Origin of the sequence: Plantibacter sp. M259, assembly GCF_006065115.1 — a bacterium.
GTDB classification, from domain to species: Bacteria; Actinomycetota; Actinomycetes; order Actinomycetales; family Microbacteriaceae; genus Plantibacter; species Plantibacter auratus.
Map to the genome: position 1 here is coordinate 1,720,472 of NZ_CP040750.1, position 227,691 is coordinate 1,948,162.

At 67.2% G+C, this 227,691-nt stretch carries 211 protein-coding genes, 4 tRNA genes and 6 pseudogenes (2 of these 221 only partly in view); 108 read left to right on the top strand and 113 right to left on the bottom strand.

The annotated features are described in order from the left end of the window. On the top strand, positions 1-475 hold the end of the coding sequence (locus FGL15_RS07920; RefSeq protein WP_138945625.1) for an SDR family oxidoreductase. It extends 575 nt beyond the left edge of the window; 475 of the gene's 1,050 nt are visible here — the last part of the coding sequence; the start codon falls outside the window, past its left edge; the stop codon is at positions 473-475. A gap of 14 nt (positions 476-489) precedes the next feature. Here the strand turns inward: FGL15_RS07920 and bla are convergent, their stop codons facing one another. The 4 genes from bla to FGL15_RS07940 all read right to left on the bottom strand — a co-directional run bounded on the left by bla (position 490) and on the right by FGL15_RS07940 (position 3,065). Further along, positions 490-1,281 carry a class A beta-lactamase gene (gene bla / locus FGL15_RS07925; protein ID WP_205858704.1) on the bottom strand — a complete coding sequence of 264 codons (792 nt, stop codon included), beginning with the start codon at positions 1,279-1,281 and terminating at the stop codon, positions 490-492. Between the two features lie 119 nt (positions 1,282-1,400). Continuing rightward, complete coding sequence (locus FGL15_RS07930) at positions 1,401-1,808, bottom strand: SRPBCC family protein (RefSeq protein ID WP_205858705.1); 408 nt, start codon at positions 1,806-1,808, stop codon at positions 1,401-1,403. 109 nt (positions 1,809-1,917) lie between these two features. After that, positions 1,918-2,688, bottom strand: coding sequence for a membrane protein insertase YidC (yidC, locus tag FGL15_RS07935; RefSeq protein WP_138945627.1), 771 nt, complete (start codon positions 2,686-2,688; stop codon positions 1,918-1,920). A 62-nt stretch (positions 2,689-2,750) separates the two neighbouring features. Beyond that, positions 2,751-3,065, bottom strand: coding sequence for a DUF6412 domain-containing protein (locus tag FGL15_RS07940; RefSeq protein ID WP_138945628.1), 315 nt, complete (start codon positions 3,063-3,065; stop codon positions 2,751-2,753). Positions 3,066-3,304: 239 nt separating this feature from the next. Here FGL15_RS07940 and FGL15_RS07945 point away from each other — a divergent pair, with 239 nt between their 5' ends. Next, positions 3,305-4,141, top strand: a complete 837-nt coding sequence (locus tag FGL15_RS07945; RefSeq protein WP_086472353.1) for an alpha/beta fold hydrolase — start codon at positions 3,305-3,307, stop codon at positions 4,139-4,141. A gap of 85 nt (positions 4,142-4,226) precedes the next feature. Here the strand turns inward: FGL15_RS07945 and FGL15_RS07950 are convergent, their stop codons facing one another. The 3 genes from FGL15_RS07950 to FGL15_RS20810 all read right to left on the bottom strand — a co-directional run bounded on the left by FGL15_RS07950 (position 4,227) and on the right by FGL15_RS20810 (position 5,553). Next, positions 4,227-4,685 carry an NUDIX hydrolase gene (locus FGL15_RS07950; RefSeq protein WP_138945629.1) on the bottom strand — a complete coding sequence of 153 codons (459 nt, stop codon included), beginning with the start codon at positions 4,683-4,685 and terminating at the stop codon, positions 4,227-4,229. Positions 4,686-4,753: 68 nt separating this feature from the next. Further along, entirely contained in the window at positions 4,754-5,341 is a 588-nt protein-coding gene (locus FGL15_RS07955; RefSeq protein ID WP_138945630.1) for an NUDIX domain-containing protein, read from the bottom strand. Positions 5,342-5,382: 41 nt separating this feature from the next. Then, positions 5,383-5,553: a hypothetical protein gene (locus FGL15_RS20810; RefSeq protein WP_240773856.1), complete on the bottom strand. Its 171-nt coding sequence runs from the start codon at positions 5,551-5,553 to the stop codon at positions 5,383-5,385. 400 nt (positions 5,554-5,953) lie between these two features. Between FGL15_RS20810 and FGL15_RS07965 the strand changes: the two genes are divergently transcribed. The 3 genes from FGL15_RS07965 (at position 5,954) to FGL15_RS07975 (ending at position 8,057) form a co-directional block, all read left to right on the top strand. Continuing rightward, the gene (locus FGL15_RS07965) at positions 5,954-6,589 is read left to right on the top strand and encodes a phosphatase PAP2 family protein (protein WP_205858706.1); all 636 of its coding nucleotides are present in this window, start codon (positions 5,954-5,956) and stop codon (positions 6,587-6,589) included. Between the two features lie 49 nt (positions 6,590-6,638). After that, entirely contained in the window at positions 6,639-7,436 is a 798-nt protein-coding gene (locus FGL15_RS07970) for a phosphotransferase (protein ID WP_138945631.1), read from the top strand. 111 nt (positions 7,437-7,547) lie between these two features. Then, on the top strand, positions 7,548-8,057 hold the full coding sequence (locus FGL15_RS07975) for a hypothetical protein (protein WP_138945632.1): 510 nt from the start codon (positions 7,548-7,550) through the stop codon (positions 8,055-8,057). On the opposite strand, the gene FGL15_RS07980 is transcribed toward FGL15_RS07975, so the two are convergent. Next, positions 8,012-8,416: a VOC family protein gene (locus tag FGL15_RS07980; protein WP_086472363.1), complete on the bottom strand. Its 405-nt coding sequence runs from the start codon at positions 8,414-8,416 to the stop codon at positions 8,012-8,014. The genes FGL15_RS07975 and FGL15_RS07980 overlap by 46 nt on opposite strands. A 53-nt stretch (positions 8,417-8,469) precedes the next feature. After that, positions 8,470-8,958 (bottom strand): MarR family winged helix-turn-helix transcriptional regulator, encoded by a 489-nt coding sequence (locus tag FGL15_RS07985; protein ID WP_138945633.1) that lies wholly within the window; start codon positions 8,956-8,958, stop codon positions 8,470-8,472. Positions 8,959-9,054: 96 nt separating this feature from the next. Between FGL15_RS07985 and FGL15_RS07990 the strand changes: the two genes are divergently transcribed. Beyond that, positions 9,055-9,846 (top strand): SDR family NAD(P)-dependent oxidoreductase, encoded by a 792-nt coding sequence (locus FGL15_RS07990; RefSeq protein ID WP_138945634.1) that lies wholly within the window; start codon positions 9,055-9,057, stop codon positions 9,844-9,846. Positions 9,847-9,914: 68 nt separating this feature from the next. Here the strand turns inward: FGL15_RS07990 and FGL15_RS07995 are convergent, their stop codons facing one another. Further along, positions 9,915-10,802 (bottom strand): MurR/RpiR family transcriptional regulator, encoded by an 888-nt coding sequence (locus tag FGL15_RS07995; RefSeq protein WP_138945635.1) that lies wholly within the window; start codon positions 10,800-10,802, stop codon positions 9,915-9,917. A gap of 202 nt (positions 10,803-11,004) precedes the next feature. Between FGL15_RS07995 and FGL15_RS08000 the strand changes: the two genes are divergently transcribed. The 5 genes from FGL15_RS08000 to FGL15_RS08020 all read left to right on the top strand — a co-directional run bounded on the left by FGL15_RS08000 (position 11,005) and on the right by FGL15_RS08020 (position 18,247). Next, the gene (locus tag FGL15_RS08000; protein ID WP_205858707.1) at positions 11,005-12,330 is read left to right on the top strand and encodes an MFS transporter; all 1,326 of its coding nucleotides are present in this window, start codon (positions 11,005-11,007) and stop codon (positions 12,328-12,330) included. Further along, complete coding sequence (locus tag FGL15_RS08005; RefSeq protein ID WP_240773857.1) at positions 12,327-13,490, top strand: anhydro-N-acetylmuramic acid kinase; 1,164 nt, start codon at positions 12,327-12,329, stop codon at positions 13,488-13,490. Before FGL15_RS08000 ends, FGL15_RS08005 begins: the two co-directional genes overlap by 4 nt. 66 nt (positions 13,491-13,556) lie before the next feature. After that, on the top strand, positions 13,557-14,474 hold the full coding sequence (gene murQ / locus FGL15_RS08010; RefSeq protein ID WP_138945637.1) for an N-acetylmuramic acid 6-phosphate etherase: 918 nt from the start codon (positions 13,557-13,559) through the stop codon (positions 14,472-14,474). Between the two features lie 19 nt (positions 14,475-14,493). Continuing rightward, complete coding sequence (gene nagB / locus FGL15_RS08015) at positions 14,494-15,279, top strand: glucosamine-6-phosphate deaminase (protein ID WP_240773858.1); 786 nt, start codon at positions 14,494-14,496, stop codon at positions 15,277-15,279. A 118-nt stretch (positions 15,280-15,397) separates the two neighbouring features. After that, complete coding sequence (locus tag FGL15_RS08020) at positions 15,398-18,247, top strand: FAD-binding and (Fe-S)-binding domain-containing protein (protein ID WP_240773860.1); 2,850 nt, start codon at positions 15,398-15,400, stop codon at positions 18,245-18,247. Between the two features lie 223 nt (positions 18,248-18,470). Here FGL15_RS08020 and FGL15_RS08025 read toward each other — a convergent pair whose 3' ends face one another. Next, positions 18,471-18,986, bottom strand: coding sequence for a hypothetical protein (locus tag FGL15_RS08025; RefSeq protein ID WP_138945639.1), 516 nt, complete (start codon positions 18,984-18,986; stop codon positions 18,471-18,473). Positions 18,987-19,072: 86 nt separating this feature from the next. After that, positions 19,073-19,798 carry a hypothetical protein gene (locus FGL15_RS08030; RefSeq protein ID WP_138945640.1) on the bottom strand — a complete coding sequence of 242 codons (726 nt, stop codon included), beginning with the start codon at positions 19,796-19,798 and terminating at the stop codon, positions 19,073-19,075. Positions 19,799-19,944: 146 nt separating this feature from the next. Here FGL15_RS08030 and FGL15_RS08035 point away from each other — a divergent pair, with 146 nt between their 5' ends. Together FGL15_RS08035 and FGL15_RS08040 are read left to right on the top strand one after the other, a co-directional pair. After that, on the top strand, positions 19,945-20,304 hold the full coding sequence (locus FGL15_RS08035; protein ID WP_138945641.1) for a PadR family transcriptional regulator: 360 nt from the start codon (positions 19,945-19,947) through the stop codon (positions 20,302-20,304). Next, entirely contained in the window at positions 20,301-21,050 is a 750-nt protein-coding gene (locus FGL15_RS08040; protein WP_138945642.1) for a hypothetical protein, read from the top strand. The genes FGL15_RS08035 and FGL15_RS08040 overlap by 4 nt, the downstream gene beginning before the upstream one ends. 24 nt (positions 21,051-21,074) lie before the next feature. On the opposite strand, the gene FGL15_RS08045 is transcribed toward FGL15_RS08040, so the two are convergent. Continuing rightward, on the bottom strand, positions 21,075-21,896 hold the full coding sequence (locus FGL15_RS08045; protein ID WP_138945643.1) for an ornithine carbamoyltransferase: 822 nt from the start codon (positions 21,894-21,896) through the stop codon (positions 21,075-21,077). Positions 21,897-22,119: 223 nt separating this feature from the next. Between FGL15_RS08045 and FGL15_RS08050 the strand changes: the two genes are divergently transcribed. Next, positions 22,120-22,512, top strand: coding sequence for a hypothetical protein (locus FGL15_RS08050; protein WP_138945644.1), 393 nt, complete (start codon positions 22,120-22,122; stop codon positions 22,510-22,512). A gap of 56 nt (positions 22,513-22,568) precedes the next feature. Here FGL15_RS08050 and FGL15_RS20525 read toward each other — a convergent pair whose 3' ends face one another. Continuing rightward, complete coding sequence (locus FGL15_RS20525; RefSeq protein ID WP_205858708.1) at positions 22,569-23,330, bottom strand: hypothetical protein; 762 nt, start codon at positions 23,328-23,330, stop codon at positions 22,569-22,571. Positions 23,331-23,463: 133 nt separating this feature from the next. Here FGL15_RS20525 and FGL15_RS08060 point away from each other — a divergent pair, with 133 nt between their 5' ends. The 4 genes from FGL15_RS08060 (at position 23,464) to FGL15_RS08070 (ending at position 26,026) form a co-directional block, all read left to right on the top strand. Continuing rightward, entirely contained in the window at positions 23,464-24,300 is an 837-nt protein-coding gene (locus FGL15_RS08060; RefSeq protein ID WP_138945645.1) for a hypothetical protein, read from the top strand. A 113-nt stretch (positions 24,301-24,413) separates the two neighbouring features. After that, a complete protein-coding gene (locus tag FGL15_RS20815) occupies positions 24,414-25,016 on the top strand; it encodes a hypothetical protein (RefSeq protein WP_240773862.1) in 603 nt (200 codons plus the stop codon). Next, complete coding sequence (locus tag FGL15_RS20820; protein ID WP_240773863.1) at positions 25,013-25,630, top strand: Fic family protein; 618 nt, start codon at positions 25,013-25,015, stop codon at positions 25,628-25,630. The genes FGL15_RS20815 and FGL15_RS20820 overlap by 4 nt, the downstream gene beginning before the upstream one ends. 51 nt (positions 25,631-25,681) lie before the next feature. Beyond that, on the top strand, positions 25,682-26,026 hold the full coding sequence (locus tag FGL15_RS08070) for a cupin domain-containing protein (protein WP_138945646.1): 345 nt from the start codon (positions 25,682-25,684) through the stop codon (positions 26,024-26,026). A 130-nt stretch (positions 26,027-26,156) separates the two neighbouring features. Here the strand turns inward: FGL15_RS08070 and FGL15_RS08075 are convergent, their stop codons facing one another. Continuing rightward, positions 26,157-26,555 carry a hypothetical protein gene (locus FGL15_RS08075; RefSeq protein ID WP_137242998.1) on the bottom strand — a complete coding sequence of 133 codons (399 nt, stop codon included), beginning with the start codon at positions 26,553-26,555 and terminating at the stop codon, positions 26,157-26,159. A 247-nt stretch (positions 26,556-26,802) separates the two neighbouring features. Next, on the bottom strand, positions 26,803-27,690 hold the full coding sequence (locus FGL15_RS08080) for a MerR family transcriptional regulator (RefSeq protein WP_138945647.1): 888 nt from the start codon (positions 27,688-27,690) through the stop codon (positions 26,803-26,805). Positions 27,691-27,973: 283 nt separating this feature from the next. Here FGL15_RS08080 and FGL15_RS08085 point away from each other — a divergent pair, with 283 nt between their 5' ends. The 4 genes from FGL15_RS08085 (at position 27,974) to FGL15_RS08100 (ending at position 30,906) form a co-directional block, all read left to right on the top strand. Next, the gene (locus FGL15_RS08085) at positions 27,974-28,903 is read left to right on the top strand and encodes a hypothetical protein (RefSeq protein WP_138945648.1); all 930 of its coding nucleotides are present in this window, start codon (positions 27,974-27,976) and stop codon (positions 28,901-28,903) included. A gap of 225 nt (positions 28,904-29,128) precedes the next feature. After that, positions 29,129-29,863: a hypothetical protein gene (locus FGL15_RS08090; protein WP_138945649.1), complete on the top strand. Its 735-nt coding sequence runs from the start codon at positions 29,129-29,131 to the stop codon at positions 29,861-29,863. Between the two features lie 103 nt (positions 29,864-29,966). Next, positions 29,967-30,392, top strand: a complete 426-nt coding sequence (locus FGL15_RS08095; protein ID WP_138945650.1) for a polyketide cyclase — start codon at positions 29,967-29,969, stop codon at positions 30,390-30,392. Positions 30,393-30,396: 4 nt separating this feature from the next. After that, positions 30,397-30,906, top strand: a complete 510-nt coding sequence (locus FGL15_RS08100; protein ID WP_138945651.1) for a MarR family winged helix-turn-helix transcriptional regulator — start codon at positions 30,397-30,399, stop codon at positions 30,904-30,906. Positions 30,907-30,916: 10 nt separating this feature from the next. Here the strand turns inward: FGL15_RS08100 and FGL15_RS08105 are convergent, their stop codons facing one another. Beyond that, positions 30,917-31,105, bottom strand: coding sequence for a hypothetical protein (locus FGL15_RS08105; RefSeq protein ID WP_138945652.1), 189 nt, complete (start codon positions 31,103-31,105; stop codon positions 30,917-30,919). A gap of 239 nt (positions 31,106-31,344) precedes the next feature. Then, positions 31,345-32,216, bottom strand: a pseudogene (locus FGL15_RS08110) (alpha/beta fold hydrolase). An 85-nt stretch (positions 32,217-32,301) separates the two neighbouring features. Between FGL15_RS08110 and FGL15_RS08115 the strand changes: the two are divergent. Beyond that, positions 32,302-32,799, top strand: coding sequence for a CGNR zinc finger domain-containing protein (locus tag FGL15_RS08115; RefSeq protein ID WP_138945653.1), 498 nt, complete (start codon positions 32,302-32,304; stop codon positions 32,797-32,799). A gap of 167 nt (positions 32,800-32,966) precedes the next feature. Here the strand turns inward: FGL15_RS08115 and FGL15_RS08120 are convergent, their stop codons facing one another. Next, complete coding sequence (locus FGL15_RS08120) at positions 32,967-33,779, bottom strand: GIY-YIG nuclease family protein (RefSeq protein WP_138945654.1); 813 nt, start codon at positions 33,777-33,779, stop codon at positions 32,967-32,969. Between the two features lie 120 nt (positions 33,780-33,899). After that, positions 33,900-35,123, bottom strand: a complete 1,224-nt coding sequence (locus tag FGL15_RS08125; protein ID WP_138945655.1) for a DUF2130 domain-containing protein — start codon at positions 35,121-35,123, stop codon at positions 33,900-33,902. Positions 35,124-35,228: 105 nt separating this feature from the next. Between FGL15_RS08125 and FGL15_RS08130 the strand changes: the two genes are divergently transcribed. The 8 genes from FGL15_RS08130 (at position 35,229) to FGL15_RS08165 (ending at position 45,755) form a co-directional block, all read left to right on the top strand. Beyond that, a complete protein-coding gene (locus FGL15_RS08130) occupies positions 35,229-36,557 on the top strand; it encodes a hypothetical protein (protein WP_138945656.1) in 1,329 nt (442 codons plus the stop codon). A gap of 173 nt (positions 36,558-36,730) precedes the next feature. Next, positions 36,731-37,228 carry a hypothetical protein gene (locus FGL15_RS08135; protein ID WP_138945657.1) on the top strand — a complete coding sequence of 166 codons (498 nt, stop codon included), beginning with the start codon at positions 36,731-36,733 and terminating at the stop codon, positions 37,226-37,228. Between the two features lie 8 nt (positions 37,229-37,236). Continuing rightward, positions 37,237-38,850 (top strand): class I SAM-dependent DNA methyltransferase, encoded by a 1,614-nt coding sequence (locus FGL15_RS08140; protein WP_205858709.1) that lies wholly within the window; start codon positions 37,237-37,239, stop codon positions 38,848-38,850. After that, positions 38,843-40,066 (top strand): restriction endonuclease subunit S, encoded by a 1,224-nt coding sequence (locus FGL15_RS08145; RefSeq protein ID WP_138945658.1) that lies wholly within the window; start codon positions 38,843-38,845, stop codon positions 40,064-40,066. The genes FGL15_RS08140 and FGL15_RS08145 overlap by 8 nt, the downstream gene beginning before the upstream one ends. After that, positions 40,066-41,157 (top strand): 5'-nucleotidase, encoded by a 1,092-nt coding sequence (locus FGL15_RS08150; protein ID WP_138945659.1) that lies wholly within the window; start codon positions 40,066-40,068, stop codon positions 41,155-41,157. The genes FGL15_RS08145 and FGL15_RS08150 overlap by 1 nt, the downstream gene beginning before the upstream one ends. Further along, positions 41,154-44,333, top strand: a complete 3,180-nt coding sequence (locus FGL15_RS08155) for a type I restriction endonuclease subunit R (RefSeq protein ID WP_138945660.1) — start codon at positions 41,154-41,156, stop codon at positions 44,331-44,333. The genes FGL15_RS08150 and FGL15_RS08155 overlap by 4 nt, the downstream gene beginning before the upstream one ends. Positions 44,334-44,958: 625 nt before the next feature. Next, positions 44,959-45,258 (top strand): DUF1778 domain-containing protein, encoded by a 300-nt coding sequence (locus FGL15_RS08160; protein WP_138945661.1) that lies wholly within the window; start codon positions 44,959-44,961, stop codon positions 45,256-45,258. Further along, entirely contained in the window at positions 45,255-45,755 is a 501-nt protein-coding gene (locus FGL15_RS08165; RefSeq protein ID WP_138945662.1) for a GNAT family N-acetyltransferase, read from the top strand. Before FGL15_RS08160 ends, FGL15_RS08165 begins: the two co-directional genes overlap by 4 nt. Here FGL15_RS08165 and FGL15_RS08170 read toward each other — a convergent pair. The 6 genes from FGL15_RS08170 to rpsF form a co-directional block, all read right to left on the bottom strand. After that, positions 45,724-46,980, bottom strand: coding sequence for a lipopolysaccharide assembly protein LapB (locus FGL15_RS08170; protein WP_138945663.1), 1,257 nt, complete (start codon positions 46,978-46,980; stop codon positions 45,724-45,726). The two genes, FGL15_RS08165 and FGL15_RS08170, sit on opposite strands and share 32 nt — an antisense overlap. Before the next feature lie 868 nt (positions 46,981-47,848). Beyond that, positions 47,849-49,222, bottom strand: coding sequence for a replicative DNA helicase (gene dnaB, locus FGL15_RS08175; RefSeq protein ID WP_369808454.1), 1,374 nt, complete (start codon positions 49,220-49,222; stop codon positions 47,849-47,851). A 575-nt stretch (positions 49,223-49,797) separates the two neighbouring features. Continuing rightward, on the bottom strand, positions 49,798-50,250 hold the full coding sequence (gene rplI, locus FGL15_RS08180; protein WP_056780635.1) for a 50S ribosomal protein L9: 453 nt from the start codon (positions 50,248-50,250) through the stop codon (positions 49,798-49,800). Between the two features lie 12 nt (positions 50,251-50,262). Beyond that, on the bottom strand, positions 50,263-50,526 hold the full coding sequence (rpsR, locus tag FGL15_RS08185; RefSeq protein ID WP_056010351.1) for a 30S ribosomal protein S18: 264 nt from the start codon (positions 50,524-50,526) through the stop codon (positions 50,263-50,265). Positions 50,527-50,591: 65 nt separating this feature from the next. Next, positions 50,592-51,110, bottom strand: coding sequence for a single-stranded DNA-binding protein (locus FGL15_RS08190; RefSeq protein ID WP_138945664.1), 519 nt, complete (start codon positions 51,108-51,110; stop codon positions 50,592-50,594). A gap of 5 nt (positions 51,111-51,115) precedes the next feature. Then, the gene (gene rpsF / locus FGL15_RS08195) at positions 51,116-51,523 is read right to left on the bottom strand and encodes a 30S ribosomal protein S6 (RefSeq protein WP_217485263.1); all 408 of its coding nucleotides are present in this window, start codon (positions 51,521-51,523) and stop codon (positions 51,116-51,118) included. A 204-nt stretch (positions 51,524-51,727) separates the two neighbouring features. Between rpsF and FGL15_RS08200 the strand changes: the two genes are divergently transcribed. Continuing rightward, complete coding sequence (locus tag FGL15_RS08200; RefSeq protein WP_168223351.1) at positions 51,728-53,035, top strand: heparan-alpha-glucosaminide N-acetyltransferase domain-containing protein; 1,308 nt, start codon at positions 51,728-51,730, stop codon at positions 53,033-53,035. Beyond that, positions 53,032-54,135, top strand: coding sequence for a hypothetical protein (locus FGL15_RS08205; RefSeq protein WP_138945666.1), 1,104 nt, complete (start codon positions 53,032-53,034; stop codon positions 54,133-54,135). The genes FGL15_RS08200 and FGL15_RS08205 overlap by 4 nt, the downstream gene beginning before the upstream one ends. Positions 54,136-54,215: 80 nt before the next feature. Here the strand turns inward: FGL15_RS08205 and FGL15_RS08210 are convergent, their stop codons facing one another. Together FGL15_RS08210 and FGL15_RS20825 are read right to left on the bottom strand one after the other, a co-directional pair. Further along, the gene (locus tag FGL15_RS08210; RefSeq protein ID WP_138945667.1) at positions 54,216-55,364 is read right to left on the bottom strand and encodes a cupin domain-containing protein; all 1,149 of its coding nucleotides are present in this window, start codon (positions 55,362-55,364) and stop codon (positions 54,216-54,218) included. 20 nt (positions 55,365-55,384) lie between these two features. Then, positions 55,385-55,690, bottom strand: coding sequence for an ester cyclase (locus tag FGL15_RS20825; RefSeq protein ID WP_240773942.1), 306 nt, complete (start codon positions 55,688-55,690; stop codon positions 55,385-55,387). On the opposite strand from FGL15_RS20825, the gene FGL15_RS20830 reads away from it, so the two are divergent. After that, the gene (locus tag FGL15_RS20830; protein WP_240774012.1) at positions 55,604-55,915 is read left to right on the top strand and encodes a hypothetical protein; all 312 of its coding nucleotides are present in this window, start codon (positions 55,604-55,606) and stop codon (positions 55,913-55,915) included. The genes FGL15_RS20825 and FGL15_RS20830 overlap by 87 nt on opposite strands. Positions 55,916-56,513: 598 nt before the next feature. Here FGL15_RS20830 and FGL15_RS08220 read toward each other — a convergent pair. Further along, entirely contained in the window at positions 56,514-57,509 is a 996-nt protein-coding gene (locus FGL15_RS08220; protein ID WP_168223352.1) for a LacI family DNA-binding transcriptional regulator, read from the bottom strand. A 155-nt stretch (positions 57,510-57,664) separates the two neighbouring features. Here FGL15_RS08220 and hisD point away from each other — a divergent pair, with 155 nt between their 5' ends. From hisD to FGL15_RS08235, 3 genes are read left to right on the top strand one after another with little or no spacing between them, the layout of a single operon-like run. Then, positions 57,665-58,993, top strand: coding sequence for a histidinol dehydrogenase (gene hisD / locus FGL15_RS08225; protein ID WP_138945669.1), 1,329 nt, complete (start codon positions 57,665-57,667; stop codon positions 58,991-58,993). Further along, positions 58,990-59,748, top strand: a complete 759-nt coding sequence (locus FGL15_RS08230) for an SDR family NAD(P)-dependent oxidoreductase (RefSeq protein WP_138945670.1) — start codon at positions 58,990-58,992, stop codon at positions 59,746-59,748. The genes hisD and FGL15_RS08230 overlap by 4 nt, the downstream gene beginning before the upstream one ends. Beyond that, positions 59,745-60,488, top strand: a complete 744-nt coding sequence (locus FGL15_RS08235; RefSeq protein ID WP_205858710.1) for an HpcH/HpaI aldolase/citrate lyase family protein — start codon at positions 59,745-59,747, stop codon at positions 60,486-60,488. Before FGL15_RS08230 ends, FGL15_RS08235 begins: the two co-directional genes overlap by 4 nt. Here FGL15_RS08235 and FGL15_RS08240 read toward each other — a convergent pair. From FGL15_RS08240 to FGL15_RS08270, 7 genes are all read right to left on the bottom strand, one after another. Then, positions 60,479-61,198: an alpha/beta fold hydrolase gene (locus FGL15_RS08240; RefSeq protein ID WP_138945671.1), complete on the bottom strand. Its 720-nt coding sequence runs from the start codon at positions 61,196-61,198 to the stop codon at positions 60,479-60,481. The genes FGL15_RS08235 and FGL15_RS08240 overlap by 10 nt on opposite strands. Beyond that, positions 61,195-61,506: an ABC transporter permease subunit gene (locus tag FGL15_RS08245; RefSeq protein ID WP_138945672.1), complete on the bottom strand. Its 312-nt coding sequence runs from the start codon at positions 61,504-61,506 to the stop codon at positions 61,195-61,197. Before FGL15_RS08245 ends, FGL15_RS08240 begins: the two co-directional genes overlap by 4 nt. After that, positions 61,503-62,078, bottom strand: a complete 576-nt coding sequence (locus FGL15_RS08250; protein ID WP_138945673.1) for a carbohydrate ABC transporter permease — start codon at positions 62,076-62,078, stop codon at positions 61,503-61,505. The genes FGL15_RS08245 and FGL15_RS08250 overlap by 4 nt, the downstream gene beginning before the upstream one ends. Beyond that, positions 62,075-62,947: a carbohydrate ABC transporter permease gene (locus FGL15_RS08255; RefSeq protein WP_168223353.1), complete on the bottom strand. Its 873-nt coding sequence runs from the start codon at positions 62,945-62,947 to the stop codon at positions 62,075-62,077. Before FGL15_RS08255 ends, FGL15_RS08250 begins: the two co-directional genes overlap by 4 nt. Before the next feature lie 76 nt (positions 62,948-63,023). Further along, entirely contained in the window at positions 63,024-64,127 is a 1,104-nt protein-coding gene (locus tag FGL15_RS08260) for an ABC transporter substrate-binding protein (protein WP_370282215.1), read from the bottom strand. 303 nt (positions 64,128-64,430) lie between these two features. Further along, the gene (locus FGL15_RS08265) at positions 64,431-64,667 is read right to left on the bottom strand and encodes a hypothetical protein (protein WP_138945676.1); all 237 of its coding nucleotides are present in this window, start codon (positions 64,665-64,667) and stop codon (positions 64,431-64,433) included. Between the two features lie 127 nt (positions 64,668-64,794). Further along, complete coding sequence (locus FGL15_RS08270; protein WP_370282147.1) at positions 64,795-66,498, bottom strand: bifunctional 3'-5' exonuclease/DNA polymerase; 1,704 nt, start codon at positions 66,496-66,498, stop codon at positions 64,795-64,797. Positions 66,499-66,714: 216 nt separating this feature from the next. Here FGL15_RS08270 and FGL15_RS08275 point away from each other — a divergent pair, with 216 nt between their 5' ends. Beyond that, complete coding sequence (locus FGL15_RS08275) at positions 66,715-67,029, top strand: YbjQ family protein (protein WP_064294105.1); 315 nt, start codon at positions 66,715-66,717, stop codon at positions 67,027-67,029. A gap of 208 nt (positions 67,030-67,237) precedes the next feature. Here FGL15_RS08275 and FGL15_RS08280 read toward each other — a convergent pair whose 3' ends face one another. The 7 genes from FGL15_RS08280 to FGL15_RS08310 form a co-directional block, all read right to left on the bottom strand. Beyond that, positions 67,238-68,959 carry an ABC transporter ATP-binding protein gene (locus FGL15_RS08280; RefSeq protein WP_079704269.1) on the bottom strand — a complete coding sequence of 574 codons (1,722 nt, stop codon included), beginning with the start codon at positions 68,957-68,959 and terminating at the stop codon, positions 67,238-67,240. After that, positions 68,956-70,080 (bottom strand): ABC transporter permease, encoded by a 1,125-nt coding sequence (locus FGL15_RS08285; protein ID WP_138945678.1) that lies wholly within the window; start codon positions 70,078-70,080, stop codon positions 68,956-68,958. Before FGL15_RS08285 ends, FGL15_RS08280 begins: the two co-directional genes overlap by 4 nt. Positions 70,081-70,082: 2 nt before the next feature. Continuing rightward, the gene (locus FGL15_RS08290) at positions 70,083-71,165 is read right to left on the bottom strand and encodes an ABC transporter permease (protein ID WP_138945679.1); all 1,083 of its coding nucleotides are present in this window, start codon (positions 71,163-71,165) and stop codon (positions 70,083-70,085) included. A gap of 114 nt (positions 71,166-71,279) precedes the next feature. Continuing rightward, positions 71,280-72,908, bottom strand: coding sequence for an ABC transporter substrate-binding protein (locus tag FGL15_RS08295; protein WP_124767789.1), 1,629 nt, complete (start codon positions 72,906-72,908; stop codon positions 71,280-71,282). Positions 72,909-73,150: 242 nt separating this feature from the next. Next, positions 73,151-74,170, bottom strand: a complete 1,020-nt coding sequence (locus tag FGL15_RS08300) for a D-2-hydroxyacid dehydrogenase (RefSeq protein WP_138945680.1) — start codon at positions 74,168-74,170, stop codon at positions 73,151-73,153. Positions 74,171-74,208: 38 nt separating this feature from the next. Beyond that, on the bottom strand, positions 74,209-75,525 hold the full coding sequence (locus tag FGL15_RS08305) for a sugar ABC transporter substrate-binding protein (RefSeq protein ID WP_138945681.1): 1,317 nt from the start codon (positions 75,523-75,525) through the stop codon (positions 74,209-74,211). Between the two features lie 129 nt (positions 75,526-75,654). Beyond that, positions 75,655-77,106 carry a CCA tRNA nucleotidyltransferase gene (locus FGL15_RS08310; RefSeq protein ID WP_138945682.1) on the bottom strand — a complete coding sequence of 484 codons (1,452 nt, stop codon included), beginning with the start codon at positions 77,104-77,106 and terminating at the stop codon, positions 75,655-75,657. Positions 77,107-77,294: 188 nt separating this feature from the next. Here FGL15_RS08310 and FGL15_RS08315 point away from each other — a divergent pair, with 188 nt between their 5' ends. Continuing rightward, positions 77,295-78,935 carry a stealth family protein gene (locus tag FGL15_RS08315; RefSeq protein WP_370282148.1) on the top strand — a complete coding sequence of 547 codons (1,641 nt, stop codon included), beginning with the start codon at positions 77,295-77,297 and terminating at the stop codon, positions 78,933-78,935. 373 nt (positions 78,936-79,308) lie between these two features. Here the strand turns inward: FGL15_RS08315 and FGL15_RS08320 are convergent, their stop codons facing one another. After that, positions 79,309-80,388, bottom strand: coding sequence for an SDR family oxidoreductase (locus FGL15_RS08320; RefSeq protein WP_138945683.1), 1,080 nt, complete (start codon positions 80,386-80,388; stop codon positions 79,309-79,311). A gap of 226 nt (positions 80,389-80,614) precedes the next feature. After that, positions 80,615-81,553 carry a phosphodiesterase gene (locus tag FGL15_RS08325; protein WP_229939153.1) on the bottom strand — a complete coding sequence of 313 codons (939 nt, stop codon included), beginning with the start codon at positions 81,551-81,553 and terminating at the stop codon, positions 80,615-80,617. A 179-nt stretch (positions 81,554-81,732) separates the two neighbouring features. Here FGL15_RS08325 and FGL15_RS08330 point away from each other — a divergent pair, with 179 nt between their 5' ends. Further along, the gene (locus FGL15_RS08330) at positions 81,733-82,500 is read left to right on the top strand and encodes a DUF1353 domain-containing protein (RefSeq protein ID WP_138945685.1); all 768 of its coding nucleotides are present in this window, start codon (positions 81,733-81,735) and stop codon (positions 82,498-82,500) included. 94 nt (positions 82,501-82,594) lie between these two features. Here FGL15_RS08330 and FGL15_RS08335 read toward each other — a convergent pair whose 3' ends face one another. From FGL15_RS08335 to FGL15_RS08355, 5 genes are read right to left on the bottom strand one after another with little or no spacing between them, the layout of a single operon-like run. Beyond that, on the bottom strand, positions 82,595-83,374 hold the full coding sequence (locus tag FGL15_RS08335; RefSeq protein ID WP_086472435.1) for an ABC transporter ATP-binding protein: 780 nt from the start codon (positions 83,372-83,374) through the stop codon (positions 82,595-82,597). Further along, positions 83,371-84,192, bottom strand: a complete 822-nt coding sequence (locus FGL15_RS08340) for an ABC transporter ATP-binding protein (RefSeq protein WP_138945686.1) — start codon at positions 84,190-84,192, stop codon at positions 83,371-83,373. Before FGL15_RS08340 ends, FGL15_RS08335 begins: the two co-directional genes overlap by 4 nt. Positions 84,193-84,230: 38 nt before the next feature. Then, on the bottom strand, positions 84,231-85,112 hold the full coding sequence (locus FGL15_RS08345) for an ABC transporter permease (RefSeq protein WP_079704282.1): 882 nt from the start codon (positions 85,110-85,112) through the stop codon (positions 84,231-84,233). Beyond that, complete coding sequence (locus tag FGL15_RS08350) at positions 85,109-86,182, bottom strand: ABC transporter permease (protein ID WP_240773864.1); 1,074 nt, start codon at positions 86,180-86,182, stop codon at positions 85,109-85,111. Before FGL15_RS08350 ends, FGL15_RS08345 begins: the two co-directional genes overlap by 4 nt. Next, positions 86,166-87,806, bottom strand: coding sequence for an ABC transporter substrate-binding protein (locus FGL15_RS08355; protein WP_205858711.1), 1,641 nt, complete (start codon positions 87,804-87,806; stop codon positions 86,166-86,168). Before FGL15_RS08355 ends, FGL15_RS08350 begins: the two co-directional genes overlap by 17 nt. Positions 87,807-87,922: 116 nt before the next feature. Between FGL15_RS08355 and FGL15_RS08360 the strand changes: the two genes are divergently transcribed. After that, positions 87,923-88,483, top strand: coding sequence for an Lrp/AsnC family transcriptional regulator (locus FGL15_RS08360; protein ID WP_079003723.1), 561 nt, complete (start codon positions 87,923-87,925; stop codon positions 88,481-88,483). A 33-nt stretch (positions 88,484-88,516) separates the two neighbouring features. Here FGL15_RS08360 and FGL15_RS08365 read toward each other — a convergent pair whose 3' ends face one another. Beyond that, positions 88,517-88,900 carry a hypothetical protein gene (locus tag FGL15_RS08365; RefSeq protein WP_205858712.1) on the bottom strand — a complete coding sequence of 128 codons (384 nt, stop codon included), beginning with the start codon at positions 88,898-88,900 and terminating at the stop codon, positions 88,517-88,519. 181 nt (positions 88,901-89,081) lie between these two features. Here FGL15_RS08365 and FGL15_RS08370 point away from each other — a divergent pair, with 181 nt between their 5' ends. Beyond that, positions 89,082-90,494, top strand: coding sequence for an aminopeptidase P family protein (locus tag FGL15_RS08370; RefSeq protein ID WP_138945687.1), 1,413 nt, complete (start codon positions 89,082-89,084; stop codon positions 90,492-90,494). 129 nt (positions 90,495-90,623) lie between these two features. After that, positions 90,624-92,101 (top strand): annotated as a pseudogene (locus tag FGL15_RS08375) (SulP family inorganic anion transporter). A 21-nt stretch (positions 92,102-92,122) separates the two neighbouring features. Here FGL15_RS08375 and FGL15_RS08380 read toward each other — a convergent pair. Both FGL15_RS08380 and FGL15_RS08385 read right to left on the bottom strand, forming a co-directional pair. Then, positions 92,123-92,467 carry a type II toxin-antitoxin system PemK/MazF family toxin gene (locus tag FGL15_RS08380; protein WP_305037126.1) on the bottom strand — a complete coding sequence of 115 codons (345 nt, stop codon included), beginning with the start codon at positions 92,465-92,467 and terminating at the stop codon, positions 92,123-92,125. After that, positions 92,464-92,793: a CopG family ribbon-helix-helix protein gene (locus tag FGL15_RS08385; RefSeq protein ID WP_205858713.1), complete on the bottom strand. Its 330-nt coding sequence runs from the start codon at positions 92,791-92,793 to the stop codon at positions 92,464-92,466. The genes FGL15_RS08380 and FGL15_RS08385 overlap by 4 nt, the downstream gene beginning before the upstream one ends. A 129-nt stretch (positions 92,794-92,922) precedes the next feature. Between FGL15_RS08385 and FGL15_RS08390 the strand changes: the two genes are divergently transcribed. Then, positions 92,923-94,008: an NYN domain-containing protein gene (locus FGL15_RS08390; protein ID WP_137242962.1), complete on the top strand. Its 1,086-nt coding sequence runs from the start codon at positions 92,923-92,925 to the stop codon at positions 94,006-94,008. A 91-nt stretch (positions 94,009-94,099) separates the two neighbouring features. Here FGL15_RS08390 and FGL15_RS08395 read toward each other — a convergent pair whose 3' ends face one another. Beyond that, a complete protein-coding gene (locus FGL15_RS08395; protein WP_138945689.1) occupies positions 94,100-95,383 on the bottom strand; it encodes a M18 family aminopeptidase in 1,284 nt (427 codons plus the stop codon). A gap of 63 nt (positions 95,384-95,446) precedes the next feature. Here FGL15_RS08395 and FGL15_RS08400 point away from each other — a divergent pair, with 63 nt between their 5' ends. Together FGL15_RS08400 and FGL15_RS08405 are read left to right on the top strand one after the other, a co-directional pair. Next, entirely contained in the window at positions 95,447-96,811 is a 1,365-nt protein-coding gene (locus FGL15_RS08400) for an LssY C-terminal domain-containing protein (protein WP_240773865.1), read from the top strand. After that, a complete protein-coding gene (locus tag FGL15_RS08405; RefSeq protein ID WP_138945690.1) occupies positions 96,808-97,305 on the top strand; it encodes a DUF2809 domain-containing protein in 498 nt (165 codons plus the stop codon). Before FGL15_RS08400 ends, FGL15_RS08405 begins: the two co-directional genes overlap by 4 nt. 8 nt (positions 97,306-97,313) lie before the next feature. Here the strand turns inward: FGL15_RS08405 and FGL15_RS08410 are convergent, their stop codons facing one another. From FGL15_RS08410 to FGL15_RS08420, 3 genes are all read right to left on the bottom strand, one after another. Further along, entirely contained in the window at positions 97,314-98,531 is a 1,218-nt protein-coding gene (locus FGL15_RS08410; protein WP_138945691.1) for a DUF429 domain-containing protein, read from the bottom strand. Positions 98,532-98,656: 125 nt separating this feature from the next. Continuing rightward, positions 98,657-100,207, bottom strand: a complete 1,551-nt coding sequence (locus FGL15_RS20840; RefSeq protein ID WP_240773866.1) for a S1C family serine protease — start codon at positions 100,205-100,207, stop codon at positions 98,657-98,659. A gap of 142 nt (positions 100,208-100,349) precedes the next feature. Continuing rightward, positions 100,350-100,931 carry a TetR/AcrR family transcriptional regulator gene (locus tag FGL15_RS08420; protein ID WP_240773867.1) on the bottom strand — a complete coding sequence of 194 codons (582 nt, stop codon included), beginning with the start codon at positions 100,929-100,931 and terminating at the stop codon, positions 100,350-100,352. 93 nt (positions 100,932-101,024) lie between these two features. Between FGL15_RS08420 and FGL15_RS08425 the strand changes: the two genes are divergently transcribed. Beyond that, complete coding sequence (locus FGL15_RS08425; RefSeq protein WP_138945694.1) at positions 101,025-101,648, top strand: NAD(P)H-dependent oxidoreductase; 624 nt, start codon at positions 101,025-101,027, stop codon at positions 101,646-101,648. Here the strand turns inward: FGL15_RS08425 and FGL15_RS08430 are convergent. Then, positions 101,623-105,156, bottom strand: a complete 3,534-nt coding sequence (locus FGL15_RS08430; RefSeq protein WP_138945695.1) for a bifunctional RecB family nuclease/DEAD/DEAH box helicase — start codon at positions 105,154-105,156, stop codon at positions 101,623-101,625. The two genes, FGL15_RS08425 and FGL15_RS08430, sit on opposite strands and share 26 nt — an antisense overlap. 211 nt (positions 105,157-105,367) lie before the next feature. Between FGL15_RS08430 and FGL15_RS08435 the strand changes: the two genes are divergently transcribed. Beyond that, entirely contained in the window at positions 105,368-105,763 is a 396-nt protein-coding gene (locus FGL15_RS08435) for a (deoxy)nucleoside triphosphate pyrophosphohydrolase (protein ID WP_240773868.1), read from the top strand. Positions 105,764-105,781: 18 nt separating this feature from the next. On the opposite strand, the gene FGL15_RS08440 is transcribed toward FGL15_RS08435, so the two are convergent. From FGL15_RS08440 to FGL15_RS08450, 3 genes are all read right to left on the bottom strand, one after another. Continuing rightward, entirely contained in the window at positions 105,782-106,657 is an 876-nt protein-coding gene (locus FGL15_RS08440; RefSeq protein ID WP_138945697.1) for a hypothetical protein, read from the bottom strand. A gap of 109 nt (positions 106,658-106,766) precedes the next feature. Then, the gene (locus FGL15_RS08445) at positions 106,767-107,474 is read right to left on the bottom strand and encodes a siderophore-interacting protein (protein WP_370282217.1); all 708 of its coding nucleotides are present in this window, start codon (positions 107,472-107,474) and stop codon (positions 106,767-106,769) included. Positions 107,475-107,662: 188 nt separating this feature from the next. Continuing rightward, complete coding sequence (locus tag FGL15_RS08450; RefSeq protein WP_138945698.1) at positions 107,663-109,141, bottom strand: MFS transporter; 1,479 nt, start codon at positions 109,139-109,141, stop codon at positions 107,663-107,665. Between the two features lie 136 nt (positions 109,142-109,277). Between FGL15_RS08450 and FGL15_RS08455 the strand changes: the two genes are divergently transcribed. Then, positions 109,278-109,913 (top strand): uracil-DNA glycosylase, encoded by a 636-nt coding sequence (locus FGL15_RS08455; protein WP_168223354.1) that lies wholly within the window; start codon positions 109,278-109,280, stop codon positions 109,911-109,913. 97 nt (positions 109,914-110,010) lie between these two features. After that, on the top strand, positions 110,011-110,223 hold the full coding sequence (locus FGL15_RS08460; RefSeq protein WP_079704298.1) for a hypothetical protein: 213 nt from the start codon (positions 110,011-110,013) through the stop codon (positions 110,221-110,223). 72 nt (positions 110,224-110,295) lie between these two features. Here the strand turns inward: FGL15_RS08460 and FGL15_RS08465 are convergent, their stop codons facing one another. The 3 genes from FGL15_RS08465 to FGL15_RS08475 form a co-directional block, all read right to left on the bottom strand. Continuing rightward, entirely contained in the window at positions 110,296-111,753 is a 1,458-nt protein-coding gene (locus tag FGL15_RS08465) for a catalase (protein WP_138945700.1), read from the bottom strand. Positions 111,754-111,868: 115 nt separating this feature from the next. Continuing rightward, a complete protein-coding gene (locus tag FGL15_RS08470) occupies positions 111,869-112,315 on the bottom strand; it encodes a Fur family transcriptional regulator (RefSeq protein WP_124767813.1) in 447 nt (148 codons plus the stop codon). Positions 112,316-112,471: 156 nt separating this feature from the next. Beyond that, entirely contained in the window at positions 112,472-113,083 is a 612-nt protein-coding gene (locus FGL15_RS08475; RefSeq protein WP_064294065.1) for a TetR/AcrR family transcriptional regulator, read from the bottom strand. Positions 113,084-113,202: 119 nt separating this feature from the next. Between FGL15_RS08475 and FGL15_RS08480 the strand changes: the two genes are divergently transcribed. Continuing rightward, entirely contained in the window at positions 113,203-113,976 is a 774-nt protein-coding gene (locus tag FGL15_RS08480) for a 1-acyl-sn-glycerol-3-phosphate acyltransferase (RefSeq protein ID WP_138945701.1), read from the top strand. 111 nt (positions 113,977-114,087) lie between these two features. Beyond that, complete coding sequence (locus tag FGL15_RS08485) at positions 114,088-115,008, top strand: hypothetical protein (protein ID WP_138945702.1); 921 nt, start codon at positions 114,088-114,090, stop codon at positions 115,006-115,008. A gap of 10 nt (positions 115,009-115,018) precedes the next feature. On the opposite strand, the gene FGL15_RS08490 is transcribed toward FGL15_RS08485, so the two are convergent. Next, positions 115,019-116,101, bottom strand: coding sequence for an alpha/beta hydrolase (locus tag FGL15_RS08490; protein WP_161578587.1), 1,083 nt, complete (start codon positions 116,099-116,101; stop codon positions 115,019-115,021). Between the two features lie 194 nt (positions 116,102-116,295). Here FGL15_RS08490 and FGL15_RS08495 point away from each other — a divergent pair, with 194 nt between their 5' ends. Continuing rightward, positions 116,296-116,469, top strand: coding sequence for a CsbD family protein (locus FGL15_RS08495; protein ID WP_064294062.1), 174 nt, complete (start codon positions 116,296-116,298; stop codon positions 116,467-116,469). A gap of 95 nt (positions 116,470-116,564) precedes the next feature. Further along, positions 116,565-116,828 carry a GlsB/YeaQ/YmgE family stress response membrane protein gene (locus tag FGL15_RS08500; protein WP_064294061.1) on the top strand — a complete coding sequence of 88 codons (264 nt, stop codon included), beginning with the start codon at positions 116,565-116,567 and terminating at the stop codon, positions 116,826-116,828. A gap of 296 nt (positions 116,829-117,124) precedes the next feature. Here FGL15_RS08500 and FGL15_RS08505 read toward each other — a convergent pair whose 3' ends face one another. The 3 genes from FGL15_RS08505 to FGL15_RS08515 all read right to left on the bottom strand — a co-directional run bounded on the left by FGL15_RS08505 (position 117,125) and on the right by FGL15_RS08515 (position 119,760). Continuing rightward, on the bottom strand, positions 117,125-117,676 hold the full coding sequence (locus FGL15_RS08505; protein ID WP_138945704.1) for a type 1 glutamine amidotransferase domain-containing protein: 552 nt from the start codon (positions 117,674-117,676) through the stop codon (positions 117,125-117,127). A gap of 109 nt (positions 117,677-117,785) precedes the next feature. Beyond that, positions 117,786-118,727, bottom strand: coding sequence for a G5 domain-containing protein (locus tag FGL15_RS08510; RefSeq protein ID WP_138945705.1), 942 nt, complete (start codon positions 118,725-118,727; stop codon positions 117,786-117,788). An 88-nt stretch (positions 118,728-118,815) separates the two neighbouring features. Then, entirely contained in the window at positions 118,816-119,760 is a 945-nt protein-coding gene (locus FGL15_RS08515) for a DnaJ domain-containing protein (RefSeq protein ID WP_079704305.1), read from the bottom strand. Between the two features lie 5 nt (positions 119,761-119,765). Between FGL15_RS08515 and FGL15_RS08520 the strand changes: the two genes are divergently transcribed. Beyond that, entirely contained in the window at positions 119,766-119,933 is a 168-nt protein-coding gene (locus FGL15_RS08520; RefSeq protein ID WP_168223355.1) for a type II toxin-antitoxin system YoeB family toxin, read from the top strand. A gap of 20 nt (positions 119,934-119,953) precedes the next feature. Here FGL15_RS08520 and FGL15_RS08525 read toward each other — a convergent pair whose 3' ends face one another. The 3 genes and pseudogenes from FGL15_RS08525 to FGL15_RS21485 form a co-directional block, all read right to left on the bottom strand. Continuing rightward, positions 119,954-121,486 (bottom strand): methyltransferase, encoded by a 1,533-nt coding sequence (locus tag FGL15_RS08525; RefSeq protein WP_240773870.1) that lies wholly within the window; start codon positions 121,484-121,486, stop codon positions 119,954-119,956. Between the two features lie 55 nt (positions 121,487-121,541). Further along, positions 121,542-122,465 (bottom strand): efflux RND transporter permease subunit, encoded by a 924-nt coding sequence (locus tag FGL15_RS21480; RefSeq protein ID WP_370282218.1) that lies wholly within the window; start codon positions 122,463-122,465, stop codon positions 121,542-121,544. A gap of 414 nt (positions 122,466-122,879) precedes the next feature. Further along, positions 122,880-125,137 (bottom strand): annotated as a pseudogene (locus FGL15_RS21485) (efflux RND transporter permease subunit); the annotation flags it as partial. A gap of 256 nt (positions 125,138-125,393) precedes the next feature. On the opposite strand from FGL15_RS21485, the gene FGL15_RS08535 reads away from it, so the two are divergent. Further along, complete coding sequence (locus tag FGL15_RS08535) at positions 125,394-125,774, top strand: hypothetical protein (protein WP_064294055.1); 381 nt, start codon at positions 125,394-125,396, stop codon at positions 125,772-125,774. Positions 125,775-125,793: 19 nt separating this feature from the next. On the opposite strand, the gene FGL15_RS08540 is transcribed toward FGL15_RS08535, so the two are convergent. From FGL15_RS08540 to FGL15_RS08550, 3 genes are all read right to left on the bottom strand, one after another. Beyond that, the gene (locus FGL15_RS08540) at positions 125,794-126,366 is read right to left on the bottom strand and encodes a hypothetical protein (RefSeq protein WP_138945707.1); all 573 of its coding nucleotides are present in this window, start codon (positions 126,364-126,366) and stop codon (positions 125,794-125,796) included. A 9-nt stretch (positions 126,367-126,375) separates the two neighbouring features. Then, a complete protein-coding gene (locus FGL15_RS08545) occupies positions 126,376-128,418 on the bottom strand; it encodes a primary-amine oxidase (RefSeq protein WP_138945708.1) in 2,043 nt (680 codons plus the stop codon). 61 nt (positions 128,419-128,479) lie between these two features. Beyond that, complete coding sequence (locus FGL15_RS08550) at positions 128,480-129,958, bottom strand: APC family permease (RefSeq protein WP_138945709.1); 1,479 nt, start codon at positions 129,956-129,958, stop codon at positions 128,480-128,482. A gap of 212 nt (positions 129,959-130,170) precedes the next feature. Between FGL15_RS08550 and FGL15_RS08555 the strand changes: the two genes are divergently transcribed. The 7 genes from FGL15_RS08555 to trxA all read left to right on the top strand — a co-directional run bounded on the left by FGL15_RS08555 (position 130,171) and on the right by trxA (position 139,749). Next, positions 130,171-131,661, top strand: a complete 1,491-nt coding sequence (locus tag FGL15_RS08555) for an APC family permease (RefSeq protein ID WP_138945710.1) — start codon at positions 130,171-130,173, stop codon at positions 131,659-131,661. Then, complete coding sequence (locus FGL15_RS08560) at positions 131,658-132,383, top strand: IclR family transcriptional regulator (protein WP_138945711.1); 726 nt, start codon at positions 131,658-131,660, stop codon at positions 132,381-132,383. Before FGL15_RS08555 ends, FGL15_RS08560 begins: the two co-directional genes overlap by 4 nt. A gap of 76 nt (positions 132,384-132,459) precedes the next feature. Then, complete coding sequence (locus tag FGL15_RS08565; protein ID WP_138945712.1) at positions 132,460-134,139, top strand: DHA2 family efflux MFS transporter permease subunit; 1,680 nt, start codon at positions 132,460-132,462, stop codon at positions 134,137-134,139. Positions 134,140-134,273: 134 nt separating this feature from the next. Further along, positions 134,274-136,613, top strand: coding sequence for a DUF6049 family protein (locus FGL15_RS08570; protein ID WP_138945713.1), 2,340 nt, complete (start codon positions 134,274-134,276; stop codon positions 136,611-136,613). Beyond that, positions 136,606-138,222, top strand: coding sequence for a murein biosynthesis integral membrane protein MurJ (murJ, locus tag FGL15_RS08575; RefSeq protein WP_138945714.1), 1,617 nt, complete (start codon positions 136,606-136,608; stop codon positions 138,220-138,222). The genes FGL15_RS08570 and murJ overlap by 8 nt, the downstream gene beginning before the upstream one ends. Before the next feature lie 150 nt (positions 138,223-138,372). After that, entirely contained in the window at positions 138,373-139,383 is a 1,011-nt protein-coding gene (gene trxB / locus FGL15_RS08580; protein WP_138945715.1) for a thioredoxin-disulfide reductase, read from the top strand. A gap of 45 nt (positions 139,384-139,428) precedes the next feature. Beyond that, on the top strand, positions 139,429-139,749 hold the full coding sequence (gene trxA / locus FGL15_RS08585) for a thioredoxin (RefSeq protein ID WP_064294045.1): 321 nt from the start codon (positions 139,429-139,431) through the stop codon (positions 139,747-139,749). Between the two features lie 267 nt (positions 139,750-140,016). On the opposite strand, the gene FGL15_RS08590 is transcribed toward trxA, so the two are convergent. The 8 genes from FGL15_RS08590 to rpmH form a co-directional block, all read right to left on the bottom strand. Continuing rightward, positions 140,017-141,072: a ParB/RepB/Spo0J family partition protein gene (locus FGL15_RS08590; RefSeq protein WP_138945716.1), complete on the bottom strand. Its 1,056-nt coding sequence runs from the start codon at positions 141,070-141,072 to the stop codon at positions 140,017-140,019. After that, positions 141,072-141,974 carry a ParA family protein gene (locus tag FGL15_RS08595; protein ID WP_274500041.1) on the bottom strand — a complete coding sequence of 301 codons (903 nt, stop codon included), beginning with the start codon at positions 141,972-141,974 and terminating at the stop codon, positions 141,072-141,074. Before FGL15_RS08595 ends, FGL15_RS08590 begins: the two co-directional genes overlap by 1 nt. A gap of 2,194 nt (positions 141,975-144,168) precedes the next feature. Further along, entirely contained in the window at positions 144,169-144,810 is a 642-nt protein-coding gene (gene rsmG, locus FGL15_RS08600; RefSeq protein WP_138945718.1) for a 16S rRNA (guanine(527)-N(7))-methyltransferase RsmG, read from the bottom strand. Between the two features lie 30 nt (positions 144,811-144,840). After that, positions 144,841-145,344 carry a R3H domain-containing nucleic acid-binding protein gene (locus FGL15_RS08605; RefSeq protein WP_064294041.1) on the bottom strand — a complete coding sequence of 168 codons (504 nt, stop codon included), beginning with the start codon at positions 145,342-145,344 and terminating at the stop codon, positions 144,841-144,843. An 8-nt stretch (positions 145,345-145,352) separates the two neighbouring features. Continuing rightward, positions 145,353-146,336, bottom strand: coding sequence for a membrane protein insertase YidC (yidC, locus tag FGL15_RS08610; protein WP_064294040.1), 984 nt, complete (start codon positions 146,334-146,336; stop codon positions 145,353-145,355). 9 nt (positions 146,337-146,345) lie between these two features. Then, the gene (gene yidD, locus FGL15_RS08615) at positions 146,346-146,657 is read right to left on the bottom strand and encodes a membrane protein insertion efficiency factor YidD (RefSeq protein ID WP_138945719.1); all 312 of its coding nucleotides are present in this window, start codon (positions 146,655-146,657) and stop codon (positions 146,346-146,348) included. Next, on the bottom strand, positions 146,654-147,085 hold the full coding sequence (gene rnpA / locus FGL15_RS08620) for a ribonuclease P protein component (protein ID WP_370282165.1): 432 nt from the start codon (positions 147,083-147,085) through the stop codon (positions 146,654-146,656). Before rnpA ends, yidD begins: the two co-directional genes overlap by 4 nt. Next, the gene (rpmH, locus tag FGL15_RS08625) at positions 147,024-147,161 is read right to left on the bottom strand and encodes a 50S ribosomal protein L34 (protein ID WP_056010217.1); all 138 of its coding nucleotides are present in this window, start codon (positions 147,159-147,161) and stop codon (positions 147,024-147,026) included. The genes rnpA and rpmH overlap by 62 nt, the downstream gene beginning before the upstream one ends. Before the next feature lie 327 nt (positions 147,162-147,488). Between rpmH and dnaA the strand changes: the two genes are divergently transcribed. The 12 genes and pseudogenes from dnaA to FGL15_RS08685 all read left to right on the top strand — a co-directional run bounded on the left by dnaA (position 147,489) and on the right by FGL15_RS08685 (position 161,301). Further along, the gene (gene dnaA, locus FGL15_RS08630) at positions 147,489-148,910 is read left to right on the top strand and encodes a chromosomal replication initiator protein DnaA (RefSeq protein ID WP_064294038.1); all 1,422 of its coding nucleotides are present in this window, start codon (positions 147,489-147,491) and stop codon (positions 148,908-148,910) included. Between the two features lie 560 nt (positions 148,911-149,470). Next, positions 149,471-150,622, top strand: a complete 1,152-nt coding sequence (gene dnaN / locus FGL15_RS08635; RefSeq protein ID WP_064294037.1) for a DNA polymerase III subunit beta — start codon at positions 149,471-149,473, stop codon at positions 150,620-150,622. 17 nt (positions 150,623-150,639) lie between these two features. Further along, a pseudogene (gnd, locus tag FGL15_RS08640) lies at positions 150,640-151,529 on the top strand (phosphogluconate dehydrogenase (NAD(+)-dependent, decarboxylating)). A gap of 160 nt (positions 151,530-151,689) precedes the next feature. Then, positions 151,690-152,922, top strand: a complete 1,233-nt coding sequence (gene recF, locus FGL15_RS08645) for a DNA replication/repair protein RecF (protein ID WP_138945721.1) — start codon at positions 151,690-151,692, stop codon at positions 152,920-152,922. After that, positions 152,915-153,439 (top strand): DUF721 domain-containing protein, encoded by a 525-nt coding sequence (locus tag FGL15_RS08650; protein WP_086472476.1) that lies wholly within the window; start codon positions 152,915-152,917, stop codon positions 153,437-153,439. Before recF ends, FGL15_RS08650 begins: the two co-directional genes overlap by 8 nt. A 123-nt stretch (positions 153,440-153,562) precedes the next feature. Beyond that, entirely contained in the window at positions 153,563-155,572 is a 2,010-nt protein-coding gene (gene gyrB / locus FGL15_RS08655; RefSeq protein WP_079704323.1) for a DNA topoisomerase (ATP-hydrolyzing) subunit B, read from the top strand. Positions 155,573-155,678: 106 nt separating this feature from the next. Next, positions 155,679-158,303 (top strand): DNA gyrase subunit A, encoded by a 2,625-nt coding sequence (gene gyrA, locus FGL15_RS08660; protein ID WP_138945722.1) that lies wholly within the window; start codon positions 155,679-155,681, stop codon positions 158,301-158,303. Continuing rightward, entirely contained in the window at positions 158,293-158,700 is a 408-nt protein-coding gene (locus tag FGL15_RS08665; RefSeq protein ID WP_056010202.1) for a DUF3566 domain-containing protein, read from the top strand. The genes gyrA and FGL15_RS08665 overlap by 11 nt, the downstream gene beginning before the upstream one ends. An 87-nt stretch (positions 158,701-158,787) precedes the next feature. Continuing rightward, a tRNA-Ile gene (locus FGL15_RS08670) sits at positions 158,788-158,861 on the top strand. Positions 158,862-158,916: 55 nt separating this feature from the next. Continuing rightward, positions 158,917-158,989: transfer RNA gene (locus tag FGL15_RS08675), tRNA-Ala, on the top strand. Positions 158,990-159,769: 780 nt separating this feature from the next. After that, positions 159,770-161,041, top strand: coding sequence for a hypothetical protein (locus FGL15_RS08680; RefSeq protein WP_138945723.1), 1,272 nt, complete (start codon positions 159,770-159,772; stop codon positions 161,039-161,041). 2 nt (positions 161,042-161,043) lie between these two features. Beyond that, positions 161,044-161,301, top strand: coding sequence for a hypothetical protein (locus FGL15_RS08685; protein WP_138945724.1), 258 nt, complete (start codon positions 161,044-161,046; stop codon positions 161,299-161,301). Positions 161,302-161,504: 203 nt separating this feature from the next. Here the strand turns inward: FGL15_RS08685 and FGL15_RS08690 are convergent, their stop codons facing one another. Further along, positions 161,505-163,964 carry a tetratricopeptide repeat protein gene (locus FGL15_RS08690; protein WP_138945725.1) on the bottom strand — a complete coding sequence of 820 codons (2,460 nt, stop codon included), beginning with the start codon at positions 163,962-163,964 and terminating at the stop codon, positions 161,505-161,507. Between the two features lie 1,067 nt (positions 163,965-165,031). Between FGL15_RS08690 and FGL15_RS08695 the strand changes: the two genes are divergently transcribed. Then, positions 165,032-166,168 (top strand): hypothetical protein, encoded by a 1,137-nt coding sequence (locus tag FGL15_RS08695; protein WP_138945726.1) that lies wholly within the window; start codon positions 165,032-165,034, stop codon positions 166,166-166,168. A 702-nt stretch (positions 166,169-166,870) separates the two neighbouring features. Here FGL15_RS08695 and FGL15_RS08700 read toward each other — a convergent pair. The 8 genes from FGL15_RS08700 to FGL15_RS08735 all read right to left on the bottom strand — a co-directional run bounded on the left by FGL15_RS08700 (position 166,871) and on the right by FGL15_RS08735 (position 176,274). Then, positions 166,871-167,944 (bottom strand): hypothetical protein, encoded by a 1,074-nt coding sequence (locus FGL15_RS08700; RefSeq protein ID WP_138945727.1) that lies wholly within the window; start codon positions 167,942-167,944, stop codon positions 166,871-166,873. 524 nt (positions 167,945-168,468) lie between these two features. Then, complete coding sequence (locus FGL15_RS08705; protein ID WP_138945728.1) at positions 168,469-169,134, bottom strand: MAE_28990/MAE_18760 family HEPN-like nuclease; 666 nt, start codon at positions 169,132-169,134, stop codon at positions 168,469-168,471. Then, positions 169,131-170,198 (bottom strand): DUF262 domain-containing protein, encoded by a 1,068-nt coding sequence (locus tag FGL15_RS08710; protein ID WP_138945729.1) that lies wholly within the window; start codon positions 170,196-170,198, stop codon positions 169,131-169,133. Before FGL15_RS08710 ends, FGL15_RS08705 begins: the two co-directional genes overlap by 4 nt. Positions 170,199-170,267: 69 nt before the next feature. After that, positions 170,268-171,167 carry a hypothetical protein gene (locus tag FGL15_RS08715; protein ID WP_138945730.1) on the bottom strand — a complete coding sequence of 300 codons (900 nt, stop codon included), beginning with the start codon at positions 171,165-171,167 and terminating at the stop codon, positions 170,268-170,270. Then, complete coding sequence (locus FGL15_RS08720) at positions 171,157-172,806, bottom strand: N-6 DNA methylase (protein ID WP_138947253.1); 1,650 nt, start codon at positions 172,804-172,806, stop codon at positions 171,157-171,159. The genes FGL15_RS08715 and FGL15_RS08720 overlap by 11 nt, the downstream gene beginning before the upstream one ends. Before the next feature lie 481 nt (positions 172,807-173,287). Next, on the bottom strand, positions 173,288-174,286 hold the full coding sequence (locus FGL15_RS08725; RefSeq protein ID WP_138945731.1) for a hypothetical protein: 999 nt from the start codon (positions 174,284-174,286) through the stop codon (positions 173,288-173,290). Between the two features lie 414 nt (positions 174,287-174,700). After that, positions 174,701-175,963, bottom strand: a complete 1,263-nt coding sequence (locus FGL15_RS08730; RefSeq protein ID WP_138945732.1) for a hypothetical protein — start codon at positions 175,961-175,963, stop codon at positions 174,701-174,703. A gap of 2 nt (positions 175,964-175,965) precedes the next feature. After that, on the bottom strand, positions 175,966-176,274 hold the full coding sequence (locus FGL15_RS08735; RefSeq protein ID WP_138945733.1) for a hypothetical protein: 309 nt from the start codon (positions 176,272-176,274) through the stop codon (positions 175,966-175,968). A gap of 217 nt (positions 176,275-176,491) precedes the next feature. Between FGL15_RS08735 and FGL15_RS08740 the strand changes: the two genes are divergently transcribed. Next, on the top strand, positions 176,492-176,890 hold the full coding sequence (locus tag FGL15_RS08740; protein ID WP_138945734.1) for a hypothetical protein: 399 nt from the start codon (positions 176,492-176,494) through the stop codon (positions 176,888-176,890). Positions 176,891-177,152: 262 nt separating this feature from the next. On the opposite strand, the gene FGL15_RS08745 is transcribed toward FGL15_RS08740, so the two are convergent. After that, complete coding sequence (locus FGL15_RS08745) at positions 177,153-177,518, bottom strand: hypothetical protein (RefSeq protein WP_168223356.1); 366 nt, start codon at positions 177,516-177,518, stop codon at positions 177,153-177,155. Between the two features lie 193 nt (positions 177,519-177,711). On the opposite strand from FGL15_RS08745, the gene FGL15_RS21490 reads away from it, so the two are divergent. Then, on the top strand, positions 177,712-177,936 hold the full coding sequence (locus tag FGL15_RS21490; RefSeq protein WP_168223357.1) for a histone-like nucleoid-structuring protein Lsr2: 225 nt from the start codon (positions 177,712-177,714) through the stop codon (positions 177,934-177,936). Between the two features lie 1,174 nt (positions 177,937-179,110). On the opposite strand, the gene FGL15_RS08755 is transcribed toward FGL15_RS21490, so the two are convergent. Together FGL15_RS08755 and FGL15_RS08760 are read right to left on the bottom strand one after the other, a co-directional pair. Beyond that, positions 179,111-180,073, bottom strand: a complete 963-nt coding sequence (locus FGL15_RS08755) for a hypothetical protein (protein WP_138945737.1) — start codon at positions 180,071-180,073, stop codon at positions 179,111-179,113. A 7-nt stretch (positions 180,074-180,080) separates the two neighbouring features. After that, positions 180,081-180,782 carry a hypothetical protein gene (locus tag FGL15_RS08760; protein WP_138945738.1) on the bottom strand — a complete coding sequence of 234 codons (702 nt, stop codon included), beginning with the start codon at positions 180,780-180,782 and terminating at the stop codon, positions 180,081-180,083. 1,016 nt (positions 180,783-181,798) lie between these two features. Between FGL15_RS08760 and FGL15_RS08765 the strand changes: the two genes are divergently transcribed. Beyond that, entirely contained in the window at positions 181,799-182,140 is a 342-nt protein-coding gene (locus FGL15_RS08765; RefSeq protein ID WP_138945739.1) for a hypothetical protein, read from the top strand. Positions 182,141-182,239: 99 nt separating this feature from the next. On the opposite strand, the gene FGL15_RS08770 is transcribed toward FGL15_RS08765, so the two are convergent. Together FGL15_RS08770 and FGL15_RS08775 are read right to left on the bottom strand one after the other, a co-directional pair. Continuing rightward, on the bottom strand, positions 182,240-182,503 hold the full coding sequence (locus FGL15_RS08770; RefSeq protein ID WP_138945740.1) for a hypothetical protein: 264 nt from the start codon (positions 182,501-182,503) through the stop codon (positions 182,240-182,242). Positions 182,504-182,824: 321 nt separating this feature from the next. After that, positions 182,825-183,247 (bottom strand): hypothetical protein, encoded by a 423-nt coding sequence (locus FGL15_RS08775; RefSeq protein ID WP_138945741.1) that lies wholly within the window; start codon positions 183,245-183,247, stop codon positions 182,825-182,827. A gap of 113 nt (positions 183,248-183,360) precedes the next feature. On the opposite strand from FGL15_RS08775, the gene FGL15_RS08780 reads away from it, so the two are divergent. Together FGL15_RS08780 and FGL15_RS08785 are read left to right on the top strand one after the other, a co-directional pair. Further along, positions 183,361-183,984, top strand: coding sequence for a hypothetical protein (locus tag FGL15_RS08780; protein ID WP_138945742.1), 624 nt, complete (start codon positions 183,361-183,363; stop codon positions 183,982-183,984). A gap of 56 nt (positions 183,985-184,040) precedes the next feature. After that, a complete protein-coding gene (locus FGL15_RS08785; protein ID WP_138945743.1) occupies positions 184,041-184,505 on the top strand; it encodes a hypothetical protein in 465 nt (154 codons plus the stop codon). Positions 184,506-184,584: 79 nt separating this feature from the next. On the opposite strand, the gene FGL15_RS20535 is transcribed toward FGL15_RS08785, so the two are convergent. The 3 genes from FGL15_RS20535 to FGL15_RS08800 form a co-directional block, all read right to left on the bottom strand. Continuing rightward, positions 184,585-185,220: a DUF2510 domain-containing protein gene (locus FGL15_RS20535; RefSeq protein WP_205858740.1), complete on the bottom strand. Its 636-nt coding sequence runs from the start codon at positions 185,218-185,220 to the stop codon at positions 184,585-184,587. A 38-nt stretch (positions 185,221-185,258) separates the two neighbouring features. Then, the gene (locus FGL15_RS08795; RefSeq protein ID WP_138945744.1) at positions 185,259-185,606 is read right to left on the bottom strand and encodes a hypothetical protein; all 348 of its coding nucleotides are present in this window, start codon (positions 185,604-185,606) and stop codon (positions 185,259-185,261) included. A 2,428-nt stretch (positions 185,607-188,034) separates the two neighbouring features. Beyond that, positions 188,035-188,301, bottom strand: a complete 267-nt coding sequence (locus tag FGL15_RS08800; protein ID WP_138945745.1) for a helix-turn-helix domain-containing protein — start codon at positions 188,299-188,301, stop codon at positions 188,035-188,037. Between the two features lie 82 nt (positions 188,302-188,383). On the opposite strand from FGL15_RS08800, the gene FGL15_RS08805 reads away from it, so the two are divergent. From FGL15_RS08805 to FGL15_RS08825, 5 genes are all read left to right on the top strand, one after another. Further along, the gene (locus FGL15_RS08805; protein ID WP_138945746.1) at positions 188,384-188,824 is read left to right on the top strand and encodes a helix-turn-helix transcriptional regulator; all 441 of its coding nucleotides are present in this window, start codon (positions 188,384-188,386) and stop codon (positions 188,822-188,824) included. After that, positions 188,821-189,930, top strand: coding sequence for a site-specific integrase (locus tag FGL15_RS08810; RefSeq protein ID WP_138945747.1), 1,110 nt, complete (start codon positions 188,821-188,823; stop codon positions 189,928-189,930). Before FGL15_RS08805 ends, FGL15_RS08810 begins: the two co-directional genes overlap by 4 nt. 135 nt (positions 189,931-190,065) lie before the next feature. Next, positions 190,066-190,968 carry a toll/interleukin-1 receptor domain-containing protein gene (locus tag FGL15_RS08815; RefSeq protein ID WP_138945748.1) on the top strand — a complete coding sequence of 301 codons (903 nt, stop codon included), beginning with the start codon at positions 190,066-190,068 and terminating at the stop codon, positions 190,966-190,968. Between the two features lie 92 nt (positions 190,969-191,060). Beyond that, positions 191,061-191,128 (top strand) — tRNA-OTHER (locus tag FGL15_RS08820). A 74-nt stretch (positions 191,129-191,202) separates the two neighbouring features. Continuing rightward, positions 191,203-191,625, top strand: a complete 423-nt coding sequence (locus FGL15_RS08825) for an NUDIX hydrolase (protein ID WP_079704326.1) — start codon at positions 191,203-191,205, stop codon at positions 191,623-191,625. A 70-nt stretch (positions 191,626-191,695) separates the two neighbouring features. Here the strand turns inward: FGL15_RS08825 and FGL15_RS08830 are convergent, their stop codons facing one another. Continuing rightward, positions 191,696-192,220, bottom strand: a complete 525-nt coding sequence (locus tag FGL15_RS08830; protein ID WP_079704327.1) for a hypothetical protein — start codon at positions 192,218-192,220, stop codon at positions 191,696-191,698. Between the two features lie 104 nt (positions 192,221-192,324). On the opposite strand from FGL15_RS08830, the gene FGL15_RS08835 reads away from it, so the two are divergent. After that, on the top strand, positions 192,325-192,882 hold the full coding sequence (locus FGL15_RS08835; RefSeq protein WP_064294028.1) for a peptidylprolyl isomerase: 558 nt from the start codon (positions 192,325-192,327) through the stop codon (positions 192,880-192,882). A 165-nt stretch (positions 192,883-193,047) separates the two neighbouring features. Continuing rightward, positions 193,048-193,740 (top strand): rhomboid family intramembrane serine protease, encoded by a 693-nt coding sequence (locus tag FGL15_RS08840; RefSeq protein WP_240773874.1) that lies wholly within the window; start codon positions 193,048-193,050, stop codon positions 193,738-193,740. Positions 193,741-194,139: 399 nt separating this feature from the next. Here FGL15_RS08840 and FGL15_RS08845 read toward each other — a convergent pair whose 3' ends face one another. Then, positions 194,140-194,385 (bottom strand): cell division protein CrgA, encoded by a 246-nt coding sequence (locus FGL15_RS08845; protein WP_064294026.1) that lies wholly within the window; start codon positions 194,383-194,385, stop codon positions 194,140-194,142. A gap of 78 nt (positions 194,386-194,463) precedes the next feature. On the opposite strand from FGL15_RS08845, the gene FGL15_RS08850 reads away from it, so the two are divergent. Genes FGL15_RS08850 through FGL15_RS08855 form a run of 3 tightly spaced genes read left to right on the top strand, consistent with a single transcriptional unit; the run spans position 194,464 to position 196,066 of the window. Continuing rightward, positions 194,464-195,270 (top strand): class E sortase, encoded by an 807-nt coding sequence (locus FGL15_RS08850; protein ID WP_138945750.1) that lies wholly within the window; start codon positions 194,464-194,466, stop codon positions 195,268-195,270. Between the two features lie 2 nt (positions 195,271-195,272). Continuing rightward, on the top strand, positions 195,273-195,434 hold the full coding sequence (locus FGL15_RS20285; protein WP_162852296.1) for a hypothetical protein: 162 nt from the start codon (positions 195,273-195,275) through the stop codon (positions 195,432-195,434). After that, positions 195,431-196,066 (top strand): aminodeoxychorismate/anthranilate synthase component II, encoded by a 636-nt coding sequence (locus FGL15_RS08855; protein ID WP_138945751.1) that lies wholly within the window; start codon positions 195,431-195,433, stop codon positions 196,064-196,066. The genes FGL15_RS20285 and FGL15_RS08855 overlap by 4 nt, the downstream gene beginning before the upstream one ends. A 74-nt stretch (positions 196,067-196,140) precedes the next feature. On the opposite strand, the gene pknB is transcribed toward FGL15_RS08855, so the two are convergent. The 7 genes and pseudogenes from pknB to FGL15_RS08890 form a co-directional block, all read right to left on the bottom strand. Continuing rightward, positions 196,141-197,766, bottom strand: a complete 1,626-nt coding sequence (gene pknB / locus FGL15_RS08860) for a Stk1 family PASTA domain-containing Ser/Thr kinase (RefSeq protein WP_138945752.1) — start codon at positions 197,764-197,766, stop codon at positions 196,141-196,143. A gap of 167 nt (positions 197,767-197,933) precedes the next feature. Continuing rightward, a complete protein-coding gene (locus tag FGL15_RS08865) occupies positions 197,934-199,685 on the bottom strand; it encodes a protein kinase (protein ID WP_138945753.1) in 1,752 nt (583 codons plus the stop codon). Beyond that, positions 199,682-201,157: a penicillin-binding protein 2 gene (locus FGL15_RS08870; protein ID WP_138945754.1), complete on the bottom strand. Its 1,476-nt coding sequence runs from the start codon at positions 201,155-201,157 to the stop codon at positions 199,682-199,684. Before FGL15_RS08870 ends, FGL15_RS08865 begins: the two co-directional genes overlap by 4 nt. Then, the gene (locus FGL15_RS08875; RefSeq protein ID WP_138945755.1) at positions 201,154-202,551 is read right to left on the bottom strand and encodes an FtsW/RodA/SpoVE family cell cycle protein; all 1,398 of its coding nucleotides are present in this window, start codon (positions 202,549-202,551) and stop codon (positions 201,154-201,156) included. Before FGL15_RS08875 ends, FGL15_RS08870 begins: the two co-directional genes overlap by 4 nt. Then, positions 202,541-203,785 carry a Stp1/IreP family PP2C-type Ser/Thr phosphatase gene (locus FGL15_RS08880; protein ID WP_138945756.1) on the bottom strand — a complete coding sequence of 415 codons (1,245 nt, stop codon included), beginning with the start codon at positions 203,783-203,785 and terminating at the stop codon, positions 202,541-202,543. The genes FGL15_RS08875 and FGL15_RS08880 overlap by 11 nt, the downstream gene beginning before the upstream one ends. A 4-nt stretch (positions 203,786-203,789) precedes the next feature. Further along, positions 203,790-204,326, bottom strand: a complete 537-nt coding sequence (locus tag FGL15_RS08885) for an FHA domain-containing protein (RefSeq protein ID WP_138945757.1) — start codon at positions 204,324-204,326, stop codon at positions 203,790-203,792. 31 nt (positions 204,327-204,357) lie between these two features. After that, a pseudogene (locus FGL15_RS08890) lies at positions 204,358-205,068 on the bottom strand (FhaA domain-containing protein); the annotation flags it as partial. A 238-nt stretch (positions 205,069-205,306) separates the two neighbouring features. On the opposite strand from FGL15_RS08890, the gene FGL15_RS08895 reads away from it, so the two are divergent. From FGL15_RS08895 to FGL15_RS08920, 6 genes are all read left to right on the top strand, one after another. After that, positions 205,307-205,393, top strand: a tRNA-Leu gene (locus tag FGL15_RS08895). Between the two features lie 207 nt (positions 205,394-205,600). Then, positions 205,601-206,677 (top strand): ABC transporter permease, encoded by a 1,077-nt coding sequence (locus tag FGL15_RS08900; RefSeq protein WP_138945758.1) that lies wholly within the window; start codon positions 205,601-205,603, stop codon positions 206,675-206,677. Continuing rightward, the gene (locus FGL15_RS08905) at positions 206,674-207,096 is read left to right on the top strand and encodes a hypothetical protein (RefSeq protein ID WP_138945759.1); all 423 of its coding nucleotides are present in this window, start codon (positions 206,674-206,676) and stop codon (positions 207,094-207,096) included. The genes FGL15_RS08900 and FGL15_RS08905 overlap by 4 nt, the downstream gene beginning before the upstream one ends. Next, positions 207,093-207,317 (top strand): helix-turn-helix transcriptional regulator, encoded by a 225-nt coding sequence (locus tag FGL15_RS08910; protein WP_079704339.1) that lies wholly within the window; start codon positions 207,093-207,095, stop codon positions 207,315-207,317. Before FGL15_RS08905 ends, FGL15_RS08910 begins: the two co-directional genes overlap by 4 nt. Beyond that, positions 207,289-208,272, top strand: a complete 984-nt coding sequence (locus tag FGL15_RS08915; protein WP_138945760.1) for an ABC transporter ATP-binding protein — start codon at positions 207,289-207,291, stop codon at positions 208,270-208,272. The genes FGL15_RS08910 and FGL15_RS08915 overlap by 29 nt, the downstream gene beginning before the upstream one ends. Beyond that, positions 208,269-209,042 (top strand): ABC transporter permease, encoded by a 774-nt coding sequence (locus tag FGL15_RS08920; RefSeq protein WP_138945761.1) that lies wholly within the window; start codon positions 208,269-208,271, stop codon positions 209,040-209,042. Before FGL15_RS08915 ends, FGL15_RS08920 begins: the two co-directional genes overlap by 4 nt. Positions 209,043-209,066: 24 nt before the next feature. Here the strand turns inward: FGL15_RS08920 and FGL15_RS08925 are convergent, their stop codons facing one another. Genes FGL15_RS08925 through FGL15_RS08935 form a run of 3 tightly spaced genes read right to left on the bottom strand, consistent with a single transcriptional unit; the run spans position 209,067 to position 212,315 of the window. Then, the gene (locus tag FGL15_RS08925) at positions 209,067-210,248 is read right to left on the bottom strand and encodes a low temperature requirement protein A (protein WP_240773875.1); all 1,182 of its coding nucleotides are present in this window, start codon (positions 210,246-210,248) and stop codon (positions 209,067-209,069) included. A gap of 7 nt (positions 210,249-210,255) precedes the next feature. Further along, positions 210,256-211,635, bottom strand: a complete 1,380-nt coding sequence (locus FGL15_RS08930) for a HAMP domain-containing sensor histidine kinase (RefSeq protein ID WP_138945762.1) — start codon at positions 211,633-211,635, stop codon at positions 210,256-210,258. Beyond that, entirely contained in the window at positions 211,632-212,315 is a 684-nt protein-coding gene (locus tag FGL15_RS08935; protein WP_138947255.1) for a response regulator transcription factor, read from the bottom strand. The genes FGL15_RS08930 and FGL15_RS08935 overlap by 4 nt, the downstream gene beginning before the upstream one ends. Positions 212,316-212,401: 86 nt before the next feature. Here FGL15_RS08935 and FGL15_RS08940 point away from each other — a divergent pair, with 86 nt between their 5' ends. Beyond that, on the top strand, positions 212,402-214,462 hold the full coding sequence (locus FGL15_RS08940; RefSeq protein ID WP_138945763.1) for a glycoside hydrolase: 2,061 nt from the start codon (positions 212,402-212,404) through the stop codon (positions 214,460-214,462). Here the strand turns inward: FGL15_RS08940 and FGL15_RS08945 are convergent. Next, positions 214,422-215,387 (bottom strand): LacI family DNA-binding transcriptional regulator, encoded by a 966-nt coding sequence (locus FGL15_RS08945; RefSeq protein WP_138945764.1) that lies wholly within the window; start codon positions 215,385-215,387, stop codon positions 214,422-214,424. The genes FGL15_RS08940 and FGL15_RS08945 overlap by 41 nt on opposite strands. 154 nt (positions 215,388-215,541) lie before the next feature. On the opposite strand from FGL15_RS08945, the gene FGL15_RS08950 reads away from it, so the two are divergent. The 8 genes and pseudogenes from FGL15_RS08950 (at position 215,542) to FGL15_RS08985 (ending at position 223,908) form a co-directional block, all read left to right on the top strand. Continuing rightward, positions 215,542-217,059, top strand: a complete 1,518-nt coding sequence (locus FGL15_RS08950; protein WP_138945765.1) for a mannitol dehydrogenase family protein — start codon at positions 215,542-215,544, stop codon at positions 217,057-217,059. Then, a pseudogene (locus FGL15_RS08955) lies at positions 217,056-218,059 on the top strand (L-idonate 5-dehydrogenase). The gene FGL15_RS08950 and the pseudogene FGL15_RS08955 overlap by 4 nt, the downstream one beginning before the upstream one ends. A gap of 63 nt (positions 218,060-218,122) precedes the next feature. Continuing rightward, the gene (locus tag FGL15_RS08960) at positions 218,123-219,514 is read left to right on the top strand and encodes an MFS transporter (protein WP_138945766.1); all 1,392 of its coding nucleotides are present in this window, start codon (positions 218,123-218,125) and stop codon (positions 219,512-219,514) included. 31 nt (positions 219,515-219,545) lie between these two features. Beyond that, a complete protein-coding gene (gene manD, locus FGL15_RS08965) occupies positions 219,546-220,787 on the top strand; it encodes a D-mannonate dehydratase ManD (protein ID WP_079704346.1) in 1,242 nt (413 codons plus the stop codon). Between the two features lie 157 nt (positions 220,788-220,944). Continuing rightward, positions 220,945-222,033 (top strand): hypothetical protein, encoded by a 1,089-nt coding sequence (locus tag FGL15_RS08970; protein WP_138945767.1) that lies wholly within the window; start codon positions 220,945-220,947, stop codon positions 222,031-222,033. Positions 222,034-222,073: 40 nt separating this feature from the next. Further along, positions 222,074-222,586 (top strand): hypothetical protein, encoded by a 513-nt coding sequence (locus FGL15_RS08975; protein WP_138945768.1) that lies wholly within the window; start codon positions 222,074-222,076, stop codon positions 222,584-222,586. Positions 222,587-222,616: 30 nt separating this feature from the next. Beyond that, complete coding sequence (gene rarD / locus FGL15_RS08980; protein ID WP_138945769.1) at positions 222,617-223,522, top strand: EamA family transporter RarD; 906 nt, start codon at positions 222,617-222,619, stop codon at positions 223,520-223,522. 86 nt (positions 223,523-223,608) lie between these two features. Continuing rightward, the gene (locus tag FGL15_RS08985; RefSeq protein ID WP_133059905.1) at positions 223,609-223,908 is read left to right on the top strand and encodes a hypothetical protein; all 300 of its coding nucleotides are present in this window, start codon (positions 223,609-223,611) and stop codon (positions 223,906-223,908) included. A 78-nt stretch (positions 223,909-223,986) separates the two neighbouring features. Here FGL15_RS08985 and FGL15_RS08990 read toward each other — a convergent pair whose 3' ends face one another. Beyond that, positions 223,987-225,009 carry a LacI family DNA-binding transcriptional regulator gene (locus FGL15_RS08990; protein ID WP_138945770.1) on the bottom strand — a complete coding sequence of 341 codons (1,023 nt, stop codon included), beginning with the start codon at positions 225,007-225,009 and terminating at the stop codon, positions 223,987-223,989. A gap of 151 nt (positions 225,010-225,160) precedes the next feature. On the opposite strand from FGL15_RS08990, the gene FGL15_RS08995 reads away from it, so the two are divergent. Both FGL15_RS08995 and FGL15_RS09000 read left to right on the top strand, forming a co-directional pair. Continuing rightward, a complete protein-coding gene (locus tag FGL15_RS08995; RefSeq protein WP_138945771.1) occupies positions 225,161-227,170 on the top strand; it encodes a beta-galactosidase in 2,010 nt (669 codons plus the stop codon). After that, positions 227,167-227,691: the 5' portion of a carbohydrate ABC transporter permease gene (locus tag FGL15_RS09000; RefSeq protein WP_085511469.1), read on the top strand. It continues 420 nt past the right edge of the window; only the first 525 of its 945 coding nucleotides appear in the window; the start codon lies at positions 227,167-227,169; its stop codon lies beyond the right edge, outside the window. Before FGL15_RS08995 ends, FGL15_RS09000 begins: the two co-directional genes overlap by 4 nt.

Consider the following 227,691-nt stretch of genomic DNA (forward strand, 5'->3'; position numbering starts at 1 on the left):
GCTCGGCATCCCGTTGCGGTTCCCCGGCAAGCCCGGCGCCTACACGAGCCTGATCGAGATGACCGACGCCGACCTCCTCGCGAAGGCCACCGTGTGGGCGGCGACCACGGAGCAGGCCCGCAACGAGGCGTTCAACATCACGAACGGCGACGTGTTCCGGTGGTCGTCGATGTGGCCGAAGATCGCCGCCTTCTTCGACCTCGACGTCGCGCCACCACTCGAGATGAGCCTCGTCGAGGTGATGGCCGACAAGGAGGCCCTGTGGAACGCGATGGTCGAGCGGCACGGCCTCGCGCCCACCAGCTACGCAGAAGTGTCGTCGTGGGCGTTCGGTGACTTCGTCTTCGCGTGGGACTACGACGTCATCGCGGACACGTCGAAGTCGCGCCGGGCCGGGTTCCACGAGTTCGTCGACACGGAGGCGATGTTCCTCCGCATCTTCCAGGACCTGCGGGAGCAGCGACTCATTCCGTAGGCGTCGGAGCCCGGCTACTGCTCGAAGGCGGCGAGCGCGACCCTCGCCGCCTCCGCGACCAACGCGTCGTCGTACTCGGCGTCCGGGTCGAGTGTGTTCGTGAGAATGGTCAGGACGATCGGGTCGCCGCTCGGCCGGTCGATGATCGCGATGTCGTTCCGGATCCCACCGGCACCCCCGGACTTGTCGGCCACCTGCCATCCCGCCGGAGCACCGGCCCGGATCAGCGTGTCGCCCGTCGCGTTGCCGCTCATCCAGGCGAGGAGCGTTGCCCGGTCGGCGGACTCCAGGTAGGAGCCGTCGACGAGACGGATCAGGGTGTCGGTGAACGCGGCAGGGGTGCTGGTGTCATCGGTGCTGCCCGGTTCGATCACGTTCAACTGCGGCTCAGCGTTGACGACCTCGGTCACCTCATCGCCGAGCGTGACGAGGGCGGTGTCCAACGCGGCCGGCCCACCGATCCGGGCGAGGACGAGGTTGAGGGCCGTGTTGTCGCTCCGCCGGACGGCGGCCTCGGCGAGCTGCGACAGGGTCAGGCCGGTCTCGACCTGTTCACTCGTCACCGGCGAATAGCCGGCCGCATCGACATCCTCAGCCGACCAGGTGACGACTTCGTCACGCGCCGAGCCGCGCACCTCGTGGAGGAAGACGGCTGCGGCGAGCGCCTTGATCGTCGAGGCATATCCGAAGCGCTCGTCCACGCGGTAGGACAACCGGGCACCGGTCCCGGTGTCGACGGCGCTGATGCCGACGCGCGCGCCGAACTCGGCCTCCAAGGCTTGAAACTCGACGGACAGGTCGGGCATCGACGTCGGCGGGGCCGAGGTGGCGGAGCTCGGTGACGTCGAAGGGGATGGAGGAGCGGAGGCGCACCCCACGAGCCCGAGCACCAGCCCACCCATGAGAGCGACGGCGACGCCCCGCATCATCGACGAACGCCGGCCTGCCCAGCGACCTGGTGATCGAGGCGCTCGAGGTCCGCCTCGACCATGGCGACGTCACGCGCGAACGCGTCGTCGTCCAGCTCGATCTGGCGCACGGTGAAGACCACCTCGGCACCCTCCGGATGGGCCAGCACGCGGACCGGGTTGGTCACGACGGTCCCCGACGGCAGGGTGACGTCGTGGTCGAGCACGCCGAAGCGGTTGCGCTCGACGAACCGGACCTCCACCCGCCCCATCGGCGACTCGACGAACAGCGAGTCACCCTCGCGCACCACCTCGGCCTGCGCGAGACCGGCCGCCCACCGCGGGAGGTGGTCGACGTCGGACGCGTACTCGTAGACGGCATCCGGCGAGGCGCTGATGACCCGGCTCACGTGGTGACTTCTCATGACCGAATCATGCCAGGTAGGCGATTCGTTGTTCCACGTGCCGAGAGTGCCCGTTCTGCTCACTGAGCATGGTCGGAAGCGCAGAACGGGCACTCTCGGACGGGTGGGCTCAGACCGCCGGTGCGTACGGGTCGCGGAGGGTACGGCGGAGAACCGCCCGCTCCGCGACCGTCCACAGTGCGCTCGTCGCGAGGTAGACGGCGGCCGCGAATGGAACGATGGCCGCAAAGCCGACCGAGAGGAACGGAAGCCAGCGCATGATGGGTGCGATCGCGGCGGCGCCGGCGGGAGCAGGCGTCCGCGACGCTGCAGCTTCGTCCGGGACAGCCGCCCATCGTGCGCTCGCCCGCCTGGTGAGTTCGATCGCGAGGGCGAGGAGCAGCAGGACGACGAGGAACGGCCAGATCGTCGTGACCGTGGTGCCGATCAGCTGGAACAGGTTCGAGCCGAGCGGAACACCCCCGACCACTGCGGAGAGCAGCGCGTTGGCATGACCGGCGATGTCCTGGTGGACGAACAACGCGTACACCGCCGAGACGACCGGAGCCTGTGCGAGGAGCGGCAGGCAGCCCGCGACCGGCGAGGTGCCGTGGCGCTGGTAGAGCTCGATGACCGCGCGGTTCAGCTCCTCGGGGCGGCCGGCGTAGCGCTTCCGGAGGGCCGCGAGCTCAGGGGCGAGACGACTCCTGGTGCGTTCGGCGCGCACCTGCGAGACGCCGACCGGCAACAGGAGCAATCGCACGAGCACGGTGAGGACGACGATGGCGAGCAGCGGTGCCCACGAGCCGGTGAGTGGTTCGAGGACGGTGCTGGTCGCTGCGACGAACCCGGCGAGGCCGTCGAGGATGGTGGAGACGAATGGGATGGTGGAGAGGTCCATGGGTGGGTCCTTCGATCGAGAACGGGAGAGGATCGTTCGACCGCCACGGACCACCGGGGGCGCTACTGCACGCTGAAGCCGGCCGTTCTGACGGTCACGATCGCGCTTCCGGGCGCTCGAGACCGGACGTGCCCCGGCGCGTCAGGGTTGTTGTGCGTCACCAGCACGCGCAGGTTCTCGACCTCGCGCAGCTCGACCGGGCCGGTGCGTGGCCGGAGCGTCACGCGCACCTGCAGGATGACGGCGATGAGGACAGCCGCCGCGGAAACGGCCCCGATGAACCCGAACACCATGAGGGCAGGGATCACGACGTTGCCGCTGCCCCCTGCTCCCAGCAGCGCGAACGTCCGCGCTACGAGTTCGAGCAGACCGACCATGGTCCGAGGCTAGCAGCGGCCTTCCCCTCAGGACGGGTCGGTCCCGAGGATCGCCGTCCACACGCCCGGAACTGGACGTCTGCGGCAACCGGTTTGGACAGGTGTCGGGACTTTCGACAGACCAGCGAAACGGCCGTCGCGTCGCGTTACCGTGGTCGCGCTCCCACATTCCGTGGAAGTGGAATTCGCGAGAGTCGTTCCGAGCACGGCTTGGCTCGACATGAGCTTGGAGGTCAGTCATGCCATTCGTGACAACGGACGACGGCACGGAAATCTACTACAAGGATCTGGGCGACCCGGCGGCGCAGCCCATCATGTTCCACCACGGTTGGCCGCTGTCGTCGGATGACTGGGACGCGCAGGTGCTCTTCTTCCTGTCGAAGGGGTACCGCGTGGTGGCCAGCGATCGGCGCGGACACGGGCGGTCCTCGGAGATCGGCTCAGGCCACGACATGGATCACTACGCCAGCGACGTGTCGGCGGTCGTCGAGCACCTCGACCTGCGCAACGTCGTCCACATCGGCCACTCGACGGGTGGTGGCCAGGTCGCGCGGTACGTCGCCAAGTACGGCGAGCCGCAGGGTCGTGTGGCGAAGGCCGTCCTGGTCTCGTCCGTGCCTCCGCTGATGGTGCAGACCGACGCCAACCCCGAAGGGACACCCATCTCGGTCTTCGACGGCTTCCGGAGCGCGCTCGCCGCGAACCGCGCGGAGTTCTTCCAGGCCGTGGCTTCGGGCCCGTTCTACGGCTTCAACCGCGACGGTGTGACGGTGTCCCAGCCCGTGATCGACAACTGGTGGCGTCAGGGCATGACCGGCAGCGCCGTGGCGCACTACGAGGGCATCAAGGCGTTCTCCGAGACCGACCAGACCGAGGACCTCAAGGCGATCTCCGTGCCGGTCCTCTGCATGCAGGGCGATGACGACCAGGTTGTGCCGTACAAGGACGCGGTCATCAAGCAGGCCGAACTCCTCAGCAACGCGACCCTCAAGGTCTACGAGGGCTTCCCGCACGGCATGCTGACCACCCACGCCGACATCATCAACCCCGACCTCCTCGCCTTCATCGAGCAGTAAGGGAACCACCGTCAGCGACGAACGGCCCATCCGGGAGACCCGGTGGGCCGTTCGTGCAAGCATCCCACCCGGCGCTGCGGTCCGCTCAGTTCACCAACGGGTACCAGTGTCGGTCGCGCAGCTGATGCTCGTCATCGTCGAGTCGCACCCATGTGCCGTGAGCCTTCGGAGTCGCGTCCGAAGCCCACACGCCGAAGTGGGCGACCGGTGCCGGCCAGTCGTATCCGTCGGCCGGTGCCTCCACGACGTTGCGTACGGCGCCGATGAACCGAACGCCAATGGCCTCGCCGGTGATGCTCTGGGCCAGCTCACGGATGGTCGCCGTGCCGTCGACGTCATCGGATGCAGCCTCGAGCATTGGCAGATCGAGCCGACCTGTCTCCTGCCGCGGCACGCAGAACACCCGGTCGGAGTCACACAGGAGCAAGCGTACGACCGCCATCGGCCGGGGTGGCGTCGTCCGGCGGACCACCTCGGCCCGGCCTCCCGGAGGAAGCCACGGCGCGTCGTGCGTCACGTGGACGAGCGCCTCGTCTTCGTTCACGCCGCGAGCGTACCCGAACCCATGGAGCGTGACCGGTGCCGGCTGCTCGAGCTCTCAGTCAGATGCGTTTAGCGAGATCGCTCCTCGTTGGCCACTCCGAGCGGCGGGAGGATGCCCTGGGCCGCCGCCACGGCTCGGGCGACGATGAGCGGCGGGTCGACGATCGCTCCGGAGACGATCAGTGCGTCGAGCTCGGACAGCGGGATGCGCTCGAGCCGCACCTGCTCCGCGGGATCCGACAGGTCCACCAGGCCGGAACGGATACCTCGAGTCGAGATGAACAGGTGTGTGGGCCAGGACGCCCGCCCCGGGTTCATGAAGAAGGTGTGCAGCGGTCGGAGGTCGTCCGGAACGATACCAAGCTCCTCTTCGAGCTCACGCCGGGCCGCCTCCAGCGGAGCTTCGTCCGTTCGACCGGCACCGCCCGGCAGGTCGTGGATCCAGCGGTCGAGCGGGTATCGGTACTGCCGGGCGAGGAGCACGTCGTCGCCGTCGATGATCAGCGAGGCGACGGAGAAGGGAACGCTCTCGTCGACGAGATACCTCGATCGCGACCCGTCCGGCAATCGGACCTCGTGATCGACCAAGGTGACCCGACCTCGGTGGACCGTCGTCTTCTCGAGCGTGGTCCAACGTGATTCATCCGGAACAGACATCCGCCCACCCTACGGTCGAGTGCCGACCGGCGATCATGGCGTCAGCGGAAGTCGCCCAGCTGACGCTCGATGGGCACCGTGCCCTCGACGATCACGTCACCGGTGTGGGCGGTCGTGACGGTCTCGATCAAGACGATCTCGACCTCCTCGTCGGCGATGGGATTGTGCTGCACGCCCCGCGGCACCACGAAGAACTGGCCCGGCGTGAGCACGACCTCCTCATCGTCGCGGAGCTGGAGACGACGAGGAACATCTCGTCTTCGTTCGCGTGGTCGTGCCAGACCAACTGGCCGAGGAGCTTCGCGACCTTCACGTATTGATCGTTGACCCGGCCGACCACTCGAGGCGTCCAATGGGCCTCAACCTGTCGGAGTTCGGCGGCGATATCGATTCCGGAGAGAGCGGTCATGCGTCCATCGTCTCGCGACTGACGTGCCTCGTGGCACGGTATCGCCCCTCGGTCTCGGTGCGCGCCGGCTTCCGACCACACAACTGCAGCGCTGAACGCGCCGGTTGCACGATCTCAGCGCTCTCCACATCCGACTTGGTGCCGACATCAGGGCCATCCGGAGTCCGATGTGCCGCTCACAGCTCGTCACTACGGTCGAGAACATGCCACTGCCCCTGCCATCTCGCCGCCTACTCTTGCCGTTCGGTGCTGCGACCCTCATGGCACTTGTCCTGCTCGTCGTCCCGGCGCCTGGCAGCGCGAGTGTCATCGGCACGCGGTGGCTTGCCGCCCTCGGCTCGTCCATCCCGAACGTCGAACTCGCCTCGGAGGTCGGCCTCGCGCTCCTGGCGGCGACGACGATCTCGACGGCGGCGTTCGCCTGGATCCGTTACCCGGAACGGCGGGCGCGGCTGCTGGCCGGCGCCGCCGGGGTCAGCCTCGCCTACGCCGCGAGCGAGGGACTGAAGCTCCTCTTCGCCCAACCTCGACCATGCACCCGGTGGTCGATCACGACCGAATGCCCGCCGGCTGGTGACTGGTCACTGCCGTCGAACCACGCGACGCTCGCGTTCGGAGCGACCGTCGTCATCGCGATCGCCGTCGGCCGATGGTGGGTCACGTGCTCGGCGCTCGCACTGGCGGCGCTTGTCGCCACCGGCCGGGTCGCGCAAGGCGTGCACTACGTCCACGATGTCGCGATGGGAGCGGTCCTGGGCCTGGCGATCACGACCGCCCTCGTCATTGCGACAGTGGCATGGCAGCACCGCTCGACCGCGACCCGCTCGTCGCTGGGGTGACGGTGACGACACCCGTGACCCGACGGCGCACCTCACCTACGATGACGTGATGGTCGACGACAACGAGCGCGGATTCCGTCGCGCCCTCATCGAAGCGAGCGCCCACTTCGGGCTCGATCATGAACGCCTCGAGCAGCTCGGTGGAATGACCGGGCGGGTGTTCGGGATCGACGACGTCGTGCTGCGCCTCGGCTCCCCGGAGACGATCGCGCACGAACTCGCCGCTGCGAACGCAGCCTCCGTGGCGGTGCCGGTTCCGGCGACCGTCGGCACCTTCGTCCCGACCGACGGTGGACCATGGGCGGCCGCACTCATCGAGCGGGTCGACGGCACCGTCGCCGCCGATCTCAGCGGCCTGACGGCAGATCGGGCCTTCACGAGGGGTCTCGCCTGCGGTCGTGCGCAGGCGGCGCTGTGGACGGTCACCGCACCTCCGGCGTTCGCCTCCATCGACGGCGAACGCTCACTCCTGCACCTTGATCTCCACCCGTTGAACATCCTGCTGGGGTCGGACGACCGCGTGACCGCTGTCATCGACTGGACCAACGCCGCAGCCGGGTCGCCGGACTACGACCGGGCCAGGACCTCCGCCATCTTCCGGCTGGACCCGCACGTGACACCGCTGCTCGACCAACCGGTGTGGCGGGCGTTCCTCGCGGGCTGGACCGACGGTGCGAACCTCGACGAGGCGTCGACGGCCGCACGCATCTGGGCCTGCCGGTTCATGCTGCACGATCTGCAGCATCGCCACCCCGGGGATGCGCTCGACCACGTGCGTCACGAGCTGGAGGTCCTCGAGGAGGGCCGGCCCCGTCCGGCGATCACGGAAGACATGATCGAGGGATGATGTCCCCTCGCCCGCGCGCGACGTGAGGAGACCGTCGGGGTTCCGGGGATCGACGTATGGATCCCGTGAGGGCGGTCGCTCGGGCAGACGGTGAGGCGTAGACCGGAGGTCATGACCCTCACGACGATCCTGCCCTCGCTCCGCCGCAGCATCCCGGACCCGTTCGTCCCCGACCGCTGGCCGGCACACACCCATCTGAGCACCACGGACGTGATCGTCGACGACGTTCCGATGCTGCGCGTGGTCGAGCAGTGCGGAACCCCGTGCGTCCACTCGGCGGCAGCGGTGATCCCCGGCACAGGTGGATGCCCGTCTCCCGTCGAGCAGACCTCCGTGGTCGTCATGCGCGTCGTCGCTGCGACGGTCGGCGAGGACGGCCATCACCTCACCCTCGACGCCTGCCTCTCAGACGTCGAACCATGCTGGTCGGAACTCCGGCTCATCGGGCGAGCGTCGACGACGCACACGGTGTCGTTCCGCATCGACAGCGCGGCAGGAACCGAGCAGCGCGTGCTACTCCCCCGCGACCTCGCGCCCGGCGACCTGCTCGCCGTGCCGTGTCGCGGCGAGGTCGCTCAGGCGGTCGGCTCGGCGTCGGGCTTCATCCAGAACGGCGAGTAGTGGTAGCCGTCGGGGTCGTCGAACTGGCGCTGGTACATGAACGGATAGTCGTCGGTGTCGCCGATCCGTCCACCCGCGGCGCCGGCCCGCTCGACGAGCTCGTCGACCGCCTCGCGGCTCCCGAGATCGAAGGAGACCGTGACCTTCGAGGGGGTGTCCGGTCCACCGATCAGCTCCTCGGTGCCGCCGACGCTCGCGTACATCTCGCGGCTGCCGAGCATGACGTATTGCTCGGGAGCGATCTCGAAACAGGAGACCTGGTCGGAGGACATCGCGGCGTTGCGGGTCCAGCCGAGGGCGTCGTAGAAGGCGGTCGCGCGTTCGACGCTCTCGACCGGACAGGTGATGAAGAGGCTCATGCGGTCAAGCTACGCCCGGCGTGAGCACACCCACAAGGACGTCTTTCCGAGATTCACTCGCGCGGCGCCCATGGCACGGTCGGATCGATCGTCGTCGCGATCTTCGCGCTGATCTCGGCCAGTTGCCGCACCTGCGCCGCCGTGAGGGAGCCGAAGACGAGCTCCTCGACCAGGGCGTGGTGCGCGGGCGTGGACCGGGCGACGTGGGCGTGGCCGTCCTCCGTGAGGACGGCGAGGGTGAACCGACCGTCGGTCGGGTCGACCTCGCGTCGCACCCAGCCCTGCTTCTCCAGTCGCGAGATCGCGCGGGAGAGACGAGAGAGCGTGCTACTCGCGTACCCGGCGAGCGTGCTCATCCGGAGTGTGCGGTCCGGGGCGGTGTCGAGCGCGAAGAGCAGCCCGTGCTCGTAGTGGCTCAGCCCGCTGTCGCGCTGCAGCTGGGCGTCGAGCGCCGCGGGAAGCCGCTCCAGCATGGTGGCGACGGAGGCCCAGGCCGCGAGCCGGTCGCCGCTGAGGCCGGGGCGTTCGGCGGATTCGATCATGGGGCAAGCCTATTCGACTTGCTTGAGCAAGTGAACCGGCCTAGGGTGACTTGCCTGAGCAAGTGAATCGGCGCATCGCCGACAGAGGGAGACGACATGGACCTGCAACTCCGAGGCAAGACGGCCTTCATCAGCGGATCGACCGGCGGCGTCGGCGCAGCCATCGCCCGGTCACTCGCCGAGGAGGGCGCACGGGTCATCGTCAACGGGCGCTCCGAGCAGGCGGTGGGCGATATGGTCGCCGAACTTCGGCGCACGCACCCCGACGCCGGCCACGATGGGATCGTCGCGGATTTCGCCGATCCCGCCTCCGTCGAGCGACTGCTCGGCGACCTCGGCGCCGTCGACATCCTCGTGAACAACGTGGGCCAGTTCGGCCTCGCGGAATTCGAGTCCATCTCGGACGACGAGTGGTCCAACGTCCTCGAGGTCAACCTGATGAGCGCCGTCCGGCTGTCCCGGCACGCCCTGCCAGGCATGTTGGATCGCGGCTGGGGGCGCATCCTGTTCGTCAGCAGCGAGTCCGGCGTGAACATCCCCGCCGACATGATCCACTACGGCGTCACGAAGGCGGCGATGATCGCCCTCGGCAACGGACTCGCGAAGCTGACCCGCGGCACCGCCGTGACGGTCAACACGATCCTCGGCGGCCCGACCTACTCCGACGGGGTCGCCACGACGATCGAGTCCATCGCCGCCGACCAGGCCGCGCCGGTCGACGCCGTGAAGGCCTCGATCATCGGCCGCAACACCACCACCCTGCTCGAACGCTTCATCGAGCCTGAGGAGATCGCCTCGCTGGCGGCCTACCTCGCGAGCCCACTGGCGTCGGCGACGAACGGTGCGGCCCTGCGCGCGGACGGCGGAGTGCTGACCGGGATGCTCTAGGCGCAGGCTGGTCGCGATGGCAACCCTCGCGGTCGACGACCTGCTGTGCCGAGGGCCCGGCACCGGCGTCACTCGGAGCGACGCTCCCGAACCGCGTCGAAGGTCCGCTGCAGCGCACCGATCGACGCCTCGGAGTCGACCTGGGCGACACCGATGAAGAGACAGTCGACGACCATCAGCTGGGCGATCCGACTGCCGAGCGCCCCCGAGCGGAATGCCGTCTCCCGCGCGGACGTCTGGAGGACGATGTCCGCGCTGGTCGCCAGGGTCGACTCCGCGTGGTTGGTGATCGCGATGGTCGTCGCCCCGGAGCGGGCCGCGAGCCGGAGGTAGTCGACGGTGTCCGCGGTCGCGCCGGAGTGCGAGATCGCGACGGCGACCGCCTGCTCGTCGAGGATCGCAGCGGCGGTCCAGGCGGCATGCGGGTCAGGCCATTCCAGCGCGACCCGTCCGATCCGCGAGAGCTTCCGCTGCAGGTCGACGGCGACGATGGAACTCGCTCCGACACCGAAGATGTCGACCCGGCGAGCGCCGGCGACCGCGGCGACCGCACGCGTGAGGGCTGCCGTGTCGAGCGCCTGTGCGGTGTCGGCGATCGAGAGGGATTCGTTCGCGGCCACCTTCGCGACGATGTCGTCGAGGCTGTCTCCGGCGACGATGTCGGGCGACTGCACGTTCGTCCCGGCGAGCGCGAGCCGCTCGCGGAGGTTCTCCTCGGTCAGGTCGTGGCGGAAGTCCTTGAAGCGGTCGTAGCCGATCTTGCGCGTGAAACGGACGACCGTCGTCGTCGACGTCGACGCCTCTTCGGCGATCTCGGCGACCGACCGCGTCGCGAAGGCGCCCGGGTCGGCGAGCAGTGATTCGGCGATCCGACGCTCGGAGGGACGGAGTTCGTCGAGACGCGCGCGCACCTCGGTGGACACCGCCCGTGATGTCCGGTGGACGTCGGCTCCCATCGGTGCTCCTCTCGACCGTCAACACTGTACCGTCGGCACCCGCCGTCGGGATGTATGGAAATTACCATCCACCATCGAATTGTGTATGTTTGTTGCACCGACTCGCGACCAGTGCCCTCCTCCGGTGCGGACTGGCCGACACGTGTAGCGGAGTACCGCGGGTGCTGCCGGCATGCACGATCCAGGAACCAAGGGAGGTCCCGTGACCAGCTCCACACCACGCAGCGACGTGATCAGCAGCACCGCCCGACGCCGGGCGATCGTCGCCGGCAGCGTCGGCAACTTCATCGAGTGGTACGAGTTCGGGATCTACGGGTTCCTCGCCACGATCCTCGCCGCACAGTTCTTCAGCGACGGCCAGCAGACCGGTATCGAGTCACTCATCGCGACCTACGCGTCCTTCGCGATCGCCTTCTTCTTCCGCCCGGTCGGGGCGGCGCTCTTCGGCCGGATCGGCGACCGGATCGGCCGCAAACCGACGCTCATCCTCGTCCTGGTCATGATGTCCGGCGCGACCGCACTCATCGGCATCCTCCCGACGTACGCCTCCATCGGCATTGCGGCGCCGATCCTGCTCACGATCGTGCGCATCCTGCAGGGCCTCTCCGCAGGCGGTGAGTTCGGTGGCGCCGTCTCGGTCATGACCGAGTTCGCACCGGCCGGGAAGCGCGGCTTCTACGGATCGTGGCAGTCGTTCACGGTCGCGCTCGGACTCCTCGGCGGCGCCGGTACCGTCGCGCTGCTGGCATCCCTGCTGTCAGAAGCCGATCTGGCGGCGTGGGGCTGGCGGATCGCCTTCCTGCTCGCCATCCCCCTCGGCGCGGTCGCTCTGTTCCTCCGCCTGAAGCTCGAGGAGACCCCGGAGTTCCAGAAGGTCGCCGCCGCAGACACCACCGACGTCGCCAAGCCGGTGGTCGTGCGTGCGGGTGCCGCAGAGACAGCCAAGGCGATCCTCCTCGGGATCGGCCGCCTGATGGGCTGGTCCGCCGCCGGGTACACCTTCCTCGTCGTCATGCCCTCCTACCTCCAGAGCAGCCTCAACGCCTCGTTCCAGGAAGCGCTGATCTCCACGGTCCTCGCGAACGCCGGCTTCGCCGCGACGATCCTCCCGGCCGGCTGGCTGTCGGACAGGATCGGTCGGCGTTGGGTGATGCTCACCGGTACGGGGCTCATCGTGATCCTGGCGCTGCCCCTCCTCAACGTGCTGCAGAACCCGGACCTCGGCGTCGGTGTCCACGGCCTCGCCGTGTTCGTCGCCGGCGCGGTCGTCGGCCTGATCGCGGGCCCTGGCCCCGCCATGCTCGCCGAGATGTTCCCCACCTCCGTGCGGTACACCGGCCTCGGACTGTCCTACTCGATCTCGAACGCCGTCTTCTCGGGCAGCGCCGGCCTCATCATCACGTCGCTGATCGCCTCGACCGGCAACGTCGACGTCCCGGCGTACTACGTGATGGCGACCTGTCTGGTGAGCGCGATCGCCATCGGCACGCTCCGCGGGAACGCCCACCGGGCGGAGCTGCGCAAGTGAGCCGCCCGATGCGCGTCATCGGCCTCATGTCCGGCACGTCGCACGATGCGATCGACGCCGCCGCAGCCGAGATCAGCGTGGACGGCGACACCCTCGTCGTCCACCCGCTCGGGATGCTCACCGCCGGGTACGACCCGGAACTGCGAGCCGCGATCACCGCAGCCCTGCCACCGGCGACCACCAGTGTCGACGACATCTGTCGGTTGGACACGCGGATCGGGCAGGCCTTCGCCGATCTCGCCGTCCGAGCGGTCGCTGAGCTCTGCGACGGTGACGCCGACCTGATCGTCTCCCACGGCCAGACGATGTACCACTGGGTCGAGGACGGCCGCGTCGAGGGGACGCTCCAGCTCGGCCAGCCCGCATGGATCGCCGAACGCACGGGCGTGACCGTCGTCGCCGACCTGCGTTCGCGCGACGTCGCGGCCGGCGGGCAGGGTGCTCCGCTCGTGAGCATGATCGACGCGCTCTGGCTGGGTGGCGAGACCGCTGCGGCCGTCAACCTCGGCGGCATCGCCAACGCGACCATCGTGCGCCCGGGGCAGGACCCGATCGCGTTCGACAGCGGACCGGCGAACGCCCTCATCGACGCCGTCGTCGCCGAGTACACCGGCGGCGCCCGGCAGTTCGACGCCGACGGCGAGCTCGCCGCGCGCGGCACGGTCGACGAGGAGACGCTCGACCTCCTCCTGCGCGAGCCGTACTACCAGCACCCCGCCCCGAAGTCGACGGGCAAGGAACTGTTCCATCTCGACTACCTCCACCACCAGCTCGCCGGTCGTCCGACGCTGCCGATCGAGGACCTCGTCGCGACGCTGACCGAGCTGACCGCACGGACCGTCGCCGACGCCGTCCGAGGAGTGGAGCGCGTGATCCTCGCCGGTGGTGGGGTGCGCAATCCCCAGCTCGTCGCGCGCATCCGGGCCGCGCTCCCTGAGGCCGACGTCGTCAGCAGCGACGACGCGGGCCTCCCGTCCGACGCGAAGGAAGCGCTCGCCTTCGCCGTCCTCGGCTTCCTGACGGTGAACGGGCAGGCGGGATCCCTCTCCTCGGCCACCGGTGCCTCGCACGGCAGCGTCCTCGGCGCGATCGTCCCGGGACACTCGCTCCCCGCGCGGACGCTCGACGGGCCGCCGCGCGCGCTGCGGTTCGAAGCATGACCGTCGACAGCCCCACGGACCACCACGACGGCGTCAGCCCGTCCGACCCAGAACGGAGGGCCGTTCGTGCCTGAATCATCGAGTACCTTGGCAGCGCTCTCCACCGAGGGACGCAACCCGCGCACGGTCGACCTCGACACGCTGGACACGCTCCGGCTGCTCGAGGTGATCAACGACGAGGACCGACTCGTCGCCGACGCGGTCCGAGCGGAACTGCCGAGCATCGCGCGCGCCGTGGAGCGCATCACGGAGGCTCGCCGCCAGGGCGGGCGACTGATCTACCTCGGCGCGGGGACGAGCGGCCGGATCGGACTGCTCGACGCGGTCGAGTGCCCGCCGACCTTCGGCACCGACCCCTCCGAGGTCGTGGGTCTCATCGCCGGGGGCGAGCACGCCTTCGTCGTCGCCGTCGAGGGTGCCGAGGACGACATCGAGCTCGGCGCGTCGGAACTCATCGCGGCCGACCTCCACCCCACGGACGTCGTCGTCGGTCTCGCGGCCAGCGGTCGCACCCCGTACGTCATCGGCGGCCTGCGCTACGCACGCCACCTGGGCGCGGGGACGATCGCGGTGTCCTGCAACCGGAACGCCAGGATCAGCGCCGAGGCGGACATCGCCATCGAGGTGATGACCGGCCCTGAGGCCCTGACCGGTTCGACCCGGCTGAAGGCCGGCACCGCACAGAAGCTCGTGTGCAACATGCTGTCCACCGCGTCCATGGTGCGCTCGGGCAAGGTCTTCTCCAATCTCATGGTCGACGTGAAACCGACGAACGAAAAGCTCGTCGACCGCGCGCAGCGGATCGTCGCGGACGCCACCGGCGTCGAAAGGTCGATCGCCGACGCCGCCCTGGAGCAGGCCGGCTCGCACGCCAAGACCGCCGTCGTCATGCTCCTCGCCGACGTGGACGCGGCGACGGCCGCCCGGCTGCTCGAATCACATGACGACGACGTCCGCTCAGCAGTGGCCGCGGCGAGCGCCTGAGCAGGAACGAGAGGACACCGTGGAGATCATCATCCTTCCTGACGCCGCCGAGGTCGGTCGCGTCGCCGGCGCGAAGATCGCGTCGATCGTCGCCGGGCGGCCCCAGGCCGTCATCGGACTCGCGACCGGGTCCAGCCCGCAGGGCATCTACGCGGAACTGGCCCGTCGAGTGCAGGCGGGCTCGCTGTCGTTCGCCGAGGCACGCGGCTTCGCGCTGGACGAGTACGTGGGCATCCCCGCGGACCACCCCGAGTCGTACGCCAGCGTGATCGCGCGTGAGGTCGTCGCCCCGCTCGGCTTCGACCCCTCACGCGTCCGCGTCCCGGACGGGCGCGCCACGGACCTCGCGGCCGCCGCGAAGGAGTACGACCGGGCCATCGCCGAGGCCGGCGGCATCGACGTGCAGATCCTCGGCATCGGGTCGAACGGACACATCGGGTTCAACGAGCCGACATCGTCGTTCGCGTCACGCACGCGCATCAAGACCCTCGCGCCGAAGACCCGTCAGGACAACGCCCGCTTCTTCGACTCGCCCGACCAGGTGCCGACCCACTGCATGACGCAGGGACTCGGGACCATCCTCGAGGCACGCGAGCTCGTGCTGGTCGCCCAGGGCGCTGGGAAGGCGGACGCCGTCGCGGCCGCCGTCGAGGGACCGCTCAGCGCGTTCGTCCCCGGGTCGGCGCTCCAGCTGCACGAGCACGCGACCGTCATCGTCGACGAGGCAGCGGCATCAGGGCTCCGGTTGTCGGACTACTATCGCTACACCTACGACAACCGGCCGGACTGGCAACGCTTCGAATGAATCGGCCGGGCGATGGCCGACGACGCCCGATCCTCTGAGGCGTCCGGCCACCGCAGCCGCAACCCAGCACCCCGCTCTCCTGCACCCCGCTGACGCCCGCATTCGAGAAGGAAGCCTCGTGGCACACCCGACCACCGTCCCATCCCTCATCACCGAAGCCATCGGCGAAGCCGTGGGCGACCCCTCGCGGATCCGCACCCGGGCGATCGACCTGGCCGCCTACGCCGGGGATGCATCGCACTACCTGCTGACGCCGGAGGCGGTCGTCATCGCGGAGAGCGCTGCCGAGGTCGCCGCGATCCTGCGGGCGGCGACACGTTCCGCGGCGCCCGTCACGTTCCGGTCGGGCGGCACCAGCCTGTCCGGTCAGGCGTCCGGCTCCGGCATCATCGTCGACACCAGGCAGCGGTTCAAGTCCATCGAGGTGCTCGACGACGGCAAGCGCGTCCGGGTGCAGCCGGGGGCGACGGTGGCGCAGGTCAACGCGCGACTCACGCGACTCGGCTACCGCCTCGGCCCGGACCCGGCGAGCGAGGTGGCGTGCACGATCGGCGGCGTCATCGCGAACAACTCCAGCGGCATGGCCTGCGGGATCGACGAGAACACCTACCGGACGCTGGAGTCGATGGTGTTCGTCCTCCCGTCCGGCACCACGATCGACACGGCCGACCCGACGGCCGACCGACAGCTCCACGAAGCGGAGCCGGAGCTCGCCGAGGGCATCGAGCGCCTCCAGCGCCGCGTGCGGTCGGACCCGGCCTCCGTCGCGTCCATCGAGCGCCAGTTCTCGCTGAAGAACACCATGGGGTACGGCATCAACGCGTTCCTCGACTTCGAGTCGCCCGTGGACGTCCTGCAGCACCTCATCATCGGCTCGGAGGGCACGCTGGCATTCGTCGCCGAGGCGACCTTCCGCACCGTCCCCGTCCTCCCGCTGGTGTCGACGGCACTGGCCGTGTTCCCCTCCCTCGATGCGGCGACGCGCGCGCTGCCCGAGCTGGTCGCGTCCGGAGCCGCCACGCTCGAGCTCATGGACGCCACGTCCCTGACGGTCGGGCAGCGTCTCCCCGGCAGCCCGGCGGAGATCCAGGGGTTCACGCCGCAGGATCACGCGGCACTCCTCGTCGAGTACCGCTCCGAGGACGCCGTCGATCTCAGGGACCGCGCGACGGCGGGCGGTGCGCTCCTGAACGGTCTGGACGTGCACGCGCCGGCGGTGTTCTCGAGCGATGCCTCCCAGCGGTCACGGGCGTGGGCACTCCGGAAGGGCCTCTACGCCTCGGTCGCGGGAGCGCGACCCTCCGGCACCACGGCCCTCCTCGAGGACATCGTCGTCCCGACCGCGGCTCTCGCCGACACCTGCGCGAGCCTGCAGGAGCTCTTCGTGCAGCACGCCTATCGCGACTCGGTCATCTTCGGCCACGCGAAGGACGGCAACATCCACTTCATGCTGACCGACCGGTTCGAGGGCGACGCCGCACTCGGCCGGTTCAACGGCTTCACGGAACAGATGGTCGGCCTCGTCCTCGCGGCGGGCGGCAACCTGAAGGCCGAGCACGGCACGGGTCGCGCCATGGCACCGTACGTCCGCCGGCAGTACGGCGATGAACTGTACGGGGTGATGCTCGAGCTGAAGCGGTTGGTCGACCCGGCCGGGGTGATGAACCCCGGCGTGCTGATCGACGAGGATCCCCAGGCGCACCTTCAGGGGATCAAGCTCCAGCCGACGGTCGAGGAGGAGGTCGATCGCTGCGTGGAGTGCGGGTACTGCGAACCCGTCTGCCCGAGTCGCGACCTGACGCTGACACCGCGGCAGCGCATCGTCGTCCGCCGTGCCGAGGAGTCCGCTCGCGCTCGCGGGGACATCGCTCTCGCCGAGGAGTTGGCGGACGACTACGACTACGCCGGCGTACAGACCTGCGCCGTCGACGGGATGTGTCAGACGGCGTGCCCGGTCCAGATCAACACGGGCGCGCTGGTCAAGCGCATCCGGCGCACGGAGGCGGCTCCGGTCGCCGCCGCGGGCTGGAAGGCGGCCGCCACCGGTTGGGGGCCGGTCACACGGATCGGTTCGGTCGCGCTCTCCGGCGCGAAGCTCCTGCCGGCTCCGGTGGTCGGGGCGGTGACGGACGTCGCGCGTGCCGTCCTCGGCGCGGACACCGTGCCGAAGTACTCGGGTGATCTCCCGGGCGGCGGACGCTCGCGGAAGGCCCTCGGTCGGACGGTGGGCGCCGGTGACGGTCCGACCGTCGGCATCTACGTCCCGGCGTGCGTGAACAGCATGTTCGGCGCGGCGGACGGCGGCGACGGCGTCATGGGCGCCTTCACCCGGCTGCTCGAGCGGGCGGGCCTCAGCATGGTGGTCCCCGACGGGGTCGAGTCGATCTGTTGCGGCACCCCGTGGTCGTCCAAGGGGTTCGCGTCCGGCGCTGCGGTGAACGAGCAGCGCACGGTCGAACGCATTCGAGCGGCCGTGGCCGACAGCGGCCTGGTGGTCGTCAGCGACGCGTCCAGCTGCACCGAGGGCTTCGCGAAGCTCCTCAGCGAGAGCGGCGTGGTCATCGAGGACGCGGTGGCCTTCGCCGCTCGGGAGATCCTGCCGCGGGTCGATGTCTCCGCGCAGATCGAGCAGCTCGTCCTGCACCCGACCTGTTCCTCACGACAGATGGGCCTCGACCCCGATCTCGTGCTGATCGGCGAAGCCGTGGCCGAGCGCGTGCACGTCCCGGACGACTGGGGCTGCTGCGCCTTCGCCGGCGACCGCGGCATGCTGCACCCCGAGCTGACGGCCTCCGCGACGAAGGCCGAGGCCGCCGAGGTCGCCGCCCTGGGTGCCGACGCGCACGCGTCGTGCAACCGCACCTGCGAACTCGGGATGACCCGTGCAACGGGCGAGGACTACCGCCACGTGCTCGAGCTGCTGGACGCCGCGTCGTCTCGCGCGGAGCGTGGGGCAAGCCTGCGATGACGAGCTGAGTCGGTGACCGTAGGCACCTGTCACGAGCTCACCCGATGATGTCACTCATGCGAGTCAAGCGACACGTAGCGGCGCGCCGTGGCATCTGCAGCGGCATCGCGCCGGCTCGTCGAGGAGCTGGTCCCAGGCGGATCGTTCGCACATGGCGTGTCTCCCGAGGCGGCAGTCATGGGAGACGAGCGGCTTCGACCGCATACCGCGCCTCAACGGACGCTCATTCGGTGCTGTCGCCGGTTGATGCGAGGACATGCTCTGCGTACCCTCCACAGCCGGCGTCCTCCCAGTTGTAGCTTTCGCCCGCGAGCCGCGTGCCGACGTACGCCTTCCACTCCGGCGTGCCGACTGCGGGGAGATCGATGGAGTTGCTGCGGCGTTGATCCTCCGTCCGCTCCCACGGCAGGGAGAAGGTGAAGTCCAGCCCGAGGTCGGCCATGCACTGTGCGGCGATGAAGTTCCGGGTGATGAGCAGTTCCTGCACCGCACGTTGCTGGGGCGTGAGCGTGCTCGGGTAGGTCACGAGCTTCGGTTCGGTGTCCGCGTCGTAGACCGGCGTTCCGAAGGTGTTGCGCCGGCGGTCGTCCGCAGTCGTGATCGTGGGATCCGGATTCAGATACGCGGAGACATCGACGCCACGGTCCTCGAGCGGGACGAACTCGAACGTGCCGACGGCGCGTTGCTCGGCTGCATACGCGGCCTGGGCGACCGCCGCCGCCCCGGTGCCGGCGAACACGCCGACACCGAGGGCGGCCGCGAGGAGCGCTGTCATGGTTCGCGCTCGGCTCCGCGGGACCAGACGAGCAGTTCCTAGCGGATCCATCAGTGGTCGAACCCTGCAGCGGCGTCGGCGGCGGTGACGCAGGCGCTCTCCCAGGTGCCCTGCTGCGACTCCGGGTAGCTGGAGTCGTACGCGTATGCGTCGATGATCCACTGGTGGGTCTCTTCCGGCGACAGACCGTCGGGCATACCGGCCGGCCGCTCGGTGTCAGCGAAGGGCGCGGTCTGCAGGGTCATGTCGACGTCACCGACGAACTCGTGGCCGCGGTCGGCCATGCAGGAGCGCATCGCGTCGATGTGGCGCTGGTACTGCTCCGCGAACGCCAGCGCGGTAGCTCGTTCCTCCGCGGTCGGGACGTACGCTGCCTCGGCCGCCGCGGACGCCGCGTCCCGCTGGGGCCAGCACGGTTCCGCCGCGGCGTACCATGCCTCCTGGTCGACCTCACTCAGCCCCGACGGCATCCCGTCGAAGGTGGTCCCGTCGTACGGGAACCCCGCCTCGGCCATGCAGGACTCCATCGTCAGCTGGCCCACCTCCCGGAACTCCTGCCACTTGTCCTGCAGGAAGAACTGATCGATGTAGGCGTCGTTGGCGGCCGACGGCGTCGGCGTGGGCGCGGGCGTCTCCTCCGGGGCGGTCGAGGTGGCGGCAGCGTCCGGCGCGTCGGCGGTGGAGTGCAGGCTGACCGTCTGCGCCGCCACACCGCCGAAGCCGCCTGCGGCCACCACGCCTGCCGCGACCAGGGTCAAGAACTTCTTACGAACCATTTCACATCTCCAACGTCGAACAACTGGTTTATAGGAAGCTAGCTGCCGGTTCCCAACATTGCAAACACCTGCATAAAAACGGGCATCTGTTGCTCTACACCAGATGTCGACCATTTATCGGAGACTACCTTCCCTATACTGTCCACATGGTCAGACGTCGTCCCGGCACCCTCTTCCCACTCGAACTCGACATCCTCGACGTGGGCACCGTCCTCCAAGCGTCGGAAGGCTCCTTCTACGGCTTCTCCCTCGCCAAACGACTGGCCGGCCCCGACGGGAAGCTCGCGGCGCACGGCACCCTCTACAAGGCGCTGTCGCGCATGTCGGAGGCGGGCCTGATCGAGGAGGACTGGGAGGACCCCGGGATCGCGGCCGCCGAAGGTCGCCCTCGTCGACGGCTGTATCGCATCACCGGCGTCGGTGCCGCTGCTCGGGACCGTGAGCACGCCCGACTCGTCGACGAGCACCGCGTCGCGGCTCGCGTCGCCGACCAGGGGATCGCATGAGCCTGCTCCACACGAAGACGTTCAACACCACGACGCACTGGGTCCTCGCCTGGTGCGCCCAGTACACCCGCGACCTCCCCGAGGAGGTTGCCGCCGCACGTCGCGACGAGCTCGCCTCCGACCTGCACGAACACGCGGTCTGGGCGGAGGAGGCTGGATGGTCGGCCGGGCGTCTCCGGCGGGACATTTTCCGACGGCTCATCAGCGGAAGCGTCCACGACGTCGCCTGGCGCGCCCATCAGCTCGGCAGGAGCGCCCTGACCGATCCACGCCACGCCGCAACCGTCCGGACCGCCCAGCGCATCACCTTCTGGATGCTCGCGCTCGGCGTCAGCCTGACCCTGGTCGGCGGGTACACCTACGCGCGACTCATCCGGTCCATCGTCACCGACGACTATCCCGTCCCACCCCTGCCGACGATGCTCGTCGGCCTCCTCGCCGTCCTGGCACTGTTCGGGACCGCCTTGACGGCCCGGCGACGTTCTCGCTTCGTCGGCGCCTGCGTGCTCGCTCCGCCCACCCTCCTCCTCGGGTACGTCGCCGTGGGGTCGCTCAGTCGGACCAGTATCACCGCCGCGCAGTTCGCCTCCTGGGCCGACCACCTCACGGCGACCGCCGGAAGCCTCGGGCTCCTCGCCGCCGGTGTCGGGATCAGTTCCTTCCTCGGCCTCGTCGCTGCGGCGATCTGGTGGTGGCCGCCCACCCGCACGACGGCGACGACGACCGAGGCTGGCGCGGAGAGCTGACCGCGGAGGTGGTGGAGCTGCAGCTCAGGACGATCCGATGGCGAACGCCATGATCGCCTGCTGCACGGGGAGCAGCGACGCCTTGAACCGGTGACCGACGAAGGCGGGGTGCTCGATGGCGTCGGCGCTGACCTCCTCGCCGCGCGTGAACGGCGGGCAGGGGTTGAGCAGGACGCCGGCCGGGGCGACGTCGAGCAGGGCTGCGGTGATCTGGAACGGCTCCAACTGCACCGTGTGCTCGCCGAACCCGTCGGTGAGGATGACGTCGGCCGTGCGGACGGCGGTTTCCAGATCGTCGGTCCACACCGCACCGGGGATCGCGAGCTTCGCGGGGCAGCACTGCGTCAGATCGAGACCCAGTACCCGCGCGGCTTCCTGCCACGCCCGGGCGACATTGCCGTCGGCGCCGACGAAGAGGAACCGCTGCCCGTCGAGCCCACGCCGCTCGCGGATCGCGAAGAGATCGGACAGCACCTCGCAGGGGTGATTGACGTCGGTCATCGCATTCACGACGGGGAGCGCCGCGGCGTCGGCCAGCCGTTCGAGGACGCCGATGTCGCCGTGCCGCACGATCATGACATCGGCCCATGACTCGAGGTACCGGGCGACGTCGGCGAGCGCTTCCGACTTGTCGAGGGTCTCGCTGGGGAACACGATCGGCTGCAGCCCCATCAGGGCGGCCCCGCGCTCGAAGGAGACACGCGTGCGCAGGCTGGTCGGCGGGAAGAACATGACTGCGGATCCGTCGAAGCTCGGCCCGGATCCGTCGCGGTAGGCCTCCGCGAGACGGAACACCTCGTCGATGTCCGCCGGTGACCAATCGTCGAATCGAAGCAGGTTGCGCATCGCTCAAGCCTACGGACGATTCGAGCCTCGCTCGGAGGCCGGAGGCCGGAGGCGACGCCCTCGACTGCCCGTGCTCAGCGCGCTACGGCGAGACGGATGCCGAACCCGGTGATCGCGGTGCCGGCGACGACGTCGAGGGTCGTGGCCACCGCGGTGAGCCCTCGGCGGTGGCCTTGCTCACGCCGAGGTGACGGGCGAGTGCCTGATGCGTCACAATACCGGCATGGACGACACCGGAAGCCTTCGACGATCGGTCTCGTGGTGGGTGCTGCTCGCGGTCGGGCTGGCGTCCGTCGTGGCGATGGGCGTGCTCGCGTTCCTCCCGTCGACCGTCCACGAGCGGGTCGACGGCGATGATCATCCCGGGTACACCACCGTGTGCTCATCCGTGGTCGTCGCCGGCTGGCCCCGCGAGCTCGGCGCGGGAGGCGACCGGATGGTCGCTCGCGGGATCGTCTCGACAGACACCTTGGAGCCGCCCTACGACGTCTGCGCCAATCGGCGCTCCCTCACCGCCGCTGGGATGGCTGTACTCGCCATCCCAGCCAGCTCGCTGCTCGTCCTCGCCGGGGGCTCCGTTCGCCCGGCCCGCCGCGCCGGAACACGCGCGCGGTGACCGTGGATGACGACTCGGACCGGCATCCAGCCCGGAGGTGATCGTCGACAGACCGATCAGTGACCGGGCCCACCGTAGGCGGCGTCGGCGACGAATCCGCAGGACGCGTCCCAGGTGCTCTGCTCCGACCCGGGGTAGCTGGAGTCGTAGCCGGTGGCATCCAACTTCCACTGGTGGCTCTCCTCAGGAGACAGGCCGTCGGGCATCCCGGTCGCCTGCTGACCTTCGGGGTACGGGTAGGCCTGGAGCGTCATGTCGACGGCGCCCACGAACTCGTGGCCGCGGTCGGCCATGCACGAGCGCATCGCATCGATCCAACCCTGGTACTGCGTCGCGAACGCCAGTGCCGTGGCACGCTCCTCCTCGGTCGGCACGTAGGCCGCCTCGGCAGCAGCGGTCGCCGCGTCACGCTCCTCACGACAGGGCACCGCAGCCGCCTGCCAGGCGTCCTGGTCGGCCTCGCTCAGGCCTGACGGCATCCCGTCGAAGCTGGTGTCGTCGAACCCGAACCCCGCTTCGGTCATGCAGGACGCCATCGCGGCTTTACCAACCTCGAAGAATCGCTGCCAGAGGCCCTGCAGGTAGAACTCATTGATGTGCGTGGACTCGGTGGGCGGCGTGGTCGCTGCTGGCGTCTCGGTCGGCGTCGCGCTCGCGGCCGGCGTCTCGGTCGGCGTCGCGCTCGCGGTCGGCGTCGCGGTCGCCTCCGCCGGCGCCTCCGCGGAGCTTGCCACGGCCTGCGCCGCCACACCGCCGAGTCCGCCGGCGACCACCAGTCCGGACGTGAGCAATACCAGGATCTTCTTGCGAATCATCATCTCCCCCAATGTTCATGGAACGTGTTTATAGGAAGATAGCTTCCCCAAGCGGATGTCGCAACCAGTCCCTGGGGCGGAACACGTCTCCCGGCCACTCGTCGAGCGATGCGGCGGTGCCTCTACCCTGGGTTCTGTGAGCATTCCTCGGAACGACAGTGGGCCGGTGCGTGGCTGGCTCGGCCCGGATTGGGAAGCAAGCGTCGACCCTCGCCGCCTCGACGAGTTGCGGTGGAGCATCGAGCAGGAGATCAGCACCTTCCGCGGCTTCCGACACCGGTTGAAGACCGAAGGTGAGTACTCCATACTCGGGCTGGTGCTCGGGATCCCGTTCCTGATCCCACAGGTCTTCGGACTCGTCGACGCCTTCACGGCCGCATCCGAGCCGGGCATCGGCGTGCTCGGGGAGTGGCTCTCGAGGCCGGCTGTGGCGGGGTGGGTCACCGCGGGCGTCCTGTTGATCGCCATCTCGGTGGTGTCCATCCAGGTGCGTCTCCGGCGAGAGTTCGGGATCTTCCGCAAGGACGGCTGGGTCGCCCTGCAGGCGCCGAGCGGCCTCGCCGAATGGGGTGGCGAGGGTTCGCCCACCATCACCTACGATCAGCGCTTGGTCGGCGGCAGGGGTGAAGCTCGCGCTCGTGATCTCCAGAAGCCGTTCATGCTCCTCTCAGGCCCGCGGATGCCGACGTGGGTGTTCGCGGGCGCCCTGCGCACGGTCCGCGCAGCCACGGTGGCGCGTGCATTCGACATCCACCGACTGGCGGTGCTCAAGCAGCAGATCGGCGTCTTGCGCGCCATTCCCGCGACAGTGGTGTTCCCTCAAGCGGACGGTTGCCTGTTCGGCGCCCAGGACGAGGGATTGCTCACCGTGGCCCTTCCGCGACCAGTGAAGGGCGGGCAGCGGATTCGTCTCGCCCGGGTCAAACTCACTCGCGCCGAGCGGGAGAGCGTCACGATCGGCCATCCGTCCTGATCGCTGATGTGCCCGAGGCCGTCCCGACCGTGGTGATCGCCGTCGCGTTCACCATGCTCGGGATCACGATCTGTATTCGGGCTAATTTCAGTAAACCCGAATAAGATGGCGCCATGATCTCGCCTACCGACTCCGCAGGGCTGGAACGGTCCTGGCCGGCGACGAGATACGAACCGCGGCCATGGACGCACGACAGCGACGCGGTCGCGTCCAAGCGACGCCGCCGGTTGGCCGCGGGCCCATACCAGGCGGCAGTCCCACCCTTCATCGCGGATCGGTCTGTCGAGCTGCCCGCGGACCTCGTGGCTGCAAGCGAGGACGCCGGCCGCGAGCTGACCCGCTTCGACGCCGAGGTCGGCACACTCGCGGCACCGTTCTCGTCGATCCTGCTGCGGACCGAGAGCGCATCGAGCTCCGAGGTGGAGCATCTCACCTCGAGCGCGAGGCAGGTGGCGCTCGCCGAGATCGGCGACTCGACGTCGGTCAACGCCAAGCTCGTCGTGCAGAACGTCGCCGCCATGGAGGCGGCCGTGGCGCTGGCGGACCGCCTGGACCCCGAGGCGATCCTCACGATGCACCGCGCACTGCTGGAGCGGTCCCATCCCGACATCGTGGGTCGGTGGCGCGACGACCAGGTGTGGATCGGCGGAACCGGCTTCTCCCCGCACGGCGCCGCGTTCGTCCCCCGCACCAGGATCGTGTGCCTGAGCTCATGACGGATGTGATGACGTTCGCGACCCGTCTCGATGTGCCCGTCATGGCGCAGATCGCGATCGCTCACGCTCAATTCGAGACGATCCACCCCTTCCCGGACGGCAACGGACGCACCGGCCGCGCGCTCGTGCAGGGCATGCTGCGGGCAGCTGACGTGACGAGGAACGTCACTGTACCCGTGTCCGCCGGCCTGCTCGGCGACACTGACCACTACTTCCGCGCGCTCACGGCGTACCGATCCGGTGACCTGCGCCCGATCATCGAGACGATGACGGAAGCCGCGTACGCGGCGGTCGCCAACGGCCGAACGTTGGAACGCGACATCACGTCGATCGCAGAGCGGTGGGACGAAACCGTGAAGGTGCGCAGCGACTCATCCGTGCAGCGTCTGAAGCAACTGCTCCTGCGGCAGCCGGTGATCACGACGTCGCTGGTGGCATCGACCCTGGGGCTGCACTTCTCGACGGCGGACACCTCGGTGCAGAAGCTCGTCGACGCCGGGATCCTCGTCCAGTCCAGCGCCGGCCGACGGAACCGCCACTGGCAGGCCAGCGAGGTCCTGCAGGCGCTGGACGAGTTCGGCGCACGGGCCCGTCGTCGGCGGGGAGGTTCCTGACCTCTGGTCGGCCCGGCGCCGCCGAGCACCGACCACTGGCATCATCGACCCATGAGTGAATCCCCGATCGAACGAACGACCCTGAGCACGGTGACGCTCGATGGGGCTCCGCGCTTCGCCTCCGTCGAAGTGCGACGCATCACGATCGCCCCCGACTTCCACGTCGGGGCGCACTGGCACAACGGCCCGGTCTTCGGCACCATCGAAACCGGCTCCGTGAACTTCCAAGTGGGGGCCGGGCCTCAGACCGTCCTGCGCGCCGGCGACACCTTCCACGAGCCGGCCAACGAGACGATCGTCTTCGACGCGACCGACGAGGGCGTCACCTTCGTCGCCTGGTTCCCGATGCCGGCCGGCATTGAGCCGGAACTGACGATGGGCGACGCGCCCGCCTGACGTCCGACCAAGCGGCCTTGGGCGTGGGCATGACGATCAGTGTCGGAGGTGTCGGACCCGCACGAATCCGGGTCTGACCGCGGACGGGCCCCGAGAGGTCTCCCGGGGCCCGTCATCGCACCGTGTGCGCTTACGCGACGCAGGACTTCAGTCCGTAGACGGAAGCAGCCAGGCCCACGTAGGCGACGACGCCGGTACCGGCCGTCTGGACGATGCCGTACGCCGACGCGCCGGTGCCGACGACGGCGACCAGGCAATCCATGTTGATGGCGTTCGGATCGGCAATGGTCCCGTGTCCGGTCAGCGCGATGGTTTCGATCTGCTTGCCGTTGATGTACTTCTGCAGGTACGAGCCCTTGCAAGTGCTCAGCGCCGCGCCCTTGGTCATGCTGTAGGACGAGCCGTCGGTGCCGACGCAGACGTATTCGTACTGCCCAGCGGGTTCGGCGTTCGCGGCGCCCGCCGCGCCGACGGTCAGCCCCATCGCTGCGACCGCGGTGATCAGGATCCGAGAGAACTTCGTACGCATCAGAGATACTCCTTTGTCTCGTTTGTTTCCGAAGCCGACACCGTACCCACCCGTCGTCGCTTGAAGTCAAGGACGAAGGCGTGTTACTCGCGGGCGCGCGTCCCACTTCGACGATGCGCGCGCCAGCCCGGTCCGATCGTCTCCACGAGACCGACCGCTGGATCGGAGGCCGCACCATCGACACCCACGTGAAGAACCTCCGGGCTGGCGACGCCCAGTCCCGACACGGATGATCGCGGCCGACGACTCAGCGTTGGATCGGTGGCGCGACGTCGAGCGCATCGAGTTCGAGGACCAGTTCCATGCACCGCAGGCGTGCGCGGGAGAAGTCGTAGGGCATCATCCGGACGGCCTCGGTGAGGTTCGTCGATCCGCACGTCGAGCCTGCGCCGTCCTCGTCGTCGGGAAGGGGGTGCGACTCGTCCCACGCGTCGAAGCGGTCGTCGTCGGCCTGCGCCAGGCCGGAGTCCTCGATGACCGTGCGGAGGGCCGCCTCGAAGGCGTGCCGTTCGGCGGCGACCTCCGCGACGCGGGGGTCGTCGACCGCGACCGTGTCGTCGAGTGCTGCTTCGGCGGCGTCGACCCGGTCGGACTCCTCCCGCAGCTCCGGGTGGGTGGCCAGGGCGATGAACCGCGACGCCTGGACGGACGCGCCGAGCCCACCGAAGATCCGCTCGGTCACGAGCAGGGTGTCCAGGTCGTCCTGCCGAAGGGCGCCCTCGGGCAGGTCTGTGAGGCGGTCGCTCACGACGTCGGAGAGCAGCCCCAACCTGCTGCCCTGCGCACGCATGCGCTGCACGGCGGTCCGCTGCTGTTCGAGTTCCGCCTGCCGAGCGACGAGGGAGCCCTCCAGGCGGCCCAGGATGCGCGCGACGTCGTCGTCGGTATCGGTGATGCCGTCCGCGAAGGCGTCGCGGATGTCGTCGAGGGCGATGCCGGCGTCCGCCATCCGACGGATCCACAGCAGCCGGATCATCTCGTCGTAGCCGTAGCGGCGGCGATCGTCACTCCCCCGCTCGGGCTCAGGGAGCAGACCGATCTGGTGGTAGTGACGGATCGCCCGCGGGGTGGTGCCGACGAACGCGGCGGCGCCTCCGATCGTGACTTGGCGCGGCGGGGTGAAGGACGAGAACATGTGGGGGCCTTCCTCGGTGGGCGGAATACGTCCACTGCATCACATGACGCTACGGCAGGTGCAAGTCCGTGCATGAGGTGGAGTCCCGTCGCTCACGTGCTCCATCGGACCCCCAGCCTCTGAGCGGCCCGCCGCCGTGATGATGGTGAGCGGTCCCCATTCGCTGAGCCGATTGCGACCGGTACGGTTTGGCCATGGGGAATCGCATCGCACGCATCACAACGCTTCGGGACGCACTGCGAGAACATGCGCTGAGCGCGACCACAAGGTTGCGCGGAACCCCATGATCACGAGCATCGAGATACTCGGCACTGAGGAGCTGCTGCTGCAGCGGAACCCGCGTGCCGCAGCCGTGCACCAGGCGATCGTGGTTCGCGGCCGCGAAGCCGTGATCGCGCTGAACGAACGATTCGACGACCCGTCGGACGACACAGCGATGAAGCGACTCGACACCGAGCTCGACGCGATCGTCGAGCGGAGCGTCAGTGAGTACGTCCGTCAGGCCAGTGGGCTGTTCAGCGCCGAGGACGTCGACCTGTGGACCGCGAAGATCAGCCGGGTGCCCGGCAGCTATGTCGGACGAGCGGCGGCCGTCGGCGTGCCCGGAGCCCTGCTGCTGATGGAGTCCGTGGAAGAGGCCGAGTCGGAGGAGAACAGCACCTTCGTCTCACTCGACGACACTCTCGCCAACATCGCGGGGTATTGCCAGTGCGGCTACGCCACGAGCCGCATCGTGCCCAGGCAACTGTGCCGCCTCTGCTCCGGCGCCGTGCTCATCGCGTGGAGGACCGAGGAGGACCAGGTCATCGCGACAGCGCCCAAGGTCCGTTCGGAGCTGCACGCGGTGTTCGAGGAGTTGCTCGACGAGCTCGCCACCATCCATCTCGCGACGGGCGACGCCTCGGCGGAGACCCCTGCGCGCCGTCGAGCGGGCAACGCCGGGATCACCCGGGTGAACGAGACGTATGCCGAGGAGATCGCACTGCTCGACCTCACGCGATGGCGGGAACTCAGCGACCTGAACCAGCTCAGCCAGATCACGGCGGTGACCGCTCACGCGAAGCACTGGTCGCAGTGGGGTCTCGGATCGGCACGGTTGGCGATGTTGGCGATGCAGAGCGATCCGGAGATCCAGGCACGGATGCGCCGGATCGCCGGCAGCCGGCCAGCTCCGAAGCCCTCGCTGTTCGAGCGGCTCTTCTCCCGACGATGATGACCGCGACGGCGACGATCAGAACGCTTGCGGCCCTCTTCGGCACCGGTCGCCTCCGCCGATGCAGGTCGGCCACCCAGGAAGTGGTGTGAGATGTTCTTCCAGCCGACCCTTCGCGAACCCCGGCCGAGACCGCCGCGCACCCGTCGCAGGAGGGCCGGCAGGATCGTCCTCCTCATCGCCATGGCCTGCATCGCAGCGTTGATCCTGTACTCCTGTTCGACGATGAAGATCGCCTCTTGGCGGGCGACACCAGTCCTCCAGGAGGTCGTCGGGGAACACGGCACCGTCTCGGCGTACGCGAAGGAGTTCACCTACAGCTCCGGCTCGAGCTGCACCCTGTCGGTGGACCTCGACGAGGACATCACGGTCGATGAGACGGCGACGGTCCTGCAGTCACTCGCACCCACCGACCGCTTCGCACCCTGCGACATCAGCACCGTCGAAACGGCGACCCGTTCGACCGTGTTCGCCGAGAACTGGAACACCATCTCCGACGACGGCTGGGTGTCGGTCGCCGAACACCTGGCCGGACCCGGGCCGATCACGCTGTACTTCGCCACCGACGCCCCAGCCCATCTGGACGCTTCCGAGCGGGGACGGTACACCGACTTCGTCGACCTGCTCCGTCAGCACACGACCGGCAACCGCCTCGAGGACACCGTCGGTCCCGTCCGATGGACCCTGACCTGGGACAGCGGCACCGGCGCCTACAAGGGAGTGCGCATCACCACCGATGAGACACCACCCGCTGCACTCGCCGACTTCCTCGACGCGCTCACCATCCCGTTGCAGGGATCATCGGGCCTGGACAGCATCGTCTACACCGTCGCCGACGGCGAAACCACGCTCCACGCCAACCTCAGCAAGCCGGATGACCAGGTCACCGCTGCCATCCAAGCGGCGTTCGCAGTCTCCGGACTCCCCGGCGAGCTCACGATCAACCCGCCGGCAGCCTGAGCCGTCCGAGCCGAACGCGCCGCCAGACCGATTCCGACGAAGAGCTTTCCGCGGGGATCCGGTTGCTGTTACAGTAAGCGCACTTACTACTTGGAGGATCAACATGTGGACGACGAACTACGAGCAGACGACCACGGCCAGCGCATCCGCAGTCTGGGGCGCGCTCGAGCGCCTGCACTCCGGCACCCCACTCGGCCCGGCATCGGACAGCTTCGAACTGCATGGGCCGTTCGTCGTCGGGACGACGCTCACCATCACACCGCAGGGACAAGAACCGATGGAGTCGACGATCGTCGCACTCGTCCCGGAGACCACCTATGCGGACCGGACCCGGTTCGGCGACCTGGAACTGACCTTCCGACACGACCTGCGCCCGACCGCAGACGGCGGGACGACCGTTACGCACACGCTCGCCATCGACGGACCGGGCTCCGACGAGGTGGGACCCGAACTCGGGCCGCAGATCAGCGGCGACTTCCCCGTGGCGATGCGCGAGCTGCTCTCCGCGGCAGAGCGCTCGGCCCGGTAATCCGATGGCCGGCGACCTCGACACCCGGTTCCCTGACGCGCAGTCGAGCCTCGGGCTCGCGCTCTGGCGCGCCAGTACCTCCTGGCAGCGCCACATCCGTGCCGCCCTCGCCCCGCACGATCTGACGCACGTCCAGTACGTGCTCCTGGCATCGCTGACCTGGATGGATCGCACCGTGCCAGTGAGCCAACGGGACCTCGCGGCGCACACGGAACTCGATGTGATGATGACCTCGCAAGTCCTCCGTGCACTGGAGACGAAAGGGTACATCCGCCGCGAGCCGCACCCCGAGGACGGACGCGCCAACGCCCTGCACCCCACCGATCGAGGGATCGAGCTGGCGAACCTGGCGACACGGGACGTCGAATCAGCCGACGCCTCCTACTTCGCCGCATTGACTCCGACTCAGCGCGACTCGCTCCTCGGCGCCTTCCAGCACCTCGCCTCGCCGCCGAGCGTCGCGCCCGATCAGCGAACGCCCCACGACCCGTCTTCCAGCGAAGATCAGCGGTGATCTCCCGCGTTCAACGAGACTTACCACGCCGTTTCACAGCATCGACGACCAGCGCTCCCAAGAGCATCAGCCCGCCCGCGAGTCCCGTGAACACGTAGAAACGAGGCCGCAGGAAGTCCTGCGTCGCAATGGCGTAGGTACAGAAGACGACCAGCGCCAGCCCGAGGACCAGGAAGAGGATCCGCGCCCAGAGATCCATCGGCGTCCGTTGTCTACCCATCCTCGGGTGCCCTCCGTGTCGGCCGTGCGGGCGACCACCGCCCTGGTCGCCGTCCAGTATGACGGGTGCTACCGCGAACGGGTCCGGCGGCCGCGGGCCGATGACCGCCTCCAAGATGACCAGCAGCGTCCACGCTGCCGCCGGACGGTCAAGCCAGCCGTGCGCGCCGAACGCGCCGCCGCTGACCTCGGTCCAGGTGGATGGATCGCCCCGCCGAGCTATGCGCTCCGGTCAGTCGTCCGGAGCCAGTCCGTGATGGTGTCAGCGACGTGGTCGAGGTCGGATTCGAGGAGGAAGTGTCCGCCGTCGACGAGTTCGACGCGAGCATCGGGGGCGTCGCGGGTGAACGCCGTGGCGCCGGCGGCGGCGAAGATCTCGTCGTTACGCCCCCAGATCGCGAGCACCGGCACCTGTGAAGTGCGGAGCCATTCGTGCACCGCGGGGTAGAGGTCCCGGTTGGTGGCGTAGTCGCGGAAGAGCGCCAGCTGCACGTCGTCCTGACCCGGACGGGCGAGGAGCGCGAGGTCGTGCTCCCAGGCGTCGGGGTCAACGGTCGTCACGTCCGGCACGCCGTGGGTGTACTGCCACTCGACGGCTTCCCGGCCGAGGGCTGGACGGAGCGCGTCGCGCGTCTCGGTGGTCCGTTCGGCGGCGTCGGCCCAGATCGGGTCCCAGAAGCTCGGTACGAAGCCTTCTTCGTAGGCGTTGCCGTTCTGGGAGATGACCCCGACGACGGCAGTGGGGTCGTTGAGGGCCAGGCGCCAGCCGACCGGGGCGCCGTAGTCCTGGACGTAGATCGTGTACTGGGTCACGCCGATGGTCGAGAGGAACCGGCCGGTCACCCCTGCGAGGGCCGCGAAGGTGTACTCGAACTCGTCGACCGAGGGGCGGAGGAGCGACCGAAGCCGATGTGGTCCGGAGCGATGACGCGGTACTGGCCGGCAAGCGCCGGGATGAGGTGCCGGAACATGTGGGAGCTGCTCGGGTACCCGTGGAGGAGCAGGAGGACGGGAGCGTCTGCCGGGCCGGCCTCTCGGTAGAAGACGTCGAGCCCGTCGATCGAGACGGTGCGGTGGTGGACGGCGACCATTGCTAACCCCTTTAGATTGTTTTACTGGTTAGTCAGACGCTAGCATGGATCCAGGACGCCGGCCGGCGCACGAGAACGGAGAACGATGCTTCGCGACGAGGAGCTACTGCTGGGCCTGCTGAACAGTGCGCCGGTCGTCGAGGGCACCCCGACCGACCGTCTCGAGGGGGCGACCGGACAAGACCTGGCGCGCAGCTGGGGCGGCACGGGATCCGCGGATGAGGTGGCGCGCCTCCGACATGCGAGGCAGGCGCTGCAGACCATGGTCCGTGGAGATGACGGAGGAGCGATCAGAGACCTCGCGGGCATCCTCGACGATGCTGTGCGCACGCCGCGCATCACACCGGATGGCGTGGTCTGGGAGCTTCAGGTCCCTGACGACGATCGCCTGGTGGCGGGGGTCGTGCTGGCGTGGTCGAGCGTGATCACGGAATTTCCCGGGCGCCTCCGTGCCTGCGCGAACCACGAATGCACGCAGTTCCTCGTCGACCACAGCCGTCCTGGCACCGCGAAGTGGTGCTCGATGGCGGTCTGCGGCAACCGGATGAAAGCGCGCACGCACGCGCGCCGCGCTCAGAGCTGAGCGGGGCTCTCCGCGAGGCCATTCTTCACGAGACATCCGGGAAAGACGAGGCCGTTTCCGGCACAACGCGTCACTCCGAATATGCCCCGTACTTCCGCGGATCTGAGGCGCAGGAAGCATCTAGCGGCGCTCGGCAGCGAGGTGCCGTTGAGCGGAGATCGGCGCGGCTATCCTCCGTTGAGTCCGAACTTCCGCGTTCCGAGAGCGTCCCTGAAGTGACTCTCTGCGGCGTTCACCACCGACGGGGGAGTGGAAGGGTCGAAGACTCTGAGCAAGGAGAACTGGAAGGTTGCCGGGTCGAGTGGTTTGAGCTCGACATTTCCGCCATGACCGTTAAAGGCGTAGGTGCTCCACCGCTGCAAAATGTCCTCCGCGCCATCAGCCTTGCCAACATATTGACGCCCGTCTCGGAGGTCGGTAATCAGGTAGACCCCGATGACCACGGCGAGGGCCGCTCGCCACGGTGCATAGCGGCGCTCGCTCAACACTGCCTGCAGCTTCGGGAAGCCTATGATCAAACGGTCGAACCCCGGGAAGGCCTCCGGCGCGAGATCGGCGATCTCCTTCACCGAGTACGGCGCGGCCGTTGTCCCGTGGATACGCCAGGTGCGCGGGGACCGCCACCCCACCACCAGCCGGCCTCGGAGCTCCGCAAGGTGCGCAGTTTGCGCCACATCGAACCAGCGAATCTTGTCATTTCGACCAACTTCCCCGCGCTGCTCCACCACAGACCAGAGTCTCGCTCTGTCACCGCCCTCCGCGACGAACACGACCCAGTAGCGCGCAGGGGTGGCCGGGAAGAGAGCCGTCGAAACCGACTGTGTTCGCGTGTATTCGAGAATCTCGTCGTCCGTGGAGTCGGCATGGATTCCAACCACCCCGCTACCCGGACGCTCGATGGTGAAGGCATGGCGTATCACCAGTACCTCGAAGGGGTCGAGCCCGCCGTCGATCAGAATCGGTCCGAGCGTCAATGCCATGGTGCGTTCCTCCTCGTGCGCGCGGAGCGCCACCTTCGAACGCTATCCGGCGGGCAACGTGGAGCGCGGCGGAAGCTCAGCGACGCGACCGGGCGATTCGGGCCGCTCGCTCGGTAGCGCTCAGGCGACATCCAGACCGGACTCCTCCAGCTCGGCGAACTTCACCTGCATGGTCGGGTTGCCCTTCGTCAGCTTCTTGACGGTCAGAGCGGTCGCCTTATCGTTCGCAATTCGAAGGTTGTTCTCGGAGCCGAGCAACGCCTCCTTGACCTTCTGGAGACGGTCGATGGCGACGTCGATGTCCTTGATCGCAGAGTCGAATTTACGCTTGGCCAGGTCGTAGTTGCGGCCGAAGGACGACTTGAAGGCGTCGAGTTCGGCCTCGAAGTCGGTGATGTCGATGTGCTGCTGCTTCACCTGCTCAAGTTCGGCTTTGACGAGGATGGTGTCCTGTGCGGCGTTCCGGAGCAGGGCGACGATAGCCAGAAAGAACTGCGGGCGGACGACGAACATCTTCGGGTAGTGGTGTGAGACGTCAGTGATGCCAGTGTAGAGATCAGAGTCCTCTTCGAGCATCGATACGAGTACGGCGTATTCGCATCCCTTGTCGTTGCGGTCCTTGTCGAGCTTGGCGAAAAAGTCGCTGTTCTTCTTCCGTGTCGCCGACGCATCGGCTTCGTTCTTCATCTCGAACATGACCGAGACGTACTCGACGCCGTCATCGCTGAAGTCGCGGAACACGTAGTCACCCTTCGTCCCTGTGGACGCGTCGTTGTCCTTTCCGAACTCGGCATTCGGGAACGCGAGGGAACGCATGCGGTTGAACTCCGTGTCGCAGTGCTGCTCAAGGGTCTCGCCGAGCAGCTTGACCGATAGCTTCGCTTTCATGTCCTTGAGCCGCTCGATGAGTTCGTCTTTGAGCGCGAGATCTTTTGTGTGCGATTCCTTGAGCGCGGCATCCTTGAACTTCTGCTCGGCTGCATCCAGCTCAAGCCTGCTCTGCGCTTCGCCAAGTTGCTTCTCCGTCGCAGCAACCGCATTCGCTACAGCGAGCTTCCGCTCGGTGCTGGCGGACTTCAGCTGCGCTTGGAGCGTGAGGATTTCAGCGTTCGTCTTCGCATTCGACTCCTGGAACTGCTGCGCGGCGTTCGCGACGGCCAGGGCGATCTCCGCCGTCTTGACCTTCTCGGCTTCGGCGAGGCGCGCATGCAGTGCAGCGTCGAATTCGGCGTTTCGCACCTGCTGAACGATGTCGGCGTAGTTCGCTTCATCGACGGTGAAGGCGATCCCGCAGTGTGGGCATGTGATCTGGTTGTTAGCCGCTGACGGCTTGCTAGTAGTCATGATCCGATAATGGAGTCAGATCGCCACGATCCGTTGAACTAGCCTGATAAGGCCGGTTATCAAGAAATATTTAGCTCAGACCAAAAACCGAGCTACAGTTGCCCCATGACCCCGAACTCGACGCCGCTCATCGACCTGGCCGGCATTGCCCGGCTTGCCGATGTGCGGCGGCCTGTCGCGTCGATGTGGCGCACACGCTTCGCCTCGGGTCCGGATGCCTTCCCGAGCGCAGTCGACGATCAAGACGGGCGACTGCTGTTCGAGGCCTCGGTCGTCGCTGAGTGGCTTTCGCGCTCCGGGCGCGGAAACAACCCGGAGGTTCGGGCGGATGTTGCCGCGTCGTCCACGCCACCAGGCTTCTCCTTCTCGGATAGTCGGTCGGTCTCGGAGCTCGAAGCGCTCATCGCGCTGTCTTCCCAGCTGAACACAGTCGGGGACCGCTCACCTACCGGCCTGCGCGCGCTCGCGGCGCAGATCGACCCGAGGAACGAATATCTCCGAGCCGAGGTCGAGGCGCACGTCGATCGGGCTGCGGGGTGGTTCGACTATGCGGAGTCACTGATCGACGCCACATACTCTCCCGCGGCGGCGCTGGCGCTCGTCGGCCGCCGCCACACAGCTCTGATGAGCGCGGCTGGCTCCACCGGAAGCCTGACAGGTGACGCGATCGCCTTGGTCGCCGAGGCGACCCACGCCCTCGTTGTGCACGCCACTGAGGACACTGAGGCTAACGTCGCAGTGATTCTCGACCCCAACGATGCCGAGCTCACGGTGACCTTGGCAGACGCGCTCGGCGAGGAAGTCGACATCTCGCTCCCACCCGGCTCCAGTGGTCGTCGTGCGCGCCGCCGACTCATCGCGAGCGGCCGATGGTTGGCGAATGCAACAGCACCCGCTCGGTCCGTAATAGTGGCGCGCGTGCCCGGGGGCCGCGAAGATGACATCGCGACCATGCTGCGCACGATCGATGACCTCGCCCTGTCACTCGGTGACCAGGATTCGGCCATCGTGGTCGGTCCTGCTCGTGCGCTCGTGGACGCGCTCAACACCGAAGCGGATCAGATCCGCAGCGACATTCTGCGCACTGGACGGGTGCGAGGTATCGCGAGGCTCGCACCTGGCCTGATCGAAGCTGCCCCACGTGAGTCGATCGCTTTCTGGATGCTCGGCGTACCGATGGGGCAGGTTCCGATCAACGAACGATTCACCATTGTCGCTGACCTCATCGACGCACCGCTCAGCACCGCGTCCCGGGATGACCTCGTGACCGACCTGATCGCGAGCATGCGCTCCCCCGCGAAGTGCGTGGGCACGCATTCCGCTTCGGGCAGTTCGTGCGAACCGCAACGCTGTTGGCGCGCGGTGGTTCGATGGCGGACGCTGTGGCACCGAAGAACCCCACCTGCCCGAGTCCGACTGAACTCCCCGCACTGATTGACGCCGCGGCGGACTCCGTGCGCGACGATCTTCCTCGCATTGCACTGCAGCCGACCGAGGCGTCCCCTCGCGCCCCGCGAAGAGTCGCCGACCTGGCTCGGGACGGCCACCTCCGGGTCCTCTCCGGAACACGCCTGCGACGCGAGCTGCTCGGCCCAGAGGGACTCATCGTGGTCAACGCTTCCGACCTCGACGAGCCGACCACCATCGGTGACGCACGAGTCGATCAACTGGAGTTCGCGGCGGAGCATCCGTCGGCGAGGCTCACTTTTCCGGGAGACGTGATCTTCCGCACGAGCCCGACGGCGGCCGCGTGGGTGGACGTCGACGGCTCGAAAGTTGTCGCCTACCCTGCACGCGTTCTCCGCGTCAGCCCCGCCGACCCTGGCGGACTCGTGCCTGAACTCGTCGCCGCGGATATCCCGGGCCAGGCATCCGGCCCAGGTGCCTGGAAACGTTGGACGCTGCGCTCCGTCCCCACGTCCACCGTTGCTCCGCTCCGAGGTGTTCTTATGAACGTTGCAGCGCAGAGCGCTGCTCTCCGTGATCGAGCTGCCAGACTCGACCGATACGCGGGCCTGCTCGCCGCCGGTGTCGTCGCAGGAGCGGTCTCCCTTGAAACGACCAACATCGACACCACCGCCGCGAACGCGGCGTCCGCCCAGTAAGGAACCACATGCCCCGCACTTTGAAAGCCGCCCCGCAGGCGCCGTCGACCATGAAGGAGTTGAAAGACACACTCTGGAAGGCCGCCGACAAGCTGCGCGGGTCCATGGACGCCTCACAGTACAAGGACGTCATTCTCGGGCTGGTCTTCCTCAAGTACGTCTCGGATGCCTTCGACGAACGCCGCGCCAGCATTCGCGCAGAACTCTCCGCCGATGGATATGACGACGACCAGATTGCAGACCTCATCGACGACACCGACGAGTACACCGGCCGCGGTGTCTTCTGGGTGGACGCGAATGCACGGTGGGGATTCCTCGCGGAGAACGCGAAAGGTCTCGGTCCTGCACTAGGCAGCCATGAGAAGTCGATCGGGCTGCTGATCGACGAGGCGATGGATTCGGTGATGCAATCGAATCCTCAACTTGCGGGCACGCTCCCCCGCATCTTCAACCGCGACAGTGTTGACCAGCGGCGCCTGGGCGAACTCATCGACCTACTGAACTCCGCGCGCTTCGCTGCGCAGGGCCAGGGCGGGTCCGACGGTCGCCGTGCGCGTGACCTGCTCGGCGAGGTGTACGAGTACTTCCTCGAAAAGTTCGCCGCGGCCGAAGGCAAGCGGGGTGGTGAGTTCTACACCCCCGCCAGCGTCGTGCGGGTACTCGTTGAACTGCTCCAGCCCACACACGGGCGTGTGTACGATCCGGCGTGTGGTTCCGGCGGCATGTTCGTCCAGGCCGAGAAGTTCATCGACGCACACCACGGCGAGGGCAGTGACATCTCCGTGTACGGGCAGGAGCTCAACGAGCGCACCTGGCGTATGGGAAAGATGAACCTCGCGATCCATGGTCTCTCGGGCAACCTCGGGCCGCGGTGGGGCGACACGTTCGCCCGCGACCTGCACCCCGACTTGCAGGCCGACTTCGCGATGGCGAACCCGCCCTTCAACATCAAGGACTGGGCCCGCAATGAAGAGGATCCACGCTGGCGCTTCGGCGTGCCCCCTGCAAACAACGCGAACTACGCCTGGATTCAGCACATCCTCTCGAAGCTCGCACCCGGCGGACAAGCCGGCGTAGTCATGGCGAACGGCTCGATGTCGTCGAACTCCGGCGGCGAGGGCAAGATCCGGGCCGAGATCGTCGAAGCCGACCTCGTCTCCTGCATGGTGGCGCTGCCGACTCAGTTGTTCCGCTCGACCGGTATTCCGGTGTGCGTGTGGTTCTTCGCGAAGGACAAGGGTAAGCGCGTCGGCGAGGTGCTGTTCATTGACGCTCGCAACCTCGGTCACATGGTCGACCGCGCCGAGCGTGCGCTCTCAGACGAGGACATCGCGAAGATCGCGGGCACATTCCACACTTGGCGCGGGGTCGAGTCGGATGCGGCGCCCGCTGAGTACACGGACGTTCCGGGCTTCTGCTACTCGGCGAGCCTCGCCGAGATCAAGGCCGCCGACTATGCGCTGACACCGGGCCGCTATGTCGGTGCCGTCGAAGCGGAGGGCGACGGTGAACCGACCATCGAGCGTCTTGCGCGCCTTCGCGCCGAGCTCGAGGCGCAATTCGTGGAATCTGCGCGACTGACCGAAGTGGTGCGTGAACAGATCGGGAGAGTCGATGTCTAGCTGGACAAACACCACTCTTGGTGCAATCGCGCGGATATATGACGGTCCGCATGCAACGCCCTCCCGGCGGGCAACCGGTCCTTACTTCCTCAACATATCCAGCCTCAGTAACGGTCGACTCGATCTGTCCTCCTCGGACCATGTATCACCGGACGACTTCACGAAATGGACTAGGCGTGTAACACCACGCGCAGACGATCTCCTCTTTTCCTACGAGACTCGGCTCGGCGAAGCCGCACTCATGCCAGCCGACGTGGAAGCCTGTCTGGGCCGACGCATGGCACTCATGCGACCCCGCCGCGAAGAAGTCGATCCTAGGTTCTTGCTGTACCTCTACCTGGCACCGCAGTTTCAGGCGACTATCGAGCAGAATACGATCCATGGCGCAACTGTCAATCGAATACCGCTCAACAAAATGGCAACATGGGAGATTTCCCTTCCCCTATTGACCGAGCAGCAGGCGATCGCCGAGGTGCTGGGCGCACTCGACGACAAGATCGCCGCCAACACCACGTTGATTGCATCGGCAGAAGAAGCGGTGCGCATCTGCGCCCAGTCCCGCGCCGAAGCGGCGGAACACAAACGAGTTACGCTCGGCGAGCTCTCGAACTCTGGCGTGATCGCTTTCGGCGATGGCTACCGTACGAAGAAGAGCGAGCTTGCCGAGTCAGGCTTCCGCATCATCCGAGTCGGTGATGTTGCCCAAGGCGCGATTTCGAAGGGCGATGACTACGTCGCGGCTAGCCTCCAGCGGAGCATCGGCGCGAAGTCAGCTCAGCCTCAGGATGTGATTCTGACGACGAAGGGCACGGTCGGACGTGTCGCCATCGTCCCGAGGACAATCGATACCGCGGTCTACAGTCCGCAAATCTGTTTCTTCCGCGTGCTCGACCACAGCCAACTCGACTGGGGCTACTTCGCATCGTGGTTCCTGGGGCGCGACATTCAGTCGCAGCTATCGCTGCGCGCATATCGGAGCGACATGGCGCCGTACGTCAACCTCGATGACATTCGGTCAATCGAGATTCCTTACCCCAGAATCTCAGTGCAGCAAAAGCATGGGCGTCGAGTCTCACCGCTCCTTGAACTCGCAGAGAACCTGCGTGAAGAATCGCTGACCCTCGCCGCAACGCGCGACGCACTCCTCCCCCAGCTCATGTCAGGCAAGATCCGCGTTCGCGACGCCGAGGCCGCAGCATCCGAGGCAGGCGCCTGATGCCATACGAACTCGGACAACGCCTCGTCATCGGCATCGCGTCGAGTGCGCTCTTCGATCTGAGCGAGTCCGACGCATACTTCCGCGCGAATGGTGAGGACCTGTACCGCCAATACCAGGCCCAGCGGATCGAAGAGACGCTCGCGCCCGGAGTTGCGTTCGGGTTCATCCGAAAGCTCCTCGGCCTCAACGACCTGCGCCCGGACGACCCGGTCGTCGAGGTCATCGTCCTGTCACAAAACGATCCGTCCACCGGGTTGCGAGTCATGCGGTCGATTGAGTCGCACGGACTCTTGATCAGCCGCGCCATCTTCACTCAGGGAGAGGCTCCGTACGAGTACATCGGGGCGCTGTCAATGTCACTGTTTCTCTCGGGACGGGAGCAGAGCGTCCGTGATGCGATGTCTGCAGGCTTCCCAGCTGGCCTGGTCATCGAGTCAGTTGGCCGGACGCGCGATGACGACGACATTGTCCGCGTCGCTCTCGACTTCGACGGAGTCATCGCGAGCGACGAGTCTGAGCGAGTGTTCCAAGGCAGCGGCGGCCTTGCCGCTTATCATCAGAACGAGATCGATAAGCGCACAGTTCCTCTCGAGCGCGGTCCGCTGGCCGAGTTCCTTCGAGATCTGAACATGATTCAGGCCATCGAACGCACGCGGCTCGTAGTGGACCCCGAGTACCGGCTGCGCCTGCGGGTCTCGATCGTCACGGCACGAAATGCACCTGCCCATGAGCGGGCAGTACATACGCTCGAAGAGTGGGGCGTCACCGTGAACGACGCATTCTTCCTCGGAGGCATCGATAAGGGCACCATCCTCGAGGTAATGCGACCCGATATCTACTTCGATGATCAGCAGGGCCACCTCGAGTCCACGTCGAAGCACGCAGCGAGCGTCCACATTCCATACGGAATCGCGAATGAGCGCCCCGCCGAAGCTGCGACAGTTCTCGGCCGCCCGGAGCCCGATGGCGAGCCCGAGCCGGCGCAAGCCGACGTAAGCGCATCCGACAATCTCGACACGTCCGATACGTTTGACAAAGTCCGCCCGGCGAACCGCGAAGCCGTAGCGACGACAGAAGAAGATGCATGAATAGACCGTCAGAAGCAGATTGGGAGCAGGACGCGCTCGACACCCTCGCCGAGCCGCTCGGGTGGTGCCCGGCGCACGGCGAAACCGTCGCACCGGGCACCGACGAACGGGAGACCTGGGACGACCTGCTCATCCGCCCGCGCTTCCTCGAGGCGCTTCGTCGACTGAATCCCGGCGTGCCCGCTGAGTACCTGCAGCAGGCGGTCGCCGAAATCGCCGCACCGAAATCGCAGGACGCGATCACCGAGAACCACCGGATCCACCAGTACCTGGTCGGCGGATACCCGATGAGCTACATCGACTCCGATGGCGTCGAACAGAACCCCCGTCTGCGGTTGCTCGGCAGCGAACCGGAGAACGATTGGCTCGCCGTCAACCAGGTCACCATCCGCCAGGGCGACCTGCACCGCAGGTTCGACATCGTGCTCTTCGTCAACGGGATGCCTTTGGCGATCCTCGAGCTGAAGCGAGCGGGTTCGGCATCTACCGGTGTCGCACCCGCGCATGCTCAGCTGCAGACCTACCTGCGCGAGTTCCCGATGGCGTTCCGGTTCTGCGTGCTCACGTTGGCGAGCGACGGTCTTGCCGCGAAGTACGGAACGCCGTTCACACCGCTCAACCACTTCGCTCCGTGGAACGTCGATGACGACGGCACGCCGCTCGCGCAGCCGCGTGTCGAAGGCGGAGTGTCTGTCGAACCGATCGACGACGCACTCGATGGTCTGTTCAACCCGGAGCGGTTCCTGCAACTCACCCGCAACTTCACCGCATTCGATGAGAATGCCGACGGACTCACGAAACGCATCGCCAAGCCGCACCAGTACTTCGCAGTGACAAAGGCCGTCGGTAGCACTGTGCAGGCGGTCGAGACGAACGGGAAGGCCGGCGTCGTCTGGCACACGCAGGGCTCTGGTAAATCGATGGAGATGGAGCTGTACGCGAACCTCGTGTCGCGACACCCGAAGCTCAAGAACCCGACAGTGATCGTCGTGACCGACCGCACGGAACTCGACGGTCAGCTGTTCGAGACGTTCCGGCAGAGCCTGCTGCTCGCTGAGAAGCCGGTACAAGTGCGCGAGCGTGTGCAGTTGCGTGATGAGCTGAGCAATCGCGTGACGGGAGGTATCTACTTCACGACGCTGCAGAAGTTCGGTCTCACCGAGGGTGAGAAGCAGTCCGGGACGCAACACCCGCTGCTCACCGACCGGCGAAACGTGATCGTCGTCGTCGACGAGGCACACCGGAGCCACTACGACGATCTCGATGGGTACGCTCGGCACTTGCGAGACGCCTTGCCGAACGCGACACTCATCGCCTTCACCGGAACGCCCATCTCCTTCGCTGAACGTGACACCCGCGCGGTCTTCGGGGACTACATCGACATCTACGACCTCTCTCGAGCAGTCGAAGACGGAGCCACCGTTCCGGTGTACTTCGAGCCGCGCCTCATCACGGTCTCACTGGCGGACGGCGCGAACCAAGAGGACATCGACCGTGCGGCCGACGAATACACGCTCGGGCTCGACGACACAGAACGAGCTCGGCTTGAGGCGTCGGTGGCGGTCGTCAATGCTGTGTACGGCGCGCCTGAGCGCATCGAGACACTCGCGGCCGACCTCGTGCAGCACTGGGAGGAGCGGCGCGAACGGATGAAGCCGTTCCTCGAGTCGCCAGGCAAAGCGCTCATCGTCGGCGGCACGCGCGAGATCTGCGCACGGCTCTACGCGGCGATCATCGAGCTCAAGCCCGAGTGGCATGCAGACGCCCTCGACAAGGGTCGCATCAAGGTCGTCTACTCCGGTTCGGCATCCGATCAGCCCCCGGTGAGTGATCATGTGCGGCGAGAGTCTGAGAACAAGGCGATCAAGTCGAGATTGAAAGATGCCTCCGACGAGCTGGAGCTCGTGATCGTCAAAGACATGATGCTCACCGGGTTCGATGCTCCGCCGCTACACACCCTGTACTTGGACCGGCCTCTCAAGGGTGCTTTGCTCATGCAGACCCTCGCCCGAGTGAACCGTACGTTCCGAGGCAAGCAGGACGGCCTGCTCGTGGCGTACGCCCCGCTTGCGGACAACCTCGCGAAGGCGCTGTCGGAATACACCGTCGCAGACCAGGAAAACAAGCCGATCGGCCGCGAGATCGATGAGGCCGTTGCGATCGCTACGGAGTTGGTCGAACAGATCCGCGACATGCTTGCCGAGTGTGACTGGCATGCGATCGTCGCGAAGGGCGGCTCGCGTGCGTGGCGCACCGCCGCGACCACAGCGACGAACTACCTGCGAGATGCTGCCAACCCGCTGAACGCGGCGGAGCTGGGCGCTGAACGTCTGTCGTCGCAGTACCGAAGGGTGACCGGGCAGCTTGCGCGCGCATGGGCGCTCGCCTCAGGCCGCGACGGGCTCGTCGAGCTGCACGAAGAGATCGCCTTCTATGAGGAAGTCCGAGTGTGGATGGCCAAGTTCGACGCTGCCGAGCGTCAGGCCCGCGACGAGCCGATCCCCGACGACATCTCACGACTGCTGGGGACGTTGGTCGCCGACTCGATCGTGCCAGGCGATGTGGTCGACATCTACGACGCGGCCGGCCTCCCGCGCCTCGCACTCGACGACCTCGGCCCGGAGTATCCCGCGAAGGCTCAAGCCGCACCGAACACACACTTGGCGATCGAGGCGCTCCGCAAGTCCCTCACCGACTCTGGCGTATCGGCCACGCGCGGCAACCTCGTACGGCAGCGCGCTTTCTCCGAGCGGATCGCCGAGATCATGAACCGTTACACGAACCAACAGCTGACCTCTGCGGAGGTCATCGCCGAACTCGTGGCGTTGGCGAAGGAGGTCGCGGCCGAGGCATCCCGCGGCACCCACTTCGAGCCTCCGCTGTCCAGCGATGAACTCGCGTTCTACGATGCCGTCGCAACGAACGAGTCAGCCGTCGACATCCAAGGAGAGGATGTACTCGCCCAAATCGCTCGCGAGCTCGTCGCCGTCATGCGACGAGACGTGCGAACCGACTGGACAGTGCGCGACGACGTCAGAGCGAAGCTGCGTGCATCCATCAAGCGGCTTCTCGTGAAGTACAAGTACCCGCCGGACAAGCAGCCCGAGGCGATCAAACTCGTCATGGACCAGATGCAGGCGATGGCTCCGCGGTTCGCCACCGAACGGAAAGCGTAATTGGTGCCGATCCCGGGCGCGAGGGCGGTTCAGGACACGAAAGACGCCTTCGACACCCGAACGACACGAAATCTGTGGAAGCCCACGGCGCGCTGACAGACACCTGCAGCTCGTGCGCAACAACCTCGAAGGCACCATCTGCCAGCCCACCTCGTTCGATGAGGCACTTTGTGGACGCATGCTGCCGTGCCCTCAGCCTCGCCATTGGGTGACGGAGCTTATGTGTCTCGAACGATCCCAACGTGGACGACGGTAGTCGGAGGTGAAACGACCGTGACGATAGAGTGTGGGGCGCCCTCGCGATCACCCACCAGGGCCTCGGACTCCCCTAACCCCAGTCGCAGGACTGTCGCGAGTTTGGGTCCAGGCTCGATCGACTCTCGTTGGATCCCACGCTCGCGGCGTAATTCGCGATCAATCGCGAGTGGCTGCCCCCTACTTTTCTGCAATCGACCACGTGCGCGAGATCCCTCGCACAGAGGTCACATGTCAGTCCCGGGGCAACGGGGCACTTAATTCGAGTTGGGCGTGACCGACAGCCGCATCGTCAAGACCGGCCGCGTGGGTCTCGAGTTGACAACCTTCGCCATCGTACGTACCCTGTGTGTACACGAAGGAGATTCTGATGTCTGAATCCGCAGTCGACACTCGTCTTGCTAAAAATCAAAGAATCAACCTGCGCGCCACCGGCCGCCAGGAAACACTGCTCCGCCGCGCTGCAGAGGCGACGGACCACACGCTCACCGAGTTTATACTCGGGAGCGCTGTTGAGCATGCGGAGCGAGTGATGGCTGATCGTCGTTGGTTCATCGCAACCGAGGAGCAGTTTGAGGAGTTCAACCGGCTTCTCGATACACCCATGCCCTCGACTACAAAGTTCGAGAGATTGTTTGCCCGCCCGTCTGTATTCTCGGATGAGGCGTGACAGGCTTTACCGCCCCTCGGAAACTCGAAAAGAACGATGTTCGAGACGGCTTTAATAGCGGGGCTAACGAGCTCGACGATTGGTTCGTCCGCTTTGCCTGGGAAAACCAGGCAGCCAACAATGCAACGACCTACATCGCGCACAGCGGTGATCGAATTGTGGGATTTTACTCGATCACCATGGCAGCAGTTTCTCGCGAAGAGGCGCCATCTCGAATCGCGGAGCGGCGCCCATCCCAGATTCCGTGCATCCTGCTCGCGCGACTCGCAGTTGACGAGAGCTTCAAAGGGCATGGTCTCGGGTGGGGGTTGCTCCGCGATGCGCTCATCAGAGCATTTCAGATCAGTGGGAGCATCGGAGCCGCATCGGTCCTAATCCACTGCCGAGATGATACAGCTAAGAGTTTCTATCTCCACCACGGCGAGTTTCTCCAGTCACCAGTCGATGATTTGCATCTCATGATCCCTATGAAGGCACTTCGTCGGTTTGCGGAGTGATCATGGCCACGGCGTCGGTGAACCGTTCCATCCATTCTCCGATCGTCCAGTATCGGACCTGCGGGTCTCCCGAGACTACGCTCGTGGGATCCCAAAGCCAGGCCGTGTGGCCGGGGTCCCGCGCGAGATTTGCGGTGTAATGGAGCGCCATCTCAACCTCGCCCTTTTTCAGTGCACAGGTCGCTAAGTTCGCCTCCCTTATCATTGACCCAGCATTGTCCTCGGGAATCTGGAGGCTGTGAAGGCTCGCTATCGCACGATCTGGATCTATCGCAATTAGACAGAAAGCGTATGCCATCGCGAAGTGGAGTGCCTGCGGCTGCGCTTCGTGAAATTTCTGCGCCATCTTCAATGCAGGGGTGTACTGCCCCGCCTCTAGAAGCCCCGCAAGGGCAGCAATGGACGAGTCGCCCAGTTCACGCTGCTCAAACTGTTCGTCCACTCGGTCGACAAGTTTGGCTCGAAGTGCCCCGTTCAGCATATCTCCAGTGATCGTGCGCTCCTCCAGCAGCGCAAGAGGCACACCAGTTGCCTTGGCGGTCTCGGCGGGTTCGGCATTGAAAATTTGCTCCCATTGTAGTGACGAGGTGTGCCACTCAGGCACGTACGTCACGGTGAACCTGTCCGTCACCCATAGCGTGGCATCCCTTCCACCAGGCAGCACCAGGTCCGCAGGTTGACGTTCGACGCGGAGGTAGTCGTCAACTCGCCAGCCCACGATGTGCCCTATTGCCGCCCTACGGACCCACTCTTCCGCGATCGCTCCTACGTCGCCGGCTAGCGCAACGGAGGCAATGTGCGGAGGCAGCTCGCCCCGATGCCGAACGAGTGAAGAGTCCGACTCAAGAAGGGCAACCCAAGGAGCGAGGACATCTGGTACCGAGACCTCGCCGGTACCCTCGAGGTCGGACGCACTCCAGAACAAGGCGGCATCGCGAACAATTAGCTTCACAAGGTCTCGAGCGAATCCGGTCCTCACGACGATGTCTGCGCTGAGTCCGCGTTCACCGAGTCGGGCCAGGGCTGTCGTGATCGCAATCGATCTCCACCACGGATTGGACGTTGGCGGCGTCAAGAGCAAATCCCGGGCGGTTCGAAGTAAGGCGCTAGTTGTCCAGTTCTCATTCGGCTGCTCGTGCCGCAAGTGTAGTCGCTCTCGGCCAGCATCAAACTTTGCGGCTTCTTCCCGAGACTTCGTCGCCACGATCATCTGATCGAGCGGCACGCGGCATTCGTGAGTTTGACCACAGAGTTGATGGCCTGCCGCTGCGCAACCATCAGCCAATCGTTCGAGCGTTGCAAAGTATGTCACTGACACATCACTCGGTCTCCAGTTCTGCGCCGATAGCTGTGCAGCGCTCTTTTCGATCTCCGTTCACACTAGTGTGAACGCGCTTGCAACGTGTCGCCGCAGTTTCCAGCATGAATGTCCCTTCGGACACGCGTGTGTGTTTCTGGGGATTCTGGCGCGCGTGGTCGATGTCAGGGTTCACTTGACCAGCCCGCCCAATGTCAGGCGGCCAGCTCATCGACGGCTGGCCGTCTTGAGTCGCTGTTCGCGAGGCCCGGCGTCAATTGGTGGTGCGTCTCCGCGGCAGCAGAGGGAGGCTGGGCCGGAGGTCGGCGGCGACAGCCGGCTCCCCGGCCAGCTGAGCCACCCTGACCGTGTTTGACCCATCACGGTGGACACCACGGATCGGTCAGATTGCGGCGGCGGTCACAAACCTGCAGATCTCTCAGTCACCGAACATTTGTCAACGGATCGGTTCTACCATCCTGTACCTGTTGCTTCCGTATGCCGGGTTAGGGGCACCTCGTTGCCCTTCGCGCGCATGGCGGAACCGGGTAACCGATCACTTCGAGGGCCAAGAGCGATGGCCTGCCCGAGCATGTCGAGTTCAGAGTTTCTCTACGTGCGGGGAATCGTCGTGACGATCGGGTTGCATGTCGCTGCGCTCGTTCATGAGTACAACCAGCACCCGATCGGACGGCCATCAAGCAGCGCCACGAGGACGCACTGCACTTTCAAATGTCACGCCAAACAGAAAACAACACTTCAAAATGGAAGCGACACTTTACGACGTGCGTTCACACTACATCCCCGGCGCCATGTCGGCGAAGCGCGAGAAGTGGCCGTGGAAGCCGACGGTGATCGTCCGCGTCGGTCCGTTACGGTGCTTGGCGATGATGAGGTCGGCCTCGCCCGCTCGCGGGCTGTCCTTCTCGTAGGCGGACTCGCGGTGCAGGAGCACCACCATGTCGGCGTCCTGCTCGATCGAGCCCGACTCACGGAGGTCGGACAGCGCCGGCATCTTGTCGGCACGCTGCTCAGCACCACGGTTCAGCTGTGACAGGGCGATGACTGGGACCTGGAGCTCCTTCGCCATGAGCTTCAGCGCACGGGAGAACTCCGAGACCTCCTGCTGACGGCTCTCGACACGCTTACCGGAGGTCAGCAGCTGGAGGTAGTCGATGACGACCATCTTCAGGCCCACGCGCTGCTTGAGTCGACGGCACTTCGCGCGGATCTCCACGAGCGTCATGTTCGGGCTGTCGTCGATGTAGAGCGGAGCGTCGTTGATGCGGCCGCGCACCTGCGCGATCTTGGTCCAGTCCTGCGAGTCGACGGTGCCCTTACGCATGAGCTGCAGCGGCACGGACGCCTCAGCGCTCATGAGGCGCATCGCGATCTCGCTGCGCCCCATCTCGAGCGAGAAGAAGATCGACGGCTGGTTGTAGTGGACCGAAGCGGCACGGGCGAAGTCGAGCGCGAGCGTGGACTTACCGATAGCGGGTCGGGCGGCGACGATGATGAGCTGACCCGGGTGCAGACCGTTCGTCAGTTCGTCGAGCTCGCGGAAGCCCGTCGGCACGCCGGTCATGGAACCGTCGGTGTGCTTGGCGGCCTCGATCTCGTCGATCGCCGCACTCACCGCATCGGTCAGCGGGACGTAGTCCTCGACCTCCTGGTTGCCGGAGACGGCGTAGATCTCGGCCTGAGCGGAGTTGACGAGCTCCACGGCCTCACCCTCGGCCGCGTACCCCATCTGCACGATGCGGGTGCCAGCCTCGACGAGACGACGCAGCAGTGCGCGCTCCGCGACGATGCGGGCGTAATAGCCGGCGTTCGCCGCGGTCGGCACGAGGCTCGTGAGCGTGTGGAGGTAGTCAGCTCCACCGGCGCGCGACAGCTCACCCGTCTTGACGAGCTCGTCGGTGACGGTGATGACGTCGGTGGGCTCACCGTGCGAGTACAGCGTCAGGAGGGCGTCGTAGATGACCTCGTGCTTCGGGATGTAGAAGTCCACGCCACGGAGCGTCTCGACCACGTCGGCGACCGCGTCCTTCGACAGCAGCATGCCGCCGAGTGCACTCTGCTCCGCGAGGAGGTCGTGCGGAGGGACCCGCTCATTGCCGCGCGGCTCGTCGTACGATCCGCCGCCTTCGGAGCGGTTGAGGTGAGCGATCGACAAGTGGACATCCCTTCTCGATGTGGACTCGGGTGGTGCGGGTGGTGACGACTCAGGTGTAGCAGGAGCATGCGACACGCACGGGCCCTGCGGGGCGCTCGAGGGCTACGGGCAAGGGCTGCTCAGCCTGCTCGCCCGGCTGTTCCGAGACGCCGATGACTCACGATAGGGCCACTCGTCTCCACAACCAACTCTGCCTGTGGATAACTCTGTGGAGAGATCGGGGGAAACGCCGCGTGTCGTGTGCACAAGCTGTGGGAAACCCTGTGGAGAGAGAAGTTTTTCTGCCACGCAATACGCCTCTGACCAGCAGATTCTGATTCCACAGGCTGTGTGTGGAAAGTTCTTTCGATCCTGTGTCGAACGTTGGGGAGAACGGGGGTCACCTGTGTACAACTTGCTTGACGCAGAGGGCGAAACGGGTGTAGCACACAGGCGTCTGGGCGGCCCGTCACCCCTCTTCTGGGCACAGAAAAACGCGATGGCGGCAGACCTCTCGGTCCACCGCCATCGCGCTCATCACGACGTGCATGTGGCGCCGGACCCGAGGGCCCGACACCGCACGGCGGGTACTACTTGGCCGCGACCACCTGAAGGGTGATCGTGGCGACGATCTCGTCGCGGAGGCTGATGGTGGCCTCGTGCTCGCCGACGTACTTGATCGGGGTGTGGATCTCGATCTTGCGCTTGTCGACCTCGCCCAGCCCGGCTTCCGCCACGGCCTTCGCGATGTCGGCCGGCTTCACGGAACCGAACAGACGGCCTTCGCCACCCGTCTTGACCGTGAGCTTGACCTTGGTGGCCTGGAGGCGAGCCTTCAGGTCCTGGGCCTCTTCGATCGTGGCGTGCTCGCGCGCAGCGCGGGCCGACTTGATCTGCTCGACCTGCTTCTCGCCACCGCGGGTCCACGGGGTCGCGAAACCCTGGGGCACGAGGAAGTTGCGAGCGTAGCCGTTCTTGACGTCGATGACGTCACCAGCGGAGCCGAGGCCGGAGACCTCGTGCGTCAGAATAACTTTCGACATGTGCGGCGCCTCCTAGCGGCCAGAGCCGGCGTAGGGCAGGAGCGCCATCTCGCGTGCGTTCTTGACCGCACGTGCGATGAGTCGCTGCTCCTGGACGTTGACACCGGTGATACGACGAGCACGGATCTTTCCCCGCTCGGAGATGAACTTGCGAAGCGTGGCGACATCCTTGTAATCGATGACACCAACGCGGATCGCCTTCGCGGGAGCGACGTTCTTGCCGCCCTTAGCACCGCGGGCAGGCTTGCGGCGGTCGCCGCTCGACTTTCCAGCCATGGTTGTTCCTTTGCGTGTGAATGGAGTGATCGGCTAGCCGGCAGAACCGGACCGATCGAATCTGTTTAGAAGGGGGTCTCGTCGCTGTAGCTGCCCGGAGTGTTCCAGGCATCTGCACCGCCGTTGCCGCCGGAAGCTGCGGGTGCGCTCTGAGCCCAGGGCTCGTTCTGCTGCACCTGCGGAGCTCCGCCGCCGCGCTGCTGACCACCGCCGCCACCCGAGGGTGCACGGCTGATGGTCGCGGTCGCGTACCGGAGCGAAGGGCCGATCTCGTCGACTTCGAGTTCCATCGAAGTCCGCTTCTCGCCTTCCTTCGTCTCGTAGGAACGCTGCTTGAGACGCCCGGTCGCGATGACGCGGCTTCCCTTGGTGAGCGATCCGGCCACGTGCTCGGCGAATTCACGCCAGACGCTCGCGCGCAGGAACAGCGCTTCGCCATCCTTCCATTCGTTCGTCGCGCGATCGAAGTTGCGCGGCGTGGAAGCGATGGTGAAGTTGGCGACAGCCAGGCCGTTCTGCGTGAAACGCAGTTCCGGATCGCTGGTCAGGTTGCCCACCACGGTGATGACGGTCTCGCCGGCCATGAGCCCTAGGCTTCCTTGGTCTCAGCCGCAGCCGGAGCCGCGTCTGCCTTGGGAGCCGCGGCGACAGCAGCAGCGGGCTTGGCGGCAGCCTTGCGGGCGGCCTTCTCTTCGCTGCGCTTCGTCTCGGTGGCGACCTGAGCGATGGCTTCTTCGGCACGCAGCACCTTGGTGCGCATGACGGCCTCGGAGAGCTTCAGCTGGCGGTCGAGCTCCTGCGTGGCAGTGCTCGTCGCAGTGAAGTCCACGACGGCGTAGATGCCTTCGGTCTTCTTGTTGATCTCGTAAGCGAGACGACGACGGCCCCAGATGTCGACCTTGTCGATGGTTCCACCATCGTTGCGGATGACGTTGAGGAACTTGTCGAGGCTCGGTGCAACCGTGCGCTCGTCAATCTCGGGGTCGAGGATGACCATGAGTTCGTACTGATGCGTCACTAACCCACCTCCTTCGGACTCGAACGGCCACAGACTTTCTGTGGCAGGAGGGTGTAAGCATCGTTGCGATCGGGCGAGAACAGAGCGGACGCACCCGGGCAACCTTCACAGCGTACCGGACGGGAGCCCGTACCGCCACCGCGGGCCTGTCGCGGAGCCGCCGCGCGTGGGATGCTGGACCCGATGAGCAGCCCAGCCAGCCGACAGCGCGCCGACCGACTGATCGGTCTCGACCTCGCGCGGTTCCTCGCGCTCATCGGCATGATGGCCACGCACGTCTGGGCGTTCGACATCGCGACCGGTGGACACACCCCGATCACGGAGGTGCTGTCGGGCAAAGCCGCCGCCCTGTTCGCGGTGCTGGCCGGGATCGGGATCGTCCTCACGAGCCGCCGCGACCTCGCCGCCGGCTCTCCCGCAGCAGCGCGACTCAACCTCTTCGGACGCGGCTTCGCCCTGCTCGTTCTCGGCCTCACCCTCGGCGTCCTGCCCGGCGGCATCTACGTGATCATCGCCTACTACGGCGTGACCTTCTGGCTCGCGATCCCGGCCGTCACCTGGCGTCCGCGCACGTTGCTGATCATCGCGGCCGTCTGGGCGGTGGTCTGGCCGATCTGCTCGCAGGCGCTCCGGGTGCCGCTCAGTGGCGTCGACTCCCCCGAGATCGGCAGTGCGTCCTGGTTCGACGTCGCGGGCGGCGGGTTCGCCCGCGGGCTACTCCTCACCGGCGTGTACCCGGCGCTCACGTGGATCGTCTACGTCCTCGTCGGGATGGCCGTCGGCCGGCTGCTCATGGATGCGCGGGCGAACGGGACCCTGCGGCGTTTCGCACTCCGGCTCGCGGCGATCGGACTCGTCGTCGCCATCGCCGCGGATCGCCTCGCCGCCCTGCTCCTCGGTCCCGTCGGCGGCGTGCAGGGCATCGCGCGCGCCTGGACCGGCGGCCTCGAGCCTGACCCGACGACGATCACCGCCGTCGAGGACGCCCTCGCCGAAGGGATGTACGGCACGAGCCCCACGGAGTCCTTCTGGTGGCTCGTCGCCCGCGCCCCGCACTCGGGCACCACGCTCGACCTCGTCTTCACGATCGGGATCGCGGCGGTCGTCATCGGCCTGTGCCTGGCGCTCGGCACCGTCCTGAACCGCGGCTGGTCGCTCGCGCTCCTGCCGGCGACCGGCGCCGGAGCCGCTCCGCTCACCGTCTACTCGGCGCACGTCTTCATGGCGTCGGTCGGTGCCTTGATCGCCGCGATCGCCGGGACGTATGCGGACACGGCGTGGCTGATCTCGAGCCCGCAGCTCTGGCTCGTCCACGTCGCTGGCGCGCTCCTCCTCGGCTGGATCATCGCCCTCACCAAGCGTCGCGGTCCGCTCGAGACACTGGTCCACGCGGCCGGCCGGGCACTCACCGTCGCCGCGAACCGCCCTGGTCGGACGCCCGCGACGATGACGCCCGCGCCCGTACCGCACGGAACACCGCACGTGCGATGACCGGTCCGACGACTCGAACCGCGACGCTGGACACGCGACCACTCACGGAACGGATCGACCGACGCGCACTCCGCGAGTACCGCACGGGCCTCCCGGGCGAGGTCCGCCCGCCACTCATGGCGGCGATCTGGCCCGCCGTCGTGCTGGTGGTGCTGCCGATCCTCTTCCTCTCCGCCTGGTGGTTCGTGCTCGAAGACGGCTCGATGCCGGATGAGCCCTGGGACTGGTCGGCCCTGATCCTCCTGCCCTACCTCGCACTGCCCGTCGGCATGCTCGTCCTGCTGGTGCGCACGGTCCAACGACGCAGCGGCGTCCGCCAGTACCGGCTGGACCGGTTCGCGCGAGCGAACGGCCTGAGCTACCGGCCGTTCGCCATACCGGTGGCGTTGCCCGGCCTGATCTTCACGATGGGCGGGACGAGCGTGGTCAGGGACCTGCTGTGGCGGGACGGCAGGTCGCCGCTGTCCGTCGGGAACCTGCGCACGACCATCGGTTCGGGACGGAACCGCAAGGAGCATCGGTGGGGCTACGTGGCGCTCCGGCTGCCGGTGGCGCTCCCCCACATCGTCCTGGACGCCGTCGGTAACAACTCGCTCCTGCACCCCCGCCTGCCCGTCACCTACGCCAAGGACCAACGACTGTCGCTCGAAGGCGACTTCGACCGCCACTTCGAGCTGTACTGCCCGCGCGGCTACGAGACCGACGCCCTCTACCTCTTCACGCCCGACATCATGGCGCGGTTCATCGACACCGTCGCCGAACTCGATGTCGAGATCGTCGACGACCACCTCTTCCTCTACTCACCCAAGGACCTCTCGACCCTCGACCCTGAGGTGTGGACGTGGCTGATGTCGGTCGTCGACATCCTCAGCGAGCGCATCACGCAGTGGGAGCGCTGGCGGGATCGGCGGCTGGAGCCGGTCGACGCAGCGACGATGCCGGGGTCGTTCCCGCTGATCCGTCCGCCACGAGGCGTGGCCGGGCAGGGCAGACGCTTGTCCCGCCGGACGGGATGGTGGTGGCTCATCGGTCTCGCCCTCGCCGTCTACGGCTGGTACCTCATCATCGGCGACGCGGTCCGGGCGATCACCGGCGGCTGAGCCCGCGAGGGGTCCCGAATGGTGGGCGGCGGGCGGGCCGCACCAGCCGTTCGGGACCCCTCGGGAGCGAGCGGGAAAGGTCAGTCGTCCTCGGTCGCCGTCAGCATGACGCCGAGCGGAGCCAGGTAGCCGTTCGGGTCGATCGTCCAGTCGGCGTCCGCCGCGGCCGAGACGACCTCGGGCGCCCATTCGAGCGTCACCCGGTCGTCGCCGCCGTTGATGACGAGGATCTCACCCGCACCGGCCTCGCCGCCGTCGACGCAGACATAGGAGCGCCAGCTGCCCTGCGGAACGGAGAACGAGTCACCGGCACCGATGGTGACCGTCGTCGACGGGTCGCCGTTCAGCGTGACGTCCCAACGCCCCGACTTCACCAGGAGCGCCTGCGTCTGCTGGTGGCGGTGCTGGAGCACGCCCTGCCCGGCAGCCGCGCGGACCCAGGCGAGGTTGAAGGAGTGGGGCTCGTGGATCGACGGGACCTGACGACGGTTCTCGGACATGCCGTAGCCGATGACGAGGGCGAGATCTGCCGCGCCACCGTCGACCGCCGTGCACAGCAGCGCCGACGAGGAGTAGACGCGGTCGCCGGGCTGGACGACGCGGGACCGCAGCTCCTCGACGGAGTAGCTCGTCAGCTCGTCGATGTACCGCTGCTTCATCGGGGTGATGAGCGCGACGTCGGTCGGCAGTTCATCGCCGGCCACCGTGTCGATCAGTTGATTGTCGGCCGTGAGATGGAGCCCGTAGGACTCGGCCTCCTTGAGGACCGACGGCCCCCAGATGATGCCGCCGGTGACGTCGCGCCCGAGCACCGTGTACAGGATGCCCTCGTCCGGGCCCTCGTTGGTGAAGCCACGGAAGATCCAGGTCGGGATCGAGATGACGTCTCCATCGTGGCTGACGTACTCACCTTCCTTACCGTCCACACCCCACCGCAGGCGGAACTCGCCGCCCAGGTTGATGAACACCTCCGCCGTGAAGTGCAGGTGCAGGTTGTTCGAGATGCCGTTGGGCATGCCCGCGGCGCCGGTGTTGAAGCCGTGGTTCTCGGTGAGGTTCACGACCTGGTTCGGGTTCTGCGAGACCCCGGCGCCGATGAAGGCGTAGTTCTCCTTGCGGTCCGACCCCGGCGTGCGGCAGTCGATGAAGGCGGCGTTGCAGGCCACCCAGTCGGAGCGCCGGATGGTCCGGCGCTCGATCTCGTGCGTGTCGACGATGACGTCGCTCATGGTGATGCTCCTTCGGTGTGTCAGTAGATGTTGGACGGCCCGACGGGCTCGTCCCCTCGTGTGGCGACGATCTGCGCCCGCAGGGCGATGTCGTCCCAGAGCCGGACCTCCTTGACGATGGCCCCGTTGTGCAGCGTGAACTGCGAGATCCCGAGCAGGTCCACCGGCTGCCCGGTGAGCGGACCGTAGTTCGGGACGCCGGTGTAGTCGCCGACGAACTTCCAGGTGACGGCCACCCGGTGTCCGGCGTAACGGACGTCGTAGTGCGCCTGGATGTCGCGGATCTCGAACCGGCCGCCCGGGAAGGACTCGAGCAGGCGCAGCAGCGCCCGGCGGTACCCTCGGGCCGGATGACGATGCGGTTCCCCACCGTGAGGAGGGTGAGGTCGCGCTCGAAGAACTTCTCGACCTTCTGCAGGTCGCGCTCGTTCCAGATGGTCTGGATCATCTCGAGGACGGTGCTCACCTCGGCGTGGTGGTCGTCGGGGCGCGGACCGGAGTCGCCGACGGCGATCGGGTCGGCGGGCGCAGCCTCGGTCCAGGAGCCCTGATACCCGCGGAACGCCTGCACCCTGGCCAACTCCTCGACGTCGGCACCGTGGAGGAGCGCGCCGGCGAGGGTGTCGCGGACGACCCACTCCTCGACCATGCGGCCTCGGCGATAGAGGCAGTTGGCGATCGTCCGGCTGTACTCGGAGGTCTGCAGGTGCCCGGAGAACACGAGGTGCGAGCTCAGGAACGCGTCGTCGCCACGCGCCTCCCAGATCACGTCCTCGGCCTGACCGGTGCGGTCGGGGGTCGCGGAGATGCGCATGAGCGTGCCCTGGATGACCTCCTCACGCGTCGTCGACGTGCCGTAGGCGCCGTGGACGATCGAGTCCGGCTCGTAGTTCTCCCGGATGAAACTGATGGACCGATCCACCCAGATGAGGTCGGTGACCTCACGGATGAAGTCGTCGGGATCCTGGTACGGCCGATAGGCCACCGGGTCGAGAGGCATGCAGGTCACTCCTTCGTCGTCAGCACCCGCCGGTCTTCGTCTGGACCGACCAAGCGGTAGATGCAGTGTATGCGTATGCACAATGCCATGCAAGAGGCTGACCGAGAACACACGGTGTCATAGCCGTGCAGCGGAGAACGGCGCCGAACTCAGCGCGCGGGACCGAGGGTGCGGCGACCGTGGAACGACGAGGCGAAGACGGCGCGCTCGAGCTCGGCGTCCGGGTGTTCGATCCGACGGACGACCAGGTCGGCGGACGCGCTCGCCATGCCGGCGATGTCGAATCCGACGGTCGCGAGGTCGATGATCGGCCAGGCGGCCTCCGGCAGGTCGTCGAAGCCGACGACGGACAGGTCCTCGGACACCCGGAGGCCGAGCCGATGTGCGGCGTTCAGGGCACCGTAGGCGACGACGTCGTTCCCGCAGAACAGCAAGGTCGGCGTGGGCTCTCCGCCGGACTCCAACAGCTCTCGAGCCGCGACCTCCCCGGCCGCGGAGGAGTAGGGCACCCGCCGCACCAGGCGCTCGTCCAGCACGATACCGTGCTCGCCGAGCGCGGCCCGCAGCGCCTGCTCGCGGTGTTGCGCCGTGCTCGTATTGCTCGGGCCGAGCACGGCGCCGACGTTCCGATGCCCCAGGTCGACCGCCGCCCGGACCGCCTCGCGGTATCCGGGAGCCGCATCGACCACGGTCGCGTCGGCGTCGACGAGCGATCCCGTGCGGTTGAAGTACACGAACGGGAGACCCCGATCGCGGAGCCGGAGCGGCGCCGCGGAGTCGATCGTCGTCGTGGCGAGGATGACGCCGTCCAGGCCATTGGCAAGCAGCCGCTCGACGATGGTGTCGTTGTCGGCCGTCTCGGTGTGGAGCATGAGCTGGTAGCCGAGTCGCTCGAGCTCGCGGTGCACCGGCGCGATGATGTGCGAGTAGAACTGGCTGTCGAGATCCGTCAGGAGCATCCCGATGCGTCGCGTGCGCCCGGACGAGAGCGCACGGCCGGCCTCGCTGGGGATGTACCCGAGGAGCTGCGCAGCCTCTCGGACTCGCTGCTTGGTCTGCTCCGAGACGCGGATGTCGTCGCGGAGCGCCCGCGAGACGGTGGGCTGGGAGACGCCGGCGAGTCGCGCCACGTCTCGGCTGGTCACGACCATCGGGTACCTCCGTGCGTCCGTCCTTCCGGAACCGCCTGTGGAAGGCGACCGATGTGATCGGTTCCGGAGTCCTTCGGATTGTACCGCCTTGACCCTCTGTGCATACGCGGGCATACTACTGACATACGTATGCAGTCAAAGGAGACGGGATGCCCCTGCACTTGAAGAGCGCGCCGACGAAGACCTTCGCCGACACCGCACAACTGGATGTCGCCGAACGCGTGCGCGGCATCATCGGAGACGTCCGGACGGACGGAGACGCCGCGGTCCGCCGCTACGCCGAGCAGTTCGACGGCTCGAGCCGCGACTCGTACCGTCTGTCCGACGAGCAGGTCGACGAGATCATGGCGACCCTCGAACCACAGGTCATCGCCGACATCGAGTTCGTGCAGGCGCAGGTCCGCCGCTTCGCCCAGGCGCAGCGGGACTCGCTCGTCGACATCGAGGTCGAGACGCTGCCAGGCGTCCTCCTCGGCCAGAAGCACGTGCCCGTCCAGGCCGCGGGCGCGTACATCCCCGGCGGCAAGTACCCGCTCACCGCGTCCGCCCACATGACGATCATCACCGCGAAGGTCGCCGGCGTCCCGCGGGTGGTCGCCTGCACGCCGCCGATCCGAGGAGAGATCCCCGCGGCGACGATCGCGGCCATGAAGCTCGCCGGGGCGGACGAGATCTACCTGCTCGGCGGTGTCCAGGCCGTCGCCGCGATGGCGGTGGGCACGGAGACGATCAGCCCGGTCAACCTCATCGCCGGACCGGGGAACGCCTACGTCGCCGAGGCGAAGCGCCAGTTGTTCGGCGAGGTCGGGATCGACCTGTTCGCCGGTCCGACCGAGATCCTGATCGTCGCCGACGAGCACGCTGACCCGTTCTTCACCGCCGTCGACCTGCTCTCCCAGGCGGAGCACGGGCCCGAGTCGCCCGCGGTCCTCGTGACGACCTCGCAGACGCTGGGCGAACAGGTGATGGACTGGATCGAGCGCCTGCTCCCCGGGATGCCGACGCGTGACTACGCCGAGCCGGCCTGGCGGGACTGGGGACAGGTCATCGTCGCCGACGACCTCGACGAGGCCTACCGCATCGCCGACAGCTTGGCGTTCGAACACGTCCAGGTCTTCACCGAGCACCCTCGGGAAGCCCTGACCCGGATGCACGACTACGGCGCGCTCTTCCTCGGCGAAGACACCTGCGTGTCCTACGGCGACAAGGTCATCGGCACGAACCACGTGCTCCCCACCCTCGGCGCGGCCCGCTACACGGGTGGGCTCTGGGTCGGCAAGTACCTGCGGACCGTGACCTACCAGGAGATCGTCGAGCCCTCCTCGTCGGCAGACCTCGGCGAGGTCTGCGGACGAGCGGCCCGCGTCGAACTGTTCGAAGGACACGCGCGCTCCGGCGATGCCCGCGTCTGGCGACACCGCGGAACGGCCTTTCCGTGGATCGACGAGGCGCAGACCGCCGGGACGGCCGCGCCGTGACCGACCTCCGTGGCCGCACCGCGCTCGTCACGGGCGGCGGAAGCGGTCTCGGCGCGGCGATCGCGACGTCGCTGCACGCCGCCGGCGCCGACCTCGTCCTGGTCGGGCGGGACGAACAGCGACTGCAAGCGGTGCGGGACCGGCTTGGGGGTCGGACCCGCACCGCCGTCTGCGACGTCGCGTCGCCCGCGTCCGTCGACGAGCTCCGCGACTCCCTCGCCGACACGGAGGTCTCGATCCTCGTCAACAACGCCGGCGTCCCGGGCCCGGTCGCCGCGCTCACCGACATCGAGCCGACGGACTGGGACGAGGTGTTCGCGGTGAACGTCCGCGGCACCTACCTGCTCTGCCGGGCGTTCCTGCCGGGCATGACCGCTCGTGGCGACGGCGACGTCGTCAACATCGCCTCGGTGTCGGGCAAGCGCCCGCTCGCGCATCGCACGCCGTACTGCGCCTCGAAGATGGCCGTGATCGGCCTCACCTCCACCCTCGCCTTCGAGGTCGGCCCGGCCGGCGTCCGGGTCAACACCCTCTCCCCCGGCCCGGTGAGCGGGCCCCGCATGGCACGCAACTTCCGCCTCGAGGCCGAACGCTCGGGGGCGAGCGTCGCAGCCGCCGAAGCCGCCTTCGTCTCCCGGGCTGCGCTCGGCCGCATGGTCACTGAGGAGGAGGTCGGCGCCGCCGTCCTCGCCATGCTCGCCATGCCCGGTCTGTGCGGCTCGGACGTCGACCTGTCCGCGGGGATGATCGCGTGAGCGCGTCCCTCCGCGAGCGCGCCAGGCGCGGGGATCGGCTGCTGGGCGTCCTCCTGCGTATGCCCGCCGAGGAACTCGTCGAGATGGCGGCGGTCGCGGGCTTCGACTTCATCCTGATCGACACCGAGCACGGCCCGGCAGACGTGGTCGCCCTCCGCCAGCACATCGCGTTGGCATCGATCCACGGCGTCCCGGTCATCGTCCGGGTCGCGGAACACGACACCGCCCAAGTGCTGCGCATCCTCGACCAGGGCGCCCAGGGCATCGTCGCGCCGCACCTCGACTCGGCCGCCGACGCCGCTGCCGTCGTCGACGCGGCGATGTACCCGCCGGTCGGATCACGCGGCTTCGCCACCTACAGCCGTGCCGGACGCTTCGGCCTGACCCCACCGGAGGAGCACAGCCGGTGGTTCCTCGAGCACACGCTCCTCATCGGCATGGTCGAGTCGCCCGCCGGCGTCGCCGCGGTCGGCGAGATCGTGGCGACCCCGCGACTCGACGGCATCCTGGTGGGGCCGGCGGACCTCGCGGCGTCGAGCGGACCGGAGGATCCGTCCGTCGGCGACTCCATCGCCGCCGTGCATGCGGAACTGGCCCGCTCCGGCGCCCTGCGCATGGACATCGTCGGCACCCGGGCGGCGGCGGCGGCGTCCTTCGCCGACGGGGCCGGCCTCGTCGTCGTGAACCTCGCCCACGCCCTGATGGCGGAGCTACGCGGCTTCGTCGCCGGTCAGCGCTGACGCGGCCCTCCCGCCACCTCCGCCAACCAGGTGTCGAGCACGGCTCGCACCGCATCGGGGCGTTCGAGGGGCGGGAGGTGTCCGGCGTCGACGGACACGAGTCGTGCACCGCGGACCGCGGCGGTGATCTCATCATGGAACACGGGTGGGCAGATCGGATCGGCGGCCCCGGAGACCACGAGCGTCGGCAGATCGAGCGCGGCGAGCCGGTCGAGCAGTGGCTGTCGGCTGAGCTGTTGCGCGAGCTGCGCGTCGAGCTGATCCGCCGTCATCCGCTCGCCCATCCCGAGCACGCGATCGATGAGGTCGCGTCGGCGTCGGCGGACCGGGGCCGACAACAGCGACGCCAGGATCTCTCGTTGCAACCCCGCCGGGGTCTCGCCCGCCGCAAGCCGCTCGCGCCAGGCCCGCCACCCCCGTCGCTGCGCCGCGGTCGTCGCCCTCCCGTTCACCGACATGACACAGAGCCCCGCCACCCGGTTCGGTGCGGCCAGGGCCGTCTCCATGGCGACGACCCCTCCGAGCGACAGTCCGGCGATCGCGAAGCGCTCCGGGAGGCCGTCGAGCAGCGCCGCCACCTGCCGTGCGACCGACCGCTCGGCGAGCGGCCAGCGGATCGACCCCGGAACGGTGACGTCGGCCCAGAGGTCGTCGGTGCAGTTCATCCCGGGGAGCAGGACGAGCGGTGGTCGCACAGCCGACTCGATCACCCCTTGACGGCGCCGTCGCTCAAGCCGGCGACGAGGTACTTCTGTGCGATGAACGCGATCACGACCACCGGGATGGTGAGCAGCATGGACGCCGCCCCGGCCTGCTGCAGCATCGGAAGCGTCTGCCCGAGCTGGGTCGCGATGAACACCGGCACCGTCTTCGAGGACGAGTCGGTGAGGACCAGCGCGGTGAGGTACTCCTGGAAGGCGAAGAGGAACACGAAGATCCCTGCCGTGAGGATGCCCGGACCCATGAGCGGGATCATGACCCGACGCAGCATGCCGATCCGGCTGCACCCGTCGATCATCGCCGCCTCGTCGAGCTCGCGGGGATCTCCGCGAAGAAGTTCCTGAGGAGCCAGATCGTGAACGGCTGATTGATGGCGACGAGTGCGAGTGCGAGTGCGAAGGTGGTGTCGTAGATGCCGAGCGACTTGCTGATGTCGTACATCGGCAGGACCACGGCGAAGCGGGGAAGCGCGCGGAAGACGAGGGCGAGCACCAGCAGCAGCGCGGAGACGTAGCTCGGGAACCGCGAGAGCGCGTAGGCCGCCGGGATGCCGATGACGAGCGCGAGGACCGTCGAGACCACCGCCACGACGAGCGTGTTCACGAGGTAGTCGGCGAAGTAGGTCGTCTGCCACAGGTCGACGAACGCCTGGAGGGTCGGCGTGTACCCGGAGAACACCGGTGGGTTCGCGAACGCGACGTCGGTCGGTTTCGTGACCGACAGGGTCATCCAGATGAACGGACTCAGCATGAGGACGCACAGGAGGCCGAGCAGGATGCCGGTGAGCGGTCGTCGACGAGTCGGCTTCCGGCGGGGCGCACCACCGGTGGTGATCGCGCGGGTGGAGAGGTCGAGCGGCTTGATGGTCATCGTTCGGCCTTCGCTTCCTTGAAGATCCCCCGGATGAACGGGATGAGCATGATGAGGATGAGGAGGATGGTGAACACGTTGATCGCGCTGCCGAGACCGAGACGCTGGGCACCGTCCGCGAAGGCGACCGAGTAGACGTAGAGCATGATCGACTCGTTGCCGATCGACTGCGCCTGCGGCGACAACGGGATGAGGTTGTCGAACATGCGGAGCACGTCCATGATCGTGATGAGCGTGACGAAGCCGAGCACCCCGCGGATCGTGGGGATGATGACGTGCAGGTGGGTCTGGAACGAACTCGCGCCGTCGATGCGGGCCGCCTCCTTCAGCTCGGACGGCACCCCCTGCAGACCCGCCAGGATGATGAGCATCGCGAACGGGATCATGCTCCAGACGGTGTTGGCGATCACGAGGATCCCGTTCGGCACCTGATCGGTGAACCAGAGCACCTGATTGCCCGTGAACGCCTCGATGATCCGGTTCGCCAACCCGCCGAAGCTGTCGTCGAACAGCCAGGAGAACGCCACGGCACCGACGAGGTTCGGCAGCACGTACGAGACGAGCATGATGCCGAGGACGAGCGGTCGCGTGATGGTGAGGCGGTTCACCGCCGTGGCGATGATGTACCCGCCGACCAGCAGGATGATCGTGGTGACCACCGTGACGCTCACCGTGAAGAGCACGGCACGCCCGAACCGGACATCCGTGAGCGCCTCCACGAAGTTCGCCAAGCCGACGAACTCACCCGGTACGCCGTAGCGGACCTGCTCGAAACTCCACTGCACCGTCCGCACGAGCGGCAGGACGAGCAGCGCCCCCATCACCAGCAGACTGGGGAAGAACAGCACCCAGAACTCGCGTGTCTTCATCGACATCCCTCCTCGGAGACGGTGCGGCCCGGACCGTTCGTCCGGGCCGCACCCATCGGATCCTGCACTCGGTGGATCAGCCGGCGATCTTCTCGCCGGCGGCCTGCATCTGTGCCAGGCCGTCGTCCACGGAGAGGTTGCCGTTGAGCACCTCGACGAGGATCGGACGGATCTCATTGGTCATGTCGGCCAGGTAGGGCGACACGACCGGCGGCATTGCCGAGTCGATCGAGTCGTTGGCCGCCGCTCCGTAGGGCGAGTTCTCGTCCGTGACCATGTCGGCCCGCGCAGGGTACGCGGCCGGCACGGAGGCCTTGGACGCCTTCTCGCTGACCGCCGACGCCATCATCGTGAAGAGCATCTTCTTGTCGAGCTTCGTGTTGAAGGGGATCGACCAGCCGTCGATGGACAGACGGTTGTAGGAGTACGGCGCGTCCGCGGTGAGCTTCGGAGCCCCCGCGAAGCCGAAGGAGTCGGACAGCTTCGAGTTGGCCGGCAGCGTCAGGTCGTTCATCCGGCCGGAGAACATGATCGACATGGCCGCCGTCCCGTTGAACATCTGCTGCTGCACCTTCGGCTGGTCGAAGGTCGTGACCTGCGGGTCCATGTACGGCTTGAGCGACAGCATCGCCTCGAGCGCCTGCTTGGCCTCAGGGGTGTCGAGCGTGACCTCACCGTCGGCGGACACGAAGTCCGCACCCAGGGAGTTCATCGCCGCCTGGTAGCTGGTCGACACGTCCGCGGTGGCGAGCCACGGCAGGGCGATCGGGTACTCCATGACGCCGGCTTGCTTGATGGCCTCGGCTGCAGTGATCATCTCGTCGAAAGTGGTCGGCGGCTTGAGGCCGAGGTCGTCGAAGACGTCGGTGCGGTAGGCCGTGACGAACATCTGCGCCTGCATGGGCAGAGCGTAGAGCTTGCCGTCGTAGGACATGCCTGCGCGCATCGACTCGCTCAGGGCGTCGAGGTCGTACTCCTCGGCGAGCTCGTCGTAGAGGTCGTCGAGTGGTACGAGCTTCTCGTCCTCGGCGAGGCCGGGGATGACGAAGCCGTACGTCTCGATGATGTCGTACGTGCCGGTGTCGCCGGCGAGCGTCGCGGTCGTCTTCGTCACCTGTCCGCCGAAGTCGATCGGGTCGTGCTTCAGCGTGACGTCGTCGGTGGAGCAACTCGATACCATCGTGTCCGTGAAGGGGTCGATGGCCGACGAGTTGTAGGCGAGGACGTTGACCGTGGTCTTGCCCTCGGGAGCCGTGTATCCGCACGACACCGTTGTCGCATTCGCGTTGCCGGTGCGACTGCCCGCGCCACAGCTGGTGAGGGCGAGAACGCCCACGGCCGCCAGTGCGATGATCGGTGTCGCCCGATATCTGATGAGTACCATGCGCTGATGGTATACGTATGCAGTGGACTTAGGGAAGCCTTATTCCGCGGGCCATATGCGATTGAATACGTATACGACAGGTGGGGGCCCGGGCGGTTGTCATCCACCTGCGCCTGCCGGCGCGAAGAACGCCGCAGCGAGCATCGCGGCCGTCCCGCCGATGCAGATGGTGCCGATCACGGAGGCCCCCAGGAAGATCCCCACGACGACGACCCAACCGGTCACGCAGCCGATCACCGTCCCGCCGGTCTCCAGCACCCTGGCGAGCGACTGGCCTCCCTCCGACGTGACGATGGTGCTGGCGATCGGGCGGGTCTCGAGGTGTTCGATGGTCATGGTGCATCCTTTCGACGGTGATGCATCCATCCCACCCCGCGGCCTGTTTCGACAGCGTCAAGCCCGCGAACTGTCACTTCGGAACAGTGCGGGCCGCACACACCCGCATCAACCGACAGTTCGCGGGCTACTTGGCGTCGGCGTAGGAGGTGACGACGGCGGTGGTGACCGGGAACTCGACCGGCGCGGTACCGAAGATCAGGCGACCGGCCTCCGCGGCCGCCTCGCGAACGAGGGCGACAACCCGCTCGGTCTGCTGCTCGGGGCAGTGGACGACGATCTCGTCGTGGAGGAAGAAGACGAGGTGGGCCGACTCGGTGAGCGCAGCCGTCGGACCGGCCGTCTCTGCGGCGAGCGCCTGCAGCCGCGTCCGGAGGCCGGCCATCCAGCACAGCGCCCATTCGGCGGCGGTGCCCTGCACGACGAAGTTGCGGGTGAAGCGACCCCAGCTGCGCGCCTCCATGCGGGCGCGCTGGGTCGCGGCGGCGTTGGCCCCCTCCATCGATGCGGCCGACTGGATCTCGCGCCAGGTCTCGCCGGGCAGCGGTGAGGTACGTCCGAGCCTGGTGCTGACCCGCTCGCCGCGTTCACCTGCCCTGGCGGCCGTCTCGACGAACTCGATCGCCCGCGGGAACGCGCGTGTGAGCCGGGGCAGGAGACGCCCGCTCTCCCCCGTCGTCGCGCCGTACATGGCACCGAGCATCGCGATCTTCGCGTGTGGTCTGGTGTCGACCGCGCCGACGTCGACCATGCCCTGGTAGAGGTCGACGCCGCGTCCGGCATCGGCCATCGCGCGGTCGCCGGACATCGCCGTGAGAATCCGTGGTTCGAGCTGCGCGGCGTCGGCGACGACGAAACGCCAGCCGTCGTCCGCGAGGACGGCGCCGCGGACCTGGTGCGGGAGCTGGAGGGCACCGCCGCCGTCGGATGCCCAGCGGCCCGTGACGACTCCGCCGGGCACGTAGGTGGGGCGGAACCGTCCGTCCTTCACCCAGGTCTCGACCCACGTCCAACCGTTCGCGGTGAGGAGACGGGACAATTTCTTGTAGCGGAGCAGCGGCTCGATGGCGGGGTGCTCGATCTCCTGCAGCTCCCACTGGCGAGTGGACGTCGCGTTGATGCCGGCACGCTGGAGGGCCTTGAGGAGTTCGCCAGGCGACTCGGGGCTGAGCTCCTGCACTCCGAGGGCGGCCTTGACCTCCTCGAGGACCGCAGCCAGCTTCGCCGGACGGACACCGGGCGGCACCTTGGGGCCGAGGGCGTCGGCGAGGATGCGGTCGTGGGCCTCGGCATCCCACGGGAGACCGGCGAAGGTCATCTCCGTGGCGATGAGGGCTCCAGCGGACTCGGCGGCGAGGAGGAGTCCGAGCTGCGAGCGTCCCTGCGGTGTCGCGCCGTCGACGGCGTCACGCTGGAGCGTGAACTCGGCGACGGGATCGCGTTCGCCGCCCGGGAGGTCGAGGTCGAAAAGGGTCCCCACGGCCTCCGCACGCTGGGCGACGCGCGGATCGAGCACCTCGTCCCACGGGCCGGCCGGAGCCGTCGCGAGGGCGGAGTCGGCGGTGAATGCGGCGTTGCGGATGAGGTTGTGGGAGAGCCGGAGGTCGACGCAGCGGGCCACCCGGACACCCGCGGCGAGGAGTGCCGGGTACCAGAGCGTGGTGTCGTCCCACACCCAGCGCGGCGGATTCGGCTCGGCTTCGAGACGCCGGACGAAGGCCGCGAGGTCGGCGCGCGGGATGGTGCTCTCCTGACGCACGTCGGCCGGCGGCTCCTCGAGGTGCACGACGCGCACGCGGGCGCCGTCGAGCTGCTGGAGGACGATGTGCACCACCCCAGTCTGCCGTCACCCGCCGACCTCGCCCGACGCGACCGCTCGTAGGAGACACGAGACCCGGACGGAATCGCGGATTCCGTCCGCGTCTCGTGCGGGCAGCGCAGGGACGGAGCGGGGGCGGGCTCGCTGGGCGGCAGGCACGGCCGAGCAGTCCCCGAAGACGGGACATCCCCCCTATGGGGGTGGGCGCAGCGGTGCCAGACTGCGAGCATGCTGATCTCGACGATGAACGATGTCCCCGGCCGCCAGGTCACCGAGGTGCTGGGCGAGGTGACCGGACTCACGGTCCGTGCACGCAACGCCGGCGTGCAACTCGGCGCCAACTTCAAGGCGCTGCTGGGCGGTGAGCTCTCCGGGCTCACCAAGCAGCTCGCGGAGAGCCGCGAGGAGGCGAAGCAGCGACTCATCGAGGCCGCCACCGCCCTCGGTGCCGACGCGGTGCTCGCGATGCGGTTCGACGCGGCCGAGGTCGGCCAGAACTACCAGGAGGTCGTCGCCTACGGCACCGCCGTCAAGCTCGGCTGAGGTCGGGGCCTGAACCGACGCGGTCCCTGAGCTCCATCCCGGTCCCTGGGCCATCCCGGTCCCGGTCCCTGAGCTTGTCGAAGGGCGCACTTCGACAAGCTCAGTGACCGGGGGGGTGAGGCTCAGGGACCGGGGGGGTGAGGCTCAGGGACCGGGGGGTGAGGCTCAGGGACCGGGCCCTTCGACAGGCTCAGGGACCGAAGGAGGGTCAGGCGCGGAGGCGCTTGAGCTCCTCGCGACGGACGGCCTGCTCGGCCGGGTCTGGCACGGGGAGCGACGCGAGGAGACGACGCGTGTAGACGTCGCTCGGCGCTCCGAGCACCGCTGAGCCGGGCCCCTCCTCGACGATGTCACCGCGGTACAGCACGACGATGCGATCGGCGAGGATGTCGACCACCGCGAGGTCGTGGCTGATGAACAGCGACGCGAACCCGAACTCACGCTGCAGCTCGGCGAAGAGTTCCAGCACGCGAGCCTGCACCGACACGTCGAGTGCCGAGGTCGGTTCGTCGGCGACCAGCAGCGCCGGTTCGAGCGCCAACGCCCGCGCGAGCGAAGCCCGCTGCCGCTGCCCACCGGAGAGCTCGTGCGGGAACCGGTCGCCGAACGCCTTCGGCAGCTGCACCGCTTCGAGGAGTTCGTCCACCCGGCGTCGGGCCGCGCGGGCATCGCCGAAGCGACCGTGCACGATGAGCGGTTCGGCCACGCACTCCGCGATCGTGAGCAGCGGGTTGAAGCTCGTCGCCGGGTCCTGGAACACGAACCCGATCTCGCGGCGCTTCGGGGCGAACTCGCGCTCCTTCACCCGGTTCATCTCCACACCGAGCACCGACAGCGAGCCGCCGGTCACCTTGGTGAGCCCGGCGATCGCGCGGCCGATCGTGGTCTTACCCGACCCCGACTCCCCCACCAGGCCGAGGACCTCACCCGCGTGGATCGTGAAGTCGACACCCTTGACCGCCCGGAACCCGGCACGGCCGAAACGACCCGGGTACTCGATCTCGAGGCCCTTCGCGACCACCACCGGCTCACCGAGCTGCAGCTGCTTGCCGCGTTCGACCTCGGCGGGCGCGGAGCTCTTGCCACGGCCGACGTGCGGCACCGACGACAGGAGCTTCTTGGTGTACTCGGCCTTCGGTGAGGAGAACAGCTCCTGGACGGGAGCCTCCTCGACGATGTCGCCCTGGTACATGACCACGACGCGGTCGGCGAGGTCGGCGACGACGCCCATGTTGTGGGTGATGAGGACGATGGCCGTCCCGAACTCGTCGCGGCACCGACGCAGGAGGTCGAGGATCTCCGCCTGCACCGTGACGTCGAGCGCGGTCGTCGGCTCGTCGGCCACGATCAGTCCGGGGTCGAGCACGAGCGCCATCGCGATGACGATGCGCTGCTTCTGCCCGCCGGAGAACTGGTGCGGGAAGTAGTCGACCCGCTCCTCCGGCTCCGGGATGCCGACGCGACGCAGGATGTCGATGGCCTTGGCCCGGGCCTCGGCCTTCGTGTACGACCCGTGCGCGCGGAGACCTTCGGCGATCTGCCAGCCCACCTTGTAGACGGGGTTGAGCGCCGTCGACGGCTCCTGGAACACCATCGCCGCGTCGCTGCCGCGGATGGACCGCAGCTGCTCCGCCGACGCCGTGACGACGTCCTGCTCCGTCGAGCCGTCGCGGGAGCGCAGCACGACGGCACCTGAGGCCGTCGCCGTCTCCGGGAGCAGACCGAGGATGGTCTTGGCCGTCACCGTCTTGCCCGAGCCGGACTCGCCGACGATCGCGACGATCTCGCGCGGTGCGACCGACAGCGAGATGTCGTTGATCGCCTTCACGGCGCCGGCGTCGGTCGAGAACGAGACCCCGAGGTCGCGGATGCTGACGATGTCCTTGGTACCGAGGTCGCGTGGACCGGTGGTCGGCGTCGACTGGCTCATGAGCGCTCGTCCTCTCGTCGGTTCTCCAGATCGCTGTCCGCCGCGGCGTCGCTCACGGCTCCCAGGGACTCGGCGTCCATCATCCCGGCGCCACCGGGGCTGTCGGGCGTGCCACCGGTGGTCGTGATGCTCGACGTCGCAGCGACCGATCCACTCGACGCGCCGACCCGACGACGGCTGCGCAGACGCGGGTCGGACAGGTCGTTGAGGCTCTCACCGACGAGCGTGATGCCAAGCACGACGAGCACGATCGCGAGGCCGGGGAACAGCGCGGTCCACCAGATCCCGCTCGTGACGTCCGAGACGGACCGGTTGAGGTCGTAGCCCCACTCGGCGGCCGCGGTCGGCTCGATGCCGAACCCGAGGAAGCCGAGCCCCGCGAGCGTGAGGATGGCCTCGGAGGCGTTGAGGGTGATGATGAGCGGCAGCGTCCGGGTCGCGTTCCGCAGCACGTGACGGAACATGATGCGGGAGCTGGACGCGCCGATGACCTTCGCCGACTCGACGAACGCCTCGCTCTTGATGCGCACGACCTCGGAGCGGATCACCCGGAAGTACTGCGGGATGAAGACCACGGTGATCGAGATCGCGGCGGCGAGGATGCCGCCCCAGAGGCTCGACTGCCCGCGGCTGATGACGATCGACATGACGATCGCGAGCAGCAGCGACGGGAAGGCGTAGACCGCGTCGCACACGACCACGAGCACGCGGTCGAGCCAGCCGCCGAAGTACCCGGCGACGAGGCCGAGGAGGACGCCGATGAAGATCGACAGGATGATCGCGGAGACGATGACGAAGAGCGCGGTCTGGGCGCCCCAGAGCACCCGGGACAGGACGTCGTACCCGCCGACGGTCGTGCCGAGGAGGTTCGTCGCGTTCGGCGCCTGCTGCGTGCCGAAGGAGCCGTCGTCGCCGCGCAGCTGGTTGAACCGGTAGGGCGCGACGAGCGGCGCGAGGATCGCGATGAGCACGAACACGCCCGTGACGACGAGACCGATGACGAGCATCGCCCGCTGCAGCCCGACCGACTGGCGGAACTGCTTGACGACGGGCAGGCGGTCGCGCAGCGGACGCTTCGCTGGCGCGGTCTGCGCGGCGGTGGTGGCTGTCGGAGCACTCATGCTCAGTACCTCACCCTCGGGTCGATGATCGCCGCGATGATGTCGACGATGAAGTTGGTCAGGGCGACGATGACGGCCAGCAGCGCGACGATCCCCTGGACGGCGACGAAGTCACGTGCCTTGAGGTATTCGCTCAGCATGAAGCCGAGGCCCTTCCATTCGAAGGTCGTCTCGGTGAGGACCGCGCCCGCGAGGAGGAGCGCGATCTGCAGGCCGATGACCGTGATGATCGGGATGAGCGCCGGGCGATAGGCGTGCTTCGTCACGAGCCGGAACTCGCTGACGCCGCGCGACCGGGCCGCATCGACGTAGCCGGAACCGAGCGTGCCGATGACGTTGGTGCGGACCAGCCGCAGGAAGACTCCGGCCGTCAGCAGGCCGAGGGCGATCGCCGGGAGCACCGCGTGGGCGAGGACGTCACTGATCGCCGTCGGATCGCCGAGTCGGATCGCGTCGATCAGGTAGATGCCGGACGGGTTCGAGATGGTCTGGAGCGTCAGCTCGGTGCCGGTGCTCGCTCGACCGGCGACCGGGAGGATCCCGAGCCAGACGGAGAAGATCAGCTTGAGCAGCAGGCCGGCGAAGAACACCGGGGTGGCGTAGCTGAGGATGGCGAAGACGCGGAGGCCCGCGTCCTGCCACCGGTCGCGGCGGGCAGCGGCGAGCATGCCGAGCGGGATGCCGACGATGAACGCGACGATGAGGGCGTAGATCGCGAGTTCGAGGGTCGCGGAACCGTACGTGAGGAGGACCTCGATGACCGGTCGGTTGTCGGAGATTGTCGTGCCGAAGTTGCCGACGGCGATCTGCCCGAGGAACTCGAAGTACTGGACGAAGAGCGGCCGGTCGTAGCCGGCGGCGCTGATGCGTTCCGCGAGCTGATCGGCCGGGAGGCGGCCTCCGAGCGCCGCGGTGATCGGGTCACCGGTCAGGCGCATCAGGAAGAAGACCATGGTGACGAGGATGAACACCGTCGGGATGATCAGCAGGAAGCGGATGACGAGGTACCGCCAGAGTCCGCCACCTCCGGAACGTCTGGCCGCCTTGGGGGTGGGGTTGCGACAGCTGCCGTCATTGCAGTGGATCCTCCTCGATCACCGACTCGGTAGAGCCCGGACAGACGATCGGGGCGGCTCTGTGGAGCCACCCCGATCGCGACGTCCGACTCACCATAGTCGGATATCAGTTGGTCAGGCTACTCAGCCCTTGGTGATGGGTGCGTAGCGGAACTTGAACGACGCGTCGAGGACGGTGCCCTCGATGTCCTTGCCGACGACCGCCACCTGAGCGCCCTGGAGCAGCGGGATGGTCGACAGGTCGGCCGCCTCCGTGTCCTGGATCTGCTCGATGAGCTTCGTCCGCGCATCGGCGTCCGTCGTCGAGCGCTGCTCGTTGATCAGATCGTTGACGGCCGGGTTGTCGTAGTGGTTCGCGAGGAAGTTGTCCGTGGCGAAGAACGGCGACAGGTAGTTGTCGGCGTCGGAGTAGTCCGGGAACCAACCCAGCTGGTAGGCCGGGTAGACGTCCGTCGTGCGGTCCTTCGAGTACTGCACCCACTCGGTCTGCTGCAGGTTGACGGTGAACAGGCCGTCGGCCTCGAGCTGGTCCTTGATGAGCGCGTACTCGTCGCCGGAGCCGGAACCGTAGTGGTCACCGTTGTACTGGAGGTTGAGCGCGACCGGAACGGTCACACCGGCTGCCTCGAGCGTCTCCTTCGCCTTCGCGGCATCCGGGCCGCCGTCGCCGTCGCCGTAGAGGCCCTTGAGGGACTCGGTGGCACCGGTCAGGCCGGCGGGCACGTAGGAGTAGAGCGGGGTGTACGTGTCCTTGTAGACGTCCTTGGCGATCGCAGCGCGGTCGATCAGGTCGGCAGCGGCCTGGCGGACGGCGAGCGCCTTCGCGGCGTCGGCGTCAGCGGTGGTCGCTCCGTAGGGCATCGTGTCGAAGTTGAAGACGAAGTAGCGGATCTCGCCACCGGGGCCGTCGACGACCTTGACGTTCTTGTCCTTCTTCAGGTCTTCGATGTCGGTCGCGGAGAGGCTGCGCGACGCGACGTCGATGTTGCCCTGCTTGACGTCGAGCTTCAGGTTGGACTCGTCGGTGTAGTACTTCACGTTGACGGTGTCGTTCTTCGCCTCGCCGAGGAGGCCCTGGTAGTCGGCGTACTTCTTGTACGAGATGAGCTCGTTGAACTTGTAGCTGTCGATCGTGTACTGGCCGGCGAACGCCTTGCCCTTGACGATGTCGTTGTCAGGGGTGAGCTCGGTGGCGGAGAAGACGTCCTCGTCGACGATCGGACCGACGGGGCTCGAGAGCACCTGCGGGAAGGTCTGGTCGTTCTCGGTCTTCAGCGTGAAGACGACGGTGAGGTCGTCGGGAGCGTCGGTCTTCTCGAGGTTGCCGAGGAGCGACGACGGGCCGTTGTCGTCGGCGATGGCGAGCTGACGGTCGAAGCTGAACTTCACGTCGGACGAGGTGAGGTCGTTGCCGTTGGCCCACTTGAGGCCCTTCTTGAGCTTCACCGTGTACTCGGTCGGCGAGGTGAACTCGGCCGACTCGGCGATGTCGGGCTCGACGTCCGGGCTGTTGTACGGCGTGTTCAGGAGGAAGGGGTAGACCTGGTTCATGACGGCGAAGGAGCCGTTGTCGTAGGATCCGGCCGGGTCGAGCGTCGTGACCTTGTCGGTCGTGCCGATGACGATCGTGCCGCTGGCACCGCTGCTGGAGCCGCTACCACCGGCGGCGCAGCCGGCGAGGGCGAGGGCGGTGATGGACAGACCCGCGAGCGCGACGGCGCTCTTCCGGAATCCACTACGTGGGGATGACATTGATGTCGACCTCATTTTCTGTGTGTGAGAGACGGCACGGCTGTGTGCAGGTTCTTCGCACGTGCTTGTAGAGGATTACAGCACGCTCCGAACAAATCCCTCAAACCGAGAAGGCTTCCGGTGCAGATTCGTTACGAGCACGAAACGTGCGCGAGCGACATCTGTAGCGCAACGACCGCGCGTTTCGTCCGGTTCGGACGCTGCCGAGGTACCGGGTCCGATCGCCGGACAGCCGGGGTTCGTCAGTACCCGCGCTCGGCGTCGAACCGGTTCAGCAGCGGTTCGCCTGCGCGGTAGCGGGCGAGGTTCTCGATGAACAGTGCCGTGAGTGTCGCGTTCTCGCTCTCCACCGTGGACGCCGAGTGGGGCGAGATGAGCACGTTGTCGAGGTCCCAGAGCGGTGAGCCCGCGGGCAGCGGCTCCTCGCGGAAAACGTCGAGCGCCGCGCCACCGAGCTTGCCCGAGCGGAGCGCCTCGATCAGCGCGTCCTCGTCGACGACCTGCCCACGGGAGATGTTGACGATGGCGGCGCCGTCGGGCAGGAGCGCGATCCGGTCGGCGCTGATGAGGTTCTCGGTCTCGGGCGTGAGCGCCGTGCAGAGGACGAGCACGTCGGTGCCCGGCAGCACCTCGTCGAGCCGGTCCACATCGCTCAGCTCGACGCCGTCGGGCAGGTCATAGGTGCCACCGACCCGGCCCACCGCGGTCACCCGTGCGCCGATGGCGTCGAAGGTCCGCACCACGTTCGACCCCATGCCGCCGACGCCGACGACGGTGACACGCATCCCGGCCAACTGCCTGGTCGTGTAGCGCTCGAACCGGCGCTCACGCTGCCGGCGCTGGAGGAACGGAACGCCCTTCACGACGAAGAGCGCTCCGGTGAGGGCGAACTCGGCGAGTGGGACGGCATGCACGCCGCCCGCCGTCGTGACGGTGATGCCGCTGCGGTCGAGTCCGGTGCGACGCATGAACGCACCGATGCCGGCGCTCGTCGCCTGGATCCATCTCAGGTTCGGAGCACGCTCCGGCAGTGCCGCCGGGTCCTGCCAGTCGAAGTCGAACGCGACGTCGGCCCGGGCGAGCATGTCCTCCCATCGCTGCTGGTCCGCTACGGACAGCTCGGGTGACGGCCCACGGTGATCGGCGACGTACTGCGGGACCGCGATGAGCGTCGGGTCGTACAGCACCTCGACATCGGGGTGGGAGGCGCTGATCGCCTCGACGTGCTCAGGCTCGAGGTGGCTCGCGATGAGGATCCGCATGATGGTCCATCATGCCCTGCGATGCCCTGCGCCCGGGGTCAGTCGTTGATGGCGGCGTTGGCCGCCTCCTGCGCCTTCTTGAGTCCGTCCGCGACGGGCGTCGTGCCGGCGAAGATCTCCTTGAAGATCGGGTCGTAGGCGGCGAGCCCCTTCGCGTAGCCGGCACCCGTCGGGGGCGCGATGGTCTTCGCGTCGTCGGCGATCACGTCGAAGAATGGCTGAACGTCGACGTCCTGACCCTTCCAGTAGTCGAAGTACTGCTTCTGGGCCGCGGTGACGGCGGGGACTGCCGAGCCGGATGCACCGACGGGCGCGTTGCCCTCGGTGCTGCCCAACCAGGCGAGCACCTTCTTCACCTGGTCGGGGTGTTTGGTGGCCGCGTTGCCCGCAGCGGCGATCCCGTTCGTGACGCTGACCTTGCCGGCAGGGCCGGCCGGGAGCTCGGCGACACCCCAGCGGAAGTCGGCGCCGTCGTGCACGGCCTTCAGGCTGTAGAGCCCCGACTGGAACATCGCGACCTTGCCCTGGATGAAGGCGTCGCGGGCGAAGTCGCCGTCGGCGTTCGTGGAGGCGGCCGGCGGGGCGACCTTGGCACCGTTGATCGCGTTGACGAGGTAGTTGACGGACTCGCTCGTCTTCGGGTCGTTGAACGCGAAGTCGTCGCCGTCCTGGTACTTCCCACCGTTCGAGCCGATGAACGGCAGGAGCACGGCCTGCAGGTCGTACCCGAGACCGGTGCCGTAGGTGGCGGGCGCCGCCGGGTTGAAGCCGGGCTGGTCGGCCGAGACCCCGGCCGCGTCCTTCGTCAGCTTCTTCGCCAGGGGCAGGAAGGTGTCCTTCGTCGCGTCGGGCGACCAGGTCGCGTCCTCGAGCTCGGCGGGCTTCACGCCGGCCGCGTCGAGAAGGTCGGCGTTGTAGTAGACCGCGATGCCGGCGTCGGACAGTTGCGGGACGGCCCAGAGCTTGTCGTTCCGGGTGAACTGGCTGACCACACTCGGCGCCCAGGCCTTCGAGGCGTCCTTGCCGAGCGTCTGCCCGACGTCGAGGACGCTCCCGCTGTCCGCGTACCCGGCGAGGTATGAGTTGTTCAACCAGAAGACGTCGGGGGCGGTGTCCGCCGCGACGTCGGTGCGGAGCTTCGTCCAGTAGTCCGCCCATTCGACGACGTCGACGCGGACGCGGATGTCGGGGTTCTCACGCTCGAAGGCGGCAAACGAGGTCTCGTAGGCGTCGGCGACGGCGGAATCCCAGACACGCACCGTGACGGTCGTGCGCTCGGTGGATCCGGCGGCGCAACCGCTCAGCATCAGGGCGGAGGCGGCCGCGATCGCGAGGGCGGCGTGTCGCTTGAGCATGAGAATCCTTCGTTCCGTGAACCTCAGGGAGGCTAGCAGTTCAGTCTGAACGCCCGCGAGCTGTCAGAAACGGTCAGTGTGACGCCGTCTGACTGTGCGTTTGTGACAGTTCGCGGGCAGGTGGGGTGGTCACCGGGAGGACCACCAGTCGAGGAGGCGACGAGTGGCCTCCTCCTCGCCGAGCGGGCCCTCGTCGAGGCGCAGCTCCAGCAGCCAGCGGTAGGCCTCGCCGACCTCGCGACCGGGTGCGATGCCCAGCACCTCCTGGATGCGGTTGCCGTCGAGGTCGGGCCGGACGGACTCGAGCTCCTCCTGCTCCTGGAGCTCGACGATGCGCTGCTCGAGGTCGTCGTAGGCGAAGCCGAGGCGGTCGGCCTTGCGCCGGTTGCGGGTCGTGACATCGGCGCGGACGAGCATGTGCAGCCGCTCGAGCAGCGGACCGGCGTCGCGGACATAGCGCCGCACCGCGGAGTCGGCCCACACGCCCTCCGAGTACCCGAAGAACCGCATGTGCAGCTCGACGAGCCGCGCGACGCTCTTGATCGTGTCGCCGTCGTACCGGAGCGCGGTGAGGCGCTTCTTCGCCAGCTTCGCCCCCACGAGGTCGTGGTGGTAGAAGGTGACGGCTGCGCCGGGGCCGGTCTTCTTCGTCGCCGGCTTGCCGATGTCGTGGAGCAACGCCGCCCAACGCAGGACGAGGTCGGGCGCCTCACTGGGGTGCCGCGAGTGCTCGTAGCCGATCGCCTGCTCGAGCACCGTGAGCGAGTGCTGGTAGACGTCCTTGTGGTGGTGGTGCTCGTCGGGCTCCAGCCGGAGCGCGGGCAGCTCGGGCAGCACGAGGTCGGCGATGCCGGTGTCGACGAGCAGCTCGAGGCCCGCGCGCGGGTGATCGGTCGCGAGCAACTTGCCGAGCTCGGCCTGGATGCGCTCGGGGCTCACGATGGAGATGGTCTCGCGACGCTCCTCCATGGCCTCGATGACGTCGTCGGTGGGCCGGAAGCCGAGCTGCGAGGCGAACCGCGCGGCTCGGAGCATACGCAGCGGGTCGTCGCCGAAGGACACCTCGGGCGAACTCGGCGTCCGCAGCAGGTGGGCGACGAGGTCCTCGACACCGCCGGACGGGTCGACGAGGGTGATCTCGGGGATGCGGAGCGCCATCGAGTTGACGGTGAAGTCGCGCCGCCGCAGGTCGTCTTCGAGGGTGTCGCCGAACGCGACGACCGGCTTGCGGGTCACACCGTCGTAGGCGTCGGCCCGATAGGTGGTGATCTCGACCGTGTCGGCATGCTCGACGCCGTGGTCGCCGGTGACGGTGACCTTCGCGCCGATCGTCCCGAAGTCGCGGCCGACGTCCCACCAGGCGCTCGCCATCGGCTTGAGGACCGCGAGGATCTGGTCGGGCGAGGCGTTCGACGTGAAGTCGAGGTCGCTCACGGTTCGACCGAGCATCGCATCGCGAACCGGTCCGCCGACGAGGGCCAGTTCGTACCCGGCTTCGGCGAACGCCGACGCCACCCGAGCGACCACGGGCGACGAGGCCAGGTCCTGCAGGCGCACCAAGGATTCCGCCACGCTCACCATGGGGTCAATCGTACCCGGACGCCGCCTGCGACCCCGTCGCAGTCAAGCCGCGAGCGGTCCCGGGCGACGGCCGTACAATAACGAGGAACCCACTCCCCAGCAGACCAGAGGCGGACACGATCACGAACGAACTCGACGACCAGCGGCCAACCGTCGGCACTCAGGCACCGACGGCCTTCACCAGTACCGTGAAGGACCCGATTCCGCCGGAACTCCCGTTCACCACCGCCCCTGAGCTCGTCCTCGTGACCGGTGGCTCCCGATCGCAGCGCTTCGACCGCCCCGACGTGGTGCAGCGCAAGGGCGTCTACACCCTCATCAACGGTCACCTGACCCCGCAGCAGTCGATGGTGGAGGACCTGCTCGCCGTCGCCGACGTGCTCGATGCGGCTGAGATCGAGTACCTCCTCATCCGGGGCGAGCACGACCGCCCCGTCATCGTCGTCGACCGCTCGCTGCGGAAGCGCCTGCAGACCGCACTCGCGGAGGCGTTCGCCGACGAGCCCTTCTACAGCGTGCCGCTCAAAGCGCGCATGTCGACGGTGAAGCCGGCCGGCGATCCGCACCTCCTCTCCGACGGACTCCTCACCGGCGCCCGCAAGGCCGAGGTGTTCCGGCTGTACCGGCCGCGCATCGAACCACTCGGCCGTCTCCGCTACGGCATGGAGACCGCCCTGCAGCTCGAGCTCTGGCGCTTCGGCGACGAGGAGATCACCGCGCCCGTGGAGAACGTCCTCATGCGGACGTACATGCCGCGCACCGAGGCCGTCGAGACGACCGTCGAACGCTACGGACGCAGCTGGCGGACGCTCGAGCACATGTTCGGCGCGCTCGCGAGCGACGTCACCTTCGACATCGACCTCGTCTTCTCGTGGGTGGACGGCTCCTCCGAGGAGTTCCAGCGCGCCCGCGCGAAGCGGATGCAGAGCTACGTCGTCGGCGACGGCGACGACTCCGACGCCCGCTTCCGCCAGATCAACGAGCTCAAGTACGCCCTTCGCAGCGTGCACACCTTCGCCCCCTGGATCCGACGCATCTTCATCGCGACCGACTCCCCCGCGCCCGAATGGCTGGCGGAGCACCCGAAGGTCACCATCGTGCGCAGCGAGGAGTTCTTCGGCGACCTCGACGCCCTGCCGACGCACAACTCCATGGCCGTCGAGAGCCAGCTGCACCGCATCGAGGGGCTGTCGGAGCACTTCCTCTACTCCAACGACGACATGTTCCTCGGCCGACCGATCAGTCCTGAACTGTTCTTCTCACCGGGCGGCATCAGCAAGTTCGTGGAGGCGACCACCCGCATCGGCCTCGGGGCGAACGACCCCTCGCGCAGCGGCTTCGAGAACGCGGCCCGCGTGAACCGTCGGCTCCTGCACGAGCGGTTCGGACGCGTCACCACCCGTCACCTCGAGCACTGCGCCGCCCCCCTCCGCCGGAGCATCATGGCGGAGATGGAGCAGGAGTTCGCCGAGGAGTTCCGCGCGACCGCGCACAGCGCCTTCCGCGCGGCCGACAACATCTCGGTGACGAACTCGTTCTACCACTACTACGGCCTCATGACGGGTCGCGCGGTCCAGCAGACCCAGGCGAAGGTCCGCTACATCGAGACGACGCTCAAGCAGTCGCTCGGGCAGATGGAGCGACTCCTCAAGCGGCGCGACCAGGACATGTTCTGCCTGAACGACGGCAGCCGGCCGGAGATCTCGGTGGAGCAGCGCACCACCGCGGTGATCGACTTCCTCGAGCGGTACTTCCCGTTCCCGGCGCCGTGGGAGCGCGAGGCCGCCGTGCCGAACGCGCTCGAGATCGAGCCCGCCAAGCTCAGCTGACCGCCCTTCGACAGGCTCAGGGACCGGACGGGTGCTCAGGGACCGGGATGAGTCACTGAGCCGAACTCGGTCACTGAGCTTGTCGAAGTGCCGCCCTTCGACAGGCTCAGGGACCGGGACGGTCGCCGCCCTTCGACAGGCTCAGGGACCGAGACGGTCGCCGCCCTTCGACGAGCTCAGGGACCGAGACGGTCGCCGCCCTTCGACAGGCTCAGAGACCGAGACGGTCGCCGCCCTTCGACAGGCTCAGAGACCGAGACGGTCGCCGCCCTTCGACAGGCTCAGAGACCGAGACGGTCGCCGCCCTTCGACAGGCTCAGGGACCGGGACGGTGCTCAGGGACCGAGACGGGCGCCCAGGGACCGGGGGCCGGTCAGGGGACGATGCGCTCTGCGCGGAGGCGGTCGAAGATCGCGGTGAAGGCGTCCAGCGTCCGCCGGTAGCCGGTGAAGCCGGCGAGTCGGCTCTTGCTCATGTCGGTGACGACCTCGATGTCCCGGCCGAGGTCGCCGTCGGTGTGCCACCACGACGCCACGCGGGAGAGGTCGGCCTCGACGAGACCGTGTTCGTCCACCAACTCGGCCCAGGTGCCCTCGACGCCCGCCATCTGCTGCTCGAGCGGACGCGGCTCGGTGTCGAAGCCCTCCGGCTCGACGCCGAGGTGCGCTGCCAGTCGCGGCCACATCCAGCGCCAGCGGAAGACGTCGCCGTTGACGATGTTGAACGCCTCGTCCGCACCGGCCGGTGAGGTCGCAGCCCAGAGCATCTGCTCAGCGAGGAGTCCGGCGTCGGTCATGTCGGTGAGGCCGTTCCACTGGGTCTCGGAACCGGGGAACACGAACGGTCGGTCGAGTCGCTTGCAGAGCGCCGCCTGCACCGCGAGCGTGGACGCCATGTTCATCGCGTTGCCCACCGCATGTCCGATCACCGTGTGGGAACGGTGCACCGACCAGGTGAACCCCGCTCGCGCAGCCGCGGCGAAGAGCTCGTCCTCCTGCTCGTAGTAGAAGTTGGGCGTGTCGAGTCGGTCCTCGTCCTCGTGGAACGGGGTGTCGGGCATCTCGCCTGCCGCATAGGCCTCGAACGGGCCGAGGTAGTGCTTCAGGCCGGTGACCAGGGCGACGTGCTGAACGGGCTCGGCGGAGAGGGCAGCCAGCAGATCGCGGACCATGCCGCCGTTGACCCGGATGTTCTCGGCCTCGGTGTCCTGACGCGACCAGGCGGTGAAGAACACGTGGGTGACGCCGGTGCCGCCGAGGGCGCGCGCGAGGTCGTCCGCGTCCCGGAGGTCGGCCGCGACGTGCTCGACCTGCGGGTGGGCCGCCGGCGCGCGGCGAGAGAGGGCGAGGATCCGCCAGCCACCGTCCTCGAGGAGCTGCGACACGATCGCGGAACCGGTGATGCCGCTGGCGCCGACGACGAGTGCGGTGCGGGGTGCTTCTGGGGAGGTCATCCGTCCACGATAGGCGCGTCGGGCTGGGGAGGCTCCCGGAACGGCGGACCCGCCGGGCTGCGGTACCCTGCCGGGCTGCGGCCCTTCGACAGGCTCAGGGACCGGAGAACGTGCGGCCCTTCGACAGGCTCAGGGAGCGGGGCAAGGCGAGGCCCTTCGACAAGCTCAGGGACCGGAGGGAAGTTCAGGGACCGGAGGGAAGTTCAGGGAGCGGGGAGGTGCAGCCCTAGACGAGGACGCCGATCGGCATCGTCAGCGGCGGCTCCGGCTGCACCGGCACCGTGTCGGACACGGGCAGCTCGATGCCGTCGCGAGCGAGCAGGCGCGCACTCTCCTCGGCGTCGATGTAGTGCAGCGGCGGGGTCTCACCCAGCGGCACCACCGAGTGCAGGACCGTCTTGCCGTAGACGTGGACGAGGTTGAAGGCCCGCGCGCCGTCGCGACCACGCGTCCCGCCGACGGGCACGTTGAGGTCCTGCGTGTAGCACGTGGCCGAGGCGACCGACACCGGGATGCCCGCGAAGGTCGCGGTCGACGAGTAGTGCAGGTGCCCGGCGATGATGCTCCGGACGTCGGACCCCTCGAGCACTTCGGCGAGCTTCGCCTGGTCGCGCAGCTCGACACTCACGGCGAGGTCGAGCACGCTCGGGACGGGCGGGTGGTGCATCGCGAGGATCGTGCCGTGGGGCGCCTTCGTCGAGAGTTCCTCGGCGAGCCAGTCGAGCTGCTCGTCCGACACCTCACCGTGGTGGTGCCCGGGGACGCTCGAGTCGAGGGTGATGACGCGGAGGCCGTTGACGTCGTAGACGCGGTCGACCGGGCGGGTGGTCGGCACCTCACCGAACAGCCCGGCGCGGAACGCCTGGCGGTCGTCGTGGTTGCCCATCACCCAGATGATCTGCGATCCGAGGCGCTCGGCGACCGGCTCGACGATCGAGCGGATGCGGTCGTACGCGTCGGGTTCGCCCTTGTCGGCGAGGTCACCCGTGAAGACGATCGCTTCGGGCCGACCGCCGGACGCCTCGAACTCGGCGAACAGGTGACGCAGGTGCGTCTCGCTGTCGACGCTGTCGTAGAGGCTCCCCCCGCCGGCGAGGAGGTGCGTGTCGCTCACATGGAGCAGGAAGTGATCGGGCCTCGGGTACTCGGCCGTGCGAAGACTCACGTGACAACTCTCGTTCGAGCGATGCTCTCCGAACCGCATCGCAGCTGTTTGACCATCTGACCAGACTCGGTTGAACGGCAACGGAACGCCACGCTACGACGCGGGAAACTCGTGAGCAAGGTCACGGGCCGACATCCAGGGGACTCACACCTGACGGTGGGCTGCGGGAGGATGTCCACATGCCCTACCTCGACGACGATGAGCAGCCGCTGCAGCGGATCGATCTGGCGCAGATCCCCCCGACCGGACGCCGATTCCGGCTCGAGCGGCGGATCGGGTTCCAGGAACACGCCCCTGACGGTCCCGTCGTGTGGGCACCGGCGTCCGACGACGGGCGCGACGGCGACCGCGCGGAAGGATGGACCGACCTCGCGTCCGTCCCGGGCGTCCTGTGGAGCTTCATCGGCAGCTACGGCCGGCAGTCCGCGCCGGCCGTCGTACACGACCACCGGGCGCTCCTCGCACTCGGGCTCCCGCCGGACCAGGCACTCGAGCAGCGGTTCGAGGACGACCGACAGTTCCGCGTCGGACTCCGCCAGCAGCGGGTGCCGCTCCTGCGGGCCTGGCTCATGTGGGCCGTCGTGTCGGTCGAGCGGTACGTCAGGCACGCTCCAGGCGTCGCCGCCGTGCTGATCGGGCAGTCGGTCCTCGGGGTCCTGGCCGTCTGGGTCGCGACGATCGGACTCGTCACGCCCGTGCTCGGCGCTCCGACGCCCGGGTGGCTCGGCCTCGCGATGGCACCCGCGGTCCTTGCCGTGTGCTGGCGGGAGGAACGGAGACTCCTCGTCTGGTTGCCGTACGCCGGTGCGCTCCTCGGGCCGCTCCTCCTCGTCCAGCTCGCGGCGATCGGCGCGTTCCGCCTCCTCGAACTCCTCGTGCGGGAGACGATCGACCGCCCGTTCATCGACGACTCCCCCGGCCCCGTCGGCCCGCCGACCCTCCGCTGACCCGTTCCCTGTCTCAGGAACGCCTCGGCGTGTCGAGCGCGGGGGACCCGACACGCCGAGACGCTCCTGAGACAGGGACGGAGCAGGGGTCCGGCTAGGCGCCGGGGAGGGTGCCGAGTCCGTCGACGACCGGGATCGCCGCGAGGAGCCGCTGCGTGTAGGCGTCCTGCGGGTCGGACCAGACGCGGTCGACCGGACCGTGCTCGACGATGCGACCGGCGCTCATGACCGCCACGTCGTCCGCGATGACCCGCACGACGGACAGGTCGTGGCTGATGAACAAGAGCGCCGCGCCCGTCTCGACCGCCAGCTTCCGCATGAGCTTCGCCACCCGTGCCTGCAGGGAGGCGTCGAGCGACGCGATCGGCTCGTCACCGATGAGCAGCTCGGGGCCCGCCGCGATCGCCCGGGCGATCGCGATGCGCTGCCGCTGGCCGCCCGAGAACTGGTGCGGGTAGCGGGTGCGGCTGGCGGCGTCGAGCTCGACGTGCTCGAGCAGCTGACCGACGTCCCACGCGTCGCGCACCGGGTTGACCCGGAGGCCGTCCTCGATCTGGCTCCCGATCGTGCGTCGCGGGTTCAGCGAGGCGTACGGGTTCTGGAAGACCATCTGGATCCGCAGCAGTTCGGGTGCGCGCTTTCGAAGACCCAGCTTGCCGATCGGCGTCCCGTTGAACGTGATCGCGCCACCAGAAGTCGGTTCCAGGCCGCAGACCGCTCGCGCCAGGGTCGACTTGCCGCAGCCCGACTCCCCCACCAGCCCGAGCACCTGTCGCGGCTCGAGGTCGAAGCTCACGCCGTCGACCGCGTTCAGCGTGCCGCGACCGGGCAGCTTGTACGTCACGTGGACGTCGTCGAGGTGCAGCAGCGTCATGACGCCGCCTCCGTTCCCGTGTCGGGCAGCGCGTCGATGAGCGCCTTGGTGTACTCGTGCTGCGGATCGGTGATGACCTGGTACCGGCTGCCGTGCTCGACGATCTCGCCGAGCCGCATGACCGCGATCGTGTCGGCGAGCGCCGACATCACCCCGAGGTCGTGGGTGACGAGGATGATCGCGATCCCGAGCTCGTCGCACAGCTTCCGCAGCAGGCGGAGGATGCCGGCCTGGACCGTGACGTCGAGGGCTGTCGTCGGTTCGTCGGCGATGAGCACGGACGGCTCGCACATGAGCGCCGAGGCGATCGCGATGCGCTGCAGCTGCCCGCCCGAGAACTGGTGTGGGTACTTGCGCAGCGCCGCCTCCGGGTTCGGGACGGCGACGAGGCCGAGCATCTCGAGCGCCCGCGCGTGGGCGGCCGCCTTCGAGGCTCCCGTGTGGTGCCGGTAGTGGTCGACGAGCTGGGCCTCGACTGTGAGCATGGGGTGCAGGCTCGCGGTCGGGTCCTGGAAGATCATCGCGATCTCCGTGCCGCGGTACCGGTTCATGGTGCGTTGCTTGAGCCCCACGAGTTCGGTGCCGTCGAAGCGGATGCTGCCGCCGAGGTCCGCGCCGGCCGGCAGGAGCCCGCAGATCGCGAGCCCGGTCATGGTCTTGCCTGACCCCGACTCACCGGCCAGTCCGGTGATGCGACCGGCGGGGACCTCGAGGTCGATGCCGCGGAGGATCTGCTTGGCGGCGGCTCCGCGACCGAAGCCGAGCGTGAGCCCCTCGATGACGATCCCGCCACCGGTGCCGCCTGCTGCCTGCGTCATGTCGCGTCCTTTCGGGTCGCTCGCACCGCGTGCGCCGCTCACAGCGCGCGCCCCTGTACGGCTTCCTGCGACCGGGGGTCGAGGGCGTCGCGGAGCGCGTCGCCGAGGAAGTTGAAGGCGAGCACCACCGTGAGGATGGCGAGTCCAGGGAAGACCGCGATCCACCAGGAGGAGAAGTTCTGCACCCCGTCGGACACCATGGCGCCCCAGTCCGGCGTGGGCGGGACGGCACCGAGGCCGAGGAACGAGAGACCCGACAGCAGCAGGATGGCCGTGCCGACGTCGAGTGTGGCGAGCACGACGACCGGCGACACGACGTTCGGCAGGATGTCCTTGCCGAGTGAGGTGAACGGCCCGTTGCCGAGCAGACGACCGGCGATGACGTACTCGGCGCCCCTGGCTCCGATGACGAGCGAACGCGTCACGCGGGCGTACGCCGGCCACGACACGATGAGCATCGCGATGACGGCGTTCGTGAGGCTCGGGCCGAGCGCAGCGGCGATGACCATCGCGAGGATGATCGTCGGGAACGCGAACACGAGGTCGGCGATCCGCATGATGGTCTCGTCGAGGGCCTTGCCGAAGTAGCCGGCGATCGCCCCGAGCAGCGAACCGATGAGCATCGCGAAGATCACGAGCATGAGGGCGAGCGGGATCGAGACCTGGGCGCCGCTGACGACCCGGGACAGGACGTCGCGGCCCACCTGGTCGGTGCCGAACCAGTGCGCGGCACTCGGGGCCTGCAGCCGGTCGAAGTCCTGGGCGAGCGGGTCGAACGGCCGGATCCACGGCGCGAGCACCGCGACGAGCAGCCAGAAGAGCACGATGACACCACCCGCGACGGCGAGCGGGGTGCGCAGCTGCTTCGAGATGCGGAGGCGGCCCTTGCGCTTGGTCTGGACGGCGAGGACGTCGGTCATGCCACCCTCACTCTCGGGTCGATGAAGCCGTACAGCACGTCGACCAGGAAGTTCAGGCCGATGTACACGAAGCCGACGATGAGCCCGACGCCCATGATCGCGGGCAGGTCGAGTTTGGTCGCCGCGGAGTACGCGTATTCGCCGAGGCCGTGCCACGAGTACACCTTCTCGACGAGGACCGTCCCGGACAGCAGCGACCCGAAGGCGACGCCGAGCACGGTGATGATGGGGACGAGCGCCCCGCGGAGCACGTACCGGGTCACGACGACGTGGCCGGGAAGGCCCTTCGCCCGCGCTGCCCGGACGTAGTCGAGGTCGAGCACCTCGAGGATCGCCGACCGCGCGAAGCGGGTGAGCAGGCCGATCGTGTAGAGCGCCAGGACCGAGGCGGGCAGGATCAGGTGGGCGACGGCGTCGCCGAAGGTCGACCACTGGCCGGCGAGCAACGCGTCGATCGTGTACATCCCGGTGACCTTCGGCGGCGGGATCGCCGCGGGCGAGAGTCGCCCGGAGCCCGGGAACCAGTGCAGCTGGGAGAAGAACACGAAGTAGACGACGAGGGCGAGCCAGAACGACGGCACCGAGATGCCGATGAGGCTCACGACCCGGATGACCTGGTCGGTGATCGTCTTCCGGCGCAGCGCGGCCCACATGCCGAGGCCGACGCCGATGACGATCGAGATGACGATGGCGGTGAGCGCCAGTTCGGCCGTCGCCGGGAAGGCGCGACCGAGTTCGTCCGCGACGGCGCCGCGGGTCTGCTGCGAGGTACCGAGGTCCCCCTGGAACAGGTTCGCGACGTAGGTGACGTACTGGACGGGCAGTGGCTTGTCGAGGCCGGCGTTCTCGCGGAACTGCGCGACGATCGTCGGATCCGCTGCGGCCTGCTCACCGAGCGCCGCCTGCACGGGGTCCGCGGGGACGAGGTTGGTCAGCGTGAAGGTGACGAGCGTCACCCCGAACATCAGGAGGACCGTGAGTCCGAGCCGGATGCCGAGGTAGCGCGCGAGCGGGTGGAGACCCGCTCGCGCGCTGGACGTCGTCGGTGCGACGCTACTTGATTCCGGCAAGATCGACGGTCCACGTCGGGTTCAGCGGAACCTCGGTGATCGTGGTCGCGGTGACCACGTTCTGCGCCGGCTGCAGGAGCGGGATGAACGGTCCGCTCGCGTTCTGCGCCTTCTGGAGGTCCTGGTACGCGGCGGCACGGGCGTCCGTGTCGGTCGCGGCGAGCGCCGCGTTCGCGAGGTCGGTCACGGTCGGGTCGGCGCCTGCCGGCCAGCCCGCGCGGAGGCCGACGAGCTCACCCGGCGTGAACGCGAGGTAGTTCGACGGGTCCGGGAAGTCCGGGCCCCAGTACCAGAGACCCACGGTCTCCTTGCCGTCGCGGTAGGCGTCCAGCTCGGTGGCGACCGGAGCCGGGGCCAGCGTGATGGTGATGCCGACCGACTTCAGCTGCGCCTGGACCGACTCGGCGATGCTCTGGAGCGACAGCCCCTGCACCGTGATGTCGTTCGGGAAGTTCAGCGTGACGGCTTCGCCCGCGTAGCCGGACTCCTTGAGCGCAGCCTTCGCCGCATCGGCGTCGAACTGGTTGCCGTCGGCGGCGTCGAGCGCACCGTTGAAGATCGAGGGGATGAAGCCACCGGGACGGACGGAACCGTCGCCGGCGAGGTCGACGATCTTGTCGTAGTCGATGCCGAGCTTGACGGCCTCGAGGAACTTCGGGTTGCTCGTGATGTCGCTGATCGCGGGGTCCTGGTTGAGCATGAGGAAGATCATGTAGCGCGAGGGGTTCGCGATGATCTTCACCTTCGAGTCGTCGAGCTCGGAGACCTGGTCGGGGTTCAGGTCGAGGGCGACCTGCGAGTCACCGGCCTCGACGTTGAGCTTCTGGGTCGGGCCCTGCACGTTGCGGAGGACGACGCGCTCGTACGCGGGCTTGGTCCCCGTGTACTCGGGGTTCGCCGTGAAGACGACCTGCGAGGCGGCGTCGAAGGACTCGAGCTTGTACGGGCCGGAACCCGCGGAGGTGGTGTTGAGGAACGACTCGGCCGCGTCGTCGGCGGTCGCGCTGCCACCGTTCTCCTCGACGACCTTCTTGTTCACGACGCCGAGGGCCGGGTTCGGCAGGATGAACGGGAGGGCTGGATTCGGCGTCGCCGAGGTGAGCGTGAGGGTCGTGTCCGAGGTCTTCTCGATCGTGACGCCGTCGAGCAGGAAGGACGGGTTGCCCTTCACGCCCTGGACGCGCTGCAGCGAGAACACCGCGTCGTCGACGGTCACGTCGGAGCCGTCGGAGAACTTCTTGCCGTCCTTCATCGTGAGGGTCATCACCGTGTTGTCGGCGTTCATCTCGTAGCTCGCGAGGCCGTCGACGGGGGCGGTGACGTCGTCGCCCTTGAAGGTGAGGAGGGTCTCGTAGAGCGCCTTCGCGACGATCGAGCCGGTCGTCTCGTACTCGCGGTTCGGGTCGGCGGTCTTGAGGTCGAAGGACGCGTCGACGACGAGCGACTTGCCCGCGCTGTCATCGGAGCCACCTGAGGGGAGCAGGCGCTGAGCGCGAGGCCGGCGGCGAGGGCGAGGCCGAGGGCCGCCATGCCGCGCCGGCTCGTGCGGCTGAAGGATCGTGACAAGGTGGAGCTCCTTATCTGGTTGGAGGGATGAGCTGAAAGTAGTGCGATACGCGATCATTCGTCAATCCACAAGCCGTTACCAAAGAAGAATTGTCTCGATTTCGCGGCGAATCTGCCATATCCTCTCAATCGACCGCCAGGACCACCGCTGAATCTGGACGTTTGGAGCAATCGATGCAACTCGACGACACCCACATCCGCATGTTGGAGCTGCTCCGGGAGGATGGTCGGGCTTCGGTCGCCGCACTCGCGGAGGAGCTCGGGATCTCCCGCTCGAACGCCTACTCGCGCTACGAGGCGATGCTCCGCGCCGGCGTCCTGAAGGGGGTCCACGCGGAGATCGAGCCGGCCACGGTCGGGCTCGGTGTCGCGGCCATGGTCTTCATCACGCTGCGCCAGAGCCAGTGGGCGGACTTCCGGGCGCGGCTGTCCTCGGTCCCGGAGCTGGAGTACTTCGCCGTCACGACCGGCGAGCACGACGCGATGATGCTGATCCGGGCCCCCGACGTGGCGGCGATCCACGAACTGGTCGCCACCCGGCTCGCACAGTGGCCGTCCATCAAGGCGACGACGACCGTCTTCCTCATGGACGAGGAGCGGTCGAACGTGTCGCTCCGCATGACGAGGTCCGAACGTACGAGCGTCGAGGACTCCGGCGAGCGCTTCGGCATGACGCGGTTCGTCCGCACGAGCGACGAGCGCGCCCAGCGGGTGCCCGAGCGACGCGGACGCTGACCCGGCGACGGTGGCGTGCCCGTCCTGACCGGTTCAGGCGGCGGCGATCTCCCGACAGACGCTGACGTGGGCCTGCCCGTCCGGGCCGATGAAGTCCTCGGTGAGGACGAACGAGCCGTCCTCGGCGCGGGAGATGATCGAGCTCGCTTCGCCGCGCGTCGTCAGGTCGCCGGCACGGTTGCGGTGCACGAACGAGATGTCGATGCGTTCGCCGGTGCGCACCCCGCAGAACCGTCCGACGGAGACGGTGTCACCGACGTATTCGCCCCAGAGCACGCCGTGCGTCTCGTGGTAGACGAATCGCGTGGGCGCGTCGGCGTCGACGACGCTCGCGGACGACGACACCATGTCGAACACCTTCGCATCGAGGTTGAAGTCGAGCGTGGCGCTGGTGCCGGTGTCGGTGGTTCCTGTCATGCCGTCATTCTGCGGAGGCGTCCGAACAGGTGTCAACCTGCCGACGATCCGTCCATCCCGTCCGTCACCTGAGCCGGTCGGGCAGGACGAAACGACGGATCAGACGGTACGGACGAGATGTTCCGCTGGCTCCGGGCCCCGCAGCTTGACGGCGTCCACCTCGGGTGGCTTACTGATCTCCATGTGTCCAGACAGCCTGCAGTTCCGCGACCCCCGCACCCAGCCACTCCCCCGGGACGACGCGTTCCGCGAGTACCTCGCGACGGGCTGGGGCGCGGTGGACCGGTCCGTCGACCTCGCCGAGGGTGCCGGCGCAGCCGCCGGGCGTCACCGCGACGTCATCAGCGCGCAGTTCCCCGACCGCTGGCTGGTGGTCGCCGCGGGACGCGCCGTGACGCGCGCGAACGACACCGAGTTCCCGTTCCGGCCCGACAGCGACTTCGTGTGGCTCACCTCCTGCCAGGCGGAGGGTGCGGTCCTCGTCATGCGGCCGACCGCCGGTGGCCACGACGCGACGCTGTACCTCGCCGAGCCCGTCGGTCCCGGTGAGGAGGCGTTCTACGCCGACGCCATGCGCGGCGAGCTCTGGATCGGCCCATCCGCCGGACTCCCCCAGTGGGCGGAGGCGCTCGGCATCGATGTCCGCTCCCTCGAGGTGCTCGACGCGGACCTCGCCCTCGTACCCTCTGACGCGCTCCGCGCAGGCGCCCCGGAGCCCCGGGTCGACGGTCGATTCGCGGCGTCGCGAGCGCTCCTCATCGCCCTGTCCGCCGCGAAGCTCGTCAAGGACGACTGGGAGATCGCGCAGCTCCGCGCCGCGGTGGACGCCACGGTCGGCGGGTTCCGCTCCGTGGCACGCGAACTGTCCGCCGCCATCGAGTTCGGCGGCGAACGCTGGTTGCAGTCGACCTTCGAGCGCCACGCCCGCACCTTCGGCAACGGTGTCGGGTACTCGACCATCATCGGCAGCGGACCACACGCTCCCACGCTGCACTGGACGCGCTGCGACGGTCCGGTCCTCCCCGAGCACCTCATCCTCATGGACGCCGGTGTCGAAGCCCGCTCGCTGTACACCGCCGACGTGACGAGGACCTTCCCGGCGAGCGGGTCGTACACCGCGGCCCAGCGCGAGGTCCACGACCACGTCGAGCGGGCCCACCGCGCCGCGATGTCGCAGGTCGGCCCCGGCCGGTCGTTCATCGACATGCGGAACACGGCCTACGAGCAGATCGCCATGAGCCTCCGCGACCTCGGCATCCTGCAGGTGTCGGTCGACGAGGCGATGTCGCCGAACGGCCAGCAGCACCGCCGCTACCTGCCGAGCGGCACCGGCCACCATCTCGGACTCGACGTGCACGACTGCGCCCGCATCGGCGACGAGCGATACCTCGACGAGCCGCTGCAGCCGGGCGCCGTCCTGACCGTCGAACCCGGCCTCTACTTCCACGCGAACGACCTCACCGTGCCGCCGGAGCTGCGCGGCATCGGCGTCCGCATCGAGGACGACCTGCTCGTGACCGCCACCGGCCACGAGGTGCTCTCCGCAGCACTCCCGATCAGCGCGGACGGTCTCGAGGCCTGGTTGCGGGGCTGACCCACGGTTCGCAACTCAGGACGGTCGCCGCGTGTCGCGACGCGCCCTCCGACGCGAGCAGCGACTCGCCGGTGCGTCCTGCCTTGTGAACGCGCCTAGGCTTGCACGGTGAGTCAGCCTGACGCCCCCATGCGCACCGCCGTCCGCCCGAGCCCCGGCGTCCTCGCGACCCTGCGGAACCCCAGGGCCTTCAGCGTCGAGATCCTCGCCGGGATCGTCACGACGCTGGCGCTCATCCCCGAGGTCATCTCCTTCTCGATCATCGCCGGCGTCGACCCGAAGGTCAGCCTCATCGCCTCCGTCGTCCTCGCGATCTCGATGTCGATCCTCGGCGGGCGTCCGGCGATGATCACGGCCGCCGCGGGAGCCGTCGCCCTCGTCGTCGCGCCGCTCGTCAAGGAACACGGCGTGGAGTACCTGCTCCCCGCGGTCGTCCTCGCGGGCCTCATCCAGATCGTGTTCGGCGTGACCGGTCTCTCCCGGCTCATGCGGTTCATCCCCCGCTCCGTGATGATCGGCTTCGTCAACGCGCTCGGCATCCTCATCTTCGTCGCCCAGGTCCCCACCTGCTCGGCGTCCCGTGGCTCGTCTACCCGCTGTTCGTCATCACGGTGCTGATCGTCCTGCTGCTCCCCAAGCTCACGACCGCGGTGCCGGCGCCGCTCGTCGCCATCGTCGTCGTCACCGCGATCACGATGATCGCGCACGCCGCCGTGCCGACCGTCGGCGACCAGGGGGACGTCTCCGGCGGCCTCCCCGGGCTGACCGCGCTGCTCGTGCCGCTCAACCTCGAGACGCTCGGCATCATCTGGCCGACCGCGCTGAGCGTCGCGTTCGTGGGGCTCATGGAAACCCTCCTCACGGCGAAACTCGTCGACGACATCACCGACACGACGTCGTCGAAGGGGCGCGAGTCGTGGGCCCTCGGCGTAGCCAACATCCTGGCCGGTTGGTACGGCGGGATCGCCGGCTGCGCGATGATCGGTCAGACGGTCGTGAACGTCAAACTGGGACGTGCTCGGACGAGGATCTCCACCTTCGTCGCCGGCGTCTTCCTCCTGCTGCTCGTGACCGCGCTCAGCCCGGTGATGGCGCAGATCCCGATGGTCGCGCTGGCCGCCGTGATGATGATCGTCGCCGTCAAGACCGTCGACTGGCACAGCGTGCGCCCGGCGACCCTGCGACGGATGCCCATCCCCGAGACGGTCGTGATGGTGGTCACCGTCGCGGTGGTCGTCATCACCCACAACCTCGCGATCGGCGTCGCTGCAGGAGCCGTCCTCGCGATGGTGCTCTTCGCGCGGCGCGTGGCCCACGTGATCCGCGTCCGCCGGGTCCTCGCGGACGACGCCGCCTCCGTCCGCTACAGCGTCATCGGCCCCCTGTTCTTCGGCAGCAGCAACGACCTGGTCGAACAGTTCGACTACGCGGCCGATCCCGCGGACGTCGTCGTCGACTTCACCGCCTCGCAGATCTGGGACGCCTCGAGCGTCGCCGTCCTCGACGCTGTGCAGGAGAAGTACGCCGCCCACGGCAAGGAGGTCGTGTTCACCGGACTCGACGAACGCAGCTCGGCATTCCACGGGAAGCTCACCGGCCACCTCTGAGCCGATCGCTCCGGCACCACCTCAGAGGTGCAGCACTCGCCGGAGCCCCGCGTCCAGATCCAGTGACAGGGTGACGGGCACCCTTCCGGCGGCCGGACCGAGGTCGTGCTCATCGAGGGTGAGCAGCTGCGTGGTGTTCACGACCGAGTCCTTCGGCAGGCCGGAAGCCGTCGCAGGGAGGAACACGTTGCCCGGGAGCTCGGCGAGCGCCGTGTTCGACGTGACGACCGCGACGATCACGGTCCGGAGTGCGCTCCGCGTGTAGGCGTCATGTTGGACGACGACGACCGGGCGCCGAGCGGCGGGCGCACTCCCCCGTTCGCGAGGGCCGAGATCGACCCACCGGATGTCACCGCGGCGGATCACCAATCGTCTCCGGCAGTGAGTTCGGCAAGGCGGTCGCGTCCGGCCGCGGCGACGCCCCGTGCTTCCTCCGCCGAAGCGACTCCCGCATGCCGCAGCGCGGTGTCCACTGCGGCAGTGAGACCGGCGGCATCGGTCTCGTCGAGATACCGACTCGCCGCCGCCGCGAAGAACTCGGACCGGTTGACACCGAGCTCGGCGGCGCGAGCCTCGACGCGGGTGAACAGTTCATCAGGCAACGAGATGGCGGTCTTCACGAGTGAGAGTATAACCGGGTATAACTCGGGTTGCGACCCTGGGCTGAAGATGTCGACGGCGTGACTGGGCATGCGACCACGGTACGCAGCCCAGGTCGGTCACGGCCTGGCCGGCGTAGCAGCGGTGGAGAGGAGCCCCGCAAGCCGGGCTGTGGAGGACTGAAGTCGCCGATTCGCAGGCCACCAGAGGATGATGGAGTCATGGCAGAAACCGGAACGCCCAGAGTCGCGGTCTACATCGACTTCGACAACATCGTCATCTCGCGCTACAACCAGCTCTACGGGAAGGCGGCGTTCAGCCGGGATCGCGCGCGGTCCCACGTGCCCTCCGCCGCACCCGAAGGCGACGAGATCTCCGAGCGCCTGCAGGCCGCTCGCGTCGACGTGGGCGCCATCCTCGACTACACCTCGTCGTTCGGCAACATCGTCATCAGCCGTTCCTACGCCGACTGGTCCGAGCCGGTCAACTCCGCGTACCAGAAGGACCTCGTGGACCGCGCGGTCGACCTGACGCAGATGTTCCCCACGACGAAGGCGATGAAGAACGGTGCCGACATCCGCCTCGCCGTGGACGTCGTCGAGGACCTCTTCCGCCTCCCCGACCTCACCCACATCGTGATCGTCGCCGGCGACTCCGACTACATCTCGCTCGCACAGCGCTGCCGACGTCTCGGCCGCCACGTCATCGGGATCGGTGTCGCCGGCGCGACGAGTCGTGCGCTCATGGCGGCGTGTGACGAGTTCTCCGACTACGACGACATCCCCGGGATCGTCCGGCCGGTCGTCACGCGCACGCCCCGGACCCCTGCCGCCGTCGAGAGCACGGCGGAGGTCTCCTCGGAGGAGGCGCCGAAGTCCGCACCCAAGTCCGGCGGGCGTCGTCGCGCCTCGTCCGGGTCCACGCCGACGGCCGAAGCACCGGTCGCCCAGACACCTCCCCGCATCGGCGGCCTCTTCACCGAGCCGGTCTTCAGCCACCGCGACGCCGACGACCTGGACGACACCGACGACGAGACCGCGGACCCCTCCGGCCCCGACGCACAGCGTGCGGCGACCGAGCTCCTCGTGCGGGCGCTCCGCCTCGTGCACGCGAAGAACGACGACGAGGACTGGCTGCTGAACGCCGAGGTGAAGAACCAGATGATCCGCATGGATCCGGCGTTCAAGGAGAAGCCGCTCGGCTACCGCTCGTTCAGCGACTTCATCAACTCGCGCTCCGACCTCGTCGAGGTGAACCCTGACGCGAGCCCCGACGGGCGCCGTCTGCGGCTGCGCGAACTGGGCTGAGCCCGGCCCCGCAGCAGGAGATCAGCGTCGCAGCAGGACCGTCCGCCTTCGGGCGTCCTGCTCCCGCGCGGATCTCCTGCTGCGGCGCTGCTCAGGCGCCCCGGAAGAACGCCTGGACCGCTGCGCTCAGAGCGGTCGGATCGTCGATGTGGCACAGCTCGCGGGCGGAGTGCATCGACAGCAGCGGCGTCCCGACGTCGACCGTCCGGATGCCGAGCCGCGTCGCGGTGAGCGGGCCGATCGTCGAGCCGCACGGCACCGTGTTGTTCGACACGAAGTCCTGTGAGGCCACACCCGCGGCGGCGCAGCTCCGGGCCCACAGTGCGGCCCCGAGGGCGTCGGTGGCGTAACGCTGGTTCGCGTTGATCTTGAGCAGCGGACCGCCACCGGCGATCGGCCGGTTGGCCGGGTCGTGTCGCTCCGGGTAGTTCGGGTGGATCGCGTGGCCGGCGTCCGCCGACAGACACCAGGACGCCGCGTAGGCCTGGAGCCGTTCTGACGCCGTCGCCCCCAGCGACGCGCCGATGCGGGTGAGGACGTCGTCGAGGAACGGACCGCTTGCACCGGAGGTCGAGGCCGAACCGAGCTCCTCGTGGTCGAAGGCGGCGAAGACCGTGATGTGTCCGGCGTCGTCGGTCGCTCCCCCGTCGCTCGCGGCCAGCAATGCCGCGAGTCCCGCGTGGACCGAGGTCAGGTTGTCCATGCGTCCGGCGGCGAACAGCTGACCGTCGAGACCGAATCGCCGGGGCTCCTGGGTGTCGGCGACGAGCACGTCGTACCCGGCGATCGCGGTGGGGTCGATGCCGGCGATCGCCGCCAGGTGCGCGAGCACGTCCGCGTGGGCGAGGTCACCGACCCCGTACACCGGCTGCAGGTGGCGCTGACGATCGAGGACGAGACCGTCGTTGGCACCTCGATCGAGGTGCACGGCGAGCTGCGGAATGCGGAGGAACGGGCCGGTCCGGACGAGGTGCACGGTCCCGTCGAGCGTCACCAGACGTCCGGCGAGTTCGAGCTCGCGGTCGAGCCAGGAGTTGAGGAGCGGTCCGCCGTAGACCTCCACGCCGGCCTGCAGCCACCCGTGGGCGCCGGTCGTCGGCTTCGGCTTGAGCTTGAAGCTCGGCGAGTCCGTGTGCGAGCCGAGGATGCGGAACGGCGTCGTGGCGTGGGCCTGTTCGGGCTGCACCCAGGCGATCACCGCGCCCTCGCGTTCGACGAAGAACCGGCCGGCGCCGCCGTCCCAGGACTCGGTCTCGAGCCGCCGGGTGAAGCCGGCCGCCGTGAGGCGCCGAGCACTCTCCGCGACCGCGTGATACGAGGTGGGTGAGGCGACGATGAAGTCGGCGAGGTCGGTGATGTGGGCGACGGAGTCCATCCCATCATCCTCCCACCACCCACGCACCCGGCACGTGGATGCACCAGGCCCTACCCTGGACGGGTGACGAAGACCCGCAGCGACCTCATCGGGCCCGCAAGCGGCCTGTCCGAGGATCGTCGCGGACGGATCGCACGCATCGTCGACGGTTGGTTCTTCGCCTTCGGCACAGCTGCGGCCGTCTTCCTGGCGTACGTGCTGCTCACCGAGGCGTTCGCCCGCGGTTGGGCCCAGGCCTGGTTCATCCTCGTCATCTACCTCGTCATCGCCTACCTGATCCTCCCCCGCCTGCACACCGTGCTGTCGCGCGTCTACCTACCCGACTACTTCATCGGACGCACGCGCACGCGCGAGGGCATCCTCGGTGATCCCGTGAACCTCGGCCTCCGAGGTCGGGAGGAGCAGATCCACATGGCGATGCTCTCGGCGGGCTGGACGCTCGCCGACGACCTCGGCCTGCGCGCGAACCTGCGGATCGTGACCTCGACGCTGACCAGGCGCAGCTACTCCGAGGCACCCGTCTCGTCGCTCTACCTGTTCGGTCGTCCCCAGGCGTTCTGCTACCAGCAGGAGGTCGACGGCAGTCCGGGGAAGCGGCACCACGTCCGGTTCTGGCCGACCCCCGAGGGCTGGCTGCTCCCCGGCGGCTACCAGGCGGATTGGCTGGCCGCCGGGACATACGACCGATCGGTCGGCATCAGCGTCTTCACCCTGCAGGTGACCCACCGGATCGCCGACGACGTCGACGACGAACGCGATCACATCGTCGCGTCGATCGCGGCCGCGGACCTCGGGGCGTCGACGTCCGTGATCGACAACTTCTCCACCGGCTACCACTCGCGGAACGGCGGAGGCGACGCGATCGTCACCGACGGCGACCTGCCGATCATCGATCTCAGCGCCGTGGTCGTGCCGCCGGCGGCGACCCTGCCGGCCGCCGACACTCCCCCGACGCGCTCCCTCATCCGGGCCGGCCACCCGCGGCCCCTGGACACCACCGTCGGTGTGGTCCTCATGGTCGTCGCGGCACTGTCCACCGTGCTCTCCGGTGTCCTCCTGGTCTCCGATTGGAAGCAGGTCATCTCGGAGGCCCGCGCGACGGCCGCGACGGCCGACGACGTCGTCCTCATCCCGTGGGTGGTCGGGGCCGTGCTGGCCCTGTCGGCCGTGGTGACGTTCTGCTACCTCGTCCTCGCCTGGCGGGTCCATCGGGGAGGCAACCTCGCACGCCTGCTCGCCATGACCTTCAGCTCGACGTCCATCGCCACCCTCGCCGCGAGCTATGTCGCCGGCGCCGGCGGATTGACGCTGCAGACCAACCTGATCGGCTTCGCGGTCGACTGTTCCATCATCCTCGCCCTCTCCGGAACCGAGGCCCGCGACTGGGCCCGTGGGCGACAACGACGCACCCGGAGGACGAAAGCATGACCGACGCACCCGACCAGACGGACGAGGGGCCACGCCCCGCCACCTCGCTCAAGCGCGCGCTGCTCCTCGGCGCAGCCATCATCACGATCGTCGCCGGGCTGACGGTGCACTGGTCGGTGGCGGCGGCCTGGGCGAACCCCGTGACCAACGCGCTGTACACGGTCCTCGTCGCGCTCCTGTTGGCCTTCGCCGCGCCGCGGCGTCCGCTCTGGCAGATCGCCCTCGGCGCCTTCGGCTTCTCGGCGGCGATCGAGTTCTTCCAGGCCACGGGGGTCCCTGCCGCACTCGCGGACCAGTGGCCGCCCTCGGCACTCGTGCTGGGCACGACGTTCATCCCGACGGACTTCATCTCCTACGCCCTGGGCGCGGCGGCGTTCCTGTTCCTGTCGCTCGCCATGTCCCTGGTGATCCGTTGGGTTCGCAACGACATCCTCGAGCGACGCGCACGCGCCGATCGGGAGACACGGCGCCGATCGGACTCAGGACCCGCCTGACGGCTGCCCTAGCCGCGAGTCGTCTCGCCGTACTGGACGTGCTCGAGGTCGAAGACGGCCTCCGCCAACGCCGACCTCGCCGCTTCGAACTCGACGTCGTCGGGGTGGCCCACCACCCGCGCGTGTTCGAGGTGCCAGGTGGCACTGCGCAGGAGTTCGACGGTCGTCGGGGCGGGGGAGGGCGCTCGCGTCGAGGCCGCGGGTGACGCGTCGGCGTTCGCCGCTCCGCCGGGGACGAACTCGATCGTGTTCGATTCCTTTGGAGCCTCGGGCTGGGCGTATTCCTTCTTCTTCATATGTCCTTCATCGAGATCGTGGTCTGTCATGGGTTGCCGGGAGATGGACTCCAGTGGCGGCGAAGATGCCTGCCGTGGAGACGAATTGATATATGCCGAGATGGGAATGTTCGGTTTCGAGCGCTGTTCGGGTCGCGCCATGGCGAGGAGCGTCGGGACGCGCCCACGGTCGTCCGGAGCATCCGAGGCGCCGAGGACCTGGAACCGTTCGAGCCCCCAACGGGACCAAGCGGATGCCGTCCACGCGCAGATGGCCGCATCGATGAGGTCCTCGCGGTGCTTGTGCGCCGATTCCTTCAGCGGCGACGGTTCCGCGACGAGGAGCGCCGTCACCGGGTGGGTGTCGAGGTCGAGTGGCGGAGTCGCCGAGGTCAGCGCCTGGAGGCGCGAGACGAGGTCGTCGCAGACCTCCGCGCGGCGTCGCCGTCGCTCGGCGACGGGGAGACCGGGGTCGAGGCGTTTGTAGCGGGGCCGCGCATCCGGGTACCCGAACTCCTCGGCACCCACCAACGTGGTGTGGGGATAGGCCTCGAAGAACACGACGGCATCCGCCGCCGGAGCGCTCAGTCCGTCGAAGTACTGGAACCCCGCCGCCTCCAGCGCCGTGAAGAGCGCGACACCACCGAGCGCGGGCAGGCCGAGGTTCGACGGATAGGCCGAGACCTGCCAGCGCCCGTACCGCTGCCCGACCTCACGTTCACAGAGACGCATGCCGGTCTCGTTCTGGACGAGCAGCGGGGCGTCGACCGCGATCACGGAGCCCGGTGAGGCGGTGGCGACGATCCAGGCGACGACGGCGTCGATCCCCACGGCCCACCCGGCCTCGATGACCGTCCCGGTCTCGTCGATGCACACCAGTCCCGACTCGTTCGCCGCGCGGGAGCCGGTCCCCTCGCCCCAGGCGAGGTCGACTCCGAGGAAGCGGGTCACGAGCGGTTCCTTCCGGTGGGCGCGGCGAGGCACCGCCTCCCGAGCCTACTGGGCAGACGTCGACGACTCCTCGGATCCGGCGGCGGGCCGGAGGTGAGGAGTCGTCGAGCGTCCCGAGCGCGCGATCAGCCGACCGGGCCCTCGATCAGCGTCACGTCAGCGGTCTGGGAGGCCCCACTCGCCGTGGTCCAGGTGACGGAGACCGTCTGGCCGGGCTCGAGCGTGGCCATGGTCGCCGTCAGGGTCTGAGCGGAGTCGATGGCAGCACCGTTGATGCCCGTGATGACGTCGCCGGCTGCGAGGCCGATCGACGCCGCCGGCGTGTTCTCGATCACCGAACCGACCACGGCACCCGGCACGGGCTGGGCTGCGCCGGACGCGGCCAGACCGATCCCGATGAAGGCCGGGTAGCCGATCGAGACGGTGTCGGTCTCGACGCCGGTGCGGATCTGGTCGACGATGGACAACGCGTCGTCGATCGGGATGGCGAATCCGTCGATGTCGGTCCCACCGGAGGAGGCAGCGGTGTCGACGCCGACCACCTCGCCCTCCGCGTCGTAGAGGGGCCCGCCGGAGTCGCCCGACTGGATGTCCGCGTCCGTCTGGATCAGGCCGGCCAGCTGCTTGCCCGCCCCGGTCGTCTCGTCCTGGACCGTGATGTCCTGGTCGAGGGCGGTGACGGACCCGTCCGCCGCGCTGGGTGTCCCACCGGTGCCTCCGGCGTTCCCGACCCCGGTGACGGCGTCACCGACGGCTGCGCCGCCGTCGTCGTCGATCGTGACGGTGTCCAGTCCTGAGGCGCCGTCGAGCTGCAGGAGCGCGACGTCGTTCGTGGCATCCGTCCCGACGACGCGCGCGTCGTACTTCTGCCCGGTCGCCACGACCGTGACGACGATGCTCGTCGCTCCCGCGACGACGTGGTTGTTGGTCAGGATCTGGCCGTCCGCGGTGAGGATCATCCCGGTTCCCGCGGCGGCTGCCCCCTGGTAGCCCAGCTCGGTGTCGATGTCGACGACGCCCACGGACTCGGCGGCGGTGGCACTCCGGGTGTTCGCTGTCGCGGCGTCCGGCGTCGCCTGCTGCGGGCCAGGCTGACCGCCGGGCGCGCGGAAGCTCTGGCCGCCCTCGTCCGGCACCGTCTCCGTCACCTGTGAGGAGGCGGCGACGCTCTGGAACGCTCCAGCCGCAAGCGAGGCGAGTCCGAGGCCACCGGTCACGAGGGACACGACCGTGGCGGCCGTCGCGGCGGCGATGATCCACCCGATGGGCTGCTTCTTCGCCGGGAGACCCTCGGACGACGACGGCTGGGGGATCGTCTGCTGTCCGTACGACTGGGGCTGCCAGGCGCTGGGCTGCGGGTAGGCGTATCGGCCGTCGCCGAACCGACCATACGGGCCGTGGGGCTCCTGGGGGTGCCCGGACGACGGTTGGTCGTGCGTCGCGTGGGGAGCCGTGGCGTATCCGAACGGCGTGGTGGGGTCGGGTCTCGGACCGCCGCCGGCCGTGTTGCCGGGGTAGCCGGCCGGGGGAGTGACGTCCACACCGGGCTGGGGCTGATACGAGCCGGTTGGCGGCTGGTACGGGTCGGGTGCGGGCGAGGACTGCGGTGTCTGCGGCGCGTGCGTGTCGTCCGCTGGACGCGGCTCTGGGCGTTCTGGATCTGGGGTGGTGTTCACGGGGATTCCTCTCGGCGGGGTGCTGAGATCAGTTGACTCCCGCAAGCCGAGTGAATCGTCTGGTTCGACCATGAACGGCCTCTGAGCTTCCCGACCGTTTCCCGGATAACGATCGTGCAAAGGCTCAATGCGAGACGCCGGCTCAGGGTCGCGTGAGCAACGCCTCCAGTGCGGGTCCGGCCTCCGCCTCGGAGATGTGTCCGGCGACGATGAGCTCCGCGAGCCCGTGGACCGCGGCCCAGACCGCCGTGGTGAGGGCGGCGATGACCTGCGGCTCGGCGCCGGGCGCCAGCGAAGCCGTCGTCTCGGCGAGGAGCGCTTCGACACCACCGATGAGCGGCGCCATGGCCTCGCTGGGCGAGCCGGGGACACAGACTTCGGGGTCGTAGATCAGGCGGAACCGCTCCGGGTGCTGTGCCGCGTAGTGCACATACGTCGAACCGATGCGGACGGCCGCCTCCCGTGAGTCTCGACCCGCCGTCGCGTCCCGTTCCTCGCGCATGGCGTCCAGGAGTTCGGCCATGCCGCGTTCGCTCAGCCGCTTCAGGAGCGCGCTCCGGTCGCCGAAGTGATGGTACGGCGCGTTGTGGCTGACTCCCGCGCGCCGCGCGACCTCGCGCAGGCTCAGCGTGGCATGGCCTTGCGTCCGCATGAGTTCGAGCGCAGCGTCCTCGAGCGCCGGGCCGAGGTTGCCGTGGTGGTAGGCGGTCGTCGATCTTGACACAAGCAACATCGTACCCGTACAGTCGGTTCCGACCTGAAGTGGACAGTGTCCAGATTCTTGGCACTGTCCAGACCTACACCTGTTGGAGAACTGATGCCCGCCCTCGTCATCGACGGACACCCGAACCCCGGGTCCCTGTGCGCCGCCCTCGCCACGAGCTACGCGGAGGCGCACGGCGACGCGACCGTCCTCGCCGTCCGCGACCTCGCGTTCGACCCGAACCTCCGCCTCGGCTACACCCGTCGTCAAGACCTGGAGCCCGACCTCGAACGGGCATGGGAGCAGATCCTCGCCGCGGACCACATCGTGATCGTCGCTCCGGTCTGGTGGGGATCGGTGCCGGCGCTGCTCAAGGGGTTCTTCGATCGCCTCCTGCTTCCCCGTCGCGCCTACCGGACGAAGGCCAACGGCCTCCCCGAGGGGCTGCTCGCCGGCCGCTCGGGGCGCGTGATGGTCACGACGGACTCACCGTGGTGGTACCTCCCGCTCGTCGGCGACACGACGGTGAAGCAACTCCGTACCACCACCCTCCGGTTCTGCGGGATCAAGCCCGTCGCCGTGAACCGGTTCGGTCAGGTGAAGGGTTCGACCCTGGAGCAGCGTCAGCGGTGGCTCGCGAAGGCGGCGCAGAACGGTCGCATCGACGCGACGCGACGGAATCCTCGCCGCCCCGCAGCCCCGGCGGAGCTGGTCAATGGCCGTCGACCAATCGGATGAAGGCGCTGAGCTCGGCGACGCCCTCCGGTGTGACCGGCAGGTACTCGGCGAGTGCGGGGGAGTACACGAGGTACGCCGCCCACTGGGCGCGGGAGATGCCGACGTTCAGTCGATTCTTCATCAACAGGAAGGACATCCCCCGGGGGACGTCGGCGGGGGAGGACGCGGCCAGGGAGACGATCGCGATGACCGCCTCCTGACCCTGGAACTTGTCGACGGTCCCGACGCGCACCGCGTCGAACCCGGCGGCGTCGAGCGCCGCTCGGACGACGGCCACATGGGCGTTGTAGGGACAGACGACGATGATGTCGGCCTCGATCACCGGGTCGTCGATGCGGCCGGCATCCGGATCGGTCCAGCGGAGACCGATGCTCGACCGGACGAGTTCGGCGACGTGGTCGGCCTCCTCCTGCGAACTCGTCGCGTTTCCGATGTGGTGGACGGGGGAGACGTGCAGCCCCGGCGCACGACCCTCCAGACGCCGCTTCGTCGTGGCCGCTGCTGAACGCAGCTCGCCGCCGTACGACAACCGCGAGACCGGCTCGGTGACCGCGGCATCCATCCGCCACGTCTCGTGCAGGAAGTAGCCGAGTTCCGGAGGGAGGACGTCGCGACCGTCGGCCACGAATCCCAGGGCAGAGGTGTCGATCGGTTCGGGATGCGTTCCCTGGCTCACCTGCGGGAGCTGCTGCGGATCGCCCAGGAGCAGGAGGTTCCGCGCGGCGACGCTCGCCGCGATCGTGTACGCGAGTGAGAACTGACCGGCTTCGTCGACGACGAGGAGGTCGAGCGACCTCCGGTCGAACCGGTTGGGGTTGCTGAAGTCCCAGGCCGTCCCGCCGACGACGAAGCCGCCGCCCTGCTCGGCCATGAACGCGCCATGACCGTTGGCCGGCAGGACCGTGTAGCCGCGCTCAGCATCCGGGTCGGCCCCGGATCGCAGGGTCTTCGCCACACGTGCGGGGGAGAGCCCCGCCTTCACGATGCGCTCGAGGAGGTTCTCGACGACGTCGTGCGACTGCGCCACGACCCCGATCCGCCAGCCGTGCTGCTGCACGAGGGCCGTGACGACGTGCGAGGCGACGTAGGTCTTGCCGGTTCCGGGCGGCCCCTGGACGGCGAGCGCCGAGTCGTCGAGGTCGAGCAACGCGGCGGTCACGTCCTCGATCGTCTGCCCGTCTCCGCGGTGGGGGAGCGGGTCGCCCGAGGTCGTGCGGGGCGGCCGTCGCCGCAGGATGTCGACGACGCCGTCGTCCGGCCACCCGGGAGCGGCGTCGAGGACCGCTTGCCCCCACTCGGCGATGGCGTCGACCTGTGTTCCCGGCTGTGGTGGAGGAGACGGCGTGAGCGCGACCGGCAGCTCCGTGTAGGGCTCACGATCCGTCTTGAGCGTCTCCTGGATGAGCAGGGAGTCGTCGTCGACCTCGAGGACCGTGATCTGTCCGGCCGGTCGCGAGCCGGGCTCGGCGCGGGGGAGCGTGTACGGTCCGGGGTGGTCGTAGACAGCGAACGGGTCGGCGCCGACCTTCACACTGCTGCCGGGAGCCCATCGGCCGCGGAGTCGGACGTGACGGCGGTCGCTGCGCTGCCGCCCCTCGCGGAACCAGTCGCGTTCGACGACTCCCGAGGTGACGGTGAAGACGTTCCGGGTGTCCTCCCACTCGTCGCGCGCGGCGATGAGTCGGGAGAAGTGCTCCTGCCAGAACGACTTGTGCTCGCGCCGGTGGTAGTCGATGGCGGCCGCCGCGAGCGCATAGGCGGTGGCGTCGTCGGAGCGCTCTGGGTCGAGGGGGTCTCCGGCCAACGCCGTCAGCGCGTCGTGGAGCGGCGTCGGTTCGTCCACCAGGGGCTCAGGTGCGTCGGTGACGAACGTGCCCGGCAGCACGCCCCGTTCCGCACCGAGGTCGAGCAACCAGTTCCGCAGCCGACGGGTCGACTCGCAGTCGTAGGCGTTGTACTCGGCGATCTCGGCGAGATTCCGTCTTCCTTCGGCGACGAGCTCCGGATCGCCGCTCCGACTCAGCTCGCGTGCCTCCGCATACGCGGTGATCGACGCCGCGGCGTCGGTGACGTCGCTGTCGCGGTGGTCCTCTCCCATGTAGAGCGGCTCGAGCTTCTTGATCGAGTACGACCGCGAGCCGACGCGCACCGTCTTCCGGACGAACGGGTAGAGGTCGAACAGCACGGCCTCACGGAGGAGGTCGTCGATCGTGTCCTCCCCGACGCCGTGTCGGGCGGCCAGCGAGAGCAGATGTGTCCGCTCGTAGGCGGCGTAGTGGTACACGTGCATGCCCGGGAACTCGGCACGACGGGCGGTGAGGTAGGCGAGGAAGTCGATCAGGGCCGTGCGCTCCTCGTGGAAGTCGTGCGCCCACCAGGATCGGAACCGGCCATCGGTGTCGACGAGCCCGAACAGGTAGTCGATGCCCCACCTCGTGCGGTCGCCCCGGCGGGCGTCGCCCGGCTCGCCCTCGGTGTACAGGGGATCGCCCTCGAAGTCGAAGAAGACGTCGCCGGGATCGGGTTGCGGCAGGAGTCCGAGCGCCGCGACGTCGTGCACGCGGAATGCCGGCACACCGGCGTCCTGCGACGGTTCGAGTTGCAGTTGCGCCTGTTCGCGCAGCGCAGCGAGCGTGCTCTCGGCGATGCCGTCGACCGTCCCGCCGGCGCCGCCCGACGGCCCGTGCAGTGCCTGCCGCTCGGTCGACCCGGTGAGCGTGAGTGACGCCAGATCGTCGATCGTGGCGACGCCGGCGGCCAGGAGGCGGTCACGCTGCGTCAACCGGAGCCCGGCCACCAGCAGGACGTCGCGTGAGGCCGTGATCTCGGCGTCGCACCACGCGCATCGTCCACAGACGCTGTAGCGCTGGTCACCCCAGGCCACCGGCGCGTCGGCCTCGAGCCGTTCGGCGACGATCCGCAGCAGTCGCGCACGACGGCGACGGTACACCGGCAGGATGTCGGCCACCGCGTGGGTGCTGACGGCGCCGTCTCCCAGGATGAGGTCGACGTCGTCGTCGACCGGGATCCCGGCCGTCTCCAGCTGCTCCACGTAGGCGGCGAGCTGGAGGAGGGCGGTGACCTTCGGTGAGCGCGCGAGTTTGGTGTCCTGCACGCGGTACCGGCCGTCGGGCCGGCGCACGATGAAGTCGGCGAAGCCGATGAACGATCCGTCGAAGAACGCGGCCTGGAAGACGACCGGCGCGCCGTCGCGGAACGCCGTGATCGTCGACTCGACGGCTGCGGCGAGCGCCACCGCGTCTCGGACGTCGGGGCGGTCGAGCTCGACGACACCGGTGCCGAACTCGGCGCGGTACGAATCGAGGACGCGCAGCTCGTGCTGGTCGCCGAGCTTGGAGGTCCGCATGAGCATCTCGTCCTCGGGCTCGACGATCGGTTCGATCCGCCCGAGCTTCGCGTCGACCGTGCGCAGGAAGGCGAACTCGCAGTAGGAGGCGTTGGAGAGGTCGCTGGCGCTCGTGATGGCGGAACCGTCGAGGAGGAACATCGGTGCGGTGGGTGCCTTTCGAGACGACTGCTGCGGGGGCTGGTCCGCCTCCGATCGCTGTCAGTCTGGCACGCACCACCGACCACAGCGCCGCCGCGGGACGCAGGCTGTCGTCAGCCGAGGGGGAGCCGTCTGTGGAGCGGCGTCGGGCGTCTTCGATCCCGCGTCCCCTAGCCTGGACAGCGACCACGACGCCACGGGACGGGAGCGCATGATGACCACCACGATCCAGGTCGTCGCGGGTGTCGCCTCACAGGACGACACCGTGCTCGCATGTCGGCGGGCACCCGGGCGGGCGTCCGGTGGACTGTGGGAGTTCCCCGGCGGCAAGGTCGAGCCCGGCGAGCAACCGCAGGACGCACTGACTCGCGAGCTGCGCGAGGAGCTGGACGCCGACGTCGTCGTGGGGGCGCTGCTGGACCGCTCCACCGTCCCCGTCGGGGAGCTCGTCATCGACCTCGCCTGCTACGAGGTCACCTTCCGCGGCGCGCCCCCGACCCACAGCACCGACCATGACGAACTGCGCTGGGTCACCCGCGAACAGCTCGGCGAACTCGACTGGGCGACCCCAGACCTCCCGATGGTCAGGCGACTCACCGCGAGCTGACCCCGGAGACGCGGTGCGTCAGTCGGCCGCGTGGAGCGGGATGCGCGCCAGCGTGCGTCCGCTGAGCACGAGATCGTCGTTGGTCGAGGTGATCGCCAGTTCGGTGACCGTCCACTCGAACAGGGTGACGTCGCGCCAACGCTCGAGGAATGCCGCGAGCGCCGCGGTCTCGGCGGCGTCGAGCTCATCGCGGAAGTGGTGCAGGCCCACCCCGACGAGCGGTGCGGGACGCCCACCGACGGCACGCTGGATCGGGGCGAAGGCGTCCGCGATGGCGGGGAGGTAACAGCGCCCGCGGTTGAACCCGCCGATGACGGGGCCCGCCAGCCTGACCCGGAAGGACGTGAACGCGCCGACGCTCGTCCGCAGCCCGTCGAGGAATCCGGAGTCCGCGTCGATGGAGGAGAGCGTCGCGTGCAAGCGGTGGGCGCGTCGGAGCTCGATGCCCCGGGCGAGTTTGGGGGCGAAGGGTGCCGAGGCGAGATCGGCCTCGTAGCTCAGGAAGATCGGATCGACGAACAGCCGTTCGACCGGGACGGGGACGACGACCGCCAGGCGTGCCTCGGCGTACCGCCCGTCACGGTAGACGCCGTCGGGGCTCGCGGCCAGCGCGAGCGGGTGGTCGGCGTCGATCAGGGGGAGCTGGGCGTACCGGTAGCGGTCGTCGAAGGTGAGCGCCTCACCTGCTCGGAAGGTGGAGCGGACGACGTCCCAGCTGCGGAGGGCGTCGTGCGAGTGCGACGACGTGTCCGCAGCGCTCGAGGCCGTTTCGGGGACATCGACCTCGAACGCCCGGTCGGCGGATCCGCCGTTCACCGTCCGGATCAGACCCGTCGCGACGCCGGTCGGAAGCGCACCGATCGTGTTTCCGGACGTACCGGCGGGAGAGGGCATGTCGTGAGGTTAGTGGAGCCGTCGGCCCAGCGCGTCGGGGACACCCCGAATTCGGGTGATCGACCCAATTCACCGCACGGTCGACGCGAACGCCGACACCGTCGGCCGGTCAGTGCGCCTTGCCGGCCTTCCAATAGCCGCAGAACATGACGCGCTCTTTCGGCATGCCTCCACGGACCCAGAACCGACGCACGTTCGCGGCCAGGGACTGCTCGCCGACGACCCACCCGTAGCACGGGGCGGACGGCACCCCGAGGGCCGTCGCGGCGGCCAGCGCCGCTCGGCCGGGGACGTCGTGTGGATCCTCTCGGACCACCCATCGCAGCTCGACCCCGTCCGGGACCCGCACGTCCTGCGCGTCGGCGGCGGACGGGATCTCGACGATCGCCGTCCCGACGGTCGACGCCGGAAGCGAGGTCAGGATGCCTGCGACGGCGGGGAGCCCGGTCTCGTCGGCGACCAGGAGCACCCGGTCGACGTCGGCCGGGAGGTTGAACATGCGCCCCTCGTCCAGCAATGCGACGGCATCGCCCACCTCGCACGACTGGGCCCAGCTCGCCGCAGGCCCTGCGGTCCCCTCGGCGGCAGACCCGTGGATGACGAAGTCGATGTCCAACTCCGGCCCGTCGGGCCCGTCGCGCCGGAAATCCCGCACCGTGTAGTTCCGGAGCACGGGTCGCACGGACTTGGAGATCGCGAGGTACTTGGCGTAGGCCAGCATGTCGAGCTTGGTCGGCAGCCGCTCGAGCCCGCCCTCGGAGACCGGGATGAAGAACCGGAACCACTGGTCGTAACCGAGGAAGGTGAAGTCGGCGATGTCACCGCCCCGAGGGTGACCCTGGCGATGTTCGGCGAGAGCCGCGAGCGACGGACGACCCGTAGCGTGAGGAGTGTCGCCGCCTCGGGTTTGATGCGCGCCGTCTCGGCATTCGTGCGAGCCACTCGAGCCCCTTCCTCCGGCGGCTCCGACAGCCGCGACTGAGGCTACCCTAACTCAGGTCACCCTTACTTGGTGGATCCGGGTGCGTCGGCGGCGACCTTCCGCGAACGGGTGTCGAGCAGCGCGAAGACGAGCGCGACGACCACGAAGCCGATCGTGACCAGCGTGCTGTTGCGGTAGGCGTCGTGATAGACGTCGAGCGAGGCGCCCGACGCATCGCCGCCGTTCTCCGAGTACACGGTCGCGTAGAAGGTGGCCGTCGCGGCGGCGAGTCCGACCGCGGTGCCGATGCGCTGGCCGAGTTGACCGATCGATCCGGCGACACCACCGGAGGCCACGGGGATGTCCGCGAGCATCAGGGTCTGGTTGGGAGAGATGACCGCGCCGCCGCCGATGCCGGCGAGCAGCATCGCGGCACCCATCGCGTACGGCGTGATCTCCGGGGGTGTGATGAACGCGAGGAGCGAGTTGAGACTGAACCCCACCACGACCAGCACGAGCCCACCGACGACCAGGGGGCGTCCGAGGCGGTCGACGACCCGACCGCTCAACCACGAACTGACGGCCGAGGCGAGGGCGAAGGGGATCGTGATCATGCCCGCGAAGACCGGCTCGAGCCCGAGCCCCTGCTGCACGAACAGCGTGAGCGTGAGGAAGGTGGCCGGCATCGCCGCGAAGTACGTCGTGGAGATCAGCACGCCGTTGCGGTAGCTGCCGAGCTTGAACAGGGAGAAGTCGACGACGGGTGTCTTCCCGGCGAGTTGGTAGCGACCCTCCCACCAGGCGAAGAGGCCGGCGAAGACGGCGAACGCGACCAGCAACCACCAGCGCGCCGGGTCGTCGCCCGGGGAACCGGTCGTCAGGACGAACGGCAGCATGAGCGACAGCACGGCGAGACCGAGGAACACGATGCCCACCGGGTCGAGCGATCCGGCACCCGCCTCGTGCGACTGCTGCTTGGGCAGCAGTCGGGCGGCGATCGGCAACAGGACGATCGCGAGCGGGACGTTCATCCAGAAGAGCAGGCGCCAGCCGTCCTCCGGCCCGCCGATGGCGATGAGCAGACCGCCGAGCGTCGGGCCGAACGCCGTCGAGAGGCCGATGATGGCGCCGAAGAGACCGAAGGCGCGGCCACGCTCCTTGCCGACGAACAGCTGCTGGATGAGCCCGATGACCTGCGGCATCAGCAGCCCTGCGGCGATGCCCTGGAGGATCCGACCGCCGATGAGGATCCCGACGCTCGGTGCGACCGCGCAGGCGAGACTGGCCGCCCCGAACACGCTCAGGCCGATCATGAACATGCGACGCCGCGAGTGCAAGTCGCCGTAGCGCCCGGCGGGCACGAGGATCAGACCGAAGGCCAGGGCGTACCCGGCGACGATCAGCTGCAGGGCGGTCGGGCCGGCGTCGAGCGCCTCCTCGATCGACGGCAGTCCGACGTTGACCTTCGAGAGGTCGAGGATCGTGAGGGCGGCGACCGACACGCAGATGGCGAACGCGCGCCACTTCGTCCGGTCGTCGGGGGCGGTTCGCTCGTCAGTCATCCTGGCCAGCCTAGGCCCGCGTCAACCCGGTCCACCCCGGCTTGACGGGCACGGATCCGCCGTCCTGTGCAGCATCTTCACCCTCAGAACCGGCTCAGACGATGACGGGGCAGCCGTCACGGGCTACGCTCGGAAGATGCATATGGATGCCCCTCGCGGGCTGCAAGACCCCGACGAACTGGCCGAACGACACCGCATGCTGGCCGAGTCGCCGGCACTCGCGCCGCTGCGCGACTGGTCGGACGCGATGATGACCCGCCGAGGACGGCGGCAGGCGGACCTCGTCCTCCCGCTCGTCGACCCGGCCGATGCGGCCGTCAACGCGAAGACACTGATCCTCCTCGACGCTCCGGGGACCCTGGCTCCCGACAACCTCGACGCCCCGGGATCCGGCTTCGCCTCGGTCGACAACGACGACCCGATCGCCGAGAGCCTTTGGAATCTGCGGAACGACATCGGCTTCGACGACGTCATGGTGTGGAACATCGTCCCGTGGTACCTGAGCGCCGGGCGGAAGAAGCCGAACGCGCCCGAGGTCGCTCAGGGAGCGATGGAACTGCGCGCCCTCCTGCCCCTCCTCAAGAACCTGCGCGTCGTCGTCCTCTGCGGACCCCACGCCCAGGACGGTTGGTGGAAGCATGTCGAGCCCCTGCTCGGCAACACCTACAGCGCCTTCAACGCTCCGCACCCCTCGCCCTTGTCGCTGAAGCAGCCGGGTCGTCGCGAGGAGATCGAGAAGGTCTTCGCCCGCGCCAAACAGGTCGCCGGCTGATCACACACCCCTTCCGCAACCCCCTCGCCCGTCGGGCGAGGGGGTTGCGTGCATCTGAGGCCTCGTTAGGGTCGATGGACGAGGAGAGGAGCATCACATGGACATCGGCACCATCGTCATCCTCGCCGCGCTCGTCCTCCTGGCGATCGCGGCCGTCTGGTACGTGTCACGGCGCGACCGCGCCGCCCGCTCGGCCGACGAACACCATTCGCACGACAATGACGCGGAGGTCGAGCGCGAACGCGCGAGAGGCCTCGCGGAGGGCACCGGCGGCGTGCCGCGCCGTGGTGGCGGCCCGATGGGCGTCTGAGCCCGCGAGAGCGCAGAAACGGTCGCCATCCGCGAAGGATGGCGACCGTTTCCGCGCGTTCGGCGACGGGCTCTAGACGAGCGGCGGGAGGCCGGCCGCGACGCGTGCGCCCAGCGTGCCGTCGACGGCGGTCCAGTAGGCGATGACCCGCGCACGGAGCTCGGGGCGCGTCACCTTCGAGACGTGGCCGATGATGTTGCCGACGAGGCGGTCGCGGGCGGCGTCGTCGAGCACCTCGCGCACGAGGGTCCCGGCCTGGCCGAAGTCGTCGTCCTCGGGGTGCAGCGTCGCGGCTGCCCGCACGAGCTCGCCGTCGGACTGCCAGCCGTTGGACTCAGCGGCACGCGCAGGGTCGGCGTGGGCGCCACCGACCGAGTTGGGTGCGTAGACCGGCGCGTCCGCGTCGTTGAAGGTGTAGCGCATGGCGCCTTCCTTCGAGTACGTGTGCACCGGCGCGTGCGGGGCGTTGACCGGGAGCTGTGCGTGGTTGGTGCCCACGCGGTAGCGGTGTGCGTCCGCGTAGCTGAAGATGCGGGCCAGGAGCATCTTGTCGGGGCTCGCAGCGATCCCGGGGACGAAGTTCGACGGAGCGAAGGTCGCCTGCTCGATCTGCGCGAAGTAGTTCTCCGGGTTGCGGTCGAGGGTCATCTTGCCGACCTCGATGAGCGGGTAGTCGCTGTGCGGCCAGACCTTGGTGAGGTCGAACGGGTTGAAGCGGTAGCCCGCGGCGTCGGCGTAGGGCATGACCTGCACGGACAGCGTCCAGCTCGGGTGCTCACCGCGGGTGATCGCCTCGGAGAGGTCGCGGATGTGGAAGTCGGCGTCCTCGCCGGCGATCTGGTCGGCCTGGTCCTGCGTGAGGATCTCGATGCCCTGGTCGGTCTTGAAGTGGTACTTCACCCAGAAGCGCTCACCGGCGGCGTTGACCCACTGGTAGGTGTGCGACCCGAATCCGTCCATGTGCCGCCAGGAGCCCGGCAGGCCGCGGTCGCCCATGAGCCAGGTGACCTGGTGCGCGCTCTCGGGGGAGAGCGTCCAGAAGTCCCACTGCATGTCGTGGTCGCGCAGGTGCGAGCCCGGAAGACGCTTCTGCGAGCGGATGAAGTCGGGGAACTTGATGCCGTCGCGGATGAAGAACACCGGCGTGTTGTTGCCGACGAGGTCGTAGTTGCCCTCGCTCGTGTAGAACTTCAGCGCGAAGCCACGGGGGTCGCGCCAGGTGTCGGGGCTGCCCTGCTCACCGGCGACGGTGGAGAAGCGTGCGAGCATCTCGGTCTCGACGCCCGGCTGGAACAGCGCGGCGCGCGTGAACTGTGAGACGTCACCGGTCGTGACGAACCGCCCGAACGCACCGCCGCCCTTGGCGTGGACGACGCGCTCCGGCACCCGCTCGCGGTTGAACTGCGCGAGCTTCTCGACCAGGTAGTGGTCGTGGAGCGCGATCGCTCCGTCTGCGCCGACGCTCTGGGAGTGCTCGTCGCTCGCGACGGGTGCTCCGCTGTTGGTGGTGGTGTAGCTGGTCTCGGACATGTCTCTCCTCGAGGGTGGGGCTGGTCGGACGGTCGGATGGATTCAGCACTGCCACCTTGGCGGTGACAGCTGACGATCGGCATGGAGGTGCCGTCGAGTGGTCTGTGGAACGGCGTCAGGCGGCATCCGCCTGGCACGCGGGGCATACGCCCCAGAATGTGATCTCGGCCGTGTCGATGACGTACCCCGCCGTGTCGTCCGGGTGCATGCATGGCGCCGCACCCTGCGTGCAGTCGACGTCGACCACGGCGCCGCACGAGCTGCACACCAGGTGATGGTGGTTGTCGTCGACGCGCAGCTCGTACCGGCCGGGATGGCCGTCCGGTTCGATCCTGCGCACGAGACCGGCTGCGACGAAGGCGTTGAGCACGCTGTACACGGCCTGTGGGGAGGTCTGCGGGGCTCGCGGCTTCAAGGACGCGACCACCTGCTCCACATCGGCGTGCGGTGTCCGGGCGAGGATCTCGAGGACGGCGAGGCGTCCCGTGGTCACCCGCAGCCCGGCTGCGCGGATCCTCGTGTTGAAATCGTTCGTCGCCGACTCCACCTCCGATCCGTTCATGCAGCCACCGTACCGAGTTGTTTTGAATTAGTCAAAATAAGGACTTCCCCTTCACGTTGTCCCGCAGCTCCACAACTCTAATATCAGATATGAGTTGTGGACCGATGGATGACGCCGGATGTGGAGAATTCCCGGTGACGACGGGGGAGGCCCGGGCTACAGCTCGACCGTCAGCAGAGGCCGCAGCGAACGTCGGGTCTCCTCGGCCATGTCCACCGAATCTCGGTCGAGCAGCCACTGCAGCTGCAGGCCGTCCATCATCGCGATGAGCATGCGCGCCGCGCTCGCGGGCTCGACGCCGGCCACCAGCTGGCCCTCGCGCGCCATCACCTCGAAGGAGACGGTCATCCCGTCGATCAACCAGCTGTACCGCCGGACGAAGTGCTCGTGCGCCGGGTGGTCCGGTGAGGTCGCCTCGGCGGACAGGACGCAGTGGAGCTCGACGAGACCGGGGACGCGCATGTTGTGCTCGACGAGGCGGAGGAGCCCGCGGATGCCTTCGATGCCGCTCCCGATCTCGATGCCGGACTCCTCTCGATCCCGGTCGTCGCGGAAGTCGAGGATCGCGGCGAGTAGATCGTTCTTGGTCGAGAAGTGGTGGAGGAGGCCGGCCTGGCTCATGCCCACGCGCTCCGCGACCTCGCGGAGCGATCCACTGCGGAACCCCTGCTCGGCGAAGACGTCCATCCCCGCCTCGAGGATCTCCCGACGTCTTGCCGCCGTCTTGGCGTAGCTGCCGCGGGAGCGGCCCGTCTGCGTCACCGTCATCCTGCGATCGTATCGGGCGTGCGGTCCGCCGGCGAAGGGTTCCAGAGGCACCCCTAGCCCGGTACTTCCCCAGGTGTCCACCCCGGTACTTCCCCAGGTCGCCGTCGTACGGTGTCGCCATGAGACGCCCCATCGAGCCCGTGTACGACACCGCTGTCGGTGTCGGTCGCTCCCTCTTCGGTTTCTGGCGGCTGCGCCGTCACACCACCGGCATTGAACACCTGCCCGACGATGGTGGCGCGGTGATCGCGATGACCCACTTCGGGTACCTCGAGTTCGCACTCGTGGAGTGGGCGACCGTCCTCCACAACCGCCGCCGTATCCGCTTCATGGCCAAGCAGGGTGCCTTCGACCAGCCCATCGTGGGCCGTCTCCTCCGGAGCATGCGGCACATCGCCGTGGACATGCGTGCCGGTGCGGCCGCCTATGCCGACGCCGTCGCAGCGCTCCGCAGCGGCGAGCTGGTCGGGGTCTTCCCCGAGGCCGGTGTCAGCGCCTCGTTCACCGTCCGCGAGCTCAAGTCGGGCGCGGTCCGCCTCGCGCAGGAGGCCGGCGTGCCGATCATCCCCGTCGCGGTCTGGGGCGGTCATCGCCTCATGACGAAGAACCACCGGGTCGGCTTCCGCGAGCGGTTCGGGGTCCCCGTGCACTTCTCGTTCGGCGAGCCGATCATCGTCGCGCCCGGCGACGACGTCGGCACGAGCACCGAGCAGCTCCGCGACCGTCTGCAGAGCATGGTCGACGAGCTGCAACGCGACTATCCCGTCGATGGGACCGGGGCGTGGTGGCAACCTCGCGCCCTGGGCGGAACGGCTCCGACGCCTGCCGAGGCTGCAGCCGCCGACCTCGAACGCGAGCGCCGACGTGAGGCGCGTCGACAGACGGCGAGCTGAGCGCACGTCCGCCGCGGTCTATCCTGTGGAGGTGCCACCTCTGACCTCGTCGACCCACCCCGCAGGGCATCGTTGCTCCGCCAGCCCGCGCCCCGAGCGGAGCGTGGCGCCGTGAGCCGCGGGTGGAACGGCTTCGTCGCGAAGTCGACGTGGCTGCCGAAGTCCTGGCGCGAACGCGCTGAACGCGCGCTGTCGGAGGGCCCCGCGACGCCGGCCACACCGGACACGAACGACGCCGAGTCCGCAGCGGACCACTCGTCACGGCGTACGCCGGATTCCACATCCCGGGCGACGCCGACACCTCCTGCTCAGCAGCCCGACGACTCGGTGCCACTGGAGGACCGCGACGCGCACGCACCCCGCACGACCGTCGCCGACCCGGACGTCGACGAAGCAGCACCAGCCGACGAGCGCCCCACGACCGGCCTGGTCGACCCGGTCGCCCTCCCCGTCACCGCGTCGGCCCAGGTCGTCCCCCTGAGCGTCGCCATCACCGATTTCGAGCTCGCCGACGACTCCGTCATCGGCCCGGCGTCCGTCCTCGACAACCTCGAGCTCACGAAGGCCGCCGTGACCCGCGTCGCGTCGGCGATCCTCACGACCGAGGGCCCGATCGCCGTTCCGCGACTCGTGACCATCGTGGCTCGGCGCTTCGGCGTCGACCGACCGTCCGAGGAGTCCCGCACCGAGCTGTCAGCGCTGGTGACGGAGGCGTTCGTCGTCCAGAACGGTTTCGCCTGGCCCACCGGACTCGACGTCGTCACGTGGCGAGGCGTCCGCCGGGTCGTGCATCGCGACCACCGCGCGGTCACCGACATCAGTCCCGCGGAGATCTGTAACGCCATGGAGCTCGTGATCGCCGCGAGCCCCGAGCACGAGGTCGACCGCGAGCAGCTGCCGATGCAGGCGGCGTCCGTGCTCGGCTACGGTCGCCTCGGTGAGACCGCTCGACGCTGGCTCGACCTCACGCTCGCCCAGGCGGTGCTCCACGGTCGTCTCGTCGAGGACGGCGAACGCATCCGCCTGCCCTGACGCCGATCGTTCAGCGGACGGGCGGACCCTGCTGGCCGAACGGCAGACTCGTGTCGGTGACGCCGTCGATGAAGGCGTCCATGCGCTGGAGGTTGAACCGGCCCTGGTCGTTGAGTAGGAACTGGTACTCGTGCTCGAGCCCCGGTCGGAAGTCCGGGTTGAAGATCATCGATTGCACGTCGACACCGAGGCCTTGGAGCTTCGCCTTGAACTCGACCGACTGCGGGTAGAGGGGATCCCAATTGCCGACCGTGATGTACGTCGGTGGATACTTCGCCGTCAGATAGTCGACGACGGACGCGGACGCCACCTCCGGTCGGGTCTTGTAGTCGCGCGCCCCGAAGTACGACCAGAGCACCGTGTCCAAGAACCACCCGAAGCTGCCCTCGGCGTTGACCAGGCTGAGGTCGTAGGCCCCGCAGGCGAGGACCACCCCGGCGAGCTGCTCCGGTTCGATCGGCGATTCGACCTTGATGGAGCTGGCGTACTCGGAACTCGTGACCACGTTCGCGACCTGGGCGGCGATCTGGGCACCGGCGGAGTCGCCGGCGAGGATGAGCTTGGACGAATCCACGTTGAGCGCGCGAGCGTTGGCGTCGAGGTAGCCGAGCGAGTCAGCGACCTGCTCGATGGGCAACGGGTACTGGCCCTCCGGCGCGATCGTGTACTCGACCGCGATCGCCGTGTACCCCTCGCCGGCCAGCACGCGCATGTAGTTGGAGATGAGTTCCTTGCTGCCGGAGATCCACGCTCCTCCGTGCACCCACACGATCGTCGGGAGGGCGGCACCACTGCCGCGCACACCGTCGGGCGTGTAGACGTCGAGCAGCGCGTCCGCGTCGCCGGAGCGGTACGGGATGTCCTGTCGGACGTCGACACCGTCTGGGACGTACTTCACGAGGTCGGATTGCACGACCTTCGCCCGCTCGTCGAAGGCCATGCGGATGACCATCGAGCCGGGCCACGGGGTCAGCTGCAACCAGACGAAGATCACCAGCGCGATGGCGAGGATCACGCCGATGATCCAGAACATCGTGTTGCGGACGACGCGCAAGAAGCGCGCGAAGCCCGACCGAGGGGGTGCTGTCCTCAAGCGATTCACCTCCTGGCGGGTCTGGACGGCGGCGCTGCCTGGCGGAACACGAACCTCCAGTCTCGCATTCGATCGCACTCCGCCGGCGACCCGGAAGTTTTTCGACGGATTCCGTGACGAATGCCCGCCGAGCTGCGTCTTACCCGATGACCGGACATCATCACCGGTTTCCAACGCAGACGAAGGAGAACGCCATGAGTGCATCGGACAAGATCCAGAACGCCGCTGAGGACCTCGCGGGCAAGGCGAAGGAAGCCCTGGGCAAGGTCACCGGCGACGACAGCAAGGTCGCAGAGGGCAAGGCCGACCAGACGAAGGCCGACGCCAAGAAGGCCGGCGAGAATGTCAAGGACGCGTTCAAGCACTAGTCCTCGCGATACAGTGGCTGCCCCCGCCCACCGGCGGGGCGGTAACACGGTCGACCGGCACCCCGTTCGATCCAGCAATCACATTTGGAGACATCATGAGTTTTCTCGGCTTCCTGCTGCTCGGCCTCATCGCCGGCGCCCTCGCCAAGGCAATCCTTCCGGGCCGTCAGGGCGGCGGCTGGTTGATCACGCTGCTGCTCGGCGTCGTCGGAGCACTGCTCGGCGGCTGGCTCGGCGGCATCCTCTTCGGCGCGAACCTGCAGGAGTTCTTCTCGCTGCAGACGTGGCTCCTCGCCATCGGCGGATCCATCGTCGTGCTGCTCATCTACGGCGCACTGACCCGCAACAAGAAGGCGTAAGCGCCTCTCCACAGCACTCGAACGCCCGGCCCCTCCAAGGGGCCGGGCGTTCGTGCGTGCTGGACGACGTCGCCGACAGCACGGTGTCCGCCGTTCCGGGGACTGTGCGACCTCCTGTGCTCTGCCAGGATGACTGATGTACAATATCAGCATCTGATATGAGAGGAGGGGGTCTCATGGACTTCTACCGGAAGCTGCTCGAGCTGCTCCGCGCGTTCTGCGGCTGGGCCTGACCCGCACGGACGAACGCCCGGTCCACCAGGACCGGGCGTTCGTGCGTCGCGTTGCGACCGGAGTCAGGCGTGCTGACCCTCATGCTCCCCTTCGCCGATCTCCTCGACGAGCTTCGCATTGAAGGCCGGGAGGTCGTCGGGCGTCCGGCTCGAGACGAGTCCCTGGTCGACGACGACCTCCTCGTCCACCCAGGATGCACCCGCGTTCCGCAGGTCCGTCTTGAGGCTCGGGTAGCTCGTGAGTTCGCGATCACGGACGACGTCCGCCTCGATCAGGATCCAGGCGCCGTGGCAGATCACCCCGACCGGCTTGCCCTGCTCGAAGAACGCCTTCGCGAAGGCGACCGAGGTCTCGTCCACGCGGAGGTCGTCCGCGTTGACGACGCCGCCCGGCAGCACGAGTGCGTGGTAGTCGTCGGAGGACGCCTCGGCGACCGCGACGTCGACGGGCTGGACGTGTCCGTTCTTGCCGGTCACGTCCTGGGTGGCGGGCGACACCAGTCGGGCGGTCGCTCCGGCTCCCGTGACCGCTTCCCACGGGCTCGTCAGCTCACTGTCCTCGTAGCCGTCCGTGAGCAGGAAGGCCACCTGCTTGCCGTTGAGTTCTGCGCTCATCGTCGCTCCAATCCGTCAGCGTCGAGGCACCGTCCGGCACCTCGCCAGCGACGATACGCTCGGCTCCACGTCTCGGACCCGAGCTTCCGCCGAGCGCGAACGGGGTTGCTCAGGCGTCGCAGGCGATGCCGTCGCCGTCCCGATCGAGGTCGTAGACGTCGCTCCCGACGACGTACACCGGGCCGGGCGTGTACGCCGGTCCGTTACCACTTCCGCCGGCGCAGTCGACGTCGCTGGCGATCGGAACGCACTGCCCCTCGTAGTTCGGGTCGCACCCTCCGCCTGCCGGATCGGCTACGGGAGCGGGAGGCGGCGGAGCGGGTTGCCGCGTCCCGACGGACGTCACCTGCGCGACCGGTTGGACCGACACGAGCTGCGCGACGAGCTCTCGAGTGATCTCGACCCCGGCTCGCGTGGTGACGCGGTAGGTGTTCGTCTGCTGCCCGGGGACCCCCGTCGTCGTCACGACGACCTGACCGACGTCGATGTTCGGGTCCTGCACCTCGGTCACCGCGAACGGGATCTCCACCACCTCGGTCACCTCGGTGACGACGTCGGTCGGGGTCGGGGACGGCGTGGCACTCGGCTTGGCGACGGACGTCCCTTCCGGCGCCGACAGCAGCGCCGCGGGCCGGGGCCCGACCGGGTGGATGGCCGCGTTGGCGCTTCCGCCCACGACGACCAGGCACAGGGCGGCACCGATCACGGCGGCCGCGATCCTGCGGTTGCGGATCCCGAGGGAGGAGACGCGACCACGGACGAGCGCGACCACGCCGATCACCACGGCCACCAGGGCGACGAGTGCGAGCATCGCCCAGAACGCGCCACCGACGGCGCTGACGAGCAACAGTGCTCCGACCAGGCTGAGCAGGACGATGTGGAGCGGACCGAGGCGGCGCGTACGCGTGGCCCCGGTAGCAGCAGCAGGGACTGCGACCGGGGGAGCGGGCACGGCCGCCGGCATGCGTTGCCCACCCCAGCCGACTCCGGTCCACCATCGTTGCTGGCCGGGCTGCTCGGGATCGGGATACCAGCCTGCGGGAGAAGTCATGCCCTGATGCTGGGGCCTGGAGCACGACGGCACAAGGTCCCCGAGTGGGGCGGGAGGGGATTCCTCCCCCGCCGTGTCGGGCCGCGCGTCAGAGTCCGACGAAGCGGATGGTCTGCTGCAGGCGCGTGCGGATGTCGAACAGCTGGTTGCCGCCCATGCGGTCGACGCCCGGGAGACCGGTGCGGAGGAGGTCGGCCAGGCGGGAGCGCTCGACGAGGACCGTCACCGGATGCTTGCGACCGATGAACTCCACCGACTCCGGGGTGGCGCCGTCCGGCACGACGATGACGGAGGCCGTGAACTTCACCCGGGCCGCCTTCGCGACAGTCCGCGCCGAGCGCACGATCGACCGGACGGGCTCCTCGCGAGGATCGAGCGTCTCCCCGACGACCTCTCCACGGTGCACCCGGACCGGCCCACCCCAGTCCTCCGATTTGACCGCGAAGAGGCCGGTCGGGCCGAGGACGACGTGGTCGAGCTTCGCCTCGCCCGGCGCCAGGACGTCGTGCCAGACCGTGTATCCGATGCCGAGCGTCGCCACGGTGCGCGCCGTCTGCTCCTCGGCGAGGGCGTTGGCCAACTGGTGCCGGATCTCGCGCGGAGCCGAGCGGACGAGCTTCGGGTCGTAGGGGTCGTCGAGCGGGACACCGCGGCCGACCCACTCCCGGATGAGCCCGAGGTAGGCCTCCCGCGAGTCTCCGCCGGGGTGTCCGTAGGCGCGAGCACGAGGTCGCGAGTCGGCGCGCTGCGTACCCGACCGACCAGTGGTCGACGCCGACCAGGTCGGAGCGTCGTCGTCGCCCGCGTCGGAGGACGGCACGTTGCGACCGCGGTCGTAGGCGGCCCGGTCCTGCTCGGTTCCGACGCGCTCCCAGGCGAGCTGGACGGCGTTGAACTGCCGCGCGCTTCCGCCGAGGTCGGGGTGGGTCTCGCGCATGAGCCGTCGGTAGGCCCTCCGGAGTTCGTCCTGCGTCGCCGTCGTGCTCACGCCGAGCACCTCGTACGGGCTGGCTGAGAGTGGGCTCTCCGGCATGGAGGGTGGTCGCTTTCGTCGGCGGCGTCGGTCGGTCCGACACGGCAGACTATCGCCATCACCTGGAAGACCGCCCGAACCGGCACCCGGTCGGTGCTGTGGAACATCGACTGGTCTACCGCCTCACGGACGACGGCGTCCTCATCGCCCAGGCACGCTTCCACTACGAGTAAGGCCGGCGTGCCGGAACACCTCAGGAGCTCGGCAGGAGGATGCCGTCGTCCAGCAGTGCGCGGACCCGGGGGAGGAGTTCGGCGCGGAGTTCCGACGCATCGACCTCGACGAGCTGGGCGATCGCGTCGATGATGGCTCCCAGGGTCAACTCGCCGTCGCAGGCGCCGACGAGCCCCGCCAGGCCCGTGTCGATGCCCACCGAGCGGGCCAAGCCGCCACCTTGCCGCAGGGTCATCGCCGTCGGGTCCTCGTCCCCGGGCCAGTAGTGGCGCTCCTCGGTGACGTCGCCCGCGAGGATGACGCGTTCGCCGAGCAGCTGCTCGTCGTCGAGCGCCACCTGCCAGTCGTGTGCGAGGAGACACACGGCGAGGTGCGCACCCAGCCCGGCGGCGTTCGAACCCGCCTGCCCGTGCAGCCGCTCGAAGCGGCGCAGCGGAGTGGACGGGTCCGATCGACGGAGCAGCACGTACCCGAAACCGACGCCGGTCACGGCCCGAGCCGCGAAGTCGTCGAGCCAGGCTCCCGCGAGGCGCTCGAACTCCGGCGTCCCGAGCCGTGTGCCACCGTCGCGGATCCAGGTCTCCGCGTATTCGGCCGGATCCTGCACCTCGCGCTCGATGACCCAGGCGTCGACCGGGTCCGGGCTGCGCTCCACCCACCCGGCCACGCGGTCGAGCCCGTCGGCGCCGTCTCGGTACTCCCAGTTCCCGAGGAACTGCGCGACGCCGCCGGGCGTCAGATGCCGGGCGACCTCGAGGAACACGGACTCGACGAGCGCATCGCCGACGAGACCGCCGTCGCGGTACTCGTAGCTCGGCACGCCCTCGGCACGCGGGGTGATGACGAACGGCGGGTTGGAGACGATGCGGTCGAACCGTTCACCGGCGACGGGTTCGAACATGCTGCCGTGGCGGAATTCGATCGAGTCGATGCCGTTCAGCCGCGCGTTGAGTGCGGCGAGCTCGAGGGCTCGTTCGGAGATGTCCGTCGCGACCACGTGATCCGCGATCCGCGACAGGTGGAGCGCCTGGATGCCGCACCCGGTACCGAGGTCGAGGGCCGTTCCGATCCGCTCGGGGAGGATGATGCCGCTGAGGGTCATCGACGCGCCGCCCACCCCGAGGACGTGCTCCTCGCCGAGCTCGTGACCCAGTGCGAGCTCGCCGAGGTCGGAGGCGATCCACCAGGCACCGCTCCCGTTGGCGTCGACCCAGGCGTACGGACGCAGGTCGATGGCCGCGGCGACCGATCCGTCGTCGCTCAAACCGACGAGACCGAGTGCCACCGCGCCATCGAGACCGAGCGACGGCAGAGCACGCGTCGCGTCATCGGCCCCCACGGCGACACCGAGCACGAAGAGTGTCGCCAGCGTCGCGATCGGTTCCGCCCCCGCGGTCCGGCGGCGTTCGTCGAGCGAGCGGATCGCCACGACCCGGTTGGAGCGGTGCAGGGCCGCCTCGGCCGTCTCACCCCAGAGACCACGCACCCGTTCCACCGTGTACCCGGCCGCATCGAGGTCGGAACGGAGGAGGTCGATCAGTCGCTGGTCCACGCCCACCAGTGTGCCAGCTGCAGGGTGGGCCGAGCCGCCCACCCCGCACCCGCCGTCAGCGATTCGTGGTGAGGATCGCGTCGAGGTCCTCGTCGGTCTGCTCGTCGTGCTCCTCCGCCTCGTGCCGAGCAGCCTTCGCCGTGCGCTTCCGCTCACGCTTCTCCAGACGGCGCTCGGTCCGGCGCTCCAGGAGCAGGTACAGCACCGGCACGAGGATGAGCGTCAGGAGCGTCGACGACACCAGGCCGCCGATCACGACGATCGCGAGCGACTGCGAGATGAACACCCCACCGCCGGTGAGGCCGAGCGACATCGGCACGAGCGCGAAGATGGTCGCGCAAGCCGTCATGATGATCGGCCGCAGACGGAGTCGGGCTCCGTGCAGGACCGCGTCGTCGATGCCGTCGCCCCGAGCCCGGTACGAGTTGACCAGGTCGATGAGGACGATCGCGTTCGTGACGACGATGCCGATGAGCATGAGGAGGCCGATCATCGACGGGATGCCGAGCGGTGTCCCGGTGATGAGGAGCGCAGCGATCGCGCCGGTCGCTGCGAAGGGCACGGAGACCAGCAGGATGAGGGGCTGCAACAGGCTCCGGAACGTCGCCACCATGACGATGAAGACGAGCACGATCGCGATGAGCATCGCGAGGCCGAGCTGCGCGAAGGACTCCTCCTGGTCCTGGGCGACACCGCCGACCGAGGCAGTGACCCCGCTCGGCAGGTCCAGTCCGGCGAGGCCCTCCCGGACCGCGAGCGTCGTCGCGCTGAGGTCGTCACCCGTCGGCGTCGCCGACACGGTCACGGTGCGGACACCGTCGATGCGCGTGATCGCCGCTGCGGCACGTTCCTCACCCACCTGCGCGACAGCGCTGACCGGGATCGGGACGGCGCTGACGTTGGCGAGGTCCTTCTGCGCCTGGGTGAGGCGGTCCGCCTCAGCCTGCTGCTCGGCCGCCTCGCTCTCGGCGTCCCGCATCGCGGTCAGCTGCTCGTCGATGGTCGTGATCGTGCCCTGGAGCTGGGAGATGGCGTCGCTCAGCCCGGCGAGTTGGGCGGCGCGGGCCTCGTAGGCCTGTCGTGCCGCTTCCTCCTCCGGGGTCGTTGGCGTGACCGGCGGCACCTCGACGGGAGCCGATTGCAACGCGCTCAACTGGGCCCGCAGGGCGTCGAGCTGCGACGCCGCGGTCGAGCGGGCCTCCTGGAGTTCCGAGCGCTGGGTCGCGGCCTGCGATGCCGCCTCGTCCTTCGCACGCTGGGTGGCCTCGTCCTGTTCGGCCGTGAGGGCGTCGGTCGCGGCCTTCTGGGCCGCGGCCTGCTGCAGCGCGCTGACCGGAAGCGGCAGCGCGGCGATCTCGGCCGGTGTCGTGCCGACCCGCTGCGAGCGCACGATGATGTCGCGAGACGAGCCCTCGAGGATGACCGAACCCATCGGCGTGCCGCGGAGCGCACTGGCGATGGCCTGGCCGACCTGTTCCTGCGTGAAGCCGTACCGAGCGGCGGCGGCGCGGTCGACGTTCACCTTGAGCAGGCCCTGCTCGTCGGCGAGGTCGCTCGTCGCATCGCGGAGGCCGTCCGTGCCGCCGAGCATGTCCTGCACCGCGGCCGCCGCTGTGGCGAGCGCCACGGGGTCCTCACCCTGCAGCGTGACCTCCATACCGCCTCCGCCACCGGTGAATCCGCCCGCGGCGTCACCGACGGTGACCTCTCCGACGTCGTCGAGCTTCGCCACAGCCTTCCGGATGGTGTCGGCGACGCCCTCGCGCGAGCTCTCCTCACCGACGGTCACGCTGATCTGTGCCGTGTTGCTCGAGCCGTTCCCACCGACGGTGGTCAGGTACCCGGAGACGCCGGCGGTCTTCGCGAGGACCGCTTCGACGGCCGCGGCCGCGTCGCTGGTCACGTCGAGGCTCGTCCCCTCGGGGAGTTCCTGCGTGACCGTGACGGTGTTCTCGCCCCCGATGTCGCCGAGGTAGTCGGTCTTCAGGAACCCGGCCGAGACGATCGTCCCGGCGAACACGACCGCCGCCACGAGCAAAGTCACGACCGGACGCTTCAGGGCGGTGCGCAGGACCGGCAGGTAGGCGCGCTGGAGCTTGGAGTACGCCTCGGACTTGTCCTCGACCACGGACGCCTCTTCGGTGGCCGCGTCGTCGGTGGCCTTGCCCACAGCCGGGGCGGAGGAGCCTCGCATGAACCAGTAGGCGAGCACCGGCACGATCGTGAGCGACACCACGAGGGACGCGATGAGCGCGATCGACACGGTGACGGCGAACGGTCGGAAGAGCTCACCGACCGTCCCGCCGACGAAGGCGACCGGGAGGAACACGGCCACCGTCGTGATCGTCGACGCGGTCACGGCCCCGGCGACCTCGCGGACCGCCTCGACGACACTCGAGGTCGTCATCGCCCGCCCGGTGTGCCGACGTTTGATGTTCTCGATCACCACGATCGAGTCGTCCACCACGCGTCCGACGGCGACGGTCAGCGCCGCGAGCGTGAAGATGTTGAGCGAGTAGTCGCCGATCCACAGTCCGATCATCGCGATGAGGAGGGAGAGCGGGATCGACACGGCCGTGATGATCGTGGACCGGATCGACAGCAGGAAGACCAGGATCACGATGATCGCGAACAACAGCCCGAGCCCGCCCTCGACGGAGAGGTCGTGGATCGACTGCTCGACCATGGGCGACTGGTCGAAGACGACGGTGAAGGCCGCACCCGAGCCGAGCTCCTGCTCCAGCCCGGGGAGGGCGTCGCGGATGGTGTGGGCGAGTTGGACGGCGTTGGCCGACGGATCCTTGAGGATCGTGAGTGACAGCGACGGGAGACCGTCCGCCCGGGCGATGGAGGTCTCGGCCGCGGGCACGAGCTCCACGTCCGCGACGGCGGAGAGCGCGAAGGGCCCGTCCTCGTGCTGGATGGGGAGCGCCTGCACCTCGGCCAGCGAGCCGACGGGTGATCCGACCTCGATCGAGAGTTCCTTGCCGGCGTCGACACTCGTTCCGGCAGCCGTGATGACACCACTCGCTTGGACGGCCGCCATGACCTCCTCTGCGGTCACCTTCTTGGCCGCGAGGTCGGCCGGACGCATCGTGATGACGAGCTGCGTGGCGTTCTCTCCCGCGAGATCGACCTGGCGGACGCCCGCGATCCCACGGAGCGCGGGAAGCACGGTGGACTCGACCTTGCCCGCGAACTCGCCGGACTCGTCCTCGGACGCGACCGCGAGTTGCAGCACGGGGATGTCCTCGCTCCCACCGGCGTAGACCTCGGTGGTCGTGTCGTTCGGGAGCGTGCTCTTCAGGCCGGCGAGGGCGCTGCGGATGTCGCCGACGATCTTCTCGTCGTCCTGGCCGAAGTCCCAGCTCACCTGCACGGATGTGGAACCGCTGACCGACGTCGAGGTGACGCCGGTGACGCCCTTGACCCCTGGACCGCCTGCTCGACGGGCTTCGTGACCTCGCGCTCGACCGACGACGGCGAGGCGCCGGGATACGTCGCGGCCACGACGGCACCCGGCTGCTGCACGGACGGCAGGAGTTCCTGCTTCAGCGAACCGACTGCGAAGAGTCCGAAGGCCACGATCGCGGCGGTGATGAGGCCGACGATCAGTCGATTGGCGAGGCTGAGCCTCGTGAGGAATGACATGGAAGGACGGGCCTCTCGGTCGCGGAGTGGGCGCTATCCGCCCCACTCCACGCTATGGAGCGCGGCCACCGACCACATCCGCATGAGGATGGACCTGATGCGACCCCGGCATCCGCCGATCGGACGACATCGGTGGTCCTGCGGTACCAGCCTCGGCCGCGAGGGAGCTGCGCCTTGACGGCACGGTCCGCCGATACCGGGCGTACCCTTGATACCCGAGTGCGCGCCGCGGGGTGCGCCGGAGCGAGGAGGGTACGTGGATCTGCAGGCCGTCGACCTCCCCAGGTTGCGCCGCGACGCTCAGCTCGAGCGCGAGGTGATCATCGAGCACCGCGCCCGCGACGGCGAGGACCCCTGGGACTTCCTGCCCTCGATGCCGACGGTCGACGAGCTCGTCGTCGCCGTCCTCCGGGACGACGCGCTGCACGCCCGGGGTCTGGCCGCCCAACACGCGATGGCACGGCTGGCCGGCTACTCCTCGCTCGATGACGCCCAGGACCACCGCGACAACGCGGATCACCTGGAGTACGAGGTGCTCCGAGAGATCGCCCGCGTGCACCCTGAGCTGACCCGAGCGGTGTGGCGGATGTCCGGCAAGGTCGCCCGGCCGCCGTGGGAGGGCGACGACGCCGAGTGAGTCGACGCCGCCGCCCGGGTCACAGCGCCACGGCGAGCCCCATGGTGACGACGGAGGCCGTCATACTCGCAACCTCGATGACCACCACCCGCTCGCGTCGTCGAGCCGCCTCGACGGCCAGCCGAGTGGACAGGATGACGAACCCCGCGATGCCGCCCGCCAGCAGCACTGCGGGGAGGACATCCGTCCCGATCCGATGTCCTGCCGAGTGCATGCCCGATCCTGCATATACGCTCCCGGCGGCATGACCCGCCATGGTGCACACGAGACCCGCCATGATCACGAGGCCGCTCGAGGTGTGCACGGTCATCGCCGCACGATGTCGTGTGGCGGCCAGCGCGACGGCGTCGTCGACCGGAGCCGGCAGACCGGTGATCGACCGCAGCCGGACCGCCGAGGCGACGGCGAGGACGATCAGGACGACGGCCCAGAGCAACGGATGCAGTATCCCGACACCGGTCGCCAGGTCGAGCATCGCCGCGAGCATGACGATCGCAGCCACGAGGTCGAGGGGTCCGCGTCGGCCGCCGACGGTGCAACAGGCGCCGACGGCGGCCGGGACGAGCGCCCCGAGATGGAGGACCTCGCTCATCGCCGCGACCTAGTGCCCGCGGCCACAGTGCTCCTCGGCGCCCTGGTCGAGAGCGCCGTGTCCCGCGTGCGCGGCACCGGTGTCGTGTGAACAGTGCCCGACCGCTTCGTTCGGCGGGACGTTCAGGGTCGGGTTCTTGCCGAAGAAGCCGTAGGGCTTGAGCGTGAACCGGGCGTAGTCCACCGGCATGACCGGCCAGTCCTCCGGACGCGGGAAGTGCGTCGGTCCGAACGTGTGCCAGAGGACGATGTCCTCGCCGTCGATCGACTCGTCGCCCTCGATGAACCGCGTGATGCCGTCGCCACCCGGGTTCTGGTGGACGAAGTCGCCCGCCGCGTATCGTTCAGCCGGGTCGTACTTCGTGACGAAGAGGTGCTTCGTCGCGAACTCCGCCCGCTTGGCGATCGACGACGACGCGTCGGCCATCAGCGTCGGCGACTCCTGCGGGTACAGCACGTACCCCGTCGGGCGTCCCATCCGGTTCGTCTTCTCCGTGTTGACGATGTACCAGGCTCGAGCGGACGAGCCGTCCGCCACGCGTCCGGACCCCGCTTCCGTGCTGAGCCGCGTGACCCGCTTCGTGAAGGCGTTGCCGTGCTCGTTCCCCGGGCCGATCGGCACCCGGACCGCGTCCACCTCGTCGACCGCGTTCGACAGACCGTCCACCATCATGTCCAGGCGGGCCGAGAACAGGTGCTGGTGGTACGGCCCACCGAGCCCGGGCGCGACCTCCGAGGCGTACGGGTAGTCGGCGCCGTCCGCGTCGAGCCCGGGGTACGCGGAGGTGAAGAGGATGCCCGTCAGCTTCGACTCGCACTCGATGGTGCCGTCGAGGTACAGGTACCAGTAGAACCCGTAGTCGTAGTTGCCGACGGTCGTGAAGAACGAGACGACCAGCCGACGCGACCGCCGGACCTCGTTCGAGCCGGTGTACAGGTCGGAGTGCTTCCAGAGGGTGCCGAAGTCCTCCTCGTGCATGCAGATCCCGTTCTCGATCGTGAACGGGTTGCCGAGTTCATCGGCGAGTACCGCGTCGAAGTACTTGATCTCGCCCACGCAGTCGCACCCGAGCGCCAAGGAGTTCGTGAACCGGCCGAACAGGTACTCGCCGGTGTCGAAGTAGTTCTGCCAGAAGCGCACGGGGGAGGGGTCGCCGTAGGGGACCAGCATCTCGTTGATCGACGCCCGGTAGATGATCGGTCGTTCCTCGCCGGCGTCGTCGAACGAGAGCTGCCGGAGGACGAGGCCCTCACGGACGTCGAACCCGACCTGGAACCGCCAGTTGCCCCACTCGACGAACTCGCCGTCGACCTGGAAGCTCGGACCCTCCGGCTGGGTGATGACGATCGGCTTGAGCGAGGAGAGCGGAGCACCCTGGACCGCCGGGTCGTCGAAGTTCCCGCGCTCCGCCGGGATCGCCAGGGCTGTCGCGTCGATGAGGCGGGTGATCCGTCGTGCCGCGGTGTCGACATAGGCGCTCAGCCCGTCGACGGGGTGGGCCCACGGGTGGTCGGCCGGGTAGTCCTGGCGGAACGCGAGGACCCGGACGATCCGACGCCCGACCTCCTCGGGATAGTCGTAGAAGCCGGCCGACAGCGGGACGACCTTCACCTCGTCGACCGTGCAGCCACGGGCGGCGAGGGCGGCGACCCACCCCTCGTCCTCCGCCACGATCTCCGCGATGGCGTCGAACTCCTCGATGAGGATCGGCAGTTGGCCGCGGGAACCGTCCAGGACGACCGTGCTGAGCAGGGACCCGCTGTCGATGGACACCACGTTGTCCGTCGATCGACCCGTGGCCATGTCGAGCAGCATCACGCGGGCGAGGCGTTCCGGCAGGGGACCGTCGCCGGCCTGCCAGGCGAGCACCGCCCGCTTGTGGGGCTCCTCGAGGCCGACGTAGGCGAACCGGGTCGTCTCGGTGAAGTCATCGAAGCCGGTGACGATGTCGCGGATGCGGTCGAACTCCGGCGCGGACAGGCTGGCGAGCGGGTGCTGGACGGGCGTGTCACCGTCGGCGCTGCGCAGGGTGGTGGGGTCGGTGATGGTCATCGTGATGCTCCTGGTTCGGTGATGCGGGTGGTCGCAGGTGGCGAGGGGAAGGGTCGGTTGGTCAACCGCCGATGGCGTCCATGACGTCGGCGTAGGCGGCCGGGCGACGACGACGCAGGTACGCGGCCTGCACGAGGCCGACGACGGGGCAGACCGCGATGAGGGCGAGGAGGACGGCGCTCACGGTTCCGAACACGGGGTTGCCGCCCGCATCCACGTCTCCGACGAGCATCGGGAAGTAGACGACGATCACGACGGCGGAACCGACGAGTCCGATGAACCCGAGGCCGGGTGCGACGACCGTGTTCCACACCCGCCGATCCTGCTTCGTGCGAGCGAAGTACACGATCACCGCGAGGCTCGTGACCGCCATGAGGATCGCGATCGCGAGGGTCGCGACGCCGGCGAACCACGTGAACACCTGCAGGACGGGGTCGAGACCGAGCACGGCGAAGACGACGATCAGGATCGCCGCGGTGGCGCTCTGGACGAGCGACGAGGTGTGCGGCGAGAGGTGCTTGGGGTGGACGCCGCCGAGCCGGCCCGGCAGGACGCCGGCGTTCGACATCGTGTGCTGGTACCGGGTGATGACGTTGTGGAAGGACAGGACGCAGGCGAACATGCTCGTGATGAGGAGGACGTTGATGACGAGCTCTCCGACCGGGCCGAGGTAGAGCAGGGTGGTGCGGAGGATCATCGCGCCGGGATCCTCACCGGCCACGGCGAGGACGTCGTCCGGGCCCCAGGCCATGACCAGCGCCCAGGAGGCGAGGGTGTAGAACAGGCCGATCCCGATCACCGCGATGTAGGTCGCCCGCGGGATCGTGCGAGACGGGTCCTTCGCCTCGTCTCGGAAGATCGCGGTCGCCTCGAAGCCGATGAACGCCGCGATCGCGAACATCAGTCCGACACCGGGCGACCCGGAGAACACCTGCTCGGGCATGAACGGCTCAGCCGACAGCCCGTCGGCACCGCCGGTCACGATGACCGCCCCTGCGAGGACGAGGACGATCCCGACCTCCGCCACGAGCAGGACGCCGAGGACCTTCGAGCTGAGGTCGATGTGGCGGTAGCCGAGCAGACCGACCACGGCGATCGACGCGAGCGAGTAGAGATACCAGGGGATCTCCGGAGCGCCGAGGCCGGCGAAGGTCACGCTCAGCAGGTAACCGATGTAGCCGTACACCGACACCTGGATGGTCGTGTAGGTCAGGAGGGCGAGGAACGCCGACGCGAGACCGGCCGGTTTGCCGAGCCCGTATCCGACGAAGGTGAAGAAGGCACCCGGCTTGGGGACGTGCCGCGTCATGGCCGAGAGTCCGACGGCGAACAGCAGGAGGATCAGGGCGGACACGACGTACATGCTCGGGAAGCCGACCCCGTTGCCGAGCAGGATGCCGAGCGGTGCGGCTCCACCGACGACCGTCAATGGCGACGCCGCGGCGACGACCATGAAGACGATGGCGGTGACGCCGAGCGATCCCTTCAGGGACCGGGTGGGCTGTCCGGCATCGGTGGCCGGACCTTTCGTGACGGTCATGGACACTCCTCGTGCAATGCGGCGGTATCGGGACGAGGCCAGCATCGCGGTCTGCTGTTGCCGCCTCGTCTCGTCGCCGTAACACCTGCTCGGCACCGAATGAGACCGGTCGACACCGCTGTCTCATTTGACGGTCATGAAGCCGAAACACGCCCGCCACGCCGGTGCAACGGGACGCGCCTAGCCTGAACGACGAGGAGGAGGTGAAGGACGTGACGGCTCTGGAACGCGCGATCAGCAATCCTCCGAGCGTCCGCGGTCTCGAGTCCCGGTCACCGGTCGACGGCCTCCGGCGGCGCAGTGTCGGATTCATCGACGTGTTCGCCCAGTCCGTCTCGGCGGTGGCGCCGTCCGCCGCTGCGACGACGATCCCGTTGATCGTCACCGTGACCGCGGGCGGGGCGACCATGTGGTCGCTCGCCATCGCGATGCTGCTGTCGTTGCTCGTCGCCACCACCGTGAACGTGTTCGCGAAGCGCATCGCCGCGACCGGCTCGCTGTACACCTTCGTCTCCAAGGGGCTCGGAACGGGTGCAGCCTTCGTCACGGGCGTCGCGCTGCTCATCGGGTACGGCTTCATCGCCATGTTCGCCCTGGCCGGTGCCGGGTACTACCTGTCGATCCTGCTGCACCGGTTCTGGCCCGGCATGCCGAGTTCGACGGGTGTCGTGTCCGCACTCCTCGTCTGCATGGCCGTCGTCTGCCTCGTCGTGCTCGTCCGCGGGATCCACCTGTCCACCCGGGTGACCCTGATCGTGGAGAGCGCCTCGGTCGCGACCATCCTCATCCTCGTGGGCGTGCTCCTGTCGCAGCTCGGACCGACGCCTGATTGGGCCGTGCTCGGGCTGGACGCCTCCCCGGAGCACCTCGCGGTCGGATCGGTCCTCGCCGTGACCGCCTTCGTCGGATTCGAGAGCTCCTCGACGCTCGGCGTCGAAGCCCGTCGGCCGTTCGCGAGCATCCCCCGGTCCCTGGTCTGGACCGTCGTCGGCGCGGGTCTCCTCTTCCTCGTCACCTCGTACAGTCAGCTGGCGGGCTTCGCGGCGTTGGGGGAGGACATCACCGCGACGCGGACGCCCATCAACGACCTGGCGCTGGCCTTCGGCGTCGAATGGATGGGGCTGCTGCTCGACCTGTCTGTCGCGGCGTCGTTCCTCGCCTGTGCGATCGCCTCCATCACGGCGTTCTCGCGGGTCGTGTTCTCGATGGGTCGAGAGGGGGTCCTCCCGTCGCGCCTCGGGACCACGCACGGCCGGTTCCGTACGCCCCATGTGGCGATCATCACGGCTCTGGCGATCGTCACGCCCGTCTCGGTGCTCGCGCTCGTGCTGACCGGAGGAGCCTGGGCGGCGATGCAGGTCCTCATCGTCGTGGCCGCGGCCGGGTACATCACCGCCTACGTTCTCGTCTGCATCGCAGCGCCGGTCTTCCTCTGGCGGATCGGGGAACTGACGCTCGGGCCGCTCCTGCGAGCGGTGGTGGCCGGGGTGTTGCTGTCCGTCGCGCTCGTCGTCTATCTGGTCGTCGAGAGCGCCGGCGAGCGGGCTGTCGGCGTCTGGGTGTTCCTCGTCACGATGGCGCTCGGCATCGCGATCTGGGCGATCCGGCATCGACGCCGACCGTGGCTGAGTTCGACCGTGGGGGTCTACGACGAGACGGTGAGCGCCGACGTGCTCGGCGGACCGTCCGCGGAGCCCCGGTGAGCGGCGCGGGCGAGCTCCGCGCCCGACAACCGAAGGCCGTGCACAGCGCGCTCACCGTGCTCGAGGAAGTCGCGCGATGCGGTGCCGGTGTGACGGCGCAGGAGGTCTCGGCCGGACTCGACATGCCGAGGGCGACCACGTACCGACTCCTCAACCTCCTCGTCCAGGACGAATACCTCGTCCGCATGCCCGATCTCCGTGGATTCGCGCTCGGACGGAAGGTCGTCGAGCTCGCCCATCTCGTCGCTCCAGCACCACCCCCGCTCGCTGCGCGCGAGGTGATCGGACGATTGCGGTCGAGTGTGCGAGGCGGGGTCCACCTCGTGCGGTACGAGGGCGATCGGATCAGGATCGCGGATGCGGATCCCGACTTCCCGTTGAGTGACGAGCAGCGGATCGTCAGGCGTCTCGACACCTCCGCGATCGGGCGTCTGCTCCTGCACGAGCTCGCTCATGGCGGATACGACTGGTCAGGACTCGTCCAGCGGCCGTTCCGAGACGCCGAGCCCTTGATCCGCGACGTCGAACGACTCGGGTACGCACGGCAAGTGGGTGAGGTGACGCCCGGTCACGGTTGCCTCGTGGTCCCGATCCGGGACGACCGCGGCGGTCTCGTCGCGGGGCTGTCGCTCTCGGCACCGAGTGAGCGGATCGAGCGCCCCGCCGCACTCCTCGACCTCCTGATGGACGGCTCGCGCCAGCTGCAGCCGCTCCTCGTCTGATCGCCGGACATCCGTGTGACATCAGCCTCGAGAAGGCGCATAATCAGAATATGCAGCCAGCTGATCGTTTCCGCGCATGACGAAGTCCACGCCTTCCGCGAAGCCTGAGCGCTCGCCGTCGGACCGTCGCAAATGGTTCGGTCTCGTCGTCATCGGCATCGCCGTCGCCCTCATCATCGTCGACTCGACGATCGTCAACGTGGCGATCCCGTCGATCGTCGACGACCTCGGGATCTCCTCGACCCAGGTGCAGTGGGTCCAGGAGTCCTACACGCTCGTCTTCGCCGCACTGCTCATCGTGTTCGGCACGCTCGCCGACCGGTTCGGCCGTCGTCGCATGCTGCTCGTCGGCATCGTGGTCTTCGGCGGAGCCTCCGTCTTCGCCGCCATCGCGCCGACGGGCGACCTCCTGATCCTGTCCCGGGTCATCCAGGGCGTCGGCGGCGCGATGATCCTGCCGACGACCCTCTCGATCATCAACGCGACCTTCCGAGGCCGCGACCGTGCGATCGCCTTCGCGGTCTGGGGCTCCACGATCGGGGGCATGGTGGCGGTCGGTCCGCTCCTCGGCGGCTGGCTCACCACCGACTTCTCCTGGCGCTGGGCGTTCGGGATCAACGTGCCGCTCGGCGTCCTCATCATCGTCGGACTGCTCCTGTTCGTGTCGGAATCGCGGGAACCCGCGACCGACCGCATCGACGCCGTCGGCGCCGTCCTGTCGATCCTGACGAGCGCGTCCCTCGTCTACGGACTCATCGAGGGCAGGAGTCTCGGGTGGTGGCTCACCGACAACCCGCTCGTCATCGGGGACTGGACCTGGCCGTTCAGCCTCTCACCGGTACCTGTTGCCCTCATGGTCACGGTCGTCGCAGGTGTCGCGTTCGTCCTCTGGGGACGCCACCGGATGCGCCAGGGGCGCAGCACGATCATCGCGTTCTCCCTGTTCTCGCTGCCGTCGTTCCGGAACGGCAACATCGCCGCACTCATCGTCTCCCTGGGGGAGTTCGGCATCATCCTCTCCCTGCCGATCTGGCTCCAGTTCGTCCTCGGCTACAGCGCACTGCAGACCGGTCTGATCCTCCTGGCCCTCGCGATCGGTTCCTTCGTCGCGAGCGGGTTCGCCGGCGCGTTCGGCAACCGGGTCGCACCCGTCCTGATCGTCCGCGTCGGCATCGTCGCGGAGATCATCGGTGTCGCGGGCATCGGGCTGGTCGTCGGGCCGGCGACCGAATGGTTCGCGATCGTGCCGTTCCTGTTCGTCTACGGCTTCGGCGTCGGTCTCGCCACCGCACAGCTGACGGGCGTCGTCCTGAAGGATGTGCCCGTCGAGCAGAGCGGCCAGGGTTCCGGGACGCAGAGCACGGCGAGGCAGATCGGCTCGGCACTCGGTATCGCCGTCCTCGGGACCATCCTCTTCGTGAGCACGGCGTCGGTCCTCGACGGACGACTCGAGGAGGCCGGTGTGCCGACCGCGCAGCGCGACGCCCTCGTGACGAGTGTCGTCGACAGTTCGGGCGCCGCCATCGCCGGTCTCGACGCGAACCCGGCGACCGCGACGATGGCCGAGGACGCCAGGATCGCCCTGTCGGACGGCACCCGCTCCGCGGCGTTCGCGGCCGCAGGATTCCTGGCCGTCGGCTTCCTCGCCACCCTGTCGCTCGGGGCCGGGCGCCGGGAGGACCGAGAGGACGAAGCCGGAGCACGAGCGGACGGGACGGACTCCTCCGAGCCGTCCGACCCGACCTCGCGGACGTAGGGCTCGAGGCCGCCTCACACCTCCGCCGGCGGCGAATCGGCGTCTCCCAGGACATCGGCACCCAGGTTCGACTGGGAGGCCCCCGTACAATCGTCACCGGACGGCTCCGCCCGAGCGGACCGTCCCCACCGCCCATGACACGCCACCGCCACCGCCCACGCCTCCTCAGCGCCCTCGCAGCAGCCGCGCTGTCGTTCGCCGTGGTGTCCGCCGGCGCATGGTCCACGGGTTCCGGCGCGATCGCCTCGCCCGAGCTGAGCGCGAACACGGCATCGACTCCCGACGGCCTCGTGTCCGTCGAGGTGAGCCCGAGCGACGGGGGAGCGGTCGAACCTTCGTCCCTCACCTCGTTCGGCATCACGCTCACGAACGGCACCGACGCCGACCTCCCCGCCGGCTCCGTGTCCGTGGCGGTCACCACGGCGCGGATCACGGGCACGGCGGCGCTCGACGCCTGGCTCGACACGACCGGGGCGGACGCGGCCGCGACGCCCGCCGGCACCACCGTGGTGCGGACGATCGACATCCCCGAGCTCATCGCCGGACAGCAGTACGTCGTCAGTGGGCTCGACTTCACTCCTCCGGCGCTGGGGTTCGACGACGCCGACGCGTGGGGCTCCTACGGCGTCTCCGCCGGCTACGTCGCGGGCGACACGGCGGCCGGAGGTCGAACGGCGCTCGTCTGGCGGGCGCAAGGACAACCCACGTCAGCCGCCGTCGCGCTCGTGGCCCCGCTCACCGTGCCCCTCAGCTACGGCGGACTCCTCGATGCGGACGAACTCGCCGAGCTCACGGCCGACGACGGTGCGCTCACGACACAGCTCGACGCACTGTTCGGCGAGCAGATCGCACTCGGGATCGACCCACGCATCATCGCGTCCATCCGGGCGCTCGGCACGCGCGCACCAGAGAGCGCCGTCGCCTGGCTCGCCCGCCTCGAGGCCGCTCCGAACGAGACCTTCGCGCTCCAGTACGGCGACGCAGAACCCGCCGTGCAGGCCGAAGCCGGCCTCGACCGACTGCTGACGCCGAGTTCGTTCTCCTTCGCCCTGAACGTCGCCGACTTCCCCGTCGTTCAGCCGACCGAGACGCCCACCCCGACCGCGTCGCCGACCACCGGGCCCGACGACGTCCAGCCGACTCCGCAGGCCGGTTCCTCACCCGCCACGTCCACCGACCCGTCGGCGGCAGCCACTCCATCGGAGGAACCGGCACCCACACCGAGCCCGTCCGAGACTCCCGGGCAGGCGGTGCCGACCGTTCCGACGATGGGCGAGCTCCTCAGGTGGAGTTACTCGCTCCCCAGCATCGTGTGGGCGGGCGGCGCGGTGACCGATGCGGATCTCGCCGTCTTCGCCGCATCCGGCGGAACGGTCACGTTGCTCGACTCCGCGAACACGACCGACGCCGGACAGTCCGTGCGCGCCTCGGCGACGGTCGGCACGGCGCAGACGCTGCTGGCCGACCACGGCCTCGCCGAGTCGCTGGGCGACGCCGCCGCCGCCACGACGGACGCCGCGTTCGAGAGCGCCATCGCCGACGTGAACGCGCGGGCGGCCGCCATCGGCACCGAGGGTTCGTCCGGCGGAACGGTCGTCGCCGTGCTGCCGAGGGGAGTGGACGCGACCCTGCCCGCCCTCGCCGACACCGTGAACGCGCTCCGCTCCCTGCCGGCCACGACGCAGACCTCCCTGGCGGCGACGCTGGCCGAGCCTCCGGCCGCGGCGACGCTCGGGGCGATGGCACCCGACAGCGAACGCGTGTCCGACGTGCAGGTCCTCCTCGACGAGGAACAGGACGTCACCGCCTTCTCCTCGGTGCTCGACGAACCCGAGCTGCTGACCGGACGGGAGCGCGCCACCCTGCTCTCCACCCTCGCGGCCGGCTGGCTGGGTGCGGAGGGCGGCTGGGGATCGGCGGTCACCGCACAGCAGGAACGGACGGACACGGTCCTCGCGTCGGTGCGCGTCACCGACAGCAGTCGCATCAACATGGTCGGCGGCGAGGTTTCCCTACCGTTCGCCGTCCGCAACGACCTGCCCTATCCCGTCACCGTGGTCATGGAGGCCTCACCGAGCAACGGTCGATTGAGCATCTCCGGTTCCGTGACGCAGGAGATCGCCGCGGACTCGCGCGCCACCGTGCTCGTCCCCGTGCAGTCACAGATCGGCAACGGCGACGTCACCCTCCGTCTGCAACTCTTCAGCACCAGCGGGCAGGCGATCGGTGAACAGTCCTTCGTGGGCGTGAACGTCCGCGCCGACTGGGAGGGCATCGGTGCCGTCGTCCTCGCCCTGCTCGTCGCCCTGCTGTTCGTCAGCGGCGTGGTCCGTATGGTGTTGAGCCGTCGGGCCAAGCGACGCGGCTCGGGTACCACGTCCGCCGCCTCCGCAGATGCTCCGGACAGCGGTCAGCCCCCCGGCGGTGAGCCCCCGGTAGAGTCGTCACCCGGACGACAGGAGACGAATGGCTGACGGCATCGGCAGGGCGAGCGCGCTCCTCGCCTCGGGAACCCTCGTCTCCCGACTGCTCGGCTTCGTCAAAGCCGCCCTCGTCGCGAACATCATCGGTCTGGGTATCGTCGGCAACGCATTCGGCGTCGCGAACCAGCTGCCCAACACGATCTACGTGATCATCGGGGGAGGCGTCTTGAGCGCAGTCCTCGTCCCGCAGATCGTCAGGGCGAGCATCCACCTCGATGGCGGAAACGCCTACATCAACAAGCTCGTGACGATCACCCTCGTCTTCATCGGAGGTGCCACCGTGCTGGCCACCGCCATAGCCCCGGTGTTCGTGTTCGCGGCAGCAGCGACACTTCCGGCCGATCAGTTCGCTCTTGCGACCGCGTTCGCGTACTGGTGTCTCCCCCAGATCCTGTTCTACGCGCTCTACACCGTCCTCGGCGAGGTGCTCAACGCGCGAAAGATGTTCGGACCCTTCACCTGGGCACCCGTCCTCAACAATGTCGTGGCGATAGCCGGGCTGGTCCTCTTCGTCGTGCTGTTCGGTGCTGATACGCCGAAGTTCAGCGAGTGGACACCGACCATGACTGCGGTCATCGGTGGATCTGCCACGCTCGGCGTCATCGTCCAGGCGTTCTTCCTCATGTTCTTCTGGCGTCGGGCCGGCCTTCGCTTCCGGCCTGACTTCCAATGGCGTGGCGTCGGGCTCCGCGCCACCGGCAAGATCGCCAGTTGGACCTTCGGGATGCTCATTCTGACGACCGCGGCCGGTCTGATCGAGACGCAGGCCGTGGCCTCCGCATCCGGACAGGGGCCGTCGATCATCGCCCTGCAGAACGCGTGGCTCATCTTCATGCTGCCGCACTCGATCATCACGGTTTCGGTCGCCACGGCCTACTTCACGAGAATGAGCGAGCACGGCCAAGGAACGCGCGCGGGTGGACCGGACTTCACGAGTCTGCGCTCGGACGTCTCTGCGGCGATCCGCGTCGTGAGCCTGCTCATCGTCTTGGCATCCGCCGTGATTATGGTGGTCGCCGTACCCTTCGCCAGCGTCTTCGCGAAGTCGACGGGCGAGAGCATCGATCTCGGAATCGTGATCATCGCGTTCGTCATAGGGCTCGTGCCGTTCTGCATCCTGTTCATCCTGCAGCGAGCGTTCTACGCCCTCGGAGACACGAAGACTCCGTTCTTCTACACACTGTTCCAGACACTGTTGTTCACCCTCCTCGCGCTCATCGTCGTGATGACGATGCCCAAGGAGTACCTCGGTGCCGGCGTGGCGCTCTCCATCACCATCGCCGGGATTGCGCAGGCTTGCGTCGCCGCTTGGCTCCTCAGAAGACGGTTGCGGTCGCTCGACCTCGGCACGATCATTCCGAGTCTCCTGCGATACGCCGCCGCCGCCGTGCCTGCGGCTGTGGTCGGAGTCGTCGTGCTGTTGCTGCTCGGCGGTGTCAGCGAGGAGGGGTTCCCGACCGCCACGATCCCCGGCGCCATCGTCACCATGGCCGTCGTCGGGGCGGCGATGGCCGCCGTGTACCTCGCGGTGCTCGCCCTCCTGCGCACGCCGGAGCTCAAGGCGGCCTTGGCGCCCGTCCTCGCCCGGTTCGGACGCTGACACCGACGCGTCGACACCACCTCACGCACACCGGCTGAGAGCTGCCCGGGGCCCCGGGGGAGCGGAATAGCGGCCGGTTAGGATGTGTTACACCACTCGGAACCCCGGAACCCACCTGGTCCGGGAGCCCACGAACCACTGAGGAGCATCGTGCGTCAGGTCATCATCATCGGATCAGGACCCGCCGGCTACACGGCGGCGATCTACGCTGCCCGCGCCTCGCTGCAGCCGCTGCTCGTCGCGTCATCGGTCGAAGCCGGCGGCGAGCTCATGAACACCACCGAGATCGAGAACTTCCCCGGCTTCCCCGAGGGCATCCAGGGCCCCGAGCTCATGATGAAGCTCCAGGAGCAGGCCGAGCGCTTCGGCACCGAGGTGCTCTACGACGACGTCACCGAGCTCAAGCTCGACGGCGACGTCAAGACGGTCACCCTCGGCAACGGACAGGTGCACGAGGCGCACACCGTGATCTTCGCCACTGGCTCCGCCTACCGCAAGCTCGGCCTCCACGACGAAGAGCGGCTCTCCGGCCACGGTGTGTCCTGGTGCGCCACCTGCGACGGCTTCTTCTTCAAGGAGAAGACGATCGCGGTCATCGGCGGCGGCGACAGCGCCATGGAGGAGGCCACATTCCTCACGCGGTTCGCATCGAAGGTGTACGTCATCCACCGCAAGGACACCCTCCGCGCGTCGAAGATCATGCAGGACCGCGCGTTCGCGAACGAGAAGATCGAGTTCATCTGGAACAGCGAAGTCGCCGGCATCACCGGTGCCGACGCGGTCGACGGCGTGACCCTGCGCTCGACCATTGACGGCACGGAGACCCACCTGCCGCTCGGTGGCCTGTTCATCGCGATCGGCAACGACCCGCGTACGCACCTCATCCACGGCCAGCTGGAGCTCGCCCCCGAAGGCACGATCGCCGTCAAGGGCCGCTCGTCGAAGACCAACCTCCCCGGCGTCTTCGCCGCTGGCGACGTCATCGACCCCACGTACCGACAGGCCATCACCGCTGCCGGCAGCGGCACCATCGCCGCCCTCGACGCGGAGCACTACCTCGCAGACCTCGAGCAGGCTGCTGGGGAAGCGTCGGCCATCGGCGAGGCACAGACGGCCGGTCGTCCGCAGCCGGCCGACCCCGTGCTCACCACCACCGTTTGATCGACGGCCAGGCTGTCGGCCTGGCCACCACGAAGGAGAACACTCATGTCAGATGCAGTCACCGAGGCCACGTTCGACGAACTGGTCATCAACAGCGACAAGCCCGTCCTCGTCGACTTCTGGGCCGCCTGGTGCGGTCCGTGTCGCGCGGTCGGCCCGATCCTCGACACGATCGGCTCCGAGAACAGCGACAAGATCACCGTTCTCAAGCTGAACGTCGACGAGAACCCGAACCTCGCCATGAAGTACCAGATCACCTCCATCCCCGCGATGAAGGTCTTCAAGGGCGGCGAGGTCGTGCAGACCGTCATCGGCGCCAAGCCGAAGGCAGCACTCGAGAAGGATCTCGCAGCTTTTCTCGCCTGATCAGGTTTTTCTGAACCACGGAACCGCCCGACTCATCCGAGTCGGGCGGTTCTTCGTTGTCGGGCTGTTTCACGTGAAACATCCCGAAATATTGCTTTGATCAGGGGGTTAACAATCACAGAGCGCGCGCGGCACTTCGACAAGCTCAGTGACCGAGATGGGGCGACCGTCCGCCAATCCACGGATCCCACGGTCTCGGTCCCTGAGCCTGTCGAAGGGTATGAGCAACCTCGCGGCCGATCGGCCCATGTTTCACGTGAAACAGCGTCAGGAAGCCTGACCGAATCCGGACTCGCCAAGCTCGCTCAGGATGCGGTTGAGGTCGGCGATGGTCGCGAACTCCACGACCATCTGTCCCTTCTTCGCACCGAGCGTCACCTTCACGCGAGTGTTCAGACGGTCGCCGAGGCGGTCTGCGATCTCATCGAGTTGACCGCGTCGCGATCCGGCGATCGGACGCGGCTTCTTCGCCTGAACGCCCTGAGCCGCAGCAGCCTCGGCCGCGCGAACTGACAGGTCCTCGTTCACGATCTTGTCGGCCAAGCGCTGCTGGGCCTCAGGATCGGTCAGCGACAGGATGGCGCGAGCATGTCCGGCGCTCAGCACGCCGGCAGCAACGCGCTGCTGCACGGCCGCCGGGAGCTTGAGCAGGCGAATCGTGTTGCTGATCTGGGGGCGGGACCGACCGATGCGGTTCGCAAGCTCGTCCTGCGTGATTCCGAAGTCGGCCAAGAGCTGCTGGTATGCAGAAGCCTCCTCGAGCGGATTCAGCTCGGATCGGTGCAGGTTCTCGAGCAGCGCATCGCGCAGCATGTCCTCGTCGGCGGTGTCCTTGATGATCGCAGGGATGCGGTCGAGACCCACCTCCTTCGAGGCGCGAAGACGCCGCTCACCCATGATGAGTTCGTATCGCTCGTCGTCGCCAGGGATCGGCCGGACCACGATCGGCTGCAGTACGCCGACCTCACGGATGCTCGTGACGAGTTCAGCGAGGTGGTCCTCATCGAAGACCGTGCGCGGCTGGTTGGCGTTCGGCACGATCAGTTCGGGGGAGAGGTACGCCAGCCGAGCACCGGGGACGGCCACGAGCTGCGGCCCATCTGCCGTGGTTGCAGCGGCGTCCGGTGCAGTGGGGGCGTCGGTTGCCGCCTCTGCTGCTGCGGCGTCCGCGGCGGCGGTCGCCGCGTCCTTCGCTGCCTTGCGGGCAGTGCCCTGGTTGTCGGGGAAGAAGACGTCGACGGGACGGTTCGCCTGCGAGTCTGAACTCGTCGTCGGAATGAGTGCACCGATCCCGCGACCGAGTCCAGTTCGTTTCGTTGCCATCAGTGACTGACTCCCTCAGGGTGGTTCGTATCGGGTGTATCGGAGGAGCCTGCGGCCCATCGGTTGGCGATCTCCGCCGCTGCTTCGAGATAAGACACTGCGCCGAGCGACGTGGGGTCGTAGCTGATAACACTCTGCCCGAAGCTGGGGGCTTCAGAGATGCGCACCGCTCGTGGGATGACCGACTCGAGGACCTGCCCGGTGAAGTGGTCTCGGACGTCTTGAGCCACCTGCTGCGCGAGGTTGGTGCGCCCGTCGTACATGGTCAGGAGGATGGTGCTGACGGCGAGCCCTGGGTTCAGGTGCCGCTGGATCAGCTGGATGCTACTGAGGAGCTGGCTCAAGCCCTCGAGCGCGTAGTACTCGCACTGAATCGGGATGAGTACCTCTTTGGCCGCGACGAAGGCATTGATCGTCAGGAGGCCGAGGGACGGCGGGCAATCGATCAGGACGTAGTGGAACGGCTCTTCGGCGTCCTGGATGAACTGTTCGAGCGCCGTGCGGAGTCGGTGCTCACGCGCGACCTGTGACACGAGTTCGATCTCCGCGCCGGCGAGATGGATCGTCGAGGGAGCGCAGAACAGCGTGGGGAACTCGGGGCTCTGCTGGACGACATCGGCCAGGGGGAAGTCGTCGATCAGGACGTCGTAGACACTCGGGACATCCGAGTGATGCTCGACACCGAGTGCGGTGGACGCGTTCCCCTGGGGATCCAGATCGATCACGAGGACACGTGCACCCGAGCGGGCGAGGGCGGCGCCGATGTTGACGGTAGTGGTCGTCTTGCCGACTCCGCCCTTCTGGTTGGAGACCGTGAAGACCCGGGTGTGGTCGGGCGTCGGCAGGGTTGCGTGAGCCAAGGCTTTACGCCTCTCAGTCAGATGATGGAGCTCGCGAGCCAACGGCGTGGACGCGTCGAAGGCGCTACCAACGGAGTCGCGCTCGGGAGCCGCGGAATGCGTTGGTTCGGGTTGTTTCACGTGAAACCTTCTTGCTCGAAACGTGTACTTCAACCGTACCAGCGTGGGCTGACGCCAGGGGAGCGATCTCCGACAGTGATCGGGCGAGTGCGTACGCATGGCGGCACCAGAGCGCTGTTTTGCGACACCCGCATATCGTCGAACGGCCCGAGAGGTGCCCAGAACGGACACCTCGCCCTCATTCTTCCACAGGGTTATCCACAGGGCTCCGGCATGCCCGACGCCGGGTAACCACGTGCGCCTCGGGCGTGCAGGTCGAAGCTGATCAGACCAACCCAAGACGAGCCCGGCGGACCTGTGTTGACAACCATGAGGGAGGTTCCTCTGCGATCAGGCGGAGATCCGCGTCTTTCCGCGGAAGTTCGCCCCCAAACGCCGCGCGCCGGGTCCGGTACGTCCGGGCTCTTGCCCCGGTGCAGCTTGACCACAGTCTGGTTGTACGCCGGTCGGGGTCCGCTTCTTCACGGAGGATCACCAGTTCCTCCAGCTACGCGCGAGAACTGTCCACAGAGTTATCCACAGGCGCCATCTCTACACGCTCATATGGTGGAGAGCTGTGCGACTGGCACCAGTCCGCGCCAGCGTTTCACGTGATACCTAGACTCCCTGCAAGCCGAGCCGTCGAACGGCTTACATCGATAGGCGCCTTTGCAGCCTCTGGCCACCGCCGCTATCCGACTCACCGGTGTGATCCGACACTGGGGGGAGGGGTAGCCACGAAGCATCACGCAACCGGTCCGATCCCACACTCAGTCCGTCGTACCCGGCCACCGTTTCACGTGAAACACTCTCGCCAGGACCAACGAGCCGGATGGGTGTGATGTCGAGCGCAAGCCAGCCTGCTACCGCGCACTGTGCTCGTCGAACTCAACCCGTCTCCACCATCGCATCACAGCCACGCAGGAGTAAACCGCCGCCCATGTTCCACGTGAAACATCGAACACCGCGCCGGTCCCGGCACGACGGCCTCCCTGGGCGCGCACTCACTGAGTGAACTGGATCACACGACGCCAGTCCGATAGGAACCACTCCTGAGAACGATGGACTCAGCGAGTGGCATCGTCGCACGTTCCACGTGAAACGTCGCTCAATCTCATCCTTCCATCGGCAAGTACCCTCCGCCGAGGCTATTTGGGCGCAGAATCATGCGCCGTCAATCGGGAGTACGTCTGGTCCTTCCAAGCTGACGGGAGTCACGAGCACAACCTCCGCGGTGCCGGCCTACTTCGACACATCGTTACGCCGAATGGACGCCGTGCACCGTACATAGCCGCCCCGTCGGGGAGAGCGCACGGAGTAGCAGCAGGGGGCTCCAGCGTTACCGCTCCGCACGGCGCCAGAACCTCGAAGAACGGGACGACTTCGACGCACGCGATAGAGGCAGGCCGACCATCCTCTCCTTCTCCGGGCGGCAACTCACCCAGCGCCTCAGCCAACACCGACCCGCCGGCGGACATGAGCCTGCCGACGCTCGGGCGCCAGTCGGCCCGTAGGCACCTGAGGAACTGGCGGAATGCGCATCTCGCAGCAGGTGCCCAACGACAGGTCCGCCACGTGATGCACCACCGCGAGTCAATTGAGCGTGTGGGACGGGGCGACGCATCTTCCCTGCAACCAAGGACCGACCCGGACCTACCCGGACTGCGAACGAAGGCCACAGATCCCTGGCAAGCCCGACCGGATCACCAACCTGGGAGGTCCACCGTTCCCACCCGCACTCGTCCGTGATCTCCAAAGTGGCAGCTAGCTGGCCGGCCACCGCGCACAGCATCGACGTCTGGGTGCGCCGACCAGCGGAGCGCGGAGCATCGCCGCCCGTCGATGGCGGTGCCGGCGCAGCGTCACGAGACTGGGGCTACAGGCCAAGCGGAGAACATATATGAGATATCAGGAGCAACACTGCTGGCAAACGTTAGAAAACACTCGAATCCGGCCCGCCCAGCGCCCCAGATTCGTGTCCGAATGGACCGGAGAATCGTTCCTGACGAACTCAGGACCTCTGAACTGGCCGCATTTTCCGGGCCGGTTCGTCAGGAGCCATTCTCCCGAAAGCTCGCAAGCCGCCGAATATCGTCTGCGGTGCCCCTCACGGAGGCCCGAGCGCTCCCGACTGAATTCAGCCGCGAACGGTTCCCACGATGACCCGGGTCGGCTCCGCGAGAACGCCCTCGCCAAGCGTCCGAACCTCGACGCCGGAGACCCGGTACTTGCGAAGCTCCTTCGTCGACGCGTCGACCTCCGCCTGCGCGCCGGCGCCCTTCATGAGGACCAGCTCTCCGCCGTCCCGAAGCAGGGGAGCGGTGAGGGGGAGCAACTTGCGGAGCGCACTGACCGCTCGCGCGGTCACCTGGTCGAGGGGCTCCTCGAGGCGAACCTCCTCAGCGCGCGCTCGCACGACGGTGACGTTCTCGAGCCCGAGGACGCCGACCTGGTCGTTGAGCCAGGCGACCCGACGTTCCATCGGTTCGATGAGGACGAACTCGACATCTGGTCGCGCAATCGCGAGGACCAGTCCAGGCAGCCCCGCGCCTGTGCCGACGTCGCCGACTCGCCCGGGACGAAGGAGAGGAGCCACGATCACGCTGTTGAGGATGTGGCGCGTCCAGAGACGCGGAAGCTCTAGGGGACCGATCAGCCCGAGTGGCTCACCGAACTCCGCCAGGTTCGCGGCGAAGGCACGACCGACATCGATCCGGTCGCCGAACAACTCGGCTGCTTCCGCCGGTTCCGGTTCGAGTCCTGCAGGCACGTCAGTCATCGCAGTTTCACGTGAAACGATCAGGCCGCGTCAGCCGCGGGTGATGACGGTGTGACGGTCGCGGCCTTCGCCGTGCGACTCGGACACGAAGCCGCGAGCCGACACGATGTCGTGGACGAGCTTGCGCTCGTAGCTCGACATCGGGGGGAGTGCCGCCTCGGTGGAACCGGCCTCGATGCGCTCGACCGCTCGCTCCACGAGGGCGCCGAGCTCCTGCTGACGCGCTTCGCGGGATCCGCCGATGTCGAGGATGAGCCGGGAGAAGCCACCGGTCCGGTTCTGAACAGCCAAGCGGGTCAGCTCCTGCAGCGCGTTGACCGTGTCGGGACGCGACAGGAGACGCAGGTTGCTCTCCGTGGGGGAGTCGATCGACACGTACGCACGACCATTGCGGGCATCGATGTCGATGTCGCCATCGATGTCGCAGATGTCGAGGAACTCCTCGATGTAGTCCGCTGCGACGTCGCCCTCTTCTTCGAGCTGCGTGATGGTGGGTGCTTCGTCCTGGGCCGGGGCCAGTTCCTGGTCAGTCACCGATACTCCTACTTGTCTCGTCCGTCGGTCTGCTGCTTCTTCGCGCGCGCCTTGCCCATAGGCTGCTGGCGCTGCGTCGGGGTCTTCTTCTCGGGTACCGGCGCCTCGGAGATCGAGATGACGTCGCCGTTCGGCGTCATGAGCTTGCCCTTCCGCGCGAGACGCTCCTCACGAGCCTTCGCAGCATCGGAACCAGGCGTCGGCATGTTCCGGATGACGAGGAACTGCTGCACCATCGTCCACGCGTTGGACGTCAGCCAGTAGAACATGACGCCGAGCGGGAAGGCGAAGCCGGAGAAGAGGAACACGAAGGGCAGGATGTAGAGGAGGATCCGCTGCTGCTTGAACTGTGGGCTGGCCTTCGTCTCGGCCGACATGTTCTTCGACACGATCTGCAGCTGCGTGATGAACTGCGACGCGCACATGAGGATGACCATGACGGCGGCGATGATGACGACCGCCCAGTTGACCGGGTTGCCGGCGAGTGCCGCCTGCATGCTCGTGTGCAGCGGAGCGATCCCGAACAGGTTCGCGTCGCCGAACTGCACGGCGAGGGTCTCGTTCAGGGGACCGACGCCGGCCTTGCTCTTCTGGGCGTCGTTGAGCACGGAGAACAGGGCGAAGAAGATCGGCATCTGGACGAGCAGCGGCAGACATCCGCTGACGGGGGAGGTGCCGTGCTTCTTGTACAGCTCCATCGTCTCGCGAGACATCGCCTCACGGCTGGCCTGGTCGCGCTTGCCCTTGTACTTCTCCTGCACCTTCTTCATCTGCGGTGCGATCTCGAGCATCTTGCGCTGGCTCTTGATCTGCTTGATGAACAGGGGGATCAGGGCGGCACGGACGACGAGGACGAGCCCGACGATCGAGAGGACCCAGGTGAGACCGGCCGCGGGGTCGAGTCCGATGGCCGTCCACAGCAGGTGCCAGCCCACGAGGAGCAGCTCGACCGCCCATTTGAGCGGCCAGAGAATTGTGCCGATGATGTCCATAGGTGCGGGTCAGCCCTTTCCGTGGCTCGGTTGCACGACAAATCCGTGAGAAGTGACGCTGTACCGGAAGTTCTTCTTGGGTGGTACCTCGTCGAAACGAGGTGCTGCCCAGGGGTGGCATCTCGCGATGCGGGCCGCTGCCATCGCCGAACCGACGACGACACCGTGTTGCTGCACCGCTCCCAGAGCGTACGCGGAACAGCTGGGGTAATACCGGCAGACGTCGCCGTACAGCGGGGAGATCGCGGCGCGATACACGCGAAGCGCCAGCACCGCAGCATTGCGGGGCGCGAGGCAGGTGGCAGCGAGGACGCCGTTCATCGGTGCGCGTCCGAAGCCTCGACGATGACGCCGCGTTTGGCGAAGGCGCGATCGACCTCGGCATGGAGCGAGGCGAACGGCGCCGTCGCTGCAGACGGCAGTGCTCGGATGACCACGTCAGCGCCGTGGGCAGCCTGAACGACGCTGTCGTGGCAGATGGCCTTCAAGCGACGTCTGACGAGATTGCGGGTCACTGCGTTACCGACCGTTTTCGCAACGATGAACCCGAAGCGCGGCTGTCCGCCCTTCGGGTTCATGCGTACGTACGTGACCGTGTGCTCGCCGACGAACCGGGACCCGCGACGAACTACCCCTCGGTAGTCGTCGCCGGACGTGATCCGGCTCGCACGCTCGAGCACGACGGCTCTACGCGGAGAGTTCGGTGCGGCCCTTGGCGCGACGAGCCGACAGGATGCCGCGGCCGGCACGCGTGCGCATGCGCAGGCGGAAGCCGTGCTTCTTGGCGCGACGACGGTTGTTCGGCTGGAAGGTTCTCTTGCTCATAATTACGATCTCCGGATCATGACCCACCACTGCACAGGTGGCAGCAGGGTACGGAAGGGTGCCCGTGGGCAGAAGTCAACTGATTAAACCTACGGTCTACTCGCGCGAAGGTCAAACCAGCGGCGCCCAAACGAATGATTATCCACAGGATTCTCAGAAATTGTAGCAGTGACACGCAGGGCGGCCGTACAGTGATTTGGGACTGGGGCGACGTGTTGTTAGCGTAAGCCCTCGGGTTATGCACAGCGTGTGGATAGCACCGCGCTCAGCCCCGAATACTCAGGGGAGAGCCTGTGGATGAACCTGTGAGTATGTGTGGGGAGAACTATGTCGGACGCCGACGATGCGATCGCTGAGACCTGGCAATCGGTGCTCGAGATCCTCTCCGTCGACGACCGCATCACCCCGCCACTCCGCGGGTTCCTCAACCTCATCGTCCCCAAGGGCATCATGGGCGGCACCTTCTACCTGGAGGTGCCCAACGAGTTCACGATGGGCATGCTCAACCAGCGCATGCGGGCACCGATCCTCGCCGCGCTCGCGTCCATCGTCGACGGCGGTCCCGTCGGCAACTACGCGATCGTCGTCAACCCCGACATCGTCGAGGAACGGTACGAGCAGACCGGCTTCCAGCACATCGACCCGGCACCGCTCGAGTCACCGCAACCGCAGCTGACCCCGACGCCCACGCTGCCGGCTCGCGAGAACGACACCCGACTCAACCCGAAGTACAGCTTCGACAACTTCGTCATCGGTCAGTCCAACCGGTTCGCGCACGCGGCCGCGGTCGCCGTGGCCGAAGCGCCGGCCAAGGCCTACAACCCGCTGTTCGTGTACGGCGACTCCGGGCTCGGCAAGACCCACCTCCTCCACGCCATCGGCCACTACGCGATGAACCTCTACGCGGGGATCCGCGTCCGGTACGTGTCCAGCGAGGAGTTCACGAACGACTTCATCAACTCGATCGCCAACAACCGCGGCTCGTTCTTCCAGTCGCGGTACCGCGACATCGACATCCTGCTGATCGACGACATCCAGTTCCTCCAGGGTAAGGCGGAGACGCAGGAGGCGTTCTTCCACACCTTCAACACCCTGCACGATCACAACAAGCAGGTGGTCATCACCAGCGACCTGCCGCCGAAGGCGCTCACCGGCTTCGAAGAGCGGATGCGTTCACGCTTCGAGTGGGGACTCATCACCGACGTCCAGGCTCCCGACCTCGAGACGCGCATCGCGATCCTGCGCAAGAAGGCGCAGAACGAGAAGCTGCACATCCCGGACGAGGTCCTCGAGTTCATCGCCACCAAGGTGTCGAGCAACATCCGTGAGCTGGAGGGCACGCTCATCCGCGTCGTCGCGTTCGCGAGCCTGAACCGGACCGCCGTCGACATGACGCTGGCCCAGACGGTGCTGAAGGACGTCATCAGCCTCGACGACGACAACGTCATCTCGCCGATCGACATCATCAACACCACGGCCGACTACTTCAAGCTCTCGGTCGACGACCTGTACGGCTCGAGCCGGTCGCAGGCCGTGGCGACGGCGCGTCAGATCGCGATGTACCTCTGTCGCGAGCTCACGAACCTCTCACTCCCGAAGATCGGTCAGCTGTTCGGCAACCGGGACCACACGACGGTCATGTACGCCAACCGGAAGATCACCGACCTCATGCAGGAGAAGCGCTCGATCTACAACCAGGTGACCGAGCTCACGAGCCGCATCAAGCAGAACCTCCGCTACGGCGCCTGACCCCTGACCGGTCACTGAGCCTCACTCGGTCCCTGAGCTTGTCGAAGGGCCCTCGACAGGCTCGGGGACCGGGGAACCGCTACGGCGCCTGACGCGTCCTGGTGAACGTTTCCGGCCCCTCGACGCACTCGGTGCGCTCGAGGGGCCGATTTCGTTCATCAGGCGACGACGAGCGCTCATTCGACGACATGATCCGCGTCCGATCTGTCCACATTCCGACCTCGCAGCCCTGTGGATAACCTGTGGAGAGATGTGGAAGCTCCGGGCGCGCTTGTGAGTGAACACCGTTCACCCGCCTCCGCGTCCCACACCCTCGTGTCCTTCTCTCCACAGGCCGCCACCAAGTTACACACATGTAGTTCCCTGTGTTCGAGCGGGTTCGGCGGACTTATCCACAGTTTCCACACCGGTTAAGACTGTTAACCGTTAATTCAATGATCTCTCCGCCAAACAACCTTTCCCCAGGCTCGCTTCTCCACAGCACCTCGTCCCACTCGACCCCGGAAGCAGACCCACTAGCATTGGTGACGTCATCGAGAGCCAGAGACAGGGGACTTGTCGTGCGATTCAGCGTCAACCGGGATGTATTCAGCGAAGCCGTCTCGTTCGCAGTGAAGCTGCTCCCGCAGCGCCCGACGCTGCCGATCCTCAACGGCATCCTGATCGAAGCCGGTGACGACGGTCTCATCCTGTCGTCCTTCGACTACGAGGTGTCCAGCCAGACTGGAATCGCGGCCGAGGTCGAGGAGGCCGGCACAGCACTCGTCAACGGTCGGCTGCTCTCGGAGATCGCCAGCCGCCTTCCGAACGCGCCTGTCCGGTTCAGCAAGGTCGAGAACCGCATCGAGGTCACCTGTGGTTCAGCCAGGTTCACCCTCGGCTCGATGCCCGTCGAGGAGTACCCGACGATCCCGCAGGTCGACGCCGACTTCGGCCTCGTGCCCGCCGACGAGTTCGCAACCGCAGTGAGCCAGGTCGCTGTCGCCGCAAGCCGCGACGACGTGACCCCGGTCATCACCGGCGTGCAGCTCGAGGTCTCCAAGACGAGCCTCAGCCTCGTCGCGACCGACCGCTACCGGGTCGCGGTGCGCGAGATCGACTGGGACTCGGGCCAGGGCGACGGTTCCAGCGAGACGATCACGGCCCTCGTGCCGGCCCGCACGCTCCAGGAGGTCGGCAAGACCTTCGGCCACAGCGGCAACATCAACGTCGCGATCACGAATCGCGACGATCGCGAACTCATCGCGTTCCGGGCTGACCGCAAGACGGTCACCTCGCTGCTGATCAAGGGCAACTTCCCGCCGGTCAAGCGGCTCTTCCCCGAGACGACCGACAACTACGCGATCATCAACACCGCGGAACTCATCGAGGCGACCAGGCGTATGTCGCTCGTCCTCGAGCGCGAAGCGGCCCTCCGCTTCACCTTCACCATCGACGGCCTCACGCTCGAGGCCGTCGGATCCGAGCAGGCGCAGGCATCCGAGGGCATCGACGCCCTCCTCACCGGCGACGACATCGTGCTCTCCCTCAAGCCGCAGTTCCTGATCGACGGTCTGACCGCGGTCCGGAGCGAGTACGTGCGGTTCTCGTTCACGAAGACGGAGAACACGAACAAGCCGGGACCCATGCTCATCACGAGCCAATCCTCCAAGGATCAGCCGGGTGCCGACAGTTACAAGTACCTGCTGCAGCCGAACCTGCTGCTGCGCTGACACGCAAAGGATCCTCCATGCACATCGGTCTCGTCGGTCTCGGCAAGATGGGCAACAACATGCGCACGCGTCTGCGTGCGAACGGCATCGAGGTCACCGGTTTCGACCGGAACCCCGATGTCACCGACGTCGCGACGATCAGCGACCTCGTCGCTGCGCTCCCGGCGCCTCGCACGGTCTGGGTCATGGTCCCGCCGGGGCCATCACCGACTCCGTCGTCGAGGAGCTGAACGGCCTGCTCGAGGCCGGCGACCTGATCATCGACGGCGGCAACAGCCGCTTCACGGACGACTTCAAGCACGCTGAACTGCTGTCGGCGAAGGGCATCGACTACATCGACGCCGGCGTCTCCGGCGGTGTCTGGGGTGTCGACAACGGCTACGGCCTCATGGTCGGCGGTTCCAAGGAGCAGGTGGAGCGGGTCATGCCCGTCTTTGACGCCCTGCGTCCTGAAGGCCCGCGCGATGAGGGCTTCGTCCACGTCGGAGAGGTCGGCGCCGGCCACTACGCGAAGATGGTGCACAACGGCATCGAGTACGCGCTCATGCAGGCGTACGCCGAGGGCTTCGAGCTCCTGGACAAGCGCGAAGACATCATCAAGGATGTCCCCGGCACCTTCAAGGCCTGGCAGCGCGGCACCGTCGTGCGGTCCTGGCTGCTCGAGCTGCTCGTCCGCGCCCTCGAGGAGGACCCGGACTTCGAGCAGATCGAGGGTTACGTCGAGGACTCGGGCGAGGGCCGCTGGACGATCGAGGAGGCCATCGCGAACGCGGTGCCCGTCCCGACCATCTCTGCATCGATCTTCGCCCGCTTCGTGTCGCGCCAGGAGGACTCGCCGGCCATGAAGGCGGTCGCGGCACTCCGCAACCAGTTCGGCGGACACGCGGTCAAGAAGGCCGACGACTGACGACACGACGTCTCCTGACGAACGAAATCGACCCTCCCGGAGCCTTCCGCTTCGCCGGAGGGTCGATTTCGTTCACCCTGCGTCGTCGTGACGGGCGCGCTCGGACGTCCGACGGCGCCCCGACCCGTTCGGCGTCAGGGCGAGGCGGTAGGGTGACGTGGTGATCGTGCGGCACTTGAATCTCACCGACTACCGCAACTATGCGGTGGTCGATGTGGCGCTCGAACCCGGACCCAATCTGTTCGTGGGTCGCAATGGCCAGGGCAAGACCAACCTCGTCGAGGCGATCGGATACCTCAGCAGCCTCGGGTCCCATCGGGTCTCCTCCGAACAGGCGCTCATCCGACACGGTGCCGACGCGGCGATCATCAGGGCGCGCATCGTGCACGACGGTCGTGAGCTGCTCGCCGAGGTGCAGCTCAACCGGGGTTCGGCCAACCGCGCTCAGGTGAACCGGTCCCAGATCAAGCCGCGCGAACTGCCTCGGTACGTGTCCACTGTGCTGTTCGCCCCGGAGGACCTCCTGATCGTCCGAGGCGACCCGTCGGCGCGCCGGCGGTTCATCGACCAGCTCCTCGTGCAGCGGATTCCCCGCCTGGCCGGCGTGATGGCCGACTACGACCGCTCCCTGAAGCAGCGGAACTCGCTCCTCAAATCGGCGAGGGCGCGTGGGCTGAAATCCGGGCCCCTGGCGACGCTCGACCTCTGGGACGACCGACTCGTGCAGTACGGCACGGAGATCATCGCCGAACGTCTGCAGCTCCTGGCCATGCTCGGTGGACCACTGCGCGGAGCGTACGAGGCCGTGGCCGGCGACGATCACCGACCGGTCCTCCTGCCCGTGCTCAGTATCGCCGGCACCGATGCCGAGGACGAGTCGGCAGCCGCCGATCCCACGGAGGGCGTGGAGCCGGGCGCCCCTGTCGATCTGGCGCGCATCGCGGAACGGTTCCGTGCGGCCCTCGCGCAGCGCCGGTCGGCCGAGCTCGAGCGGGGCCTGACGCTCGTCGGACCGCACCGCGACGACGTGTTCTTCGGTCTCAACGGGCTGCCGGTCAAGGGGTACGCGAGCCACGGTGAATCGTGGTCGTTCGCCCTCGCCGCCAAACTCGCCTCAGCCGAACTCCTCCGGGCCGACTCGTCCCTCGGCGATCCGGTGCTCATCCTCGACGACGTCTTCGCCGAGCTCGACTCGCGTCGGCGGGAACGCCTCGCGGCCGCGGTCGCGGAGTACGACCAGGTCATCATCACCGCGGCCGTGTTCGACGACGTCCCTGAACGGTTCACCGCGCACGTGGTGCGCATCGAAGCCGGACGGATCGTGGACGGTCAGGACGAGGACGCCGTTCCCGCGCGGCACGAGCCGCTCTTCACGGAGTCGACGCATGACTGAGCCGCGTCGACTCGGGCGGGACGCCGACCCGGCGGGGGAACTCTCCGCCACGGTGTACCTGCGGTTCAAGGAGATCTTCGGTGGCGAACGGATCTCCCGTGATCGCAAGCGCCGCGAACGCTCGGCCGAGGGGCCGCAGGACTCGGTGCCGTACGGTGTCGGTCGCGACCCCAAGGGCCTCGGGACGGTCATCGATTCGTTGACCGCCGGACTCGGGTGGAACTCGCCGCTCGCCCAGCACGAGGTGCTCGGGAACTGGGCGGAGTTGTGCGGCGAGGACACCGCCAGGTACTCCGAACCGGTGTCGATCTCGGACGGCGTCCTGCTCGTCCAGTGCCAGTCGACGGCCTGGGCGACACAGCTGCGCCACATGCGCCACGAGATCCTCGTCCGCATCGCCGAACGCTATCCCGACGCCGGTGTCGACACGATCCGTTTCCAGGGCCCCGGAGCACCCTCCTGGAAAAGAGGCCCCAGGTCGATCCCAGGGCGCGGTCCACGCGATACTTACGGCTAGGGAGGCAAATACGGCCTCCGGGCATGGAAAAGTGCCTCAAACGGGCGTTTTCTCGCGGCTTCACGGGGTCTGTTTGGTAGGATGGAACGGTCGAATCTCGACGGTTTGGAGCCCTCTTTTCCTATGACATCAGAACCCAACACGCACGCCCAAGACTCTGATTACGGCGCAAGTGCCATCCAGGTTCTCGAAGGTCTCGAAGCCGTCCGGAAGCGGCCCGGTATGTACATCGGGTCCACCGGTCCACGTGGTCTGCACCACCTGGTCTACGAGATCGTCGACAACTCCGTGGACGAGGCCCTCGCCGGCTACTGCGACACGATCCTCGTGACCATCCTGGAGGACGGCGGCGTCCGCGTCATCGACAACGGTCGAGGCATCCCGGTCGACATCCACCCGGTCGAGAAGAAGTCGACCGTCGAGGTCGTCCTGACGATCCTGCACGCCGGCGGCAAGTTCGGTGGCGGCGGGTACGCGGTCTCCGGTGGGCTCCACGGCGTCGGTTCGTCCGTCGTCAACGCACTGTCCACGCGCCTCTCGGTCGAGGTCCGTCGTCAGGGTTCGGTCTGGCGCCAGAGCTTCCAGCACGGTGTCCCCGACGCCCCGCTCCACGAGGACGAGCCGTCCTCCGAGACGGGCACCACGATCACCTTCTGGCCGAGCGCCGAGACGTTCGAGACGACGGAGTTCGACTACGAGACGCTGCGGACCCGCTTCCAGCAGATGGCCTTCCTCAACAAGGGCCTCCGCATCGAGCTCGCCGACGAGCGGCCGTTGCGCGACGCCATCGAGGCCGAGGACGTCGACGACAACTCGGCGGCCCACTCGCAGCGCAAGGACGTCTTCTTCTACGAGCGCGGTCTCGAGGACTACGTCGAGTACCTGAACAAGGCCAAGCGTGCCGAGCTCGTCCACGACGAGATCATCTCCTTCGAGTCGGAGAACACCGAGCGCAAGATCGCGCTCGAGGTCGCGATGCAGTGGACGACGGCGTACAACGAGAGCGTCCACACCTACGCGAACACGATCAACACGCACGAGGGCGGCACCCACGAAGAAGGGTTCCGTGCGGCGCTCACCACACTCGTGAACCGTTACGCACGTGAGAAGGGCATCCTCAAGGAGAAGGACGACAACCTCTCCGGCGACGACGTCCGCGAGGGCCTCACGGCCGTCATCTCCGTCAAGCTCTCCGAGCCGCAGTTCGAGGGCCAGACGAAGACCAAACTCGGCAACACCGAGGCGAAGGCGTTCGTGCAGAAGGTCGTCAGCGAACAGCTCAACGACTGGTTCGACCGCAACCCCAACCAGGCCAAGGAGATCATCCGGAAGGCGCTGCAGGCGGCGACCGCTCGTCTCGCCGCCCGCAAGGCGCGTGAGACGGCCCGTCGCAAGGGTCTCCTCGAGGGTGGCGGCATGCCCGGCAAGCTCAAGGACTGCCAGTCGAAGGACCCGTCGCTGTCCGAGATCTTCATCGTCGAGGGTGACTCCGCAGGCGGCTCCGCCGTGCAGGGTCGCAACCCGGAGACCCAGGCGATCCTCCCGCTCCGCGGCAAGATCCTCAACGTCGAGAAGGCACGCCTCGACCGCGCGCTCGCGAACAACGAGGTCCAGGCCATGATCACGGCGTTCGGTGCCGGCATCGGTGAGGACTTCAACCCCGACAAGGTGCGGTACCACAAGATCGTGCTCATGGCCGATGCCGACGTCGACGGCCAGCACATCACGACGCTGCTGCTGACGCTCCTGTTCCGCTACATGCGCCCGCTCGTCGACCTCGGATACGTGTACCTCGCGCAGCCGCCGCTCTACCGCCTGAAGTGGTCGAACGCCGACCACCAGTACGTGTACAGCGACCGCGAACGCGACGCCCTCCTCACCGACGGTGTCGCCTCGGGCAAGCGCATCCCGAAGGAGAACGGGATCCAGCGCTACAAGGGTCTCGGCGAGATGAACTACAAGGAGCTGTGGGAGACCACGATGGACCCGCAGACGCGGACGCTCCTCCAGGTCACCCTCGACGACGCCGCGGCTGCCGATGAGATCTTCTCGACGCTCATGGGCGAGGACGTGGAGTCCCGCCGGACCTTCATCCAGAAGAACGCGAAAGACGTCCGCTTCCTCGACATCTGAGTGGCACGAACCACCCTCATCCACCGGTCACTGAGCTTGTCGAAGTGATCCACCTCGCATCAAACAGGCCCTTCGACAAGCTCAGGGCCAGGAGAAGTAAGAGAACATGGCAGACGAAACCAACGACGAGATCACGGTCCCGGACGAGGACCACGGCGTGCACGGACGGATCGACCAGGTCGACCTGCAGCTCGAGATGCAGCGCAGCTACCTCGACTACGCGATGAGTGTCATCGTCGGCCGTGCCCTGCCCGACGTCCGCGACGGTCTGAAGCCCGTCCACCGCCGCGTGATCTACGCGATGTACGACGGCGGTTACCGCCCCGACCGCTCGTTCTCCAAGTGCGCGCGCGTCGTCGGCGACGTCATGGGTCAGTTCCACCCCCACGGCGACACGGCCATCTACGACGCGCTCGTGCGCCTCGTCCAGCCGTGGAGCCTGCGGTACCCGTTGGCGCTCGGCCAGGGCAACTTCGGCTCACCGGGCAACGACGGCGCGGCCGCCCCTCGGTACACCGAGACGAAGATGGCCCCGCTCGCCATGGAGATGGTGCGCGACATCGACGAGGAGACCGTCGACTTCCAGCCCAACTACGACGGCGAATCCCAGGAGCCGGTCGTCCTGCCGGCGCGCTTCCCGAACCTGCTCGTCAACGGGTCCGTCGGCATCGCGGTCGGCATGGCCACGAACATCCCGCCGCACAACCTCCGCGAGGTCGCCGACGGTGCCCTCTGGCACCTGGCGAACCCGGAGGCCAGCCGGGACGAGCTCCTCGAAGCGCTCATGCAGCGCATCAAGGGGCCGGACTTCCCGACCGGCGCGCAGATCCTCGGTATCAAGGGCATCCAGGACGCCTACCGCACGGGTCGCGGTTCCATCACGATGCGTGCCGTCGTGAACGTCGAGGAGATCCAGGGTCGGACCTGCCTCGTCGTCACCGAGCTCCCGTACCAGGTGAACCCAGACAACCTCGCGCTGAAGATCGCCGACCTCGTCAAGGAGGGTCGTCTCGGCGGCGTCGCCGACATCCGCGACGAGACCTCCGGTCGCACCGGCCAGCGGCTCGTCATCGTGCTGAAGCGCGATGCGGTCGCGAAGGTCGTCCTCAACAACCTCTACAAGCACACGCAGCTGCAGGACAACTTCGGCGCGAACATGCTCGCGATCGTCGACGGCATCCCGCGCACGCTGCCGCTCGACGGGTTCATCACCAACTGGGTGACGCACCAGGTCGAGGTCATCGTCCGCCGCACCGTGTTCCGACTCCGCAAGAAGGAGGAGCGCGCACACATCCTCCGCGGGTACCTCAAGGCGCTCGACGCACTGGACGAGGTCATCGCGCTCATCCGTCGCTCGCCGTCCGCCGACGAGGCGCGCACGGGCCTCATGGACCTCCTCGAGATCGACGAGCTCCAGGCCAGCGCGATCCTCGACATGCAGCTGCGTCGCCTCGCCGCCCTCGAGCGTCAGAAGATCATCGACGAGGCCGCCGAGATCGAAGCGCAGATCGCCGACCTCAAGGACATCCTCGCGAAGCCGGTCCGCCAGCGCGAGATCGTCAGTGAGGAACTGACCGCGATCGTCGACAAGTACGGCGACGACCGCCGCACCGAGATCATGTTCGGTTTCGACGGCGACATGAACATGGAAGACCTGATCCCCGAAGAGGAGATGGTCATCACCGTCACCCGCGGCGGGTACATCAAGCGCACGCGGAGCGACAACTACCGTCAGCAGCACCGCGGTGGCAAGGGCGTCAAGGGCGCCCAGCTGCGCGCGGACGACGTGGTCGACCACTTCTTCGTGACGACGACGCACCACTGGCTCCTCTTCTTCACCACCAAGGGTCGCGTGTACCGTGCGAAGGCCTACGAGCTGCAGGAGGCCGGCCGCGACGCCAAGGGCCAGCACGTGGCCAACCTGCTCGCCATGCAGCCCGACGAGGAGATCGCCGAGATCCTCGACATCCGCGACTACGAGGCCGCGACGTACCTGGTCCTCGCGACACACGACGGCCTCGTCAAGAAGACGGCGCTCTCGGAGTACGACACGAACCGCTCGGGCGGCATCATCGCGATCAACCTGCGCGAGGGCGACGAGCTCACCTCCGCGCTGCTCGTGGAAAACGACAGCGACGTCCTGCTGGTGTCCCGCAAGGGCATGTCCATCCGCTTCACGGCCAGCGACGAGACCCTGCGGCCGATGGGACGCGCGACGAGCGGCGTCATCGGCATGCACTTCCGCGACGACGACAAGCTCCTCTCAGCGTCGGTCCTCCCCTCCCTCGAGGGTGAGGAACGCGAGGCGTACGTCTTCGTCGTGACCGAAGGCGGCTACGCCAAGCGCACCAACATCGACCAGTACCGCGGCCAGAACCGCGGTGGTCTGGGCATCAAGGTGGCCAAGCTGAACGACGATCGAGGCACGCTCGCGGGCGCCCTGATCGTCGACGAGAGCGACGAGGTCCTTGTGGTTCTTGCCAGTGGCAAGGTGGTAAGGTCTGCCGTGGCCGAAGTTCCAGCGAAGGGGCGCGACACGATGGGCGTCGTCTTCGCACGTTTCGCGGAGAGCGACCGAATCATCGCGCTGGCCAAGAACAGTGACCGAAACCTTGAGACCCAGGATGTTCCGGAGACGGTTGCAGACGCAGCCGCCACGGAGGGTGCAGAACCCGAGGCATCCGTGCCGGACGAGACTCCGGCGATGAAGGAAGAAGTAGATGAGCAGTAGCGTCGCAGAGAAGTTGGCCAAGAAGTCGACCAAACGCACCAGCACCAAGCAGGTGCGCCTGAAGCTGGTGTACATCGACTTCTGGTCGGCGGTGAAGCTGTCGTTCCTGGCGGCGATCGCGGTCGCCGTGGTCATCGTGGTGTTCTTCTTCCTCGTCTACACGGTGCTCAACACCACCGGTGTCTTCACGAAGGTCGGAGGCCTGTTCACCGACATCGCCGGCCCGGGGAACAACATCCTCCAGTACGTCAACCTGCCGCAGGTCATGGCCTTCGCGGGCATCGTGGCGCTGCTCAACCTCATCGTCATCACGCTGATGGGAGCCCTCCTCGCGGGGCTCTACAACCTCAGCGTGAAGATCACGGGTGGCCTCCTCGTCGGATTCACCAACAACTGACGCTCCTTCGGGTCGGCGCCGCCCCGTGCGGCGCCGCTCGATTATGAGTTGCGGCGGGAATCGGGTAGTCTCAACAAGGTTCAAAACGGGGCTATAGCTCAGGCGGTTAGAGCGCTTCGCTGATAACGAAGAGGTCCCAGGTTCAAGTCCTGGTAGCCCCACCCTGCACGACCAGTAACACACCGATTGGATCGGATCCCCGGATCTGCTCCATCCGGGGCCTTAGCTCAGTTGGTAGAGCGCCTGCTTTGCAAGCAGGATGTCGGGAGTTCGATTCTCCCAGGCTCCACAGTCCAGAAGCAGCCCCCGGCCAACGCCGGGGGCTGCTTCGTTTCCACCGAGCGAGCCCGCGATCGGCGTGAAATCAATGGTTCTGGCGCTAAGGAACACTTGGCGAAGCGGAGTTCGCATCAACGGACAACCATCGCCAAATGGTAGCGAAATGGCGAATGACGGTACTAGTCAGTATGGGATGCCGTGCGTCCGGTGCGCCGGAGACAACCGCGGAATCTTACGTATGTTCAACCGGTCGCAACTCTCGTGCGTCCCGTGCGCCTTCGACGGTCGCAATCCGATGAACCCCACGGCCAGCTTCAAGGGTCGTTAGGTTGTGCTACTCAAAGTGGTCACCCACGGTCGACGTTTTGTCCTCTGACCTGGCGGGGCGCGTCCTTCGGGTAGAGGCTGGTGGCGAGTCAAATCTCGACGAGACTGACTAGGAAAAGCACTGGTAGTAGACAGAGCCGCAGTTGCCGACTGGTTCGTCTGACCGCACCGCGACTCCGCGCAAGCGACAGACCCCGCCAAGCGACTACAGACCACCTGTAAGCACCTGAAGACCGTCTAGGTGACAGAAAATCAAGCCGTGCTTCGGACGCGTTTCGAAGTGGAAGAGCCGCTTCGTGCACTCCCGCATGCTCGATCGCGAGCTGGTGCCATTGGCAGTTAGGTCGCCTGCGACACACACCACACACTCCCTGGCAATGTCGCAGTGTGTGTCGGTTTCCTGGATTCACGCCAGCAAATCGGCAGGCATCGCCCAAACATTGGAGCAGTAGAAATGACTGACATGGAGACCTTCCGCCAGGAGCTGGAGCTGCTGGACAACCGCGGCAGCGACACCACCATGCAGGCGGGGATCCCGACCAGGGATATCCTCACCTCCGTTTTTGGTCTCGGTCCGATCCCGCTGCGCCAGGTCATCAACGCCCTCACGATGGTCGCAGAGTCGAACAGGCTCACGACAGCTGGTGCGGAGCTGAGCCCTGCTGAGACGGCGACCCGCAGTGCGGGGGTTACCCGAGCGAAGAACTTCATCGAGAAGGTTTGCAAGGGCCCTGCTGAGACGCAGATCAAGAGCACGAAGAGCGTCATGGCCCGCATCAACCTCCTCACGGACACCATCATCCAGCTTGCGCAGGATCCCCTCATTGGTGCCGACGGTGAACAGTTAGCCATCGGCGAGGCGAGGGACCAGCACGACACCCTCCGCGATCAGGTCAGCGAGGAGACCGCTAACGGCTCCGTGAAGCATTTGATCCGACGTACCCCCACCAGGAGCAAGGAGCTGTTGCTGTTGATGCTCGACTACCCGGTGTTCCTGCTGGCTATGTTCTCAGTTTTCAACGTCAGCCTCCGGCTGCTGTTCGCCGGAGACGGGCCCGCGATCGTTCTCGGCATCACCGCCGCGGTCTTCGCCCTCCTCGGCACCCTCCTCTACGGATACGTCATGCGCACCTTCGGTCGGCGGCACCGTGTGTTCAAGAACGCCGAAGGCGGAATTACTGCTCACGGCAGCACCCGCATCCGGATCCGCATCGAGCAGAGCATCACGATCGCGATCACGGCCGCCGCCGCCGCGGTGATGGCAATGCGGATTTGGCTGGAGGGCACCGAAGCTGAGGCGCCGGTCCTGCTGATCATCGCGCTCGCCAGCCTGTTCGCGGCCCTCCTCGGGGTCTCGGGCTACATCAATTACATGAGCGAGTACGAGAACGGTTCCGACACAATCGACCGCATCCTGCACCTCTCCGCTCAGCTCGGCAACCGCACCGCCCTCCTCGACAGCCTCAACAATCAGGTCACCCTGCTCGTCGAGGAGGCTGGCATCAAGATCGCCGCGCTCAATCGCCTCAGCACCAGCACGCTGGAGCGCGCCGAGAAAATGGTCACCACCAGTACGGCGGAGAAGGCCATCACCCTCGCTCGCTCCTACCACTCGTCGACCACCCCGGTGCCCGGCCCGCAGTTGATTAGTCCCGAGTTGGAGTTGGTTCTCAAGCAGACCAAGGAGCTCACCGCGCACCACGCCACCCTGAAGAAGACCCCGAAGGAGAACTAGGAATGAGCACGTGGAACACCATCAAGCGCACCGGCGCTGCCATCGGCATCGCGACCACCCTCGCCGGCGCCCCGAACACCGGTGCTATCAAGGACGCCACCACCGCCCTCACGAAGCAGTACGCCGAATACAGTCGCAAGGTCCAGCTCCCCCAGACGCGCAAGGAGATCGCCCGAACCCTCGACGCCGCCACCCGCGCCAAGGGTGCCGCCAATAAACAGAACCACCTCAGCACGAAGAACATCAAGAACCTCAGGTAGGGTCGTGAGGGGCCTTTGAGGTATTTTCTCGGAGGCCCCTTCCTGGTGTCGATACTTCCCCGTGATCGATAAACGTCGATGCACCTACGTCGCTTCATGATCCCGGAGCGCAACCGTTTCTCTGGCCTCTCCACGCGTCGCGCAGCAGGAGCCATTCGGCGCGTTTGCTGCGTCACTTCATCGCTCGCGGGCAGGGCAGACTGTCAATCTGACTCTCTTCGGAGCGAATCCAGCGCATCACTAGCGCTAGCTTCTCCGAAGTTCGCGGCCTGAGCCCACCAGGTGCGTGCCGCGTCGAGATTTCCAGCGTCTGCTTCAATGACCCCGAGGTTGAACATAGCCCCGGGGTGGTCCAGGTGCGCACCCTTTTGATACCAGGTGAGTGCGTCGTGAAGGTTCCCGGCCTCTGTGTCGAGGACACCGAGGCCGAACATTGCGTCAGTATTTTCTAGCCGGGCGGCCTTGAGTAACCAGGTGCGTGCGTCTTGGAGGTTTCCGGCCTCCTTGTCGAGGACTCCGAGGCCGTACATTGCGTCAGTATTTTCTAGCCGGGCGGCCTTGAGTAACCAGGTGCGTGCGTCTTGGAGGTTTCCGGCCTCCTTGTCGAGGACCCCGAGGTTGAACATCGCGTCGGGATGGCCCAGGTGGGCAGCTTTGAGGTACCAGGTACGTGCGTCGTGGAGGTTATCGGCCTCTGCGTCGAGGACCCCGAGGTTGAACATCCCGTCGGGATGGCCCAGGTGAGCGGCTTTGAGGTACCAGTTACGTGCGTCGTGGAGGTTATCGGCCTCAGTGTCGAGGACCCCGAGGCCGAACATTGCGTCAGTATTTTCCAGTTGGGCGGCTTTGAGGTACCAGGTGCGTGCGTCGTCGAGGCTCTTGGCCTCCTTGTCGAGAACCCCGAGGCGCACCATTGCGTCGGTATCTTCCAGTTGGGCGGCTTTGAGGTACCAGGTGCGTGCGTCGTCGAGGCTCCCAGCTTTTTCATCGAGGAGCCCGAGGTTGAACATTCCATAAGGAGCCTGCAGCTGGGCAGCTTTGAGATACCAGTTGCGTGCGTCGTCGAGGTTCCCGGCGTGCTCATCCAGATGACCCAGGTTGATCATCGAATCCGAATCTTCCAGTTCGGCGGCCTTGCACCACCAGGTGCGTGCGTCCTCAGAGGCCCCGGCTTCCTCGTCGAGTAGCCCGAGGCTGTGCATGGCGTCAACGAAGCCCAATTCGGCGGCTTTGAGCCACCAGGCGCGCGACTGGTCGAGATTTCCGGCGTCCTTTTCGAGGAGCCCGAGGTTCAGCATCCCGTGGACATCTTCTAGTTGGGCGGCTTTGAGGTACCAGTTGCGTGCGTCGTCGAGGTTGCCGGCCTCCTCGTCCAAGAAACCGAGGCGAACCATTGCGTCTGTATCTTCTAGTTGGGCGGCTTTGAGGTACCAGTTGCGTGCGTCGTCGAGGTTGCCGGCCTCCTCGTCCAAGAAACCGAGGCGAACCATTGCGTCTGTATCTTCCAGTTGGGCGGCTTTGAGGTACCAGTTGCGTGCGTCGTCTAGGTTCCCGGCCGTCGTATCGATGGTCCCGAGGTGAACCATTGCTACGCAATCTTCCAGTTGGGCGGCTTTGAGGTACCAGTTGCGTGCGTCGTCGAGGTTGCCGGCCTCCTCGTCCAAGAAACCGAGGCGAACCATTGCGTTGATCTCTCCCAGTTGGGCGGCTTTGAGGTACCAGTTGCGTGCGTCGTCGAGACTCCCGGACTTCCAATCGATAATCCCGAGGTGAAGCATTGCTTCACTATCTTCCAGTTGGGCGGCTTTGAGTAACCAGGCGCGCGTATGTGATATCTGATTTTGTCTGTAATGCCAGGCGGCGGTGGCGAACATTGCCGAGCGATCAAGCTGGAGATCGAGGAGCGGCGTCAGGTCATGGGAAGCGTTGCGGATGCGCGGGACAAGCGCATCGAGGATGCCGAATCTATCGCGCGAGCGGCGCGTCAGGATCGCGTGAGGAGAGCGGGGGGCGACGCCTGTGAGCACCGTGTCGAGAGTCGTCTCGAATTTTTCTGGTCTCCAGATGGCGTTCGGATCGATGAGGGTAAACCTGATCTGCGCTACAGCCTCGATAAGAGAGACACTCCCACCTTCTGGGTGAAGGATGCTGATGTCGACTAGAGCTTCGATGACAGCAGCTCCCATGCCGCCCCTGGAACTGAGCAAGTTCGCCTTCAGCTCCAGCTGCTGAACAGCGGCCAAGACTTCCGCAAGACGCGTCAAATCCAGGCCTTCCACCTGTCTCACTACGCGTCGATAGTTTGCGTGCGCGACTTCAAGTTCCGCATCGTCGAGGACGGCGTGATACGGGTTCATGTTGGCTGTGAGTAGCGACGTGAGGGCAGCAGTAGCACCCAGCCCTGCGGACTGGGTAGCAGGGTCGCCTCCGATACTTTGGCGGTCGGATGCTTGTGTCCTCCAGGCGTCGAGGACAGAGTCGTGGATCGTAGCGACTACTTGTGCTGTGCGCGTTAGGTGCAACAAGCGATCGACAGTCATGCCATCCACGGGATTGACGCCGTGAAGCTGAAGGTCATCCAACACAATCACGTCTGGTCTGACGGGTGACTTCTCGAGCCGCTCCACAAGGGCGGGGAGGACCCGGGGGCTGGATTCACCCACCACGTCATCGCGTTCGGAAGGTGTGTTCGGAGCAGCTCGAGGACGCTTCGCGATTTGCCCGCTTTTGGTGGCCCGACAATGACCGTGAGTCCAGCCGTGCCGCCAACGAGTGTGCCGATGATCTTCGAGTCAGTAGTGCGTGGCGTGTAGGGGGGTAAATCTCCGTCGTACGCCCATGATCCTAGGCCGAGAGCGATCGGATCGAGGTCAGCGGCGCGAGATGGAGGGACTGCGAGCAGGTTTCGGGCTGCATGTGCGTTCTTGTCAGTTGCCGCTACTTGCGCCGCTCTTCCACCTCGGTCGCGGCGGGCGTTCCTGAGTTCGATCATTGCCTCAATGACGGCCGCGAACCCAGACCAACCTTCGGCGCCGTTGGGTGTTTCGGAAACGAGCGCGGTGACGGCACCCGTTAGAGCATCGCGTATTACTGGCTCCTCGGGGACGCTCGGGCGGGGGGATGACTTGCGGCCCTTCTCCCACTGGGAGAAATAGGTGCTTTGCCAGTTCGTAAGGCGACCAGATTCGTCTTGTTGTCCATAGCGGGTTTGCCAGCGAGTATCGAGGCCGTCGAGAAGGTCGTTCTTGCTGAGGTAGTCGTGCATGGCCCGCACGACGCCAGGGCCACCGCGGGCTGCTTCTCTCGCCGCGCGCAGCCAGCTCGAGTAGGCAATCTCGATTGACGCCCACTCGCTCTTGTCTGCCATGACAACCCCCGCTACCGACCACCCTTTCCGACAGCGTAGGGGTTCGCCGCAGAACACACACCACACACTCCCTGACATCGGCGTGGTGTGTGTCGGTTCCCTGGACACACCAGCAACCCCGCTGGCATGCGTCGAAGGGCACGGCATGTTGAAGAAGGAGCGTCGCCAGCTGGAACGGAAACTGCTCGCGTCTGGTTTCACGACGAAGGTCACGTCGAAGGGGCACCTCTTGGTACTTCATGGGTCACGGGTCGTGACCTGTTTCGCCGGATCGCCTAGCGATCACCGCAGCTGGCGCAACTCTTTTGCCCCGCTTCGCCGCATCGGGTTCACCCTCTAACACCAACTGAAAGGGATCGTCCCATGAACACTTTCTTTCTCAGGGCTGCGGCCTCCGTCGCTGCTGCCGCCCTACTCCTCTCCCTGTCCGCGTGCGTTCCGATCAACGCCCGTCCCGGCTTGACCATTGCGTCCACCGCGTCCAGCGCCGAGCCTGCTCCGGATGCATCGGTCATCAGTGAGCTGCTCAACCAGCACGCCAATGCCTCGCTCTTCCCCGGTGATGGCGAAGTCACCGTCCTGACCCCGAGCGGCACCACACTGATTGATCTGACCCCAATGCGAGGAGACGACGTCGAAAACTCGGAGGAGAAGCGTGCCGAGAAGATCGACGCCAAGATCAGCGCCTTGGACGCGACGCTCCGCGGCGTGGCCGACGCCTCGGATGGCCTGGATGTCGTCGGCGTCCTCGACAGGGCCCTCGAGACGACGGACCCTGGAGGGACCACCGTCCTGATCACCAGCGGACTCTCCACTGTCGCGCCCATGGACCTCACCCGCGCCGGCGACTGGGTTGGTCATCCCGAGGAGTTCGTCGCGGCGACGCAGTCCGGTGACCTCCCTGATGCCACCGGGAAGCACGTCATCTTCGCCGGTATCGGCATTCCCAACCCGAACGGCATCCAGCCCACGCCCGGCCCTGCAGCACGCTCGGCACTGAAGACGATCCTGCTGAGCCTGTGCGAGAAGATGAACGCCGCCAGTTGCAGAATTGCCTCAGGCGAATCCGGGACGCATGCCCCGAAGGCCGTCAACTTCGTGCCGGTCGTTGAATTCGGGGACATCGTCACGGCCTGCGTCGGACAGATCGCCCTCGACTCGACTCTCCTGTTCGAGGGCGAAAGTGCTCTCCTTGCTGAGGCTGCTGACGTGGTGCTCGCCCCGATCGCGGCGGCCCTCGCTCAGTGCGGCGCGAGTACGATCGTCGACGCTACCGGATACACCGCCGATACCGACTGCGATCACGACCCCGCCGGCAGCTCAAGACTCGCTATCGATCGCGCCACCGCCGTCCTCGACCGGCTCCTGCACCTCGGCGCCCCTACCACCACGATCGGTTCCCCGACCAACGGCGGCCAGCTCATCAACGACTGCCCCGACGGCATCTACGATCCGAATCTCGGAAGCGTCAACCGCACCGTCATTCTCTCCGCCCGGTAGACCGACCCTGGTTCGACGCACCGCACCCCGGTGTCGTACAGGAAAACAGCAGTCTCTCACTCGTTCGCGAGACCGGTCGTGTCGACGAAGGTTCACGATCCCTAACGAAACCGTCGTCTGCAGGGCTATTCCGATGCCGCTCAGCGTGCGCGCTGCCAGTGGCACCGATTTCTGGTAGCGCATTGCGCGTTCACACGTGACGCAGACGCCCTGAGCCATTGCGTCGAGCAGGACCGCATGCTTGGGAAGGTGGGCTAGCTCTCTAGTTGATTGTGCTGATGGTTGTTCCGAGACGAGAGACCGTTCCTGAATATGGACTATCTATTGAAGGCGTCGCACATCGTGCGGTTCGTCTCGGATCCAGCTTCGCCCGGGCATTCAAGGTACCCGGGTCGCTTTGACAACGTATTGCTACCCGCGGCGCATTTCCCGAACGAAGATCCAGATCAGCCAGATGCCACCTGTCAGCAACGTGAGAATCGCGTCGAGAAGGAAGCTGCCGAAGCCGTATTTTCTGGTTTTCGCCATGAGGGAAGCCTAGGGCCTATTTGGCTCAAGGAAATCCGCATCTCCTCGTTGCTCGGACGGTGACCTTTGAGCGGGACGCTCGCTGAGTTCGCGTTGCCCGATTCGGAACCTGCCCAAGACAACGAAGCTGCCCGTCAGTAGGACGGCAGACTCAAGTGTGCGATGACCGAAGACCTAGCTCTCGCCTTGAACGTCGAAGTGCTGAGAGAGCCGTTCGAGCGTAAACTCCTGGCGCAGTTTGCAGGCGCTGTTCTGATTCGCGAAGAGCCCCTTCTCTTGGTATGCCTCTGCCTGTGGGACTGTGTGAATCCACTGAACCGGCACGACCCACTCGTCATCATCGTCGGTCGCGGCGTCGGGGCGCGAATAAGAACCGGTGAGAGGTTCTTTCGCGAGCAGTACGCGTGTTCCGTCCACTAGTACTTGAGCACTATCGAATCGAACTGCTGGGCCGGTAACCGTGCCAACCCCGACGTATCCGCTCTGTGGGATGTAGACCCATATTCGTGCGCCTTCGGGCAGAGCGCGGATTGTCCGCGAGTAGAACTTTCCTCCGCCTGCGGAGACGAAGCCGAGGCTGCGGGCGTCGTCCCACGACCGGTCTCCACCGAACGACACGTACCAATCGAGGCCGTTCCAGGGCGCACGCTTCGAAGTCGACTTCGCGATGCTGGTCGGAGTTCGCTCATCGGAGGTAGTGAGCCACGAACGCGCGAGATAGCGTCGGCAGTCGTCCTCAATGTACGTAAAGAACACGGCGTTGATTGGAACCCCGAAACCGCGAAGGTAGGTGACAATCCTCTCCGAGCTCGCGTCAAGTGCGGAGGCCACCACGGTGAGCTGCAGTTCGCGATTGAGCTCGTCCGGCGGTGCGGCACCGAACACATCCTCGAATGACGCTTCGAACGAGCGGTCAAGGTATCTCTCAGCGATGTCGATGACATCGTCGCGGGAGAGCGCGGACGCCCACGAACCGTAGTCGAGAACTTGCGCGACTACCTCACGTGGTGTGCGGTCGCGCTTCAGTTCGAGCACATGCAGACTTCCGTCGGCATCGATCGCCAACAAATCCAGACGCGTGCCGTACGGCGTGATGACCTCACTGCCGATAACAAGTAGCGCAGCACCCAGCAGCGATGGGTCCTGTCGCAGAAACTGATGGAGCTCATTCTCCGTGGGAAGGGCTGACGGAGTGAGCGCCCTCGGGCTCTCGCCGTCGATACGCCACATCCTCGTCTCAACCGGCATCGAAATCCTCCTCGTTTTCAGTCAGCTGCGATGACTTGACGGGTTCAAATGTACGGGAGCAGTCAGCACTAGCGGACGAGTCTAGATAGTGGTGCACGGCGTCAAGCGAGGCCGACACCATGGGCTTGGTGGTGAGCTGCCGTTCTGGGACGCGGTCCCATCGGGCGATCGTAACGTCGACGTGCTCGGCGTGCGCGAAACCCAGGATCTTCGCGTCGGTTGGTGCCCCGACATGAAGCTTTGCTCGTACCTCGTTGTAGAGCAGGCGTGATCAGACGCGCGATGCGCAATAGTTGGCGCGGCGTCACAGCAGCATTAGCGATGGGACATCGAGGACCTCCTCGTTCGGAACGGAACCTAAGCAGCTCCACTCCGACACAGAGGTCCTCTCCATCTCTCAACGACTACAGCGAGTCGTCACAACTCCACCAACGTGCCTGGGCAGTACAGCTCGCCCGCTGCCAGTTCGGCCGGACCGTGCACTTCTGCAGGTGACTGAAAGAAGAAATGGCAGAAGTCTTGAACTACCGAGGAACGCGGAAGAAGTCTCTCGTACTCGCGCATTTCTCTACGTGAAGCAGAAAATTGTCCCAATCCGAGTACCAGCTGTCGATCAGTTCTCGGATCTCCCTTTCGGAGTAGCCGCGTCCAACGTCCTGTGGAGTGAGATCGCCATGCGCGATCTTGTTACGCTGAACCACCACCGTGTCTATGCGGTTCCACACTTTTTTTAAGAGCGCTCCGGGGTGACCTACGTCGAAGGTGCGCGCCCACAGCTCCACTTGAGACTGTTTCATGAAGGAGCCGTCATCCGGGAAGTCATCGGGGTTGACGGTAGGTTCACGGTCGGTTCGGCCGAGAGTCTCGATGAGACTTGGGATAGCTCCGAAGACCTTCCTTTCTCCGACGGCGCGTAAGGACTTCGTCAGATTCCTCAGAGCGAATGAGCGGAGTCCGGGCTGCAGTCGGCTGTTGCTAATGCGGAGCCGCACAACGGCTTCAAGGATCGTTCGAGTGAGTGACCGCAGCAGCTCCTCGTAAGCGGCGAAAAGAAGGACAATTGCAAGCCCGCGAGCTTCGCGCGAGATCGGCCCATTGCCAAGAGGCGCGGGATGCGTTTCATCGATCAGCGAAATCACAACGTCGATACGTTCCTTCAGTGCTTGGCGATGGGGAGCAACGCTGATCATTTGCCGGCGAGGAAGTGATCGCGTGATTGCTCTATGCGGCCCGACACCCTCGACCTATTGTTGGTAGCGCCTGTCGTGACCTTCCTGATCTGATCGCCCGTCACCCAGTCAAGGCTGACCGGTGCAGCCAGCGCCGGGTTCGTGATGAGGGCAAGTGCCGCACCCACAGTGACCCCCTCATACAGGTTGACGGCAGTCGTTCTCTTGCGGGAAGTGAGGCCGCCCGGAAACGCCGCCGCGAGGTAGTCGAATGTTGCGTGGAACGTCTTGCGACGATCGGTGATTCGAGGGGTGTCCGCGGCGTCCGCGCAGAAGTCGTTAAGAAAGTCCTTCACTGAGTGGTCGAACGATCCATAGCGCTCAAGGAACGCAAAGAATCGCAGTACATACTCCTGCGCGGTGCCGTCCCGCTGCTGACCTACGGGCAGCTTGACGACTGTATTGAAGCTTGGCGATCCAGCTAGCTCGTCGAGCAGATTCACGAACTCGCCCATGTACACGCACTCGCGTACCTCCTGGTCAGTGAGCTTGATCCCGCCAGTGTTGAGACGCTCGAACAGGTCGAAGCGGACTCGCAGGTCGCTCTTGTCGTTGAGAACGATTACCTTGATCGGCCGGTCTTCAAGCCCTGTTCGGATGTCGGCCGGGAGGTCGGTTGCGGTCAGTCCTTCCAGCAAGGTCAGCTTCTCGAGGCCGGTGAGCGCTGTGGACTGTCCTTTGAGTTTGGCTGTCGATCGCGTGTCGGAGTCGCCTAAAAAGCTGACGAGGCTGAGCAAGCGCTGCAGCCCGTCTACGACTTCCCATGTTGTGCCCTTGGCCACATCGACGTTGGTGGCCATGAATAGGGATGGAACCGGGATGCCGAGAAGAAGCGATTCGACAAGCCGCGACTGGCGCTCGATATCCCAGCGGAACTGGCGCTGGTACGCCGGAGCGATTTCGATTCGGGACTTTCCCACTCTTCGGACGAGCTCATCAACGGTGACATCGTATGAGTCGAAATCAACCTTGTGGCGCTGTTCGGCGAGTTGGGCGCGCTGCTTTGCAGGATCGAAAGTGGCCATGGGAAGAATAGTAGCGCTGATGTGGTTCTGCGTTAGGAGATCAGAGGACTTTGTGCCGCAGGATTCGCGTCAAAACAGGCCAGCTGCGGTGTCGTCTTCCACTACAGGGATCTGGCGGCGTTCGTACTTGTTGCGAACCTTGACGTGGTGAGTGACAGATGTTGCGGCGATGATTTGCTCGATCATCTTGGTCATGAACTGCTCGGGACGAACATCTTCCGGCACACGGTCAAGTGCGAGCTTCACGGTGGGGTCTTCGTCGGACCAGTTGACTAGGGCGAGGCCGGTGGCGGTATAACCATTGCCGCCACCAATGTCGCGGAGTTTGCGCATCATGTCGACTGTCTTCTCGAACGCGTCTGGTTCTTGGGTGAGGATGGTGTCACGCTGCACAAAGAAAAAGCCGACAGCTGCGAGTGGGTAGCGGCTGCGGAGATTTCCGGCGTCCCCGTAGGCTTCCTCGAACCGGTTGCTGAGGTTCTTCCCGAACGACGACACCATGGTCTTCGTGCTGAGGAGCAGTTCTGGGCCGCGATCCCATCGGGCGATCGCAACATCCACCTGTTTGTCGTAGGCGCGGCCCAGAATCTTCGCGTCTGTCGGGGCGATAACCGGCATCGCCATGAGCTTCGCACGCACCTCGTCGGAGAGCGCGCGTGGCAGCTTGTCGAGGAGCACGGCGATGTCGCGGGGCATGATGCGCGGTCGTGTTGCGCGTGGCCAGACTTCGTCGGGGCCGAAGCCGGCTCGGCGGAGTTCATGGGCCAGCCAGGAGTCGACGCCGTTGGCGAGTGCGCCGCTGGCCCATCCTTTGCTCGCGGCGACCGGGATAGTGAGGAGGCTTTCGGCGAGTGCGTAGTCCGGCGCGTACAGGGGCCGCTGTCCAGGACCATGGGTCCACGGGTCGCTGAGGAACGCCGCAGCGAGCGTGGCGTCGAACGGAGTGAATGAGTCTGGCTTAGCTGCCATTGGCTTGCCCTCGCCCCCCGCTACGTCCGCGGACCGTGCGGCGGGACGTCAGAGCTCGGTGATCTGCACGAATAGCGTCCAGCTCGGCCTTCGAGAGTACGCCCTCGAACAGGATCCCGTCGACGAGCGCGACCGCGCCGAGAAGGTCCTTCCTCTGCAGGAGATTCTGAACGCTCGGCTTCACCATCGCAAGCGCACTACGGTACTCGGTGAGCGTCGCCGGCGAGGGCATCCACCACCGGTCTGCTTCGCGTGGTTCGATCTTCAGGATCCCGCCACCGTAGGAACGACCGACCAGCTCCGCAGAGAGCAGCGTCATCGAGTTGAGCGATGCTACGGGGAGCACATCGCGGCCGATATCGCGCAGCTCGTCACGCAAATAGACACCGTGAATGCTGTTCAGATGGCGGGCACCAGCGCTGTTCGTGGTCAGACGAGCCGTGTCTGCGTTCATGCAGGTGAGGAAGAGATCCGGGGCGTCGAGGACCGGGACACGCCACCAGGACTTTCTGATGCGGCACTTGTAAGCCTGATCGACACCTGTGGCGTGCCCGAACTCGATGTACCGCAGCGTGGACTCAGCCGGGGTGCTGCTCGGCCAGAGTAGCCACGTGGGCTGGTCGCGTTGACCGAGGCGCGTCAGGCCAGACTCCGTGAGTGCGAGCCCACGGAGATGCGAGCTTCCAGGGGGGCTGATGCGGAGCAAGTCGCGCCGAGGGATACCCAGCTCTCGGACCCGTGCCGGCGAGAGGGCGAAGAACCGATTCCCTCCGGTGACAGCTCCGAGGGTGGTGTCCCCGTATGCTTCCAGCGGCCCGAAGGCGTCGTCTTCTGCGAGGCGGGACATAACGGTAGCGGTGGTCTCAGAGAGCGCCATTGGTGTCCACCGGTCGGCAGGGTCGACAGGTGCCCAGGTGGTGCCGCACTCCAGTGATTCGAGCGTCGCAGCGTTGCGGGTCTGGCGCAGCGCAGCGTGACCTGCCGGGGTCTGCTTCCACCCGTCGGCTTTAACCAGCACTGTGTCCGCTTCAGCATCAGGGAACACTTGCTCATCAAAGACCACGAGTTCGACGCGGGCGAAGTTCTCCAACAAGAAGCGTCTGATCGGCGCGGCGTAGTTCACGCTCAGCAGTTCCGCTGGAAGGACCAAGCCGAGCCGGCCACCAGGCTTTAGGAACCCTGCGGAGTGCGCAACGAAGGCGGCCCAACTCGACGACAGCCCGGTGAGGGCGACGCCCTGGTGCAGGGCTGCGAATCGGGCGCGGTCTCGCTGCTTGCCTGTCCAGTCCTGGTAGCGGATGAATGGCGGGTTGCCGATGATCGCGTCGAACGTAGGTACGGCTTCGACGAGGAAGAAATCGCTGACCGTGACCCGAGCTTGACCACCCATGGCTGCGACTGCACTCCGTGCAGCGTGTGCGCTCGGTCCGTGGATCTCGACTCCATGCACGACGGGTTCGGTCGCGCCAAGCGCGAATAGACGCGCCACAGCGGCGGTCAGGAAAGCGGCCTCACCTGTGCTGGGTTCGAGAACGTTGTCGGAGGACGCGCGGATCGCCCACTGGGCGATGTGCCGGGTGATACCGTCCGGTGTGAAGAACGCTCCCCGTGCTTTTCTCGCCATCGACGTGTCGATCATGGCGGGCACATCAGAATCATGGAGCACAACATCAGACTATGGGACGTACCACCGACATCCCCCTCGCCAGGCGGTTCTGGGAAGCATTTCCCCCCTGTCTGAAGTCGCTGGGGATCGTGTCGAACACCAGACCGTAGGACGGGTGGGAATCATCAGAAACGTCGGTTAGAGCCAGCAGGCGGCCGAATCAGTGCCTTACACACAGCTCCGCTGGTACGGCACAGTACTCAACCTTCGGGCATCGGGTTGGGCACAAGGGGTCTCCTACCCGCGAGGTCCCTGCATAAGCGAGGTCTGGCCCCGGGGGTGAGGCGGCCTCAAAAGCCCTCCTGTCAGGGACCCAGTTGGGGTCTGAGATGGTGGCTGAACCCATCGGCCTCGACCCGGCGCTGCGGCGGGGCCTGCGTCTAGGCGGCTTCATCGACGCTGGCGCCCCAGGTCCTCGAGACGCGGCGACGAAACCCCGGCGCAGCAGTCACGCTCACTGGTTCTCTGCCTCGAACCAGCGTTCGAAGATCTCTACGGTGATCGCGGCAATGTGGTCGAGTTGGGCCAGGGGAACTCTTTGCGTCTTCGGTCCAATCGCCCACCCGTCGGTGTATCCCTTCGCCAAATAGGCGAGCTCGCCAAGATGCTTCTGAGCTAGCGGCTTTTTCCATCGGCCGAGCACGCGTTCACTCTCGCCGGGCGCGTGGCGGCTGATCAGCAGCCGGTCCTCTTGACCATCTAGTACTTCTCTGTGAAGCGTCTTCAGGTTGTCGATCCAGATGGGAACGTAGTTCGAACCTGCAGGGTCGAAGTAGTTCGCCTCGTCCTCGGGCACAGCAATTCCAATGTGGCTCTCCATAAGCACGTCATCCAAGCGCGTGGGAACCCCTCGACCGACGACTTGAATCTGTCCCCGCAACGTCCGACCATCAGGGAGGTTCGGGGACTCGAAGATGATGGAAGGGTTGCCGCTACCATTGCGCCCGCTGTCGATCGTCCAACCTTCCAATCGCCCCGGGAAGGAAAGGCCGTTGAGCTGAGCTTCGATAGCCACTTTTGGAACCTTGATCGCCGCGAGGTCGCGGAGCGTGAGTCGAGAATCCGCGAAGCAGCCCAAGGTTTCCGTCCAACGGATCACCGCAACGCTGGGGAAGTCATCCCGGAGCCAATTCGGGATGGAGCTCGAGTCCGGCAAGAGGATGAAGAGCAGGTCAAGCGACACGCTCAAGCGTTCGACCTGTTCTCGGCGGAGTTCATGATCAAACTTTGCCTCGATGCCGATGAGATGCGACTCACCGTCCTCACGCTCGAGATCCAGGAAAACGTCGACGCGATCCACCGCTTCACACTTCACCTGGCGGAGGAAGCCGAGCTTCTCGATTCCGCTTCTGCGTTGAAGTAGCTCCAAGAACTGGCTTGAATCATGCCGAATCTCAGCGGCAAGTGCCCGCGTCGCCATCGGCTCGGTTTTGTAGATTCCGGAAGTGTTCATCGCTCAACCATGGCAGATAGCGAGGTAACGCACTCGGTCTTTGGTCTTTCGAATAGCGCAGGTCGGGGAGTTGATAGACGGCAGGATCTGGCGGCTTCCTCCTAGTGGCGGAGGTTGGCGCCGGATAGTTCTGATAACCGAATTTATCGTGGGCCACTTCCCGTCGGGTTGAAGCTAGGAAGCACCTGCTGTGCGCCGCCCTGAGCAGAATAGAAAGTGTCGCCGCGCGTGGATGCATCGTGCGATCCGTTGACACCGCTGTCCGCGGTTCGGTGCCCGTCGTGGATACTACCTCTCGCCTCCGAATCATGACGGCCGGCCGGGTCCCGGCTTCCGGGAAGACACATGACCTCGGCAGGCTGCAGCCGAGGAAACGGCCCCTGGCGGTGGCGGCTTCGTGTTGGTTCGTCTCCCTCACAGGTCCGAGCTGGCGAATGCGGACGCGACCGACCAGCATGTTACGAGTGATTCAGGAGCCACCTTCTGCAGCGGCGCGTCTGCGTCCTCGAACTGCTCGAGCTGCGCGTAGAAGGTGCCGGTAATCAGCTGATCGAATAGCGTTGTGTAGAAGCGTTCGTTGATGGTTCGGATCTGCTCGAGCATCGCTTCGTAGCTGGCAGGGGTGGTTTCGAAGCCAAAGAAGGTTTTGGTGAGTCCGCTCTCGAACAGCGCCCGGTAAAACTGTCTGAGTTGGCTGCCGCGCGTGGTCGCGTCGATCAATCCTTGCGGTGTCCTGTCCGCACCGACGATGTGCGCGTCCATGTGCGCGATCAGGCGAAGCTTTTGGTTGGCGTCGAACGCGGCGACCAGGGCGTCCAGGGTCTTCTCGGGGTGCTGGTCGCCGAGCAGCATAGCCGTGAGGACGGCCGCCCCCGCGTCGCAGACGACCTCTTCCGATAGGACCGGGTTCGCACGCGCTGTCTTGCTTGTGTGCGGCCGGCTGTCGGCGATTTGTGCCAGGTAGCGCTCGACGAGCAACTGCTTTCCGGCGTTGAGGTCGGCTTCGTCGAGCCCGCCGTGTCGCCGCGTCCATTCTCGGTTGACATCTTCCGCCAGAGATTCGGCCATCTCCCTCGCGGACGGTACGACCCGCTTGTCGGCATCAGACTCTTCGGCCTCACAGAGGGAGAAGTACATTTCCGTCAGCGTAGTTGCCAGGGCGGGGTGCGCCGCGAACACATGATGCATGAGCTCGTGGGCAAGGACGAACACTTCCTGGGCTCGAATCCTCACCTTGTGTGCGGGGTGGGAAGGGTCGACCTCGATGAGGTCGTCCATCATTCCGTTGAGGTGACAGATCGAGACGACGAACGCGGGTCGAGCCCGCCCGTGCACAAGCAGCCGGCCGACGTAGATCCTGGTGAGATCAGCATCAATTTCCCGCAGGGTCGCCTCGGCGTCAACGACGGCGCCGAGTCGTTCGAAGATGCGGGCGAGGTGCAGGTCGTAGACGATCCACTGGCGTGGGCCAGCTTTGATCATCTCGGTCAGTGCGTGCGTCGAATCGACGAGCACTAGCTCCGGAGCACCTTCGAGACCGAAGTTCGCGAGTATCCGCTTAAGAGCGACGTAGCTCGCGTGGTGATGCGATTTCGTCGGCGTCGCGGGAACGATTCTCAATGCGCCGCGTTGGGCGCGCAAGAGAATGTCGATGTCCAATGGGACGCTCACGCTCACGTCTACTCGTCCTCGGTGTCCGCTTCCTCTTTCAACAGCTTGGTGAGTTCCTCGATCTCATTCGGAGAGTAGCCGGTGAACTTCATGCCTCCAAGGGACACGCTCTGGGTGCGACGATGCTCGAACCGCGCCTTGATCCAGGTGGTCAGCACCGGGATCGCGGTGGCGGTGACGGGCACGATCACTTGCAACATTTCACTGCCGTCGAATGGCTTTGATTCAATCGTGGTCCCGGTCGTTGGGAGCGATTCCTTCAGTTCCTGCAGGTCGGCCGCATCCGCGGGTGGCACCGCAATGATCAGATAGTTCATGATGTGACTCCTCGTTCCGGGTCGGTAGCTCAATCTTGGCACTTGCGGGCGACTTGGACGTGCACGGCGTCGGCGCCAGCGACGACAAGCGAGACGTGCGCCACTTCGGACGCAACCACAATTTGTCTTGTGCTTGGGAGTGCTCTTCATCCGTGTTGCGCGCCGACGCCCAGGCTCTTTTTCGAGAGCTTATGATCCGCTGCCCTATTGTGAGGGAATGACCCCTCAGGTATCCGATACCCAGATACAGCGTCTGGCGGAGCACATCGCCAGATGGTTCGATGGCCCGTTGAAGGTCGTCACCTTCGACGGGGAGTCCTTCGGACGGATTATCTCGATGTCCACTTGGGCAGGGAACGACGTCTATCTGGCGTATCGGGACGGTTGGATAACGAAGAACGACACGGCGGGCACTCCGCCGTGGTCGCAGTACTCGTGGGATCGCATCCCGGCGCCGGAGGGTCCGCAGGGGGCTGTGACCGCCGTGGTTCATGCGCTGGACGCATACTTCGCCGAGATCGGACCCCTTACCCATCGCTTCGGATTCGGGAACGACCCGACGACCGAACGTCTCAACGAGCTGAGGGGTATCCACTCGGTGGAACTCGGCGAGTAGCGTTCGCGCAACTGGGGCTCTCCGCGAGAGCGCGAACCCAGCAGGACTGGCGTGAGTATGAAGCTCTCACAGAAAGAGGCAACCCCACGTACACGCCACACCTCTCCTACGAGGTCACCGCACTCGGCACCACCATGACCGGCACTCGGCACCACCCTGACCGTCCGCGTCGAGCGCGAGTAACTCGGTCGGCGTTCGTCACGCCACTGCGACCTATCCAGACTTGACCGTCTGGATAGGGTGTCTCTTCTTTCGGAGGCGCTCAGCGCGAGACCTGTCGCTCGACAAGCCGCGGATCATCGAGCTCGTACGTCAGGTGCCCCCCGGCAGCGGCGTCGACGCAGACGGCGGCGTCCGTGCGCCGGATGCAAGCGAGGTCGAGGAAGTCGATCGCCTCCGCCCTCGAATAGGGCGTGAACGAGCCGGCCGTTGGGTGTTCCTGGATCCCGAGGATCCACTGCTCCGACGAGCCGCATTGGTCGAGGGTCGCCAGGAGCGCGACCTCGCTCTCGGAGGGCTCGTTCTCCGCAGCGATCATCTCGTCGCTGCACGCGGCAGACAGCTGTGGCGCAGAGGTCTGGCCTGCGATGGCTCTAACGATGCCGACGCCGATCACGACGACTGCCACCGGGGCGAGGTATCCGAAGACGATCTCCCCGCGAGACCACTTCCCGCGACTCCGTTTCTCGGCTGCGGCGCGAGGTAGATCTGGCAACGCCGGATGCGGGGAATTGAACACACCCAAGTACTGCGCAGTATGCCCTTCAGAACAAGCGGTAGATAAGGTGGTCGCTAGTCAGCATGCTCATTGGAGACGACTCATGGCAATACGACGCACCGTCATAATCGTTGACGACCTCAACGGTGAGCCCCTCGATAACGGTGGAGAATCGCTGTCGTTCCTCGTCGACGGTCGGGCATACGAGATTGATCTCACGTCAGCGAACGCTGCGGCGTTCCGCGAGGCTATCGCTCCGTATGTCGCGGCAGGGCGAGAGCTTCAGGGACCGCCGCGCACACGGAAGCCTCGCGCGAAGAGGTCGTGATGTGGCGGGCAACCCCCGTCTGTCTAGTCGACCAGTCGTCTGTACGCAGAGATCCTGTGGCCATCTGTAACGCGGTAGCTGAACGGAGGCGTCGTCCTGAGCGACTCAGGTGGACGGACATGCGCGTCGATCCGCATGTATCCGCGTTGCCAGCCGCCATGTTCATACACGTGCGATGCCAGCTGTCGAGGACGCGAACCAGATCACCGGTATTCAACCGGTGAGACCACAGGGGTCGAGGGGCGTTCGAAATTCACCGAATCGTGTCAGCTCGCAAGGCCGAGACAAGAGTGTTTCAGTCCGGCGAGCCCGAACAGGCGACGGAGCTAGTCGCCTTGCTCAGCTCAGGGCCGATGCGTGGCATGGTCCCGAACGTACCGTTCTTGATGGTCAAGAAACGGTACATGGTTGATGAGGTAAATTCCTGGTCAAAGCCAGATTGTGCTGATCAAACCGCTCTCGTTCAGTACCACGGTTTGGAGCCAGAATTCGACAAACGGTACGACTTTGACCCCTCCTTCCCTCTGTATATCGGTGAGAAGTACAAACTGGTACCGGATGTACCGCCAAATCTTAGAAAGTCCACACGCGTGAGTCCGAACTCATGAGCGTGTATGTATGTAGTTCTGCGCAGCCGGCGGTACTGGCGGTACGCTAGCGAGGAATGGCTGGTCAGGAGTAGAATTGCTGACATATCTTCTGGTACGCGCGTGGTACGCAGGTCGCCTGCCGCGAAATAGAAACCGCTTCTGGCCTGGTATTTTCCCTCGCTCCTGGCTTCGATAGCTGTACCGAGATTGCCGGTGCATCGCCGGTACTGGGGTCCAGTGGGTGCGCTTGGGCGCGTGGCATATTACCCCGTCATTCTAGAGTTCACTGTCGGCGAACTCAGGACAGGGTGCGGGGCACGACGACTGTCGTCGGGCGGGACATCGATCTGTGGCTATTGCTCTGGGAGCACATTGTCCCGATGAAAAGCTGGGGCCGCCTCGCTGGTCGCCGGCATTCGGTCGTGCCGAGAGTCACAACGATGGATGTTGATCTCACAACCGCAGGTGGCGCTGTGTGCCGGCCGGGGGTGACACCCCGTCCCGCGGCGCGTGACGGCTGCAGGGGGCGCCTCGAGTACGGAGGCGCCGCGGCCTCGCCTCCCAAACCTTCTTTCGAGTCTCGTTCAAGAGCGCGAGCTGATGCTGGTTGACCTGCCGTAGCCCGCCAAGCGTAGATATGCGACTGCAGTGCAGCCGTCGCCTCGATAGGCGCTCATCCGTATCGGGCCACGGAGAGATCCATAGAAGGCTGTCCGACTGCCAGTCGGAATGAAAACACGCGACCATTCGTGCTCATCCTCAATTAGCGACGCCAGATGTTGTGCAAATGTGCCCTGCTGGAGCGGCCTCGGGTGCGTGAGTTTGTCTACGTGAGACTCGTGCCACATCTGGTAGCTCGCGTAGATGGCAGCGAAGGAGATCAGGGACGATGTGAACTTTACTGAGATGGCATGCCAGTAGTCCTCCAGGTCGCTCCGCCGGTTCCGGATCCAAGGACCGGAACGCGGCTTTGGCGCTGAGTGCCTTCGTCGCGCACGCTGGCTCGACCGTCTGCTGATCGTCCTGGTGACCTCTGACGGTCGCCACGGCGCGAAGGACACCGCTTCTTCGTGAAGCGTGTGTTGAAGCACATCGATTCGGTACCCGTGTGCACGAAGGCTCTGAATGCTGTCACTCGTGACTTTCGGGATCGTTTGAGCACAAATCATCAGCACCTGTGAAGAATTGATATTATGCGGCAGAGCGCGGCCGAAATGGCGCCTGAACGCAGTTTCAAGATTGAGGTGCAGGGGCCGGCGCGATGCCATCGCGATAAGTTGATCTCGAGTCAGGCGAGCAACGGCGGCCTGATACTGAGTGATCTGCGCGATGATCGCCGGCCGTGCGGCCGCGTACTTGAGCTCGATGATGTAGATCGTGCCCGCTGTATCAATGGCGAGCAGATCGATACGCAGCCGGTCGCTTGTGGGAACCTGTCTGCCGATGAGAAGTAACGGAACCCCGAGGAGGTCCCAGTGCAGGGGAAGTTGAGATGCGATGTAGTCCTCTATGTGCTCCTCGCGAAGGAGTGTTGTGCGCCTGCGCATGGACCCCTCAGCCTCGGTCCGCTGCTTCTATGAGGCGGATTACTTCCGTGAGGCTGTGGCCAGCGAGCAACCAGGCCGCGGGGGAGAGCTGAGCCTCAGCAACGAGGCCGGCTTTCGGTGTACCCATGAAGCCGGCAAGGGTTGCATGGCTCCACCGTGAACCGACGGCGTCGAGAAGTGTCGCAAGGCCTGGAACGATTTTGTCGGCCCGGTGCGTGAACTGCCAGGTCGGAAACCGGAGATGACCAGAGACCTCGAAGGCGCTCAGTCGGCCCTCCGCGACGGCCGACCGCACTGACGTCTCGTCCCAGGCGAGATATCCAATTGTGTCGTCGAGTGAAATACTCGCCAGAATGCGAGAGAGGAATGACTCAGTCTCCCGGATCACCAACGATCCGCGCTCAAGGTTGCGGTCGATTGTGGCTAGACGCTCGTCGGTGATGGTCCCCGAGGAAATCAGGAACCTGCGTCGGTCGACGGACATGATATTTCGTGGGATGTGTCGCGCAGTGATGTACTCAGTTATGGCTTCAAGTATGTAGTGCGAGTCTCCTTCCAGGTGCTGGATGGCTTTCCAGAGTTCCTGAAGTTGCTCGGCCGGACCCGACGGTGACGGTGATTCGTTGGAACCATCGGTTCGAGCGCGCGATTGTGAATTATTCGGTGCCTTCATGGCTTGGAGAATGGCACCTTCGATCGCTTCCGTCAAGGACGCCTCTAAGGGGGCATAGGAAATGAAGACTCCGCGTACTGCATCTATTATTCATTTATGAGCAAATTCGGCAATAGGTAGGAAGTATGTTGATAGGCGGAAATATACGGCCTTTTCAACGTCAGTCTTCTCGCTGCTGGCGCGGGGATGCGTCGGCGGCTGCCATCGTCCCGCCCTGCCTGCCGTGCTGGCAGAGCGCCGCCCGGCGGGACCCGCGGTTTCATGTCGTCATCAGCTGAGATCCTCCACGGGCGGCTGGTCCGTAAGTGCCTGCGGGACGTTCGTGTCCAAGACGGAGGACCTTCCGTTGGTCACTTGCCGGGCCGGCGTCATCGACCCCGTGGCTAGCGACGGAACGCTCGTCGCATGCCTCTACCGAGGTGGAGCGCTCGGGGTTGCGTGAACTGTTCGTCACCACGTCTCAGTCTGGACGGGAGCAGCTCGGTGAGGAGTCGTCTCCCGAAACAAGACCCCGAAGCGCATTCCGCGCTTCGGGGTCTTGTCTTTTCGGGCTATCCGCTCGCTACCGCGGACGGATGACGATCCTGATCTCACCGGGACGCATCGGCGTCCGGGGGTTCACAGGCTTCAGGGGGATTCGCTTCACAGCCACAATGGGCCTTCCTGCACCGCACGACACCCCATCTCACTGGCAGACGAGTTGACGTCTTCCCAGTGAGAAGGGTTAAGATCAAAGCGAATCTCTTTGCCGGAATTCCGCTTTGACCCTTGTTGTCGCTGACCGTTCACTCTGTTGGCGATCTACCAACAGGGGTCTTTTGCGTTGCAGGATCCATCGTACCGTTTGGCCCCGACGGCGACCCAAGAAAACGCCCGTTTGAGGCACTTTTCCATGCCCGGAGGCCGTATTTGCCTCCCTAGCCGTAAGTATCGCGTGGACCACGCCCTGGAAGTCTGCTCGTAGCCTGTCGGCGCCGACCGTCTGGGCCGGGACGCACCGGATACGCAGGGTGTCGAAGATGTTGCAATCGACCGACAGATACGGTGGATCAATGAGCCTTACGCCGGAACGTGCATTGCTCTCCAGCAGCAACCTGCTCGACGACCTCGAATCAGCGCTGCGCCACGACGCCAATGTCGCCCAGGAGCGCATCGTCCGCATCGACAACGGCTTCCGTCTCCAGGAGACTGATGACTACGTCGTCGAGGCATGGAAGATGCTCTACAACTGGCGACTCGTCGTGATGCGGCCGCACCAGCAGATCGACACCATTTACGGCTACTACTACTTCGACACCCACCCCGCGACGCTCGCGCGCACCGTGGCCGCGGGGCTTCAGTGGGAGGACCCGCTGCACTCGTCGCCGGAGGGCTTCGACAAGCAGGCGTTCTAGCCCGCCATCTCGCGTGAACCGCGCAGAGGGGCGAGCCCACCGATACAGGGTGGGCTCGCCCCTCTGGTCGCTGAGCTGAAGCTCAGCAGGCGTTGCCTGCTACTTCTTCCAGTACGCGATCTTCGCGACGTGCACGGTCAGGATCTGCGAGCAGCCGCCGGCGTCGACGGCGTAGCCGAGCTTCTCCAGCTGGTTGATCTTCTGCGCGCGCTTCAGTGCGCACACGAGGAAGGTGTCGCCGGTGACCCTGACGTATTCGATCGCGGATGCGGCTGGCGCCGTGACGGCACCGCCGACCAGCAGCGCTCCGGTGACGGCAAACGTCGTCAGGACGCGGTGGACCTTGGTTCGAGCGTTGGACATGGTTCCCCCATTTCTCTCCGGGCCGACCCCCGGCCCGTGCACCCCACCATACTGACGGGCGTCGAAACGGGGTGGTCATGCCCGCCGAGTCGACCACGGGCAGCCAGCACCGTCTCGCGTCGCGCGATGATGTCGTCAAGCACGTCGAGCGACCCCTCGAGGAGACCTGCGGGGTCCTCGATTCCACCCGCGATCTGTCGTGCAACGAACTCGGCGTATCGGTCCCTGATGGACTGCGGCGTCATCATGGGTCGAGTCTCGCTGATTGGCCCCGGCCGGGCGCTGAGTTATCCACAAGGCTAGAGATGCTTCGCGCCGAGCTCAGCCCTCGAGGCAAGCCTTCGCCTCGTCGACGCCGTCCTCGGTCACCGAGAACTCCTCGCCGTTCATCTGGTGCGGCCACACGGTGAACTCGGCCGCGAAGCCGTCGATCGCGACCAACGGTCCGGAGCCAGGCGTGAGTGATCCACCGATGCCCCAGGTGCCGACCTGCGCATCCTCGAGGCCATCGACGGTGAAGCTCATAGCGACGATGTAGACATCGCTGCGCTCGGCGGACTTCACGGCGCCGGCTGCGACCGGGGTGATCGCCGGGCCGTCGTTGGCACCTTCGGCGATCGCGCTCAGCAGCTCTGGCGGAACGGTCTCGCACGGGCGGCCGTCGCCGGCGTTACCGCCGGAGCAGCCAGTGAGCAGGAGGGCCGCTGCAGCGAGCACGGCGACAGACGTGACGAACTTGGGCATGAGCCCCATTATGCCGAGCGGCGTCGATACCCTGAGGCCGTGAGGCGGTTGCGCCGTTGGGGTTGAAGGGGTCGCAGTGATCGTGGCCGCTTGGGCGGTCGAGCCGTGCGCCGATGATGTTGAAACAGACGAACGGCTCAGCAGCCGTGCAGGGAATGAGTGATGAGATGACCGATCCTGATGTTGAATCCTTGCCCGCGTCGCGGTTTACGCCACAGATTCCCCGGCCAACCGGCATCGTCGCCCTGGCGTACATGATCCTCGCCCTTGCCTGGTTTCCTCTCGTGAGCTCCGTGCTGCGCCGGTTGAACTGTCGGGTTCCGGCCTACCCGGGGGATGTGCAACCGCTGTACTCCATCGGCTTGACCGTGATCGCGATCGCCTGCTGGCTCTGGGTGCAGCACCGATCGACAATGCACGTGAAGACCCGATCCCAGAGCTTTGTCGTCCTGATGACCGGCCTCCTCGCGATCGGCTTGGTGCCCATCGCTCTTCTTGTGGTCAGTCCGATAACGCCCTACGTCGCTGCCGCTCGCATCGACTGTGGCACCTCACAGGATGACCTCATCGGGCTCGCGCTCTATCTGCCCTTGCTGTCGCTGCTCGTCACGCAACTGATCAACCCGGCAGGCACGAAGCCCTCGCTCATGCGCTGGATCATCGCCGGTTCTGCTGTCGCCGCGATCTGGAGCGCCTACGTGCTCATCGTCCAGCCGTGGCCGCCTGCTGGACCCTGAGGCGCGTCGCGCGCAGGTGATCTGCCCGAACTCGGGCGATCACTATGCTGAGCGACATGCACAGCACCATGACCAAGCGCCTCGCCGCGCTCACCCTGCTCACCGCCGTCGCCTTCGGCTCGACCGCCTGCTCCTCGGGCGCCAGCACCAACGAACGAGGGACGCCTGCGGCGCAGGCAACCACCGAGGCTCCGAAGCCGGTCGACCTGACCGGCGAGTGGAAGCAGACGAACTCCAAGAGCGCCGACAGCTTCCAGACCGCGACCATCACCGGTGACACCATCGAGGTCTACTGGGTCGCGACCGACACGAAGTCGCTCTACTGGGCTGGAACCGTCGTCGCGCCGGCGGACGCGTCGCAGTCGTTCACCTGGGACTCGGCCAATGACACCTCGAAGACCGAGAGCGCCATCATGGCCTCCGGCGATGCGACGAAGACGTTCACCTACGACAACGGCGAGCTGTCCTACGAGGTCACCGCGCTCGGCACGACCATGACCGTCCGCCTCGAGCGGGAGTAAATCGCTCGTCGTTCGCCACACCACCGCGCCCCATCAGACGTCACCGTCTGATGGGGCGCTTCTTCTTTCGGAAGCGCGATCAGCCGCGCGGGACCTGCAGCTCGACGAGCCGCGGATCATCGAGCTCATACGTCAAGTGCCCCTGCGCCGCCGCGTCGATGCAGACGACGGCATCCGTGCGTCGGATGCAGCCCAGATCGAGGAGGTCGATCGCCTCCGCCCTCGAGTACGAGGTGAACGACCCGGCCGTCGGGTGCTCCTGAATGCCGAGGATCCACTGCTCCGCCGTGCCGCATTCGTCGAGGGTCGCGAGGAGGGCGACTTCGCTCTCGGACGGTTCATTCTCTGCGGCGATCATCGCGCTGCTGCATGCGGCGGCCAGCTGCGGCGCGGAGGCCTGGCGGGCAACAGCTCCCGCGATGCCGACCCCGATGATGACGGCTGCCGCCGCGGCGAGGACTCCGAAGACGATCCCCCGACGCGGCCGCTTCCCGCGGTCCATCTTCTTGGCCGCGCTGCGCTGATCTTCGGCATAGAGCTCACGCTCGATCTCCTCCCGCCAACGCTGCTCCTCCTGGAGCTCGCGCGCCGCTCGCCGTCGCATCTCCATGGAGGTCACCGCCTTGCGTGGACCCCACGCTGCTCCGTCCCACCAACGATCGGTGCCGTCGGACTCTGGATCGGGATACCAACCAGGAGAAGGAGCGTCAGACATAGCCGGAAGCCTAGCGAACGCGCGTGGAGCCGACCCTCCTACTCAGCGCTTCGACCGGCACGGCGCGAGAGCTTGGACATGACCCAGTAGCCGGCAAGAAGAACGAGCGCTGTGACGATACCCGGCCCGGCGGCATAGATGCCGACGAACGCTTGGAAGATGCCGCCGCCGATGGACGGCGCTGTCAGGTCATCCGCTGGTGGATCGAGCTGCGCGAGCAGCGGCGCGCCGAAGAGCATGACGCAGACACCGAGCATGTAGACCAGGACCATGGCGACGAGGACTCCGATAGCGATTTGCCTGCTGCCGACGAGGAACTGCATCGCTGCCCAGATCGCGAGAACGATGCCAATCGGGATCAGGATGAGGAGCCAGGAGTCAGTCATTGGTCCTCAGGGTACCCGGCGCTCGATCCGGCAACGGACGCCGCCAGGTGACCAGATTCCACCCACAGCACGGCCCGTTCCGGCCCAATCAGCACCCACCGACGCGCAGCAACACCGGCATCGACCAAGAAGCGGCCACAAGGTGACCAACAACCGGTCCCTATTCGGTCACCACTGCCCCAATCCCTCGCGGTGCCGCTCGGGCATGCAGTGGTGACCAGGGCGAGACCGCGGAGTGGTCAACAGGCGGTCACTGCGTGCCCGCTGCTTCGTTTCGCGGTTGCTGGACCGGTCCGTATCCGGCCCGTAGCCGGTCACAGGTGACCGTATCGTGACCGAGGATTGGTCACAGATTCCCGGTGATGCTCACCGGATCCACCGCCTGGAAGGGGTCATGAGGGGCGGGAGCGTGGAGCGTATTCACGCTGCCAATGAGGGCCCTACGTTTGCTGTCGCGCGAGCTCCCCAGCTCCGTCGTCTTCTGCTCCGCTCCTTCGTCGCAGCCGCAGATCCTCCGTCGCTGGTCGCCCGAGCGCCAGCAAACGAGCAAGGGTGTTGTGTCAGGCCGGGCCCTCAATTCTGTGCCGAGCGCGCAAGCCGACAGGCCGCTCCCCGCCCCTTCGAGGAGGATCCATCAACGACGAAGTGGAGCTGTCCTCTGTCCGCAGGAGTGAGCTGGAACAGGGCGACGGCCGACTGCTGGTGAACCAGCTGCTGGCCGTCGCCGCGGCGGAGCCGATCGAGCAACAGCCGTCCTCGGGGGCTACGCCCCGTCGGCATGGAGCGCAGCGTCCAGATTCGACACTCGTGCCGAATCTCGAGCCGAGGGGACCGAGAGAGCAACAGGCGGTTTGCCACAATTTCGGAACCCGCGGATCGAGAGTGCAACAGTGGCGCGGGTTCCGAAATCGATGGGGCCAAGGACCTGTCGGTGAGAGAACGGGCAGTCAGAACTGCGGAGGTGACAGCGCCTCCGCGACGGATCCTGGACGAGATGCTGAAGCCGATCCGGGAGCCGATTCTGTGACTCGGCGCATCGGGTGCAGAAGCTCAGCGCGCGCCTCGAGGTGGCCACGATCTGGTGGCCAAGGCCGCAGCGATGCTGCTCCCGTGGAGGTGGCTGAAGTGGTCACCAAGCGAGGTGCCGCAGAGCGACCACCTGGGTGTCGACGTCGTCGCCACGCAAGAATCACGAACGCCGTACCGGCTGTCGCGAGACCTGCGGACACTCCTTCGTCGCGACCGCTGAGACGGCTTCGCCGCCGGTGAAAGCTGCCATCGAAAGGAGCACGGCATAGCCGAGCTCCGCGCTGCCTGCAGAGCAGCAACGACCGTGTGCCCACGGTCGCGACGGGGTGGATCCGAGCTCGGAGACAAGAGCGGTCTCCAAGCTCTGCGTCGCTGCGCTCCAGGTCTGAAACACGGTGCCACTTCGTTCTTAACCGTGTTTCAGACCAACCCCGTCTACAACGGGCAAAAAGGTGCCTCTGTCACAGCCCCCGATGATGAAACAGGGGTTTCGGGGGCTGTGACAGAGATGATGAAACAACCTTTTTCCCCTGATGCAGTTGCAAATCATGACCCCGATTCTCCGCTGAAGCTCCGAATGCGAGGGAGAAAGGAAAAGGGCATAAGGGAGCGTGGCACCAGTCGTCGTTTCCATCCTCGCTGCGCTCGTCGGAATCTAGCCTGGTGGTCGGCATAGCCGACACGCTTTTCGGACGCCCCTGAGCCTCTCGCTTCGCTCGGTCTCCGGGTCTTCCTCACCCTCGTCGCTGCGCTCCTTGGGCCCTTACTGCGTCGCTTCGCTCCTGGCCCTCTTCGTCATCCCTGTGGGGATGCCTCGAGGGTGCCCACGCCCTCCGCGCGTCCGGGCTGCCGCCACCATCTCCTCCGCGTTGCTCCCCGCTGGATGACGTCAGAGACCACCGGATGGGATCCGGTGACACAGGCCGCCGGAGGCTGCTGCTGTGACCGAAGGAAGAGCTGACCGCGGCTTGAGCGGATGGGCGGGAAGCTGCACGGGCATGCAGGGAGCCAATTGCGACACGCGCGACGCCGGTTGCCACCCCTGGATCATTGGCAAGCACTCCACGCATTTGCTGCAGGTTTGACCCGGCGAGCGTGGGAATGAATGCCGAAATGATTCGCGTACTGATTGTGAGGGCTGCCGAAGCAAATAGGTCGTCTGGACGATCAGTCCGCGGCGCGCCGGAGGCACCCTGCGCTGCAGGCCCGAAGGGTGGGAGTGGGACCTTCGATAGTCCCGCATGTCGACTCCTCCGACGAGCGGCGTCGTAGCCGGTCAGCCAGGTTGAGCCGATGTGGTGCTTCAGCCTACCTAGGCGTCAGAAGATATGTGCGTCGGCCGTCGAGGCACGACTCGACGGCCGACGCAGGGTGCATGTTGCTAGCGGACACGGGTTCCTCAGGCCGCCTGCAGATCCCGCTTGCGGTTCTCCCGCCCTGCCATCCAGTGTCGGAAGTCGTCCGGATCGATGCGCCATCGAGCTCTGCGGCCATGACCACCGACATTGATCGCCCGGATCTCGCCAGTGGATATGAGCTGGCGGACGTACCACGGCGTGAGATTGGCGAGCATAGCCACCTCGCTCACGGTCAGGAGGGTGCAGCTCGCTCTGGCAAGAGCGAGGAGTTCGGTGAGGGTGGGACCAGGGGTCTCGGCCATCGTCATAACTACCAACTTTCTATCTTGTTCATCGAGACACTACACACCGGAGTAGTCATTGGTAGTGAATCTGTGCCAATCTTGAATCATGGAATTCACTACCGACCCCGAACGCTCGGTCCTTAGCCCCGCCGAATCTCTCCTGTTGAAGGCTCACTACAAGAAGTCCGGGCTGACAGTTGCGGATCTCGCCGCGGCCACTGGGCTGAGCGTGGGGACTATCTCTATAGCTCTCAACGGATTCCGGTACCGGGACGGACAGCCGCGGGCAGCAGTGCCGCCGGACCGCACGCTCGTCCGTCTCTCCGCGGTCCTTCACATCGATCCCGAGATCTGGCGGAACCTTGGGCGAGTTCGTGCCGCCGATCTGCTCGTCGAAGTAAATGAGGAGGGGGGCGCTCCGGTGGCTCCCGCCGACATGGATGCCATTTCGGCAGTGGCCGGGCGGGCTGCGCTCGCGCGTCAGGTACTCGCCGCGTTCAGCAGTGCGGAGCTCTGCGCTGAGATTTCCCGACGGGAGGCCGAGTGACCGTCCACGATCTCTGGTCTGGTCTGTCCAAAGGTGAGATCGCCGAACGCCGACAGGCAGGGCGCGACCGGTGGCAACGACGCTGGCGCGATGGAGTCGGGCGCGGCGCCCCTCAGCGAAAGCAGTCCTATAAGGAGCACCTCAAGGCACAGGCGTACCTCGACGACGCGAATCAGATGCAGAACCCGAAGGCGCAGCGCATCCGGCGAGAGTCACTCACCGTGAACACGCTCCTGGACCGGCACCTCGCTGCGAAGGCCGACCGGGCCCCGAAGACGGTTGAAGCGGACATGCATCACGCGCAGGGGGTTCGTGACCAATTCGGCGATCGGTCGGTCTCAACCATCGACACGACAGAGATTGAGATCTGGTCCCAGCGCCGCGACCTCGCGAGATCGAGTCGGAAAAAGCAGCTCGAAATGCTCCGCGCGGCGATAAAGCGCGGCGTTCGGGATGGGTTGGTGGAGAGCGATCCGAGCGATGGCATTGTTGTCTCGCTCGGTCACCAGGAGTTCCCGCACTGGTCGTCAGCTGAGCTCATGGCGGTGATCGCATCGGCGGCGAGTGAGCGGGAGAGGGCGCTACTGTCCGTCCTCGGGCTCATGGGTTTGCGCGCTGGCGAGGCTCGATCGCTGGTCGTCGGCGATCTTGTCGACGGTCAGCTCCGTGTGAAGAACTCCGGAGGGGACAGCGACACGACGAAGACTCGGGCAAGCCGGCGCGTCCTTCCCGTTCCAGCAGTTGTCTTGCCACTTCTCGAGCAGCAGGCGGGCGCCCGCCCGAGATCGGCGTGGATGTTTGAGAGCCCTCGCCTCCCCGGCCACGCCGTCGGAAAGCGGTACCTTTCCGACGCTGTCACGCGGGCGGTGTCGCGGGCCAATCAGTCGCGCTCGGAACCAATTTCGCGAATCAACGTCCACGGATTGCGGCACACATTTGCTGCGATCGCGCTTTCCGAGGCTCATTCCGACCTGCTGTCGGTCTCCCGCGCTATGGGTCACGCGCGGCCGTCTGTCACTCTAGACCGATACGGACACCTTGCTCCGGCGGGGCTTGCTCCGCTTATGGCTCAGATTGATCGCATCGCCGCAGGCACTCAGAATTGACTGCACGGCTTTGAAGAGTGCCTCTCTCGACCGGTGCTCCTCGCGGTTCCTGATGGACGGTGAGCTCGGGAGCGCATGAGGTTGGTCGCATGCGACGTTCCGCCCTCGGCGAGATCTGTCTCATAGGATCGTTTCATGCCGCTTTCGCGAGGTGATCGTTTCCAGCTGAAGAGCAGGATCCTGGAACAAATGGGCGAGGACCCCAGCTGGGACTTCTCGCGCCAGAACTTGCTCCTCGGCGAGTTTGGATTTCCACTCATGGGCGGCGACTACAACGGTCCGTCCTTCGATGAACTGATCACGACAATCACAGATTCATCCTTGATCGAGATGTATTCGGTGGTGACGGGGGTGCCGCAGGAGCAGGTCGCAGGCTCGGTCACTCCTACCGAACTGGATAGTTGGCGACCTGGCTATGTCCGGATGTTCCTCTCTCACTCTGCCCGTCACAAAGACTTCGTCGGCGAAGTAGCTGAGCACTTGGCTGAGGCGGGCATACATGGGTTCGTTGCCCATGACAGCATGCGAGTGAGCGAGTCGTGGAGAGTTCAGATCGAGCAGGCCCTGCGGTCAATGCAGGTTTTCGTGGCAATTCATCACCCAGAGTTCTCCGACAGCGCCTGGTGTCAACAGGAGGTTGGCTGGGCCCTGGGCGTCGGGGTGCCGAAGTATGTCGTGCGTGTCGGTTCGGATCCTCTCGGCTTCGTCAGTCAGGATCAGTGGCCGAGCGGGTTCGACCTGTCGCCAAAGCAAATGGCCGACAAGATCGGCGCCTGGGCGGCGACCATTCCGGGGATAGGCGATTTGCTGATCGAGGGGTACCTGGCGGCCCTGGCAGATGCGGATAGCTACATGACGGCCGGCAGAACGGCTGCCCGCATAGCGGCGTTGGATGGCCTCACCGAAGTGCAATGGAATCTCCTTGATTCGATCTACTGGACGAATGACCAGGTTCGAGGGGGCGGCCTCCCTCGTCGTCAGCTAGAGCCGTTCTACTCGCACAATCGCCGACAATGGCCGCCGCCCGATCGTCGATGATCCCGACGCGTCAGTTGCTGTCATGAATTGCGGCGGGATGGACAGCGTGCGCCCTCGGTGCGCCCCGAGGCTGGTGCGAAGCCTGATTTGCGGGGGCTCTGACGGCCACAGACACTGCTTTGCAAGCAGGATGTCGGGAGTTCGATTCTCCCAGGCTCCACAGTCCAGAAACGCCCTCGGCAGACGCCGGGGGCGTTCTCAGTTGTCGCAGGGCCCGGCGGTTAGGCTGACGGCATGGATATCCGCGTCGCTGCATATGCCGTCATCGTCGACGAACGGGGCATGCTCCTCTCTCACTGGAACGAGAGCGGACACAGCGGATGGACGCTCCCGGGCGGCGGGATCGACCCCGGTGAGGACCCGGCCGATGCAGCCGTCCGCGAGGTGTTCGAGGAGACCGGCTATCACGCGGAGCTCGACGACCTGATCGGTGTCGACTCGCAGGTCGTACCGGCGGAGCGCCGCCTCAGCACGACCGCCACCGGGCCGCTCCACACGCTGCGCATCGTCTACCGGGCGCACCTCACCGGCGGCACGCTGACCTACGAGGCCGACGGCAGCACCGACTACGCCGCGTGGTACCCGCTCGAGGAGGTCGGCTCGCTCGACCGCGTCAGCCTCGTCGACGTCGGACGACGCTTCGCCGGCCTCATCTGAGCACAGCCGTCACAACACGAAGCCCCTCCCCGGTCGATACCGGCGAGGGGCTGCGTCGTGCGAAGCGAGATCAGGAAGCGGCAGGCTCCTCGTCGGAGACCCACAGCTCGTCGTCTGCGCGGAACGTCTGCCAGACGGCGTAGGCGACACCGGCAGCGGCGAGGACGCCGAGGCCGATCGCGATGACGGTACCTGCGCTCGCGCCCTTCTTGGCGGGCAGCACCTGCTCGGGAACGTGGAGGCGGCGGAGAGCCGCCTGCACGCGGGTGTCCTTGGCGATGTCGCCGATGCTCAGCACCGTACCGACGACGCCACCGACAGCGGGGACGACGCCATCCGAGATGCCCTTGCGCACGCCGTCGACGGCGTTGCGGGAGACCTTGATCCCCCGGTCGACCGTGGGGACGACGCGGTGCTCGTAGGTGTCGCGCACGACGGGGACCACCTGCTCCTTCGAGAAGTTCCCGAGCTGACGGCTCACCTCACGAGCGACTTCGTTGGCGTGGTTCAGGACATCCTGCTGGGAGTCCCAGAGGTCGGCAGCGGAACCCTTGAGCTTCTTGAGCTCTTTCCGGCGCTTGCGTGACAGGCTCATGTGGTCATCTCCAATGATCGCGGCAACAACGTAACCTCCATCTTGCCACTTAGACCCCTGGATACCATCCGAGAGTCCCGAACCCTTGTGCAAGAATTGGGAGTATGTCAAAGCACACCGCAGTCGCCACGTTGCACACCAACCACGGTGAGATCAAGGTCAACCTCTTCGGGGACCACGCTCCCAAGACGGTCAAGAACTTCACCGACCTGGCGACCGGCGGGCGCGAGTGGACGGATTCGAAGACGGGCCAGACCCGGAACGACGCGCTGTACAGCGACCTCATCTTCCACCGCATCATCCCGGCCTTCATGATCCAGGGCGGCGACCCACTCGGAACCGGCACCGGTGGCCCGGGCTACAACTTCGACGACGAGATCCACCCGGAGCTCAACTTCGACGAGCCCTACATCCTCGCCATGGCGAACGCCGGCAAGCGCCGCAACGCCATCACGGGCGCCGTCGAGGGCACGAACGGCTCGCAGTTCTTCATCACCACCGTTCCCACGCAGTGGCTCCAGGGCAAGCACACCATCTTCGGTGAGGTCGCCGACGCCGAGTCCCGCGCGGTCGTCGACGCCATCCAGGCCGTCCCGACCGGTGCCGGCGACAAGCCGATCGAGCCCGTCGTCCTCGAGAGCGTCACCATCTCCGAGGCCTAGACCCCGCTCGGAGGACAGACCGTGACCCTGCCCCGGGATCCGTCGGCCAACTTCTGCTATCGCCACCCCGACCGACAGAGCTTCGTGCTCTGCCAGCGTTGCGGCCGGACGATCTGCGGAGAGTGCCAGACGCCCGGGGCAGTCGGTTTCATCTGTCCGGAGGACATGAAGGCGCAGCGACAGAGCGCCCCTCGCAACCGTCTCGGTGCGAGGATCAGCAACTCCTCCCCCATCGTCACGTACGCGATCATCGCCGTGACGGCGTTCGTGTTCCTGCTGCAGTGGATCCCCGGGCTCGGCGTCACGAACGCGCTCCTCTACGCCGGCGTGTACTCCGATCCGTCGTACGGTGCGGTCCAGCCCTGGCGGATGCTGACCGCGGTGTTCGTGCACTCGCAGGGCTTCATCTTCCACATCCTGTTGAACATGTACACGCTCTGGATCTTCGGCCGGATCCTCGAGACCATGCTCGGTCACTGGCGGTTCCTCGCGCTCTACCTGGTCGCCGGGTTCGCCGGTTCGGTCGGTGTCCTGTTCCTCGCCGACCCGAGGACGGCCGTGGTCGGCGCCTCGGGCGCGATCTTCGGGCTGCTCGGCGCGTTCCTCGTCATCCAGCGACGCATGGGTGCCGACACCCGCGGGCTGCTGGTGCTCCTGGGCATCAACCTCGTCATCGGTTTCATCCCCGGCGTGAACATCGCCTGGCAGGCCCACCTGGGCGGGCTCGTCGGAGGCGCCCTCATTGGCCTCATCCTCGTCAACACCCGCAAGCGCACCCAGCAGCCGCTCCAGGCAGTCCTGATCAGCGCCTTGAGCGTCGTCCTCGTGGGCGCCAGCCTCCTTCCCGCCCTGCTCTGAGCGGGACCGCACTTCGACAGGCTCAGTGACCGGGTATGGCTCGGTGACCGGGTGTGGCTCGGTGACCGAGTGTGGCCCGGTGACCGGGTTCGGATCCGTGACCGGGTGCTGCCCGGTGACCCGCGTCGACCAGTGGTGCGCTCGGCGGAGAACCGCAACCATGCAGCAGACGTTGAAGGTTGCCGGAGTTATCCACAGAGTTATGAACACTGGGGATAATTACACCGGTGTGGTTCCCCGTGTTTCCGGGAGTCCCTGCGGTTCTCCACACTGGCATGTGGATAATTCGGAAGTTCTCCACAATCCTGTGGAGAACTCGATACGCCGGATCCCGAGTACAACGAAACAGCGGGCCGTCCGAGAGGACGACCCGCTGTGCACGACGTGAAGTGAGGAAGGCTAGCGCCACCTGGTGGTCATGAGGAAGCCGATGAAAGCGATGCCGAAGCCGACGAGGATGTTCCACGGGCCGAGCGACTGGATCGGGAGCAGCGTGCCGCTCAGGTAGTAGACGACGATCCAGGCGAGGCCGAGGAGCATGAAGCCGAACATGACCGGCTTGAACCAGACCGCGTTCGGTGCGGGTTCGCCGCTCGTCTGCTCGGGTTCGCGGGACGGTTTGCTTCGTGACTTCGTGCGTGCCATGCCGACATTCTACCTGTTCACCCCAATCGGTGCCTTGGGGATCAGCCGATCCCGGGTTCTTCTCGGTAGAATCCATGCGTGACCGACGACCTACCTTCGCGAGCGAGCGCACGCGCCGCTGAGCGCAGAGCGCCGTCGAAGCACCGCATCAGTGTCTTCGGGGTGGCCGGCGAGCTGCTCATCACCGCAGGCATGGTCGTCCTGCTGTTCCTCGCCTGGCAGCTCTGGTGGAACGACATGATCATGGCCGGCAGCCAGGCGAACGCCGCGTCGAGCCAGTCGCAGGAGTGGATCAAGAACGCCGAGACCGCTCCGGCACCCGAACCGACCATCGATGCAACCGGCGCGCCGAACTACGGTGAGCCGCCCGTCACCGCCCGCCCCGCGCCAGGCGACCCGTTCGCGGTGCTCTACGTGCCGCGGTACGGCGCCGACTACCGCCGCGTCGTCGCCGAGGGTGTCGACACCGCGACCGTCCTCAACAGCTTCGACCTCGGCGTCGGTCACTATCCGAGCACCCAGATGCCCGGAGAGGTCGGCAACTTCGTCGTCGCCGGTCATCGCAAGGCCTACGGCGGCGCGATGACCCTGATCAGCGACCTGCAGATCGGCGACAAGGTCTACGTCCAGACGGCCGACGGCTACTACACCTACGTGTTCCGGAACATCACCTACGTGTTGCCCACCCAGGTGGACGTCCTCAACCCCGTCCCCCAGGTGGACGGCGTCGCACCCACGCAGCGCATCCTCACCCTGACCACCTGCAACCCGCTCTATTCGACGGCGGAACGCAGTATCGCTTACGCGGTGTACGAGTCCTGGCAGCCGCTGTCCGCCGGGCCGCCCGCCGAGATCGCCGCGTCCGTCGCGGCCGCTGGAGGCTGACGATGTACGGCGCACTCTGGAGGGTCCTGCCCGGACCCGTCTGGCTGAGGATCATCATCCTCGTCGTCCTGTTCGTGGCGGTCGTGGCTGCCCTCTTCACGTGGGTGTTCCCCTACGTGGACTCGTTCATCGTCGATCAGAATGTGACCGTCGGCGACGAATGACCCGCGTCCTGGTCATCGACAACTACGACAGCTTCGTCTACACGCTGAACGGGTACGTCGAACAACTGGGGGCAGAGACCGTCGTCGTGCAGAACGACGGCATCGCTCTCGCCGACCTCGAGCAGCGGATCCGCGGGTTCGACGGCGTCATCGTCTCGCCCGGACCCGGTCGGCCATCCGACGCCGGAATCTCACTGGACACCGTCCACGCGGCGTACCGCACCGGGACACCGCTCCTCGGGGTGTGCCTCGGCCACCAGGCGATCGCCGAGGCGTTCGGAGCGGCCGTGCACACCGCGGATGAGCTGATGCACGGACAGAGCTCGGTCGTGGAACACGACGGCAGTGCCATTTACCGTGGCATCCCGCAGCAATTCAACGCCACCAGGTATCACTCGCTCGCCGTCGTCGACGGCACCGTGCCCGAGGAACTCGTCGTGACGAGCCGGACGACCAGCGGCGTCATCATGGGGCTCCGCCACCGTGACGCCCCGATCCACGGCGTGCAGTTCCACCCGGAGTCGGTGCTCTCCGAGTGCGGCTACCAGCTCCTGGCGAACTGGCTCGAAACGGCCGGGCTCACCGGCGCGCATCAGCGAGCACGGGGGATCAGCCCGCTCATGACCCGGTAGGCCCTTCGACAGGCTCAGGGACCGGAGAGCTGGCTCAGGGACCGCTCTTCGACAGGCTCAGGAACCAGCGGGGCCTATGGACCGGTGCAGTAGGTGAGTGTGATGACCGACTTCTGCGGGATGTCGCCTGGTGCGGGTGACATGGCCGTGACCGGGTCCCCGGCGACGGCCTTGCACGTCGCGTCGGCCTGCGGCTGCACGGTGAACTGCCTCGTCGCATCCTGCAGGTAGTTCGTCGCGTCGAGCAGCGGCTGCCCGACGACGTCCGTCAGCGTGACGTTCCCGCTGGAGACGACGAGGTTCACCGTGGACCCCTGGTCGACGGAGGTACCCGCCTCGGGATCCATCCGCAGCACGACACCTGCCGGCACAGTCGGTGAGTTCTCGCGAGTCACGGAGCCTTGTGTGAGACCGGCAGCGGCGACCGCGGCCCACGCGGCCTCGGAGGACTGGTTGATGACGTCGGGGACCTCGACCTGAGCTCGACCGGTCGACACGTAGACCTTGATCTGCGTGTTCTTGGTCACCGTGGTGCCGCCGGGCGGGTCGGTGCGGATGACGTGACCCGCCTCGTAGTCGCTGCTCGCTTCGTCGAACTTGGTGGGGACGAGTTCGAGCTGCTCGATCGTGCTGTTCGCACTCTCCCACGTGGCGTCGACGAGGTCCGGGACCTCTCTGGAGTCCGTGGAGATGCTCGTCGCGGGTGGAAGCTGCACCACCCAGAACACGAGCGAGAACAGGATGACGGCGATACCGGCGATGGCGGCCCAGATCCACACGACCGGTGGCCGGCGCTGGGTACGCGTCACGGTGTCGTCAGAGGTGAGCTGACGGATCGCCTGCTCGGTGCTGGACGCCGCCGTCGGAGATGGGCCGAACAGCGAGTCGTGGTCGTCGCGTCGGACCGGCACATGGCCGGCTCCAGCTTCGTCGAGGTCCTCACGGAACTCGACGGCGCTCTGATACCGCTCGAAGCGATCCTTCGCGAGGGCTCGGAGGACGACCTGGTCGAGCGCAGGCGACACCTTCGGGTTGATCGAGCTCGGCTTCACCGGGCGCTCGCTCACGTGCTGGTACGCGACGGCGACGGCGGTGTCGCCGCGGAAGGGCGCCTTGCCCGTCAGCATCTCGAAGAGGACGACGCCGGTGGAGTAGAGGTCGGTCCGGGCGTCGACCGTCTCGCCCTTGGCCTGCTCGGGCGAGAAGTACGCGGCCGTGCCGAGGATGGCGGTCGTCTGCGCGACCGTCGTGGACGAATCGGAGACGGCGCGTGCGATACCGAAGTCGGTGACCTTGACGTCGCCGGCCGTGGTGATCATGACGTTGCCCGGCTTGATGTCCCGGTGCACGACACCGGCTCGGTGGGAGTACTCCAGCGCGGTGAGGATGCTGTGCGCGATGCGCACCGCCTCGTCGGACTCGACGGGGCCCTCGGCGATGAGGTCCTTCAGCATGCGTCCTTCGACGTACTCCATGACGATGAAGGGCTCGATGAGGTCGTGACCGGAGCCGTCCTTGACCCGTTCCTCGCCGGCGTCGTAGACACGGACGATCGTGGGGTGCGCCATCCGTGAGGCGGCCTGCGCCTCCTGACGGAAACGGGAGCGGAATGCGGGGTCGGTGGCGAGGGTGGACTTCAGGACCTTGATGGCGACGGTGCGACCGAGCTTGGTGTCCACGCCGCGGAAGACGTTGGACATGCCCCGCGACCGATGAGGTCGCCGACGACGTATCGACCTGCGAGCAGGCGTTGATCGTCAGCCACGTACCACCCCTGAATTCGCTTGGAGGACAAACACTAACAGCTTACTCGGGCACCCTTCGTGTGCTCTCAGGGATGCCCCTGAGAGCACACGACGAGATGTGACTACTCGGTAGCCTTGACCACGTCGATCGGCGTCGATGCCGGTGATGCCGCCGACGTGCCGGTGCTGCATCGGACCGCGTAGGACACGGTCAGCTGACCGGCGGCGTCGACCGTGATCGTGCCGCTGGTCGTGTTGGCGTCGAACTGACCCGATGAGTTGTTCTGGAAGAAACCGCCGCCGACCGTCACGGTGTAGCCGAGGAAGTCCGTGCCAGTCGGGCAGGCGTTCTGCACCGTAGCCCAGTCGACGGCGATGGTCGTCGACGTCGCGTCCTTCGGGATCTCAAGCTGACCGGCGTCATTCAACTTGGACAGGTCGACCTTCGGCGCTTCGGTGGGCGGGTCGATGACAGCGATCTCGCCGTACACGGTGAGGGTGATGGCTGAACCCGTCTTCACGTTACCCGTCGGGTTGACGTCGTAGACCGTGTCGACCTGCTCCGGCGAGGTCGCTGCGTTGCCGACGTTCTTCGACACGCTGAAGTTGTACGGCGCCGCACTGAAGATGGCGTTGAGCTCCTCGAAGGACCGCCCCTGGAGATCGCTCAGGTTGATCGGGAACACCGTGGGCACCGGCGTGGGCGTCGGGGTCGGGGTCTTCGACGGGGTCGGCGAGGCCGAGGTCGATGTCGCCGACGGTGTCTTACCCCCGGCGTCGTTCCCCTGGTTGGCGAAGACGGCGATCAGCGAACCGACCAGCACGATGACGAGCAGGGCGACGAGACCGATGAGCGGCCAGGTCCACTTGCTGCGCTTCTTCTTCTCGTCCTCGCCCTCGATGTCGTCCTCGAGCTGGTCCGCCTCGGCGGCGGACAGCAACTGCGTCGTCGCGTCGTCGGCTGCCGGCATCCGACGGGTCTGGTCCATGACGGTGGTCGCGGCGTCGCCGGCCCCACCGAGGATCATCGGGACGGCAGCTGCCGCGGCGTTGAGGTCGCCCCGACGGAGCGCCTGGGCAGCGCGCGCGACGTGGGCGGACGACGCAGGACGGTCGACCGGGTTCTTCGCGATCATCGACATGACGAACCGGCGGACCGGTTCGGCGATCGTGACGGGGAGCTCCGGCGGCTGCTCGTTGATCTGTGCCATCGCGATGGCGACCTGCGACTCACCCGTGAACGGACGGCGTCCGGCGAGGCACTCGTACGCGACGATGCCGAGCGAGTAGATGTCCGTCGACGGCGAGGCTGGGTGTCCGCTCGCCTGCTCGGGCGAGAGGTACTGCACGGTGCCCATGACCTGACCGGTGGCCGTGAGTGGCACCTGGTCGGCGATGCGGGCGATGCCGAAGTCGGTGATCTTGACGCGGCCGTCCGGCGTGATGAGCAGGTTTCCCGGCTTGATGTCACGGTGGACGAGACCCGCGGCGTGCGCGGCCTGGAGTGCCGACGAGGTCTGCGCGACGATGTCGAGCACCTTGTCGGTCGGCAGGACACGCTCGCGCTCGAGCACGGTGGACAGGGCCTCACCGGGCACGAGTTCCATGACGAGGAAGGCGCTGCCGTCCTCCTCGCCGTAGTCGAAGACGTTGGCGATGCCCTCGTGGTTCACGAGTGCGGCGTGCCGTGCCTCGGCACGGAACCGCTCGAGGAACCCGGGGTCCCCCATGTACTCATCCTTGAGGATCTTGATGGCGATGGTCCGGCCGATGACCAGGTCAGTGGCCTGCCACACCTCGCCCATGCCACCGATCGCAATGCGAGATTGCAGTTCGTAGCGACCTCCGAAGGTCAGCCCGGCTGTCGGTCTCATTTGTTCAGCACCGCCTCTAGTACTTTCTTCGCGATCGGCGCGGCCACGAGGTTGCCGTAACCGTCCTGTCCGAGTCCACCGCCATCTTCAACAACGACCGCCACGGCGACCTTCGGGTCGTCCGCAGGTGCGAACCCGGTGAACCACAGCGTGTACGGATCGTCGGATCCGTTCTGTGCCGTGCCTGTCTTTCCAGCCACATCGACCCCATCTATTCTTGCATTAGTCGCAGCACCGCTCTGGACGCCCTGGACCATGATGTCCGTGATCTCCTTGGCCACCGAACTCGTGATCGGCTGCGACAGCTGCGCCGGTTCGAACTCCTTGAGCACGCTCAGATCGGGGTTCACGACGCGGTTCACCAGCTGCGGGTTGCAGACGATGCCACCGTTCGCGATGCCGGCCGAGACCATGGCCATCTGGAGCGCCGAGGCCCGCACGGTGTACTGTCCGAAGGCGGCCATGGCGGTCTGGTCGTCGCTCAGCGCGTTCGGGAAGGTGCTCGGCTGCATCGGCATGGGGTTGAGTCCCGTTCCGGTGATGTTGACGTCCATGTTGAAGCCGAAGCCCTGCGCCATGTCGCGGATCTTCTCGTAGCCGAGCTCGACGCCGAGTTCCGCGAGCGGGATGTTGCAGCTGAGCTCGACGGCCGTCGCGATGGACACCGTCGCGCCGCCGCCGCAACTTCCGCCTTCAGAGTTGCGGATGACGGTGCTCGTCCCGGGGAGCGTGTAGGTGGAGGGGTTCGGGAACTCGGACTCCGGCGTGTAGTCGCCTGACGCGAACGCGGCGGCCGCAGTGACGAGTTTGAACGTGGAACCGGGCGGATCGAGGTCGCCGTCGACGCCCTTGTTGAGGAGCGGCTGGCGGTCGTCGTCGTCGAGGGTCCGGTAGGCGTCGAGCACGGCCGCGTTGTCGTGGCTGGCCAGGACGTTCGGGTCGTAGCCGGGGCTCGACACCGAGGCGAGGATCTTGCCCGTCTTCGGCTCGATGGCGACGATCGCGCCCTCTTGGTCGCCGAGTGCGTCGAAGGCGGCCTGCTGCACGACGGGGTCGAGCGTGACCTCGACCGCCGCGCCCTTCGGCGCCTGTCCGGAGATGAGCCGGTTGATGGAGTCGAGGAACTGGGAGTTCGACGTACCGCTGAGCAGGTCGTTGGTGGCCAGCTCGAGACCGGAGGACCCTTGCGTCGGCGAGAAGTAGCCGGTGACGGGCGCATACAGCGGGCCGTTCGCGTAGACGCGCTGGTACTTGTACTCGTCGTCGCTCGCGACCGACGACGCGATGGCGGTGCCGTCCGACAGCAGGATGGGTCCACGCTCGGTCCGGTAGCTGTCATAGAGCGTCCGGGTGTTGCGACCGTCGGCGTTCAGGGTGTCGGCCTGGAACATCTGGATGATCGTGGTCGACCCGAAGAGCGCCAGGAACATCGCCAGGACGACGATGCTCACCCGCTTGAGTTCGCGATTCATGAGACCACCGCCTTGGGCTGGGTTCGGACCGTGTCGGAGATGCGGAGCAGGACGGCGATGATGATCCAGTTCGCGACGAGCGACGACCCGCCGGCCGCCAGGAAGGGTGTGGTGAGCCCCGTGAGCGGGATGATGCGGGTCACGCCGCCGACGACGACGAAGACCTGCAGCGCGACGGTGAACGCCAGGCCGATCGAGAGGAGCTTGCCGAAGTCGTCGGTACCGGCGTAGCCGACTCGGAAGCCCCGCGAGACGAGCAGCAGGTAGAGCGCGAAGATCGCGAAGAGGCCGGCGAGACCGAGTTCCTCGCCGAGGCTGGCGATGATGTAGTCGCTCTGCGGGACGGGCGTGATCTCGGGCATGCCCTGGCCGAGCCCGGTGCCGAGGAGTCCGCCGTGGGCGAGGCCGAAGATGCCTTGCACGAGCTGGTAGCTGCCGCCGTCGCGGTCGAAGACCTCCGGGTTGAAGGCGTCCCACCAGTTGTGGAAGCGACCGGCGACGTAGGAGAGGGTCTGACCGGCGATGAACGCACCGGCGAAGAACATCGTCAGGCCGATGATGATCCAGCTGGCGCGGCTCGTCGCGACGTACAGCATGACGAGGAACATGCCGAAGTAGAGCAGACCGGTTCCGAGGTCGCGCTGGAAGACGATCACGCCCATAGCCATCGCCCAGACCACGAGGATCGGGCCGAGATCGCGCAGACGGGGGAACTGGATCCCGAGGAACTTCTTGCCGACCATCGAGAGGCTGTCGCGCGTGCGCACGAGATAACCGGCGAAGAAGACCGCGAGAGCGATCTTCGCGATCTCACCGGGCTGGAAGGTGACCGCGTCGCCGATGCCGATCCAGACGCGGGCGCCGTTGACTTCGCGACCAATGCCCGGCAGGAGGGGCAGCAGGAGGAGGACGAAGGCGAAGAGGCCGGCGATGTACGTGTACTTGAAGAGGACGCGGTGGTTGCGGATGATCAGCACCACGGCGATGGCCCCGGCGATCGCGATCGCACTCCACACCATCTGTCGGACCGCGGCGCTCGCCCAACCGGAGTCGCCGAGGGCGATGTCGATCCGGTAGATCTCGGCGATGCCGACGCCGCCGAGCACGGTGGCGATCGGCAGCAGGAAGGGGTCGGCCTCCGCCGCGGTGTACCGCAGCACGATGTGGAAGGCGAGCACCAGGAGCGACAGGCCCGAACCGAAGGTGATCAGGGCGAAATCGAGGTGTCCGAGGGCACCGAGCTGCACGAGCATGACCGCGACCGCGTTGATGGCGAACGCGAAGATGAGGAGCGCGAGTTCGAGGTTCCGGAGCTTCTTCGGCAGCCGGAGTCGGCGCATCGTCTTGATGACGCCGGTGTCGGCTTGGATGGGGGAGGCGACGTCACTGGTCATCGGTCACCCGCAATCGCTTCACGATGTCGAGGGCCTCGGTGAACGAGGACGCGCTGATGGTCTGGTCGACGGCCTGGCGATCGAAGTCGGAGAGCGAGCCGAGCGGGATGCCGGTGTCCTCCTTGACGCTCGACAGCTGGATGGGTCCGACGTCCTGCTGGATGCCCTGGTAGATGACGACGGTGTCGTCGTCGCCGCCGACGAAGTAGCGGGTCTGGGTCCACGCGTATCCGAGCACGACCCCGCCGACGATCGCGATGATGACCACGATGAGGCCGACGAGCCAGGTGATGCGCCGACGTCTCGCGCGACGCTCGTCCTCTTCGATGAGCTCGTCGAGGTAGTCCTCGGAGGCCGGCTCGAAGTGGGAGTTGCCGAGTGAGGTGACGCGCCCGGGGTGCAACCAGCTGTTCGGGATGAGTGAGGGCTTCTTCACCGACGGGGTGAGCGCGAAGGCCACGGGCTTCGAGGCCGAACCGACGACGACGGGCTCGCCGTCACTCACCGGCTCGTCGACGATGTCGACGACCACGACGGTGACGTTGTCCGGTGCACCGCGGTCCAGGCTCTGCCGGACGAGCTTCTCGGCAGTGCGCTGCGCCGACAGCTGCTCGGTGAGGGTCGCGGTGATGTGCGTCTCGTCGACCACGCCCGAGAGGCCGTCGGAGCAGAGGATCCAGCGGTCACCCGGCTGCGTCCCGAGCGTCATGGTGTCGATCTCGGGGGAGGCGTCGACGTCGCCGAGGACGCGCATCAGCACGGATCGGCGGGGATGGACCATCGCTTCCTCTGCCGTGATCCGGCCGGAGTCCACGAGGCGCTGGACGAACGTGTGGTCGACCGTGATCTGGCTGAGTTCGCCCTCGCGGAAGAGGTAGATCCGGGAGTCGCCGATGTGGGCGATGGCGACCTCGTTGCCGATGACTGCGAGCGCGGAGACCGTGGTGCCCATGCCTGTCAGCTCGCGGTGCTTCGAGACCGTGTCGCCCAGGATGGAGTTCGCCGCGAGGATCGCGGACTGGAGCGTCGCCTCAGCCGCCTCGGAGGACGGGTATGGTTCGTCGGCTTCGATGATGCGGTTGAGTGCCATCGCCGAGGCGACGTCACCGCCGGCGTGTCCGCCCATGCCGTCGGCGACCACGAACAGGTGATGCCCGGAATAGCCGGAATCCTGGTTGTTTGAGCGCACTTTACCCACATGGGAGAGCGCTGCGCCGGCGCCGCTGGTCGTCACCGGGTTACCGCCGCAACTCGAAACTGGTCTGGCCGACCTTGACGGGGGTGTCGAGTGGGATCTGCGTCGGGACGCTCACGCGCTTGCCGGCGAGGAAGGTGCCGTTGGTGGAGTCGAGGTCTTGGACCATCCACTCGTCGTTCCAGAGCATGAGGCGTGCGTGATGCGTGGACGTGTAGTCGTCGCGGATGATGAGGCCGGAGTCGGCTGAGCGGCCGATGGTGATCGGCTCGCGGCCGAGGGGGAGCTCGGTGCCCTGCTTGGGCCCGGACACGATGACGAGGCGCGAGGTGTTGTCGACCGTGGCGCGCGGAGGCGTTCCGCTCGATCCACCGGCCGCGGGCCGACTGGGGGCCGGGGCGGTCGCGGCACGCATCGGCTGCGGCGGGGTGGCCGGAGCACCGCCCGACGTCTGCTGCTGCGGCTTCCGGACGCGCGGACCGAAGAGGTCGGTGCGGAGGGCGTAGACGATGCCGAAGACGAACGTCCAGAGCAGGAGCAGGAAGCCGATGCGGAGGACCAGCAGGGTCAGTTCGCTCACGCGCCGTCCCCCACGAGTCGCCGAAGGACGACACATCGTGACGTCGGGTCGCGTCGCTCATCTGGCGATCGGATCCGCCGGCCTTGGCGACCACGCGGAACACGATCCTCGTGCGGCCGATCTCGATGACGGAGTCGGGGGAGAGGGCCGCCTGCCGGAAGGGCTGGCCGTTGAGCTTCGAGCCGTTCGTCGAGCCGAGGTCGCGCGCCTGACCGGCGTTGCCGTCCCAGAGGATCTCGACGTGCTTTCGCGAGGTGCCGGTGTCGGGGATCGTGATGTCGGCCTCGGTGCCGCGGCCGATGACCGTGCGGGCCTGCGTGATCGGGTAGCGCTTGCCGCCGATGTCGAGCACGGGCGCCCAGGTGACGGAGCCCTTGAGATTGACGCTGTCGATCTGGACGAGGCCGTCGGGGAGGGAGCGGTCGCCGGAGAGCTTGATGGTCACGGCACCGGGGAAGGAGTAGCCCTGGCTCTTGGCGTGCTTCTGGACGAGGGAACCGAGCTCGTCGATGAGGGAGGGACCGATGGCGTCCATGCGCTCGAAGTCGGTGGGCGACATGCGGACGGTGAACTTGTTCGGCACGAGGATGCGGTCGCGGGAGACGACGGCGGCCTTGGTGTCGAGCTCGCGTCGGAGCGCGCTCGTGATCTCGACCGGCTGGAGTCCGGACTTGAAGGTCTTCGCGAAGGCGCCGTTGACGGCGCGCTCGAGTCCCTTCTCGAAGTTGTCCAGAATGCCCACGGTCTCTCGATTCGTGTCGGTGTCCAGGCAATGTTAGACGGTTTGCCTGCGCGCGAGGCCAATCGACGCGGGCGCCGACGCCAGGTGTTCACCCGCTCGGCAGCAGGAGATCAGCATCGGCACCGGACCGTCGGGGCCGTTTCGTCCTGCTCTGGCGCGGATCTCCGGTGTTCTGCCACCCGGGCTCCGCGTGCTATCCTCGATAAGTTGCCGCGAGAGCGGTGACGTCTGGTGTCTCGCGCGAGTGGCGGAATTGGCAGACGCGCTGGCTTCAGGTGCCAGTGCTCGAAAGGGCGTGCGGGTTCAAGTCCCGCCTCGCGCACCAGTGGATGTGACACAAAGGCCCCCGAGGAATCGGGGGCCTTCGTCGTGTCCGGCGTCGATCGACGAGTCGGCTCCCAGCACTCATGGAGCGAGGTGGCGTCCGCCGCACTCTGACAAGGTCACTTGACATGTGGTCGCATGACAAGCATGCTTGACCTATGTCAGGTTTCCTTGTCACGTCGGATCTCGCGGCCGAGGTGTGTCGCTGATGGCGGCGCTCACCGAGCGCGCGGGACGCGGTGGCGCCGCGTTCCGGCGGCTGGCGTCGATGAGTGCTCGCGACGTGCTCAGGAACCCGCTCACCGGGATCTCGATGTGGTTCATGACCGGCATCATCCTCGTGATCTACGTCTCCATGTGGCTCGCGTTCGTCGTGCTGGGCCCTGCTCCGGTCACCGCGCTGGACACGGACGATCCTGGAGTCTCGTCGGCGCTGGAGCGGGCCGGTGTACGGGTGGTCGCCGACGACGCCCCCGATCGGAACACGCGGGTGACCGTGCGCGAGGGGCGCGCCCTGGTCGTGCTCGACGCTGCGGACCAGGCTGCGTGGGACCCGATCTGGCGAGGGCTGCGCGACGCAGGCGTCCCTGCCCACGGGGTGACGGTGACGGACGACGAGGGCGACGTGAAGATCGACCCGCTCCAGGAGAACCTCGGCATCGTGGTCCTGGTCGGGGTCGCGAGCCTGGCATTCATCGGGACGACCGTCCCACTCGTGGCGATGCGGGAGCGCGGGCTGCTCCGGCTGCTCGGCGTGACGCCGCTCCGCCGGTCGACCTTCCTCCTCGCCCAGCTCCCCTTGCGCGCGCTGGTGGCGGTGGGGATCCTGGTGCTGACGACCGGGATCGCGGTCTGGCGCAGGTACGTCGACGGCGTGGACCTCCTGGCCTTGGGGGTCTCGTTCCTCCTCGGAGCAGCGATGCTGTTCGCTCTGGCGCTGGTGTTCGCCGCCCGATCGCGGAACGCCGAGGCGACGCAACAGACGATGGTGATGGTGACGATCGGGCTCGTATTCGCATCGGGTGGGCTCCTGCCGCAGTCCATCCTCCCCGCCGTCGTGCAGGTCGCCATGAACTGCCTGCCCACCACTTGGTTCGTCGCCGCCGCGAGTGCCTCACTGACCGGGGCCGAACCGTTCCTCCCCGTCCCCGCGCTCTGGGGGCTCATGTCGCTCGTCACCGTCGCAGCAGGCGTGCTCGCCGTGCGGTGGTTCGAGTGGGATCAGTCCGAGCGCGACGGGCGGACGACCACGATGTCCGACACGCAACGAGAGGTGGCAGCATGAACGAGCGCGCGACACGGGGGTCGACGCCGCAGGAGCGTCGTGCGTCCCGCAGATACATGTGGGAGATCACGGCCGGTGCCGTCGGGTTCCTCCTGACATTCCTCTTCCTGCCGGAGCTGTTCCCCACCGAGCCGGGATCGCCCGCAGCCGTCGTGGTCGCACTCGTCCCGCTCGTGCCGGTGGTGTGGATCGTGATCGCGCTCATCCGGCACGTGCGCCGTGTCGACGAACTGCAGCGCGGAGTGATCGTGCTGAGTCTCGCCATCGGGTTCGGTGCGGCGATGCTGATCAGCCTCGCGGTCGTGTTCCTGTCGACCGCCGGTGTCGTCGTCCCCCAGCCGGAATGGTGGGTGTTCATCGGCGGGATGGCGGTCTGGGGCGTGACCATCGGCGTCGTCTCCTTCCGGGCAACCCGATGAAGAACGACGTCCGCGCCCTCCGTACCGAACGCGGGTGGACCCAGGTCCAGTTCGCTGAAGCACTCGGCGTCTCCAGGCAGACGGTGAACGCGCTCGAGACCGGGCGCTACGACCCGTCCCTGCCGTTGGCGTTCCGGGTCTCCGCATTGCTCTCCCGCCCGATCGAGGAGATCTTCTTCCCGGGTGAACACGATGCCCCGCCGTCTGGAGGACGACGATGAACGAACGAGACCGAGTGGTCGTCACCGTCGACCGGCTCAGCAAGCGCTACGGCGACCGGAGCGTCCTGCGCGGCGTCTCCCTCCGGGTCCACGCGGGCGAGGTGTTCGGCCTGCTGGGACCGAACGGGCCGGGAAGACCACCACGCTCGAGACCATCGTCGGACTCCGCCGTCCCACCGACGGAACCGTCCGGGTGCTCGGACGAGACCCGTCCATCGACCGCCGATACGTGACCGAGCGGATGGCGGTGCAGCCGCAGGCCGCCACCCTGTTCCCGACGCTGACCGTCGCGGAGACGCTCGACCTCTTCGCGTCGTTCTACCGCGACGTGCGGCGTCCCGAGGAGGTCTTGGACGAGCTCGATCTGGCGGAGGCAGGGCGCGTGCGCGTCAAGCACCTCTCAGGCGGCCAGGAGCGTCGCCTGCTGATCGCCATCGCGTTGGTCGGCAATCCCGAGATCGTCGTGCTCGACGAGCCGTCGGCCGGACTCGACCCGCAGGCTCGACGGAACCTCTGGGGCATCATCCGGCGCCAGCAGGAACGCGGGACCACGATCCTGCTCTCGACGCACCACATGGACGAGGCCACCCAGGTCTGCGACCGGATCGCCGTCCTCGTGGACGGCTCGATCGCCGCCTCGGGGGAGCCGGAGACCCTGGTCCGGGAACACGCCGCCACGGCCACGGTGACCTTCGAGGTCCCCGGCCGGACCACCGCGGACGCACTGCGTTCCCACGACATCCCCGGCGAGATCACCGTGACGGCGAAGGGCGCCGTCAGCCTGGTCGGGATCGTGACCGACGACCCCGACGCCGTGCTGCGCCGACTCACCTTCTCCTCCGGTCTCAGACCGCGCGGGTTCCGAGTGGCGCACGGGTCGCTCGAGGATCTCTTCATCGATCTCGCGAATCGGCCGACGTCTGCAGCCGAGAGCGACCGGGCCCACAGCCCATGAGTACGGCGCACCCGTTCCCAGCGCAGGTCCGGAGCTTCGCCGCAGCCCACGCGCACGACCTCGTCCGGGACCCGCGCTCGATCATCGCGCTCGTGGCGAGTTTCCTGGCCTTGATCGGACTGCTCTGGGGTGTGGACGCCCTCGTGGCGACGGCGTCCGGCACGCCTGCCGGTGTGCTGGAGCGCGGCCTCCCGCTTGTTTCGAGCACGGGATCGATGGCGATCGCGTTCATGCTCACCACGGTGCCGCTGGTCCGGCATCGCAGCACCGGCCTGCTGCGGGCGCTGTCGACCTCGCCGGCCCGTCGCGACGCGTACCTGCTCGGACATCTGCCGATCCGCGTGGGGTTGGTCGTCGTCGAGGCCGCGGTGATCATCGCCCTGGCCGCCTGGACGGTGCCAGGCCGTCCACTCTCCGACCTCGTCGCGATCGCCGGCACGATCCTGCTCGGTGGCGCGATGCTGCTCGGCTTCGGCTATCTCCTCGCGGCGCGGTTGTCGAACCCGGACATCGCCATGCAACTCGCGTACCTGCTGCCGATGCTCGCTCTCGCCACGTCCGGGGCGCTCTTCCCGCTCGCGGTCCTTCCGGAGTGGGTCGCCGGTCTCTTCCGGCTCCTGCCCACGACCTGGATCGTCGGCGCACTCGAGGCGATCATCTCCCAAGGCCCTCAGCCCGTGCCGCTCGCGGTGGTCTGGAGTCTGATGGCGGCATGCGCGCTCGTGTCGGGTCTCGCGGCCGCCCGGCTCCACCGATGGGACGTCGGCTGATCGGCGGAGCTGCCGTCCGCCGCGTCAGTCCCGACGCGGGGGTGCCGTCGAGTCGCGCTCACGGATGCGCTGCACCTCCAGCACGAGAACGGCGAGCCCGACGGCGACCGCGGTCCCGAGGACGGTCACGATGGGCAATGCCGCCGATGCGAGCACGGCCGCGGCGGCCAGGAGGAAGAGGACCGAGGCCGTCGTCGAGATCCTGCCGCGGAGGAGGACCACCCACACCGCGACCATGTACACCGACACGGGGACGGTCAGCGAGAACGACGCGTCGGAGGCGGTGAGATGCTCGCCCGCGTGGGTCAGGAGGTCGAGCTCCACCTCGATTCCCGCGGAGACCGCGCCCGCGGCGGCGAAGACGACGTAGTGGGCGTACCCGAAGGCGAACCCCTCGCGTGACGAGGTCAGCCGATCACCCTGCTCCCGGCTGAAGTAGATCCACCACATGCCGGCTGCGAGGACGATGCCGGCGACGGCCAGGCCGACGAGGCCATCGATCCGTTCGTCGCTGTTGGCCGCGTCGATGATGGCGTTCGCCGACCCCAGGAGGCTCTCGCCGAGCAGGATGAGGGTGAACAGTCCGTATCGCTCCGCGACGTGGTGCGGATGCCAGGGGGTGCGGTGGACGCGTTCGGCCCACACCGGCACGAGGACCTCGAGGAGCATGGCCGGCCAGAAGGTCCAGAACTGCCCCTCGACGGGCAGGGCGAGGCGGGCGACCCAGAGCACCTGGACGAGACTGATGCCGATGGCGAACCGGAGCGCGACCGCCCGCTGCTCGGGATCCGAGATCGCGAGTCGCACCCATTGGGCCACCATCGCCAATCGCATGATCACGTATCCGACGGTGATGATCGTCCACTCGCCGTCGACCATCGCATCGTGCACACCGGCGGCGAGGACGAGGACACCCGCCATCTGCACGATGGTCGTGAGGCGGTACAGCCAGTCGTCGGTGTCGAAGGCGGAGGCGAACCAGGTGAAGTTCATCCATGCCCACCAGATGGCGAAGAAGATCATCGCGTAGGAGACGGTGGTCTCCGCCGCGTGACCCTCGACGATCCCGTGGTGGAGGTTCTGCGAGGCCTGGGACACGGCGACCACGAAGACGAGGTCGAAGAGCAGTTCCAACGGGCTCGCCACCCGGTGACCCTCGCCGGGGTCGCGGCCGGTCATACGAAGGAGGCCCAGTCGGTTCAGCACGGTCCCATCATCCCGTGCGGGCGGAGCGGTGAGCGTGCGGTGCTCGGATCGGCAGCCGGATCGTGATCGTCGTGCCTCGTCCCGGCGCGCTGGTGACCTCCACCCCGCCGTCATGTCGCTCCACGGTGCTGCGGACCATCGCGAGGCCGATCCCGGAGCCCGGCACCCGGCTGCCGGGTTCGCCGCGCTCATACCGCTCGAAGATCCGGGGGAGCTCCGTCTCGGCGATGCCCGGCCCCTGGTCGATCACCGAGACCCACCAGGAGGTCTCGTCGGCCGACGATTCCAGCCGCACCTCGGAGTCCTCGGCGCTGTACTTCATCGCGTTGTCGAGCAGGTTCACGACGGCCCTGGTCAGGAGCTCGGGGTCGGCGGTGCAGGAAGCGTCGCCGAGGCGGGAGCGCACGAGCAGGGACCTGGTCGGCCACCGACGCCGGGTGACCGCGATGGCGTCGTCGACGATCATGCCCGGGCGTACCACGCGGGTGGTCAGTGGGCCGGCGTCCGCCCTGGCGAGGTCGGTGATGTTGACGACGAGCGTCGCCATGTCCATGGCCTCCTCCTTCATACGGGTCAGCAGCTCCCGCCGCAGCGCCTCGGGCAGGTCCGGCCGTTCGAGGACGGAGACGTTCGTCAGCAGCGCGGTCAGCGGACTGCGGAGGTCGTGCGAGGCATCCGAGATGAGGTCACGGCGCGCGGTCTCGGCCGCATCGAGCCGGTCGAGCATGTCGTCGAACGCGACGGCGAGACGCCCGACTTCGTCGGGGCGATCGATCGTCGTCCTGCCGGCGGGGTCGCGAACGGACACGAGGTGTTCGGCCCGCTCCGTGAGCTGCAGCAGCGGACGGGCGATGCGATGCGCGACGACGGCGCTCGTCATCGCCGCTCCGAACACCGTGATCGCACCGGCGACCGACAGGACGAGGAACAGCATCGATGCTGCACGATCCGTTCCGGCGCTGCTGGAACCGGTGATGAGCGCGCGACCGTCACCGAGCGGCACCGTCACCACGCGGATGCGCGTGGACCCGATCGAGTCGTCCGAGAAGTACGGGCGCCGGTCGGTCGAGGACGCGTCGGTCACCGCGAGCTGGGCGGGCGTGATGTGCAGGCCGCTCGACGATCGCCCTGCCGGGGTCCGCGTGTCGATCACCTGCGTGCAGGCCGGACTCGACGCGAACTCGCAGTATCCGCTGCCGACCCAGTCGGTTTGCGCGCGGACGAGACTCGCGACCCGGGAGGCCTCACGGAGGAGCGCGGTGTCCTGCGTCGACCGCAGGAGCTGTGCACCGACGAATCCCACCGTCAGGGTCAGGACGAGGACCGCGCCGGCGACGATCCCGCCGACCGCGAGGACGAACCGTCGGCGGATCCCGGAACGCATCATCCGACGAACCGGTAGCCGACGCCCCGGACCGTCAGGATCATCCGCGGCCCGCCGGTGCCCTCGAGCTTGCTGCGGAGCGAACTGACGTACACCTCGAGGGAGTTGGACCGGGGAGCGACCGTGCCTCCCCACAGCGCCTCCGACAGGACGGACCGCGGCACCACCTGCCCGGCGTTGACCGTCAGGCAGGCGAGGAGGGCCGTCTCCAGAGTGGTGAGCTGGATCGTCGCCCCGTCGAGGACGACGCTCCGCGATGCGGTGTCCAGATGTATCCGCTCGTGCGTCGAGGCGCCGGTGGCCGGGAGGCGACGGGCGAGTGCCCGCACCCTGGCGGTGAGCTCCTCCAGGGCGAACGGCTTCGAGAGGTAGTCGTCGGCACCGGCGTCCAGACCGATGACCCGATCCTGCAGGCCGTCCCTCGCGGTCAGCATCAGGATCGGCACGGGGTCACCGGCCGCGCGGAGGGTGCGGCACACGCTCAAGCCGTCCCGACCCCTCATCATCAGGTCGAGGATGAGGAGGTCCGCGTCCCAGTCGATGAGGACCCTGAGCGCATCGTCACCGTCGGCTGCGGTCGCCACATCGAAGCCGTCGAGGGTCAGTGCCGTCTCGAGCGACCGCCTGATCTGCAGATCGTCGTCGACGACGAGCACACGCGTTCGGGGAGGGTTCACGTTCATCACGGAGGAACTGTAGGTGTCCTCCGCTGGCATACCTCTGTGAAGGACTTCAGTTTCGCTTCATGATCCGGCGACAGCATGCCGCCATGAACATCTCACGCATGCGAGGGCCGGCGCTCGCCGGAGCCGTCGCCTCCTTCCTCCTGCTCGGTTCGGCCTGCTCGGCGGAACCGAGGCTCCCGTCCGCCATCGAGTGGGACGGGTCCGTCCTCCGGATCCCGGTCGCCGGTGGGGCCGCGGTCGTCGATCCGGCGACGCTCGCGGTCGACTACACCGCGGCGACCGGCCGGACGCGGTCATGGTCCGGGCCGGTCGACGAACCACTCGGCACTCCCTCCGTGCCGGTCGTCGACGGGGACACGGTCTCCTGGACGTACGCGGACCGCGGCCTCGACGTCCGGATGTCACAGGGCGATCGCCTCGACGTGGACGTCTCATCGACCGACGGCGAGCTCGCCTGGCCGGTCTCCGCGGCCGACACCGACACGCGGTCGGTCGAGTTCCCGAACGGTGAGGGTCAGTCCGTCCCGGTCGACGACCCGTTCTGGCTGTCCGAGGAGGCCGGCCTGGCCGGGAGTTCCTGGGACTTCGCCGGCGGACTGACCATGCCGTTCTGGGGGACGAGTACCGATGACTCGGGTGTGAGCTACGTCGTCGAGACCGACATCGGAACCAGCTTGGACTTCTCTGCTGGAACCGGCCGACTGCTGGCCACCGCGACACACCGGTTCGACGCGGGCCGTGGCACCGGCACCTACTCCGTGGCGATCGCCCCGACGGATGGGAACCCCGTCGCGGCGGCCCAGGACTACCGTGCGCAGTTGCTCGCCGTCGACGGGATCACGACCCTCGACGAGAAGATCGCCCGGAACCCTGAGGTGGCGAAGCTCGTCGGAGCACTCCACGCGTACACCTGGGGTGACGGGCGTGACGCCGCGATCGTCGGCAGGCTGCAGGAGCTCGGCATCGAACGGGCCTGGCTCGGGTACGACGCCGACGGTGCGCCGATGGACCCGGCGGCGGTCGCTGCAGCCGAGCAGGCGGGGTTCCTCGCCGGGCCCTACGACACCTGGGACAACGCGCAGGACCCGGCGGACGCTGACACCGAGTCCTCCGTCTGGCCGGGTGACATCTGGCCGGCCGGCTGCGTCACCGACGAGGCCGGTGACCCCGTGGGCGGCTTCGGGGGTCGCGGTTGCTACGTCAGCACCGCAGCGCTCGACGCCGCACAGGAGGCGTCCGGAGTGCTTTCGAGTCGAGTCGCCGACTTCACCGCGAACGGTGCGGATTCGTATTTCCTCGATGTGGACGCCGCGGGTCAGCTCTTCCGGGACTTCTCACCGGGTCACCGTCAGACGGAGGCCGAGGATCGCAACCGTCGGCTGAACCGGATGCTGCGGCTGAGCGAGGGTGCGTACTCCGGTGGGGTGCCGCTCGTCCTCGGCTCGGAGACCGCAGCCGCCTGGGCGAATCCGGCGCTCGCGTACTCCCACGGGTCCAGTACGCCGCTGACCGACTCGATCTGGACCTTCCAGAAGGACCGGGAGCAGTACGGGGCGTACTGGCCCGAGGAGCGCCCAGCGTTCTTCTTCAAGCCCGCAGAGCTGCCGGAAGCCCTCGCCACGGCGATGTTCGACCCGCGCTACCGCGTGCCGCTCTACGAGACCGTGTTGCACGATTCGGTGGTGTCCACCGACCGTTGGGAGATGGGGCTGTTCAAGTTCCGCGGTCTCGTCGCCGACCGGATGCTCACGGGACTCCTCTACAACACGCCGGCACTCGTCGCGTTGGATGAGCAGGTGCTGGATGAGCGCGGAGCGGAACTGGCCGCGCTGCAGCAGACCTTCGCGTTCCTGCAGGATACTGCCGGGACGAAGCCCCTCACCTCGTTCGAACGTCTCGGCGGGTCCGTGCAGCGGACCGTGTTCGGCGACGGAGCGCTCACCGTGACCGCGAACTTCGGCGACGGCGAGGCCGAGGGGTGCCCGCGGGCTGTCTGGTCGCGACGACCATGGGCGGCGACTCGCGGTCGTTCTGCCCGTGAGCCCGGTCGGTGGGGTGCCGGGGACCTCCGGCGCCTCACCGCGTGCGGGGTGTCGCCGGAGGTCAGTCCCGACGCGGTGGTGCCGTCGAGTCGCGCACGATGAGCTGCGAGTCGAGACTCGCGACCGAACGGGGCGACCCTCCGGCCATGGCCTGGAGCAGCACCTCGACCGCCAACGACCCGCACCGGTTGATCGCGAGCCGAACGGTGGTGAGACCGGGCTGGCGGATGGACGCCATCTCGATGTCGTCGGTGCCGATGATGCTGAGGTCCTCGGGGCAGCGCTTGCCCATCGAGGTGATGCCGGCGTCGATGCCGAGGGCGACGAGGTCGTTGTAGGCGATGACCGCCGTCGCACCACTCGCCACGATGGTGGCCGCTGCGGCGAGGCCGCCCTGGATCGAGGCCGCCTGGTGGCCCAGGCGGGTGAACTCGATGTCGAGCTGTGCGCATGCCGCCGCGACCGCGTCGCCACGGCGGAGATCCGCCCAGGAGTGCTTCGGACCGGCCGCGTAGGCGATGTGTCGGTGACCCAGTGCGGCGAGGTGCTCGACCGCCTGCCGTGGCCCGCTCTCGGTGTCCATCACGACGTAGGGCAGGCCGTCGATGATGCGGTTGACCACCACGACCGGGGTGTCGCCCACGAGCGCGCGGATCTCGTCGTCGGGGAGCCGTGGCGAGCAGAGGAGCATCCCGTTGAGCTTCCGCGCCAGTTCGAGCTGCTCGTGCTCCCGATGCAGGTCCTCATCGGTGTCGAACAACACCGGGCGGTGTCGTCCCTGCCAGGCCTGGGCGTGGACGCCCTTGAGGAGCGTCGCGTAGACCGGGCTGGCGATGTCGGGGACGATGACGCCGAAGGTCTTCTCGGCCGTCGAGCCGTTCGGGTTCGCGTACCCGAGGTCCGCCGCCGCCGTGAGGACCCGCTCGAGCGTCGCGTCGGCAAGGCGATCCGGCTCGCCGAACGCCCGTGACGCGGTGGCGATGGAGACGCCCGCGTGACGGGCGACATCGGTGAGGGTGGCGGTCACGGTTGATCCTTCGCGGGGTCGGGTGTACTCATGATGCGGCATCGTGCTGCCATGAAACTACTTGACAAACTTTGTACAAACCATTCAGAATCGCTTTCATGATGATCGACGCGGATCTCCTCCAGCCGACGACGCAGTGCCCCGAGGCTCGGCGATGACGGCCCTGCCGCCGCGACTGGGCGCTGGTTCGGGCCCGCGTCCGTTGCACCCGGCACCGTCCGCCCCCGGCATCCTGCACCTCGGCCTCGGCAACTTCCACCGAGCGCACCAGGCCGTTTACACAGCGGCTGCGCTCAGCGCGGGCAGCGATGAATGGGGCATCGTCGGTGTCGCATCCCGGTCCCGAGCGGTCGTCGACGCCATGCAGGCGCAGGATCTCCGTTATACGGTCGCCGAGATCTCACCCACCGGGGCCTCGTTCTCCGTGCCTGCGGTGCACACCGACGTGTTCGTCGCGGCGGAGGATCCGGAGCGCGTGGTCGGTACCCTCGCGGACGATCGCATCCGGGTCGTCACGCTGACCGTGACGGAGCACGGCTACAGCGCCTCGCCGTCGACCGGCCTCCTCGACCTGAACGACCCGCTGATCGCAGCCGACCTCCGCGGAGGCGCGCCGCAGACGACCATCGGCCAGCTCGCCCGCGGTCTGCAGCGTCGGGCTTCGGGTAGCGGTGCCCCGATCACGATCCTGAGCTGCGACAACCTGAGCGAGAACGGCGTGCGCACCGAGGCACTCGTCCGCGCATTCCTCACCGAGCTGCGCGGCAACGAGGGCGCGGAAGCGCTCGCCTACCTCGACAGCGCGGTCGCCTTCCCGTCCAGCATGGTCGACCGCATCGTCCCGGCGACGACCCCGCGACTGCGCGAGCTCGTGGCCGCCCGCCTCGCCGTCCGGGACGACGCGCCCGTCTCCGCCGAACCGTTCACGATGTGGGCGATCGAGGACCGCTTCGCCGCCGCACGGCCTGCCTGGGAGGCCGGGGGCGCCGTGTTCACCGACGAGGTGGGCGCGTACGAGCAGATGAAGGTGCGGCTCCTCAACGGGACGCACTCGCTCATCGCCTACCTCGGTGCGCTCCGCGGGGTGGCCACGATCTCGGAGTCGATCGCCGACACCACCGTTGAATCCTCCGCACTGGCGATCCTCCGCGACGAGTACGAACCGTCCGTGCGGTTCCCGTCCGGCGTCGACGTCCGCGCGTATGAGCGGCAGCTCTTCGAACGCTGGGCCAACCACGCCCTCGGGCACCGCACGGCGCAGGTGGGCACCGACGGGTCGGTGAAGCTCCGCCAGCGCATCCCGGAGCCCGCCCTCCGTCTGCTCGAGGCCGGATCCGTTCCGCACCTCATCGCCCTCACGGTCGCGGCCTACCTGTCCTGCATCGCCCCGATGCCCGGGTTCGACCCCGGTCCGCACGCGCGCGCCATGGTCGATCCGGCCCGCGAGGAGCTCGCCCGGCTGGCGGACACGTCGACGGACGGTCGGCACCTCGCGGAGCGGGTGATTGCCGAGCTGCACCTCTTCGGACAGGACCTCGCCGAGCAGCCGACCTTCATCTCGCGGGTCGGCGAACTGATCGACACGATCCGCCGACACGGCGTCGACGCCGCCATCCGCGACAGCATCTCCGCCTCGCAGGTACCTATGACCACGACAGGAGCCCACCGGTGAAGACGCTCGCGATCCACGGCGCGGAGGACATCCGCTGGGAAGACGCCGTCACCCCGGAACCACGCGACGGCGAGGTCCGCCTCCGGGTGCGGTACGTCGGCATCTGCGGCTCCGACCTGCACTACTACTTCAACGGAGCGAACGGCGAGTACGTCATCCGTGAACCGCTCACCCCGGCCACGAGCTCTCGGCCGTCGTCGACGTGGACCCCTCCGGTCGGCTCGCCCCCGGCACCCGGGTCACCGTGCACCCGGCGCGGTACGGCCCGAGCCTGCCGGGGCTCGAGGACCGCCCACACCTGCGGCCCGGCGGCGACTACCTCGGGAGCGCCGCGGCGGACCCGCACCGACAGGGTGGGGCCTCGGAGTACCTGATCGTCGAACACTCGATGGTGCGAGTCCTGCCCGACGCACTCCCGCTCGAGCGGGCGGCGCTCGCCGAACCCCTCGCGGTCGCCATGCACGCGGTCGGGCTGGCCGGTGACGTCCGCGGTGCGCGGGTCCTCGTGATCGGTGCCGGGCCCATCGGTCTGCTCGTGATCGCCGCGGCCGGCCGGGCCGGTGCAGCGACGATCGCGGCGAGCGACATGCGCGAACAGGCACTGGAACGCGCCGCGACCGTCGGAGCCGGTGAGCTCCTGCTCGTGGGTCGCGACGCCGTCGCCGACGAGTCCTACGACGTCGTTTTCGAATGCTCGGGCGCACCGGTCGCCCTGACCCAGGCGGTCCGGGCCGCGAGACGAGGCGGGTCGATCATCCAGGTCGGCATGCTCCCTAACGCCGACAGCCCGATCAACCTCGCCCCCATGCTCGCCAAGGAGCTCACCATCCGCGGCGCGTTCCGCTTCTCCACCGAGATCGACGACGCGATCGCGTTCCTCACCGAGGGCGATCTCCTCGACGCCGTCGTGACCCAGGTCATCCCAGCCGATGAGGCGGTCGACGCCTTCGCCGTCGCTCGGGACTCGACCCGCTCGGCGAAGGTGCTCCTCGCCTTCTGAGCCACCCACCGCCCACTCCCACCCCCACTTCCGCTGCATCCCGTAGGTCCGAAGGAGTACCTCATGTCAGAACCCAAGTCGTCCGTCGCCACCGGCGACCCCACCGCGAACCGATCCGTCCGCGACCTCGTCCGGGCCGCCATCTCCGGGTGGCTCGGCACCGCGCTCGAGTTCATGGACTACCAGCTCTACTCGCTGGCCGCCGCGCTCGTGTTCGCCGACCTCTTCTTCTCCAACGAAGATCCGGCCATGGCCGTCGTCGCAGCGATGGCGACGTACGGGGTCGGCTACGTCGCCCGTCCGGTCGGCGCGTTCTTCTTCGCCCGGCTCGGCGACAAGACCGGCCGGACCAAGGTCCTCTTCTACACGATCCTGCTCATGGGCCTGTCGACGACGCTCATCGGCTTCCTGCCGACCTACTCGCAGGTGGGCCTCCTCGCGCCGATCCTGCTGGTCCTCCTGCGGATCGCGCAGGGCTTCGGAGCGGGTGCCGAGATCTCGGGCGCCGGCGTCATGCTCGCCGAGTACGCCCCGGCCAAGCGCCGCGGCATCATCGCGTCGCTCGTGGCGCTCGGAACCAACTGCGGCACCCTGCTCGCGTCCGCGCTCTGGGCCGGTCTGCTCCTGGCGTTCAGCGAGGACGAGGTCATCGCCTGGGCCTGGCGCATCCCGTTCATCGGCAGCGTCGTGATCATGCTCTTTGCAGTCTGGGTCCGCTTCAACCTCAAGGAGAGCCCGGTCTTCGAGGAGCGTGACGACGTCGTCGACGGCAAGGCGCTCACCAAGCAGGAGACGATCGCCCTCGCGACCGAGACCGGCAACCTCCGCACCCTTGAGGCGATGAACCGCAAGCCGATCAAGGCGTTCAGCATCGCGCTCCTGCTGCGGTTCGGTCAGGCCGGCAACTCGGGACTCGTCCAGACGTACCTCATCAGCTACATCACCGTCGTCCTGCTGCTGGACCGGTCGATCGGGGTGAACGCCGTCATCGTCTCCTCGCTCGTCGCCTTCATCACCGTGCCGCTCTCCGGCTGGCTCGGGGACCGGTACGGACGGAAGCGCATGTACATGGTGTGGGCGATCATCGCGCTCATCGTCATCGTCCCGACCATGCTCATGATCCACAGCAAGGACACCGCCTTGGTGTTCGTCGGTTACGTCGTCCTGCACAACCTGGCCGTGATGAGCTTCGCGTCGCTCGAGAACCTGACGCTGCCGGAACTCTTCGGCGCGCGGAACCGCTACACCTACACCGCGATGGCCCGGGAGATCGCCGCGATCGTCGCGACCGGCGCTGGCCCCGTCATCGCCGCCGCCTGGGTGTCCGCCGCCACCGGTTCGTTCATCCCGATCATCATCATGCTCGGCGTCTTCACCCTCTGCGCCCTGGTCGCGTCCATCTGGATGCCCGAGGTCGCCGGTCGGGACCTCACCGACCCGCGCGACGCCATCTGACCGGCACCCGACCTCCTAGAAAGGACCCCCCATGAGCATCGAACGCGCGGACGTCATCGTCACGAGTCCCGGCCGGAACTTCGTCACCCTGAAGATCACCACCAGCGACGGCGTCGTGGGCTGGGGCGACGCGACCCTCAACGGTCGTGAGCTCGCTGTCGCGTCGTACCTCGGCGACCACGTCGCGTCGATGCTGATCGGCCGCGATGAGGACCGCATCGAGGACACCTGGCAGTACCTGTACCGCGGACCCTACTGGCGGCGCGGACCCGTCACGATGGCGGCCATCGCCGCGGTGGACATGGCGCTCTGGGACATTAAGGCGAAGAAGGCCGGGGTGCCGCTGTACCAGCTGCTCGGCGGTGCGAGCCGATCGGGGATCCGGGCGTACGCCCACGCCTCGGGGACGGACTACCAGGCGCTCGCCAACGCGATCACCGGGTACCAGGAGCTCGGGTTCACCGCGGTGCGCGTGCAGACCGGTGTGCCGGGGCTCGGGCAGGTGTACGGGGTGTCCGCCTCAGGGCCCGGCGTCCGCTACGACTACGAGCCGGCGAAGCGCGCGGCGGACGGCTCGGCGGCCACGGCACCGACCGAGGAGTCCTGGGACACCGCCGGCTACCTCGCGCACATGCCGGGCGTCTTCGAACGGATCCGCGAGGACTTCGGGACGGGCCTCCGGATCCTGCATGACGGACACCACCGCATGTCGCCGATCGAGGCCGCCCGGTTCGCGAAGGACATCGAGCCGTACAAGCTCTTCTGGCTCGAGGACTGCACACCGGGGGAGGACCAGACCGCCCTGCGGCTCGTCCGCCAGCACTCGACCACGCCGCTGGCGATCGGCGAGGTCTTCAACTCGGTGTACGACTACCAGACCCTCATCACCGAGCGCCTCATCGACTACGTCCGCTCGGCGGTGACGCACACCGGTGGCATCACGGCGATGAAGAAACTGCTCGACTTCGCGGCCATCTACGGGATCCGTTCCGGCATCCACGGCCCCACCGACATCTCGCCCATCGGGATGGCCGCAGCGCTGCACCTCGACCTCGCGATCCACAACTTCGGGATCCAGGAGTACATGCCGCACAACGAGCAGACCCTCGAGGTGTTCCAGACCTCCTTCACCTTCGACGACGGCTTCCTGCACCCCGGCGAGCAGCCCGGCCTCGGCGTCGAACTCGACGAGGACGCAGCCGCCGCCTTCGAGTACACGAAGGCGTACCTGCCGGTGAACCGGCTGACGGACGGCACCGTCCACGACTGGTGAGCGGCGGCGGTATCTGGTGCTCCGCGGCTGTGAGGTGAGATGATGCGGTGCTGCCTCGAACGCGTGCGGTCCTCCGCCACGTCCGTCCCGATGCGCGAGGCGCTGTAGGTTCCGGGACGGCAGCTCCTCCCTGCGACCCGGAATCGAAGGATGCCCGGTGCACGAGGACCCGACCGTCGGCGCTGCCGACACCGCTGAACCAGTCACCCGCGGCGGCAGCGTCGCCCCCGTCGCTTCGCCGTCGCACCGACTGCGTCCGGTCGCCTTCGGCGGTGTCATCGCCGCCACGGTCGTCGTCGCCGCGGCCTGGGTGGTCGGCGCGTCGGTGTCGCTGACGGCGGCCACGGCACCGTCGGTGATGCTGCAGCCGTACCTCGACGCACTGGAGGACGGGCACCTCGAACGGGCAGTCGCGATGGACGGGACCGCTGCTGCCGCCGCCGAACTCGGCTACAGCGTCGACCTCCTGACCGACGAGCGGTACGCGCTCGCGACCGACCGCCCGACGGCTTATCGCGTCGGAGCGACCCGGACCGAGAACGGGGTCGCCACGGTCGACGTCGCGTTCGAGCGCGGCGGTGAACGACAGACCACGGCGTTCACGCTGCGCGCACAGCCGTCCGGCTTCCTGTGGTTCAGCGCGTGGCGCATCGAACCGGCGAGCCTGCCGACCATCACGGTGCCCACGGTCAGGTTCGGTGCGCTGGACCTCTTCGTCGGAGGAGAGCATGTGGGCACAGTGGATGAGACGACGGTCTACGTCGTCGGACCGGGGAAGTACGACATCGCGGCCGACTCGACCACCGGCTTCTTCGACTTCGAGGTGCCCAGCGTGGAGGCCGAATGGGACGGCGGGCCGACGGCGTATCTGTACCCGACACTGACGGCGCTCGGGCAGGAGGGGGCGACCGCTGCGGTCCACGCGTACGTGGACGCCTGCATCGCATCGACGTCCTATGAACCCGAGGGCTGCTCCATCGCGATCGACAATTCGGAGGGCGACGAGATGTCGGGCGTCACCTGGGTGTTGACCCGTGGTCCCGAGTTCGAGTTCTCGGAGTACTCCGCGACGGCGGGGTTCCTCGTGACCACCACCCGTCGGGGTAGTGCCGACTTCCTCGCCGCATTCGCCTCGGCGTCGGGCGAATACGGCATCGTGACCGCGGAGGACTGCGAGGTGTGGGTGGACGGCGCCGTCGTGTTGTCGACCGACGGCACGTGGACCTTCGACCCGTACACCTGGTGAGGATGGGCGACATGATGCACCTGGCGACGGAAGGCAACGCATGAAGTACGTTCCCGCGTTCGGCCTGAAGGCGCAGGTGTTCATGCTCTGTGTGGCGCCGCTCTTCCTCTTCCTGGTGACTCCGAAGGACAAACTCGCGTCCGCCGGACCGGTCCTGGCCGTGGCCTTCGTCGTCCTTGCAGCTGCGGCATGGACCACACTCGTCGTGACGGCACACCGGATCGTCGTGCTCGATGAGCACCTGGTGGTGTACACGGCCTTCCGCTCTCGCGTCGTCCGTATCGACGACGTCACCTCGATCGGACCGAACTGGAGACCTCAGAGCTTCCGCATCGCTCTGAGGGATGGTCCGAGCATCAGGGGCCACTGCCGCAACGGCTACGCCGCGTTCGCTGAGGACCTGACGACCAGACACCCGTCGATCGAATTCCGGTGGCCCACGCTGAAGCCCAAGACGGACCAGTTCATGGAATCGGGCTACTCCGAGCTGACGGAGGACGAACGTCGCGAAGCCGAGGCCCTCGTCCTGGCCGCCCGGTCGGCCGCGAGCTGAGCTGCCCGCGCGACGATAGGGTGAGGACCCGTGACGGCCGCACTTCCCCCTGAGCATCGCGAGACGACGCCCCGCGGGGTCCTCGTCTCCGTCGTCGCCTCGTTCCTGTTCGCGGCGCTGTTCTTCCTGCCACCGCTACTGGAGCCGTTCGGGGCGAACGAGATCTTCGCCTGGCGCGTGATCGCGACGGTGCCGGTGCTGGCGACGCTCATCGTCGTGTTCGGGTGGTGGCGGGACGTCCGCGACATCGCCGTCCGTCTCGCACGTCGTCCGCTCCTCGTCCTCGTGGTCGTGGTCGACGGGCTCCTGTTGTCCCTGCAGCTGTGGCTCTTCGGTTGGGCACCGCAGACGGGGCACGGGCTCGAACTCGCGCTCGGCTACCTCCTGATGCCCCTGGCGATGGTCGTGGTCGGCGTCGTCCTGCATCGGGAGCGACTCGCACCGCTCCGGATCGCCGCGGTCGCCGCAGCCGCCATCGGCGTCACCGCCGCGATCGTCGTGGCCGGTGGGCTGTCCTGGGCGACCATCGCGGTCGCCGTCGGCTACCCGGTGTACTTCGCGATCCGGCGCCGAGCCGGGCTCGACTCGATCGGTGCGTTCTGCTTCGAGCTGGCGGTCCTCGTCCCCGTCGCGATCGTGCTGGCGCTGCAACCGTCCTCACTCGCCATCCTGGCCGCGCGCCCGCAGCTGGGCTGGGGGATCGTGCTCCTCGGGGTGATCGGTGGCGTCGCCCTCGTGCTGTACCTCGTCGCGAGTCGCCTGCTGTCGTTCGGTGTCTTCGGACTGCTCAGCTACCTGGAACCGGTGCTGCTGGTCCTCGTGGCGGTCCTCCTGCTCGGCGAATCCCTGACGCTCGCCGACGGGTTCGTCTACGGCCCGATCGTGGTCGCGCTCGTGCTCTTGGGGCTCGAGACCGTGCGACGCCCGTCGCGCTGAGCGCCTTCCCGCAGCACGGCGCGTCGCCGCGAACCTGTGAAGTCAAGCCTCGGGACGCGTTCCGCGAGCGCGCCTACCCTGATGTCATGGTTACGAAGCATGCTCCAGCAGTGTCGCTCGAGCCGTCCTTTCCCTCGCAGCACGATGTGTCTCCAGCGCGAGACTCGTCCGAACGGCACCACGTCGTCCCGATCGGTGCCCGGCAATGGCGGATCTCGAACGACGCCGATCCCTCCTCACCCGAGTGCTGTCTCGCGTACGTCGAGGCACAGGGCACCGGCTACGACGTGCTCATCGTCGCGCCCAGCCCGCCTGAATGGCTGCACGTGGACACCTTCGACGAGGCCAAGCGCGCCGCGATCCGACGGCCGTCACCGCAGCTCTGAGACGCTCCACCGGCATTCGTTCGCCCATTTTTGGGCGACGGAGTGTTCGGTCGCCCAAGAATGGGCGAACGAATGGGTTCAGACGCTCCCGCGACGCACGATCGACGTGGGGACGAACGAGCCGACAGGCGAGATCGTCTCCCCCCGCAGCTGCGCGAGGAGCACCTCCGCCGCGCGCTGACCGACGGCCGCCGCCGGCTGGTGGACGGTGGTGAGCGGCGGATGGCAACGGAGCGCCCAGGCCGAGTCGTCGAAACCGACGACCGACACGTCCTCCGGCACGCTCCGCCCTGCTGCTCGGAGGGCTTCGAGCGCTCCGGCCGCGACGGCGTCCGAAGCCGCGAACACACCGTCGACGGCCGGCTCCCGGCGGAGCAGTTCCGACATGCCGGCGAAGCCGTCCTGGTGCGAGTAGAGCGGGACCTCCACGACGAGTCGTTCGTCGAGGCGGTCGCCGAGCGCGTCACGGAACCCTGCGAGTCGGTCGGAGCCGGAGTCCCGGTCGAGGGCTGCCGCGATCATGCCGATGTGCTGCCGGCCGGCGCCGATCAGCTCACCGGTGATGTCGACCGATGCCGCCCGGTTGTCGATCCCGACGAACGGGAGTTCACGGAGGTCGGGTGGGTGGCCGACGAAGGTCGCGGGGAGGCCGAGGCGCTCGATGACGCGCGTGATCGGGTCGTTCTGGCGAGCGGAGACCATGATCACCCCGTCGACGAAGCCACCGGAGAGGTACCGGGTGATGCGGTCGGTGTCGCGCTCGGAGTCGACGACCAGGCAGACGAGCTGGTGGTCGGCCTGTGACAGGGCCTCGTTCGCCCCGAGCAGGATGTTGCCGATGTTGGGGTCGTCGACGAACAGGCTGTGCGGCTCGTGGACGACGAAACCGACGGCCTGGGTGCGCTGCATGACGAGGTTCCGGGCGGCCGTGTTCGGCACGTAGCCGACCTTCTCGATGGCGGCCTCGATCGCCTCGCGTGCTTCAGCCGACACGTAGCGCTCGCCGTTGACGACCCGGCTGACCGTGCCCCGGGAGACGCCGGCTTCGACGGCGACATCGTGCACCGTCGCTCGTTTGCGTCGGGTCGGCGGAGGGGTCACGGCTCCACCCTAGCGCCGGTCCGGGCGGCCTTCGGCGGGCTCCGTGTTGACAGATTCAGAAACGCACGCCTACTCTGTGTACGTTCACAGACTCTCAACGTGGAGTTGTCGCTCTTCGATCTGTGCACGTTCACAGATCGCGGAAGGCACCATGAGCACGACCCCCACGTTCAGCCACGACGGCATCGCCTACGGCTGCGACTACAACCCCGAGCAGTGGGATCGGTCCGTCTGGCGCGAAGACGTCGCGCTCATGCAGGAGGCGGGCGTCGACCTCGTCGCCCTCAACATCTTCGGCTGGTCGCACCTCGAGCCACGGCCGGGGGAGTTCGACTTCGCCGGGCTCGACGAGATCCTCGACCTGCTCCACGAGGCCGGCATCCGGGTCAATCTCGGGACCGGCACCGCATCAGCGCCGCCGTGGCTGACGTTCCGGCACCCGGAGATCCTCCCCGAGACCGAGGACGGGACGACGCGCTTCCCCGGCGGTCGCCAGGCCTGGTGCCCGTCGTCGGCGGTCTTCCGTCGCTACGCACTCGAACTCGTGGAGCGCGTCGCCGTCCGATACGGCGCGCACCCCGCCGTCGAGCTCTGGCACGTGTCGAACGAACTCGGCTGCCACAACGCGCTCTGCTACGACGACGAGAGCGCCGAGGCCTTCCGGGGCTGGCTCCGCGCCCGCTACGAGACGATCGAGCGTCTGAACACCGCGTGGGGCACGTCGTTCTGGAGCCAGCAGTACAGCGACTTCGCCGAGATCCTGCCGCCGCGCCTGACCCTGTCGAGCCGGAACCCGAGCCAGGTCATCGACTTCCACCGCTTCTCCTCCGACGAGCTCCTCGGCTACTACCGGGCCGAGCTCGAGGTCCTGCGCCGCCACAGCTCCGTGCCCGTCACGACCAACTTCATGGTCACCGCGCACATCCGGAACCTCGACTACTGGCAGTGGGCGCCCGAGATGGACATCGTCGCCAACGACCACTACCTCGACAACCGCCTCGCGGACCCCACGGCCGAACTCGCGTTCGCGAGCGACCTCACGCGCGGTCTCGCCGGGGGCGGTGCGTGGTTGCTCATGGAGCAGTCCACCGGCGCGGTCAACTGGCAGCCGCAGAACCTCGCGAAGGCACCGGGCGAGATGACCCGGAACTCCCTCACGCACGTCGCGAAGGGCGCGGAGGCGATCTGCTTCTTCCAATGGCGGGCGTCACTGCAGGGCTCGGAGAAGTTCCACTCGGCCCTCCTGCCGCACGCGGGCACCGACTCCGACGTGTGGCGCGAGGTCGTCGAGCTGGGCGGCACGCTCGACCGACTCGACGAGATCACCGGCACGCGCGTCCAGGCCGATGTCGCGCTCCTCTTCTCCTGGGAGAACTGGTGGGCCGCCGACGGCGAGAGCCGCCCGACCCACGCGATCGACCACCTCTCGCAAGTCCACGCGGTCCACGCGTCGCTGCGTCGTCTGGGTCACACCGTCGACGTCGTGCGTCCGGGAGCCGACCTCTCCGCCTACCGGCTCGTCGTCGTCCCGAACCTGTACCTGGTGCGCGACAGCGAGGCCGCGGTCGTCTCGGACTTCGTCGCAGCCGGTGGGCACGCCGTCGTCACGTTCTTCAGCGGCATCGCCGACGAGGAGGACCGGGTCCGCCCCGGCGGCTACCCCGGTGCGTTCCGCGAGCTGCTCGGCGTCAACGTCGAGGAGTTCGCCCCCGTCCTCCCCGGCCAGGTGCTGACGCTCGCGTCGGGCCGGACCGCGACAGCATGGTCCGAGCGGACCCGCGCCCGCGGTGCCGAGGTCGTCGACTCCTTCGCCGACGGCCCGTCGGCCGGTCGCCCGGCCATCACGCGCAACCGCATCGCGGGTGGCGGCGACGCCTGGTACCTCGCGACGAACCTGGACGCCGACGCGCTCGACGAGGTGCTCCGGGACGCAGCCGCGGGGGCCGGGTCGCTGCCGCAGGGTGATCCGGACCAGCCGGGCCTCGAGGTCGTCCGCCGCGCAGATGAGGGTCGGAGCTACCTCTTCCTCATCAACCACTCGACGAACGACGTCGAGCTGCCGGCCAGCGGGCGCGAGCTCGTCACCGGCCAACCCGTCGACTCCATCGCACGCGTGCCAGCCGGCGCCGTGCGCGTCATCAGAGAGGACCGCACGCGATGAGCGTCAACATCGAGACGGCCGAGGCGACGTCGCCACGGCCCGTCCGCCCGCCGAGGGCGGCCAAGCTGCCGAAGGCGGTGGTGCAGCACAAACGGGCGATCGCCATCTTCATCGTCCCGTTCGCCGTGCTGTTCGCGCTGTTCTACCTCGTGCCGATCGGGTACGCGGTCTACCAGTCGCTGCTCGTGATCGAGCGTGACGGCACCTTCGGCCAAGCACGGGAGGTGTTCGGTGGACTGGCGCAGTACGTGCAGGTCTTCCAGAACGGCCCGTTCTGGCAGTCCGTCGGACGGGTACTCCTGTTCGGCGTCGTCCAGGTGCCGGTGATGCTCGGGCTCGCGCTCCTCTTCGCGCTGCTGCTCGACTCACCGCTCCTGCGGGGCAAACGGTTCTTCCGCCTCGCGTTCTTCGTGCCGTACGCGGTGCCCGGCGTGATCGCCGCCATCATGTGGGGCTTCCTCTACTCGCCGAACCTGTCGCCGTTCACCGCGGTCACGCAGAACGTGGACTTCCTCTCGGCC

Bases quoted from the DNA above. Each gene is read 5' to 3' on its own strand.
- bla (WP_205858704.1), bottom strand. From the start codon at position 1,281: ATGCCCGACCTGTCCGTCGAGTTTCAAGCCTTGGAGGCCGAGTTCGGC.
- FGL15_RS07930 (WP_205858705.1), bottom strand. From the start codon at position 1,808: ATGAGAAGTCACCACGTGAGCCGGGTCATCAGCGCCTCGCCGGATGCC.
- yidC (WP_138945627.1), bottom strand. From the start codon at position 2,688: ATGGACCTCTCCACCATCCCATTCGTCTCCACCATCCTCGACGGCCTC.
- FGL15_RS07940 (WP_138945628.1), bottom strand. From the start codon at position 3,065: ATGGTCGGTCTGCTCGAACTCGTAGCGCGGACGTTCGCGCTGCTGGGA.
- FGL15_RS07945 (WP_086472353.1), top strand. From the start codon at position 3,305: ATGCCATTCGTGACAACGGACGACGGCACGGAAATCTACTACAAGGAT.
- FGL15_RS07955 (WP_138945630.1), bottom strand. From the start codon at position 5,341: ATGTCTGTTCCGGATGAATCACGTTGGACCACGCTCGAGAAGACGACG.
- FGL15_RS07965 (WP_205858706.1), top strand. From the start codon at position 5,954: ATGCCACTGCCCCTGCCATCTCGCCGCCTACTCTTGCCGTTCGGTGCT.
- FGL15_RS07970 (WP_138945631.1), top strand. From the start codon at position 6,639: ATGGTCGACGACAACGAGCGCGGATTCCGTCGCGCCCTCATCGAAGCG.
- FGL15_RS07975 (WP_138945632.1), top strand. From the start codon at position 7,548: ATGACCCTCACGACGATCCTGCCCTCGCTCCGCCGCAGCATCCCGGAC.
- FGL15_RS07980 (WP_086472363.1), bottom strand. From the start codon at position 8,416: ATGAGCCTCTTCATCACCTGTCCGGTCGAGAGCGTCGAACGCGCGACC.
- FGL15_RS07985 (WP_138945633.1), bottom strand. From the start codon at position 8,958: ATGATCGAATCCGCCGAACGCCCCGGCCTCAGCGGCGACCGGCTCGCG.
- FGL15_RS07990 (WP_138945634.1), top strand. From the start codon at position 9,055: ATGGACCTGCAACTCCGAGGCAAGACGGCCTTCATCAGCGGATCGACC.
- FGL15_RS07995 (WP_138945635.1), bottom strand. From the start codon at position 10,802: ATGGGAGCCGACGTCCACCGGACATCACGGGCGGTGTCCACCGAGGTG.
- FGL15_RS08030 (WP_138945640.1), bottom strand. From the start codon at position 19,798: ATGGTTCGTAAGAAGTTCTTGACCCTGGTCGCGGCAGGCGTGGTGGCC.
- FGL15_RS08035 (WP_138945641.1), top strand. From the start codon at position 19,945: ATGGTCAGACGTCGTCCCGGCACCCTCTTCCCACTCGAACTCGACATC.
- FGL15_RS08040 (WP_138945642.1), top strand. From the start codon at position 20,301: ATGAGCCTGCTCCACACGAAGACGTTCAACACCACGACGCACTGGGTC.
- FGL15_RS08045 (WP_138945643.1), bottom strand. From the start codon at position 21,896: ATGCGCAACCTGCTTCGATTCGACGATTGGTCACCGGCGGACATCGAC.
- FGL15_RS08050 (WP_138945644.1), top strand. From the start codon at position 22,120: ATGGACGACACCGGAAGCCTTCGACGATCGGTCTCGTGGTGGGTGCTG.
- FGL15_RS20525 (WP_205858708.1), bottom strand. From the start codon at position 23,330: ATGATGATTCGCAAGAAGATCCTGGTATTGCTCACGTCCGGACTGGTG.
- FGL15_RS20815 (WP_240773862.1), top strand. From the start codon at position 24,414: ATGATCTCGCCTACCGACTCCGCAGGGCTGGAACGGTCCTGGCCGGCG.
- FGL15_RS20820 (WP_240773863.1), top strand. From the start codon at position 25,013: ATGACGGATGTGATGACGTTCGCGACCCGTCTCGATGTGCCCGTCATG.
- FGL15_RS08070 (WP_138945646.1), top strand. From the start codon at position 25,682: ATGAGTGAATCCCCGATCGAACGAACGACCCTGAGCACGGTGACGCTC.
- FGL15_RS08075 (WP_137242998.1), bottom strand. From the start codon at position 26,555: ATGCGTACGAAGTTCTCTCGGATCCTGATCACCGCGGTCGCAGCGATG.
- FGL15_RS08080 (WP_138945647.1), bottom strand. From the start codon at position 27,690: ATGTTCTCGTCCTTCACCCCGCCGCGCCAAGTCACGATCGGAGGCGCC.
- FGL15_RS08085 (WP_138945648.1), top strand. From the start codon at position 27,974: ATGATCACGAGCATCGAGATACTCGGCACTGAGGAGCTGCTGCTGCAG.
- FGL15_RS08090 (WP_138945649.1), top strand. From the start codon at position 29,129: ATGAAGATCGCCTCTTGGCGGGCGACACCAGTCCTCCAGGAGGTCGTC.
- FGL15_RS08095 (WP_138945650.1), top strand. From the start codon at position 29,967: ATGTGGACGACGAACTACGAGCAGACGACCACGGCCAGCGCATCCGCA.
- FGL15_RS08100 (WP_138945651.1), top strand. From the start codon at position 30,397: ATGGCCGGCGACCTCGACACCCGGTTCCCTGACGCGCAGTCGAGCCTC.
- FGL15_RS08105 (WP_138945652.1), bottom strand. From the start codon at position 31,105: ATGGATCTCTGGGCGCGGATCCTCTTCCTGGTCCTCGGGCTGGCGCTG.
- FGL15_RS08115 (WP_138945653.1), top strand. From the start codon at position 32,302: ATGCTTCGCGACGAGGAGCTACTGCTGGGCCTGCTGAACAGTGCGCCG.
- FGL15_RS08120 (WP_138945654.1), bottom strand. From the start codon at position 33,779: ATGGCATTGACGCTCGGACCGATTCTGATCGACGGCGGGCTCGACCCC.
- FGL15_RS08125 (WP_138945655.1), bottom strand. From the start codon at position 35,123: ATGACTACTAGCAAGCCGTCAGCGGCTAACAACCAGATCACATGCCCA.
- FGL15_RS08130 (WP_138945656.1), top strand. From the start codon at position 35,229: ATGACCCCGAACTCGACGCCGCTCATCGACCTGGCCGGCATTGCCCGG.
- FGL15_RS08140 (WP_205858709.1), top strand. From the start codon at position 37,237: ATGCCCCGCACTTTGAAAGCCGCCCCGCAGGCGCCGTCGACCATGAAG.
- FGL15_RS08145 (WP_138945658.1), top strand. From the start codon at position 38,843: ATGTCTAGCTGGACAAACACCACTCTTGGTGCAATCGCGCGGATATAT.
- FGL15_RS08150 (WP_138945659.1), top strand. From the start codon at position 40,066: ATGCCATACGAACTCGGACAACGCCTCGTCATCGGCATCGCGTCGAGT.
- FGL15_RS08155 (WP_138945660.1), top strand. From the start codon at position 41,154: ATGAATAGACCGTCAGAAGCAGATTGGGAGCAGGACGCGCTCGACACC.
- FGL15_RS08160 (WP_138945661.1), top strand. From the start codon at position 44,959: ATGTCTGAATCCGCAGTCGACACTCGTCTTGCTAAAAATCAAAGAATC.
- rplI (WP_056780635.1), bottom strand. From the start codon at position 50,250: ATGTCGAAAGTTATTCTGACGCACGAGGTCTCCGGCCTCGGCTCCGCT.
- rpsR (WP_056010351.1), bottom strand. From the start codon at position 50,526: ATGGCTGGAAAGTCGAGCGGCGACCGCCGCAAGCCTGCCCGCGGTGCT.
- FGL15_RS08190 (WP_138945664.1), bottom strand. From the start codon at position 51,110: ATGGCCGGCGAGACCGTCATCACCGTGGTGGGCAACCTGACCAGCGAT.
- rpsF (WP_217485263.1), bottom strand. From the start codon at position 51,523: ATGGTCATCCTCGACCCCGAGATTGACGAGCGCACGGTTGCACCGAGC.
- FGL15_RS08200 (WP_168223351.1), top strand. From the start codon at position 51,728: ATGAGCAGCCCAGCCAGCCGACAGCGCGCCGACCGACTGATCGGTCTC.
- FGL15_RS08205 (WP_138945666.1), top strand. From the start codon at position 53,032: ATGACCGGTCCGACGACTCGAACCGCGACGCTGGACACGCGACCACTC.
- FGL15_RS08210 (WP_138945667.1), bottom strand. From the start codon at position 55,364: ATGAGCGACGTCATCGTCGACACGCACGAGATCGAGCGCCGGACCATC.
- hisD (WP_138945669.1), top strand. From the start codon at position 57,665: ATGCCCCTGCACTTGAAGAGCGCGCCGACGAAGACCTTCGCCGACACC.
- FGL15_RS08245 (WP_138945672.1), bottom strand. From the start codon at position 61,506: ATGATCGACGGGTGCAGCCGGATCGGCATGCTGCGTCGGGTCATGATC.
- FGL15_RS08250 (WP_138945673.1), bottom strand. From the start codon at position 62,078: ATGACCATCAAGCCGCTCGACCTCTCCACCCGCGCGATCACCACCGGT.
- FGL15_RS08255 (WP_168223353.1), bottom strand. From the start codon at position 62,947: ATGAAGACACGCGAGTTCTGGGTGCTGTTCTTCCCCAGTCTGCTGGTG.
- FGL15_RS08260 (WP_370282215.1), bottom strand. From the start codon at position 64,127: ATGGTATCGAGTTGCTCCACCGACGACGTCACGCTGAAGCACGACCCG.
- FGL15_RS08265 (WP_138945676.1), bottom strand. From the start codon at position 64,667: ATGACCATCGAACACCTCGAGACCCGCCCGATCGCCAGCACCATCGTC.
- FGL15_RS08275 (WP_064294105.1), top strand. From the start codon at position 66,715: ATGCTGATCTCGACGATGAACGATGTCCCCGGCCGCCAGGTCACCGAG.
- FGL15_RS08280 (WP_079704269.1), bottom strand. From the start codon at position 68,959: ATGAGCCAGTCGACGCCGACCACCGGTCCACGCGACCTCGGTACCAAG.
- FGL15_RS08285 (WP_138945678.1), bottom strand. From the start codon at position 70,080: ATGAGTGCTCCGACAGCCACCACCGCCGCGCAGACCGCGCCAGCGAAG.
- FGL15_RS08295 (WP_124767789.1), bottom strand. From the start codon at position 72,908: ATGTCATCCCCACGTAGTGGATTCCGGAAGAGCGCCGTCGCGCTCGCG.
- FGL15_RS08300 (WP_138945680.1), bottom strand. From the start codon at position 74,170: ATGCGGATCCTCATCGCGAGCCACCTCGAGCCTGAGCACGTCGAGGCG.
- FGL15_RS08305 (WP_138945681.1), bottom strand. From the start codon at position 75,525: ATGCTCAAGCGACACGCCGCCCTCGCGATCGCGGCCGCCTCCGCCCTG.
- FGL15_RS08310 (WP_138945682.1), bottom strand. From the start codon at position 77,106: ATGGTGAGCGTGGCGGAATCCTTGGTGCGCCTGCAGGACCTGGCCTCG.
- FGL15_RS08320 (WP_138945683.1), bottom strand. From the start codon at position 80,388: ATGACCTCCCCAGAAGCACCCCGCACCGCACTCGTCGTCGGCGCCAGC.
- FGL15_RS08330 (WP_138945685.1), top strand. From the start codon at position 81,733: ATGCCCTACCTCGACGACGATGAGCAGCCGCTGCAGCGGATCGATCTG.
- FGL15_RS08335 (WP_086472435.1), bottom strand. From the start codon at position 83,374: ATGACGCTGCTGCACCTCGACGACGTCCACGTGACGTACAAGCTGCCC.
- FGL15_RS08340 (WP_138945686.1), bottom strand. From the start codon at position 84,192: ATGACGCAGGCAGCAGGCGGCACCGGTGGCGGGATCGTCATCGAGGGG.
- FGL15_RS08345 (WP_079704282.1), bottom strand. From the start codon at position 85,112: ATGACCGACGTCCTCGCCGTCCAGACCAAGCGCAAGGGCCGCCTCCGC.
- FGL15_RS08355 (WP_205858711.1), bottom strand. From the start codon at position 87,806: ATGATCGCGTATCGCACTACTTTCAGCTCATCCCTCCAACCAGATAAG.
- FGL15_RS08360 (WP_079003723.1), top strand. From the start codon at position 87,923: ATGCAACTCGACGACACCCACATCCGCATGTTGGAGCTGCTCCGGGAG.
- FGL15_RS08365 (WP_205858712.1), bottom strand. From the start codon at position 88,900: ATGACAGGAACCACCGACACCGGCACCAGCGCCACGCTCGACTTCAAC.
- FGL15_RS08370 (WP_138945687.1), top strand. From the start codon at position 89,082: ATGTGTCCAGACAGCCTGCAGTTCCGCGACCCCCGCACCCAGCCACTC.
- FGL15_RS08385 (WP_205858713.1), bottom strand. From the start codon at position 92,793: ATGCCCAGTCACGCCGTCGACATCTTCAGCCCAGGGTCGCAACCCGAG.
- FGL15_RS08390 (WP_137242962.1), top strand. From the start codon at position 92,923: ATGGCAGAAACCGGAACGCCCAGAGTCGCGGTCTACATCGACTTCGAC.
- FGL15_RS08395 (WP_138945689.1), bottom strand. From the start codon at position 95,383: ATGGACTCCGTCGCCCACATCACCGACCTCGCCGACTTCATCGTCGCC.
- FGL15_RS08405 (WP_138945690.1), top strand. From the start codon at position 96,808: ATGACCGACGCACCCGACCAGACGGACGAGGGGCCACGCCCCGCCACC.
- FGL15_RS08425 (WP_138945694.1), top strand. From the start codon at position 101,025: ATGCCCGCCCTCGTCATCGACGGACACCCGAACCCCGGGTCCCTGTGC.
- FGL15_RS08430 (WP_138945695.1), bottom strand. From the start codon at position 105,156: ATGTTCCTCCTCGACGGTTCCGCCATCACGAGCGCCAGCGACCTCTCC.
- FGL15_RS08435 (WP_240773868.1), top strand. From the start codon at position 105,368: ATGATGACCACCACGATCCAGGTCGTCGCGGGTGTCGCCTCACAGGAC.
- FGL15_RS08440 (WP_138945697.1), bottom strand. From the start codon at position 106,657: ATGCCCTCTCCCGCCGGTACGTCCGGAAACACGATCGGTGCGCTTCCG.
- FGL15_RS08450 (WP_138945698.1), bottom strand. From the start codon at position 109,141: ATGACTGACGAGCGAACCGCCCCCGACGACCGGACGAAGTGGCGCGCG.
- FGL15_RS08455 (WP_168223354.1), top strand. From the start codon at position 109,278: ATGCATATGGATGCCCCTCGCGGGCTGCAAGACCCCGACGAACTGGCC.
- FGL15_RS08460 (WP_079704298.1), top strand. From the start codon at position 110,011: ATGGACATCGGCACCATCGTCATCCTCGCCGCGCTCGTCCTCCTGGCG.
- FGL15_RS08465 (WP_138945700.1), bottom strand. From the start codon at position 111,753: ATGTCCGAGACCAGCTACACCACCACCAACAGCGGAGCACCCGTCGCG.
- FGL15_RS08470 (WP_124767813.1), bottom strand. From the start codon at position 112,315: ATGAACGGATCGGAGGTGGAGTCGGCGACGAACGATTTCAACACGAGG.
- FGL15_RS08475 (WP_064294065.1), bottom strand. From the start codon at position 113,083: ATGACGGTGACGCAGACGGGCCGCTCCCGCGGCAGCTACGCCAAGACG.
- FGL15_RS08480 (WP_138945701.1), top strand. From the start codon at position 113,203: ATGAGACGCCCCATCGAGCCCGTGTACGACACCGCTGTCGGTGTCGGT.
- FGL15_RS08495 (WP_064294062.1), top strand. From the start codon at position 116,296: ATGAGTGCATCGGACAAGATCCAGAACGCCGCTGAGGACCTCGCGGGC.
- FGL15_RS08500 (WP_064294061.1), top strand. From the start codon at position 116,565: ATGAGTTTTCTCGGCTTCCTGCTGCTCGGCCTCATCGCCGGCGCCCTC.
- FGL15_RS08505 (WP_138945704.1), bottom strand. From the start codon at position 117,676: ATGAGCGCAGAACTCAACGGCAAGCAGGTGGCCTTCCTGCTCACGGAC.
- FGL15_RS08510 (WP_138945705.1), bottom strand. From the start codon at position 118,727: ATGACTTCTCCCGCAGGCTGGTATCCCGATCCCGAGCAGCCCGGCCAG.
- FGL15_RS08515 (WP_079704305.1), bottom strand. From the start codon at position 119,760: ATGCCGGAGAGCCCACTCTCAGCCAGCCCGTACGAGGTGCTCGGCGTG.
- FGL15_RS21480 (WP_370282218.1), bottom strand. From the start codon at position 122,465: ATGCGGGACGCCGAGAGCGAGGCGGCCGAGCAGCAGGCTGAGGCGGAC.
- FGL15_RS08540 (WP_138945707.1), bottom strand. From the start codon at position 126,366: ATGAGCGAGGTCCTCCATCTCGGGGCGCTCGTCCCGGCCGCCGTCGGC.
- FGL15_RS08545 (WP_138945708.1), bottom strand. From the start codon at position 128,418: ATGACCATCACCGACCCCACCACCCTGCGCAGCGCCGACGGTGACACG.
- FGL15_RS08550 (WP_138945709.1), bottom strand. From the start codon at position 129,958: ATGACCGTCACGAAAGGTCCGGCCACCGATGCCGGACAGCCCACCCGG.
- FGL15_RS08565 (WP_138945712.1), top strand. From the start codon at position 132,460: ATGACGAAGTCCACGCCTTCCGCGAAGCCTGAGCGCTCGCCGTCGGAC.
- FGL15_RS08570 (WP_138945713.1), top strand. From the start codon at position 134,274: ATGACACGCCACCGCCACCGCCCACGCCTCCTCAGCGCCCTCGCAGCA.
- murJ (WP_138945714.1), top strand. From the start codon at position 136,606: ATGGCTGACGGCATCGGCAGGGCGAGCGCGCTCCTCGCCTCGGGAACC.
- trxA (WP_064294045.1), top strand. From the start codon at position 139,429: ATGTCAGATGCAGTCACCGAGGCCACGTTCGACGAACTGGTCATCAAC.
- FGL15_RS08590 (WP_138945716.1), bottom strand. From the start codon at position 141,072: ATGGCAACGAAACGAACTGGACTCGGTCGCGGGATCGGTGCACTCATT.
- rsmG (WP_138945718.1), bottom strand. From the start codon at position 144,810: ATGACTGACGTGCCTGCAGGACTCGAACCGGAACCGGCGGAAGCAGCC.
- yidC (WP_064294040.1), bottom strand. From the start codon at position 146,336: ATGGACATCATCGGCACAATTCTCTGGCCGCTCAAATGGGCGGTCGAG.
- yidD (WP_138945719.1), bottom strand. From the start codon at position 146,657: ATGAACGGCGTCCTCGCTGCCACCTGCCTCGCGCCCCGCAATGCTGCG.
- rpmH (WP_056010217.1), bottom strand. From the start codon at position 147,161: ATGAGCAAGAGAACCTTCCAGCCGAACAACCGTCGTCGCGCCAAGAAG.
- dnaA (WP_064294038.1), top strand. From the start codon at position 147,489: ATGTCGGACGCCGACGATGCGATCGCTGAGACCTGGCAATCGGTGCTC.
- FGL15_RS08650 (WP_086472476.1), top strand. From the start codon at position 152,915: ATGACTGAGCCGCGTCGACTCGGGCGGGACGCCGACCCGGCGGGGGAA.
- gyrB (WP_079704323.1), top strand. From the start codon at position 153,563: ATGACATCAGAACCCAACACGCACGCCCAAGACTCTGATTACGGCGCA.
- gyrA (WP_138945722.1), top strand. From the start codon at position 155,679: ATGGCAGACGAAACCAACGACGAGATCACGGTCCCGGACGAGGACCAC.
- FGL15_RS08665 (WP_056010202.1), top strand. From the start codon at position 158,293: ATGAGCAGTAGCGTCGCAGAGAAGTTGGCCAAGAAGTCGACCAAACGC.
- FGL15_RS08680 (WP_138945723.1), top strand. From the start codon at position 159,770: ATGGAGACCTTCCGCCAGGAGCTGGAGCTGCTGGACAACCGCGGCAGC.
- FGL15_RS08685 (WP_138945724.1), top strand. From the start codon at position 161,044: ATGAGCACGTGGAACACCATCAAGCGCACCGGCGCTGCCATCGGCATC.
- FGL15_RS08695 (WP_138945726.1), top strand. From the start codon at position 165,032: ATGAACACTTTCTTTCTCAGGGCTGCGGCCTCCGTCGCTGCTGCCGCC.
- FGL15_RS08700 (WP_138945727.1), bottom strand. From the start codon at position 167,944: ATGCCGGTTGAGACGAGGATGTGGCGTATCGACGGCGAGAGCCCGAGG.
- FGL15_RS08705 (WP_138945728.1), bottom strand. From the start codon at position 169,134: ATGATCAGCGTTGCTCCCCATCGCCAAGCACTGAAGGAACGTATCGAC.
- FGL15_RS08710 (WP_138945729.1), bottom strand. From the start codon at position 170,198: ATGGCCACTTTCGATCCTGCAAAGCAGCGCGCCCAACTCGCCGAACAG.
- FGL15_RS08715 (WP_138945730.1), bottom strand. From the start codon at position 171,167: ATGGCAGCTAAGCCAGACTCATTCACTCCGTTCGACGCCACGCTCGCT.
- FGL15_RS08720 (WP_138947253.1), bottom strand. From the start codon at position 172,806: ATGATCGACACGTCGATGGCGAGAAAAGCACGGGGAGCGTTCTTCACA.
- FGL15_RS08725 (WP_138945731.1), bottom strand. From the start codon at position 174,286: ATGAACACTTCCGGAATCTACAAAACCGAGCCGATGGCGACGCGGGCA.
- FGL15_RS08735 (WP_138945733.1), bottom strand. From the start codon at position 176,274: ATGAACTATCTGATCATTGCGGTGCCACCCGCGGATGCGGCCGACCTG.
- FGL15_RS08740 (WP_138945734.1), top strand. From the start codon at position 176,492: ATGACCCCTCAGGTATCCGATACCCAGATACAGCGTCTGGCGGAGCAC.
- FGL15_RS21490 (WP_168223357.1), top strand. From the start codon at position 177,712: ATGGCAATACGACGCACCGTCATAATCGTTGACGACCTCAACGGTGAG.
- FGL15_RS08755 (WP_138945737.1), bottom strand. From the start codon at position 180,073: ATGCGCAGGCGCACAACACTCCTTCGCGAGGAGCACATAGAGGACTAC.
- FGL15_RS08765 (WP_138945739.1), top strand. From the start codon at position 181,799: ATGAGCCTTACGCCGGAACGTGCATTGCTCTCCAGCAGCAACCTGCTC.
- FGL15_RS08770 (WP_138945740.1), bottom strand. From the start codon at position 182,503: ATGTCCAACGCTCGAACCAAGGTCCACCGCGTCCTGACGACGTTTGCC.
- FGL15_RS08775 (WP_138945741.1), bottom strand. From the start codon at position 183,247: ATGCCCAAGTTCGTCACGTCTGTCGCCGTGCTCGCTGCAGCGGCCCTC.
- FGL15_RS08780 (WP_138945742.1), top strand. From the start codon at position 183,361: ATGATGTTGAAACAGACGAACGGCTCAGCAGCCGTGCAGGGAATGAGT.
- FGL15_RS08785 (WP_138945743.1), top strand. From the start codon at position 184,041: ATGCACAGCACCATGACCAAGCGCCTCGCCGCGCTCACCCTGCTCACC.
- FGL15_RS20535 (WP_205858740.1), bottom strand. From the start codon at position 185,220: ATGTCTGACGCTCCTTCTCCTGGTTGGTATCCCGATCCAGAGTCCGAC.
- FGL15_RS08795 (WP_138945744.1), bottom strand. From the start codon at position 185,606: ATGACTGACTCCTGGCTCCTCATCCTGATCCCGATTGGCATCGTTCTC.
- FGL15_RS08800 (WP_138945745.1), bottom strand. From the start codon at position 188,301: ATGACGATGGCCGAGACCCCTGGTCCCACCCTCACCGAACTCCTCGCT.
- FGL15_RS08805 (WP_138945746.1), top strand. From the start codon at position 188,384: ATGGAATTCACTACCGACCCCGAACGCTCGGTCCTTAGCCCCGCCGAA.
- FGL15_RS08815 (WP_138945748.1), top strand. From the start codon at position 190,066: ATGCCGCTTTCGCGAGGTGATCGTTTCCAGCTGAAGAGCAGGATCCTG.
- FGL15_RS08825 (WP_079704326.1), top strand. From the start codon at position 191,203: ATGGATATCCGCGTCGCTGCATATGCCGTCATCGTCGACGAACGGGGC.
- FGL15_RS08830 (WP_079704327.1), bottom strand. From the start codon at position 192,220: ATGAGCCTGTCACGCAAGCGCCGGAAAGAGCTCAAGAAGCTCAAGGGT.
- FGL15_RS08835 (WP_064294028.1), top strand. From the start codon at position 192,325: ATGTCAAAGCACACCGCAGTCGCCACGTTGCACACCAACCACGGTGAG.
- FGL15_RS08840 (WP_240773874.1), top strand. From the start codon at position 193,048: ATGAAGGCGCAGCGACAGAGCGCCCCTCGCAACCGTCTCGGTGCGAGG.
- FGL15_RS08845 (WP_064294026.1), bottom strand. From the start codon at position 194,385: ATGGCACGCACGAAGTCACGAAGCAAACCGTCCCGCGAACCCGAGCAG.
- FGL15_RS20285 (WP_162852296.1), top strand. From the start codon at position 195,273: ATGTACGGCGCACTCTGGAGGGTCCTGCCCGGACCCGTCTGGCTGAGG.
- FGL15_RS08855 (WP_138945751.1), top strand. From the start codon at position 195,431: ATGACCCGCGTCCTGGTCATCGACAACTACGACAGCTTCGTCTACACG.
- pknB (WP_138945752.1), bottom strand. From the start codon at position 197,766: ATGTCCAACGTCTTCCGCGGCGTGGACACCAAGCTCGGTCGCACCGTC.
- FGL15_RS08865 (WP_138945753.1), bottom strand. From the start codon at position 199,685: ATGAGACCGACAGCCGGGCTGACCTTCGGAGGTCGCTACGAACTGCAA.
- FGL15_RS08870 (WP_138945754.1), bottom strand. From the start codon at position 201,157: ATGAATCGCGAACTCAAGCGGGTGAGCATCGTCGTCCTGGCGATGTTC.
- FGL15_RS08875 (WP_138945755.1), bottom strand. From the start codon at position 202,551: ATGACCAGTGACGTCGCCTCCCCCATCCAAGCCGACACCGGCGTCATC.
- FGL15_RS08900 (WP_138945758.1), top strand. From the start codon at position 205,601: ATGGCGGCGCTCACCGAGCGCGCGGGACGCGGTGGCGCCGCGTTCCGG.
- FGL15_RS08905 (WP_138945759.1), top strand. From the start codon at position 206,674: ATGAACGAGCGCGCGACACGGGGGTCGACGCCGCAGGAGCGTCGTGCG.
- FGL15_RS08910 (WP_079704339.1), top strand. From the start codon at position 207,093: ATGAAGAACGACGTCCGCGCCCTCCGTACCGAACGCGGGTGGACCCAG.
- FGL15_RS08915 (WP_138945760.1), top strand. From the start codon at position 207,289: ATGCCCCGCCGTCTGGAGGACGACGATGAACGAACGAGACCGAGTGGT.
- FGL15_RS08920 (WP_138945761.1), top strand. From the start codon at position 208,269: ATGAGTACGGCGCACCCGTTCCCAGCGCAGGTCCGGAGCTTCGCCGCA.
- FGL15_RS08930 (WP_138945762.1), bottom strand. From the start codon at position 211,635: ATGATGCGTTCCGGGATCCGCCGACGGTTCGTCCTCGCGGTCGGCGGG.
- FGL15_RS08935 (WP_138947255.1), bottom strand. From the start codon at position 212,315: ATGAACGTGAACCCTCCCCGAACGCGTGTGCTCGTCGTCGACGACGAT.
- FGL15_RS08940 (WP_138945763.1), top strand. From the start codon at position 212,402: ATGAACATCTCACGCATGCGAGGGCCGGCGCTCGCCGGAGCCGTCGCC.
- FGL15_RS08950 (WP_138945765.1), top strand. From the start codon at position 215,542: ATGACGGCCCTGCCGCCGCGACTGGGCGCTGGTTCGGGCCCGCGTCCG.
- FGL15_RS08960 (WP_138945766.1), top strand. From the start codon at position 218,123: ATGTCAGAACCCAAGTCGTCCGTCGCCACCGGCGACCCCACCGCGAAC.
- manD (WP_079704346.1), top strand. From the start codon at position 219,546: ATGAGCATCGAACGCGCGGACGTCATCGTCACGAGTCCCGGCCGGAAC.
- FGL15_RS08975 (WP_138945768.1), top strand. From the start codon at position 222,074: ATGAAGTACGTTCCCGCGTTCGGCCTGAAGGCGCAGGTGTTCATGCTC.
- FGL15_RS08985 (WP_133059905.1), top strand. From the start codon at position 223,609: ATGGTTACGAAGCATGCTCCAGCAGTGTCGCTCGAGCCGTCCTTTCCC.
- FGL15_RS08995 (WP_138945771.1), top strand. From the start codon at position 225,161: ATGAGCACGACCCCCACGTTCAGCCACGACGGCATCGCCTACGGCTGC.